This window comes from Psychrobacter sp. M13, from assembly GCF_030718935.1.
Taxonomy (GTDB): Bacteria; Pseudomonadota; Gammaproteobacteria; order Pseudomonadales; family Moraxellaceae; genus Psychrobacter; species Psychrobacter immobilis_G.
This window is the reverse complement of sequence record NZ_CP132194.1, coordinates 57,672-288,357: the sequence shown is the minus strand read 5'-3', so window position 1 is coordinate 288,357 and position 230,686 is coordinate 57,672. Positions and strand designations below refer to the sequence as shown.

General features: G+C 42.7%; 203 protein-coding genes, 6 tRNA genes and 1 riboswitch (2 of these 210 only partly in view). Of the genes, 90 read left to right on the top strand and 119 right to left on the bottom strand.

Annotated elements, in window-relative coordinates; translation table 11 throughout:
- Nucleotides 1-1,409, bottom strand: the 5' portion of a protein-coding gene (gene purL, locus Q9G97_RS01275) for a phosphoribosylformylglycinamidine synthase (protein ID WP_305899413.1). The gene continues 2,596 nt to the left of window position 1, outside the view; only the first 1,409 of its 4,005 coding nucleotides appear in the window; the start codon lies at nt 1,407-1,409; its stop codon lies off the left edge, out of view.
- A gap of 346 nt (nt 1,410-1,755) precedes the next feature.
- On the opposite strand from purL, the gene Q9G97_RS01270 reads away from it, so the two are divergent.
- Together Q9G97_RS01270 and Q9G97_RS01265 are read left to right on the top strand one after the other, a co-directional pair.
- Nucleotides 1,756-2,253 (top strand): pyridoxamine 5'-phosphate oxidase family protein, encoded by a 498-nt coding sequence (locus Q9G97_RS01270; RefSeq protein WP_305899412.1) that lies wholly within the window; start codon nt 1,756-1,758, stop codon nt 2,251-2,253.
- An 85-nt stretch (nt 2,254-2,338) separates the two neighbouring features.
- Nucleotides 2,339-2,833, top strand: coding sequence for a pyridoxamine 5'-phosphate oxidase family protein (locus tag Q9G97_RS01265; RefSeq protein ID WP_305899411.1), 495 nt, complete (start codon nt 2,339-2,341; stop codon nt 2,831-2,833).
- Between the two features lie 88 nt (nt 2,834-2,921).
- Here Q9G97_RS01265 and pgsA read toward each other — a convergent pair whose 3' ends face one another.
- Entirely contained in the window at nt 2,922-3,596 is a 675-nt protein-coding gene (gene pgsA / locus Q9G97_RS01260; protein WP_305899410.1) for a CDP-diacylglycerol--glycerol-3-phosphate 3-phosphatidyltransferase, read from the bottom strand.
- A gap of 509 nt (nt 3,597-4,105) precedes the next feature.
- Between pgsA and Q9G97_RS01255 the strand changes: the two genes are divergently transcribed.
- Nucleotides 4,106-4,504, top strand: coding sequence for a hypothetical protein (locus tag Q9G97_RS01255; RefSeq protein ID WP_305899409.1), 399 nt, complete (start codon nt 4,106-4,108; stop codon nt 4,502-4,504).
- Nucleotides 4,505-4,643: 139 nt separating this feature from the next.
- Here Q9G97_RS01255 and Q9G97_RS01250 read toward each other — a convergent pair whose 3' ends face one another.
- The 9 genes from Q9G97_RS01250 to Q9G97_RS01210 form a co-directional block, all read right to left on the bottom strand.
- Nucleotides 4,644-4,820, bottom strand: a complete 177-nt coding sequence (locus tag Q9G97_RS01250) for a hypothetical protein (RefSeq protein ID WP_305900349.1) — start codon at nt 4,818-4,820, stop codon at nt 4,644-4,646.
- Nucleotides 4,821-4,932: 112 nt separating this feature from the next.
- A complete protein-coding gene (locus tag Q9G97_RS01245; protein ID WP_305899408.1) occupies nt 4,933-6,174 on the bottom strand; it encodes an NAD(P)/FAD-dependent oxidoreductase in 1,242 nt (413 codons plus the stop codon).
- Nucleotides 6,164-8,128, bottom strand: a complete 1,965-nt coding sequence (gene acs, locus Q9G97_RS01240) for an acetate--CoA ligase (protein WP_305899407.1) — start codon at nt 8,126-8,128, stop codon at nt 6,164-6,166. The genes Q9G97_RS01245 and acs overlap by 11 nt, the downstream gene beginning before the upstream one ends.
- A gap of 348 nt (nt 8,129-8,476) precedes the next feature.
- A complete protein-coding gene (locus tag Q9G97_RS01235; RefSeq protein WP_305899406.1) occupies nt 8,477-9,712 on the bottom strand; it encodes an ABC transporter substrate-binding protein in 1,236 nt (411 codons plus the stop codon).
- Nucleotides 9,713-9,765: 53 nt separating this feature from the next.
- Nucleotides 9,766-11,787 carry a long-chain fatty acid--CoA ligase gene (locus Q9G97_RS01230; RefSeq protein ID WP_305899405.1) on the bottom strand — a complete coding sequence of 674 codons (2,022 nt, stop codon included), beginning with the start codon at nt 11,785-11,787 and terminating at the stop codon, nt 9,766-9,768.
- 5 nt (nt 11,788-11,792) lie between these two features.
- Nucleotides 11,793-12,554, bottom strand: coding sequence for an ABC transporter ATP-binding protein (locus tag Q9G97_RS01225; RefSeq protein ID WP_305900242.1), 762 nt, complete (start codon nt 12,552-12,554; stop codon nt 11,793-11,795).
- Nucleotides 12,555-12,634: 80 nt separating this feature from the next.
- Nucleotides 12,635-13,402 (bottom strand): ABC transporter ATP-binding protein, encoded by a 768-nt coding sequence (locus tag Q9G97_RS01220; protein ID WP_305899404.1) that lies wholly within the window; start codon nt 13,400-13,402, stop codon nt 12,635-12,637.
- Nucleotides 13,399-14,496, bottom strand: a complete 1,098-nt coding sequence (locus Q9G97_RS01215; protein WP_305899403.1) for a branched-chain amino acid ABC transporter permease — start codon at nt 14,494-14,496, stop codon at nt 13,399-13,401. The genes Q9G97_RS01220 and Q9G97_RS01215 overlap by 4 nt, the downstream gene beginning before the upstream one ends.
- Nucleotides 14,497-14,632: 136 nt before the next feature.
- Nucleotides 14,633-15,511: a branched-chain amino acid ABC transporter permease gene (locus tag Q9G97_RS01210; RefSeq protein ID WP_305899402.1), complete on the bottom strand. Its 879-nt coding sequence runs from the start codon at nt 15,509-15,511 to the stop codon at nt 14,633-14,635.
- A 545-nt stretch (nt 15,512-16,056) separates the two neighbouring features.
- Between Q9G97_RS01210 and Q9G97_RS01205 the strand changes: the two genes are divergently transcribed.
- Complete coding sequence (locus Q9G97_RS01205) at nt 16,057-17,337, top strand: NAD(P)/FAD-dependent oxidoreductase (RefSeq protein ID WP_305900241.1); 1,281 nt, start codon at nt 16,057-16,059, stop codon at nt 17,335-17,337.
- Nucleotides 17,338-17,563: 226 nt separating this feature from the next.
- Here the strand turns inward: Q9G97_RS01205 and Q9G97_RS01200 are convergent, their stop codons facing one another.
- The gene (locus tag Q9G97_RS01200) at nt 17,564-18,676 is read right to left on the bottom strand and encodes an alkene reductase (RefSeq protein WP_305899401.1); all 1,113 of its coding nucleotides are present in this window, start codon (nt 18,674-18,676) and stop codon (nt 17,564-17,566) included.
- A gap of 412 nt (nt 18,677-19,088) precedes the next feature.
- On the opposite strand from Q9G97_RS01200, the gene Q9G97_RS01195 reads away from it, so the two are divergent.
- Both Q9G97_RS01195 and Q9G97_RS01190 read left to right on the top strand, forming a co-directional pair.
- Nucleotides 19,089-20,621, top strand: a complete 1,533-nt coding sequence (locus Q9G97_RS01195) for an alpha/beta hydrolase (RefSeq protein WP_305899400.1) — start codon at nt 19,089-19,091, stop codon at nt 20,619-20,621.
- A gap of 25 nt (nt 20,622-20,646) precedes the next feature.
- Nucleotides 20,647-21,768, top strand: a complete 1,122-nt coding sequence (locus Q9G97_RS01190; RefSeq protein ID WP_305899399.1) for a hypothetical protein — start codon at nt 20,647-20,649, stop codon at nt 21,766-21,768.
- A gap of 52 nt (nt 21,769-21,820) precedes the next feature.
- Here the strand turns inward: Q9G97_RS01190 and trpB are convergent, their stop codons facing one another.
- A complete protein-coding gene (trpB, locus tag Q9G97_RS01185; protein ID WP_305899398.1) occupies nt 21,821-23,038 on the bottom strand; it encodes a tryptophan synthase subunit beta in 1,218 nt (405 codons plus the stop codon).
- A 246-nt stretch (nt 23,039-23,284) separates the two neighbouring features.
- On the opposite strand from trpB, the gene Q9G97_RS01180 reads away from it, so the two are divergent.
- Nucleotides 23,285-23,575 (top strand): hypothetical protein, encoded by a 291-nt coding sequence (locus tag Q9G97_RS01180; RefSeq protein WP_305899397.1) that lies wholly within the window; start codon nt 23,285-23,287, stop codon nt 23,573-23,575.
- 244 nt (nt 23,576-23,819) lie between these two features.
- Here the strand turns inward: Q9G97_RS01180 and Q9G97_RS13565 are convergent, their stop codons facing one another.
- Nucleotides 23,820-23,900 carry a hypothetical protein gene (locus Q9G97_RS13565; RefSeq protein ID WP_371747915.1) on the bottom strand — a complete coding sequence of 27 codons (81 nt, stop codon included), beginning with the start codon at nt 23,898-23,900 and terminating at the stop codon, nt 23,820-23,822.
- 255 nt (nt 23,901-24,155) lie between these two features.
- On the opposite strand from Q9G97_RS13565, the gene Q9G97_RS01175 reads away from it, so the two are divergent.
- From Q9G97_RS01175 to Q9G97_RS01165, 3 genes are all read left to right on the top strand, one after another.
- On the top strand, nt 24,156-25,160 hold the full coding sequence (locus tag Q9G97_RS01175; protein ID WP_305899396.1) for a lipoate--protein ligase: 1,005 nt from the start codon (nt 24,156-24,158) through the stop codon (nt 25,158-25,160).
- A gap of 96 nt (nt 25,161-25,256) precedes the next feature.
- On the top strand, nt 25,257-25,673 hold the full coding sequence (locus Q9G97_RS01170) for a VOC family protein (protein ID WP_305899395.1): 417 nt from the start codon (nt 25,257-25,259) through the stop codon (nt 25,671-25,673).
- Between the two features lie 94 nt (nt 25,674-25,767).
- Nucleotides 25,768-26,529 carry a lysozyme inhibitor LprI family protein gene (locus Q9G97_RS01165; RefSeq protein WP_305899394.1) on the top strand — a complete coding sequence of 254 codons (762 nt, stop codon included), beginning with the start codon at nt 25,768-25,770 and terminating at the stop codon, nt 26,527-26,529.
- Nucleotides 26,530-26,718: 189 nt separating this feature from the next.
- Here the strand turns inward: Q9G97_RS01165 and Q9G97_RS01160 are convergent, their stop codons facing one another.
- From Q9G97_RS01160 to Q9G97_RS01150, 3 genes are all read right to left on the bottom strand, one after another.
- Nucleotides 26,719-27,276: a lecithin retinol acyltransferase family protein gene (locus Q9G97_RS01160; protein ID WP_305899393.1), complete on the bottom strand. Its 558-nt coding sequence runs from the start codon at nt 27,274-27,276 to the stop codon at nt 26,719-26,721.
- Nucleotides 27,277-27,507: 231 nt separating this feature from the next.
- Nucleotides 27,508-28,287, bottom strand: coding sequence for a transglutaminase family protein (locus Q9G97_RS01155; protein ID WP_305899392.1), 780 nt, complete (start codon nt 28,285-28,287; stop codon nt 27,508-27,510).
- A 447-nt stretch (nt 28,288-28,734) separates the two neighbouring features.
- Entirely contained in the window at nt 28,735-30,951 is a 2,217-nt protein-coding gene (locus tag Q9G97_RS01150) for an NADPH-dependent 2,4-dienoyl-CoA reductase (RefSeq protein WP_305899391.1), read from the bottom strand.
- A 255-nt stretch (nt 30,952-31,206) separates the two neighbouring features.
- On the opposite strand from Q9G97_RS01150, the gene Q9G97_RS01145 reads away from it, so the two are divergent.
- Nucleotides 31,207-32,871, top strand: a complete 1,665-nt coding sequence (locus Q9G97_RS01145) for an AMP-binding protein (RefSeq protein WP_305899390.1) — start codon at nt 31,207-31,209, stop codon at nt 32,869-32,871.
- A 91-nt stretch (nt 32,872-32,962) separates the two neighbouring features.
- On the opposite strand, the gene Q9G97_RS01140 is transcribed toward Q9G97_RS01145, so the two are convergent.
- From Q9G97_RS01140 to hemA, 4 genes are all read right to left on the bottom strand, one after another.
- Complete coding sequence (locus Q9G97_RS01140; protein ID WP_201571140.1) at nt 32,963-33,382, bottom strand: DUF6691 family protein; 420 nt, start codon at nt 33,380-33,382, stop codon at nt 32,963-32,965.
- Between the two features lie 55 nt (nt 33,383-33,437).
- On the bottom strand, nt 33,438-33,875 hold the full coding sequence (locus Q9G97_RS01135) for a YeeE/YedE family protein (RefSeq protein ID WP_305899389.1): 438 nt from the start codon (nt 33,873-33,875) through the stop codon (nt 33,438-33,440).
- A 170-nt stretch (nt 33,876-34,045) separates the two neighbouring features.
- Nucleotides 34,046-35,203 carry an aminotransferase class V-fold PLP-dependent enzyme gene (locus tag Q9G97_RS01130; protein WP_305899388.1) on the bottom strand — a complete coding sequence of 386 codons (1,158 nt, stop codon included), beginning with the start codon at nt 35,201-35,203 and terminating at the stop codon, nt 34,046-34,048.
- 598 nt (nt 35,204-35,801) lie between these two features.
- Complete coding sequence (gene hemA / locus Q9G97_RS01125) at nt 35,802-37,133, bottom strand: glutamyl-tRNA reductase (protein ID WP_305899387.1); 1,332 nt, start codon at nt 37,131-37,133, stop codon at nt 35,802-35,804.
- 592 nt (nt 37,134-37,725) lie between these two features.
- Between hemA and Q9G97_RS01120 the strand changes: the two genes are divergently transcribed.
- The 10 genes from Q9G97_RS01120 (at nt 37,726) to Q9G97_RS01075 (ending at nt 47,024) form a co-directional block, all read left to right on the top strand.
- On the top strand, nt 37,726-39,669 hold the full coding sequence (locus Q9G97_RS01120; protein WP_305899386.1) for a tetratricopeptide repeat protein: 1,944 nt from the start codon (nt 37,726-37,728) through the stop codon (nt 39,667-39,669).
- Between the two features lie 112 nt (nt 39,670-39,781).
- Nucleotides 39,782-40,408, top strand: a complete 627-nt coding sequence (gene lolB, locus Q9G97_RS01115; RefSeq protein WP_305899385.1) for a lipoprotein insertase outer membrane protein LolB — start codon at nt 39,782-39,784, stop codon at nt 40,406-40,408.
- Nucleotides 40,409-40,431: 23 nt separating this feature from the next.
- On the top strand, nt 40,432-41,406 hold the full coding sequence (gene ispE, locus Q9G97_RS01110) for a 4-(cytidine 5'-diphospho)-2-C-methyl-D-erythritol kinase (protein ID WP_305899384.1): 975 nt from the start codon (nt 40,432-40,434) through the stop codon (nt 41,404-41,406).
- 215 nt (nt 41,407-41,621) lie between these two features.
- Nucleotides 41,622-41,697 (top strand) — tRNA-Gln (locus tag Q9G97_RS01105).
- 257 nt (nt 41,698-41,954) lie between these two features.
- Nucleotides 41,955-42,030, top strand: a tRNA-Gln gene (locus Q9G97_RS01100).
- A 139-nt stretch (nt 42,031-42,169) separates the two neighbouring features.
- Nucleotides 42,170-43,117, top strand: a complete 948-nt coding sequence (locus Q9G97_RS01095; protein ID WP_201571129.1) for a ribose-phosphate pyrophosphokinase — start codon at nt 42,170-42,172, stop codon at nt 43,115-43,117.
- Nucleotides 43,118-43,446: 329 nt separating this feature from the next.
- Entirely contained in the window at nt 43,447-44,145 is a 699-nt protein-coding gene (locus tag Q9G97_RS01090) for a 50S ribosomal protein L25/general stress protein Ctc (RefSeq protein WP_201571128.1), read from the top strand.
- Between the two features lie 232 nt (nt 44,146-44,377).
- The gene (pth, locus tag Q9G97_RS01085) at nt 44,378-44,959 is read left to right on the top strand and encodes an aminoacyl-tRNA hydrolase (RefSeq protein WP_305899383.1); all 582 of its coding nucleotides are present in this window, start codon (nt 44,378-44,380) and stop codon (nt 44,957-44,959) included.
- 485 nt (nt 44,960-45,444) lie between these two features.
- Nucleotides 45,445-45,825: an aspartate 1-decarboxylase gene (gene panD, locus Q9G97_RS01080; RefSeq protein ID WP_201571126.1), complete on the top strand. Its 381-nt coding sequence runs from the start codon at nt 45,445-45,447 to the stop codon at nt 45,823-45,825.
- A 227-nt stretch (nt 45,826-46,052) separates the two neighbouring features.
- Complete coding sequence (locus Q9G97_RS01075) at nt 46,053-47,024, top strand: calcium/sodium antiporter (RefSeq protein ID WP_305899382.1); 972 nt, start codon at nt 46,053-46,055, stop codon at nt 47,022-47,024.
- A 127-nt stretch (nt 47,025-47,151) separates the two neighbouring features.
- Here the strand turns inward: Q9G97_RS01075 and Q9G97_RS01070 are convergent, their stop codons facing one another.
- The 3 genes from Q9G97_RS01070 to Q9G97_RS01060 all read right to left on the bottom strand — a co-directional run bounded on the left by Q9G97_RS01070 (nt 47,152) and on the right by Q9G97_RS01060 (nt 48,466).
- Nucleotides 47,152-47,805, bottom strand: a complete 654-nt coding sequence (locus tag Q9G97_RS01070; protein ID WP_305899381.1) for an RDD family protein — start codon at nt 47,803-47,805, stop codon at nt 47,152-47,154.
- 309 nt (nt 47,806-48,114) lie between these two features.
- Nucleotides 48,115-48,191, bottom strand: a tRNA-Arg gene (locus Q9G97_RS01065).
- Nucleotides 48,192-48,376: 185 nt separating this feature from the next.
- A tRNA-Ser gene (locus Q9G97_RS01060) sits at nt 48,377-48,466 on the bottom strand.
- A gap of 306 nt (nt 48,467-48,772) precedes the next feature.
- On the opposite strand from Q9G97_RS01060, the gene Q9G97_RS01055 reads away from it, so the two are divergent.
- Nucleotides 48,773-49,573, top strand: coding sequence for a hydroxymethylpyrimidine/phosphomethylpyrimidine kinase (locus Q9G97_RS01055; RefSeq protein ID WP_305899380.1), 801 nt, complete (start codon nt 48,773-48,775; stop codon nt 49,571-49,573).
- 185 nt (nt 49,574-49,758) lie between these two features.
- Here Q9G97_RS01055 and Q9G97_RS01050 read toward each other — a convergent pair whose 3' ends face one another.
- From Q9G97_RS01050 to ppx, 5 genes are all read right to left on the bottom strand, one after another.
- On the bottom strand, nt 49,759-50,328 hold the full coding sequence (locus Q9G97_RS01050) for a YggT family protein (protein ID WP_201571117.1): 570 nt from the start codon (nt 50,326-50,328) through the stop codon (nt 49,759-49,761).
- A 96-nt stretch (nt 50,329-50,424) separates the two neighbouring features.
- The gene (gene proC, locus Q9G97_RS01045; RefSeq protein ID WP_305899379.1) at nt 50,425-51,300 is read right to left on the bottom strand and encodes a pyrroline-5-carboxylate reductase; all 876 of its coding nucleotides are present in this window, start codon (nt 51,298-51,300) and stop codon (nt 50,425-50,427) included.
- Between the two features lie 300 nt (nt 51,301-51,600).
- The gene (gene tilS / locus Q9G97_RS01040; protein WP_305899378.1) at nt 51,601-53,178 is read right to left on the bottom strand and encodes a tRNA lysidine(34) synthetase TilS; all 1,578 of its coding nucleotides are present in this window, start codon (nt 53,176-53,178) and stop codon (nt 51,601-51,603) included.
- Between the two features lie 113 nt (nt 53,179-53,291).
- Nucleotides 53,292-54,095 (bottom strand): acetyl-CoA carboxylase carboxyltransferase subunit alpha, encoded by an 804-nt coding sequence (locus Q9G97_RS01035; RefSeq protein ID WP_305899377.1) that lies wholly within the window; start codon nt 54,093-54,095, stop codon nt 53,292-53,294.
- Between the two features lie 263 nt (nt 54,096-54,358).
- Complete coding sequence (gene ppx, locus Q9G97_RS01030) at nt 54,359-55,903, bottom strand: exopolyphosphatase (protein ID WP_305899376.1); 1,545 nt, start codon at nt 55,901-55,903, stop codon at nt 54,359-54,361.
- A 321-nt stretch (nt 55,904-56,224) separates the two neighbouring features.
- On the opposite strand from ppx, the gene Q9G97_RS01025 reads away from it, so the two are divergent.
- Nucleotides 56,225-56,647 (top strand): DUF962 domain-containing protein, encoded by a 423-nt coding sequence (locus Q9G97_RS01025; RefSeq protein ID WP_305899375.1) that lies wholly within the window; start codon nt 56,225-56,227, stop codon nt 56,645-56,647.
- 140 nt (nt 56,648-56,787) lie between these two features.
- On the opposite strand, the gene hemL is transcribed toward Q9G97_RS01025, so the two are convergent.
- Nucleotides 56,788-58,089 carry a glutamate-1-semialdehyde 2,1-aminomutase gene (hemL, locus tag Q9G97_RS01020; protein WP_305899374.1) on the bottom strand — a complete coding sequence of 434 codons (1,302 nt, stop codon included), beginning with the start codon at nt 58,087-58,089 and terminating at the stop codon, nt 56,788-56,790.
- Between the two features lie 176 nt (nt 58,090-58,265).
- On the opposite strand from hemL, the gene Q9G97_RS01015 reads away from it, so the two are divergent.
- Entirely contained in the window at nt 58,266-58,676 is a 411-nt protein-coding gene (locus Q9G97_RS01015; RefSeq protein ID WP_305899373.1) for a hypothetical protein, read from the top strand.
- Between the two features lie 41 nt (nt 58,677-58,717).
- On the opposite strand, the gene Q9G97_RS01010 is transcribed toward Q9G97_RS01015, so the two are convergent.
- Entirely contained in the window at nt 58,718-59,071 is a 354-nt protein-coding gene (locus Q9G97_RS01010; protein WP_201571100.1) for a zinc ribbon domain-containing protein YjdM, read from the bottom strand.
- A gap of 237 nt (nt 59,072-59,308) precedes the next feature.
- Here Q9G97_RS01010 and Q9G97_RS01005 point away from each other — a divergent pair, with 237 nt between their 5' ends.
- Nucleotides 59,309-60,061 (top strand): folate-binding protein YgfZ, encoded by a 753-nt coding sequence (locus tag Q9G97_RS01005; RefSeq protein ID WP_305899372.1) that lies wholly within the window; start codon nt 59,309-59,311, stop codon nt 60,059-60,061.
- A 55-nt stretch (nt 60,062-60,116) separates the two neighbouring features.
- Nucleotides 60,117-61,436: a D-amino acid dehydrogenase gene (locus tag Q9G97_RS01000; protein WP_305899371.1), complete on the top strand. Its 1,320-nt coding sequence runs from the start codon at nt 60,117-60,119 to the stop codon at nt 61,434-61,436.
- A 92-nt stretch (nt 61,437-61,528) separates the two neighbouring features.
- Here Q9G97_RS01000 and Q9G97_RS00995 read toward each other — a convergent pair whose 3' ends face one another.
- Nucleotides 61,529-63,733 (bottom strand): molybdopterin oxidoreductase family protein, encoded by a 2,205-nt coding sequence (locus Q9G97_RS00995; RefSeq protein ID WP_305899370.1) that lies wholly within the window; start codon nt 63,731-63,733, stop codon nt 61,529-61,531.
- Nucleotides 63,734-64,126: 393 nt separating this feature from the next.
- Between Q9G97_RS00995 and Q9G97_RS00990 the strand changes: the two genes are divergently transcribed.
- Nucleotides 64,127-64,330: a CsbD family protein gene (locus Q9G97_RS00990; protein ID WP_201571090.1), complete on the top strand. Its 204-nt coding sequence runs from the start codon at nt 64,127-64,129 to the stop codon at nt 64,328-64,330.
- A 596-nt stretch (nt 64,331-64,926) separates the two neighbouring features.
- Here the strand turns inward: Q9G97_RS00990 and Q9G97_RS00985 are convergent.
- The gene (locus Q9G97_RS00985) at nt 64,927-65,634 is read right to left on the bottom strand and encodes a ZIP family metal transporter (RefSeq protein WP_305899369.1); all 708 of its coding nucleotides are present in this window, start codon (nt 65,632-65,634) and stop codon (nt 64,927-64,929) included.
- 533 nt (nt 65,635-66,167) lie between these two features.
- On the opposite strand from Q9G97_RS00985, the gene Q9G97_RS00980 reads away from it, so the two are divergent.
- Nucleotides 66,168-66,545, top strand: coding sequence for a hypothetical protein (locus Q9G97_RS00980; protein WP_305899368.1), 378 nt, complete (start codon nt 66,168-66,170; stop codon nt 66,543-66,545).
- A gap of 110 nt (nt 66,546-66,655) precedes the next feature.
- Here Q9G97_RS00980 and Q9G97_RS00975 read toward each other — a convergent pair whose 3' ends face one another.
- The 4 genes from Q9G97_RS00975 to phoB form a co-directional block, all read right to left on the bottom strand.
- On the bottom strand, nt 66,656-66,967 hold the full coding sequence (locus Q9G97_RS00975; RefSeq protein ID WP_305899367.1) for an NGG1p interacting factor NIF3: 312 nt from the start codon (nt 66,965-66,967) through the stop codon (nt 66,656-66,658).
- Between the two features lie 10 nt (nt 66,968-66,977).
- A complete protein-coding gene (locus tag Q9G97_RS00970; RefSeq protein WP_305899366.1) occupies nt 66,978-67,625 on the bottom strand; it encodes a DNA-3-methyladenine glycosylase in 648 nt (215 codons plus the stop codon).
- 124 nt (nt 67,626-67,749) lie between these two features.
- A complete protein-coding gene (gene phoR / locus Q9G97_RS00965) occupies nt 67,750-68,844 on the bottom strand; it encodes a phosphate regulon sensor histidine kinase PhoR (protein WP_305899365.1) in 1,095 nt (364 codons plus the stop codon).
- 93 nt (nt 68,845-68,937) lie between these two features.
- The gene (gene phoB / locus Q9G97_RS00960) at nt 68,938-69,636 is read right to left on the bottom strand and encodes a phosphate regulon transcriptional regulator PhoB (RefSeq protein ID WP_201571072.1); all 699 of its coding nucleotides are present in this window, start codon (nt 69,634-69,636) and stop codon (nt 68,938-68,940) included.
- A 350-nt stretch (nt 69,637-69,986) separates the two neighbouring features.
- On the opposite strand from phoB, the gene pstS reads away from it, so the two are divergent.
- From pstS to phoU, 5 genes are all read left to right on the top strand, one after another.
- Nucleotides 69,987-71,102 carry a phosphate ABC transporter substrate-binding protein PstS gene (gene pstS / locus Q9G97_RS00955; protein WP_305899364.1) on the top strand — a complete coding sequence of 372 codons (1,116 nt, stop codon included), beginning with the start codon at nt 69,987-69,989 and terminating at the stop codon, nt 71,100-71,102.
- A 106-nt stretch (nt 71,103-71,208) separates the two neighbouring features.
- Complete coding sequence (gene pstC / locus Q9G97_RS00950; protein ID WP_201571065.1) at nt 71,209-72,159, top strand: phosphate ABC transporter permease subunit PstC; 951 nt, start codon at nt 71,209-71,211, stop codon at nt 72,157-72,159.
- A gap of 38 nt (nt 72,160-72,197) precedes the next feature.
- Nucleotides 72,198-73,091, top strand: coding sequence for a phosphate ABC transporter permease PstA (pstA, locus tag Q9G97_RS00945; RefSeq protein ID WP_305899363.1), 894 nt, complete (start codon nt 72,198-72,200; stop codon nt 73,089-73,091).
- Nucleotides 73,092-73,209: 118 nt separating this feature from the next.
- Nucleotides 73,210-74,133, top strand: coding sequence for a phosphate ABC transporter ATP-binding protein PstB (pstB, locus tag Q9G97_RS00940; RefSeq protein ID WP_371747897.1), 924 nt, complete (start codon nt 73,210-73,212; stop codon nt 74,131-74,133).
- An 84-nt stretch (nt 74,134-74,217) separates the two neighbouring features.
- Nucleotides 74,218-74,952 carry a phosphate signaling complex protein PhoU gene (phoU, locus tag Q9G97_RS00935; RefSeq protein ID WP_305899362.1) on the top strand — a complete coding sequence of 245 codons (735 nt, stop codon included), beginning with the start codon at nt 74,218-74,220 and terminating at the stop codon, nt 74,950-74,952.
- 89 nt (nt 74,953-75,041) lie between these two features.
- On the opposite strand, the gene Q9G97_RS00930 is transcribed toward phoU, so the two are convergent.
- The 6 genes from Q9G97_RS00930 to Q9G97_RS00905 form a co-directional block, all read right to left on the bottom strand.
- The gene (locus Q9G97_RS00930; protein ID WP_305899361.1) at nt 75,042-75,419 is read right to left on the bottom strand and encodes a hypothetical protein; all 378 of its coding nucleotides are present in this window, start codon (nt 75,417-75,419) and stop codon (nt 75,042-75,044) included.
- Between the two features lie 255 nt (nt 75,420-75,674).
- Nucleotides 75,675-76,766: a glycosyltransferase family 4 protein gene (locus Q9G97_RS00925; protein ID WP_305899360.1), complete on the bottom strand. Its 1,092-nt coding sequence runs from the start codon at nt 76,764-76,766 to the stop codon at nt 75,675-75,677.
- Nucleotides 76,767-76,945: 179 nt separating this feature from the next.
- Entirely contained in the window at nt 76,946-77,659 is a 714-nt protein-coding gene (gene purC, locus Q9G97_RS00920) for a phosphoribosylaminoimidazolesuccinocarboxamide synthase (protein WP_305899359.1), read from the bottom strand.
- Between the two features lie 69 nt (nt 77,660-77,728).
- On the bottom strand, nt 77,729-78,049 hold the full coding sequence (locus Q9G97_RS00915; RefSeq protein WP_305899358.1) for a hypothetical protein: 321 nt from the start codon (nt 78,047-78,049) through the stop codon (nt 77,729-77,731).
- 119 nt (nt 78,050-78,168) lie between these two features.
- Nucleotides 78,169-79,086 carry a 4-hydroxy-tetrahydrodipicolinate synthase gene (gene dapA / locus Q9G97_RS00910; RefSeq protein WP_305899357.1) on the bottom strand — a complete coding sequence of 306 codons (918 nt, stop codon included), beginning with the start codon at nt 79,084-79,086 and terminating at the stop codon, nt 78,169-78,171.
- A gap of 297 nt (nt 79,087-79,383) precedes the next feature.
- The gene (locus Q9G97_RS00905; RefSeq protein WP_371747914.1) at nt 79,384-80,742 is read right to left on the bottom strand and encodes a Do family serine endopeptidase; all 1,359 of its coding nucleotides are present in this window, start codon (nt 80,740-80,742) and stop codon (nt 79,384-79,386) included.
- Between the two features lie 516 nt (nt 80,743-81,258).
- Here Q9G97_RS00905 and Q9G97_RS00900 point away from each other — a divergent pair.
- The gene (locus Q9G97_RS00900; protein WP_305899355.1) at nt 81,259-83,601 is read left to right on the top strand and encodes a sodium:proton antiporter; all 2,343 of its coding nucleotides are present in this window, start codon (nt 81,259-81,261) and stop codon (nt 83,599-83,601) included.
- A gap of 100 nt (nt 83,602-83,701) precedes the next feature.
- Here the strand turns inward: Q9G97_RS00900 and tmk are convergent, their stop codons facing one another.
- Together tmk and mltG are read right to left on the bottom strand one after the other, a co-directional pair.
- Complete coding sequence (gene tmk, locus Q9G97_RS00895) at nt 83,702-84,367, bottom strand: dTMP kinase (RefSeq protein ID WP_305900240.1); 666 nt, start codon at nt 84,365-84,367, stop codon at nt 83,702-83,704.
- A 175-nt stretch (nt 84,368-84,542) separates the two neighbouring features.
- Nucleotides 84,543-85,916 carry an endolytic transglycosylase MltG gene (mltG, locus tag Q9G97_RS00890; RefSeq protein ID WP_305899354.1) on the bottom strand — a complete coding sequence of 458 codons (1,374 nt, stop codon included), beginning with the start codon at nt 85,914-85,916 and terminating at the stop codon, nt 84,543-84,545.
- A gap of 160 nt (nt 85,917-86,076) precedes the next feature.
- On the opposite strand from mltG, the gene Q9G97_RS00885 reads away from it, so the two are divergent.
- Complete coding sequence (locus Q9G97_RS00885) at nt 86,077-86,841, top strand: DpnI domain-containing protein (RefSeq protein ID WP_305899353.1); 765 nt, start codon at nt 86,077-86,079, stop codon at nt 86,839-86,841.
- Here the strand turns inward: Q9G97_RS00885 and Q9G97_RS00880 are convergent.
- Nucleotides 86,838-87,332, bottom strand: a complete 495-nt coding sequence (locus tag Q9G97_RS00880; RefSeq protein ID WP_305899352.1) for a hypothetical protein — start codon at nt 87,330-87,332, stop codon at nt 86,838-86,840. The genes Q9G97_RS00885 and Q9G97_RS00880 overlap by 4 nt on opposite strands.
- A 151-nt stretch (nt 87,333-87,483) precedes the next feature.
- Between Q9G97_RS00880 and Q9G97_RS00875 the strand changes: the two genes are divergently transcribed.
- Nucleotides 87,484-87,666, top strand: coding sequence for a DpnD/PcfM family protein (locus Q9G97_RS00875; protein ID WP_305899351.1), 183 nt, complete (start codon nt 87,484-87,486; stop codon nt 87,664-87,666).
- 27 nt (nt 87,667-87,693) lie between these two features.
- Here the strand turns inward: Q9G97_RS00875 and Q9G97_RS00870 are convergent, their stop codons facing one another.
- Nucleotides 87,694-88,734: an aminotransferase class IV gene (locus tag Q9G97_RS00870; RefSeq protein WP_305899350.1), complete on the bottom strand. Its 1,041-nt coding sequence runs from the start codon at nt 88,732-88,734 to the stop codon at nt 87,694-87,696.
- A gap of 8 nt (nt 88,735-88,742) precedes the next feature.
- The gene (locus Q9G97_RS00865) at nt 88,743-89,399 is read right to left on the bottom strand and encodes a hypothetical protein (protein WP_305899349.1); all 657 of its coding nucleotides are present in this window, start codon (nt 89,397-89,399) and stop codon (nt 88,743-88,745) included.
- 440 nt (nt 89,400-89,839) lie between these two features.
- Here Q9G97_RS00865 and aroE point away from each other — a divergent pair, with 440 nt between their 5' ends.
- The gene (aroE, locus tag Q9G97_RS00860) at nt 89,840-90,697 is read left to right on the top strand and encodes a shikimate dehydrogenase (RefSeq protein WP_305899348.1); all 858 of its coding nucleotides are present in this window, start codon (nt 89,840-89,842) and stop codon (nt 90,695-90,697) included.
- 9 nt (nt 90,698-90,706) lie between these two features.
- Here the strand turns inward: aroE and Q9G97_RS00855 are convergent, their stop codons facing one another.
- Complete coding sequence (locus Q9G97_RS00855) at nt 90,707-91,855, bottom strand: FUSC family protein (protein WP_305899347.1); 1,149 nt, start codon at nt 91,853-91,855, stop codon at nt 90,707-90,709.
- 313 nt (nt 91,856-92,168) lie between these two features.
- Here Q9G97_RS00855 and Q9G97_RS00850 point away from each other — a divergent pair, with 313 nt between their 5' ends.
- Both Q9G97_RS00850 and Q9G97_RS00845 read left to right on the top strand, forming a co-directional pair.
- The gene (locus Q9G97_RS00850; RefSeq protein WP_305899346.1) at nt 92,169-93,989 is read left to right on the top strand and encodes an acyl-CoA dehydrogenase C-terminal domain-containing protein; all 1,821 of its coding nucleotides are present in this window, start codon (nt 92,169-92,171) and stop codon (nt 93,987-93,989) included.
- 175 nt (nt 93,990-94,164) lie between these two features.
- The gene (locus Q9G97_RS00845) at nt 94,165-94,620 is read left to right on the top strand and encodes a hypothetical protein (protein WP_305899345.1); all 456 of its coding nucleotides are present in this window, start codon (nt 94,165-94,167) and stop codon (nt 94,618-94,620) included.
- Nucleotides 94,621-94,705: 85 nt separating this feature from the next.
- Here Q9G97_RS00845 and Q9G97_RS00840 read toward each other — a convergent pair whose 3' ends face one another.
- Both Q9G97_RS00840 and ybaK read right to left on the bottom strand, forming a co-directional pair.
- Nucleotides 94,706-95,080 carry a 5-carboxymethyl-2-hydroxymuconate Delta-isomerase gene (locus Q9G97_RS00840; protein WP_305899344.1) on the bottom strand — a complete coding sequence of 125 codons (375 nt, stop codon included), beginning with the start codon at nt 95,078-95,080 and terminating at the stop codon, nt 94,706-94,708.
- 75 nt (nt 95,081-95,155) lie between these two features.
- Nucleotides 95,156-95,629, bottom strand: a complete 474-nt coding sequence (ybaK, locus tag Q9G97_RS00835; protein ID WP_305899343.1) for a Cys-tRNA(Pro) deacylase — start codon at nt 95,627-95,629, stop codon at nt 95,156-95,158.
- A 114-nt stretch (nt 95,630-95,743) separates the two neighbouring features.
- Here ybaK and plsB point away from each other — a divergent pair, with 114 nt between their 5' ends.
- The gene (gene plsB, locus Q9G97_RS00830; protein WP_305899342.1) at nt 95,744-98,611 is read left to right on the top strand and encodes a glycerol-3-phosphate 1-O-acyltransferase PlsB; all 2,868 of its coding nucleotides are present in this window, start codon (nt 95,744-95,746) and stop codon (nt 98,609-98,611) included.
- 92 nt (nt 98,612-98,703) lie between these two features.
- On the opposite strand, the gene ettA is transcribed toward plsB, so the two are convergent.
- Nucleotides 98,704-100,365, bottom strand: coding sequence for an energy-dependent translational throttle protein EttA (ettA, locus tag Q9G97_RS00825; protein ID WP_305900239.1), 1,662 nt, complete (start codon nt 100,363-100,365; stop codon nt 98,704-98,706).
- A 258-nt stretch (nt 100,366-100,623) separates the two neighbouring features.
- On the opposite strand from ettA, the gene Q9G97_RS00820 reads away from it, so the two are divergent.
- The 4 genes from Q9G97_RS00820 to Q9G97_RS00805 all read left to right on the top strand — a co-directional run bounded on the left by Q9G97_RS00820 (nt 100,624) and on the right by Q9G97_RS00805 (nt 104,221).
- Nucleotides 100,624-101,823, top strand: a complete 1,200-nt coding sequence (locus tag Q9G97_RS00820) for a flavin reductase family protein (protein WP_305899341.1) — start codon at nt 100,624-100,626, stop codon at nt 101,821-101,823.
- 253 nt (nt 101,824-102,076) lie between these two features.
- Nucleotides 102,077-103,492 carry an acyl-CoA desaturase gene (locus Q9G97_RS00815; protein WP_305899340.1) on the top strand — a complete coding sequence of 472 codons (1,416 nt, stop codon included), beginning with the start codon at nt 102,077-102,079 and terminating at the stop codon, nt 103,490-103,492.
- A gap of 116 nt (nt 103,493-103,608) precedes the next feature.
- Nucleotides 103,609-103,902: a GNAT family N-acetyltransferase gene (locus Q9G97_RS00810; RefSeq protein ID WP_201571015.1), complete on the top strand. Its 294-nt coding sequence runs from the start codon at nt 103,609-103,611 to the stop codon at nt 103,900-103,902.
- Between the two features lie 25 nt (nt 103,903-103,927).
- Entirely contained in the window at nt 103,928-104,221 is a 294-nt protein-coding gene (locus Q9G97_RS00805; protein ID WP_305899339.1) for a 4a-hydroxytetrahydrobiopterin dehydratase, read from the top strand.
- 127 nt (nt 104,222-104,348) lie between these two features.
- Here the strand turns inward: Q9G97_RS00805 and Q9G97_RS00800 are convergent, their stop codons facing one another.
- On the bottom strand, nt 104,349-104,504 hold the full coding sequence (locus tag Q9G97_RS00800) for a DUF1328 domain-containing protein (RefSeq protein ID WP_201571013.1): 156 nt from the start codon (nt 104,502-104,504) through the stop codon (nt 104,349-104,351).
- 452 nt (nt 104,505-104,956) lie between these two features.
- On the opposite strand from Q9G97_RS00800, the gene Q9G97_RS00795 reads away from it, so the two are divergent.
- Both Q9G97_RS00795 and Q9G97_RS00790 read left to right on the top strand, forming a co-directional pair.
- Nucleotides 104,957-106,234, top strand: a complete 1,278-nt coding sequence (locus Q9G97_RS00795) for a trans-acting enoyl reductase family protein (RefSeq protein WP_305899338.1) — start codon at nt 104,957-104,959, stop codon at nt 106,232-106,234.
- Between the two features lie 408 nt (nt 106,235-106,642).
- Nucleotides 106,643-107,014, top strand: a complete 372-nt coding sequence (locus Q9G97_RS00790; RefSeq protein ID WP_201571008.1) for a hypothetical protein — start codon at nt 106,643-106,645, stop codon at nt 107,012-107,014.
- Between the two features lie 184 nt (nt 107,015-107,198).
- Here the strand turns inward: Q9G97_RS00790 and Q9G97_RS00785 are convergent, their stop codons facing one another.
- On the bottom strand, nt 107,199-109,718 hold the full coding sequence (locus Q9G97_RS00785) for a Tex family protein (protein WP_305899337.1): 2,520 nt from the start codon (nt 109,716-109,718) through the stop codon (nt 107,199-107,201).
- Nucleotides 109,719-110,071: 353 nt separating this feature from the next.
- On the opposite strand from Q9G97_RS00785, the gene ompR reads away from it, so the two are divergent.
- The gene (ompR, locus tag Q9G97_RS00780) at nt 110,072-110,836 is read left to right on the top strand and encodes a two-component system response regulator OmpR (RefSeq protein ID WP_227680312.1); all 765 of its coding nucleotides are present in this window, start codon (nt 110,072-110,074) and stop codon (nt 110,834-110,836) included.
- Nucleotides 110,837-110,943: 107 nt separating this feature from the next.
- On the opposite strand, the gene Q9G97_RS00775 is transcribed toward ompR, so the two are convergent.
- From Q9G97_RS00775 to ubiG, 4 genes are all read right to left on the bottom strand, one after another.
- Nucleotides 110,944-111,210: a DksA/TraR family C4-type zinc finger protein gene (locus Q9G97_RS00775; RefSeq protein ID WP_305899336.1), complete on the bottom strand. Its 267-nt coding sequence runs from the start codon at nt 111,208-111,210 to the stop codon at nt 110,944-110,946.
- A gap of 191 nt (nt 111,211-111,401) precedes the next feature.
- The gene (locus tag Q9G97_RS00770) at nt 111,402-112,226 is read right to left on the bottom strand and encodes a YciK family oxidoreductase (protein ID WP_305899335.1); all 825 of its coding nucleotides are present in this window, start codon (nt 112,224-112,226) and stop codon (nt 111,402-111,404) included.
- 76 nt (nt 112,227-112,302) lie between these two features.
- Nucleotides 112,303-113,013: an HAD family hydrolase gene (locus Q9G97_RS00765; RefSeq protein ID WP_305899334.1), complete on the bottom strand. Its 711-nt coding sequence runs from the start codon at nt 113,011-113,013 to the stop codon at nt 112,303-112,305.
- A gap of 124 nt (nt 113,014-113,137) precedes the next feature.
- A complete protein-coding gene (gene ubiG, locus Q9G97_RS00760) occupies nt 113,138-114,007 on the bottom strand; it encodes a bifunctional 2-polyprenyl-6-hydroxyphenol methylase/3-demethylubiquinol 3-O-methyltransferase UbiG (protein WP_305899333.1) in 870 nt (289 codons plus the stop codon).
- Between the two features lie 468 nt (nt 114,008-114,475).
- Between ubiG and Q9G97_RS00755 the strand changes: the two genes are divergently transcribed.
- Nucleotides 114,476-115,096, top strand: a complete 621-nt coding sequence (locus Q9G97_RS00755) for a thiol:disulfide interchange protein DsbA/DsbL (protein ID WP_305899332.1) — start codon at nt 114,476-114,478, stop codon at nt 115,094-115,096.
- A 119-nt stretch (nt 115,097-115,215) separates the two neighbouring features.
- On the opposite strand, the gene yjgA is transcribed toward Q9G97_RS00755, so the two are convergent.
- From yjgA to mazG, 8 genes are all read right to left on the bottom strand, one after another.
- Nucleotides 115,216-115,725: a ribosome biogenesis factor YjgA gene (gene yjgA, locus Q9G97_RS00750; RefSeq protein WP_201570996.1), complete on the bottom strand. Its 510-nt coding sequence runs from the start codon at nt 115,723-115,725 to the stop codon at nt 115,216-115,218.
- A gap of 90 nt (nt 115,726-115,815) precedes the next feature.
- Nucleotides 115,816-116,766 (bottom strand): RNase adapter RapZ, encoded by a 951-nt coding sequence (rapZ, locus tag Q9G97_RS00745; RefSeq protein WP_201570994.1) that lies wholly within the window; start codon nt 116,764-116,766, stop codon nt 115,816-115,818.
- 33 nt (nt 116,767-116,799) lie between these two features.
- Nucleotides 116,800-117,696 carry a pantoate--beta-alanine ligase gene (gene panC / locus Q9G97_RS00740; RefSeq protein ID WP_305899331.1) on the bottom strand — a complete coding sequence of 299 codons (897 nt, stop codon included), beginning with the start codon at nt 117,694-117,696 and terminating at the stop codon, nt 116,800-116,802.
- A gap of 76 nt (nt 117,697-117,772) precedes the next feature.
- Nucleotides 117,773-118,573 carry a 3-methyl-2-oxobutanoate hydroxymethyltransferase gene (panB, locus tag Q9G97_RS00735; RefSeq protein WP_305899330.1) on the bottom strand — a complete coding sequence of 267 codons (801 nt, stop codon included), beginning with the start codon at nt 118,571-118,573 and terminating at the stop codon, nt 117,773-117,775.
- A 32-nt stretch (nt 118,574-118,605) separates the two neighbouring features.
- Complete coding sequence (gene folK / locus Q9G97_RS00730; RefSeq protein ID WP_305899329.1) at nt 118,606-119,172, bottom strand: 2-amino-4-hydroxy-6-hydroxymethyldihydropteridine diphosphokinase; 567 nt, start codon at nt 119,170-119,172, stop codon at nt 118,606-118,608.
- The gene (gene pcnB, locus Q9G97_RS00725) at nt 119,162-121,450 is read right to left on the bottom strand and encodes a polynucleotide adenylyltransferase PcnB (protein ID WP_305899328.1); all 2,289 of its coding nucleotides are present in this window, start codon (nt 121,448-121,450) and stop codon (nt 119,162-119,164) included. Before pcnB ends, folK begins: the two co-directional genes overlap by 11 nt.
- 188 nt (nt 121,451-121,638) lie before the next feature.
- Nucleotides 121,639-121,980, bottom strand: coding sequence for a ComEA family DNA-binding protein (locus Q9G97_RS00720; RefSeq protein WP_305899327.1), 342 nt, complete (start codon nt 121,978-121,980; stop codon nt 121,639-121,641).
- Between the two features lie 40 nt (nt 121,981-122,020).
- Nucleotides 122,021-122,881, bottom strand: coding sequence for a nucleoside triphosphate pyrophosphohydrolase (mazG, locus tag Q9G97_RS00715; protein ID WP_371747895.1), 861 nt, complete (start codon nt 122,879-122,881; stop codon nt 122,021-122,023).
- 214 nt (nt 122,882-123,095) lie between these two features.
- Between mazG and Q9G97_RS00710 the strand changes: the two genes are divergently transcribed.
- Nucleotides 123,096-124,565, top strand: a complete 1,470-nt coding sequence (locus Q9G97_RS00710; protein WP_305899326.1) for a phosphomannomutase CpsG — start codon at nt 123,096-123,098, stop codon at nt 124,563-124,565.
- A gap of 123 nt (nt 124,566-124,688) precedes the next feature.
- On the opposite strand, the gene Q9G97_RS00705 is transcribed toward Q9G97_RS00710, so the two are convergent.
- The 12 genes from Q9G97_RS00705 to sdhC all read right to left on the bottom strand — a co-directional run bounded on the left by Q9G97_RS00705 (nt 124,689) and on the right by sdhC (nt 142,057).
- A complete protein-coding gene (locus Q9G97_RS00705) occupies nt 124,689-126,029 on the bottom strand; it encodes a UDP-glucose/GDP-mannose dehydrogenase family protein (RefSeq protein WP_305899325.1) in 1,341 nt (446 codons plus the stop codon).
- A gap of 84 nt (nt 126,030-126,113) precedes the next feature.
- Complete coding sequence (gene pgi, locus Q9G97_RS00700) at nt 126,114-127,763, bottom strand: glucose-6-phosphate isomerase (RefSeq protein WP_305899324.1); 1,650 nt, start codon at nt 127,761-127,763, stop codon at nt 126,114-126,116.
- 15 nt (nt 127,764-127,778) lie between these two features.
- Nucleotides 127,779-128,651 (bottom strand): UTP--glucose-1-phosphate uridylyltransferase, encoded by an 873-nt coding sequence (locus tag Q9G97_RS00695; protein ID WP_305899323.1) that lies wholly within the window; start codon nt 128,649-128,651, stop codon nt 127,779-127,781.
- Between the two features lie 303 nt (nt 128,652-128,954).
- Complete coding sequence (gene sucD, locus Q9G97_RS00690) at nt 128,955-129,830, bottom strand: succinate--CoA ligase subunit alpha (RefSeq protein WP_201570960.1); 876 nt, start codon at nt 129,828-129,830, stop codon at nt 128,955-128,957.
- Nucleotides 129,831-129,979: 149 nt separating this feature from the next.
- Nucleotides 129,980-131,146: an ADP-forming succinate--CoA ligase subunit beta gene (gene sucC / locus Q9G97_RS00685; RefSeq protein WP_201570958.1), complete on the bottom strand. Its 1,167-nt coding sequence runs from the start codon at nt 131,144-131,146 to the stop codon at nt 129,980-129,982.
- A 134-nt stretch (nt 131,147-131,280) separates the two neighbouring features.
- Complete coding sequence (gene lpdA / locus Q9G97_RS00680; protein ID WP_305899322.1) at nt 131,281-132,732, bottom strand: dihydrolipoyl dehydrogenase; 1,452 nt, start codon at nt 132,730-132,732, stop codon at nt 131,281-131,283.
- Between the two features lie 273 nt (nt 132,733-133,005).
- Entirely contained in the window at nt 133,006-134,241 is a 1,236-nt protein-coding gene (gene odhB, locus Q9G97_RS00675) for a 2-oxoglutarate dehydrogenase complex dihydrolipoyllysine-residue succinyltransferase (RefSeq protein WP_305899321.1), read from the bottom strand.
- A 277-nt stretch (nt 134,242-134,518) separates the two neighbouring features.
- A complete protein-coding gene (locus Q9G97_RS00670) occupies nt 134,519-137,386 on the bottom strand; it encodes a 2-oxoglutarate dehydrogenase E1 component (protein ID WP_305899320.1) in 2,868 nt (955 codons plus the stop codon).
- 893 nt (nt 137,387-138,279) lie between these two features.
- A complete protein-coding gene (locus Q9G97_RS00665) occupies nt 138,280-138,990 on the bottom strand; it encodes a succinate dehydrogenase iron-sulfur subunit (protein WP_305899319.1) in 711 nt (236 codons plus the stop codon).
- Between the two features lie 212 nt (nt 138,991-139,202).
- On the bottom strand, nt 139,203-141,053 hold the full coding sequence (gene sdhA, locus Q9G97_RS00660) for a succinate dehydrogenase flavoprotein subunit (RefSeq protein WP_305899318.1): 1,851 nt from the start codon (nt 141,051-141,053) through the stop codon (nt 139,203-139,205).
- Between the two features lie 228 nt (nt 141,054-141,281).
- Nucleotides 141,282-141,665 carry a succinate dehydrogenase, hydrophobic membrane anchor protein gene (sdhD, locus tag Q9G97_RS00655; RefSeq protein WP_305900237.1) on the bottom strand — a complete coding sequence of 128 codons (384 nt, stop codon included), beginning with the start codon at nt 141,663-141,665 and terminating at the stop codon, nt 141,282-141,284.
- Nucleotides 141,666-141,667: 2 nt separating this feature from the next.
- Nucleotides 141,668-142,057, bottom strand: coding sequence for a succinate dehydrogenase, cytochrome b556 subunit (sdhC, locus tag Q9G97_RS00650; RefSeq protein WP_201570944.1), 390 nt, complete (start codon nt 142,055-142,057; stop codon nt 141,668-141,670).
- A gap of 1,070 nt (nt 142,058-143,127) precedes the next feature.
- Here sdhC and gltA point away from each other — a divergent pair.
- Nucleotides 143,128-144,420: a citrate synthase gene (gltA, locus tag Q9G97_RS00645; protein WP_305899317.1), complete on the top strand. Its 1,293-nt coding sequence runs from the start codon at nt 143,128-143,130 to the stop codon at nt 144,418-144,420.
- Nucleotides 144,421-144,554: 134 nt separating this feature from the next.
- Here gltA and Q9G97_RS00640 read toward each other — a convergent pair whose 3' ends face one another.
- Nucleotides 144,555-145,451, bottom strand: coding sequence for a hypothetical protein (locus Q9G97_RS00640; protein WP_201570942.1), 897 nt, complete (start codon nt 145,449-145,451; stop codon nt 144,555-144,557).
- 279 nt (nt 145,452-145,730) lie between these two features.
- On the bottom strand, nt 145,731-146,240 hold the full coding sequence (locus Q9G97_RS00635; protein ID WP_305899316.1) for a type IV secretion protein Rhs: 510 nt from the start codon (nt 146,238-146,240) through the stop codon (nt 145,731-145,733).
- Between the two features lie 168 nt (nt 146,241-146,408).
- Between Q9G97_RS00635 and Q9G97_RS00630 the strand changes: the two genes are divergently transcribed.
- Complete coding sequence (locus tag Q9G97_RS00630; RefSeq protein WP_305899315.1) at nt 146,409-147,698, top strand: replication-associated recombination protein A; 1,290 nt, start codon at nt 146,409-146,411, stop codon at nt 147,696-147,698.
- A gap of 325 nt (nt 147,699-148,023) precedes the next feature.
- Nucleotides 148,024-149,130: a bifunctional 3,4-dihydroxy-2-butanone-4-phosphate synthase/GTP cyclohydrolase II gene (ribBA, locus tag Q9G97_RS00625; RefSeq protein ID WP_305899314.1), complete on the top strand. Its 1,107-nt coding sequence runs from the start codon at nt 148,024-148,026 to the stop codon at nt 149,128-149,130.
- A gap of 123 nt (nt 149,131-149,253) precedes the next feature.
- Here the strand turns inward: ribBA and Q9G97_RS00620 are convergent, their stop codons facing one another.
- The 5 genes from Q9G97_RS00620 to Q9G97_RS00600 all read right to left on the bottom strand — a co-directional run bounded on the left by Q9G97_RS00620 (nt 149,254) and on the right by Q9G97_RS00600 (nt 153,873).
- Nucleotides 149,254-149,721, bottom strand: coding sequence for a thioesterase family protein (locus Q9G97_RS00620; RefSeq protein ID WP_305899313.1), 468 nt, complete (start codon nt 149,719-149,721; stop codon nt 149,254-149,256).
- Nucleotides 149,722-149,763: 42 nt separating this feature from the next.
- Nucleotides 149,764-150,744: a hypothetical protein gene (locus Q9G97_RS00615; RefSeq protein WP_305899312.1), complete on the bottom strand. Its 981-nt coding sequence runs from the start codon at nt 150,742-150,744 to the stop codon at nt 149,764-149,766.
- 55 nt (nt 150,745-150,799) lie between these two features.
- Complete coding sequence (locus Q9G97_RS00610; protein ID WP_305899311.1) at nt 150,800-151,795, bottom strand: uroporphyrinogen-III synthase; 996 nt, start codon at nt 151,793-151,795, stop codon at nt 150,800-150,802.
- 126 nt (nt 151,796-151,921) lie between these two features.
- On the bottom strand, nt 151,922-152,944 hold the full coding sequence (hemC, locus tag Q9G97_RS00605) for a hydroxymethylbilane synthase (protein WP_305899310.1): 1,023 nt from the start codon (nt 152,942-152,944) through the stop codon (nt 151,922-151,924).
- 191 nt (nt 152,945-153,135) lie between these two features.
- A complete protein-coding gene (locus Q9G97_RS00600; protein ID WP_305899309.1) occupies nt 153,136-153,873 on the bottom strand; it encodes a LytTR family DNA-binding domain-containing protein in 738 nt (245 codons plus the stop codon).
- Nucleotides 153,874-154,749: 876 nt separating this feature from the next.
- Between Q9G97_RS00600 and argH the strand changes: the two genes are divergently transcribed.
- The 3 genes from argH (at nt 154,750) to thiC (ending at nt 159,079) form a co-directional block, all read left to right on the top strand.
- Nucleotides 154,750-156,123: an argininosuccinate lyase gene (gene argH, locus Q9G97_RS00595; protein WP_305900236.1), complete on the top strand. Its 1,374-nt coding sequence runs from the start codon at nt 154,750-154,752 to the stop codon at nt 156,121-156,123.
- Between the two features lie 131 nt (nt 156,124-156,254).
- Complete coding sequence (locus Q9G97_RS00590) at nt 156,255-156,548, top strand: oxidative damage protection protein (protein WP_201570925.1); 294 nt, start codon at nt 156,255-156,257, stop codon at nt 156,546-156,548.
- 211 nt (nt 156,549-156,759) lie between these two features.
- Nucleotides 156,760-156,879, top strand: a riboswitch (TPP riboswitch).
- Nucleotides 156,880-157,129: 250 nt separating this feature from the next.
- Nucleotides 157,130-159,079, top strand: a complete 1,950-nt coding sequence (gene thiC, locus Q9G97_RS00585) for a phosphomethylpyrimidine synthase ThiC (protein ID WP_305899308.1) — start codon at nt 157,130-157,132, stop codon at nt 159,077-159,079.
- 96 nt (nt 159,080-159,175) lie between these two features.
- Here thiC and Q9G97_RS00580 read toward each other — a convergent pair whose 3' ends face one another.
- The 3 genes from Q9G97_RS00580 to Q9G97_RS00570 all read right to left on the bottom strand — a co-directional run bounded on the left by Q9G97_RS00580 (nt 159,176) and on the right by Q9G97_RS00570 (nt 161,915).
- A complete protein-coding gene (locus tag Q9G97_RS00580) occupies nt 159,176-159,712 on the bottom strand; it encodes a hypothetical protein (protein ID WP_305899307.1) in 537 nt (178 codons plus the stop codon).
- A gap of 107 nt (nt 159,713-159,819) precedes the next feature.
- Nucleotides 159,820-160,722: a fructose bisphosphate aldolase gene (locus Q9G97_RS00575; RefSeq protein ID WP_305899306.1), complete on the bottom strand. Its 903-nt coding sequence runs from the start codon at nt 160,720-160,722 to the stop codon at nt 159,820-159,822.
- 320 nt (nt 160,723-161,042) lie between these two features.
- Nucleotides 161,043-161,915, bottom strand: coding sequence for an EamA/RhaT family transporter (locus Q9G97_RS00570; protein WP_305899305.1), 873 nt, complete (start codon nt 161,913-161,915; stop codon nt 161,043-161,045).
- A gap of 403 nt (nt 161,916-162,318) precedes the next feature.
- Between Q9G97_RS00570 and Q9G97_RS00565 the strand changes: the two genes are divergently transcribed.
- The 3 genes from Q9G97_RS00565 to Q9G97_RS00555 are packed head-to-tail and all read left to right on the top strand — an operon-like array spanning nt 162,319 to nt 165,877.
- Nucleotides 162,319-164,235: an ABC transporter ATP-binding protein gene (locus Q9G97_RS00565; RefSeq protein WP_305899304.1), complete on the top strand. Its 1,917-nt coding sequence runs from the start codon at nt 162,319-162,321 to the stop codon at nt 164,233-164,235.
- Nucleotides 164,236-164,271: 36 nt separating this feature from the next.
- Nucleotides 164,272-165,189, top strand: a complete 918-nt coding sequence (locus tag Q9G97_RS00560; protein WP_201570913.1) for an alpha/beta fold hydrolase — start codon at nt 164,272-164,274, stop codon at nt 165,187-165,189.
- A gap of 40 nt (nt 165,190-165,229) precedes the next feature.
- Nucleotides 165,230-165,877: an alpha-ketoglutarate-dependent dioxygenase AlkB gene (locus Q9G97_RS00555; RefSeq protein WP_305899303.1), complete on the top strand. Its 648-nt coding sequence runs from the start codon at nt 165,230-165,232 to the stop codon at nt 165,875-165,877.
- Between the two features lie 46 nt (nt 165,878-165,923).
- On the opposite strand, the gene Q9G97_RS00550 is transcribed toward Q9G97_RS00555, so the two are convergent.
- From Q9G97_RS00550 to Q9G97_RS00530, 5 genes are all read right to left on the bottom strand, one after another.
- Nucleotides 165,924-166,832, bottom strand: a complete 909-nt coding sequence (locus tag Q9G97_RS00550; protein WP_305899302.1) for an EcsC family protein — start codon at nt 166,830-166,832, stop codon at nt 165,924-165,926.
- A gap of 273 nt (nt 166,833-167,105) precedes the next feature.
- Nucleotides 167,106-168,101 carry an NADP-dependent oxidoreductase gene (locus Q9G97_RS00545; RefSeq protein WP_305899301.1) on the bottom strand — a complete coding sequence of 332 codons (996 nt, stop codon included), beginning with the start codon at nt 168,099-168,101 and terminating at the stop codon, nt 167,106-167,108.
- Between the two features lie 49 nt (nt 168,102-168,150).
- Nucleotides 168,151-168,906 (bottom strand): endonuclease/exonuclease/phosphatase family protein, encoded by a 756-nt coding sequence (locus Q9G97_RS00540; RefSeq protein ID WP_305899300.1) that lies wholly within the window; start codon nt 168,904-168,906, stop codon nt 168,151-168,153.
- A 258-nt stretch (nt 168,907-169,164) separates the two neighbouring features.
- Nucleotides 169,165-170,001, bottom strand: coding sequence for a glutathione S-transferase N-terminal domain-containing protein (locus Q9G97_RS00535; protein WP_305899299.1), 837 nt, complete (start codon nt 169,999-170,001; stop codon nt 169,165-169,167).
- A 125-nt stretch (nt 170,002-170,126) separates the two neighbouring features.
- On the bottom strand, nt 170,127-171,239 hold the full coding sequence (locus tag Q9G97_RS00530; protein ID WP_305899298.1) for a hypothetical protein: 1,113 nt from the start codon (nt 171,237-171,239) through the stop codon (nt 170,127-170,129).
- 584 nt (nt 171,240-171,823) lie between these two features.
- Here Q9G97_RS00530 and Q9G97_RS00525 point away from each other — a divergent pair.
- The 5 genes from Q9G97_RS00525 to Q9G97_RS00505 all read left to right on the top strand — a co-directional run bounded on the left by Q9G97_RS00525 (nt 171,824) and on the right by Q9G97_RS00505 (nt 176,276).
- The gene (locus Q9G97_RS00525; RefSeq protein WP_305899297.1) at nt 171,824-174,004 is read left to right on the top strand and encodes a M3 family metallopeptidase; all 2,181 of its coding nucleotides are present in this window, start codon (nt 171,824-171,826) and stop codon (nt 174,002-174,004) included.
- Nucleotides 174,005-174,262, top strand: a complete 258-nt coding sequence (locus Q9G97_RS00520) for a YheV family putative metal-binding protein (RefSeq protein ID WP_305899296.1) — start codon at nt 174,005-174,007, stop codon at nt 174,260-174,262.
- Nucleotides 174,263-174,434: 172 nt separating this feature from the next.
- On the top strand, nt 174,435-174,992 hold the full coding sequence (locus Q9G97_RS00515; protein ID WP_305899295.1) for a hypothetical protein: 558 nt from the start codon (nt 174,435-174,437) through the stop codon (nt 174,990-174,992).
- A gap of 96 nt (nt 174,993-175,088) precedes the next feature.
- Complete coding sequence (locus tag Q9G97_RS00510) at nt 175,089-175,517, top strand: YgjP-like metallopeptidase domain-containing protein (RefSeq protein ID WP_371747953.1); 429 nt, start codon at nt 175,089-175,091, stop codon at nt 175,515-175,517.
- A 192-nt stretch (nt 175,518-175,709) separates the two neighbouring features.
- Nucleotides 175,710-176,276 (top strand): hypothetical protein, encoded by a 567-nt coding sequence (locus tag Q9G97_RS00505; RefSeq protein WP_305899293.1) that lies wholly within the window; start codon nt 175,710-175,712, stop codon nt 176,274-176,276.
- An 83-nt stretch (nt 176,277-176,359) separates the two neighbouring features.
- Here the strand turns inward: Q9G97_RS00505 and Q9G97_RS00500 are convergent, their stop codons facing one another.
- On the bottom strand, nt 176,360-176,698 hold the full coding sequence (locus Q9G97_RS00500; RefSeq protein WP_305899292.1) for a DUF3817 domain-containing protein: 339 nt from the start codon (nt 176,696-176,698) through the stop codon (nt 176,360-176,362).
- 142 nt (nt 176,699-176,840) lie between these two features.
- Here Q9G97_RS00500 and Q9G97_RS00495 point away from each other — a divergent pair, with 142 nt between their 5' ends.
- From Q9G97_RS00495 to Q9G97_RS00485, 3 genes are all read left to right on the top strand, one after another.
- On the top strand, nt 176,841-177,533 hold the full coding sequence (locus Q9G97_RS00495; RefSeq protein WP_305899291.1) for a cupin domain-containing protein: 693 nt from the start codon (nt 176,841-176,843) through the stop codon (nt 177,531-177,533).
- Nucleotides 177,534-177,581: 48 nt separating this feature from the next.
- Complete coding sequence (locus Q9G97_RS00490) at nt 177,582-178,757, top strand: FAD-dependent oxidoreductase (protein WP_305899290.1); 1,176 nt, start codon at nt 177,582-177,584, stop codon at nt 178,755-178,757.
- 85 nt (nt 178,758-178,842) lie between these two features.
- Nucleotides 178,843-179,124 carry a DUF503 domain-containing protein gene (locus tag Q9G97_RS00485; protein ID WP_305899289.1) on the top strand — a complete coding sequence of 94 codons (282 nt, stop codon included), beginning with the start codon at nt 178,843-178,845 and terminating at the stop codon, nt 179,122-179,124.
- A gap of 25 nt (nt 179,125-179,149) precedes the next feature.
- On the opposite strand, the gene Q9G97_RS00480 is transcribed toward Q9G97_RS00485, so the two are convergent.
- Nucleotides 179,150-180,076 (bottom strand): glutaminase, encoded by a 927-nt coding sequence (locus Q9G97_RS00480; RefSeq protein ID WP_305899288.1) that lies wholly within the window; start codon nt 180,074-180,076, stop codon nt 179,150-179,152.
- A gap of 313 nt (nt 180,077-180,389) precedes the next feature.
- Between Q9G97_RS00480 and Q9G97_RS00475 the strand changes: the two genes are divergently transcribed.
- Together Q9G97_RS00475 and rluF are read left to right on the top strand one after the other, a co-directional pair.
- Nucleotides 180,390-181,709, top strand: coding sequence for a short-chain fatty acid transporter (locus Q9G97_RS00475; protein ID WP_305899287.1), 1,320 nt, complete (start codon nt 180,390-180,392; stop codon nt 181,707-181,709).
- 178 nt (nt 181,710-181,887) lie between these two features.
- Nucleotides 181,888-182,880, top strand: coding sequence for a 23S rRNA pseudouridine(2604) synthase RluF (gene rluF / locus Q9G97_RS00470; RefSeq protein WP_201570879.1), 993 nt, complete (start codon nt 181,888-181,890; stop codon nt 182,878-182,880).
- A 469-nt stretch (nt 182,881-183,349) separates the two neighbouring features.
- Here rluF and Q9G97_RS00465 read toward each other — a convergent pair whose 3' ends face one another.
- The 16 genes from Q9G97_RS00465 to tpiA all read right to left on the bottom strand — a co-directional run bounded on the left by Q9G97_RS00465 (nt 183,350) and on the right by tpiA (nt 198,956).
- Entirely contained in the window at nt 183,350-184,516 is a 1,167-nt protein-coding gene (locus Q9G97_RS00465; RefSeq protein WP_305899286.1) for a radical SAM protein, read from the bottom strand.
- On the bottom strand, nt 184,513-185,280 hold the full coding sequence (locus Q9G97_RS00460; protein WP_305899285.1) for a hypothetical protein: 768 nt from the start codon (nt 185,278-185,280) through the stop codon (nt 184,513-184,515). Before Q9G97_RS00460 ends, Q9G97_RS00465 begins: the two co-directional genes overlap by 4 nt.
- Before the next feature lie 4 nt (nt 185,281-185,284).
- Complete coding sequence (locus Q9G97_RS00455; RefSeq protein ID WP_305899284.1) at nt 185,285-185,728, bottom strand: hypothetical protein; 444 nt, start codon at nt 185,726-185,728, stop codon at nt 185,285-185,287.
- A gap of 538 nt (nt 185,729-186,266) precedes the next feature.
- Entirely contained in the window at nt 186,267-188,393 is a 2,127-nt protein-coding gene (pnp, locus tag Q9G97_RS00450) for a polyribonucleotide nucleotidyltransferase (protein WP_305899283.1), read from the bottom strand.
- A gap of 437 nt (nt 188,394-188,830) precedes the next feature.
- Nucleotides 188,831-189,097, bottom strand: coding sequence for a 30S ribosomal protein S15 (rpsO, locus tag Q9G97_RS00445; RefSeq protein ID WP_201570865.1), 267 nt, complete (start codon nt 189,095-189,097; stop codon nt 188,831-188,833).
- Nucleotides 189,098-189,347: 250 nt separating this feature from the next.
- On the bottom strand, nt 189,348-189,518 hold the full coding sequence (locus Q9G97_RS00440; RefSeq protein ID WP_305899282.1) for a hypothetical protein: 171 nt from the start codon (nt 189,516-189,518) through the stop codon (nt 189,348-189,350).
- A 107-nt stretch (nt 189,519-189,625) separates the two neighbouring features.
- The gene (locus Q9G97_RS00435; RefSeq protein WP_305899281.1) at nt 189,626-189,778 is read right to left on the bottom strand and encodes a hypothetical protein; all 153 of its coding nucleotides are present in this window, start codon (nt 189,776-189,778) and stop codon (nt 189,626-189,628) included.
- 258 nt (nt 189,779-190,036) lie between these two features.
- The gene (gene truB / locus Q9G97_RS00430; RefSeq protein ID WP_305899280.1) at nt 190,037-191,071 is read right to left on the bottom strand and encodes a tRNA pseudouridine(55) synthase TruB; all 1,035 of its coding nucleotides are present in this window, start codon (nt 191,069-191,071) and stop codon (nt 190,037-190,039) included.
- 5 nt (nt 191,072-191,076) lie between these two features.
- Nucleotides 191,077-191,526 carry a ribosome-binding factor A gene (locus tag Q9G97_RS00425; protein WP_305899279.1) on the bottom strand — a complete coding sequence of 150 codons (450 nt, stop codon included), beginning with the start codon at nt 191,524-191,526 and terminating at the stop codon, nt 191,077-191,079.
- Nucleotides 191,527-191,668: 142 nt separating this feature from the next.
- Nucleotides 191,669-194,407 carry a translation initiation factor IF-2 gene (gene infB, locus Q9G97_RS00420; RefSeq protein ID WP_305899278.1) on the bottom strand — a complete coding sequence of 913 codons (2,739 nt, stop codon included), beginning with the start codon at nt 194,405-194,407 and terminating at the stop codon, nt 191,669-191,671.
- Between the two features lie 150 nt (nt 194,408-194,557).
- A complete protein-coding gene (gene nusA / locus Q9G97_RS00415) occupies nt 194,558-196,042 on the bottom strand; it encodes a transcription termination factor NusA (RefSeq protein WP_201570847.1) in 1,485 nt (494 codons plus the stop codon).
- A gap of 97 nt (nt 196,043-196,139) precedes the next feature.
- On the bottom strand, nt 196,140-196,655 hold the full coding sequence (gene rimP, locus Q9G97_RS00410) for a ribosome maturation factor RimP (protein ID WP_305899277.1): 516 nt from the start codon (nt 196,653-196,655) through the stop codon (nt 196,140-196,142).
- A 332-nt stretch (nt 196,656-196,987) separates the two neighbouring features.
- Nucleotides 196,988-197,064: transfer RNA gene (locus tag Q9G97_RS00405), tRNA-Met, on the bottom strand.
- A gap of 167 nt (nt 197,065-197,231) precedes the next feature.
- Nucleotides 197,232-197,316 (bottom strand) — tRNA-Leu (locus tag Q9G97_RS00400).
- 272 nt (nt 197,317-197,588) lie between these two features.
- Nucleotides 197,589-197,897, bottom strand: coding sequence for a preprotein translocase subunit SecG (secG, locus tag Q9G97_RS00395; RefSeq protein WP_025652589.1), 309 nt, complete (start codon nt 197,895-197,897; stop codon nt 197,589-197,591).
- A 246-nt stretch (nt 197,898-198,143) separates the two neighbouring features.
- The gene (gene tpiA, locus Q9G97_RS00390; RefSeq protein WP_305899276.1) at nt 198,144-198,956 is read right to left on the bottom strand and encodes a triose-phosphate isomerase; all 813 of its coding nucleotides are present in this window, start codon (nt 198,954-198,956) and stop codon (nt 198,144-198,146) included.
- A gap of 326 nt (nt 198,957-199,282) precedes the next feature.
- On the opposite strand from tpiA, the gene pilB reads away from it, so the two are divergent.
- The 4 genes from pilB to coaE all read left to right on the top strand — a co-directional run bounded on the left by pilB (nt 199,283) and on the right by coaE (nt 204,134).
- Complete coding sequence (gene pilB, locus Q9G97_RS00385; protein WP_305899275.1) at nt 199,283-200,992, top strand: type IV-A pilus assembly ATPase PilB; 1,710 nt, start codon at nt 199,283-199,285, stop codon at nt 200,990-200,992.
- 99 nt (nt 200,993-201,091) lie between these two features.
- The gene (locus Q9G97_RS00380) at nt 201,092-202,315 is read left to right on the top strand and encodes a type II secretion system F family protein (RefSeq protein ID WP_201570835.1); all 1,224 of its coding nucleotides are present in this window, start codon (nt 201,092-201,094) and stop codon (nt 202,313-202,315) included.
- A 7-nt stretch (nt 202,316-202,322) separates the two neighbouring features.
- Nucleotides 202,323-203,222: an A24 family peptidase gene (locus Q9G97_RS00375; protein ID WP_305899274.1), complete on the top strand. Its 900-nt coding sequence runs from the start codon at nt 202,323-202,325 to the stop codon at nt 203,220-203,222.
- A gap of 207 nt (nt 203,223-203,429) precedes the next feature.
- Nucleotides 203,430-204,134: a dephospho-CoA kinase gene (coaE, locus tag Q9G97_RS00370; protein WP_305899273.1), complete on the top strand. Its 705-nt coding sequence runs from the start codon at nt 203,430-203,432 to the stop codon at nt 204,132-204,134.
- Here coaE and rlmB read toward each other — a convergent pair.
- Complete coding sequence (gene rlmB / locus Q9G97_RS00365) at nt 204,103-204,867, bottom strand: 23S rRNA (guanosine(2251)-2'-O)-methyltransferase RlmB (RefSeq protein ID WP_201570832.1); 765 nt, start codon at nt 204,865-204,867, stop codon at nt 204,103-204,105. The two genes, coaE and rlmB, sit on opposite strands and share 32 nt — an antisense overlap.
- Nucleotides 204,868-205,060: 193 nt before the next feature.
- Nucleotides 205,061-205,396: a pyrimidine/purine nucleoside phosphorylase gene (locus tag Q9G97_RS00360; protein ID WP_201570831.1), complete on the bottom strand. Its 336-nt coding sequence runs from the start codon at nt 205,394-205,396 to the stop codon at nt 205,061-205,063.
- A gap of 604 nt (nt 205,397-206,000) precedes the next feature.
- Between Q9G97_RS00360 and recN the strand changes: the two genes are divergently transcribed.
- From recN to xerD, 7 genes are all read left to right on the top strand, one after another.
- Nucleotides 206,001-207,677, top strand: a complete 1,677-nt coding sequence (gene recN, locus Q9G97_RS00355; RefSeq protein WP_305900347.1) for a DNA repair protein RecN — start codon at nt 206,001-206,003, stop codon at nt 207,675-207,677.
- Between the two features lie 135 nt (nt 207,678-207,812).
- Nucleotides 207,813-208,376, top strand: coding sequence for a YqgE/AlgH family protein (locus Q9G97_RS00350; protein WP_201570829.1), 564 nt, complete (start codon nt 207,813-207,815; stop codon nt 208,374-208,376).
- Nucleotides 208,377-208,567: 191 nt separating this feature from the next.
- The gene (gene ruvX, locus Q9G97_RS00345) at nt 208,568-208,987 is read left to right on the top strand and encodes a Holliday junction resolvase RuvX (RefSeq protein WP_201573643.1); all 420 of its coding nucleotides are present in this window, start codon (nt 208,568-208,570) and stop codon (nt 208,985-208,987) included.
- 101 nt (nt 208,988-209,088) lie between these two features.
- On the top strand, nt 209,089-209,556 hold the full coding sequence (locus Q9G97_RS00340; protein ID WP_305899272.1) for a hypothetical protein: 468 nt from the start codon (nt 209,089-209,091) through the stop codon (nt 209,554-209,556).
- A gap of 57 nt (nt 209,557-209,613) precedes the next feature.
- Nucleotides 209,614-209,955 carry a sulfurtransferase TusA gene (tusA, locus tag Q9G97_RS00335; RefSeq protein ID WP_305899271.1) on the top strand — a complete coding sequence of 114 codons (342 nt, stop codon included), beginning with the start codon at nt 209,614-209,616 and terminating at the stop codon, nt 209,953-209,955.
- A gap of 56 nt (nt 209,956-210,011) precedes the next feature.
- Nucleotides 210,012-211,295 (top strand): class I SAM-dependent methyltransferase, encoded by a 1,284-nt coding sequence (locus Q9G97_RS00330; protein ID WP_305899270.1) that lies wholly within the window; start codon nt 210,012-210,014, stop codon nt 211,293-211,295.
- Complete coding sequence (gene xerD, locus Q9G97_RS00325; protein ID WP_305899269.1) at nt 211,285-212,223, top strand: site-specific tyrosine recombinase XerD; 939 nt, start codon at nt 211,285-211,287, stop codon at nt 212,221-212,223. Before Q9G97_RS00330 ends, xerD begins: the two co-directional genes overlap by 11 nt.
- A gap of 417 nt (nt 212,224-212,640) precedes the next feature.
- Here the strand turns inward: xerD and Q9G97_RS00320 are convergent, their stop codons facing one another.
- Entirely contained in the window at nt 212,641-213,012 is a 372-nt protein-coding gene (locus Q9G97_RS00320) for a hypothetical protein (RefSeq protein WP_305899268.1), read from the bottom strand.
- Between the two features lie 126 nt (nt 213,013-213,138).
- Between Q9G97_RS00320 and Q9G97_RS00315 the strand changes: the two genes are divergently transcribed.
- The 3 genes from Q9G97_RS00315 (at nt 213,139) to Q9G97_RS00305 (ending at nt 215,561) form a co-directional block, all read left to right on the top strand.
- Nucleotides 213,139-213,669, top strand: a complete 531-nt coding sequence (locus Q9G97_RS00315) for an SMI1/KNR4 family protein (protein WP_305899267.1) — start codon at nt 213,139-213,141, stop codon at nt 213,667-213,669.
- 772 nt (nt 213,670-214,441) lie between these two features.
- Complete coding sequence (locus Q9G97_RS00310; RefSeq protein WP_305899266.1) at nt 214,442-214,885, top strand: MgtC/SapB family protein; 444 nt, start codon at nt 214,442-214,444, stop codon at nt 214,883-214,885.
- A gap of 67 nt (nt 214,886-214,952) precedes the next feature.
- A complete protein-coding gene (locus tag Q9G97_RS00305; protein WP_305899265.1) occupies nt 214,953-215,561 on the top strand; it encodes a class I SAM-dependent methyltransferase in 609 nt (202 codons plus the stop codon).
- Nucleotides 215,562-215,660: 99 nt separating this feature from the next.
- On the opposite strand, the gene Q9G97_RS00300 is transcribed toward Q9G97_RS00305, so the two are convergent.
- A complete protein-coding gene (locus tag Q9G97_RS00300) occupies nt 215,661-216,884 on the bottom strand; it encodes an LptF/LptG family permease (protein ID WP_305899264.1) in 1,224 nt (407 codons plus the stop codon).
- The gene (gene lptF, locus Q9G97_RS00295) at nt 216,884-218,140 is read right to left on the bottom strand and encodes an LPS export ABC transporter permease LptF (RefSeq protein ID WP_305899263.1); all 1,257 of its coding nucleotides are present in this window, start codon (nt 218,138-218,140) and stop codon (nt 216,884-216,886) included. Before lptF ends, Q9G97_RS00300 begins: the two co-directional genes overlap by 1 nt.
- 309 nt (nt 218,141-218,449) lie before the next feature.
- Between lptF and Q9G97_RS00290 the strand changes: the two genes are divergently transcribed.
- From Q9G97_RS00290 to sstT (Q9G97_RS00270), 5 genes are all read left to right on the top strand, one after another.
- Nucleotides 218,450-219,055, top strand: a complete 606-nt coding sequence (locus Q9G97_RS00290; protein ID WP_305899262.1) for a cysteine hydrolase family protein — start codon at nt 218,450-218,452, stop codon at nt 219,053-219,055.
- A gap of 163 nt (nt 219,056-219,218) precedes the next feature.
- Entirely contained in the window at nt 219,219-220,862 is a 1,644-nt protein-coding gene (locus Q9G97_RS00285; protein ID WP_305899261.1) for a leucyl aminopeptidase, read from the top strand.
- Between the two features lie 6 nt (nt 220,863-220,868).
- Entirely contained in the window at nt 220,869-221,345 is a 477-nt protein-coding gene (locus Q9G97_RS00280; RefSeq protein WP_305899260.1) for a DNA polymerase III subunit chi, read from the top strand.
- A gap of 165 nt (nt 221,346-221,510) precedes the next feature.
- Nucleotides 221,511-222,713, top strand: coding sequence for a serine/threonine transporter SstT (gene sstT, locus Q9G97_RS00275; protein WP_305899259.1), 1,203 nt, complete (start codon nt 221,511-221,513; stop codon nt 222,711-222,713).
- 536 nt (nt 222,714-223,249) lie between these two features.
- Nucleotides 223,250-224,455: a serine/threonine transporter SstT gene (gene sstT, locus Q9G97_RS00270; RefSeq protein ID WP_305899258.1), complete on the top strand. Its 1,206-nt coding sequence runs from the start codon at nt 223,250-223,252 to the stop codon at nt 224,453-224,455.
- Nucleotides 224,456-224,564: 109 nt separating this feature from the next.
- Here sstT (Q9G97_RS00270) and Q9G97_RS00265 read toward each other — a convergent pair whose 3' ends face one another.
- The gene (locus Q9G97_RS00265) at nt 224,565-224,888 is read right to left on the bottom strand and encodes a chaperone modulator CbpM (protein WP_305899257.1); all 324 of its coding nucleotides are present in this window, start codon (nt 224,886-224,888) and stop codon (nt 224,565-224,567) included.
- Nucleotides 224,889-224,948: 60 nt separating this feature from the next.
- Complete coding sequence (locus Q9G97_RS00260) at nt 224,949-225,962, bottom strand: DnaJ C-terminal domain-containing protein (RefSeq protein WP_305899256.1); 1,014 nt, start codon at nt 225,960-225,962, stop codon at nt 224,949-224,951.
- A gap of 221 nt (nt 225,963-226,183) precedes the next feature.
- Here Q9G97_RS00260 and Q9G97_RS00255 point away from each other — a divergent pair, with 221 nt between their 5' ends.
- Complete coding sequence (locus Q9G97_RS00255) at nt 226,184-226,546, top strand: septal ring lytic transglycosylase RlpA family protein (protein WP_305899255.1); 363 nt, start codon at nt 226,184-226,186, stop codon at nt 226,544-226,546.
- A 109-nt stretch (nt 226,547-226,655) separates the two neighbouring features.
- On the opposite strand, the gene Q9G97_RS00250 is transcribed toward Q9G97_RS00255, so the two are convergent.
- On the bottom strand, nt 226,656-228,677 hold the full coding sequence (locus tag Q9G97_RS00250) for an ABC-F family ATP-binding cassette domain-containing protein (protein ID WP_305899254.1): 2,022 nt from the start codon (nt 228,675-228,677) through the stop codon (nt 226,656-226,658).
- A gap of 541 nt (nt 228,678-229,218) precedes the next feature.
- On the opposite strand from Q9G97_RS00250, the gene erpA reads away from it, so the two are divergent.
- Complete coding sequence (erpA, locus tag Q9G97_RS00245; RefSeq protein ID WP_305899253.1) at nt 229,219-229,599, top strand: iron-sulfur cluster insertion protein ErpA; 381 nt, start codon at nt 229,219-229,221, stop codon at nt 229,597-229,599.
- Nucleotides 229,600-230,014: 415 nt separating this feature from the next.
- Nucleotides 230,015-230,686 carry the beginning of a glutamate--cysteine ligase gene (gshA, locus tag Q9G97_RS00240; protein WP_305899252.1) on the top strand. The gene runs 903 nt beyond the window's last position, so 672 of the gene's 1,575 nt are visible here — the first part of the coding sequence; it begins with the start codon at nt 230,015-230,017; its stop codon lies off the right edge, out of view.

The window sequence follows — 230,686 nt, the reverse complement described above, 5'->3', positions numbered from 1 at the left end:
GACGCTGCACCACCGCCCAGACCAATCTGCATCGCAGGGCCACCAAGGACGATTAATAAATCACCTTGTTGGATGGCGTTTTTTTCAATGAGGTTGCGTTTGATATTGCCGTAACCACCTGCCAGCATGATTGGCTTGTGATAGCCGCGCATTTCGCTACCGTCTTTTGCCGCTGACGTATCCAACTGGAAACTACGGAAATAACCGCATAGATTAGGACGACCAAATTCGTTTGAGAAGTTGGCTGAACCGAGTGGTGCTTCAGTCATAATCTCCAGACTGGTTGCCATACGATCTGGCGTGCCATAAGCCTGAGTACTCAATTGACCCGACTGCTCCCATTTCTCAGCCAGCTCTGGAATGTGTAAGTGTGATACATGAAAGCCTGTCAGACCTGCTTTTGGCTTACCGCCACGACCGGTTGCGCCTTCATCACGAATCTCACCGCCAGCACCTGTCGCCGCACCTGCATAAGGGGCGATAGCAGTTGGGTGGTTATGGGTTTCGACTTTCATTAAGATATCGATGTCTTCTTGATGAAAGCTATACGGGTGCGCTGAAGTGCTGTCTTGAGCATCGGTAGGCACAGGATAAAAACGCCAGCCTGCCGCGCCAGCCATCACCGCTGCGTTATCTTTATAGGCGGACAAAATGCCTTGTGGATTGGACTGATAAGTATTTTTAATCATCTGAAATAGCGACTTAGCGGCTACTTCACCGTCGATCGTCCACTGGGCATTAAAGATTTTATGGCGGCAATGCTCAGAGTTAGCCTGTGCAAACATCATCAGCTCGACGTCGGTTGGATTGCGGCCTAGCTCATTAACATAGGCATTCATTAGATAATCAATATCCTCAACGGACAAGGCAAAACCAAACTCAGTATTAGCAGACTCTAGAGCAGCACGACCTGCGCCAATCACATCGATATGATTGAGCGATGCTGGTGCATTATCATCGAACAAATGACTGACTTTATCTAAATCATAAACTAGACTTTGGGTCATTTTATCGAACAATAACTCTTCAGCAGCTTTAGGCAATTTTTCACTGACTTTATTATCAAGAGTCAAGGTATAGACAATCACCCGCTCCACACGATTGATCTTAATTTCACAATTATTAAAGATATCGGTCGCTTTACTCGCCCAAGGTGAAATCGTACCAAAACGCGGGCTGACGATCACTTGTAGCTGATTCTCCTGCGCTGGATGATGCACAGTACTGTCTTGAATCCCGAATAAATCTAATGCCTTTTTATGCTCATCATTACTCAATTCTCGCGACAATACATACACTTGTTGTGTACTAATTTGAGTCACGTTTAGATCGGTTTTTTGGGTGAGCTGAGTGATAAGTTGTTGCGATTGAAAATCAGTCAAAAACGGCTGTCCAGCGATGGTCATCATAGAGGCGTGTTCCATAGACTATAGGATGGAGGCGGCATTACTGCCATATAAAATAGAAGAGATGTATTATAACAAGAAGGCTGACAATAAGCAGGAGCAAAGCGCGACAAATTTATATAAAAATTATCTCTATAAAAGAGCGGCAATATCATTGTCTATTTTACTTAACCTATCTATACCTTACAAGCGCTCACAACCTATTACTGGCAAGCTACAGATAATCGCTCAGATAATCCGCTATTGTATAGATGGCTTCATGATATAAAGATTTATCACATAAAAATAACTATCAATAGTCCGCATTGAAAATCGTTCAATAATAGTCATAACGACAAGGATAAACATTATGAATAAACAAGAAAATATCGATAAAATTCAAGCCATGGTAAAAGATGTCAAATATACCATGATGACTACTCGTACCAATGAAGACCATCTGCACTCTTGCCCGATGAACACCACTGAAACAGGTATCGGTGCTAGAGAGATCTGGTTTATTGGTCATACTCCTTCTCAAACCGTCGACAATATCAAAAATAATCCTGAGCTAAACCTATCTTATATTGCTGAGGATAATAAGAAATACTTATCTATCACGGGTAAAGCAGAGCTGGTTGAAGATAGGGCAAAACTTGAGGAATTATGGTCAGTGGTTTATAACGCTTATTTTGAGCAGGGTATTGATGATCCAAAAGTCCAGCTCATAAAGGTTATTCCTCACGGCGCTGAATATTGGGAGAATGGCAATACTTTGACTAGCGCGCTTAAAATTACGGCGGCAGCGGTAACAGAAACCGCGGTTGGTGATAGCTTAGGTGAGAATTTCTCAGTAACGCTAGATTGATAATTAAAGTAATAAATCTAAAACCAGCAAGTCCAAAATAAGATAAACAAAATAATTTTAGTACTGTTAATAAAAGGATAAATATATGAGTAAGCAAGATAATATCGATAAAGTACAAGCAATCGTAAAAGATGTAAAATTTGCCATGATGACCACCGTCAATAGTAAAGGTGATCTGCATGCTTGGCCGATGACAACCAGTGAAACCAGTATCGGTGGTAAAGAGATTTGGTTTATTGGTGACAAAACATCAGATGTTGTCAAAGACATTCAGGATAACAAAAAGATCGGCCTATCTTATGCTACTCAAGATGAGAAGAACTACGTCTCTGTTAGCGCCAATGCAGAGCTACCTGCTGATAAAGCTAGACTGGAAGAGCTGTGGTCACCTGTGTACAATGCATTTTTTGAGCATGGTCAAGACGATGAAAACGTACAACTTATCAAAGTCGTCCCGCATGGCGTAGAATGTTGGATTAGCGGTAGCTCAACCGTAAATATGTTTAAGATGGTAGTAGCAGCAGTCCAAGATGGTAAAACCGCTGAAGATATCGGTGAGACCTTTAAGATTGAGCTATAATCTGTAGTAAGTTATTTAAATTTAGCCAATAAAAATGCCAGTAGCGACATGCTTACTGGCATTTTTTGTTATTCAATATAGCTATAAACTAGCCACTCTGCTTAAGATAAGGCCAAGCGGCCTTGAGATAAATAAACATCGACCATAATGTTAGCACGACTGCTGCTACCATTAGACCGTAACCAATTAGCTCAAGCGACTCCCAGTTCAATAACAGCACGGTAATTGCAATCATCTGAAAAGTAGTCTTGAGCTTGCCCACATAAGAGACTGCAACGCTAGTACGATTGCCCAGCTCCGCCATCCATTCACGCAGTGCCGATACGGCAATCTCACGCGAGATAATCACGATAGCTGCTATCGCCATGATGATATTGGGATGCCACTGTACTAAGATTATCAGCGCCGCTGCGACCATTAACTTATCAGCGACTGGATCTAAAAAGCGTCCAAAGGCTGACATGACGTTAAGCTTGCGCGCAAAATAGCCATCGAGCCAGTCGGTAATAGCGGCAATGATAAAGACGCCTGTCAATAGTAAATGACGCAATAAGCTATCGCTAAACTCGCTCATCCCTACTCGCGCGATAACATTATCTGAGATCGCAGCCTGTCCAATGCCCATAGCGGGCGGCCAGTAGGCTATTGCTACAAATAGGGGAATCATCAAAATACGCGCAATCGTTAAATTGTTCGGCAGATTAAAAATGCTTTTATCGTTTGGTACGGGTTGCAAAGGCGGCGTATCTATATTTTTGGTCATGACAAAACCAGTCTAATAATAAAGGGTGAATATAAATATAAGGCTAAAAATACCATAAAGGCTGCTAGCTTAGCATTTTTCATCGATGCCGTCATGCCATCTATGTACGAGTAACAGTAGCAGCGACTACCCCTACTCTTGCAACGCATAAGGATTAACGCTTAGTAGTGATATTCATCGACAATATATTTTAAATATACCAATGAGAATGTAGCCTTATACAGGTGTACACTGAAAAGTGTAAGCAGATGTAAGAAATGATTGAATAATATAAGCTGAGCCTTATCTCAGTTAACAAGGTGTGCAAGATAATAATGATCATAGAAACAATAACAACAATAAGCCGTAACTACTGATTCCACAGTCTATTCATTTAGCTGTCTAGCCAGTTTTCCTCAGCCTACAGTATTTCTTCTGTAGGCCTTTTTTTGTCCAAAATTTGACGGATAAATTGCTCAAGTAACACCAATCAGTTAAAGTTGATTAAACTTATAAATCGATCAATGAATATGGCTATTAAAACCGAATGTGCGAGCTGTGGTAAGCGTATAAATGCGAATGCTACGATATGCCCTAAATGTGGCGGCGTGGCGAAAGTCGTAGCTGAGCCCATCGATAATAAGGCTGAGCGAAAAGGCAAGCTTTGGGCTTATCTCACGGGCACGCTGTTCATTATCACAGGTCTTGGCGCGTTTCAGATCGGGATGATTTCAGCAATAATGCTCATCCTTGGCGGCGCGTTGGCCTTGCCATTTGTTAGAGCAGGATTGGTCAAGCTAAGTGGCTTTAAAACGGACAAGTTCTTAGTTATCGTCAGCGCGATACTGATTATCGGCGGGGTCATCGGCTACACTAGCTCAGTTAAAAATGATCGGTTGGAGCGTGTCGAGGGTGAGGTTGTTAATTAGTTGATGATATTGATATAGTTTGGGTTTTAATTCCCCCGAATTCGAGGGAATTAGAAATGAAGCAAGTTCGGAACGTAGTTTATAAACACCTGATAACATGAGTCAGCGTAGCTTTTCTAATTAAACGTCAAACTCTTCTTTAACCAGTACATACTTTTTTAGACTGACTAATTTTACCGTTATTACAGACAAACTTGCCATTCTTACAATGAGACACTCCGCTCATCTTACCAGAACAAGGATAATTCTTAGCATTCGCCTGCATGATTGGCGCCATCATTAGCATAGAGACAAGGAACGCTGACCACATCTTCATAGATATTACTCTTAATAGTTGAAAATATAAATGCGAACCATAGCACCGAGAAATAATTTCATCAACAATTATCTAATTTATAATTATAATTATCTAAAAATATGATAAGTACCTACTTCCCCAGTACCCCAGTCACAACCACAACCGTCTCCACCGCCATTTGATAACAGCTTTCAATATTACCCTGACCACACCAGTCGCCACTAACGATCCATTGATTCTTTTTATCGATTAGCAAGCCTAATGGCTTCTCGTCACCTTCGATATCTAACGGCATTAGCGTTGAGGCAAAACGCCAGCGATGACAGTCTACTTGGCTAGGTGCTGTGTCGTCATTCCAGTTCAACGCTTGCTTTGCCTCGGCTAATAGTTGCCTTGTCATCTCCTCAATATCTTCATCCACCTGCTGCTGAGACCACTCATTATCAGCGTGAATCGTGACGCTAGGCAATATATGTTCGTGGTTAGGCTTGTGATGCTCAACGAATATTCTATCGAGGATGGACTCTTGCACATAGGCTACGTCCCATGCGCTAGAAGACTTATCATCTAAAGACTTAGCGTTCAAAGACTCTGGTAAGCTCTCAAGATTATCCCAGCCCAACATTAAGGTATAGCATGCCAGCATTTCTGGCTTGAGGATTTTGGCTTGCTCGCTAAAGCCACTGTCCGCCATCAGTTCTATGGCTTGTCCATTAGGTGCGGTACAGATTACCCAATCGAACTGCCCTAAACTTGCGCCATCTTCATCGAATAGCTCAGTTTTCTTAGTAGTAGAGTTGTACTGTTGATCGTTTAAAGGTGCGACACGGGTTTTGAACTTGACCGTACTAGATGCTAGATTATCAGCCAGCGCTCGACCCCAACTGGTCATCTTCGGCGTGCTTACAAAACGCGCGTGAGTACTATCCCACTGCTCGTTTTTATCAATAGTAGGTGGCTGATTGTCATCTGAAGCTGGTAATAACTCAACCACTTGCGCACACCACGGCTGTAATAATCCCGAATCTAACCAAGGCGCTATGAACTGCGAAAAGCCATCTGTTTTAGCAGTAAAAAACTGCGCACCAAACGCCCATTGCCACTGTTTATTAACCTCGTGATCAGTGTTAGTATTAGCATCAGTATCTTTATTAGTACGATAGCGAGTTGCTAGCCGACCTACGCTGCGAGATTTCTCAAAGATAGTAATATCTGCTTTATTATTACTAGTCACATCAGCTTGGTTAGGTTGCTTAGCAAGCGCGCGCTCAAGTAGGGTCGCGGTCATTAAGCCTGTTAAGCCGCCACCGATAATAGCGATCTTTACTGTTTTTACATTATGACTAGCCCTTGCACTATGATTAGCAATCATGGGCACGGCGCTCCGCTTTAACCACTTCGATCATCTGATTGATCACTGAACTGTCTGCTAAAGTAGACAAGTCACCGAGACCGATATATTGACCTGCGGCTAAATTACGCAAGATACGACGCATGATCTTACCAGAGCGCGTCTTGGGTAGCGCATCGACGATGTAGATAGCATCTAAGTTAGCAATAGGGCCAATCTCATTACGCACATGACGATTGAGCTCAGATTTCAAACTGCTATTTGCCTCCTCTCCCATACTAAGAACGACAAAAGCGGCGATGCCTACCCCTCTTATTTCGTGTGGCATACCAACGACAGCGGCTTCAACAATAGACGGATGCGCATCGATTGAGCTCTCAACTTCAGCAGTACCCAGCCTGTGTCCTGAAACATTAAGCACATCGTCGACCCGACCTGTGATCCAGTAGTGCCCATCCTCATCACGCTGAACGCCATCACCTGTGAAGTAATGCCCAGGATAGTCGGTAAAATAAGTCTCTAAAAAGCGCTGATGATCATTATAAATACCTCGCATCTGCCCAGGCCAGCTACTACTAATGACTAGATTGCCATGAGCAGGGCCATCGAGAATAGTATCATCAGTATCGACGACATCTGGCACGATACCGTACATTGGATTCATCGCCGCGCCTGGTTTGAGCGCTACCGTACCTGGAATAGGAGCCAGCATAATACCGCCTGTTTCGGTCTGCCACCACGTGTCGATAACGGGACAGTTACCATTACCGACGACATTATAGTACCAGTCCCAAGCTTCAGGGTTGATAGGCTCACCCACCGTTCCGAGCAGACGCAGGCTTGAGCGCTCAGACTCGTTGACAAAGTCATTGCCCTCTTTCATCATCGAGCGTATGGCAGTTGGCGCAGTATATAAAATGCTGACTTTATGCTTGTCAATAATATTGCCTACTCGCGCCCAAGTAGGATAATCAGGCACACCTTCAAACATGAGCGTAGTGGTGCCATTAGCTAGTGGCGCATAAGTGGCATACGTATGACCTGTGACCCAGCCGACATCAGCAGTGCACCAGTAGACATCATCGTCTTTTATATCAAAGACGTCACGAAAGGTTGACAAAGCATAAGTGATATAGCCGCCTGTAGTATGTAGTACGCCTTTGGGCTTGCCTGTAGAGCCTGAAGTGTACAATAAAAACAGCGGATCCTCGCTATTCATAACCTCAGGCTCGCAGTGTACGCTCTCGCTCTCAACTAAAGTATGATACCAAATATCACGGCGACCACTCATGGGAATAGAGTTACCTGTACGATAAACCACAATAACTTTTTCGACGCATTCTGTGCCTTCCATGTCCAGCGCCCGATCGACATTGACCTTGAGCGGGCTGTGCTTATTACCACGCAAGCCTTCGTCGGCAGTAATCACCAGCTTAGATTGGCTATCTACAATACGATTACCCAAACTGTCCGCTGAAAAACCACCGAATACGACTGAATGTACCGCCCCAATACGAGCACAAGCCAGCATCGCGATCATAGCTTCAGGTATCATCGGCATATAAATCGTAACGCGATCGCCTTTTTGCACGCCTAGTTTGCGCATGGCATTACCCAAACGGCAAACCTCACTATGCAGCTCTTTGAAAGAGATGATTTTGTTTGAAGAGGGATGATCACCCTCCCAAATAATGGCAGGCTTATAGGGATTGGTTTTTAGATGACGATCTAGACAATTAACTGAAATATTGAGCTGTCCATCCTCAAACCACTTGATACGAAAATCGTCTAAATCATAATTGACATTGCTTATAATAGTTGGCTTTTTGATCCAATCGATAGCTTGTGCCCGCTCCGCCCAATAGACATCAGTAGTACTAGATGAGGCAACAGAGCGTTCATAATCATCGTGGTATTGTTCAGCGCTGGTATTGGCAGTGGCAATAAAATCAGCCGAAATAGGGAATATTTTCATAATGGTTTCCTTATTATCAAGTAATAGCAACAAATATGGCTATAAAGCAAAATGGCAGTTATGCATAAAAAATAAAAAATCTTTTTCACTATACCTAACTTGCATGGAGGTTACACATCAAACCATTATCTATCTTTATCATACCTATTCTCCAGTCATTATAAAACGACTATCTTGTCAAACTCGTTAACTTTAGTTTTTATTAAATAAGCATTGGCTTTTATAATTGGTAAGCATTCAGGAGTAATCGATGGTTAGGTTATCTAGGGTCTGTTGCACAAAAAATAAGCGGACTGGCTAGCAATCCGCTTATTTATAAAATATTTTTAGACTAAATATCAATAGTACTTATTTAAGCTGGGTGATGGTTTTCCATGCGCCACTGTTTACTTGTGATAGGTAAACGTCGTTAATTGCAACATGGCTCTCAGGAGTAATGGCTATGGTAGATCCTGTAATGCCATCAACAAAGCTGACCGTCTCAAGACCAGCATTAAACGTATCGGCATTTAGGTCTTGACCTGCGGCTGTTAGTCCTTCAACCGTAATTTTTGCTGCAAGATACCCTAAGATAGCGCCTGCTGATACATCCTCACCTGTTGCGGCTTTGAACTTCTCAACAAAAGCTTTTGTTTCAGGCTCATCCGCTCTTAGCGCTAAATCGTTGTAATACGAAACTGCATATAAACCTTCACTTGCGCCGCCTGGTGCCGCAGCAACTGCAGGATGGAACCCTGTTGCAGGGGCGATAAATTTCACATCAGTCCAGCCCATGGCGTTTGCCGTACCTACTGCAGTAATAGCGCCTCGTATGGTTAGAGATAAAGCAATCAGATCACAATCAGCATCTTTTAGTTTGGCAATCGCACCAGAGAAGTCTGTTTCATCTGGACGATGTGAGCTGGCCTGAACCAAAGTCACATTAGGGTTATTATCAGCGATGTCTTTAGCAGCGGCATTGGTCTCCTCACCATAATCTGAGGGGATATACATAACACACAGATTGCTCACCTCATTTTCGGCAATTAAATACTCCATACCCATTTTCATTGAGTCGTAATAAGTACTACCAAGCGTATAACGGCGATTTAAGGCACCCTCTTCTTGCATGGGCTTTGCAAAGGTGATTGGCATCACATTAGGGACATTGGCGCGATCCATAATAGGGAAGCTGGCCAAATTGTGCGGTGTACCTAAAGACATTAGCATAGCAAATACTTTATCGCGGCTGACTAGCTTGTTAGCGGCCTGTACAGCCTTTGGTACTTGATATGAATGATCTTCGACGATATAGCGAATTTTTCGACCATTAACGCCGCCTGCCGCATTGACTTCATCAAAGTACATGTTGGCTCCAGCGACCGCAGGATTACCAAACCCTGCAAATGGACCCGACAGATCAAGGGCGCCGCCTAAGACGATTTCGGTATCAGTGACGCCTTGTACTGGTATATCGCTAGTAGAAGTGCTGACCTCAGTATCAGAGCCTTCGGCTGGTGATGTGCTCTCAGGGCTACTGCACCCTGCCAAGCTCATTGTGCCAACGGTCAATGCCATTAGCGTCATTTTGAATGTCCATTTCATTACTTATCTCCTTGCGAACAAGTCGCTGTCAGTTTGATGTGGTGGTAAATAGATTAATACATAGACTCAATGAGCGTATGATGCTTTTTCTCAACTAGACTTCTTTTGAGCTTCATAGTCGCCGTCAGCTCATCATCCTCAGGGCTCAGAAGTACATCGATAAGTCGAAAGCGTTTGATGGTCTCCACTTGAGCTAAAGTCTCATTGGCAGCCTGTACCACCTCATCTATCAAGGCGATAACTTCTGGCGCATGACATAACGAGCGAAAGTCAGAAAACATCACTTGATTATCTTGCGCATATTTTTCGACGTTTTCTTGATCGATCATAATGAGGCAAGTCAAAAATTTACGCTTATCGCCGATGACAACAGCATCCGATACATAAGGGGAGAATTTAAGTTTGCTCTCAATAGCAGCAGGCGTAATATTCTTACCACCTGCCGTGATAATGATATCTTTGATACGGCCTGTAATGTATAAAAACCCCTCTTTTAGCTCGCCGACATCACCAGTATGTAACCAATCACCTTGCAAATCTTCAGCTGTTTTTTCGGGTTTATTCCAGTACCCTGCAAATACATTACCGCCTTTGACCAGTATCTCACCACTATCAGCGATACGGACTTCACAACCTGGCAGTGGTTTGCCGACGCTACCCGGTCTTTGTGCATCAGAGGTGTTCAGTGAGATCACCCCTGAGCTTTCCGTCATACCATAGCCCTCATAAATAGGCACGCCTATCGCGTGAAACCAGCGAATGATATCCAAAGATATTGGTGCAGCGCCCGTGAGAGCACGACGGATATTAGACATTCCTATCATCTCACGAATTTTGTGCAAAACTAATTTGTCCCAAAACTGATAGCGAAGCTTTTGACCTGTGGTTGGTATATTGCCTGCCATTACGACACCAGCATACTCATTGCCCGCCTCTAACGCGCGATCAAATGCCCAACCGTTAAAGGCACTGGCATCACTACGCATATTGCTAATAGAGGCATACATCTTCTCCCATAGCCTAGGAACTGCTGTAAAAGAATCTGGCGACACCTCTTTCATGTTCTCGAACACCGTCTCCGTACTCTCAGCAAAATTGACGATACATCCTCTATGAATAGGGAGATCAACGGAGGTAAGGCGCTCTAATACATGACATAAAGGTAGAAAGCACAGCTGCTCGTCAGTCGATTTTACATCAATCATCTCAATGCTTGTTTTTAGCCCAAATAAGACATTAGCATGCGTGAGGATTGCGCCTTTTGGGTTGCCCGTGGTACCTGATGTATAGATAAGCGTACGCACGTCATTTGGCGTGCTTTGATCAATGTAATGACTAAAGCGCTCTAAAGCGTTATCCGCACTTTGTCCAAGCGTGTATAACTCATCGAGGAAAATAACGTCATCATCATCAAGACTACGCAATCCTTTTCGATCAAATACAATCACCTTTTTAAGCGACGGCATTTGCTCACGAACGGCCAAAAACTTATGCAATTGCTCGTCGTTTTCTACGAATAAAAACTTAGACTGGCTGTCATTGATGATATATACCAGTTGCTCAGCACTGTCCGTCGTGTAAACGCCATTGGGTATGCCACCGACGGCGCAGACACCCAAATCGCAATAGAGCCACTCTTTATTGTCTTCACTCAAGATAGAAACCGTATCGCCTTTCGTTAACCCTAACTCGACGAGCGCCATACCAATATCACAACCGCGATGATAGTAGTCTAACCAGCTGTGGCTTTGCCAAATACCAAAGTCCTTTTCACGATGGGCAATTTTAGTACCTCGGCTCAAGCATACTTGTTGCCAAAGCTTAGTTAGAGTATCGCAGCCTTCTAAGATTTGAGGCTCATGATCGTACGGTGCGTTATGAATCTCATGACTATTATCATGACTATTATCATGACTGCTCTCAGAAGTATGGCTATCTGATGGTGATTCGACATAAGACGAAGCTTGTATTGTTGGCATTATATCAACGTCGGTTGTATCAGCAGCTAAAGGTTCAATCAGATTATCTGTAGAAGTATCTGCGGGATTAGTCGAGGTATCTGTAGAATTATTCATAGTTATCACCGCCAAGTCTTTTTGCGTTTCCACCGAGTGGCTTCTGCGGTGTCATCTTTGGTTTGTCCGAGGTAAAACTCTTTAATATCATCAGAATGCAGCAGTTTATCTGCTGAACCTGCCATGACAATACGGCCAGTCTCTAATACATAACCATAATCCGCGGCTGCCAAAGCCACTCTAGCGTTTTGTTCAACGAGTAAAATCGTCACGCCTTGCTCTTTGTTCAACCTGCGAATAATAGTAAAGATCTCTTGCACTAATAATGGTGACAATCCAAGAGAAGGCTCATCAAGGAGCATAAGTGACGGACGTGACATCAGTCCGCGTCCAATCGCTAACATTTGCTGCTGACCGCCAGACATCGTACCAGCGGCTTGATCGCGGCGATCTTTTAGTATGGGAAAATAGTCATATATCATCTCGATGTCGCGTTGTATTTCAGATTTATCATTACGTGTATAAGCGCCCATTGCTAGGTTCTCAGCGACACTGAGAAATGGAAAAACTTCCCGGCCCTCTGGCACATGTGATAAGCCTTTTTTAACTAGGCGATCAGGCTCATTACCATCGATACGTTCACCCTGAAACCATACGGCACCTTTACGAGGATTAATGACGCCAGATACCGTTTTCATTAAGGTGGTTTTGCCTGCGCCATTAGCACCCAAGATAGTGACTACTTTGCCTTTTGGCACTTCTAAACTGACACCTCTTAATGCCATAACAGGGCCGTAAAACGATTCAAGATTACGGACTTCAAGCACATTATTGGGCACTTCTGAATCAACTAGCTTGAGCTCAGTGGCAGGCGCTGCCGATGACACTGGTTTTTTTATACCTTGCATCAGATAGCCTCCTGTCCGAGATAAGCCTCAATGACTTGTGGATTTGCTTGAACCTCAGCTGCAGTACCTTGAGCCAAGAACTTACCTTCAGCTACTGCTAGCACTCGATCTGATACTCGATTGACTAAGCTCATATCATGCTCTACCATCAAAATAGTCAACCCTAAGTCCTTTTGCATATCTTCAATCCACCATGCCATCTCAGAGGTTTCTTCCACGCTCAGACCAGATGCTGGTTCGTCGAGCAAAATAAGTTTGGGATTGGCTGCCAATGCGCGAGCAATTTCGACGACTTTGCGAATACCATAAGGTAAACCTGCAATCAGCTGATCTCGATAAGGCGCTAAATCCAAAAAATCTATGATTTTTTCGACATGCAAACGATGATCACGTTCACTTTGACGTACCTTTGGTAAAAATAACATCTCTTGTATCCAAGAGGTATTGCGCTGAGAATGACGACCAATCAATAGGTTTTGTAGCACGCTTGAGTGATCAAACAGCTCAATGTTCTGGAAGGTGCGAGCAATGCCAAGTTTGGCAATATCGTGCGCAGGCAAGCTTGTGATGTCAGTACCATCAAAAGTAATGCGACCATTTAGTGGCTCATACAAGCGACTAATCAAATTAAAAATAGTCGACTTGCCCGCGCCATTGGGACCCACGATAGTAAATATCTCACCCTCGTTTACCTCAAAGCTGATGTTATCGACTGCTTTGACACCGCCAAATGAGATAGATAATGACTCTACTTGTAATAAGCTCATCGCATACGCTCCGTTTTAAGGTAAGTTTTGGAGCGACGAAATAGCCCTTTTCGATACAACGGAAACATCCTGAACCACGTACGCACTTTTATCCATATACCGTATATACCACGTGGCTCGTAGATAATCATTATCACGATGACCAAGGCGAATAACGCGGTATCGATACCAGGGATACTGGTAACACCAGCGATAGCACTTTGACCAAGAGTGTCGCCTAAAATAGCGATGACTTGCGGTAGTAGCACCACGACAATCGCGCCAAAAAATGCGCCATGTATGGAGCCTAAACCGCCAATGACAATTTGCAATAAGATAGTGATAGAGATAATAACGGTAAAGCTCTCGTAGTTGACCGCTTGTACAAAATGGCCGTACATAGCGCCGCCGATAGCGGTAATCGCACAAGAGATGCTAAAAGCTAGGGTCTTAGCTTGTGGTACATTGACGCCTAGCGCACGCGCAGATACTTCACTATCTCTAATAGCTAAAAAGGAGCGCCCCGTGCTGCTTCTCAGTAGATTGACGTAAGCAAGCGTAATTAATGTAACGAGTGTTAGACATAAGTAATAAAACGCTTTTGGCGTAATATAGCGATCAATGGTAAAGCCAAACATAGTAATAGGCGGTGCAAAAGTACCAGAGATCCCACCAGTAATGGGTTCGGCAACGATAGCGATGTCTTCGATGATAATACTAAGCGCTAAGGTCGCAATCGCCAAATAGATACCGCTCGTTCTCAAAATTGGCCGAGCAATCAAGGCGCCAATCACACCTGTGATGAGTGCGCAAGCAATGAGAGCGGGTATAAAATTCCAGCCTCGGCTCATGAGCGCTAAATGACTGAACGCCCCTATAGCCATAAAGGCGGCATGACCTAAGCTGACCTGTCCTGTATGACCCGTCAATAGCATCAGACCAAGCCCTGAGATGGACCAAATCAAAATAGCACTAAGCTCACTAATATAATAGTTGCTCAGCAGCCAAGGTGCCAATAGGAGTAAAGAGATAAGAATGCCATATTTGAAAAGCTGGCGCTTATCTTCAAAGATATTAATATCTTGATCATAGCTGTGTTTAAACTGGGCTTTCATTGACAGTACTCATCCTTGAGAATGTATGAATGTATAAAATGTGCTAAGTTATCAAAAAGTCAAAGCTGACAACCTATTATAAATCTGTTCGGCGCTGTTACTAAGCGCAAGCTATGCTGTTAATCCAAAACGCGTACTATACTTTTTTCTGTTTAACCTGAGAGAAAATGCCACCAGGACGTACAATTAGCACAATTAACATCACCACATAAGGCGCAATCTGGCTCAGGCCTAACGGTAGATAACGGCTGGCAAAAGGCTCTATCACCCCGATCAATAAGCCACCTGCAAGAGCACCTGGTAGAGATCCTAACCCGCCAATCACAGCAGCGGCAAAAGCTTTGATACCGAATAGTAATCCAACGGAAGGCTCGATGGCGCCTTTGGCTGCGAATAATATACCCGCAAGAGCTGCGACAACACCTGACAATGCCCAAACGATACCATTGACGCGCTTGACAGGAATGCCCATATAGTAAGCCGCCATCTGGTTTTGACTACTCGCTTGCATAGCGATACCGAGCCTAGTATGAGCAAAAAAGAAGTATAAAACGGAGGTTAAGGCAATAGTAGAGATGATAATAATGATATCGACGTAAGCGATACTGAGTGAGCCTAGCGCTAGCATCTTACCCGAAAATGGCGTCTGTAATGAGACTGGACTATACCCCCAAATCACACCAGCACCAAAGCGAATCAAAAAGCCGATCGAAATGGTCAAAATAACCATAGCGAACTGCGGCTGACCAAAGATACCGCGTAGCACAAACCGATCTAGCAGGTAGCCGAATACACCCATAATAATGGAAGCTAAAGTGATACCTAATAGAAATGGCAGGTTTGCTTCATCGGCATTGATAAAGGCTATACCTAAAAAGGCGCCAAGCATCAGCATGTCGCCTTGGGCAAAATTGACTGCCTCAGAGGCTTTGTAAATCAGAACGAAACCTAGTGCTAGTAGTCCGTAAATACAACCGTTAGCGATACCACTGATTAGCAGTTGTAGGATATCCATAAATTCCCTTTCATCTTAGTATTGTCATCCGTGACAATATTTAAATAAGCTGTTTAACTTAACCATTCAAGTAAATTCTCTAACGAACTGAGTTTATATACCTGAGTGGTTCTGAGACGCTAAGTGCTTCAATTTAAAACTTTTATAATATTAATAAGTAGTAAGGTAAAAAAGCACTACGCTAGTATTAGTTAACAACTTCTATACTTCAACCTTATAGAAACAAACATAACTTGTCCACAAAAAACGTAGTAACGAAGTGTCCATTACTAACCTCTTCAGTATTCTTAATTTATTATTGTTTAATTTGTTATTGTGAGAGGTATCATAAATTTCAAAGTCAGCGTGCGTTGAGAGCTCATTATTAAAGAAAATATTTCAATCATAGATAGAGCCTAACGCTGGCATGATATAATTTAGAAACCTCCTATTACCCATCTGAACTTACGCCAGAAGTTATCATTATGAGTCAAACACCAAACCAAGCAGTACCCGTAAAGCGAGACCGTCATTCCGTGAATAATCAGTCAACAATTAGCAAGTCTATTAGTAATCATTTTGATGTCATTATTATTGGTGCTGGCGCATCAGGCTTATACTGTGCACTGACTGCTGGTCGCCGAGGCCGCCGTGTACTAGTGCTTGATCACGCCAATAAAGTAGGCAAGAAGATCCTCATGTCAGGCGGTGGTCGCTGCAATTTTACCAATTACTTTGTCGAATCTGAGCATTTTATCGGCGCAAACGAACACTTTTGTAAATCAGCGCTCAGCCGTTATCCGAGCTGGGAGTTTATCGCTATGGTTGAGCAGCATAAGATTGCCTATCATGAGCGCGAACATGGGCAGCTGTTTTGTGATGATTCAGCGCAAGATATCGTCACTATGCTACTGGATGAATGTAGCGCCGCTGGTGTGCAAGTCAAGCTCAATACGCAAGTCGATCAGGTTAAAACACCCAATTCAGATCACAGGCAAGATGTCAGCAAACGCTTTCAGTTACTCACGAGTAAAAAACTCAGTAAGAAAGAGCTGCATGATACCGCAGCTCAGAGTAAAACATCGCAAACCAATTACAGCTGCGAATCATTAGTGGTTGCCACTGGCGGGCTATCTATCCCAACGATGGGCGCTAGCGGCCTCGGTTACGAGCTGGCACAGCAGTTCGGTCATCAATTACTGACTACTGATGCCAGCCTCGTGCCGTTTACCTTTACCGATAGAACCGGTGAAATCCTGCGTGCTCTGTCTGGTATTAGCTTACCTGTTGTCGCCAGCAATACTCGTACTGCCTTTAAGCTGCCTCTACTCTTTACTCATCGTGGCCTATCTGGCCCTGCGATGCTACAGTTGTCCAATTACTGGCAAACGGGCGAGATGATTGAGATCAATCTATTACCTGACATTGACATTACCGCGTTATTATTAGCGCATAAGAAATCACATCCCAAGCAACTCGTTCGCACTGTGCTGGCAGAGAATACGGATAATCAGCTACCCAAAAAGCTGCTAGTGGCGCTACAAACTATGTTATGGGAAGAGGTAAAGGAGACTGAGCTGGCTAATATTAAAGATGAGCGCTTACAAGAGATTGGGTCAGCGATTAATGGCTGGCAACTCAAACCTTCTGGCACTGAGGGCTATCGCACCGCTGAGGTAACTCGCGGCGGTGTCAACACCGACGAGATTTCCTCAAAAACGATGCAAAGCAATCTACAAGATGGGCTGTACTTCATTGGCGAAGTGCTTGATGTCACAGGCTGGCTGGGTGGTTACAACTTCCAATGGGCGTGGGCTAGTGGTTTTGTTTGCGGTGAAGTGGTCTGATACTACATTCTAATATCTGCGTATTGATGACAACTTGTGCAACGCTATTTTATATGCGCAGTTATTTTGCTCAATAAGTGTTAACCATCTTAACCTTATAAAATTTGTGAAATTAAAGAAGATAGTTTCGTGGCATCAACAAACCATCCTGCTATATTAAAAAATTCACCCTATTATAATAATAGAGTGAATTTTTATTTTATAAAGACAAGTACTCAACGTCTACTTAGGCACGTTTTTGAGCTAAAAAAGGATAATCTGTATAGCCTTCAGCACCGCCTCCATAAAAAGTCTCTGGATGCTGCTCGTTTAATGGTTTGCCTTCGCGAATACGCTCAGCCAAATCAGGATTGGCAATATAATCACGCCCAAAGGCTGCCGCATCGATATAGCCTGCTTTGACATTTTTATCAGCTTTGTCCGCCGTATAGCCGCCCGCCGCGATAATCATATTATCAAAGGCAGCACGGATACGCTGACGGAAACCATCGTTATAAGGCGTGCCACCTGCCCAGTCAGGCTCAGATAGATGCAAATACATCAAATCACGCTTATTGATTTGCTCAACCATCCAAATATTATCGTCTTCATCATAGCCTGCCTCTACCGCGTTAAATGTACCCTGTGGCGAGATGCGCACACCTACATGATCCTTGTCCCACGCCTCAACACAGGCATCGATAACGTCGAGAGTCAAGCGCGCGCGGTTCTCACGACTACCGCCGTACTCATCACTACGCTTATTGGTTTGCTCAACCCAAAACTGGTGCAACAGATAGCCATGTGCGCCATGTACTTCTACGCCATCGAAGCCAGCTTGTTTTGCCATTTTAGTAGCATCAGCGAAGTCTTTGATGACTTGCTCAATCTCAGCAAGTGTCGCGGCGCGCGGTGGTGTGGTTTCAACGCGAATGGCCTTATTGTCACTATCACGTAACGAGGTACGCGCACCGACATCGACATCTGATGCGGAGATTGGTGCCCCGCCATCAGGTTGGACGCTATCATGAGCGACCAGACCAGTATGCCAGAGCTGAACGACGATCTTGCCACCTTTGGCATGGACATTGTCGACGATTACTTTCCACGCTGTCATTTGATCTTGCGTATGCAATCCGGGCGCGCCAGCATAGCCTTTGGCTTGAAACGATACTTGTGTCGCCTCTGTTATGACTAGACCTGCACCTGCTGCGCGCTGTGAATAGTATTCGCCTGCTAATGCTGTAGGGACATCACCTGGCTCAACCGCCCGTAGGCGCGTCAAGGGTGCCATAATAATACGGTTTTTTAGCGTTTGCGTGCCCATTTTAACGGGTTGAAATAATATATCGTGTGTCATGATGCGCCTTAGTGATTTAGTTATTATTGATGTCTAAAATTATTTTAGATCATCTGTTTATAGGGGGTGCATAAAATTATTCAATTTACAGTTACAAACGAACACTTACTGACTTAACGTCCCAACTTTACTTGGGCATCAACCCACTAGTTTGTCAGATTTTTCTTGCTCTTATAATGCTTGTCAGTAGAACTATCCGCCCTTAGCCAAACTAACTTTAATCAATTTGAGCAAACAAAGGCTATAAAAATACAATACTAATATAAATTAAATCAATAACCTGCAATCAATGATAAGCTATATTAAAATAATATTTATAATTGATGTATTCGCCAGTTATATCTCTATAATACTCGCCATCGCTATCTAAAAACTTAAGTCAAACTTGCTATTTTATAGGTCTAATTGCTCCATGTTCTCTAAACTGCTTTCTATTACTTTACTCACAGCGACTACCCTTGCTTGTGGTAGCTGTGCGCCAACCACCGCACCGTTAACCCAGCAAAAGACCACAGATGAAGAGCGCTCTACTTATAGTAAAGAGGGTATTAACTGGCAACCTTGTACGCAATTGAGCTTTGCCAAATGGTTCCCAAGCTATGTCGCAACCGACTCATTAGAGTGCGCTACTATCGAGGTACCGTTGCAACAAGCGCTCGAAACGATGGATAAACCAACGGTTATTAAATTGGCATTATCACGCCTGCCCGCTACTGGCTCTGATGAGGATAAGCTCGGTACACTGATAAATATCTCTGGTGGGCCTGGACAGTCTGGGCTAGATGTCTCTGCTATTGACTCTGCCGCTTATGCCAAGCTGTCCAAACACTTTGATATCATTGGTTACGCGCCGCGCGGTGTCTATCCAAGCACGCCTACGGTCAAATGTAGCACCACCGCGAGAATGCTGTTTCCAGAGGATGTAGAGCAGTTTACCAAAGGCTGCTGGGAGCACACGCCCAATGATCTATTGGCGCAATTGGGCGCTGACTACGCAGTAGATGATATAGAAGCCATACGCAAGGCCATAGATGCGCCAAAAATAAATCTAATCGGCTACTCTTACGGCACCAAAATCGCCGCGCTCTATGCTGAAAAGTTCCCAACCCATCTGCGAGCAGGTGTCCTTGATGGTATCGTCAATCTCAACGAAACTGACTTACAAGTGGCTTATAATCAAGCCCAAGAGGCTCAACGAACCTTTGAGCGCTTTGTCCAGTCTTGTCGCCAGCAGACAGAGTGTTATTTTGCAGATACGAGTACCGTACAACAGGCTGAAGCCAAACTCGCTAAGTTATATCTATATATCGAAAACAATGAACTCTATGATTTAGACCATCAGCTTATCTCGACTATGAATATGTCTTGGGTATTAGGCGATTTGCTAACCTGGCCTGAGCAGTGGCCACTGCTTAATGAGTTATTGGTTAGTATTAATAATAAAGACTTTGAGCTATTCAAAACCCTTATTGACGACTCAAAGAACGACGTCGATTATGCGACTTTTGCCTCGATTAGCTGTGCTGATGGTGCACCAACTAACGATAAAAAGATGGACTATATTGATGAGATAAAACGTATCGATGCGCAGCTCACTTGGGATGATTATCGCGAATTTAATGATGAAGAGATATTAGATGCCTGCTATTATTGGCCTATAGCGGGTAGTGATGTGCCGCATATTCCAAAGATGCAGCTATCGGCACCGCCACTGTTATTAGTTGCACAAACTAACGATCCTGCGACGCCTTATATCAATGCGCAGATGATGCAAAAATATCTAAATGCCACATTATTGACTCGTCGTAGTGATGGACATACTTTGGCGCTAGCGGATTTGAGCTATTGTGTCGATAATCAAGTCGTTAACTATTTGATCGATCCTAATAACTTTGCCACACAACGAGATGGTAGTCGAAAAAATAACTTATACTGTGCAAAGTAGTCTGTATGTCAGTAAAGGGTGACCTATGCAAAAATATACTTTCATCTTAATATTATTGAGCACATTGCTCTCAATGAGTGCTTGCCAGCCAAAAGCTGAAATCGCTGACACGCCTGCTGTTCAAGTCACCAAACAGCCAACGATAAAGCTACCAGTAAAAATGACTACCCCCTCAGAATCAAAAGTATCTAACGACAAAACCATAATGGCAAAAGACTGTATAGCACTTAGTCAAACTATGCAAAAAGTCGATAGCGACAGTAAAATCGAAGCTATTTACGGTATTCAAGATCAGCTAAAAGCCTGCTTACCTACCGCTAATAATGCTGAGGTAGTGACGTTACTGAAAAGCTATCAGGCGATGTATGATCGGTTTTTAGCCAGTGATTTGGATTCAGAATTGAACCTTGAGACTTTTAACGGTGCTATTTATGAGCTTTATTATGGTGAGGGCTTATCCTCAGCACAGTTAAAGACGTTAACGCCACGCGATCAGTATTTGGTTGGTCTTGTTAAAAACGATACGGATGTTAGTATCTATGATGAAGGTGAAGGGTACTTTTCTTTTACTCATAACTTAAAAGCAATGGCTGACATTTTTACCCCTTACCTACGTGAAGATCAAAGTGCTTTTATTCAACGTATGGCAATAGATAATCAAGACACATTTTGGAGTGATGCTTCAGTTACAGTTTCTTTTGAAGACTTAATCAAACGAGCTCTTTTTTGGGAAAATTATATTCAGCAGTACCCTGATGGCTACAGGGTTAAAGATGCCCGATACTTATTGGATTTTTATCGCTATATCATTTTCTTTGGTGCAGAAAATACTCAGTGGACAGATGATGCTATTCGTGAGTTTATGATGCCTGAAGACGAGCAAATGATACAGCAACTATCAAAACATCCTAATAGCATTCTAGCTGAGGATGCGCAAAAATTTCTGAATTTTTTGGCATTACCTGATAGCGAGCGTCAGCAAAAATATCCTGCTCCAAATACAGATGAAGAGGGTCGTGAAGTAGGTCATTGGGCTATCGCACGCTATCAATTAGACAAAGCACTACGGATACCTTCAATCTGGGATGAAATTGGAGATAAGGACTGCTTTAATGGTTTGTTTTGTACGGATGAAACTACAGAGTAATGAACGCAGAGTGGATTACGCTATTGTTAATCCACTCGTTCAAAAAGGCGGCCTACAACTCAACCTTATCCAAGATAAAGTCAATATCCTTATCGCCGCGCCCTGATAAATTGACCAAGATGGTATCATCAGATGACATATCTTTTGCCACTCGCATCGCATAGGCAATGGCATGCGCAGTCTCAAGTGCTGGGATAATACCTTCAAGGCGTGACAGCGCCATAAAAGCATCCAAACACTCGCTATCCGTTGCAGACTCATAAGTCGCCATGTTTTTATCTTTTAGTAGTGAATGCTGCGGGCCAACGCCTGGATAATCGAGACCTGAGGCGATTGAATGCACAGGCGCAGGCTCGCCGTCTTTATCTAGCAGCACATAACATTTAAAGCCATGAATCTCGCCCTTTACGCCCAGCGTCATCGTCGCCGCATGATTGGGCGTATCCAAGCCTTCACCCGCAGGCTCTACCCCGACCTTTTCAACGCTCTCATCACCCAAAAAGCCACTGAATATACCAATCGCATTAGAGCCGCCACCAACACAGGCGACCACTTTATTAGGTAATTTACCAGTCGTTTCTAAGAATTGCGTACGCGCCTCACGACCGACGACCGATTGAAAATAACTGACAATTTCAGGATAAGGTGCTGGCCCGAGTGCTGAACCAATGGCGAACATGCTGTTGTCCAAATCACCAAGATAAGTCTCAAACGCGCTATCGACCGCTTCTTTTAGCGTGCCTGCGCCACGCGATACTGGCACGATTTTGGCCCCTAATATTTTCATGCGGCTGACATTAGGATGTTCTTTTTCGATATCGACCACGCCCATGTGGATCTCACACTCAAGACCCATGAGCGCGGCTGCGGTTGCCAACGCCACGCCATGTTGCCCTGCGCCTGTCTCGGCGATGACTTTGGTTTTGCCCAGCTTTTTGGCGAGTAGTACTTCGCCTAAGCAGTGATTAATCTTGTGCGCGCCAGTGTGGTTTAAGTCTTCACGCTTAAAATAAATCTGTGCCCCGCCACAATACTCGGTTAAACGTCTGGCATGAAATATCGGACTCGGTCTGCCTACGTAAGTTTCACGCAGGCGTTTCATCTCTACGATAAAGTCGTCTTCTTTGATAATCTCACGAAACCCTACCTCGATCTCCTCCATGGCTTTTGCCAATTCAGGATGACCGATCTTGCCACCGAACTCGCCATAAAGACCGTCATTATTAGGGAGTAATAAATGATGTAAACCATATGTGCTTGCAGTTGTCATAGTCTCGCCCTGAATATTTTAAAAGTAATGAATTACGTTTCAATTCTAACAATATTAGAAGCGCTTATCCTATTAATTATGCTTATGAATATATAGATAAAATAGTGTATAGTGAAAAATAACTAATATTCGTTTATTAGTATATTTTGATTGATACTGTTAGGTTACTTTAGCAGATACTTATTGAATATTAGGTATGACCTCATCTAGCCTTGTGCTAAATATTATTTAGCTGGGAGCATCCTTATGAAAAAGACAACCCTATTATTATCACTAATTGCGCTGTTTAGTATCTTCTCCACTTCTGTTCAAGCAGATACAGAATACTACGTCTACCAAAAAGATGACGTGTGTAAAATTGAAATATTTGATGTTGACCCTGAAGATATAGGCGATGCCGAAACCCAAATGTACTATTACGGTTCAGTTTATTTATTTATAGGTAAAGCCGATATAATGAGCGACGCTGAAATGATCGCGGAAGAAGCGGAATGCGCGATACCAGCATATAACCCTTTCCCCTTCTTTCTATTTTAGAGTTTATTAAGCATCCACAACGACACCTCGTAAGTATCGGCATATCTTATAAGATATGCCGATACTTACGAGATGTCTTTATTTCCCAAAATGCCATAAGTTATTGACTACTTTTCATAGTCACAATAAGTTTTAGCGCAGGCTAATTGCAGCGTAATATGGTAACCATTCTAGGAAAAGATTTTAGGTAGAATCTTAAGTAATACTGCTAACCCTAATCATCTAAGCTCTATCACATTATCTGTTATCTCAGCCAGATTCGCACGATCTCATCGTTTTCAGACAGTTCAATATCCACTCTTTCTTCTTTATAGTCTGTGGTAATAGCATCACCAGTTTTACAGACCCTTGCCTATTCTGAGAGGATTGTTGCGATCTTTTCATTAGGTATTCAATCAGCCATTTTGCTCTTCTTTTTAGATAGATGTATTTTGCATCCTAAATACCAATAACAAAATTCTGGTTTTTCCAAAATCGCATATTAAGTTTTAATTTCCACATTGAGGTAACATAGTCTAATTTGGTTGCTCACATGCAATTAACTTTCCCTATTTATAGCCAATTAGATAAAGGATAAATAATGAAATTACGCATTCTAAAATCCGCTGTCACCAACCCTTGGTTTAATCTCGCCACTGAGGATTGGATATTTAACACCCTTGATCCTGATTCACATACGCTATTTTTATGGCGCAATAGCGAGACGGTCGTTATCGGACGCTCGCAAAATCCTTGGGTTGAGTGCAAGACCGATAAGATGGAAGCAGACGATGTATTTTTAGCACGGCGTCAGAGTGGCGGTGGTGCGGTGTTTCATGATTTGGGCAATACCAACTTCACCTTTTTATCACCCAAAGCCGATTACGACCAAACCGCAAACTTTACGATTATTGTCAATGCATTAAAAAAGCTAGGCATAGACGCTGAGCTATCAGGTCGTAATGATATGCAAGTCGGCGACAAGAAAATATCAGGCAGCGCCTTTAAACATGCTATCGACCGCAGCTTTCATCATGGCACTTTGCTGGTCAACGCTGATATGCAAAAGCTTGGCGACTATCTTAATCCGCACCCGCTAAAATTAAAAGCAAAAGGCATTAAGTCCGTGCGTTCTCGCGTTGCTAACCTAAAAGAGTTTAACGAAGGTATCAATCATGACGTATTATCTGACGCTATTATCGAAGCGTTTTGTGAGTATTATGGTCAAACGGTAGAAACAGAAGCCTTGGATGAAGCCAGCCTCGCCAAGCAGCCTGCTTTAAATAAGTACTATCAGCAAATGGCCGATTGGGACTGGCGCTTTGGCAAAACGCCTGAGTTTAGCCACCGCATTGAAACGCGCTTTGAGTGGGGTCTGATTGATCTACATATGGATGTTAGACAAGCCGTAATCGAAGAAGTCGTCATCTTCTCAGATGCGCTCAATGTTGAGCTAATTGACTTATTAAAAGAGACGTTAACTGGTATCAAATATGATAAGAGCGATATTACAGCTAAGCTTGATAGATTAAGCAAAGCACAGCCTGAATTAGTAGCACAAATTAATGACTTTGAACAGTGGTTGATTGGTGAAATGCAAGATTAGGGTTTTCAAATACAGTGATAAATTTTGACGATTGTGAATTTTGGCTTAGGCTGAATTTTTAACCCAGTATTATGATCTTAAAGTATAAGGTGTTTTATGAAATATTTACATGCCATGATTAGAACCAATAAACTAGAAGAAACTTTGTTCTTCTACTGTGATCTCATGGGTCTTAAACTGCTTAGAAAAAAGGACTCCGAATCAGGACGATTTAGCCTGTATTTCTTAGCGACTCATGAGGGTGCACCAGAGATTGAGGTCACTCATAACTGGGACGAAGAAGAATATAGCAATGGCAATAACTTTGGTCATTTTGCCTTTAGAGTGGATAATATCTATGAGCTATGCCAAACCCTTATGGATGCTGGCGTTACCCTATCAAGACCACCTAGAGATGGCTATATGGCGTTCGTGAAAGACCCTAACCACATCTCAATTGAGCTACTACAAGACGGCGCGCGTCTAGACCCTACTGAGCCGTGGATTTCAATGGAAAATATTGGTAGTTGGTAGTTGGTAGTTGGTAGTTGGTAGTTGAGTTTAAGATAGACTCTTTTATGCATACTAGCTTTACTTAAATACAATGAAGATCCATATCGAGAACATTATGAAAAAATTAGCTTTAGCTACGATAAGTATTTTAGCAGCTTGCCTATTCTCTACTCCTGCAAATTCAGCCAGTTTTGACTGCAATAGTGCCGCTGCTTGGGTAGAGAAAACTATCTGCAAAAATCCTGAGCTGTCTAAGCTTGATGAAACTATGGCAGAAAAATATAAACAAAATCTTGCTGATACGTCTGATAAAGACTATAAAAACAACCTCATTATTGACCAAAGAACATGGCTCAAGTTTCAGCGCAATACTTGTACAGAGACCAAGTGTCTAATTCGCGAATATAAAGAATATGTCGAAGAAAAGGCTAATTACGGCGTGGCTTGGAACTATGCAAGTGAGCTAAATCAATCTGAGTTGCCGAGCAAGAATGCCTTTGGTAAATTTTCTAAAGCTTCTCAAATTTCAATGTACAATCCAGAAATGGCGCGTTGGGATGATACAGGAGAGGTCATAAATACGTTATCGATTAATAGTGTCAGTAATAAGCCCTATCTGTCGATTATTGATGGCGTTTTCATTTTTACTAATGGTCATACTTGTGATATTGGTGAGAGCAAAGCTATATGGTCACAGAATCATTGGGTCATTAGCGATGATCAGCAGGGTGAAGCTGCTGAGCTGCGCTTATACCCAGCGCTCTATAAAGGTAACACTCAGTTATTATTAAGAGATATGGACAATAGATATAGAAGATTACATTGTGGTATGCGGGGGTATTTCGACGGTATGGTGTTGGAGCGTGAGGTGGGTTAGCGTGTAGGTCTTTATAAAGGTTTCTGATTAAATCTAGTCTCCTTTTTTTGCTGATTGGCGTAGGGTGGCGTTAGACTTGTCAAATTCTTGTAGAGAATGAAGGCAAGGCGTAACCCACCTTTGTATATTAGAATTGTAAATTTAGTGGGTTACACTTGCTAACAAACTACTTATTATTTCTTAAAATAATTAAATATCAATTATATTATCAATACAAATCGATCGACTTTTTTCCATTTCTAGCTTGTTAAATGCTTTACCTACTAATCTCGGAATATTCAACGCACCCACAGCGGTGCCGCCCATTTTTGAAAATAATTTTGAATTACTTCCAAAAGCTTGTCCTGAAAAAGCTTCATCCATACGACACCATAATGCAAAATGTTCACAATTTGCATCTACTAGATCATAGCCTGTCATGCCTAAACATGACTTCGCTCTCAAATAAGATTCTTCTAACGAAGTATAATCTACAAATTTTCTTGAAAAACTCATAACATCAACATGATTTCCATTAAACCATCCTGCATCTTCAACAAACTTGCTTAACGGCTCTTTTCTTATCTTTTTTTCACTAAAGTGAATTACTTTGTTGTTTCCAGCATAAATACCAAAATGATCGAACCCTACCACTCCCATTTTTGTTAACTCGACTCTAAGCACAGTTCCTCTTGCCAACTCAGAATCATCATCTGTATTCATCACTTTTTTCATTAACTCAACTATAGGTGATCTAAAATACAACATGAGTAGCGCTCCTTACTGCTTTAATTTAGCTTTTATATGTAACCCAGCTCAAAATTATAACATGCTGAACTTAAGTCGTAAGAATTATCAAATGTTAGAATTTAACTACCTCTACAAACCGCTAAATAATAACTAAAAAAAACGGCAAGATAATAAATCTCACCGCCTCTATATTAAATCTAAATTACTGAGAACCCTAAACCCCAACCTCAGCTGCCTAGAGTCAGAACTCTAATCTTGTCTGGTCACGGATACCGATTGGTTGACCAGTTCCATGGATCCGAATGCAGTCAAGAACGCAACGCCGGACGCGTCGGCTCCAACACCGATGCGAGCTATCGTGTCGGCAGATGCCATGCCAGTTGGGTCAATGAGATGCCAGCTCCCCCCAAGATAAACCTCAGCTATGGCATGAAAGTCCTGTGGCGTCACATCAGGCGCATAAACGCTCACGAATCTCGCTGGTATCGTTGACGCGCGTGCGAGTGTCACGAGCACATGCGCAAAGTCGCGGCATACGCCCTGACGTTGAACAAAGGTGTCAAGCGCGGTGGTTTGTGCATGGCTCGATCCAGGCACATAGCTAAACGTCGACTCAATCCAATCGCGCATTGCAGCAATCCGCGCGCCACCTGAGAGATCGCCAAACTCGGCATTCACGAAGTCATGGAACTGGTCTGATGGGCAAAAGCGAGAGGGCATCAAATATTTGATCGCCTCTCCAGGCAAAAGATGAGGGGCAGTTTGGGGCAGGGCCGATATGTCTAAAACAGGACGGTCAATATCAATTTCTGCGGTATAAGTGCAGCTAAAATCTCCCTCTGCGCGGATCCAAATCCGCTCTCCTATGCCATCATCGGCGACGACCCTTGAAAAATGCGCAACGTCTGATGTCCAAATCTCGGCCGAACGCACCCGCTGATCCACAAGATCGGCGGCTTCGATCTGAAGCAAAAGGTCCATCGGCGCGGGGAGCCGATAATGGAGTTTGACGTTAAGTTTGAGGATCATGTTGGAACTTCCTAAGAGTATTGATAGGGTGGGCTGATAATTGTATAGGGCTTTTAAAGTGGATTAGCCAAAGCGTAACTCACCGAATAAATTATTTGTATATATTATTTGTTAGTGGCATTAGCATAACAGAATTGAAACACCATTGTGTACTACACCTGCTATCTGAAATAAAATGGCGAGACAATCAATCTCACCGCTTCCAAGTGCAACTTCAAATCAAACCCTAAATCCCAACTACAACTGCGTAGGGCAGGTTATTTTGTTCAAGCTCTCGTAGAGAGTAAAGAGGAAATATAACCCACCGTTAAATATTCGAATCATGGATTCGGTGGGTTACGCTTGGACTAACCCACCCTACAAAAAATAAAATTCCATAGCTCAACTCAAAAAAAACGGCAAGATAAAAAATCTCGCCGTCCCGTATTTAGCCTAAATTGTAAAAACCTAAATCCCAACCGCAACCTCTGCCCCTTCACGAATGGCGCGCTTAGCATCTAGCTCAGCGGCTAGTTTTGCACCGCCGATCAGATGATATTGCGCGTCAGGTGCATCGCCAACATTTGGCATAAGCTCGACTACTGACTCTTGACCTGCGCAGATTACGACGCTATCGACACGTAATAGTTGACTTTGACCTTGAGTATTGGTAATCCAAATACCTTCGTTAGTAATCTTTTCATACTGGACACCCGATACTTGGATGACGCCGTGTGACTTAACATGCGCACGATGCACCCAGCCTGAGGTTTTATTCAAGCCACTGCCCAAGCGACCTTTGCTACGCTGAATCATATACACTTGGCGAATAGGCGTAATAGCGTCTGGCTTAATTAAACCACCATCGCTTTGATAGTCAACATTGTCAGTGACGCCCCATTCTTCACGCCACTCATCTACCGATTGCGGCTCTGGACGATAGCTGGGATCTTTAAGCATTTCAGGTGCAAGCTTATCTAATGGCTGACCATGGCGCGCGGTGAGATATTCACTGACATCGAAGCCAACACCACCCGCACCGATGACTGCTACCGTATCGCCAACCGACTTTTCACCTGAGAGGAGTTCGGCATAAGTCATCACTTGTGGTAGATCAGCGCCTTCTAACTTGCCCGCTAGTGTTCTAGGCACAACACCCGTCGCGACGATGACATGATGGAACTTACCTGCCTCAAGCATCGCTTTATCGACTTTGGTATTGAGCTTAATCTCAACATTTAAGTGCTCAAGCTCATTGATATAGTAGCGAATAGTCTCAAAGAACTCTTCTTTACCTGGGATGACTTTGGCGTAGTTAAACTGCCCGCCTAAGATATCACGGGCTTCAAATAGTGTGACCTCATGACCACGCAGCGCTGCGACATGCGCGGCTGACATACCCGCGACACCGCCACCGATGACCGCGACTTTTTTAGGCTTTTTGGTCTTTTTGTAGACCAGCTCCGTCTCATAACAAGCTTGCGGATTGACTAGACAAGTTGAGCGCTTATTCTCAAAAGTATGATCGAGGCAAGCTTGGTTACAGGCAATGCAAGTATTAATACGATCAGCATCGCCTGCTTTGGCTTTATTGACCCAGCTCGGATCGGCTAAGAACGGACGCGCCATTTGAATCAAGTCCGCCTTACCAGTAGCGACGATGTCTTCTGCGGTATCGGGCATATTGATACGATTCGCGGCCATCATTGGGATGCTGATATGCTTTTTGATCTCAGCAGTAAAGTCCACAAAAGCGGCGCGCGGTACGCTAGTGACAATAGTAGGAACCCGCGCTTCATGCCAGCCGATACCCGTATTCATGATGGTCACGCCTGCTTCCTCTAACGCTTTGGCAACGGTTATAACCTCATCCATGACGTTGCCGTCTTTTACCAAATCAATGACCGATAAGCGAAATAGAATAATAAAATCATTACCAGCAGCTTTGCGTACCGCCTTGACAATATCGACAGCCAGCTTCATACGCCCGTTGATATCGCCACCATATATATCGTCACGTTTATTAACATGACGTGATAAAAACTGATTGAGCAAGTAGCCCTCTGAGCCCATGATTTCTACACCATCATAGCCCGCTTGCTTAGCGAGTTTAGCACAGCGCGCGTAATCCTCTACTGTCTGCTCGATATTTTTGATGCTCATTTTACGCGGTTTAAACGGTGAAATAGGCGACTTAATCGGACTCGATGACACGACAAACGGATGATAACCATAGCGACCACTGTGCAATATTTGCATAATGATTTTGCTGTCATATTTATGAGCGGCGCGCGTTACTTTTTGATGGTTGATAACATCCATCTTCGTATTCATCGTGCCGCCAGCAGGCAGCAACCAACCTTCGCGATTGGGTGAAATACCACCCGTAATCATCATTGCCACACCGCCTTTGGCACGTTCGGCAAAGTAGGCGGCAAGCTTACCGTAGTTATAGAATCTGTCCTCTAACCCCGTATGCATAGAGCCCATAACCAGACGGTTCTTCAGGCTAGTAAATCCCAAGTCTAAGGGCTCAAATAGATGTGGATAGTGGCTAGAGCCGTGCTCATAATCATTAGCGGCGCTAGTTGTGACAATACGATCAGTATTTTTGCGACTTTTTCTGAACTTCTTAAACTTACTTCGTTTTTCTTGGTTGGCAGTATTATTCGTGCTGGCGCTCATGTCATTATCCTTATGAATCAATAAAGTACTACTATTAAAGCAAATCAAACATTCTGAATAGTCAGTGGTAGTACATCGTAGCATAATGCCTTTATTGCCAGCTATGCACATAGGCGACTGATGAGTGAGCATTATGTTATTAAGAAAAAACCTGGCAAACACGATCAAACCACCTTACTTTCTAAAATCTTTTATCTATAATAAATAAGAGTCGTTAAAATAATTATAACCACTAAATAATAAAGGATTATCTCTATGACTGACTTTCATACAGGTCTTGGTAAAAACTCTGCCAACTATCAGCCTCTTACTCCTATTGATTTTATTATTCGTAGCGCACAGGTTTATCCTAATAAAACCGCTATTATCTACGATGACCTTGAGCATAATAACCTCACCCAAACATGGCAACAGACTTTTAACCGTTGTCGCCAGCTGGCTGATAGCCTGCGCAAACTAGGTATCGATAAAAATGATACCGTTGCCGTCATGCTGCCTAACACACCGGCGATGGTTGAATGTGCTTTTGGTATTCCTATGTCAGGTGGGGTACTTTGTACTTTGAATACGCGCTTAGATATTAATGCGCTCACTTTTTGTGTGCAACATTCTGAAGCCAAAGTTTTAATCATGGACAGTGAGTTTGCAGATTTAGCGGAGATTATTGATGAGACTTTTCCAAATTTAATCGTCATCCATGCCACAGATGCAGCTATCGATATTGAAAGCTTTGGCGAGATGAGTTATGAGGAATTAATCGCCAGCTCCGATAATTTAGACAATTGGGAGAAGCCTGCTGATGAATGGGATGCGATTGCGCTCAACTATACTTCAGGCACTACGGGGACGCCTAAAGGCGTGGTCTATCATCATCGTGGCGCTACGCTAAATGCGGTTTCTAATATTTTAGATTGGGATATGCCCAAGCACGCCATATATCTATGGACGCTACCATTATTTCATTGTAATGGCTGGTGCTTCCCTTGGGCTATCGCTGAACGCGCTGGGGTCAACGTCTGTCTACGCAAGATAGATGCCGACTTGATACTGCAATTGATCGCTAAATATAAAGTCAGCCATTACTGCTCAGCGCCCGTCGTACATAATATGATAGCCAATGGTAAAGATAAGTATAAGCAAGCTATCACTCATCAAGTAAAAGGCTGGGTTGCTGGCGCGCCACCGTCAGAGACTATGCTTACCGCGATGGAAACGATGGGTTTTGATATCTCGCATGTGTATGGATTGACGGAAGCTTATGGGCCTGTAACTATCTGCGCTGAGCAAGAGGAATGGGACGCTCTAAGCGCAAGCGAACGCGCACAAAAAAAATCTCGTCAAGGGGTGATCTCACATTTGATGACAGGCTTTGAAGTGTTTAAACAAGGTACGACTGATCCTGTAAGTGCTGATGGTGAAGAAATGGGTGAGCTGGCACTACGCGGTAACATGATCATGAAAGGATATCTAAAGAGTCGTAAAGCTACCGAAGCTGCATTTAAAGACGGTTGGTTTCGTACTGGTGATTTGGGCGTTAAATATCCTGATGGCTATATCAAAATTATGGATAGGCTTAAAGACATCATTATCTCAGGCGGTGAAAATATCTCTAGCATTGAGATTGAGAATACTTTATATAAAATGCCCGAGATTTTGAGCTGCGCTGTCGTTGCTGCACCACATGATAAATGGGGTGAAGTACCTGTCGCCTTTATCGAAATTCACGATGGCAATACCTTGCAGCGTGAGACAGTAATTAACCATTGCAAGCAGCATTTAGCAGGTTTTAAAGTACCTAAGCACATTATTTTTGCTGAAATTCCAAAGACTAGTACAGGTAAAGTACAAAAGTTTGAGCTACGTCAAGCCGCGAAATCACTCGCCCATGAAACCGCAAAAGTGAAACCTTCGAACAAATAAAAATTTAAGCCAGTTATTTTTAATGGTAAAAAAGGTCAGTCTAATTGAGTTAGGCTGACCTTTTTATTCACCTGTTAACAACTCAAAAGCTCTAACTAATTTTAGGCTCAAGCCATTGATATATCAGCATGCCAACGATCATTGCAGGGATAAACACATACGCTTGCCAGACACCTGTACCGAGCAGCACAATTCCAGGTCCAGGGCAGATGCCCACTAGTCCCCAACCGATACCAAATAGCATTGCGCCAGTTAATAGCTTTTTATTAATAACAGTTTTGCTAGGCATGTCAATGCTTGTGCCAATCCAGCTAGTCTGTTGACGTTTTGCCAATTGCACCCCAACAATGGCGACTAATAATCCACCGCCCATCACCAGTGCCAAAGAGATATCCCATGCCCCGAACACATCCAAAAACCCTTGTACTTTGACAGGATCCGTCATGCCTGATATCAATAGCCCAAAGCCAAATAACAATCCTACCAATAAGCCTATTATATTTTTTAACATTTTTATTTCTCGCAATTTATCTTTATAGAAACCGTTTTATCATAGGTGAAAGGTATCAAATAATGCCCAAAACCTGCCGTCCGATAAATACTGTTGCAATACCAAAACCCATAAAGGTCGCGGTGGCTGCCATAGAGCGTGGTGATAAGCGTGCATTACCGCATATGCCATGACCACTAGTACAGCCTGAGCCCAAGCGCGTGCCAAAGCCGACTATCAGTCCTGCAATAATGAGTAATGGCAAAGAGCTTGTCACTTGCACGGCTGGTAGTGGAGCGATTAACTGATAGAGTAACGGTGAGACGATAAGCCCCAGTACAAACAGCACTTGCCAAAGCTCTAATCCTTTAGGTTTTAATAAGCTTGCAGCGATGCCACTAATACCAGCGATGCGTCCGATACCCAATAGCAAAATGACAGTTGCTACCCCTATCATCAGGCCACCTACTAATGATATCGGGGTAAAAACTTGCCAGTCTATTTGTATGCTCATAATTAGTTACTCATTCTGATTTTATTTGACTTAATGTCATCGCACTATTATACATTATATTATAAAGTATAATATAGTGATAAAAAAATACTGAGTCACTATCTTTAGTAACTCAGTATTAGTAACTCAGTATTTTTATGCTAATAAGCGCTTAACTAATAAAAGTCTTATTAGCTAGGCTGTTTTTCGATAACTTGATTTAGTATCGTTTCAAAACGCTCAACGGCACTATCGATATCTTGTAGTTTATCAAAACCAAATAGACCTAAGCGGAAGGTTTTGAAGCTCTCAGGCTCGCCCACTTTTAAAGGAACACCTGAGGCAATTTGCATGCCTGCTTCAGCAAAGGCGCTACCTTTATGCATATCATCACGGCTGGTATAAGAAACTACAACGCCTGGCGCTTTATAACCTTCGGCGGCAACGCTCTCAAAGCCTTTAGACTCTAGTACATGGCGGATACGGTTACCCAGTTCCCACTGCGCGTCACATAGCTTGTCTAAACCGATCTTTTTGGCCTCATTAACCGTGTCACGGAACTGGCGTAAGCTATCGGTTGGCATAGTCGCATGATACGCATGACCACCGTTTTCAAAGGCGCGCATAATCGTGAGCCACTGTTTTAGATCTAAGCTAAAGCTATTAGATTCAGTCGTTTCTACCTTGGCAATGGCCGCTTCGCTCATCATGACGATGCCGGCACAAGGGGTACTGCTCCAGCCTTTTTGTGGTGCACTGATTAATAGATCAATACCCAGCTCTTTCATATCGAGCCACACACAGCCTGAAGCGATACAATCGATAACTAACAAGCCACCAACGCTATGAGTAGCTTCGGCTAAGGCTTTGATATAATGGTTTGGTAAGATAATACCTGCTGAGGTCTCGACGTGCGGCGCAAATACAATACCAGGCTTAAGCTCTTTGATCTTGGCAACGGCGACTTCGATATCTACAGGAGCAAATGGCTTTTTTGCATCACTGCTTTCGTTAGTATCTTCAGCGTGATGCGCAGCTAGTACGGTATTAGTATTGCCAAGTTTATTTTTTTCTAAGATCTGCGTCCAACGATAGCTAAAGTAACCGTTACGGATCACTAACGTATCTTGGTCTTGAGCCAACTGAGCCGCTACTGCCTCCATACCATAAGTTCCAGCACCTGGAATAATAGCGACCGCTTCAGCTTTATAGACTGACTTTAGATCACGTGACAGATCATTCATGACTTGCTGGAATGAGCTTGACATGTGATTTAGGGCGCGGTCAGTATAGACTACTGAATACTCTAATAAACCTTCTGGATCAATATCTTTTAGTAATGCAGACATAGGACTTTCCTTGTTGGTTGTTGAAATATAAGTGAAGTAAGTTTAAATAAATAGAAATAAAATAAATAGAGATAAAACTGAGCTAGTGCTTGCTTATCGCTCTAGTAAAAAGTCTGATGGTGCTCAATAACTTTTAGACACAACTATAGGGCTTATTACAGGGTTTGCTACTCAGGTATTGAAGAAGGTGCTGCATGAGATTGACGATATAGCACTTTTACCTTGCACTATTGCCGTTGATAAGTTATGTCTAATGATAAGTCTAGGCAATACTGCTTTGACATCAGTACCATCATGGTTGTAGCGTGGCGGCAGACAGATGATAATGGAACTGTTGGTTATGAAATAACAGTAACGATAATTGATATATTACCGCTATGTTTTGTGTACTACTATACTTTTAACCAAGACAAATTTGAGCGTTTGACCAAGATAAGTTGTTGATTAATATATTAGGTAAATCGATTATTAACACATTCTAAAATAACAGAATTTTAGGCTATTGTCATCAGTTATTAGCGCTTTAAAAGCAATCTTAAAGTTCTGAGCCTAATACTAATAGTTATAGTAGATAATGGTTTGCCAATATAGTGACGCATTATCTGCGCTTGCGATAAGCACCATGCAAGCCTGAAACCACAAAATCAAGTAGCTCACTGTCACCTTCACGAGCCGCTTTACGCATCAGCTTGGAGGGAGCATGGCTCAAAGTTTGGGTAAGCTGCCGCGTCAACTCAACCATTGCTGAATTCGCATCAATCTCACCACTATCGAGCTTTTTGAGAGCATTGCCAAGTATCTCCTCAACTTGCAGCTGGGTGTGATTGCGGTATTGCTCGATATCATGCCCTACTTTACGTACCTGAAAGCGTCGTTCTATCTCAACCACTAATTGACTAACCAACAATTCCGCATCTACTGCTGCTTGGCGGCGTCGCTCTAGATTACCTGCTATAACATGCTGCAAGTCATCAACTGAATATAGATACACATCATCCATTTGACTGATAGTTGAGTCAATATCGCGCGGCACGGCCAAATCTATCATTAGCATAGGTCTATAGCGACGAATCTTGAGCGCTTGAGCGGTCATATTCTTATTGATCAGTACATCCATACTGCCACTACAGCTACTCACGATGTCCGCCTCTGCTAGTACCTGTGGTAGCTCTTGTAATAGGCGCACCTCGACACTGAAAGTCGCTAACTTAAGGTTGGCTTGACGCAGCTCAGTCGCTAACGCTTCAGCACGTTCAGGACTGCGATTACAGATGATAATTCGACCGACACCTAATCCTGCTATATGAGTAGCTACTAGACGATTCATCTCACCAGCTGCGACGACAACTAGCGTACGACTGGGTAGATTATCAAAAATCTGGGTGACCAATTTAGCAGCGGCAAATCCTAAAGACACCGCTTGCGCACCAACGTTGGTCTCATTGCGCACGCGTTTGGCGGCAGCAAACACTTGATCTATAATCCAACCTAACTGCGAGCTTAGCGCCTGTTCTGTATGTGCCAATTGCACAGCTTGCTTGATCTGACCGAGTATTTGTGGCTCACCTAAGATCATAGAGTCAAGACCTGCGGCGACTCGTAACCAGTGAGTGAGTGCATGGGTATCTTGATGCACATATAAAAAGGGTTCAATCTGAGCTGCCGATAATTTTTTAAAATCACCAAGCCAGGATTTAATATCAGCAATGTGCTGCTCCATCGCTACAGTTATCGAACCCGTTGCGCTGATTGGTTGCGGCATTAACGCATAGATTTCTGTACGATTGCAGGTTGAAACAATGACACTACCATCGGTAAAGGTTCTGAGTTGGACTAACGCACTATTTATATCATCACCCACGAACGCCAAGCGCTCACGCAAAGCGATTGGTGCGGTTTTGTGATTGACCCCAATGACCACTAATCTCATTATTGATAAACCATAAATATAAAGTGCATGCTATTTATTTGTCTGCTATTTTCATTTGATAGTGACAGTCGCTTAACAAATACTACTTATCAAGCGATAGCTTAGACAGTGTTACTCACTTGCATAGATAAAAAGACGCCTAAAACAGTCATAATAACTGCTGCCCTAAGCACAGGACTGGCTATTATATCACTGTTGCTTACTCTTTTGACACAGGGGTACTTTTTTGACACAGACCTAAAGTAGGTAACGGTAATGGTCTGTATTTGGGCAAAATAGCAATAAATCAACTGCTACTATATTTTTAATCATTGCTGTACTTTTAGTCACTACACCTCATACCCATCTTATTTATTGCTAAATTGATTTGCTAAGCCTCGATAAGTATCATCAGTAATAAAAACAGAGACGTATGCTTAGTAATGTAATAAAGACATAGTCGTTAGATTTGCAGTTATCTGATTATAAATAACAGGAGTACTATTGTTTATTGACGTCATCCGCTCTTATACTACTTATAATTACAATAGGGTTTATAATTATAAGTAGTATAAGAGCGGATGACTATAGCTATGGATGAATATGACTGTCTATGAGATTTTTTAAGTTTCGTAATCATGCACAACTGGTGTTCAAACCTGCCTGCGATCACTCTTTGGGTATTCGCCGTTTTATCGATGCTATTATCGATCGATTACAGCAGCGACGTAAGCTGACGTTATTGTTGGCGGCTTGCCTGTACTTAGCTATGCCCGCTTACGCTGAGGCTCATCTATTTAGCCCTTTGCTAGAAGCTATACTTCCCAAGAGTGATACTAGTGATTTGTCTCAAGCCAAGAACACCACTACTGTTGCTCTTGATATAGATGATAAAATTAATAAAAACAATCTGCCGACAGTCTTTACTAACCATCTATTTTCAATCGACTCTTCTCAGTCAGCTCTTGATGAGCCAAGTTTGTATGCTCTGCTAGACGCTGAGTTTGCCGCTAATCGTGGTGATACCCGTCGTGCTTTGACAATCTACAAGCAGCAATCCTTCAAGCAGGAGGCTACCGCCGTGTTTGAGCGTGCGCTTAGTTTTTCGCTAGACAATGAAAATATCAGTGACTCGTTAATCTTTGCCAAAACTTGGCAGGATCAAAACCCTGATCACGTTCCTGCTTGGTTTTATGTGGCGCACTTAGCATTGAAAGCGCACGATTATAGGCTAGCAGGCGAAACCCTCAATCGTATTCTGCGCTACGATCCGCGTGCAGATCTAAGCGAAATATTGATCGGTATTTATCCTGATAGTATCGACGATCAGCGTGAGCTACTTGCGGCTTTGCAACCTATTGATAGCCAAGAAAACGCTTCATTATCAGTACTCAAAGCAGGTCTACTTTATCAGTTCAATGATCCGCAAAATGCGCTTATTCATATTAATCGGGCGCTACTTAGTCAATCTGACTATGTGCCTTTTATCACCTTAAAAGCAGACATTTTACGTAAAATTGAACCTACTGAAACTGTATTGAACTATGTTAATCAAGCGCGCTTGCGTAATGCAGATAGCAAGAACTTATATTTGTATGAGATTCGCTATTTGCTAGATCTAAAGCAAAGCCAAGAGGCGTGGCAGCTATTACTAGAGGCGCACAGTCGCTTTGAAGATGATCCTGAAATTACACTGCTTGCCGCATTAGTCAGCTTGGATGTTGAGCAATATCGCAGTGCCGATCGGCTATTAAACGTCTTAGCGAAGACGCCTGCTTATCTAGACCAAGCCTATTACTATTTAGGTATCAGTGCTGAGCGTCAACAACGTTTTGAGCAAGCAAAATACTATCTCAATGGGGTTGTGCGTGAGGACTTAGTTCTAGCTGCGCGCGAAAAAGTCGTCGCTCTTGAGCTGTTAAATAATAATTTTGAATCCGCTATTACGACCTTGCAGCTATTGCGCCAACAGCATAGTGTGTTTGCACCTGAGAGCTTCGTTATGCAAGCGGATATTCTATGGCAACAAAATGAGCCTGAAGAGGCGCTGCAGTTATTAACGCGCGCCAGTCGCAAATATCCAGATAATCAGCTGGTTTTGTTTGCTCGGGCGCAACTGCTTGATGATCGTCGAGACTATGTCGTTAAGCGGGCTTTGCTCAATCATTTGCAAGCATTAGAGCCTAGCAATTTGAATTATCAGCTCAGTTACGCGCAGCTATTATTGGCTAATAATCGCGGCTCAGAGCAAGGGCTAGCACTGGCAAATACGATCATTCAGATTCGTTACGATGATCCGCGTTATGACAATGAGCTGCACTTGCAGGCGCTCAATATACTCGCCAGCGACGCCCTTGCCACTGACAACTACACTCAAGTCATAAGTTACCTACAGACCCCTTATGAGGTGCTGCCTACATTACGCTCAGGTACGTTATTACTCCGTGCTTATCAAGGCTTAGGCAATAATGAAAAAGTGGCAGATTTGCTCGCAGATTTGCAACAACGCTTTTCATTTGGTCAACAAAACGTCAATGATAGAGTGCAGTTGTATTGATTTAAAAGACAAGGCTCCAAAGATAAACTAACATTCATGCATAACTGGGCAACATAAATGGCTTAAGCTGTGTCTAACTTTTAGAGCTCATTAATAATTTTAAGGTATAACTATGTCAGCCGTGCTAACAACAACTTCGCATAAAACTGCTAAATCTAACAAAATACTATCCATAGCAACTATGAGCGCAGCACTATTAGTTATCTCGGGTTGTCAATCACTACCTAAGAACCAAGCAGTGACTACGCCTACAACGATACCAACTGAAAAACTTTCTGATTTCAACATAAATGGTAAGATTGGTGTGACTATGCCTGCTGATACAGGTACACAAGGTGGCAGTGCGTTCTATGCTTGGGGTCAGCAAAACGAGCGTTTTGCTATTGAGCTCATTGGTGCTTTGGGTATCGGTAAAACTAACATCGAATATGATGGTCAGACCGCAACGCTAGTCAGTGAAAAAACAGGTACACTGACCGCAGATGACCCTGAAACTTTGCTCCAGCAAGCGACTGGTTGGCAAGCGCCTATTTCACAAATGCCCTATTGGATATCAGGGCGCGCGGCACCTTCAGATAGCGCGCCACAGTTAGATGCGCAAAATCGCTTGATTAGCTCAGCTAATGGCGATTGGAGCGCCAGCTTTAATTATAAAGGCAATGATAAGCTGCCGAATAAGATCACAGCTATCCAACCAGCAGGTCATAAAGTAGTCATGACCATTAATCATCAAAATTAATAGCTTTTATTATAGACATAGTTATGGCCTCAACCGATACTCCTTTAGATAGCTTAATCACTCGCTTGTCTCCTGCAAAGATCAACTTATTTTTGCATATTACTGGCAAGCGAGCGGATGGCTATCATAACTTGCAAACGGTATTTCGCCTGCTTGATTGGGGTGATTACTTGCATTTTCTGCCTTCTGAAAGAATAGATTTGGATGATATTTTTACCTTTGATAGTGATGGCAATCAGCAAGCCATTAGCATTTGCAAAAAGCTGATTACAATTGCAGGTGCAGACAGTATCACTGTGAGCTTAGAAGATAATTTGATATTTAAAGCGGCACGCGTTTTATTACTAGCGGCTATAGACATGCAAAAGCTGCCTGATCATTTGCAAAAAGTGACTATTACTTTAGACAAACACTTGCCAATGGGCGCAGGCTTAGGCGGTGGCTCATCCAATGCAGCGACGACTTTTCTTGCGCTTAACGAGATTTGGCAGTTCAATCTAAGCCGCGATGAATTGATAAAAATTGCCACCACTATTGGCGCAGATGTACCAATATTTATTTTTGGTCAAGATGCTATCGCTATGGGTATTGGTGAGAAGCTAACGGCTATAGATTTACTCAATCAGCACTATTTGATCCTAACGCCTGATGCTCATGTCAATACGGCCAAACTTTTTGCCCATGCAGAGCTACAGCGAAATATCGCCTCTTTATCAGTTGACACTATTAAAAATAAGACTGATGACTATGTGCAATATTTAAATATGCCCTATCAAAACGTCTTTACACCCGTAGTCACTGCCCTTGCTCCAGCGGTTAGCGAAGCGCTCATTTATCTGCAAAGCTTAGAGTCGCAAGCGCAAGCGACTGCACGCATGACCGGCTCAGGAAGTGCGGTATTTTTACCTTTGGATGCGAGTGTTGTGGCTGATGAAGTACTTCTGGCGAAGTGGATTGCAGATGCGCCTTGCCCTGCTTTTTTGGTGGATAATTTATAGTTTTGGTTTGATCTACAAGATTTTTCGCGTACTGTTTTTGAGCGTTACTGGTTTATTCAGTGCGCGGGGCACACCCTACGCGAAAATTACAATCAATATAATTCGTTATCAATTTATCAAAACTAAGCTAATTCAATTAATTGTAAACAAATAGCTATAATAATGGTAAACCACTTGCAAAATTTGCAAGTTTATATATAATAGGTCGCCACAATAGGGGTATAGCCAAGTTGGTAAGGCATCAGGTTTTGATCCTGACATCCGTTGGTTCGAGTCCAGCTACCCCTGCCATTTATTAGTTTAAGTTTTATGAGTTGTGCTTTAGTTTTATAGATAGTAATCGATATTTAACCGATTGATTATCTTATAGCAATTGACAACACCCGCCTATTTTCGGTATAGTTCGCAACGAACACCGTTAGGGAAAGTTAGTTATCATTTTAGCGATAGACTAACTGCTAAGTAAAAGCATTTTGTAAATAGTATTCGACGGTCACTAACAGTCATTATGGATATTGTTTACTATTAAATGTTTGCTTGCACATTACAGGGGTATAGCCAAGTTGGTAAGGCATCAGGTTTTGATCCTGACATCCGTTGGTTCGAGTCCAGCTACCCCTGCCATTTTCTACTGTCTTAGCATTAATCGAAACAGACATTAATCAAAACAGCCATTAACGACGTTCATTTCCTTTTTATCTACATTTGGGCAGTTAGACACTGCTTAGCGGTCGCTGCTTGAGTCACTCAATAGGACTTAGTCATGCCATATCTGGCGATTTTTACGGGTACTGCCCACCCTGAACTTGCAAAAACCGTAGCCGACCACCTGCATATTCCTCTAGGTAAAGCTGATATCACGCGTTTTTCTGACGGCGAAATTGCTGTAGAAATCAAAGAACACGTGCGCGGTAAAGATGTATTTATCATGCAACCGACGTGTGCACCTACCAATGATAACCTAATGGAAATCATGATGATGGCTGACGCTTTGCGTCGTTCAAGCGCAGGTCGTATCACGGCTGTTATCCCCTACTTTGGTTATGCTCGCCAAGATCGTCGTCCTCGTTCTGCTCGTGTGCCCATTTCTGCCAAAGTCGTCGCTGATATGCTCAACATTGTCAGCATTGATCGCGTGATGACCGTTGACTTGCATTCGGATCAGATTCAGGGCTTCTTTGATATTCCTGTTGATAACATCTACGCCACTCCTGTGCTACTCAATGATCTTGAAAAACAAGACTACGATAACATTATGGTGGTCTCCCCCGATGTCGGTGGCGTAGTGCGTGCGCGGGCGATGGCTAAGCAATTAGGCGATGCTGATTTGGCTATCATTGATAAGCGTCGTGCACGCGCTAATGAGTCGCAGGTCATGAATATCATCGGTGATGTCCGTGATCGTGACTGTGTGATTGTTGATGATATGGTCGATACCGCAGGTACTTTATGTAAAGCGGCGCAGGCGTTAAAAGATAGTGGTGCTCGCCGCGTATTGGCTTATATTACTCACCCTGTGTTATCGGGTAATGCCCTCAAAAACATTAGCGACTCTGCATTGGATGAGATCGTCGTGACGGATACTATTCCATTATCTGATGAGGCTGCTGCTTGTAGTAAAATCCGCCAAATATCTATCGCACCGATGTTGGCTGAGAGCTTACGTCGTATTAATAACGAAGAATCTATTAGTGCGATGTTTGACGCTTAAATTTTGCAGACGCTAGTTATTAGTTAAAGTCAGCGCTAAAAGTCATTTTTTAGCGCTGACTTTTTGTATGTCTTTCTTATTGCTACAAAACCACGTATAATACGCGCCTGTATTCATTACTAGCTAACATTGCTTATTTTTACGGTTTTTAGGTTCAATAACTTTAGACTTAATAATTTTAAGCCTAGCGACACAATGCATACTTCTTAATTAGTACCTTTTTTATACTCTAAATCAGTACTATATCCGTATCGATTATCCAGCAGTAAACTGGTCGCAAGTTTATTTTTTTGGTAGATACTTTACTTACTTCCTATAGGATTAATCCCATGGCTATTGATCATTTTGCAATTAACGCGGTTGACCGCTCTGCTGAACAACAAGGTAAAGGTGCGAGCCGCCGCCTACGTAAGCAGAATCTAGTTCCTGCTATCATTTATGGTGGTGGTGAAGAGCCAGTCGCTATCTCAATCAAACTAAATGAGATGGTAAAGTCGCTTGAATACGAAGCCTTCTTTTCACAAATCTTGACTATCACTACTGATAAGGGTGATGAGTCGCAAGTTTTTATCAAAGACTTGCAGCGCCATCCAGCTAAAGGCTTTCCAATGCATGCTGACTTTCAGCGCATTGTAAAAGGTCAGAAGATTACGATCAACATCCCTGTGCATTTCTCTGGCCGTGAAGAAGCGCCAGGTACTGCTAAGGGCGGCATCTTATCTACACTAGTATCAGATATCGAAATCTCTTGCTTACCTTCACAATTACCTGAGTACCTAGAAATCGACGTATCAGGTATGGAAATCGGTGATCTATTCCGTCTATCAGATGTTAATCTACCTGAAGGCGCTGTGATCGTAGAGCTTGAGCTTGAAGATGGTCATGATCGTACTATCGTTAACATGCAGCCACCAACGGTTGAAGAAGTTGACGAAGATGCTGATGAAGTTGATGCAGCTGATGTACCAGCGACTGAGCAAGATGGCGACAGCGAAGCTGCTGACGAAGATAAAGACGGCGAAGAATAGCACTTGTTTTGTTATAGCGTAGGTTATTCATTACGTTAGAACAAAAAAGTGACTTAATCAAAAAGCAGCAGGGGATAGCTATCTCCTGCTGTTTTTGTATCATTTATTTTTTATGACTACATTTTAAAAAAGTAACTCATAGTATTCACAGTACTCAAAAGAACTTAATGTTATTTTTTTAAAGTTTATTTTTTAAAATTCATTAACTTTAATATTTCAGCAGAGCATTCCTATGTCTATTAAGCTTATTGTCGGTCTTGGTAATCCTGGCGAGCAATATCAATACACCCGTCATAATGCTGGATTTTGGTTCGTGCAGCATCTAGCGCATCAGTTTAATATATCGCTCTCACATGATAAAAAGTTCCATGGTGTTACAGGACGTGGGCAGATTCACGGGCACGATGTGCGTTTGCTTCTGCCGCTTACCTTTATGAACAAGTCGGGTCAATCTGTGGTACCGATGGTGAATTTTTATAATATCAGCAATGATGAGATATTGATCGCCCATGATGAGCTGGACATTCCAGCGGGTAGCATCAAGCTCAAAACGGCTGGCGGGCATGGTGGGCATAATGGCCTACGTGACATTACCCCACATATTGGCAATGACTTTCATCGTTTGCGCGTCGGTATCGGTCATCCAGGGCACAAGTCCAAGGTTAGTGGTCATGTACTCTCTAAAGCAGCTCCTAATGAGCAGATCGCTATTGATAGCGCATTGAGTGCTGCTTTTGAAGCTTTGCCGCTGTTACTAGATGGCAAAATTGAACGCGCGCGTGAACACATTAATGGTTTTAAATGTCCTGATTGATAGGGTATGATACGCCTACTGTAAAAAACTGCTGTTAACTAGGGTCTGTTGAACATTCGATCTTGGCACTGACAGAGACTATTTTTTAGGCGATTCTAGATTAAAAATATCTAGTTTAGTCATTCTAAGCGGATCTTTTTAATGACGAATCGGCAAAAAAGCGACCTGTCCTTGCAGGCTGATACTAAAATTGCCCTATTCGTTGTAAAAATCTAGCCAAGGCATCTGCATTACCTGCGATTTTTACTTAGACTAGAACCATTTTAGCTATCAGCAGTGCTCATTTATGAATGTTCAACAGACCCTAAAGCCCAATGAATGACTCGACCCATAATTTAACATTTGAATTTTTGGATATTGTCCCCATTAATGCCTTAGTTTAGTCATTAAGTATCAGTGGCTTATCGTCAGTTTCAGTTATAATCATTGTTAGTTTCACTTATTATTAGTTTTATTTATTATCAGATTCACTAAGGAAGCACCTTATGCTACTTAATATGCTCAAATGCAAATTGCATCGCGCTCGTGTTACCCATGCTGAGCTACATTACGAAGGCTCATGTGGTATCGATAGCGATTTGTTAGATCTTGCAGGTCTACGTGAGAACGAATCTATCGATATCTACAATGTCACTAATGGCAAACGCTTTCGCACTTATGCTATCCGCGCTGAGGCAGGTTCAGGCATCATCTCATTGAATGGTGCAGCCGCTCATATGGCAGATTTAGGCGATATCGTCATCATTTGTGCTTATGCTCATTTTGATGAAGTAGAAGCTGCTACTTATGAGCCTAGACTGGTCTATTGCAACGAAGACAATACCGTAAAAGATACTGCGAATATTATCCCTGTGCAAGTGGCGTAAAACTTATAAGCTGGCTAAGCTATTTTTCGGTTCAATATTGCTGAATCAAGTTTATTAATTGTTTAATAAAACTGAACCAGTCTATATTTATCTTAAGTCAAAATTATCGTAAAATAAAACTTATGCTAATATTAAAGCTGAATCTAAATTAAGGTTCAGCTTTTTTTATACCTATTTATTCGCAAATTAATTTATCAAAAAATTATTCTTAATAGAGGATCACTTAGATGTGGCTGGCAATACTGGCAGTAGTTGTAGGTTTAGCAATTTTGGTGTGGAGTGCCGATGTTTTTATCGATGGCGCGGTAGCCTTAGCCAATAAGCTCAATGTACCGAGCTTTTTGATTGGGGTCGTCATATTAGGGCTAGGAACGTCAGCACCAGAGATGGTGGTATCGGTACTCGCCGCATTAGAAGGTAGCCCTGAGCTGGCATTAGGTAATGCTTATGGCTCTAATATTATCAATATCGCTCTAGTATTAGGGGCAACGGTATTAATCAGTCCGATCATCATTCGTAAAAGCATTATCAATCGTGATATGCCATTACTGCTATTTGTGACTGCTGTGGCGGCTTGGCAGCTCAGTGACGGAACTCTGAGTAATGCTGACGGTATGGTGCTCATAGCCTTACTAGTGGCCGTATTGGGTATTCAGATTGTATTAAGCCTACGTGAAGGTAACCATGAGCATGAAGACGATACTATAGAGGACACTACACAAGCTGAACACAGCATGGCAGGTGGACTTGGCAGATTGTTTCTTGGTTTATTGGTACTAGTATTAAGCTCACGTGCTATCGTTTGGGGCGCGGTGGAATTGGCAACGCTTTGGGGCCTGAGTGAGTTGATTATTGGCTTGACGATTGTCGCAGTGGGTACTTCATTGCCTGAATTGGTTGCTAGTATCTCAGCCGCTCGCAAAGGCGAGCATGATATGGCGCTGGGCAACATTATCGGCTCTAATATCTTTAATACTTTGGGTGTTGTGGGGTTAGCGGCATTGATCGCTCCTATTACGCCAAATGCCATTATTTTATCACGCGATATAGTGGTTATGGGTTTGATAACTCTATTGCTATTTGCAATGTGTCTATTTACTTACAAGACTAAGCGCAAATTTGCTCAGGGCTCTGGTATAACGTTGATTTTATTCTTTGTCGGCTATACCTTTATGCTTATTAGAACCGTCAGCATGTAGATTAGTTGATATGATGAAGGTGCTTAGATTTAAATTCTTATCTTTACGGATTCGTATTTAAAATATTAAAAGGGCTTGTTTGATATGTCAAACAAGCCCTTTTAATATTTTATTCAACACGCCCTAATTATTTATTTTTCTTACGGTTCTTAAATCCGCTCCATAACCCTTCATGCTGCTGTTTAGGCATCTTTAAAGTAATGGTATTCGATAACATATCTTGTACCGCAATACCACGGCGATTAAACAAGCAAAATATATAGTTAAACATCAGTCCAAAAACTGCACTGAGTAATAATACCGCTCTTGAACCGCCAATTAAGCTGCCGATAAGCCCGCATAATAAGGGCATCAAGCAGGCCGCTAAGATACGTCTAAAAGACTGTTTCCAAGTTAATAGATGACCGCTATTATTGACCGTTTTGAGCCGCCATGTCTGCATTCCTAAAGTCTGCCCACTACGTCGCCAAAACAGGCCATAGAACCCTACTAACGTCAATATAAATGACGGTGTCATAATAAAGTTCTGATACCAAGTCGGTAATGACTGCGCCTGTGCTGACTCAGTACCCGTTTGCATGGTCAATAGTGTACCGATCACCGTTAACACCGTCCCAACCAAGAATAGCAGCGCTAGGATGAGCATACCGTCATAGACGATAGCGATAACCCGCTCCGTTGGACTGGCAATGGTCGGCTCTTCAATTTCAGGTGTTTGCGTGGGACGCGCCTTTCGCTGTAGCTTAGGTTTTGCACTCGCTTTTGACGTACTCTTTGACATAGTATAGATAGCCTAAAGGTTTAGATATTATATAGATTTGAATAATAAAAAATTTTAAATAACAATTAGTTATATGGTGACTATTGTAGCGTAATCAAAGCCTTTGCGTAATAAGAAGCCTTTGGCGTAATCAAAAGCCTTTAGCATAGCTTATGCTTACTTTGTGTGCAGGCATGAAGCCAAAGCGGCGCTATAATAAACTAACCCGCTTCATATGCTATATAAAACCTGCAGACATAAAAAAATCGCCAAAGTGTCATAAGACAGGCGATTGATTTAGGTGTTGCTTTAAGCTTGTGATAATGCAAATGGTGCGCCCGGAGAGATTCGAACTCCCGACCCCTTAGTTCGTAGCCAAGTGCTCTATCCAACTGAGCTACGGGCGCGTATTTTGCACATTATCTACTGCTAAGTTAGTAACTTTTGCAGCAAATTAAGTTGGCTATTATATAGATAATATAGCTAGTGTCAATATTTTTATTAGTAAAAGTAAAATTATTTCTAATCAAACACTGTTAATAGCAACTAACCGTAATAAGCTATATTGTAAATCTATAAACAACCGAATAAATGGAGGTGAAAGAGGGATTCGAACCCTCGATACGCGCAAACGTATGGTTCCTTAGCAGGGAACTGGTTTCAGCCACTCACCCATTTCACCAAGCGAGATAAGACTTCTATGAGATAGAATACAGTATCGATGCTAATGATACGTCTTAGTCGTGGGCAGTATTATAACAAAGCTAAAATGAATTGCAAGCCTTGGATGCAAATTTTATGACGCTTTTGCCATAATAACGATTTATTTAGGCATCTAAAGTTTATAAGGTCAGTTTATTGAGATCTTATTGTGTATATTGCTTTAGAACTTACTATGGCTTTTTGATCTCAAGCTCGCTATAGTCATTAGCAATTAAAATTTACCATTAAAAATAATTAAAATTCTATGTGCAAACAAGGAGGCGCTATGCGACCCGTAGTATTGTGTTTTTCAGGATTAGATCCCTCTGGCGGTGCTGGGTTGCAAGCAGACATCGAGGCTATCGGTCAAGCAGGCGCTCATGCTGCTATCGCTTGTACGGCTATCACTATTCAAAGCTCGCAGCAAGTACTCGGCTTTGAAGCTTGTGCTGCTGAATTAGTACAAGCACAAGCGACTACGGTACTAGATGATTTACCTGTCAAAGCTATTAAATCAGGCATGCTCGGCACTACTGATAATATCGCTATGCTCACTGAGCTGTTCGCTAAGCAGATTATCGCGAAAGACACGCCTTTTATCTTAGATCCAGTACTAGTCGCCAATAGTGGCGGTAGCTTGGGCGATGAGCAGACGCTAGTCGCTGCGTTTAGACAACTGCTACCCTATGCAACGATCATCACCCCAAACACCCATGAGCTACGTGCACTCAGCGGCGAGCAAGACTTGCATCTCGGTGCAAAAAAGCTGTGCGCAGAGGGGTGTCATGCCGTACTGGTCAAAACCTCTCATGACTTTGACAGTGGCGATATTGAGCAGTATTTGTATGTGCAAGGCGAGATGGTACACAAAAGCATATTACCGCGCCTGCTAGGAGAGTTTCATGGTTCAGGCTGCTCGCTTGCCAGCTTTATCGCAGGACGATTAAGCGTGGGTGACGCCTTGATTGATGCGGTTAAAGCGGCAGATAATTGGATTACGCAAACTTTGATTGCCGCTGATGCTCCTCACCCTGAGGATAAACAAGCTCAACTTATACCCAATCGTTTTGTTTGTTTTAAAAGATAACAATCATTTTAGTTTAGCTTTTGTAGAGTGCGCCATGCGCACCAGTGGCTAGAATGCGATAATAGAAAATTCTATTTAAAGAATTTTAGACATTACTCTAATAGTAAGTGTAAAAAAGACGCCCTATTTAGAGCGTCTTTTTTATTAATAACTAAAATCATCTTTTTAATTAAGACCTAGTATTATTACCCCAGCATTGGCATTAAGCTATTAGCAACCGCACCGACCATGATCTCGATCAAATAAAACGCGAAAAAAGCGGCAATTGGCGACAAATCAAGCATACCCAAATTTGGCATAATACGACGAAACGGTTCTAAAATTGGCTCCGCTAAGCGCATGATGATACCAATGATAGGATGCTGGGATTGAGTAAACACCACAATCCAACTGACGATAATGGAGCCGATGACTAAGTAACGACACATCCGCAAAAAGTCCAAAATCAAGCTTAGGGACCCTTGAAAGAACAGTGGTATCGGCGCAATACCTTTGTTAGCCAATGCCGCCTTGCCAGAGATATCAATCAGACGAATCAAAAACATCAGTACGATAGCGGCAATACTGATACGTCCATTGCCCACTGTTGGGAAAATGCGACCGAACACATCAACGATATGAGTCGCTTTATAAGCGGGCGCAATCAAAGGCTCGCTGGCATCCATATCGGCGAACTGCAACATAAAGCGTATGAACACTAGCAGCATCGCAAAAGTGGTGACTAAGTCGAAAACTTGTAATAGAAAATCGTTCATGAAGCGCTACTCAGTTTGCTTGTAATAAAAATTTAGCTTAATAAATGTTAGTGGCTACAACGTGGCCTTTATTCCTGCTTTACTAACTACTCGTTATTACTTATCACTCTTCATCTCTTCGCCAAGCGCTTTACTGCGATCGTAACAAGCTTGCATAGCCTCACTGATTTGGCGGCCTACTTCATTCGCCTGCATCGATTCGATAGCTGCTTGAGTGGCGCCTTTGTGAGAAGTGACTTTACGACGTAGCTCACTTGGACTATCTTCACTACCTCGAGCCATAGTCGCCGTGCCAAGTACTGTTTGCATCGCTAGTGCTGACGCTTGCTCTTGATCTAATCCTAAAGCAATAGCACCATCGACCATCGACTCAATAAAGTAGAAGATATAAGCGGGCGCAGAACCAGCCACAGCGGTAACCGCATGCATTTGCTCCTCTTTATCGACCCACATCACAAGGCCTGAGGCTTGCATCACTGCGGTCGCAAGCTGCTTTTGCTGATCATTAATATTATCAGTAGCATAAAGTCCTGTTGCGCCCATCTGTATCTTCGATGGTGTGTTTGGCATCGCGCGTACGATATTACTGTAGCCGCCTAGCATCTCAGATAACAGCTCAGTTGACAGGCCAGCAGCTACTGAGATAACTAATTGGTTATCCAGGGCATCGGCAAACTCACTGACCACTTTCTGCATCATTTGCGGCTTGACTGCTAGCACCACCACATCAGCATCAATAACCGCCGCTTTTGGCTCAGTGCTAGCATCAATGGTATTCATATTTTGGCTAGCGTACTGCTCGCGAGTCTCGGCACTGGGCGCTGATACAGTAATCATTTTAGGGTCAGTACCACAGCCTATCAGACCACTAATCAAGGCCTGCGCCATATTACCGCCACCGATAAAGCTTATTTTTTTATTCTTTAATTGACTGTTCAATTGATTATTTGCATTATTATTTTGTGCTGACATAGTACTCTCCTAACGATCACTGCACTTGACGAGGTCCACCCTGACGATACTAAGACAATGGCGACATTGGCATAGCGGCAACGATTAAAAATATACAAGGGCAAATCTAAGCCATCTCTGGCTAAAATTCTAAGATAATCACTTATAAAATGCCAGCTAGTTTAGCATACTGCCCTTAAGGCCGTTTGATAAATTAGTGACGACAAATACTACTATCAACGATAAAGCTCTGATTAAACCGCTTAAAACATCTAGCATCCCAGCTTAAAGCATTCAGAAAAACAGCGACGTTAAGCACTGCTAATTGTTCAAATACAGATTATTGTTAATCACTGTTTTCAAATCAAATTTTTGGGTATTAAAACCTGAGCCTGTATCTAGCATCCAACTATCAAAAGGGGAAATTAATAGTAGCGGCAACTCAATAGTCGTTTCAGAGTCAGTTGTTATCACGCTCATCACGGCTAAACTCTCGCGTAACCAAAGGGGCACACCTAGAGTTTGGTAGAGTTTTTTGCCAGACTGCGCCTGTCCTGCCAACTGAGTTTTTAGCTTTTGTTGGCGAGTCAGTGCTGTAACTTTTATGATTAACTCATTCTTCTTCGTTAATAGGAGCGATGCCAGCTCACTTGATGCCAGCTCACTTGATGCCAACTCACTTGATGCCAGCTCACTTAACGACAACGACAGCTGCCAACTATAGCGCTTATCTTGCATACAGCCATCTTTAAGCAAATCTATAGTGACAGTGTCCTGATCCATAGAAACAAGCTGGGTCTGCGCAGCTGGTGCTACGCTTAGCCAGTCAAGCCATGATTGGCTAAGTCGATACAGCTGCTCACGGTAGCGGCGAATACTGTAACGCTGGTTTTGTGCATACCATTCCAGCTGGGTTTGATGATTATTATCTTGGCGTTGAATTAACAGCATTACTTCATCAATCAACTGCTTAGTAGGCGGTAGTGGCTCATCTTGCGCTAGCCAAAAATGAAGCAGTTGGCGCTGTCGATAACGAGGCAAAACAGCTAACTTATCGATAGCTAGTACGCGCTGAGCAGGTGCTAAGCTTAATGCCTCGATACCTGTCTGTTGCCAGTCTTGCATGGCTTGCGATTCAACGGTCGCTGCCGCATCGCTAAGTAGTTGGGCACTACGAGCTATATTTTCTATGACGTTCGAATTATAATTCGTGAGTTGCGGCATGACATTTCGGCGCAGACGGCTGCGGACATTATCCCCGTCCTCATTGGTCGGATCATCGATATAAGGTAGCTGTAATTGCTCAGCATAGCGGCTGATAGTAGTACGACGCACTGTCAGCCAAGGTCGCCACAGTACATTGTGTCGCGCGCCCTGCGATTGCTCACGCCATGCTTGCATAGCGGCTAGGCCCTTGACGCCAGCCCCTTGCATAAGTCGCATCAGCATAGTTTCAGCTTGGTCATCGCCGTGGTGAGCTAATAACAATACATCGCCTTGATTGATATGGGCTAGCATTGCTTGATAACGTGCTTTTCGCGCCGCTTGCTCATCACCACCTTTTACCTCTGCTTGCAAAATAGTACAAGATAGCTGCTGAGCTTGCGCCCAACCTGCGACATGCGCTGCCCAAAGCTGACTATCGGCTTGTAGGTTATGATCAACGTGCAACAGCTGTGGCAAAAAACTCAGCTTACCTTGCTGATAGAGCTGCACACATAGTGCCGCTAAAGCGAGAGAATCGCGCCCACCGCTACAGGCCAGCCAAATACGGCGACCTCGTAAATTTTCACTATACTCACTAGCACTGGCTAACAATGACTTTGCAAGCGTTTGATCCATATGCGCGTGGATAGTGATTGGCTCAATAGGATATGGCTTTATGGCAGTACTATTCATATTTAGCCTTATTTGATACTGTACTTTGTGCAGAATTATAAACTAAACAACGCTCACAAAAAAACGCACTATCAAGTAGTACGCTTTTTGTGAGTGCAAGTAATCATTAGCGACTAAGCAGGTAACATAGTTTCCGAGTTAAAGGCTTTTAGCTTCTCATAGCGTAGCTCAGTAAGCGCGTCAGCATCCATAGCTTGTAGCTCATCTAATTGCTCTAATAATAATTTCTTTAAAGCACTCATCACAGGTTGTGGCTGCAAATGTGCACCCTCACCTTCGTCAATAACCGCATCAATAATACCTAGCTGATACAAGTTAATAGCGTTTAGCTTTAATGCTTCACTAGCATCTTGTGCTTTTTCAGCCGTCTTCCAAAGAATAGCCGCACAGCCTTCAGGAGAGATGACCGAATAGATGCTGTTTTGGAGCATATTAACCTTGTCACCGACGCCAATAGCCAACGCACCACCTGAGCCGCCCTCGCCGACTACGGTCACAATAATAGGCACTCTTAAGCTTGAGAATACGGCAATGCTCTCAGCGATTGCTTGCGCTTGACCGCGCTCCTCAGCACCAATACCAGGATAGGCACCTTGAGTATCAACAAAGGTCATCACTGGCACGTTAAAGCGCTCAGCCATCTTGACTAAACGAATCACCTTACGATAACCCTCAGGATTGGCCATACCAAAGTTATGCTCAAGACGTTCACGGGTACTACGCCCACGGTGTTGACCGATAACCATCACCGGCTTACCATCCAAACGAGCTAAGCCGCCAATGATTGCTTTGTCATCGGCAAAGGCACGATCACCGTGCAACGTATCAAACTCAGTAAATAGCTGATTCACATAATCCATAAATAATGGACGCTTGGCATGTCGTGCCAGCTGAACGCTTTCCCAAACGGTGCTCATAGACTTATCCTTTTTGTCGTTTTATATAAGGCTGCATATAGTATTTATTCGTTGCCGTTAGCCCTTACTTTTATAAAAGCACTTTAAAAACCACACGGCAGTACAAATGTAAACTCAATAAAAGCATAGTAGCACAGTTGAGTTAGCGCTTGTTATCAATTAGATTATTTTATAGCTGACTATTTTAACGACTATTACTTTGTGGTTTAACATATTAATAGTTGGCGTTTAGTAGGTTAATAATTAGCGTTTCACCATAACTATCAAGCTTCCGCTTTAACTTTGGCTTCAACGACACTTAACTTAATACCCCATTTTGCAAACTGTTCGATATCAGCATATAAATCTGAATATAAAAAAGCATAATGCTTTTTTTCAGTGCTAACGGTGATTTGCCAGCAGTTAGGCTCAGTAATGAGCAGCTCCATACTCGGCAGATCATATTCACTACGGCTATGATGGGCAAGAACCGCAAGTCTGAGCAAAAGACATAAATAAATCAGCTGATCACCGCCAATAAGGCAAGTTTGCTCAAGCATATCGGCTTTGAGTTTGCGCCGATGCGATAATACTAGCTGCGCCATGCGCTTTTGATCGACTTGTGAGAATCCAGGAATATCAGAGTTCTCTAATAAATAAGCGCTGTGCTTATGATAGTTACTATGACTGATGGCCAAGCCTATCTCGTGTAAGTAGGCAGCACGGCGTAACAAATCACTATCATCACTGGTTAAATGCAAATTGTTTTTGACTTGTTTAAATAAATAACGGCTGGTTCTGACCACTTGGCGAGCTTGTTTTTTATCCACTGAATAGCGTTTGATCAGCGATAGCACACTACGATCACGGACATCTTCACTGGCAAAGCGTCCGAGCATGTCATACATCACGCCTTCACGTAGCGCTCCATCAGAGTAGGCAATCGTACTAATACCTAATACTTTCATAGTCGCACGTAATACGGCAACACCAGCTGGGAACACCGCTTTACGATGCTCTTTCACTCCTTCAAGCTCGATATCTTTGACATCGCCTAGGCTTATTAGGAGTTTCTCTAATTTTTTGACGCCTTTATACGTGATGCGCTCTTGCTCATCAGACCAGCCTTTGGAGACCAGCACATTACGTACCGCCTTGATAGTACCACTAGAGCCGATAACACTATTCCAGCCTGTTTTTTGATACTGACCATTGATGGCTAAGACCTCTTTGCGCGCAGCAGCAATAGCGGCATTAAAAGCCTTATCGGTGATTGCGCCATCTGCAAAGAATTTTTTGGTAAATGCCACACAGCCCATCTGTAAGCTTTCGGTCAATAACGGATCAAAGCCTTTACCGATGATAAACTCTGTTGAACCGCCTCCGATATCTATCACTAAGCGCTTATCACTACTGGCATTGGTATGAGAGACGCCTAAATGAATTAAACGTGCTTCTTCGCGTCCTGCGATAATCTCGATAGGCTTAGGGAGTATCTCATTAGCGCGCTGGATAAAGTCATCCGCATTTTTGGCTTGACGCAAGGCGTTGGTGGCGACAATACGCACCCGGTCCGCTGGCACCGAATCTAGGCGCGCAACAAAGCGGCTTAGACAATCAAGGCCACGGCGCTCAGCGGCGGCACTTAAAATATTTTGCTCGTTCAACCCTGCTGCTAGCTGCACTTTTTCGGACAAAGACACTACTTTTCTGACTTCACCATGATCAAGGCGTGCAATCGCTAAATGAAAGCTGTTAGAACCGATATCGATAGCGGCTATAAGCTCGTCATTAGCAAGCGCTGGATTCGTAAACTGGGTTTTGAGCATAAGAAAAAATGTTACCCTATATGATGGATGAAGTTTGGCGAATAACGACACGTTTTGTCATTAAAGCATTTATGCCATACCCTGACAAGGCATTGATAATCAAGGCGCTGTCGCTCACCAATAAACTGCGCTTATATCACGCTGAGTCTCTAGTAAATGCTTGTGTTATATCACATGGTTTGCTACATTTAGTTGACCCAATATATTATAAATAACAATAACTTAGCGACTGTTCAAATAATTTTACAGTAGGACTTTATTAAGTTAGACGTAATCTATATTCTATTTATATCAAATGATTTTTTAGCAAAGGATGCTATTATGACTAATCGAACGGCTAAGACCAATATTAAGACCAGAACTCAATCTGATAGCGACGTTGCTCAAGAGGCTAACGCTGATCTTATAGCCACGAATACACCTGCTCCACAAAAATTTTATGATTTTTATTTAGCAGAGCACCAAAATATGGCCTGTCGTCGCTTGCATTTTGCAGGCAGTAGCTTTGGCTTATTGGGACTGGCGAAGTCTATAAAAAATCGCTCTTTTAGACCTGTATTAAAAGGTATCGCAGCAGGCTATGCTTGTGCGTGGGTTGGGCATTTTTTCTTTGAGAAAAACAAACCTGCTTCGTTTAAGTTTCCTTTGAAAAGCTTCGCTAGTGACTTTCGTATGTATGGCGATGTACTACGTGGCAAGCTGAGCTTAAAAGATACTAAGTTTGATAAGATTAAGATGAAATAAATTGTTGTTATTTACATAAATTGAATGTTGCGTAGGGTACAAAGACTTTAATAAAAATTTGCATAAAAAAACCAGCAAAATTATTTATGCTGGTTTCGTTTGGAATGAACCTATTTTTGCTTAAAGCATCAAAACTTCCTTTAAGCCTTTGCCATCTCAGCAAAGATCTCATCAGCGGCTTTAACCGATGCGTCTAAATCTGCATCGCTATGCTTAATCGACATAAAGCCTGCTTCATAAGCCGACGGTGCTAGATAAATGCCACGATCAAGCATGCCATGGAAGAAAGTATTAAAGGCTTCCATATCGCATTCAGTCACGTCATCAAAATTCGCCGGCGTCGCGGTATCATTATCTTTGACGAAGAACATACCAAACATCCCGCCAAGCTTGTTAGTACGCATATTGATGCCATGCTTATCGGCAGCCTCCTGAATACCATCGACTAAATACGCCACTTTCGCTGATAGCTCATCATAGAAGCCATCAACCGTTAAGTCTTCAAACATCGCGATACCTGCTCGCATAGCAAGCGGATTACCTGATAACGTACCTGCTTGGTAAACGCCGCCCATCGGCGCGATACACTCCATAATCTCGCGTTTGCCGCCGAACGCGCCAACAGGCAAACCTGCACCAATGATTTTACCGAAACAAGTCACATCGGGCTGAATATTAAAATGCGCCTGCGCGCCACCAAGTCCAACGCGAAAGCCCGTCATGACTTCATCAAATATTAGCACCGCGCCATGCTCAGTACACTGCTCACGCAAAGTATCATGGAACGCTTGCTCAGGGATGATCATGTTCATGTTACCGGCGATAGGCTCAACAATCACACAGGCGATGGTCTCGCCCCACTTCTCAAAACAGTCTTTGATCGCTTGCGGATTATTAAAGGGAAGAGTAATCGTATGCTTAGCAAAGTCCGCTGGCACGCCTTTAGAAGTTGGCTCGCCGATATCGAGCATACCTGAGCCTGCTTTGACCAATAAGCTATCTGAGTGACCGTGGTAACAGCCTTCGAATTTGACGATATTATCACGACCTGTATAGCCACGCGCCAGGCGAATGGCACTCATAGTCGCCTCTGTACCTGAGCTGGTCATACGGATCATCTCAACGCTCGGCACGATGTCGCAAATAGTATCAGCGACTGTGGTCTCAAATGGGGTTGGCGTGCCAAAGCTTAAGCCATCTTCGGCGGCTTTTTTGACCGCATCGATGACTTTTGGATGCGCATGACCTAGAATCATCGGCCCCCAAGAGCCGATATAATCGATATAAGCATTGTCTTCGGTATCATAGATCTTACTGCCTTCAGCACGATGCATAAAGACAGGCGTACCACCAACCCCAGCAAAGGCGCGAACGGGCGAGTTCACACCGCCAGGGATATGTTTGCGAGCTTGGGCGAAAAGTTGTTCGTTTTTAGTACTCATATTAGTGCTCATAGTTTACCTTATTTCATTTATTATCTTTTGACATTGGATTTTAAAAATATTGAAATTTAAACAACCACTTTTAGAATGTGTTGAAATTAATTTTTGCTAATACCTTGCCATTTGTTCTATAGTAAAACAGCCAAATAAACTTTTGTTGATCACGGAGTAAGCAAATGATGATGACAGATAATACGAGCAATAAAGCTGAAAACAGCGACACTATAGAAGCTTCAGCTCTCGCTCCAATGAAAACCGAAGAAGCTATGACTATCATTCAAACGCTCATTGACGGTATCAATCCTCTATCAGATGAGCCATTGCCTGATAATAGCTTATGTCTAAATAGTGACATTCAACGCGCTTTGCAAGCGACTATACCTGCGCTTGAGAGTCGTATCAGATACGATGCGCGTAAAGCCAACTTGCCTGCCAATGCAGGGAATCCTTGGACAGATGCAGAAGATCAGCAACTAGCAGATGGTTTTGACACTGGCAGCTCTGTTGCTACTTTAGTTGAGCAGCATCAACGTACCAAAGGCTCAATCACTTCACGGCTTATTAAACTAGGTAAGATAACTGGCTAAGCGCTCATCTAACAAAGTTTTAACCAAAGCTTTAAATGACGTTAAGCCTTTTTGACCACTGACGACTTAAGTTTCATTGGGCCATGACCTTCAACCTTACAGTCGATATCGTGACCGTCGGTGGCATCAGGTAGTAGGCGAATACTTTTAGCCTTGCTACCGACTTTTATGACTATTGATGATCCTTTTACTTTTAAGTCTTTGATTACGGTAACAGCATCGCCGTCTTGTAGCTCATTGCCAACAGCATCGCGAATCACCGCATCTTGCTCAGCGCTCTCGGCAACTTCTGTTTCTGCTGCTGTCCACTCATGAGCACACATTGGACATATCAGCAGTGACCCATCTTCATAGGTATATTCAGCGTCGCATTTTGGACAATTAGGTAAGCTCATAGCCATCTCTTTAATTATTATAGATTAGATTTGCGATTACTCATTCATTGTACCGTATGTCGCTGTTTTTGACTAATGTGCAACCAATGCCTACGCTTGCAAAATGCTGGTTTAACACTATCTAATGCTTAGCGTCAGAGTTTTTTACGGTTAGCTTTTTTGTGGTACTCTTCTTGGGTCTATAAAATAACTCTAAAAAATTTTAACTCACTAAATTTTGTACTTAGGATAATAACAATGAGTCAATCTACCAACCTAGCAGCTCTACCGAAATTTGCCCAACTTACTATTCAAGGTATTGATGCTGAGAAATTCTTACAAGGTCAATTAACTTGTGATGTCACCAAGCTAGGCCTTAGCTATCAAGCGGCTGCTATCGGCAATCTAAAGGGTCGTATCGAGTTTGGTATTTGGATCAAAAAACAAGCCGAAAAGCATTACGATGTTGTTATCAGCGCCGATTGTGCAGAGGCCTTACAAGCGCACCTCAATAAGTATGGTGCGTTCTCTAAGTTCGATACTAGTGCGCCAGTAGCCATATATCCTTGTGTACTCGATGAGGTGCCAACCTTTAGTCATAAAGACAGCCATGACACTCCAGAGAATACAGCCATTTGGGCGCAATGCAGTGTAGCAACAGGTAATTATTGGATAGTAGCCGCAACGCAAGGCGAGTTTCAACCGCAGGAGCTACGCCTGCATCAGCGCGGTGGTATGGACTACGATAAAGGCTGTTATTTGGGTCAAGAAGTGATCGCTCGTATCTACTTTAAATCTGCGCCCAAAGCGTTTTTGCACTATGTAAAAGGGTCAGGCGAGACGCCAGCAGCAGGCGCAAAGCTTGATAAAATTCAAGTGGTCAATGCCACAGTAGTTGATGAGGGTTTTGAAGCTTTAGTCGTGGCACGTCCAGAGCAGTTGGCGCAGAGTGATCTAAGTATTCTCGACTTGCCGCCTGCTCTACAAGCAGATGTCGCTCGTCTTAAATAAACAGTAGCAAGCACGTTTAGTAATGCCAGCAGAGTAACTATAGAGACTTTAGATTATGACACATATTGCGGTACTTGGCGCGGGCGTTGTGGGCGTAACGACTGCTTGGTATCTACAAAAGGCGGGCTATCAGGTCACTGTGATCGAGCGTGAGGCCGCCGCAGCTATGCAGACCTCGTTTGCTAATGGTGGTCAAATATCGGTATCGCACGCCACGCCTTGGGCCAATCCTAAAACGCCGATGAAAGCACTCAAATGGCTATTCCGCGAGGACGCACCTCTGCTATATCGACTGCGCGCTGATAAAGACCAGCTAAAGTGGGCAATGCAGTTCTTGCAGGAATGCCGAGCGGATCGAGCCGATGACAATCTCGTACAAATGGTACGCTTAGGACTATATTCGCGAGCGACTTTGCAGCAGCTACGACGCAATATCGATATTCAATACGAGCAGCAAACGCGCGGTATTATGCACTTTTATACCAGTCAAGCTGAGTTTGATGCGGCAGTTGCACCCACTGAGCGCATGCAAGAGTTGGGCTGTGAGCGGCACTTTATCGACGTTAATACCGCAGCTAGCCTTGAGCCTGCGCTCTACCCTATCGCTCATAAGTTGGTTGGTGCGACTTTTACCAGTCGTGATGAATCAGGCAACGCGCATCTATTTACTCAGCGCTTAGCACAGAGTTGCGCGGCAGCTGGTGTGCACTTCATGTACAATACTGAGGTTTTGGCACTAAACACTGATGCGCACTCTAATCGCCCGCATGTACACAGTATTACCATACGTCCTAAAGGTGAGAACGCACAAACCTTTAGCGCTGATAGTCATGTGGTAGCGCTAGGTTGTTATAGTACAGCGCTGCTCAAGCCTCTAGACGTGCATCTGCCTATATTTCCTGCTAAAGGCTACTCAGCCACTTATCGAGTTAACCTTCGCGCCCCACATCTGGCGCCGTTTATTAGTCTAATTGATGATGAGTATAAGCTCGTTATTTCTAGGCTTGGCGATAAATTGCGCGTTGCAGGAACCGCAGAATTCAACGGCTATAATATGGACTTAAATAGCGTGCGCTGTGCGGCAATTACTGAGCGCGTACGCTTTTTATTTCCCAAGGGCATCATTGCCAACTCAGTAGATTATTGGACAGGGCTGCGTCCTATGACGCCATCCAATGTGCCACTCATTGGACGGGCGCATTGTGGTCAAGTGCGTCACGGCAGTGAGAACGTGGATGCAACCTTTGATAATCTATGGCTGAATACCGGTCATGGTACGCTAGGTTGGACGCATGCTTGCGGCTCAGCCAAAGCGATTAGCTTGCTTATGCAAGGCGAGAAGCCACCCGTTAAGTTTGATTTTATTGGCGTATAATTTTACAAGGTTCTAGACATGAATAAGCGCCCTAGATGAGCGCTTATTTAGTTTGAGGCTCTAATTAATTTAAGATTTAGATCATTAATTTCTCAGGCTAGACTTTTTAAATTAACAGTTGCTAGCGATTTAGATTCTGTCTCTATAGCCTCAAGCTGCACAGGTACGCCGTTGACAGCTGCATTACCACACAGCTCATCAATCAAAGTATCATCGGTCAGATCATTGACACTGACCCCAGCATGCGCTTGCGCAATCTTTTGCCTGACGCCACGGCGACTATGTCCAAAGCCGTGTGGAATACTGACTACCCCAGGCATGAGCTCATCGGTAACTTCTGCGACAATGATAACGCTGCCCACGCGTGAAGTCACTTTGACCTCTTGACCATCCACAATTTTGTATTGCGCTGCCGTCTCAGGATGCAGCATTAGAGTACAGCGCGATTTGCCTTTTACCAGTCGATAGCTATTGTGCATCCATGAGTTATTACTACGCACATGGCGACGACCTATTAATAAAATTTGGCTGTCATCGTAGTGCTGCATCATCTGTTGTACGCGCTCTAAGTCCGCTTGATAAAAATCCACGTTCATATTAATCTGCTTATCGGCATGCTGTAGCGCATCAGGTAGCATACTTTGTAGCGCTCCTAAATCGACACCATGAGGATTATCGATTAACGTTTCTAAATCGATATCATCATAAGGACCATGCTTTAGAGCTTGATCGAGCAAGAACTTTGGTCCAAGCTTCTTGGTTAGATCACGTTCGCCTTTACGCTTGTCTTTAAGAGCATCAGGCGCGTACCTTTCTAAGCGCTCTGCTAGCTCTAAGTAGATCTCCCAGTCATGCTTTTCATTGTCCTTTTTGTCAAACAACGCTGGCGAATATTTAGCCACATTATGTACAGCAAAACCATTAAAGGTGACATCATAATGATCACGCTCTAGCGCCGAGACTGGTGGCAAGATAATATTGGCATGGCGACTGGTCTCATTGACATAGTAGTCAAGCGCGACCATAAACTCTAACTGCGACAATGCCTTGTCTAGTTTTTCACCATTTGGCGTGCTCAATACAGGGTTGCCCGCCACGCACATAAAGCCCTTTAATTGCCCCTCGCCCGCGACTAACATCTCATCACTCATGGCGACAGCGGGATACTCACCATTAAAATCAGGGAGGTTGCTGACGCGGCTATGGCGCTTGCCCAAATAGCCTGGTCCTGAATTGTTGACCACATCGACCGCAGGATTAGGGAACATCAAACCGCCAACTTCATCTAAGCGACCACTGACAATATTAATTACCATAGCTAGATATTGACTTAATAAGCCAAATTCTTGCACCGATATACCCATACGTCCATAGCATACTGAGCTTTCGGCCTCACAAAACTCTTTAACCAAGCGCTTAATCTCAGACGCACTGATACCTGTAATACTAGCAACCGACTCAGCACTATAGTCCTTTGCAAAAGTCGCCAACTTATCAATCTCAGGCGCTAACGCTGCGGCTCTATTATTAGGGCGAGCCTTGTCAGCATAGCCTTGTAAGTAAATTTCATTGAGCATGGCTAATAACAATAGAACATCGGTCGCAGGACGAATAAAGTGGTGCTCACTGGCAATCTCTGCGGTCTCTGTGCGTCTTGGGTCAATGACCACTACTTTACCACCGCGCGCTTTGATATCTTTTAGCTTTTGGCGCATGTTTGGCGCACTCATGATACTGCCGTTTGACGCGAGTGGATTACCACCGATGATTAGCATATAGTGCGTATTATTAACATCAGGTACAGGAATACGGAGCATATGTCCGAACAGATGCATACTGACGATATGATGCGGCAATTGATCGACTGAGGTCGCAGAGAAGCGACTGCGCGATTTTAAACTATGCAATAGATACTTAATGGTGAGCATACCACCCATATTATGGACGTTTGGATTACCCAAATAGATCCCAAAAGCGTTTTGGCCATACTGCTGCTGTACGGCTTGAATACCTGTGGCGACTTTGTCTAACGCCTCGTTCCAGCTAATCTGTTTCCAACCGTCAGCGGTGCGCTCGACAGGGTGACGCAGACGATCAGGGTCTTCATATAAATCCTGCAACGCAGTCGCTTTTGGGCAAATATACCCTTGAGAAAAAGGGTCATTCTTATCGCCTTTTATTGATAACACCTTTTGACCATCATGCTTTATCTCAATGCCGCACATCGCTTCACACAAGTTACACGTTCTAAAATGCGTTTGTTCCATGTCTACAACATCATTAATAATATCAGCCATAATAACTTTCCTTGTTTATTGACCGTTTCCTTATGATTCTTTCACTTTATTACTTTTAAGAGTAAGCTTGTAGTGTTTATTGTGGCGAATGCGTTCATTATTACTTTTCTCTAGATAATCTCAGATACAGTAAGCTATATAATAGTTGTCGTTTTAATAATACAACTGCAATAAAATAACTTCGATAACATAATGGCGTGAATAATCATCATCAAGTAACACTATAAACATTGGATATACAGACAACTCAAGTGCGCACCTCTATATTAGTAGTCACAAGTTAGTTAGCTTAGTGGCAACTATTTTACTTAGAAGCAATGACTTCAAAACAAATATAAGTTAAGTAAGTTGCTCAGATTATGAAAACCAATAAACAAAATAAGGAATAAAACAATGAATGAACAGACTCTAAAAGGTGATTGGAACCAGATGAAAGGCTCAGTAAAGCAAAAATGGGCTGATCTTACTGATGATGATTTACTACATATTGAAGGTAGTCATGACAAGCTCGTAGGTAAAGTCCAAGAGCGCTATGGTCATGCAAAAGATGACGCTGAACGTCAAGTCACTGAATGGCGTACTGAAAACAAATACTAACCTCAGATGTAGTATCAAGCTTTAAGACTCAAAACACAAAAATCCGCACCATTCAATGATGCGGATTTTTATGTTTTTATATTACAACGAAACAGGCTATTAGATACTCATTGCGTTATCTGAGCACTTTAATAAAAATATCTTATATTTAATAGCATCTAATGCTAAATAGAATCTTAGGCTAAATAGCTATATACAATCGTTAGATACAATAAAACCGCATAACATCAATTTGCTATGCGGTTTTATCGTCAACTATCCTTGTATTTTATTACCATTTTCATCTTTGCATCCATGCAAATAAAAAATATACGGTAATAATCGAGCATCCTGCTCAATACTTGCAATTACTGTTAGTGGTTCTCTACTACCAGCGTAGGTCATGTGTCCTTGCTTCGATAGCTATTGTCATCCTGACGCTAACAATCGAATCATTGTCCTTAACACGGTAAACTCAATCCTTGAGTCACATTCCCTGATGCCGTGTGACTATAATGCCAAAATGTTAACCGTTTGTTAAGAGGTATTAACCTCTTTGCTTGTAAGCATATGCTTACATGATTATAAATTAGTCTTCATTTATGACTATTGCTTGGCTAAATAATCATCTCGCCTGCTATGCCTATTAAAAAGCCCAGCGTAGCTCCTAATGATGTCATGTAGTTATTATCTAGCTTACTTTCAGGAATAATATCTTGAATCAATAGATATAAGATACCACCACTCGCAAAAACCATCAAATGCGCTGTCAAATCGGGGTGTTGTCTGAGTAAAAAATGCCCGATAAGCGCTGAGATAATCCCGAAAAAGCTCAGTATAAAGAAAATAACTAAAGTCTTTTTGACACTGAAGCCGCTTTGTACTAAGTCGCGAAACGAGTTAAAGGATTCAGGCAGGTTTTGTAAGCCTATAAACACAGCCAATAATAATGCCATCTGTGGCTCGATTGCGAATACCGCACCTAAGGCAATAGACTCAGGAACGAAATCCATCATCATCGCAAGTAGGGTAGCTTGCTGACCTCCTGATTTGGCTAAGCGCTTATCAATGAGCATAAATAATATAGCCCCCAATGAAAACGAGCCTATTACCCCCCAAACGCTAAGTGTCTCTATGCCTTTTGGAACCAGCACTAAAGCGATCGCTGATAGGATTATTCCAGCACCAAATGACATTAAGGTATGCACAATCTCATACTTCACAGGACTATCTTTGACATGATGATCGAATAAATTGGCTAATAATCCGCCAATGAATACGGTTACTCCTGCAAACCCTGAAAAGAGAATAAGTTTAAGTAGCATTAATGATGACCCTATTTTTGATCCCGCTAAGTTTGGGATTTTTCTGAAATCAAGTTTGTATAGTGTTAACGCTAAAGAATGTCTTTGACAACCCTATTCTAATTAAAAATAAGTAATGATTACTTAATCTAGCCCAATAATTACAACTTATAAACCGTATTGACATTGATGGCTAGTGTTTAAGGACTATTATCGCTAGACGTAAAAATTAATTTAAAATAATGTTGAATATAAGATTAAAAATGAGTCGCGCTACCCTACCATTAAGCAAAGCGCGATCAACAAGTTCAGCAATCAAAGCTATAACGTCACCGACATTGAGCTTGATGAACAAGACAATCGTGACGTTTTTGAGATTGAAGCCGAACGTGGTAATCAAGAGTACGATATTATCTTAAGCTATCCTGACTTAAATACTATCAAGTTTGAGAAAGATTAAGTTTTTGGTATGTTTATAGTTTTGACTGCATTACCCAAGTAGGCTAGCCTATAGCTCTACTAGAATTTTTTACTACTTTATAGGAAATATCTTTATGAATAAATTACCATCTTTGGGCTCAAAGATCGCTGCTAGTAGCTTTATCGCCGCTTTGTTGACCGTGACTACTGGTTGTGTCACTGCGCCTGGTGGCTATAATGATTATGGCGATATTTATGAGGATATCTATAAAGATACCGACGTCTATAAAAAGAATAAAAAATCCATCAAATCAATCGAGAAAGATATCTATCGCCCTGCTATCGAGCAGCGCGCGGCTAATAAAGTCGCTAATATGGGCTACCGTGTCAAAGATGTAAAATACAAAAAGGGCGACCGAACCATCAAGGTAAAAGCTAAACGCGGTAATGATAACTATAAGATTGAGCTTGGGTATCCCAACTACAACGTAATTAAAGTCAAAAAAGACTAACTTAAGCTTTTGTTTATGTTCTGCCTTTGTACGAAAAGCCCAATAGAGCAATAATCGATCTATTGGGCTTTTTATAAGCTAATGTCAAAATCTTGCATTAAAAGCCTGCGTTAAAATTTTAATACTGCTATCACGTCATATGCTGGCGTCTCATAAGGGTGTGATTGTTTTAAGGCATCGATAACGTCTATCATTAATGACTCATCTACGACCATCTCCACTCGCCATTCATTGACGGTCTCTAAGCTATCATGCGAGCCGATATGCGGGGTGCTACCTGCCATAGGCTTAAATTGTCCTGCGCCTTTTACTTGCCAGCAGCACTGCTCATAGTTACCAATCTTGCCAGCGCCTGCTGCAAATAGTGCTGACTTGACCTGATCTAAAGCTTCCTCTGGAATGAAGACGGTTAGCTTATACATAGATACTGTCCTATTTTTTAGAAAGTGAGGGATGATCAGTCCAGATATAGCGTAATAGCCAGTCTTTGGCCTCTCCTGCATAATCAATACCAATACGCGGACGCACTGACACAGGAGGTTTGCAGCCGTCATCCTCTATCCAAACCTCTGATTCAGGGTCGATAGCTTTGCCATATAACGCGCTATCAATCTGTAAGCGCTTGGTCAATTTGCCAGGTCCTGCAAACTGCTTAACATGGGTTAACTGCTGGTCAGCGCTAAGCGATGATTCTTCAACCAAACGCTCACTGCTATCACTCAAAAACCCAGCTCTTATAAGCACAGATTCGGGCGAGCCTACTGGGCCGCTGATCAGGTTGAGCATACTATGGACACCATAAGTAAGGTAAACATAGAATACGCCACCTTTACGATACATAATCTCGGACTTTTCTTTTTTCTTTGCCACATGTGCTTGTACTGATCCGTCAGCGTCACCTATATAAGCTTCGCTCTCAGATATCCGCATGCGTAACGTTTTTTGTACACCGTCACTATCGATTAGCTGTCGGCATAGTACTTTACCTATTAAGTCGGCAGCTACGACACAAGTGGGTCGCGCAAACCACTCAGGCTCTAGTACCATCGCCTTATTAATTGAGGTTTTAGAGGTTACCATTCATGAGACCTTTTTTTATTTTATAGTAGCTAACAATTTAGCATAAAAAAAGAATGTGACCACATTGACGTTGTTTGCACTGTGTTTAAGGATTGTTTGAAAACAAGACTACAAAGCTATAGTATCAGCACTCAGGAGTAACTCGAACATACGCACTTGGAAACAGCGCACTAAAGGTCGAGCCTACCCCTTCTGACGACTCAATCTGCAAAGTCGTCTCATACTGATTTAGCACATGTTTTACAATAGCCAGTCCCAAGCCTGTACCGCCTGTAGCACGACTGCGCCCACTATCAACACGATAAAAACGCTCAGTCAAACGCGCGATATGCTGTGCCGTAATACCAATACCATTATCAGTCACTGAAAATCGACACCCTGTAGCAGTCCTAGTCCAATTGATAACGATATCACCATTTTTTGGAGTATATTTAATAGCATTAATGACCAAATTGGACAGCGCACTATTTAGATACATCTCTGAGCCATAGAGACCATCATAGGTGTCTATTTGCAAATGGATAGTATGGCCATACTCATGATTATAAGCCTGAGCGTCGCTATAGATATGGGTCAGTAGCTTGGTCATATCTATATAATCTAGTTCCTGATTCTCTTCAATTTCAATACGAGATAGCAGTAATAAGTCATTGACCACTCTATTCATACGAGCCGTCTGCTGAGTCATCAGCTCAAAGCCGCGGCGCCACTGCGGTAATATATCCTCTTGCTCAGAGAAATTCTCTAGATAACCCATCAGCACAGTCAGTGGCGTACGTAGCTCATGTGAGACATTGGCTACAAAGTCCTGTCGCATTTGTTCTAAGTGGTGCAAACGAGTCACATCATCAATAATAAGTAGCTTTTCATTGCCAAACGGCGTGAGCTCACACTTTAGATAGCGATTAGGGTCTCGCCATGATGGCATATCAATACCACTGCTATGATTCTGCGTATCTTGATAATACTCTCGAAACTCAGCGGCCGTAATAAACTCAAAAATACTTCTGCCTTGATCAGTTGTGCTCAATAACAACAAGTCTGCGGCCGCTTGATTCCACCATTCTAGCCCATCATCATCGTTGAGTAAGATGACAGCATCTCTTAACGCTCGCAGCGCGCTTCCGATCTTTTTGAGTTGATCCATTGTATTTTTCGAGGAGGTTTTTTGCTGGTTGTCTTGTTGGTGACTGTCTGGTTGGCTATTGTCTATCGTCATCGTGTTTTTCCCTTATCCTCTATCTTTATTACTGGCTGCTATGGTGTCATCGACGCCCTTTTCTTTACTTTGTCTTACCTAATCTGCATGTCGCTATTCAAGATGACTAGACAGCCTATAACCTGTACCACGAACGGTTTGAATCAACTTATCACAGTCGTAAGGATGTAGTAATTTACGTAAGCGTCGAATATGTACATCAATAGTGCGATCTTCGATATAAACGTTGCCACCCCAAACTTGATCTAGCAGTTGGGTGCGCGTATAAGCGCGCTCTGGATGACTCATAAAAAATGCCAGCAATCGATATTCCGTCGGACCCATATCAATGATATTTCCTTGAGCGGTGACGCGCTGGCTTTTTGGATCTAAGCTTAGCTGACCGATCTCGATAGACTTATCACTGCTGAGCGCATGACTACGACGCAATACTGCTTTGATGCGTGAGATAAGTTCACGGGTTGAAAAGGGCTTGGTCATATAGTCATCAGCCCCAGCATCAAGACCATTGATGAGACTATCCTCTTCGCTTTTGGCAGTCAGCATAATGACTGGTATCTCAGACAGCATCTCATCACTTTTGAGCATGCGACAAAAATCAATGCCACTTCTATCCCCTGGTAGCATCCAATCAAGCAATATCAGCGCAGGCCGATGATCCACTACTTGTTGGTGCGCCTCTGCAATATCAGCCGCCTGCAAACTCTCAAAACCAGCCATCTCTAGCGTCATCACAATCATTTCACGAATGGCAAGCTCATCTTCGACAATCAATATCTGCTCGTTACGCATACTAAGGTCTCGCTGATTATTAAGGTGTAAGTTATTAAGATGTGAGTTATTAGGGTATCAGTTATTAAGATACAAGATTGAAGTATCAAACTTGAAAAAAAGGCATAGAACACTCGCCAATGTAGGCTCATTAAACCTATTAATTGTGACTATTTAATGACATTAATCTTTAACCTTTGAGGTAGCACTCTTTTTTATAAGTAGATAGCAAGCTTTTCTATAAAAACGCTTTATTTCATCAAACTGTCATATTTGCTCGTTACGATGTACTCATTAACCACAGAGCATTACTGCGGTGTGGTCATTGTGATTTATAACGACCCAATACTCAAATAATTTTAGGAGACATAATGCGTTATTCGTTCATGGCTATAGCCATCGCTAGTACCTTTGCCTTAACCGCTTGTAATCAAGCCACCACTAGTAATGAAACTACCGATTCTGTCATCTCAACAGCAGCTGACAGCGTCTCTATGAATATTACGGGTGCGGGCGCTTCTTTTCCACAGCCTATCTATGCCAAATGGTCAGACGCTTATAATAAAGCAACAGGCGGACAAGTAAATTATCAATCCATCGGCTCATCAGGTGGTATCAAACAAATTATTGCTAAAACAGTTGATTTTGGCGCCTCAGATGCACCAATGACTCCTGATGAGTTAAATGAGGCTGGTCTTATTCAGTTTCCAACGGTTATCGGCGGTGTGGTTCCTATTGTCAACATCGAAGGTATTGGACCTGGTGAACTGAAGCTAGATGGTGCAATGCTCGCTGATATCTACCTTGGCAAGATCAGCAACTGGAATGATCCTGCTATTGCTGCCATGAACCCTGACTTGACTCTTCCTGATGCGGCCATTACTACGGTATTCCGCTCAGATGGTTCTGGTACGACGTTTAACTTCACTGATTATTTAGCCAAAGTCTCAAGCACTTGGAAAGACACTATCGGTGTGGACAAAACCGTAAAATGGCCAACCTCAGCCACAGGCGCTGGCGGCAAAGGCAATGAGGGCGTCTCAAGCTACGTGAATCGTATGCAGAACTCTATCGGTTATGTCGAATACGCTTATGCTAAGCAAAGCGGCTTGGCACATGTTGCTCTCAAAAACGCTGCTGGCAATGTGGTACAACCCTCAGCTGAGAGCTTTGCCGCGGCTGGCGACATCGATTGGTCACAGCACGAAGGGTTTTATAAAGTTATTACTAACTCTGAAACCGCTCAAGCTTGGCCTATCGCTGCAGCTACTTTTATCTTAGTCCATAAGCAACCGCAAGATGCCAAGCAAGTCGCAGGCGCTCTAAGCTTCTTTGATTGGGCTTATGCTCAAGGTGATGATGATGCCCTAAACCTCGATTATGTGCCTTTTTCTGATACTGCCGTAGCGCTCTTCAAAGCAAAATGGAACGAAGTGGTCGATAGCGAAGGTAAGCCTGTTTATCTTCCAGCCGACAAGCCTATTTGAATTAGCAATTAGATTGGCAGTGCATTTAGCAGTTAAAGTAATAACAACACTCGTTAAGCAAGCTGATCATAGATTGTAGATTATACATTAGAGTATTGAGGGTTTTATGGCAGATTTAAAATCTCAACTGGTAAAACAAAAGCGTTACGATGCTATTTTTGTCAACGCCACCAAAGCATTTGCGCTCTTAGTGCTATTGTCGCTTGGCGGTATCACGCTCTCATTGCTCATCGGGGCTTGGCCTAGTATCACTGAGTTTGGGCTAGGGTTTTATACCAGCAATAACTGGGATACGGTAAACGATCAATATGGGGCACTCGCCCCTATTTACGGGACGCTGGTCACCTCTTTTATCGCTATCTGTATTGCCGTTCCTATCAGCTTTGGCATTGCTATTTTCTTGACTGAATTATGTCCTAATTTCCTAAAAAAGCCGTTAGGAATCGCTATTGAGCTGCTGGCAGGTATTCCTTCTATTATCTACGGTATGTGGGGATTATTTGTGTTTGCACCGTTTTTTGGCGATCACATTCAGCCTTGGTTTATTGAAAACATTGGTCCCTTGCCTATCATTGGTCAAGTTTTTACCGGAGCGCCTATGGGGCTTGGTATGTTTACCGCCTCACTAGTGCTGGCTATTATGATTATTCCCTTTATTGCCGCCACTATGCGCGATGTTTTCTCTGTCGTTCCTGATTTATTAAAAGAATCCGCTTATGGCATGGGCGCTACCACTTGGGAGGTGATGTTCAAAATCATCCTGCCCTATACCAAAGCAGGTGTGGTTGGTGGAGTCATTTTAGGACTTGGTCGGGCGTTGGGTGAGACGATGGCGGTAACCTTTTTGATTGGTAATGCTTTTAATATTAGCCCCAGTTTATTCACATCAGGGGTGACTATTACTTCAGCTTTGGCTAATGAGTTTGCTGAGGCATCTAGTGAGTTGCATTTAGCCTCATTATTGCATTTAGGCCTCATTCTTTTTGTCATTACCTTTATCGTACTATCGATATCTAAGCTGCTGCTAATGCGTATTGACCAAAAAGCTGGCAACTAGTCGCGATAATATCAAACATAAAAAAGGATAGACGCCCGATGAATTCAGCACCTACTATTACTCCTGTATCCAGCATTGAAAAGCGCTACAACCAAAGCCTATATAATCAGCGTCGTCTCATAAATAGATTAGGGCTTGGGTTTGCTACATCCGCTATTATTTTTGGTTTATTTTGGCTACTTTGGATTTTGGTCACGCTGTTTGTTGAAGGCTTTCAAGGTCTAATGCAGATGCCCGTATTTACGGCAGATACACCGCCGCCTATGGGAGAAGGTGGTCTGCGTAATGCTATCGTGGGTTCGGTGATGTTGGCATTTTCGGGTTTAGCCATTGGTGCACCCATCGGCATGATGGCTGGTATTTATTTAGCTGAATTCTCACAGGGTAGCTTGCTTGGCAAGGTTACCCGATTTTTAAACGATATCTTACTGTCTGCTCCCTCGATCGTGATTGGTTTATTTATTTATGCATTAATGGTCAAAGGTCAAAGCTTTTCAGGGTGGGCAGGAGCATTGGCCTTGGCACTGATTGTGATTCCCGTTGTCGTACGTACGACAGAAAATATGCTAAATCTAGTGCCCAATACTTTACGTGAAGCCGCCTATGCATTGGGTACACCAAAATGGAAGCTAGTCAGTACGGTGACCCTAAAAGCGGCCAAGGCTGGCTTAACCACAGGGGTGCTATTAGCATTTGCACGTATTACTGGTGAGACCGCCCCTCTGTTATTTACCGCATTAAACAACCAGTACTTTAGTACTGATATGAACGGGCCACTGGCCAACTTGCCCAATACCATTTATCAGTTTGCAATGAGTCCTTATGATAATTGGCATTCGCTAGCTTGGGCGGCAGCGCTACTGATTACCGGTACAGTATTGCTATTAAATATTATGGCGCGGTTTATCGGTGGTAAGGATCATACGAGATAGCTCTCTATCTAAGACATATCTCAGCGCTGTAAGAACCCCAGTGAGCAGTACGATTCACAGCATGCCTTAAAATAAAGATAGCCCCTTTAACAAGATATTGAAATAGTTGGATAATATTATGTCTGATGTACTAGAAAGAAAAGCGACTAAGCAAAGCGTAGCTAAGCAAAGCATAACTAATAGAAGTAGCCAACATGATTTACTGAATCAGCCATTAGGTCAGCTACAGCAGCCCGATAGTGAGGGTTTAACCAAACAAACCATAGCGGATATGCCCGATAATATGCCGCCTAGCAAGATTACTATTAGGAATTTAGATTTCTACTACGGTGACTTTAAAGCCTTAAAAAACATTAATATTAATATTCCAGAAAAAAAAGTAACGGCTTTCATTGGCCCCTCAGGCTGCGGAAAATCTACATTGCTACGTACTTTAAACCGCATGTACGACTTATATCCTAATATGCGTAGCGAGGGTGAAATCACCCTCGATGGTAATAATATTCTAGCTAAAGATTTAGATGTCAACCTGCTACGGGCGCAAGTGGGTATGGTCTTTCAAAAACCTACGCCGTTTCCTATGTCTATTTATGACAATGTGGCATTTGGCGTCCGTCTGTATGAGAAGCTAAGCAAAGCTGAGATGGATGAGCGTGTCGAGTGGGCTCTCAAAAAGGCAGCATTATGGCTTGAGGTCAAAGACAAGCTCAAGGCCTCAGGATTGTCATTGTCAGGTGGTCAGCAACAACGCCTCTGCATCGCGCGTGCAGTGGCAACTAAGCCTGAAGTATTACTTTTAGATGAGCCAACCTCAGCGCTTGATCCTATATCCACTGGCGCTATTGAAGACTTGATTACCGACTTAAAAAACGACTATACCATTGCTATCGTGACTCATAACATGCAGCAGGCGGCACGCATCTCTGACTACACCGCCTACATGTATTTGGGGGATATGGTCGAGATGGGTGAGACCAATCAAATATTCACCAGCCCAGCACAAAAAGCCACTGAAGATTATATTACCGGTCGTTATGGCTAAGTCACTATTTATTTAAGCCATTATTTTAAGTAGTTATTTAAGCACAGCCATCTACAGTAGTCCCTTATTATCAAGGAAGCAATTATGCCGAACACAGGAAAGCATCTATCAAAGAGTTTTGATAATGATTTAAATGAAGTTGTTGAATTATTTATACAGATGGGACACTTGGCTGCAGAACAAGTCGCGATTGCGACACGCGCTTTGATAAGCGCAGATGAGCCGACCGCGAAAAAAGTAATCGCTGATGATCATATAGTCAATCAGTTAGAGATCAAAATCGATGAGCTTATTATTCTATTGGTTGCCAAGCGCCAGCCAGCCGCCAATGATTTACGATTAATCATGGCTCTTAGTAAAGGTATTGTCGACTTTGAGCGGGTGGGTGATGAAGCCGAAAAAATAGCACGCATGGCATGCCGATTAATTGAAGATGGCGCCTCTCCTAGAGGCTATTTAGAAGTTCAGCATTTATCCAATCAGGTACGCTTAATGCTGCTTGACGCACTTGATGCCTTCTCACGGATGGATTCTCAGCAGGCATTTTCGGTATTGCAAAACGATGAGTCAGTCAATGAAGAGTATCACTCTGCCACGCGATCTCTTATGACTTATGTCATGGAGGACAGCCGTCACGTGTCTAAAGTGATCAATATACTATGGGTATTACGCGCATTAGAGCGTGTTGGCGATCATGCCAAAAATATCGCTGAGCTAGTTATCTTCTGTACTAGTGGTAAAGATGTGCGTCATACGGATTTTTTGCGAGTAGAACAAATCGTCCAACAAACCGCCGATGCTAATATGAATAACCGATAGTCTATCTTACTTGAGCTCAGATCAGTTTAAGTTATCTAAAAGTGCTGTCTCAACTGTCGCCGCCAGCGGTAGATAGTTGGATACTCAATCTACGTTTTAAAGTAATTCTTTAAAGACACGTGAGGATTCTTATATTCTTCTTGCAATAGTTTTATAGCATCATCGTAATCATTCGTGTTGAATGTTACGTCTTCATTAGCAGTGATATCAGAGTCTTGAGCTGCTAAGTAGTTACTTAACCGTTCTAGATTATAATTAATATATCGATGCTCTTCAGTGCAATGGATACATCTAAATACATTGCCCCTTTTGCTAATAGGTACGGCCATCCCTCCACACTTACAGGCGATAGAATGTTTCCTTAGAATATTAACCGTATCGTTAGTTAAAGGGCATCGGACAGCTTCAGCTTCGATCTTAGAGGCCTTATTTTGGAACAATATTTTTAGTTTATCAAAGACAATCATCTAAATCTCCGTATTTATGTTCCAATAATAGAATTTATATTACATCAGACATAAACAAAAGTACACGTAAAGTTACAATCAAGATACTTTGAAATACTCTAATATTGCTAGTAGGAATTTTTTGCAGCCTCTGTATGCATAGGCAAAGCAAGCAAGCAAAATTTATACCAGTGACACATAAATGTGTCGAAATTACTTTTATAAAACTAGGGTCTGTTGCACTAGTTATAGAGCCTATTAAGATAATACTCTATGCTATTCAAGATTTTTAAGTAAACTCAACCACTCCTCTATGATAGTATCGGGTTGATAAATCTCGACTTTTTCTTTACCTTTTAAGCCAATCCTTACTCTTTGCTCATCATCCTTCATCAGATGAATTAACGCTAAGGCGAGTTGGCTAATATCATTTTTAGGCACTAGAATAGAGCCGGTATCTTTTAGAACTTCTGCAGGCCCAGGTCCACAATCAAAACTAACAATAGGAAGACCAAAGGCTAAAGCCTCCGTCAAAACCATACCGAACCCTTCTATCCGAGAGGGCAAACAAAATATCTCCGCCTGTTTGTAATAGTGACTCACATCGTCAGTCGCACCAACCAGTTCCACACTCTCGGTTATTTGATTGGCTCTAATAAACTGAGTTAACTCTGCTCTTTGCTCACCCTCGCCTACTATTTTCAATCGCCATTCTGGCATAACTGTGACGATATGCAGCCAAGCTTTGAGTAACAAGTCGAAGCCCTTATCTCTGTCTAGACGGCCAACTGCTAATACTATCTTTTTATTTTCCTTAATATACTCTTGCACTGGAAACGGACAAGGATTGGCTATAGCGCTGATTTGTGACTGGTGACGAGTATGTTTTAGCCAATACTCTTTATCTCTTTGAGTTAAAACAACGACTGAGTCGCAATATCGTGCTGCTAAATGTCTGAATAAAGAGCTTGCGCTCATCGCTTGATTAGGATCAAAGTTAAAATGCTCCCAGCCTATATGTTTTACAGTTAAGCCTAAAGTTGCCGGTAGAGTATAAGGAATACACTTAATGTCTACTGCCATTACTATGTCGATACTTTGCGTTTTTAACAGCTTTCTTATTTTATAAATAATATTAGTTTCATAAACGATATTAGGAATACGATTCCAATTAGCATGTTCAGAATCTGATAATGGAATTATTTTAATATCTTTATTAAGTGGAAAAAAAGGGGTATCACAAGGTCCGATGCTAGCTAAGATTACCTCATGACCTGCATCCAATAGACCGTTAGCAATCATAGAGCCTACTCTCTCAACGCCAGCACCTTTGTTGAGACCATAAAATAATACCATCAAAATCTTCAAATCGATTGCCTTGTGCAGTGATATACAAAATCATTCATTATGAGATCATATTATTTATAATGTAAGCGAACTATCACACCTTTTGACGCTGTATTAAATATGAAAGGCTAAAAAAAACTGAGCATAAAGCTCAGTTTTTTTCGTTAAAATAAATTATTAGATTGTCACTTCATAAGCTACTAATTCAAAGGTACACCGATACGGCGAGCGACTTCTTCATAGCCTTCAATCACATCGCCTAATGACTGGCGGAAACGGTCTTTGTCGAGTTTTTTCTTAGTAGTCTTGTCCCAAATACGGCAGCCATCTGGCGAGAATTCATCACCTAATACAATACGGTCATGATATACGCCGAACTCTAATTTAAAATCTATCAGTATTAGATCACCAGCATCGAATAGCGCTGTTAATACCTCATTGACTCGATAAGTCAGCTCTCGCATTTTTGCTAACTGCGCCTCTGTTGCCCAGCCCAAGGTCACCGATAACGACTCATTGACCATTGGATCACCCAGCGCATCATCTTTATAAAATAGCTCAAAGGTTGGTGGATTGAGCACACACCCTTCTTCTAACCCTAGCCGACGCACTAAGCTACCCGCTGCGAAATTACGCATAACGCATTCGACCGGTACCATATCCATGCGCTTGACCAATACTTCATCATCAGACAGCTGCTTTTCAAGATGAGTCTCAATACCTGCATCGTTCAGTTTTTGCATAATAAAAGCGTTAAAGCGATTGTTCACGACGCCCTTACGCGCCAATTGCTCAATACGTTTACCATCAAGTGCTGAGGTATCATCACGAAAGTGTAAGATTACAAAGTCATTATCATCGGTCTCATAGACAGATTTAGCTTTGCCTTTATATAGCAGTTTTTGTTTTTGCATTAAAAGTATCCTGTTCATTCAAGCTGATAGTATAGACAATAATAGTATAGACAAGGGTAATTAGGATGTTTATTGATTCGGAGCCGTTACCGCCACAGCGCGCTCAGGCTTTGGCAACTGATATTGTTTGCCTGCTTCGTTTTGCAAGACGAGTGTGTTTTGCCCAACGTTTGGCGTGGGATATAAAGGGACAAAAGGTGCGGTCTGCTGATCAGTCGGTAGCTGTAGTGGCGCAAGCTTTTGGCTTTGCTGATACTCCAAGCTACCATTGTCGCGTTTACCAATAAAATCTTTTGTAGCCTGACAACCACTCAAAACTAAGGTGCTACCCATTATAATAGAAAACAAGATGGGCGTAGCTTTAGGCATAGTAAATGATGTTTTCATCATAGTATCTCTAGGTTAGTAAGCAAGTTATCTAGCAAAATAAGCTTATGCAGCCTTTTGACTGATCGTTGGTGATATTCATATAAAGCTGAGTAATCACTACAAGTGCTCAGCTTTGAAGCTTAAAGTGATTTGGTCGCAATATTAGCTCGTACCAAAGCATCATCAATCGTAGCGTGATGCTCCTCTGCCAGCCAAACTAGAGGCAGGCGAATACCAGTATCGATCATGCCCATCTTGTGCAGCGCATATTTGGCTGGGATCGGGCTTGACTCGATAAACAAGTCACGATGTAAATGCTTGATCACATCGTGCGCCGCATTTGCAGCAGCAAAATCACCACGTAGCGCTGCTGTAAAGCTCTCGCTCATAGCTTTTGGCGCGACGTTGGCGGTCACTGAGATATTGCCTTTACTACCAAATCTCATCAGCTCAAGCGCCGTACTATCGTCGCCTGATAATACTACCAATCTATCACCGACCGCCTGAATCAGTTTTTCACCACGTTCTAAAGAACCTGTAGCATCTTTGATTGAGACAATATTATCGATATCAGCCAAACGCTCAACGGTCTCCTGCGCGATATCCACTACCGTACGACCAGGCACATTATAGAGCATTTGTGGTATAGCGACTGCTTCGGCAATAGCTTTATAATGCTGATATAAGCCCTCTTGTGGCGGCTTATTATAATAAGGCGCAACCAGCAGCGCACAGTCGGCTCCTGCATCTTTGGCATCTTGAGTGAGCTTGATCGCTTCAGTCGTATTATTAGCGCCTGTCCCTGCTACCACAGGTACTCGGCCTTTGACATGCTGCACAAAATAACGAATCACTTCGCTGTGCTCTTGCATGGACAACGTTGCCGACTCACCCGTCGTGCCCACTGCTACTAAGCAATGCGTACCTTGATCGATTTGCCAATCTATGAGATCTGCCAGACGTTTGTAATCGACCGTGCCGTCAGGATTCATGGGCGTCACCAAAGCTACCATAGAGCCTTGGAGTCGGGTTTTTATCTCGTCATATGCTGTGCTCATAACCGTGCCTTACTGTATTATCCTAGCTTTTGTAAAAGCTGTCATGTGATAGGTCGTGGGCAAGGATTTTTTCCTTGCTTGAAGTTTATATTACTATCTTATAGACAATGCTAGTCTATAAGCAACGCTGATTTTTGGGCTATCAATAATTACTATTGACCCTTTAATAAAAAGCATAATAAAAATACTGCTATAAACGTCCGCTAGTGTAACATATTTTAATTTGGTCGCTATCTATCAATTACAGGTTAGGACAAGGTTAATGAGTTAAGATTCTCGAATAGTTGTGTCTATGATCTACTCAATCCTCAAGCCAATAATTGCCGGAATACCTTGGCGTATTAAGCCAATAGTAACCACCCCTTTTTCGGGTAATGAGGAGATTGCCGCATTAAAGTCAGAGGCTTTGGTGATTGGGGTTTGGTGCAAATTCGTGATGATATCACCTGCCAAAACTCCCGAACGTGCGCCAAGACCTGTTGGATCAGCGGCAGTAACTAGCACGCCCTCTTTATCATCTTCAAGCTCCGCTCGTTCATCAGGGAGCAAATTGCGTAACCTAAGTCCTAAACGCACCTCATTATCGCGCTGCCCGCTGCCTTCTGCTTGTACATCTGTTAGCGCATCGCTCAGCTTGCCGCTGATAAGTAACGCTTTACCATCGCGCTGTACTTGTACTTTAAAGCCATCATCGGGGCGCGCGCGATTGATTAAATTCAATAAATCTGAGGCGCGCATAATCTTAGTGTCGTTGTATTCTAATATAATATCACCCGTTTTAAGCCCTGCTTTTTGGGCAGGTGAATCAGGGGACACTCGGGTCAATAATGCACCTTGTGGGCGTTCTAGCTTATACACTTCGGCCAAATTACGATCGATATCTTGCGGATAAATACCAAGATAGGCCCGCGATACTTCGCCATTGGCTTTGAGCTGCTCATAAATATCCATCGCCGCATCAATCGGTATGGAAAACGACAAACCCATATAACCACCCGTACCACTAAAAATGCGCGAATTGATGCCGATGACTTCGCCGCGCTGGTTAAATAGCGGTCCGCCTGAATTACCAGGATTTAGCGCGACATCCGTTTGGATAAAGGGTACGCTAGTCTCTCTTGAGAAGCTGCGCGATTTGGCACTGACGATACCTGCAGAAGCTGAATAGTCAAAGCCAAACGGCGAGCCGATAGCTAGGACTGGCTCACCTACCTTTAAGCTATTAGAGTCGCCAATAGGTAGGGCTGGCAGTTGGGCGCCAACGACTTTTAGCACCGCCACATCTGAGCGCTCATCACTACCTATCAAGGTGGCATCAAGCTCGGTGCGATCATTCAGAGTCACTGTGATTGTGTCAGCGCCTTCAATGACATGGTGATTGGTCAGCATATAACCATCCGCCGTCACAAAAAACCCTGTGCCGTAAGCGTGTTCGATAGCAGGCTGGGTTGCCTGCTCAGGAATATCTATACGATTGCCAAAAAACTGACGCAGTAGCTCAGCAGTTTGGGCTTTAGCCAACTCCGATTCACTTACGGTCTTAGTGACATTGACTCGGGCGACCCCAGGTGTGACTTGCTGTACTAAATCTGAGAAGTCAGCGGTAGTCACAGCCGCTTGTACAGTAGTCGTCGCTAGACCGATACCTGTAGTCATAGTAGTCGCAACGGCGATTGCCAACGCACTATGTCTTAACCAACAGCGAATGATAGGGGCGCGGCGTTGAGTCTGCATGGTTATTCCTTAGACGGTCTTTTTTATCTTGTTATTGAGTGATACTTGTTGTTGAGCGATAGTTATTAGAGAGTAGTTATTAGATCATAATCGTTGGTTAAATAGGGTCTAATACAAGCCAAATAAAATCATGCTATTATAACAAGTAAAATTATTATCATAGTCGGCAAAAGTCAATATATAAAGTTTACAGGCTTTCTTGTGAGCTAATATTATTAGTTATGTGTTGCTGCTTTTAGTTATAGTTCTTAACAAGTCGATGTCTAAATTAGCCTCTTTTACCTATAAACACTACTTATCTTTAGATATTACTATTTTTGTCCACGAGTATTGTTACTAATTACTAACTACTCTATATCATTATTATCGTCAGCGATGATTTATAGTGGTAATTATATAGCTGATATCTAACAGCATACGTTTATAAAGGATCAATTTATGGATACTGCTCTACTGCTATCTGGCGTAGTTGCAATAGGCATCGCGGCACAATGGTTGGCTTGGTACTTAAAGCAACCGTCCATTTTATTTTTATTGCTCATTGGTATTATTGCAGGTCCTATATTAGGGATTTTTGACCCTGACTTGGTGTTAGGCGAGCTGATGTTTCCGTTCATCTCTTTAGGGGTGGCAATCATTTTATTTGAAGGCTCATTGACCTTAGAGTTCGATGAGATCAAGCAGCACGGTACTGTGGTGCAGATGCTGGTATCCGTTGGGGTACTCATTACTATCGCCATCGTTGCGCTCTCAACCTATCTACTATTCGATGTCGATCCGCTGATCGCGTTGCTGTTCGGTGCATTGGTATGTGTGACTGGCCCTACGGTAATCATGCCGCTACTACGTAGTGTGCGGCCTAACAAGACCATCTCCAATATCCTAAAGTGGGAAGGTATCATCATTGATCCTATCGGCGCCATTGCGGTGGTATTGGTCTATGAATATATTATCTCTGGTGGCGAGGCTAGCAGTATTTTACTGTTCGCCAAAATTGTCATATTAGCGACGGCTATCGGTATGGCGGGCGCTTGGTTCTTGGCGTTCTTGATGCGTCGCCATATGATTCCTGAGTTTTTGCGTAATGTGTTTACGCTTGCCTATGTTCTTTTGCTCTTCTCAATCTCTAACCACTTAGAGCATGAGTCTGGACTATTAACCGTTACCGTACTGGGTGTGGCGCTAGCCAACTGGCCAAAATTCCCACGCGATACTATTCTAGAGTTTAATGAGTCCTTAACTATACTACTTATCTCTGTATTGTTTATTATTCTAGCGGCTCGTGTTGAGCTGGCAAGCTTGATGAGTGTGGGCTTTGCAGGATTAGTACTACTAGCTATCGTGATGTTTATCGCGCGTCCGCTGTCCGTTTGGGCATCCTCTATCGGCTCAAACCTGCGCACTAATGAAAAGCTGATGATTAGCTGGATCGGTCCGCGTGGTATCGTTGCTGCTGCCATCTCCTCACTGTTTGCTATCCGCCTGCAAGAGTATGATATTCAAGGTGTTGAGCTGCTAGTTCCACTAGTATTTATGGTCATTATCGGTACGGTCATGATTCAGGGTCTAGGGGCAAAGTTTGTCGGTAATTTGCTTGGCGTGCGTGAGCCTGAGACCAACGGTATTTTGGTCGTCGGCTCCAACCCTGTCGCTTTGATGGTGGCGACTTCTCTAAAAGAGCAAGGGTTTGATGTGATTGTGGCGCACAACAACTACACTAACATTGCAGGTGCACGGATGAGTGGCCTGCGTACTTACTTTGGTAATCCTATTTCCGATCATGCTGATCATCATCTTGATCTTATCGGTATCGGTCATCTGTTTGCGATGAGTATGGATCGCGAAATGAACACTTTATCTGAGATTCATTATCGTCATGAATTCGGTGAGCGTAGTCTCTATCGTCTCAAATTCAGTGAAGAGAAAGTCAAAAATGAGCGCGATGATAAACAGTCAAACTTCTCATCCCAGTGGATGTTTGGCAAAGACGTCACTTATACTAAGCTTGCCAGTATGATCTCAAGAAAGGCTAAGATTAAGATCACTAACATTACTGACAGCTATAGCTTTGAGCAATATAAAGCCGACAATAAGCAATTTGTGCCGCTCTATACTGTCGATAAAGAAGGCAAGCTGCATGTGATTACCGACAAGTTCGATGGCACAGTAGCACGCGATCGTAAGCTCATTGCCCTAGTCATCGAGGATGAAGTGCAGCCAAAAGCTGTGGACGTCACCGCCAAGCAAGAACAAGCGCGCATAGTAGCTGATGCACATTTTGAGGCCAATTCTAAAGCGCCTGAAAAGCGCAAAGAAAAAGCGCTAGAAGATGATAACAGTAATAATGAGATCGCCATTGGTAATACTGATATCGACACTGATACTGCTGATAACAAAGATCAGATAGTCTCTAAGGGTGCAGATGATACTATTGCTAACTCTTCTCAAAGCAAATTGAATGCTGGCAAGACAACGCTATCTACAGATTCGGTAGCTACTAAGCCAACTGCTACTGATGCAAATGAGGCTGATGCTGCTAAACAAAAGAGTGCGCAGAGTATAGAATCTAAGCCTGCTGTTGATGGTTCAGCGACACCAAAAAATACAACTGCCGAATCTATAGAGGTTATAAAGTCAAAAGCCAATGGTAGTGGTAGCGCACCTAAGACCAAAAAAGGGTCATTGGATCCAAAACGCTTACCCGATACCGATGATAGTATCGATAAAGTAGATAGTAAAGACAACGCTGCTAAACCAGATAAGTCAGATCTAGACAAGTAGCTGTTGATCAATATAGTCAGGTCAGAATAGTCAGTCAAAACAAAAATCCCAGCTCACAGTAGCTGGGATTTTTTTAATTTTTCTTTTAAAAGGCTACTGACTACGATAAATCAAAACGCGCGCTAATTACTTGCCAAATACGAGCGTTTACCTCTTCGCTACTTCCATTAGCATCGATAAGCTGTATGCGATCAGGATGCTGATCTGCCAAGGCCGAAAAACCTTCGTATATGCGCATGAAGAAGTCGCTCGCCTGCTGCTCAAAACGATCCGCTACGCTGCGCTTGCCTGCCCTCGCCATCCCCTCATCCACTGGCAAGTCTAACCATAACGTTAGCTCAGGTAACTGTGGAATAAACTGCGCTATTAGCGTATCAATCTTGGTTAGCATTACGCTATCGCCATGAGCGCGGCCATAACCTTGATAGGCGATGGTTGAGTCGGTAAAACGATCACAGATAACCCAAGTGCCCTGTGATAAGGCAGGCAAAATCACTTGTTGCATATGATCACAACGCGCTGCAAATAAAAGCAATAACTCCGTATCATCATCGATGCTAGTGGCAGGATCGAGCAATATAGAGCGCAGACGCTCAGCAAACGGGCTGCCACCTGGCTCACGAGTGCGCAGATAGTCAATGCCATTGTCTTGCAAGCGTGCACACAAGGCTTCAATGGCAGTGGTTTTACCGACGCCTTCGGTACCCTCAAAGCTAATAAAGCGTCCCAGTTCGGACGCGCTTTTGAGCTCATTACTAGCAGTCATTGTCGTTGAGTGGATAACTGTAGCTGCTGACATGCGTAAGCCTTATTTATGATAGGTATAATATTTATAGAGAGTATTTACGATAAGTATCGTTAAAAAATAGCTGACTCACTGCGCCTATTTTGGCAGTAGTCAGCTAAAGGTATCAAAAAGAGATAAGTTTTGACCAATTGTACTATTCAGTAATTTCCGTAGGTGCAATTTGAGATTTTTTCTCACGCATCACTTTTAGATACGCCTGCACCGCTCTATTATGATCCGCCAAACTGTTGGTAAATTTATGTCCGCCCGTGCCTGTCGCTACGAAGTACAAGGCCTCAGAGTCAGCAGGATGTAAAGTCGCTTCAATAGAAGCTGCTGAGGGCAGCGCAATAGGCGTCGGTGGCAAGCCGTCGATCTGATAGGTGTTATAACCTGTCTTTTCATCGATATCTTTGCGGCGAATATTACCATCGTAGCGACTGCCCATACCATAAATAATAGTCGGATCAGTCTGCATGCGCATGCTTTTGTTCAAACGGTTATTGAACACTGCTGATACCAACGGACGCTCGCTTGCCACGCTGGTTTCTTTTTCGATAATAGATGCCATCACTAGCGCTTCATAAGGACTGCTATACGGTAGATCTGGCGCACGGTTCTCCCACGCTGCCGTCAGTGCTTGCTGCTGACGCTTATAGAGGTCGGTCAATACTTGCCTGTCGGTTGCACCTTCACCATAATAGTAAGTATCAGGGGTAAACCAGCCCTCCAAGTTATAGCTGACGATAGGGTCATCGCTATTGATCACTGAGTCAGGCAAGATACCGACTAAGTCTAGCGCCTCAGCGATGCTCTTATTATCCGCATCTGCGGTGAGAATCTCTTTAGTTATGCCTGGATTGTCCCGCAAGTTCTGATATAAGTCTTTTGAAGTTTTACCTTCGATAATCTGCACCTTTACCATCGCCACTTTTGCGCCTTGTCCTAATACTTGCAAGGCTTCGGCGATTGTTGGATTCTCAGGCAGCTGATAGATGCCGGCATGCAGTGGCGCATCGACTTGGGATTTGATATAGAACTTGGCAATGCTCGCGGAGAATAGCGGAATCTGCTGTTGCCACTGTGGCAATAGACCATAATAAGTATCACCCGCCTCTATCGTCACTTTTTGTTCGGGCTGCTCAATACGACCGAACAGAGTCTGATAAACCATCACCAATAAAAAAGCAGCAATAAGTCCTAGCACCAGCAGTATCTGATAACCGCGCTGCATAAAGAACGATTGATTGTCTTTTTTGTATTTGCGTGGCTTATTCTGCTGACTGATGAGCGAAATATCGGTCACTGGTGCTGGTTCTTCTACAGCGCTATCCGCTAGCACTTTTACGGGCTTATCGTCTTGGCTCGACGTTGTCGTTGTATTACTAACGTTAGTGTTCGCATCGACAGGTTCTACGTTTATAGGAGACGCAGCGCTATCATCGCTACTAGTATTCGTTGTAGTGTTGTCATTTTTAATAGGTTCATCAGGCTTATTGGACGGTAGATCAGAGGTCGGCTTGCTCATGGCAACTCGCGAGGCAAAGGTTTGCTAGAATTTAGCACTGAACGGAGTGGTTTTCAATGTAATTTATTTAGTATAGCCTTTAACTTAAGATTTAGTAGCGAATATCTCATTAAATAGCACTTTATTATCATACTTACTTCAACAATAACGGCAGCTTACTATGGACTTAAATTTCAATCAGCACCTTGTTAAAGGCTACACCTCTCCTAGCCAAATTATCCGCGTCCTAAGTGAAAATTGGGTCGCAGAGCAAGGTTACTGTCCGAACTGTAGTAGCCAACCCTTAGCCGAATTCGGTAATAATAAACCTGTCGCTGACTTTTATTGTGCCCACTGCAGTGAACAGTTTGAGCTAAAAAGTAAAAAAGCTAAATTGAGCAATATTATCAATGATGGCGCTTATGACACGATGCTTGAACTCATTGCCAGTGATAATAATCCGAGCTTCTTTTTTTTGACTTATTCCAAAGAGCTTGCTGTTAATAATTTCTTAATTATTCCAAAGCACTTTTTTACCGCAACTATTATTATTAAGCGTAAGCCATTATCGGCTACAGCTCGCCGCGCAGGGTGGGTCGGTTGTAATATTGACTTACGCCAAGTGCCTGAAGCTGGCAAAGTATTTTTGGTCAAAAACCAAACCGTTATGCCTCGTGATAAAGTAACTCAGCAATTTAAGCAAACGCTATTTTTGCGTAAGCAAAGCAATCTTGCTCGTGGTTGGACGTTAGATGTTTGGCAGTGCATCGATAAGCTTAATGAAAAATTTAATTTGCAACAAGTTTATGCTTTTGCAGAGGAACTAAAGCTTAAACATCCTGACAATAATCATATTCAAGACAAAATCCGCCAACAGCTCCAAATACTACGCGATAAAGGCATTATTGAATTTTTGGGACGTGGTCGTTATCAGAAGTTACGTTAAGCGTTTCCATTCTTCCAAAGTGGCAAATCTGTGGCTGCCACTAAGCGTCTGTCATATTTATGAGGAAGATAATCCATTTCTAGCTCATCATTTACTTTAAAAAAGCTTTCCATATGATCATCAACACATTTATATGCTCTGTTTTTTACACATTTATTCCAATTAATTAGTAATTCGAACGGTGTACGAACTGCTTTAGTAAAAGCTTGCTTTTTGACAGTAATAGCGCACATTACATACTCATCATGAGGTAACTTATTCACTCCTTGTTTTACGACCTGCGCACGTGTATGTGCATATTCAAATACACCACCGTAAGCGATGTACCGTCTACTCCCTTGTAAATACTGAACACTAAACGCTAACTTTGAATAACCTGATAAATAAATAATTTGATTAGGATTGTTTTTAGCTTTTCTACATATATTAAGGAAAATTAACAACCGACGAATTTGTAATGGAGTTCTTTTATCCTCATAAACTGAGCGCATTTAACTCTCCCCTTTTAACTTCGTTATTTAAAAGGCGATCATTGATCGATTGGCTTCAATACACAAGCTTGATTAACAAAAGACGATCACTTCTCTAAAGTGTTTTTGCTACGATAAGCAGCACAAATGATTAGCAAAAGTGAGAATAGTTATGACAAATGAGAAAGAGTTAAAGACTTATCAAGTAGAAATAATTGAAACCCTGAGTCGAGTTGTTGAGATAGTAGCTGAGGATGATTCATCGGCAATTTTAAAAGCAAATGAGAAGTATAGAAACGAAGATATTGTGTTATATCCTGATGATATGATGGATACTGAATTTATTATTTATTAGACAAAGCAGAAGATAAATAAAAAGCGATCAAAAATGAACCACATTCCCATCTAATAAAGTAAGCGCCGAGGCTGGCATGATTCCACGTACCGCATTGCAAAAGAACAGCTGTGATAAATGAGGCAGATCATCATCCGTTAATGAGCGCACGATAACTGGCCTATCAGACACCGCTAGCGAGTCTATAATAACTTGGCGCATGACCCCTCTTACACCAGACTGATCCATCGCTGGCGTATACCATTGAGATTTTTTGAGATAGTTTGAAAGCTCTGAATCATTGATAGTATTAGTATTAGTATTAGTATTAGTATTAGTATTAGTATTAGTATTAGTATTAGTATTAGTATTTAGAGAATTTATCGCTTTACTATTAATCGTATTATTTAATTGATAAAAAATATTACTCATCGTGCCCTCAACCCAAGCACCACTCATATCACGAACTAAACCCTCTCCATATTGATGACTAGCTGAATCTAACTGAGCATTTTGAGTACTTTGCGTATTGACACCTTGTAGCTCGCCACTTGCCAGCACATTATCGAGTCGATTTAGACTTTTTAGACCTGCTAGTATCGGTGGCAGGCAAGCCAATTGTGAGGTTAGACAAATAGCGCTGATAGCAGGCTGGATAGATACTTTGTTACCATTTAATAATGACAGCTGCCGAGGAGTCTCGATAGCCATCGCAGTTGACTTTAGCCAAACCTCACAAGCGCGACCTGTCGTATCAGCACAGAAGCCATAGCCGCGAACGGGCTGCTCGGCACGGGTGATAATCAGCTTTATTATGCCTTGCTCTAGCTGCTCAGCATGTGCTTGTATAGCACTCAATACACAATCGCTATCGATATCCAGCTGTAACGCTTGCGCATGAGACACTAGTCGCTGTCGATGATACGCTGACCACAATACTGCACCACCCAGCACCGCCATCGTGGTAAAAAACCCATCGCCATAAGCCATGCCACGATTGCCTATTATCGAAAGCTCAGGCGTCAACACTGTCTGTGCAACATTTGGCTGCGAGTACAGGGCTAGCCATTGGGCTTTGTTTGACATCATAGAATGGCTTAAGTGCTCGCTGCTGACTTATTGAGTATCAGCATACAGCTATAAAACTCGCATTTTGCCAGCTCTATCTTTTGACCGCCTACATTCTGATTCTTGATAATCTGACCATTAAGCATATCAGCAAGCACTTTACCACCTTCCTCACCCATCAGCTGGCGAGAGACTTGATAAGCTTTTTTGGCATGAGATTTACTTTGTTCTTTTTCTTCAGCAGAGTCGGTAGGATTGGCATAATACCAGCCCAGCTCTAAGTATTTTTGTGAGTCAATCACATCCAAATAAGGCGCTTTGGTAGTCATAAAGCGGTATTTAGTAGCAGGGTTACTGGCATAGTCTAGACTATTCTCATCCGTGCTAATGACTTTGCCAAAAGTGGCGTTGATATTATCTAGCGCATCGATTTTAACAGGCTCGACCGTATCTTTGCTCCACGTCGCTAGATCATAGGTAACGGGCACACCTTGCTCAGAGACTGCGCCATCCATGTCGCTATCCGCTGTAGGTGTTGCGCTTTCTTGAGACTCAGGCGTATCAGTGCTAATAGTAGAGGCGACCTCTTCAACAGTGCTCTGCTTATCCGTCCCGCAGGCACTCAAGGCTAGGCCAGCAGCTAGAGTCGTACCGATCATCGTTGTCTGTAAGGTAGTCTTCCACATGGGCAATTTACTCACACTTCTTGAATGAATTATAAAATAGTATTAGATGATGTTGATGATTCAAAAGTAGACACTACTGATGTTAAAAAAAGCAGCGTGCTGTATGATAACGCTTATAAGCTATACCTTATCAAGACTAACATTGATGCAAGTTATACGCCAACGTTAGTAGGTAGAGTTTCACTATAAAATTTAGTTATTCAGTTATAAAGCTAAACAACAGGAAATAGCTGTCCTCACAGTTTACCCAACTGCTCCTGCCTTGACTAGCCCTTAGGTTACAGATAACAATCACCGCTAAGAGATATTTGTTATTTAGCTGTTTGCCAGCTTTCTATTAGCTTATATAGCTAGATTTCAGTTACAAATACTTTGATTGGAAATAAACAGCAACTATCTACATTCATTATTCACAATAAAGTACAGGTAATTCAGCGCCCATGACTCAAGATACCCTTAATCCGACCCAGCATTTTATCGTAATTGGCAACCCTATCGCTCACAGCAAATCACCTGCTATTCATCAATTGTTTGCCAGCCAAAGCGGGCTTACTATCTCTTATCAGCGTCAATATTGTCCTGATGACGCCCAAAGCTTTCAAGCAGTGGTTGAGGCTTTTTTTAATGGTGGTGGTGTTGGTGCAAATGTGACTGTACCCTTTAAGCAAGTCGCTTATGCCCAATGTCAGGCACAGGGCAGTCTATCAGAGCATGCCAAAGTAGCAGGCGCGGTTAATACGATCTTGATAAAAGACAGTGCCCTATATGGCGATAATACTGATGGTCAAGGGTTGGTCAATCATATGATTCGCCTAGGGTGGCCACTGACTGATGCACGGGTGGCTATTATTGGCGCGGGCGGTGCAGCACGCGGCGTGATACTACCGCTTATTGAGGCAGGCATCGGCGCGTTAACGCTTGCCAATCGTACCGAAAGTCGAGCGCAAGACTTAGCCTCAGAGCTTAGTGCAGCTAGTAGTGTCATCAACAATCACAAGATTACTAGTTGTGAGACATCCAAGCTCACAGGTGATTTTGACTTGATTATCAATGCTACCTCTATCGGCTTAACAGGGGATACTTTGCCGCTCTGTGCTGACTTAACGAGTGGTTATGTTTACGACATGATGTACGGGCGCGAGCTGCCTTTTCTACAACATTTTGTGGCGCGTGGTGCGCAAGTATCTAATGGTTTTGGCATGCTTATTGGTCAAGCAGCGCTCAGCTTTGAGCGTTGGACAGGGCACACTGTGGATGTCGATGGCGCAACGACTGCTTTGCAAGCATCGGCAAACTGATATCAAACGTCAGCTTTTTATCCCAAATCGTTTCAATAACCAGCGTTCAAGCCTTTGAAATGGCAAACGTAGCTGAGTTGAATGCATGACCCAGCCACCCAAAATACCGAGCAGACAGCCTAGCATCGTATCGAGCAAACGCGCGCGCATCACTTGCTGATAGACAGGTTCAGTTATTAGCGCCCCACTGCCATATTCAGCAATAAATATCGTCAATGGGGTGATAAAGATAACCGCCAGTCCATAGTGGCGATCTATCAAGGTCTCAATACTGACCATCATCACGAGTATGGCGACGGCTACTTGCCAGCCGCTCAAATGCCATGATAGCAGCCATCCTGCCAATCCTATGCCGACTAAAGTCCCTAGCAGACGATGAAACTGCTTAATCCACATCGTGCGCAGATGAATACCTTGAATAATAATAAAGCAACTGACCGCCGCCCAATAAGGATTGGTCATGTTAAATACTATCGCTATTAATAACGTCAAACTCACAAACCCTGCCACAATGAAGCTCTCGCTCAACGTATCTGGCTCATAGCTATAGTCGATAACAGGCTGAGCCGACCGCGTTGACAATAAAAATAATGAATACAGCAGCGCCATGAATGTAGAGAAAATACTACCGAACATGACCAGTCCTGTCGCGAGCATGACTTGATCTAGTGGTATAGGGATAAATAAAGCGATAGCACCTGCCATCATAATAAATAGCCCAGCAGGTGGTGGCTGGCGATAATAGCGCCCAAATACAATCACGGCAAAGGCTATTAAGGCAAATACGGGCAACCGAAGATAAGGCAATTGCTGCGCTATCGCTCCCAATGCAAAACTCATCGACATCGCAAAGCCCCAAGCTATGAGCGTCATCAGTCGATGCGGCAATGAGCCAATCAGTGGCAAGTTTAGGATAATCATAGCGCCCAATGAGGCTTTGATGCCTGCAGCCAATGCGCCAAAATACACGCCAACGAATATCGGAAAGCTAATCGATACGGCCGTAACTATCGGCAGATGCCACGGCCTTTGACTTTTATTGACATTCAATAAATGCGCCAATTCACCTTTTATGAGCTGATTGCTCTGATAAAAAGCATAACTAAGTATTTTTTGAACCCAGCATTTCAAAGATACTAGTTGCTTAATCAAACTCATGTGATTTTTGTCCTTTAGCTGCTTTTATAAATCGATAACAAGCCACTTAAACCATTGAAAATTATAACGATAAAGTTTTTATATAATTTAATGTAATGAGTTGTTATCTTTGATATGAATATTAGTTATGTATTATATATTTATTATTTTATAAAGCTTATACTGATGACAACATTGGTTAAAAAACTAGACAAATTTTAACCGCTTTACCTTAGATACGTTTTACTTTACATACTTAGCAAGGATTACCTTTACTAATAATCAACTTATTGCTAACTTCTTATTGCTAATCAACGAAATTGCGAGACTGACTATGTTAACTTACAAAGCACCTTTACGTGATATCAAGTTTCTGATGAATGACGTTTTTGACTTTCAAAGCCATTACAAAACCTTAGATAATGGTGAAAATGCTGATCCTGAAACGGTCGATATGATCTTGCAAGGTATGGCTGATTTTTCTGAAAATGTCTTAGCGCCCATCTATCAGCCTGCTGATGAAGAAGGCTGTCACTTTAAAGATGGTGTAGTAACGACGCCTAAAGGCTTTAAAGAAGCTTATACTCAGTTCGTTGAGGGTGGCTGGCAAGGTATCTCATATCCTGAAGAGTACGGTGGTATGAATCTGCCAATGTCACTCAACTTGATTAAGTCTGAGATGATCGGCACGGCGAACTGGCCTTGGTCGATGTATCCAGGTCTATCAACAGGTTGTATCAATACCTTGATGCAGTACGGTACTGAAGAGCAAAAGCAGACCTACTTACATAAATTAGTAGATGGCTCATGGGCAGGTACTATGTGTCTGACTGAGCCTCATTGTGGTACAGATTTGGGTCAAGTTAAGTCAAAAGCCATTCCACAAGAGGATGATTCTTACAAATTATCAGGTACTAAAATCTTTATCTCAAGCGGTGAGCATGACTTAACCGAAAACATCATTCATATTGTTCTTGCGCGCCTGCCAAATGCGCCAGAAGGTACCCGCGGTATCTCATTATTTATCGTACCAAAATTCTTGCCGAACTCTGAGGGTGAGATTGGCGAGCGCAATGGTGTGACTTGTGGCTCTATCGAGCATAAGATGGGTATTAGCTCATCGGCGACTTGCGTGTTGAACTTTGATGAAGCAGTGGGTTATCTGATTGGCGAGCCGAATAAAGGCCTAAAAGCGATGTTCACCTTTATGAATACGGCTCGTATCGGTACAGGGATCGAAGGTCTTGCACATACTGAACTATCTTTCCAAAACGCTCTTCCTTATGCCAAAGATCGTCGCTCTATGCGCACCTTATCAGGGGTTAAAGACCCTGAAAAAGTCGCTGATGCCATTATTCATCATGCTGATGTGCGCCGTATGCTATTGACCCAAAAGGCCTTTGCTGAAGGCGGTCGCTCAATGATTTATCATTCAGCTCGCTACGCAGATAAGATGGCGCAAGGTATCGCTAATGGTGATGACGAAGAGTTCGAAAAGTGGGATGACAAGCTAGGCTTTTATACGCCTATCTTGAAAGGCTTCTTGACTGAGCTAGGTATTGAAGCGGCCAAACATGGTCAGCAGATTTATGGTGGTCACGGCTATATCAAAGAGTGGGGTATGGAGCTGATCGCTCGTGATGCACGTATCGCAACGATGTATGAAGGCACAACGGGTATTCAAGCGCTGGACTTGCTAGGTCGTAAAGTGATTTTGCAGTCTAAAGGTAAGATTATCCGTGACTATACCTCAACGATTATCAGATGGTGTGGCGAATATGCACTTGATAAAGACATGCGTAAGTTTGTCTGGGCATTGACTAAACTGTGTGCTGAGTGGAATACGCTAACGGTACGCTTGATGCTGATCGCCCGTAAAGATCGTGAAATTATCTCAGCGGCGTCAGATGACTTTTTGATGTACTCAGGTTATATCATGATGGGTTATCATTGGGCGCGTATGGCGGCTGTCGCTTATAAGAAGTTAGAAAATGGTGGTACAGAATCGCCAGAGTTCTATCAAGCCAAGATTCAAACGGCAGAATTCTTCTTTGATAAAATCTTACCGCGTACCTCAGGTCACGCCGAAAGTATGGTCGCGCCAAGCGAGAGCATGACGTCGATGCAAATCGATAGCTTTGCATTTTTAGACTAAGATTAAAAAATTAATAGATCATTCATAAAAAAGCGCCTATATTTAGGCGCTTTTTTATGCGGTCTAAATTAGTCTCATAATCATTAGAAAATATGGTTACTATAAACAATATAGTCACATTATCTGTGACTTGCTCAAATATAATCGTTTTTATTCAGTTTCATAGGAATCGTTTATGCAATCGCTCTCAATCAAACGCGTTATCTTGACTTTCACCGCTATTGGTTTAATAAGTGTCAGCAGTGCTCACGCTCACACGGTTACTCAACCTACGCCTATTCAAATCAACAAGGGGCAAATAAGCACTACGATAATAGGTAAGTTAAACCCGAATCAAAATGAGCACTGGTATCAATTCAACGCAGCAAGTTGGCAATATGCGTTAATCAATATTGCACCGCTTACAGGAATGTCTGAAACGGCTAATGTTGGCGTGCTGCATATGCCTGATGGCAGTCAAGACGGTACTAAAGGCGGTATCGTTTATCAAGGCTGCTTGCCACAAACGGGCAACTATAAACTACGTATCGCTCGTAATCTGATGGCAACTCAAGGTAAAACAGCAGGCTATAAAGTTGAGGTTATTATTTTGCCGAAATACGCTAGTGAATCATTATGCGAGTATTTGTAATTTTCTTCACTTTTAACTATGATTTAAAGTCTAAGTTTTTAACTCAGCATTTAGATAGTTACTACGATACGACTTCATTAAAATTCTAACTCCCCATCACTTTCTTATGATAAATAGGACTAATCTCTTCTACTTCAACGCATATCTGTAAGCTGGCACGGCCTGACTGCTCAGCGCTCAGATTTTGCTCAATAGTGGTTACTAATAACTGTGCCAGCTTATCACGTACTTCATCGTCTCTCCCTGCCATCAGCTTACAGTTTGCATAAACAAACCCATTCGCCTGCTCATCATCTTCTACTCCAACCAAAAATGTAGTGACTGGCAAAAAACGTGCTTTGATATCTATTTTATTATTAAAGTGTCCGCTATCCCAAAGCGCTTGGTTTAAGGCTTTAAGTAATGACTCCTCGTGAGGAATAATAACGTTTGGCGTAGCTTGAATGGTCAAATGTGGCATGGTTTTATCCTTATAGTACGTTTAAGACGTAGTCATTTAGCAAAGATTGGTTTATCTAAACCTCGCTAAAATATCTTAGCTATTGTCGGCAATATCTATAAAACGAGCGTTTAGAGTATCGGCCAATTGCTGTGCTGGCAGCTCAATCTCAAGCCCGCGTCGACCCGCGCTGACATAGATGGTTGCTTTAGATTGAGCTGAGCTATCTATGATTGTCAGTAGACGCTTTTTTTGTGCTAATGGGCTGACGCCACCGAGTATATAGCCTGTACTGCGCTCAACTTGCTGTGGCTCGGCCATTTGCACCTTTTTACAGCCGATAGCTTTTGCCATTTTTTTAAAGCTCACTGTGGTATTGACGGGCACTATAGCGACAGCTAGCGTTGCTGTTTCTGTTTGCACCACTAAGGTTTTAAATACTTGCTCGGCGGCAACACCGAGCTTTTGGGCAGCCTCTAAACCGTAAGACTCTGCATGACTATCATGAGTATATTCATGTAGCTGGTAGTTAAGCTTAAGCTGTTTAGCAAGATCAATCGCAGGGGTCATATTAAAGCGCGTCCTCATCTAACAAAATTAAAATGGCTATACATACTATATATCGCTTTAACCACTTTTGTGGCATCATAAGCGTATTATATTTATAAAATTTGACTACTGATTATGATACCCGACTTTCTAAAAAACAGCTTTCTAAAAAGTAAGTTCGCCAAAAATGAACTCTCAGAAACTTCCTCAGCTCATACTGACGAGGTTAATGATGATGGTAATCTACCCTATCCAAAAGTGGTCGCTAAACCCTACTCTAAAGCACCTATTAATCAGCTCTATCGTAAGCTATCAGGTCAAATGCTCGATGTGGCCGTCAAGCCAAAACTATTAGGCGAGCTACCAGATTTTGATGCTAATGATCATATACTGACCTTTTATGTACTGCAAGACTATTCACGCTCCAACAGTATATTGATCGATTTGCAAACTCAAGAGCATAATCTACCGCCTGCGTTATTTGAAGTAAAAGATGAAACTCATCATATAGATGAGAACGCAGCGATTGTATTTTTACATCATCCAAACGCTAAAGACGATCAAGTCTCACCGCGCCTGTTACGTCTCATTTCTGCTATTTTGCAGTATCCTGATCTGCAGATTCGTCTGATACCTGTGTCTATTCTCTGGGGTCGCGCGCCTGAAAAGGAGGACTCACTATTCAAGCTATTGATGAGCGATAACTGGGCAGACCCTAGTATCACCAAGCAGCTATTCAATATTGGTGTTATGGGTCGCGATACTTTTGTGCAGTTTCATCCGCCACAAGATCTGCGCGCTGTCATCTATAATAGCTTACACGACGATGATGACGATTGTCCTATAGCTACTAGCTTTGAGAGTAATGCCAATTCCGATATAAATCGTGATTCTAGTACTGATACCAATACTAGTATAAGTGCTAATCTAGGCACCGATATTAATACTGACCTGACTACCGCCAGCTTAAATAATGCATTAGAGCAGCCTTTACTATCGCATCCTTTAGTGCCTGCTGCCGATGCTAATCGCGAGCTGGTACGTACTATGCAGCAGCAGCTCAATATTTATCTCGATAAGCAGCGCGCCAGCATGCTCGGTCCTGACTTATCAGACAAACGTAATCTAGTCGATAAGCTGATCTACTCCCCTGCTATCAGACACGCGATAGAGAGCGAGGCTAATGAGACGGGTGTTAGTACCCGCGAGGCACGTAGCCTTGCCAAAGGCTATGCTAACGAGATGGTAAACGACTACTCTTATCCCATCATCAGAGTCTTTGATCGATTTTTAACTTGGCTGTGGACGCAGCTTTATGACGGCGTAGAAGTGCATCATTTCGAGCGCGTACGTGAGCTGGCAGCGGATCACGAGATTATCTATGTACCCTGTCATCGCAGTCATGTCGACTATTTACTATTGTCTTATGTTATCTATAAGCGCGGACTCAGCATTCCTTATGTAGCAGCAGGCGATAATTTAGATGTGCCTGTATTAGGGCCCTTATTGCGTGGTGCAGTGGCGTTCTTTATCCGTCGCAGCTTCCGTGGTAACGCCCTATATACTGCGGTACTGCGTGAATATATGCATACGTTGATCACACGTAATACACCGATTGAATACTTCGTTGAGGGCGGTCGCTCACGCTCAGGTCGTCTATTACCTCCCAAAATGGGCATGCTGGCGATGACAGTACATAGTCAGCTGCGTCGCACCAATAAGCCTGTAGTGTTTATCCCTACTTATATTGGTTATGAGCGCATTATGGAAGGAGCGACTTATGTAGGTGAGCTCAAAGGTAAACAAAAAGAGTCTGAATCATTAGTCGGTCTACTCAAAGTCAGTCGCAAAATTGAGCGTATCTTTGGTAATGTCCATCTCAGCTTTGGGGCGCCGCTGCATTTAACGGACTTTTTGACTAAGTTTGATGTGCCAGCTGATAGTCTACCTGCGGATCGCACTGATACGCCGTTAGATGCAAAAGCCACTGCTATGGTCGATAATATCGGTGTCAAGATCATGCAGCATATCAACAAAGCCGCTGTTATCAATCCAATCTCGCTACTGTCATTAGTACTCTTATCAGCACCAAAAGCGGCGCTTGATGAAGAGATTTGCCGTGAGCAGATCGCGCTCTATCAGAGTATTGCTCGCCAGCAGCCCTATGATGATGATACGGTTATTACCGATATGCAGCCGCAGCAGATTATCGACTATGGTATCAAGCTCAAACTCATTGAGCGTACGCCGCATATCTTAGGTGACATTATTCAGGTCATTGGACGTCAAGCGGCGCTGCTGAGTTACTTCCGTAATAATATTTTGCATGTGTTTATTTTGCAGTCATTCTTAGCCGCACTAGTGGCTCGTAACGGCCGTATCAAGCGTCATCGTCTTGATGATATCGTCGCTCAGCTCTATCCATTCTTGCAAAGTGAGCTGTTCTTATATTATTCTGCGCATGGTCTACAGGATATTCTCGTCAAAAAGATAGACAACCTTATCGCTCATGATCTAATCGTCGAGTTAGGTGATGGCGTTTTAGGTGTTCCGGAGACTAATAGCAGCAGCTATCAGCAATTAATGGTATTGGCAACGCCTGTCGAGCATAGCCTAGAGCGTTACTTCATGACCCTTGCCCTGCTCGCTCAGCAAGGTTCGGGCAATCTAACGGCAGAAGAGGTCATTGATCTGTGTCATCTGCTAGGTCAGCGACTATCAGTATTATATGCTGATGATATTCCCGACTTCTTTGATCGCTCCTTGTTTATTAGTTTTGTCAATGCGCTCATTCGTCTCAACTATATTCAAACCGATAGCGAGACTGGTGTCCTCATCTTTGATGAGCGTATTAATAATATCGCCCATCATGCCAAATACGTGCTGAGCACTGATATGATGCAAATATTACAACAAGTCGCCAGCCTCGATGATGAAGAGATTACTCATGCTATTACCGCTATTAGCAATAAAAAACAGCGTAAATTTGGGCGTAAGCGTTAGAGAGTAGTTATTTAATTTATGACTTTCAATACACAAAAAGACCGCTAATAGATTAGCGGTCTTTTTGTGTATTGAGCTATACGTTTGATAGTTTAGCTCGTAATTTTTTTATACTTTGCGCGTTTTGGACCTGAATCATCACCCATGGTCTTTTTGCGATACGCTTCAAATTCAGTATAGTTACCGTCATACCAGATCGGGCCTTCCTCTTCAAAAGCTAAGATATGAGTGGCAATACGATCTAAGAACCAGCGATCATGCGAGACTACCATTACGGTACCTGGGAAGACTTGAATAGCGTCTTCAAGCGCACGCAAAGTCTCAATATCCAAATCGTTCGATGGCTCATCAAGTAACAATACGTTCGCGCCTTGCTTTAGCGTTTTGGCTAATTGCAGACGGTTACGCTCACCACCAGACAGTTGACCAACGTGCTTTTGCTGATCTGAGCCTTTGAAGTTAAAGCGTCCGATGTAAGCACGACTTGGCGTGGTATAGTCACCAACCGTGATGATATCTAGACCGTCAGAGATCTCTTCCCATACAGTCTTTTTATCATCTAAGTTATCACGCACCTGACCGACATAAGCAACGCTGACGCTTTCGCCCAAATCAACAGAACCCGTATCTGGCGTATCACGCTCAGTAATCATATTAAATAGCGTGGTCTTGCCTGCGCCATTAGGGCCGATAATACCAACGATAGCACCCGCTGGCACATTAAAGCTCAAGTCTTTATAAAGCAGGCGATCGCCAAATGACTTGGAGATATCGTTGACTTCGATGACTTTATTACCTAGACGTGGACCAGGTGGAATATAAATCTCAGAGGTTTCGTTACGCTTTTGAAACTCCGTTGAGTTTAGCTCTTCAAAACGTTGCACACGAGATTTTGACTTTGCTGTTTGGCCTTTTTGATTTTTACGAATCCATTCCAGCTCTTTTTTCAGCGCTTTAGCGAATGACTCTTCTTGCTTATTCTGCTGCTCTAAACGAGTGTTTTTTTGCTCAAGCCACTGGGTATAGTTACCTTCATACGGATAGCCATGGCCACGATCTAATTCCAATATCCACTGAGCAACGTTATCTAAGAAATAACGATCATGGGTGATAGCGACGATAGTACCGCTGTAATTCTGCAAGAACTGCTCAAGCCAAGCCACGGACTCAGCGTCCAAATGGTTGGTTGGCTCATCGAGTAGTAACATATCAGGGCGTGATAGTAGCAGACGGCACAAAGCTACACGACGTTTTTCACCACCTGATAGTTTGCTGACATCTGCATCCCATGGTGGCAGACGTAGCGCATCAGCGGCTTTTTCTAGCTGGTTATTTAAGTTGTGCGCATCCCAAGACTGAATGATGTCTTCCATCTTGCCTTGCTCTTCAGCCAGTTTATCAAAGTCAGCATCAGGCTCAGCATATTCGGCATAGATAGCATCTAGACGCTCGAGCGCATCCAAAGCTTCGCGCATACCATCTTCGACATTACCGCGCACATCTTTGCTATCATCGAGCTGTGGCTCTTGTGGCAAATAGCCGATCTTAGTTCCTGTTTGCGCACGTGCTTCGCCACTGAACTCAGTATCCACGCCTGCCATAATACGTAGCAAAGTAGATTTACCTGAACCATTGATACCTAAAACGCCAATTTTGGCACCAGGGAAAAATGATAAATTGATGTTTTTTAGAATCTCGCGCTTAGGCGGAACAAGTTTTGACACGTTGTTCATCGTGTAGATATATTGAGCCATTAACACTCCGATGGACTGCATAAAATAGGCGAGCAAGCGCGCTTTATCAAAGAACAAAAGCAGATGTATTTGCTCAGCCTCAAAAATAGGATTATAAATTGTCATTCATTATCGCATTGTGGCGCATAGGCTGCAAGCTAGTAGGCTGTTTAGCAAAATTTTTCAGTTCTTTTTATCTAGCTATATAGGGTAAAGCTATTGTTAATAACGATTTAAACCTCATTATATTACTAAGATTCATTATGAAATAGCTCACTTATGACCTCTAGTTATCGTCCTGAGATTATTCAAAGCGCGTTTGTTGACTTCATTGGTTCGCACTTGTCACCATTTTGGTCATTGACTGCGCCAAAATTACGACTTATTGCTAGACAGGCACTGAGCGATGAGCTGATAGCGCTCCAGTTTGAGGTCAATCGCGCTTTTAAGCAGCGATTTTTTGATACTAAAAAGGGTCAACATAGCGGCTGGCATGGGGGTCAATATATTAATCTGAAAATTCCTATCGAAGGTATTTATCATCAGCGCAGCTACTCGCTAGTCGGCTTACCAAAGCAAGATTTATGGTGGACTGAGAGTAGTAAAACTACTGCTAAAAACAAACAGCGCCAAACCTTGACCATCGCTATCAAGCCGCAAGGAGAAGTATCAGACTATCTCACCAAGCACGCCGCTATTGGTACGATATTCGATAGTAGTGCGCCTAGTGGTGACTTTACCTTGCAGCAAGCCAGTTCAGCTAATCAAGCACCTTTGTTATTTATAGCAGGTGGTAGTGGGATTACCCCAATGTTAGGACTGATCACGCAAGCGCTAGCAGATAAGCGGCAAGTGACGCTAGTGCATTATAATCGTGGCGCAGTGTTAGAGAATTATTGGCAACAGCTAAAAAACGAGCATGCCAGCTTTACTTATTATTTAGTTGATACGCAAAATCCTGATAGCTATTTGGTAGGCAGTCGTCATTTGCAGGCTGCTAGTCTTTTGACGTTAGATTTGCCTTTACCAGAGACCCAGATATTTGCTTGTGGCTCGCAAGCTTTATTAGCAAGTTTATACAAGGCGGTAGATGAGATAGCTGCAAACTCATTAGGCAATCTTGATTCTAGTAAAGAAAGTTCACTACGTGAGAATATTATTATTGAGCGCTTTGGCACTGCTCTATCTGAGCTAGCGTTAGATACTCTAGATGAGCAATTTGATTTAGCCACGCATACGGTATATTTGCGCCAGCGCCAGCAGCAGTTTAGCAGTGATAGCACATTATTGCTTAGTGCTGAAGAGGCTGGTATTCGTCTTAATTACGGTTGTCGTCAAGGTATTTGCCAACTGTGTCGCTGTAATAAAATCAGTGGCGTCGTCAAAAACATTCAGACAGGTAAGCTGAGCGGTGATGGTCACGACTCTATCCAGACTTGTATTAACGTGGCGATGAGTGATGTGGTGCTTGATATTTAGGTGAATGACATCTCTACAAAGCCCTAAAAATATAGAACATTTCTAACCTTTATTTGACAGAATAATTAATTAGCTTAATTTTATAATTATTACTACACGATTAGAAAAACTAACCAAAATACAGCAACTTAACGCCGATGTAGATAGAATAAATTTCAGCTATATTGTATGATAAAGCCTATTTTATTGATTAAACCGTCGCTGATATCGCCAATGATAAATAGCTATAAGCAGTCTCGGTTAAGGATTATTAATGCGCTTATTACCGCCGATATCCCCTGTACATTCTGCTGTTCCTATTTTGACCACGCCAGCTATCGCAAAAGCTAGAGCCACTACTTACAGAAACACTGTCTCTCAAGAATGTATAGAGACCTCACAGTCAGCCAAAGCACAGCCTTATCCTACTTTGACCCAAACACCCTTATCCAAAGCACAATCGGCTGCATTAGCTTCAGAGTTAAACGCGCTATATAACGAAGTAATGGACTCCTTAGGTGCGGATGACGCCCGTTATATTGAACGGGTCTATAAACTAGTCGCAGGTAGTGAAATCGCGGCGCGTAGCCTCTTGGCAGTAGCCTGGCGCTTGCCTAAAAAGCGTTATAAATTGGGCGGTTGGCTACTCGGTACGACGCTACTTAGTTTTAGTAAAATCATCAATAACATGGAGCTGGGTCATAACGTCATGCATGGGCAGTATGACTGGATGCAACATCCGCATCTCAATAGTCAAAAATTCGACTGGGATATCGTCTGTCCTGCACCTTTGTGGCAGCATTCGCATAACTACTTGCACCATACCTTTACCAATATCGTAGGCCGCGATCATGATGTCGGTTATCACTTGATTCGGGTCACTGATGAGCAACCTTGGACACCTGAGGATCGCTCTAACCCACTTAAGACTATGGTTTTAGCCTTAGGGTTTGAGTGGGCCGTAGCTTTTCATGATATACAAATCAGCGTTGATGAATATGCGGATGCTACAGATAAGCATGATCTATTGCAGCAAAAGACGCGAGCACTGTGGGCGAAGATATCTCGACAAGTCGGTAAGGACTATATCGCGCTACCTGCTACTGCTGGTGTGTTATTAGGTCGTGGTAGCGCCATTAGTACATTGACAGGTAACTTTACCGCCAATATAGCGCGCAACTTATGGACGTGGGCGATTATATTTTGTGGACATTTTACCGATCAGGCGCATATTTATACTCACCTTGATGATCAAGAGAGCAAAGGTGACTGGTATGTGCGGCAGATACTAGGCTCTAGTAATATTAAAGGTCACAAGTTGTTTCACTTTTTGACGGGCAATTTATCGCATCAGATTGAGCATCATATATTCCAAGATATGCCAGCACATCGTTATGCCAGCATCGCACCGCAAGTAGAGGCCATCTGCCAAAAGTACGAGCTGTCTTATAATACAGGCAACTTTGGTCGTCAGTTTACTCAAGTGCTTAAGCGTATCTATCACTTTAGTCAGCCAAATGCTGATGAGCAACAAGCTTATGAGCAGACACTTGCTAATGAAAATAAACGGCTTGAACCTACTCAAAAACAGCAGCGCATATCGGAGCCAGTAACTGGTCTCAAAAGGCATATCCCACAAGTGGTGCGCCAATCATTATATTATGCTTTTGCTCGTGCTAATAAAGCTTAGAGAGTCTATAATCGCTATTAACAACGATAAGTTACTGAGAAATTACCACAGAACGTTTATCATTAATGATCAGTAAGCTGACAGTAGAATAGAACCTATAATAATAAGGAGTTTTTATGACTGACATCTCTAAAGATAAACTAAACATTAATCATAACGAGCAAGCTCAGCGCTTCGAGACTACTATTGATGGTCACACAGGTTATATTAGTTATCAGCAGCGCTCTGATGCTTTGGTCTTTGATCATACGATCGTACCACAAGCGTTAGGTGGTCAAGGAGTCGGTTCAGCGCTGGTTAAGCATGCCTTAGACTATGCGCGTGATCATAATAAAAAGGTAGTACCACAATGCTCGTTTGTAGCTTCTTATATTGATAAGCACCCTGATTATCAGGATTTAACTAGATAATTTTTATATAAAAAAGGATAGTGCTATGAGTAGTTTATCTGACAAACAAGTGGACATGCAGTTAGAAGATCTAACAGGCTGGTCGCGTGATGGCAATAGCATCATTAAGTCTTATCATTTTAACGACTTTATTGAAGCTATGAGTTTTATGAATCAAGCCGCCTTTTATGCAGAGGCGTTAGAACATCATCCTGAGTGGCACAATACTTATAATATAGTCGATGTACGCCTCACCTCTCATGATACAGGCGGCATTACTAGCCATGATATTCGTTTAGCTAAACGCATGGAATATATTATTCAGCCCAAACACTTATAGAACTACTTGCTGTAGTCTAAGCACAAAAAAGAGTCTAAGCATAGAAAATACTCTAAGCACAAAAAAGTCCTCAATTCATATTGAGGACTTTTTTATGTTTGAAGTATTGATATAGAATACTTTGCTGTTAGACTTTGCGACCGATGAAGGCCACGATGAACAAGATGACAGCAACGACTAAGAAGATATAAGCTAAGTTTGATGATAGGCCAGCGACACCGCCAAACCCTAGCAAACTTGCAAGCAGTGCGATCACTGCAAAAATAATAGCCCAACGAAACATAACATTCTCCTCAAATTAGGTTAAAAGTAAAAGTACTAGCATTGAGCTTTTATGTATCAGAGTAAGCTTTGTCATGGTAAAAATTTATGATAAAAGCCAATCTTGACTACTAAAAGCGCATCGCAATGCTATTGTTAATTGTTTTCATAATTATTGATAACTTGAAAAAATAATACCAGTAATCTTCTTGTTTGAAGAGACACTTTAGTAATCTTCGAGCTATGTTATGTAACCTTTGTAGCAATAGGGCCATATTTGTAATGAATTTATCACATTGGGTGATTTTATTTAGTTTTGAAAAATAATACTTCCAAAAAATCAGCTCTATTGCTTTATTATTTGCTGGTCATGATTACTGACCATCCACAAATATAACTATAACAGTGATAGCTTTTACGGCACACTAATCCTGTGTACAACTTATTTTTACCCCTATATATGAAGGATAGTTTATGACTATTAATACTGATAAACGCGCTTATACCATTGTGCTTTATGGTGCAACTAGCTTTGTAGGACAGATCACTGCTCATTATTTAGCACAGTTCTTGGCTGAGCAAAAAAAGGACAATTCGTCCAAATCTGTGACTTGGGCGATAGCAGGGCGTGATGAAGACAAGCTCAAAAAGCTGCAGGACGAAATAGCTAGCAAACAGGATGAAGATGCCGATAAGGTAGATATTATCATTGCTAATAGTGATGATGATGCTAGTCTTGATGCTATGACCCAGCAGACGCAAGTGATTATCTCAACGGTAGGCCCTTATCTAAAATATGGCGAGCCGCTGATCAAATACTGTGCACAAAACGGTACCGATTATGTCGATCTCACTGGCGAGGCCATTTTTATCAAAGATATGCTCGATAAGTATCAAGATACCGCCAAGCAGAGCGGCGCTCGTATTGTCAACTCTTGCGGCTTTGATTCTATCCCCTCAGATTTAGGGGTTTATTTTACTCAGCAGCAAGCACAAGATAAGTTCAACCAAGCTTGTGAAACAGTTCATATGCGCGTCAAAGCTGCTAAAGGCGGTCTATCTGGCGGTACGATTGCCTCTATGGCGACTATTTTTGAAGAGGTTGGTGAAGATAAATCGCGCCGTAAGCAAGTGGCCAATCCTTATCTATTAAATGATGATAGCGACGCACCTACTCTACGTCAAAAAAATGTTGGCAAGCCTGAATATGATGGTGAGCATAAGCGCTGGCTTGCGCCTTTTGTGATGGCGAGTATTAACACTCGCATTGTCCATCGCAGCAACCAGTTACTCAGTTATGAGTATGGGCGTGAGTTCAAATATGATGAAGCGATGTGGATGCAAGACGGTACTAAAGGTAAGCTGATGAGCTATGGTCTAAGCGCAGGCTTATTAGGTTTTGCCAGTGCTATGATGTTTAAACCAAGTCGCGAGTTATTATCTAAGCATGTTTTACCAAAATCAGGCTCTGGTCCTTCTAAATCTGAACAAGAAAACGGCTTCTTTGATATTCGCTTTTTTGGTACGACGACTAAGCAAGATACCATTAGCACTAAAGTAACGGGTGATAGAGATCCAGGCTATGGTAGTACTTCGCGGATGCTGACGCAGTCGGCCTTATGCTTGGCGCAAGATATCAGTCAAGATGAAGTAGCGGGCGGATTTTGGACTCCGGCCTCGGCTATGGGTGACAAGCTCATGCAGCGTTTAGAAGATCATGCAGGACTGAGCTTTGAAGTAATTGACAGCTAATGCAAAAAATTAAAAAGCAACATTTATACTATTAAAATGACAGCATCTTTATAGCAAGATGCTGTTTTTATTTGACAATAATAATACATTAGTTGCACTCAATGACTTGTTCGCACGAGTCTGTTAGATTTCTCATAGATGTACTACTGAACTGCTTGTATTGTCCTTGTTACCATTATGTCTAAGGTTCAGAAACAACAGTACTAACGTACTCGGTTTTCTATACTAGTCAATCGTGATAGTCGTTTATTGATTATCATGATTTTATTTTTTTATAGATTATATATCTTAAATAAATAGATTCAAGATACTAAATAGATGTGAGCTGTATCGAATAGTATTTGATATAAATAACCTTTTTGATTTTCATATTTAATAATATAAGACTATGAATCAAGGAATATACAAATGAAAAACTCTACTCTATCTTTATCGCTGCTTATCGGTGCTGCTATTACAATGCCAACATTAGCAATGGCAGCTCAAGCTGATATGACAGCAGCAGCTGAACAAGCTGTCGCTGTTGAGACTACAGTTGACAATACTGATGCAAGTGAACTTAGTACGTTTGCAGTTAGTGAAATTCAAACTATCTCACGTGCAAGTGTTGATAACACTATCCCCCAACAGCCAATGACAGCGCCGATGGCAGCATCACAAGAAGCGCCGCAAGACCCAGAGGTACAAGCGACAGAAATAATATCTGAAGATCCTGTCTTGGCAGACGAAGAAGACTTACTAGAAGAAGATTTAGAGGATTCAGAAGAAGATAGCCTTTAAACAAATGTCTTATTGCGTACGCTAGCCCAATCCTTGATTGGTTTATCGTTATTAAGAAACAATTAGATATATGCTTTCTACTTTTTTAACGCGCCCTAGTTATATTTAAAATAGTATTATATATCATGCGTAAAAAAGGCAGCCATTAGGCTGCCTTTTTATTGTATAAATACCAAGATATTGATTATTTTTTAGATTTGCTGACGCCTGCTTCTTGTAGTAACGCACCAAGCGTGCCCATTTTGCTAGGCGATTCTGCTTTTTCGGCACGCGGAGCCTTGCTACGACTATCATTAGGATTATTATTACTATGTTGACGCTTAGGCTTAGAGGGACGCTTATCGCCAGCTGGACGACTGCTGCGTGGACGACTGGCTTTGTCCTCATTATTAGCAACATTTGCCGTCGTAGTCTTCGCTGCTGGGCGTACTAGTTTTTCAGACTCAGGCTTCATACTAAAGCCAATACGACCCCGTTTTTCATCGATAGAGATCACCCGTACGGAGATAATATCGCCAGGCTTGACGCGATTCATAGGATCAGAGACAAAGTCATTTGCCATCTGTGAGATATGCACTAAGCCATCTTGATGGACGCCAACATCGACGAAACAACCAAAGGCAGTGACATTAGTCACCACACCCTCAAGCATCATGCCTTCTGTTAAATCTTTAATGCTATTCACATCGTCACGGAAGCTTGCTGTTTTGAACTCAGGACGCGGATCGCGAGCAGGTTTTGCCAGCTCATCTAAAATAGCTTTGATGCTGATATTGTCATCATTAGCGGCGATGGCTGTCGTATCCATACTGTTCAGTACGCCATCATTACCGATGATTTCACTCAAGTCTTTACCTGCTTGCGTCAATAAATCAGCAACCAATGCATAGCTCTCTGGATGCACGCCTGTGGCATCTAGAGGGTTACTGCCATCATTGATACGTAAGAACCCTGCGGCTTGCTCAAAAGTTTTTATCCCTAGGCGCGGGACACTTTTTAGATCTTCACGACTAGCAAACGCGCCATGTTCTTTTCGATAAGTGACGATTTGCTGCGCGACGTTTTTATTTAGACCAGCGATGTGCGTCAAAATAGCAGGACTAGCAGTATTTACATCAACCCCAACGGCGTTGACACTATCTTGAGTCACTTTATCTAAGCTATCGGCTAGCTGGTTTTGGTTAACATCATGCTGGTACTGACCAACGCCGATAGCTTTTGGATCGACTTTTACGAGCTCGGATAACGGATCTTGTAGGCGGCGAGCAATAGAGACTGCACCGCGCACTGAGACATCTAAATCAGCCAGCTCATCACTTGCCAGCTCGCTCGCTGAGTACACAGACGCTCCTGACTCATTGACGATAACTGCTTTGGCATGCAAGGCGTCATTAGCTTGGAGAATCTGTTTGACCATCGCATCAGTTTCGCGACTGGCTGTACCATTACCGATAGCCACTAGATCGATATTATAAGTGCTTAATAGATGATCAATAACTGTTTTGGCCTCAGTCATCTTATTATCAGGGGCAAATGGATACACGGTAGCAATAACGGATTTGTCCTCGCCATCTCTCATGACATGACCTTGTGCATCAATAACAGCCATTTTGACACCATGACGGATACCAGGATCAACGCCTAAAATCACTTTACGACCAGCAGGTGCGGACATTAGCAGATGTTGTAAATTACTGGCAAATACATCGATAGCATCTGCCTCAGCGCTCAGACGCTTCTGGGTCAATAGACGATGCTCAATGTGCGGACGCCACTTATCTTTCCATAAGCTATTAGCCGCCTCAGTCAAGAATTCATGACGCTCTACAGGCGTAGTATTAGCAATATCAAAATTGTTGATTATTTTATCAATAAAGGGCGCATCTTCGCCTTCAATCTTGAGACCTAGTACGTTTTCTTGACGACCGCGTAGCATCGCAAGCAGACGATGATTGGGCAGGCGAGCTAAGCTCTCGCTATGCTCAAAATAGTCTTTGAACTTCTCGCCTACTTCGCGCTTATCATCGCTGGCGACCGTTGAGACGATACTAGCCGTCTTCGCAAAACTATTGCGTAGATTATCTAAAAGAGCGAGTGCTTGCGTCCATTCATCAACGATAATAGCTTGTACACCCGCCAGCTGCTTGTCTATGTCGCTAAAATCAACGTCGATCTCATTGCCACTATCATCAGTAATAGTCGCAGGCAGCTGATAATCGGCCAAAGCAGCTGTTGGGGTAATCTGTTGCGTTAACAATGCTTGTGCAGCCAGATCTAGACCAGCGGCGCGCGCTTTAGCAGCAGGCGAGCGTCGGCGTGGACGATATGGCAAATAGATGTCTTCAAGCTCAAGCTTAGAGGTCGCATTATCAATGCGCGCTTGCAGCTCATCACTCAAGTTACCTTGAACACTTAGCAGCTCGGTAATCTTTAACCGACGAGTCGCCATATCGCGCTCATAAGTGAGCGCCTTCTCGAGCGCACGTAACTGTATATCGTCAAGATTTTGGGTTTTCTCTTTACGGTAGCGCGCAATAAAAGGCACCGTATCCCCTTCATCGTAGAGTTTGACAAACGCATTGACTTGAGCTGTCTTAATGCCAAGCGCGCGAGCAAGCTTGTCGTGAATATTCGCGTGTGTGGTTGCATCTAAGCCTTGAGAGGTTGAGGCTGGCGATGACGTTAAGGATTCAGTGCTAGTCATATACTTATCAATCATTGAGAAATGGTGTTTGGCATTATAGCAAAAGCTGGATGAATAAAAATCCTTTTTCTCTTATCGCAGTTTTTTATCGCTTTTTAGCCTCAAATTAACCTTTAATTATAGATTTGTCGGCGTAGTAAACAAACGCATACAGCATTTATGTCTATGAGTGATGCATTTAGTGATGCAATCTTATACACTAAAGCGGTGAACCCATATATATTAGTTATAACTGACGGTTGCCTCAAAGCTGTGATAAGGTGATATTAACTTTTAGCTATCTCAATCTAGTGGACAATAACTGACTTATTCGTAGCCTTTGACAATAATAACGCTCAATAAAGGATTTATTCATGACTGATAATAAAAGCTTAGATACTATGACTCAGCGCATTTTAGTTGTTGATGATGACGCCCGCTTGCGCTCTTTGCTACAACGCTTCCTAGAAGATGATGGTTTTGTCGTGCGTACCGCGCATGACGGTAGTCAGATGGATAAACTCATGCAACGTGAACTGTTCTCCTTAGTGGTGTTAGATCTGATGCTACCAGGCGAAGACGGTATCAGTATCTGTAAGCGCTTGCGTGAAGATAATGCGGATATTCCTATCATTATGTTGACTGCAAAAGGCGGCGATGCGGATCGTATCGCCGGCTTGGAAGCAGGCGCTGATGACTACTTGCCCAAGCCCTTTAATCCAAAAGAGCTGCTCGCCCGTATCAAAGCTGTGCTACGTCGTCAAAACCGTGAGCTACCAGGTGCGCCTAGTTATCAGCTAGAGGTGGTCGAGTTTGGTCCATGGACGCTTGATCTATCTACACGTACCTTAAAGCGTGATGGTAACGTCGTCACTTTAACTACAGGTGAGTTCTCTGTACTCAAAGCCTTAGTTCAGCATCCGCGTGAGCCCTTGACTCGTGATAAGCTAATGAACCTAGCCCGTGGTCGTGAGTGGGGTGCTATGGAGCGCTCTATCGACGTACAAGTCTCACGCTTGCGTCGTTTGATTGAGGATAACCCTTCACAAGCCCGTTATATTCAGACCGTTTGGGGTGTAGGTTACGTATTCGTACCAGACGAAGCTGAGCCAGAAGCGACTAGTGCTGACACAGAATAGCTAACGGCTCTGTATATTAGTAAAAAAATAAAACCCCTGACCATTATTTGGCAGGGGTTTTTTATGGAGCTGAATAATTCACAATAAATTAATGATAAACATCCACTTCAACGTAGTTGACTGTCTTTACTGCCACGGCGATTAAATAGCTCAATAGCTTTGGCTTCTCTTTCAAGCTCATTTTGACAGCCTATACAGTGCTGTACGCCAAGTACGGCTATTCGCCGCGCCTCTGGAATAGCATTACCGCACTCATCACAGAATTCTGCACTATCCCCTTTAGGTAGCGAGCTACGCACGCGCTCTAATGCATCATTGACGGTCGCGTCCATCTGCTCATGCTCTGCCCCATCTCTTGCCCATCCACCTGCCATAACTTATCCTTTTTAATGGTTTTAAAAATTTTGACTCTAAGATTATTATTAATATAATAAAGTCTTTAAGAACAGCTAGATGGGGTTAGGTTTAGCTTATTTCAATAGGCTAATCGACTTAGTTATTCACACAATTTAAGCAAAAATTATAGGGTTCAAACGATAGAGATCAAAGCATATGATTTAGAGCATTACTGTTTTGGCTGTAGCGCCACCACTTGTCCGCGTACGCCGATACTATCATCACTCATCAAGCAAATATAACCTGCCATAATGTCCTCAGGGGTCTTTAAACTCATAGGACTCTCGCCAGGGAACGCATGCGCGCGCATGTTAGTACGGGTACCGCCTGGATTAATACAGTTAAAGCGCAAATTAGTCGTATTTTGAGTCTCTTGAGTAAAGATATCACTCATACCCTCAACGCCTTGTTTTGATAGCGCATAAGCACCCCAAAACGCGCGTGGATGCGTGCCAACTGTGCTTGATGTAAATACGATAGAGCCGTTAGCTGCGTCTTTTAATAGTGGCAATAGCGCTTGGGTCAGCATAAAAGTTGCGGTAAAGTTCACTTGCATAACTTTAGTAAAAGTATCGACATCATACATCTCAAGCGGCGTCATCTCGCCAAGTATGCCTGCATTGTTTAATATACCATCAAGTTGACCGAACTCTTTATTGATCAATCCTTCTAACTGCTGCATCTCTGCGTAACTGGCCTTTTCCAAATCCATCGGTAAGATAGCAGGTTGCTTACCACCACTGCTCTCAATCTCGTCATAAACCGCTTCTAGCTTGCTACTAGTACGGCCTAATAATAGCACCGTTGCACCATAGCTTGCATAACTCAAAGCCGCAACGCGTCCAATACCTGCCCCTGCACCTGTCACCAAGATAGTCTTGCCTTGTAAGCAATTCTCGGTGGCGACAAAGTTACGAATCTCCTCATGAGTCAATGAGTGATTAGAATCTTGCTTAGTAGTTTGTTCGGTGTCTTTGTGAGAATAATTGGTCATAGACTTGATACTTATCTTTTAGAATTTATAGGGGATTTAAAAACGTTCAACTTTAAAAGGTGTGTAGAGGATTGCACTATAAATAATCAAATTTGCCAGAATTCACTAACAGATTTTTTAGCTGCATCGGGGTCTCGACAATGTATGTTGCGTTCCACTTCTTAATAGTTTTTTGATCCTCTGGTGGAATATAGCCATATGCCGCCAAAATAGTTGGCATACCAGCTGCCCTGCCCGCCTCAATATCACGGATATGATCGCCCACATATAACACGCTAGCCGCGCCACCACGCGGCATGCCTAGCTTTTCTAGCGCCAAATACATAGGCTCAGGATCGGGCTTAGTACGCGCCACATCATCAGGACAGACCAGTACGGTACAGCGCTCGTGCAAGTTCATTTTTTCTAGTAATTGTTCAGCCAAGTAGCGTGGCTTGTTAGTGACAATACCCCAAGGTACTTGTTTTGATTCCAAGAAAATTAATACTTCATCAAGTTGCTCAAAAAGACAGCTATCGACACAAATATCCGCTTCATAATCATCCAAGAACTGCTGTCGAAACTCAAGTAGCTCTTCTTGGCTGACGACGGTCTGTCCATTGTGCCGGAGCATCAACTGTACCATCGCTGAGGCTCCAGCTGAGACTTGCTCACGGATATCATTCTGATCAGGCGCTTGCCAGTTATTCTCAAGACTCATTTTGCCGATAATACGCACAAAGTCTGCGGCAGTGTCAACCAAAGTTCCATCGAGATCGAACAGTACCGCATTTACAAAGTTAGTCATGATAAAAGCTCTTATCTTATTATTAATTTATTAGTATTTACGTTATTAGTATTTAAGTTATTAATATTTAGGCTATTAGCATTTAGATTAGTAGTACTTAGATTATCAATACCATACTTTAAATCTACGCTAATGGTTTTTGTACTGCCATCATATAGTTGACATCGACATTTTGTGCCAGCCAATAGCGCTTCGTAATCGGATTGTAGTGTAGTCCGATGATATCTTGGCGCGTAAATCCAGCATTGGTAGCCATTTTGTCCAGCTCGCTTGGCGTAATGAATTTGGCATAATCATGAGTACCGCGATCCAACAAACGCAATACATACTCTGCGCCGATAATAGCAAACAGATAGGACTTAGGATTACGATTAATAGTAGAAAGCACACAGACACCGCCTGGGGCTAGCATGTCAAAGCAGGCTTGTACGATAGCGCTGGGATCGGGTACATGCTCTAGCATCTCCATACAGGTCACTACATCGAATTGCCCTGTATGCTGCGCGGCAAAGCGTTCAACTGCAATATGCTTATAGCTCAAAGTATCAGTCAAGCTGCTTTGCTCAGCATGGACACTAGCCGCTTTTAGATTTTCAACGCCTAAATCAATACCCGTAACCTCAGCACCACGACGAGCCATAGATTCAGATAAAATACCACCACCGCAACCAACATCAACGATCTTTTTGCCCGCTAGGCTAGTATCAAAGCCAGTATCTAAGCTGTCATTATTACCTTTGTAGCCACGCTTTACATTGTCCTCTATCCAGTTGAGGCGCAGTGGATTGATCTCATGTAACGTTGCAAATGCGCCTGTTTTATCCCACCACTCGCTCGCTAGTTTATTGAACTTATCTACCTCACTAGGATCGACGTTAGCGGTGGCATCTTGGTTAGCAGCGATATCTTGGTTAGCACTGATATCAAGATCATTTTTATTGTGATCATTAGCATGGGTACTTTGCAAAGCATCCAAAGGCGCAGCTGAGCTCATAGCATTTTCCTTGATTATCATTAATAGGGTCAATATTGTTATATGTCTAATATTATACGTCTTTATAGTCATTCAATGTTAGCATGACCCTTGCGATTTTGTCGTAAACGCATAGTGAAGGTTTGTATATGTCGTTAGACTTATTACCAGTCAGATACTCTAATTAGCGACGACTGCTTTGCATATCTAGACGAATGCTTTGCATACTTATGAGCATTTTGATGAGCTTGAACAAGTACAAGTAAGCCTGTCTAAATAACGCCTACATGCTTGCAACCTTTGGTTAAGAATACGATTCACAATCATACTCATTTTGCGTTACTATAGGCAAATTAGATCTTAATCGTTTATCATAGTAAATTGCTAAGCAAGCTAAGTGAAGTGGCCGACAAACTAGATAGCCTTATTGGATTTATTCATAGCATTATATTTATAGTATTTATACCTCAAGACTCTCAAGGAAAATTTATGAAACGTGTTATCGCATTGACTGGTTTGGCTTGCGCTATTGGTCTTGCCAATATGGGCGTACAGGCAGCTGACTATGTCGCTGGCAAGGATTACCGTGTACTCGATAACCCAGAAAAAATCAGTGGTGATAGTATCATCGTTCGTGACTTTTTTTGGTACGGTTGTCCACATTGTTATGCTCTCCACCCGCACATGGATAAGTGGTCTAAAACTAAAGATAAAGATGTGGCATTCTTTAAGACGCCAGCAGCTCTAAACCCTGTTTGGGAAGCTAGCGCTCGTGGGTTTTATGCCGCACAGTTGCTAGGCTTTGAAGATAAAACCCATGATGCCTTGTTTGACGCTGTACAAAAAGATGGAAAAAAACTATTTGATCAAAAGTCACTGGCCAATTGGTATGGCTCTAAAGGTGTGGATCAAAAGAAATTTAATAGTTTGTATAACTCGTTTGCTGTCGGCACTAAAATCGGTCGCTCACAAGCGGGCGCTAAGCGTTATCAATTAACGGGCGTACCTGCAGTAGTCGTTCATGGCAAATACGTAGTCACAGGTGATCCTGCAAATGTACCTAAAGTGGTCGATTATTTGGTCGACAAGGTACGCGCTGAGAAAAAGTAACTGATTTACAAAAACTGAATTCACAAAAACAGCATAAAAAAGCCAATCATTTCAATTATGATTGGCTTTTTTTATAGGCTGCTTTAACAAGCGAAATATAGCACGCAAAGTATTAAAAACTATTTTAGATCGGATAAAATAGCGATTTCGCGAATATAGCTTACTAAATCTTCTTGAGCTTCTGCCATCAGCTCATCATCTTGTAAGTGCTTAGCGTACTCAATCCACAATAATAACTGGTAAAGACTATTACGCTCAGAGATCTTATATTGCTTGATAAATTGTTTAAGCGTGCCCTCATCATTGATGTTTAAGCGGCTATGCCAGCTCTCAATCTTGGCGACTTGCTCACTTGCAAAATGCGCTTCAAATAGGGCTTTTACTAGCTCATGACGGTTTTCTTCACTGATAAGCTTACCGACGCGTTTGGTCTGACGGTTGCGGGCAGTAGCGCTGGTTATATCTGCTAGCGCCATCAGCTCCGCCATAAAATAATCACTAGCAGGTAGCTTTTTTAGCTGCTTTTTTGATAGATTTGCCAGCGGAATAGACAGTTCTTGCAGGCGCTCGTGGGATTTTTTTAGTTCAGTACGCGAGACGCGCATGTCTTGTTCTGACCAGTCAATCATATAAGCTCTCTAGATAATAATAAGGTTTGATAATAATTAAGTTTGATAGTGATGAATAGTTTGAGCTATATAAGCAATTAACTCAAGTGTTTACCAACGACGTTTTTCGCGATGTTTGGCGACCAAAGTTAGCTCACTCGGTAAACTATCAGCAAGTCTCGTTTTTAACTGTTCAGTAATAAATACTGAGCGATGCTTGCCGCCTGTACAGCCAATAGCGACTGTCACCGTATGACGGTTATTATGTAAAAAATCTGGCAGCCAGCGCTGTAAGAACCGATGGATATCATCTGTCATCTCAGCGACCTCAGGGTATTCGGCAAAAAACTCACCAACCTCCGCATCAAGTCCTGTAGCGCTACGTAGCGCAGGGCTCCAATGTGGGTTTGGCAAAATCCGCACATCAAACACAAAGTCGGCATCAATAGGACTGCCGTACTTAAAGCCAAATGAAAGTAGATTTATAACGATCTTATTATCAGCACCTATATGCTCACGCAACCGCTCTTTTAGCTGATGGATATTAAGCTTACTGGTATCAATTGTAATATCAGCACAGCTGGCAATCGGCTCTAACAGCTCTATTTCTTTTTTTATCGCCGCTGGCAGATTGTAGCTAGTATGATCTGAGTCTTTAGCGTCTTGCGCCATTAGCGGATGAACCCGACGCGTCGCATTAAAGCGTGCCACTAATGTGCTCTCTTGCGCGGTTACGTAAATGACCTTTACCGTCTGCTCACCGTAAACTTGCTTTAAAATATCATGAATCGATGAAAAATTGGACAAATCTGCCTGTGGCGAGCGAATATCGACCCCTAAAGCAATGCGCTTTATAGTACTCTCATTGATCAATTTGTACGCCGCATCAGGAACCAACGATAAGGGTAGGTTATCAATAGCATAATACCCTAAGTCCTCTAAAATATTGAGCACTGACGTTTTACCTGACCCCGAGCGACCAGATATGACCAATACACTGACATCGTCATTTAACTTTTGCGCCGAGATGGCATTGTGTTGCTCATTATTCGCTACTTCCATGACTCATCATCCTATATTACGTCTATTGAATCACTATTGAGGAGTGCTTTTTATAGTGAGTAGCTGATTATCTAATAAGCGTGCACGACCCAAGCGCGCAGCTACTAAAATAACTAGCTGCTGACTCTTAGTATTACTAGAATCAGATGCCAGATGTATATCACTTAGATCTGTCAACTCAGCCGTTTTTACCTCTAAATAATCAACGTCGAAACCTATTTCAGTCATGTGCTTTTTAGTTTTGGCTATTAAGCTTTCAAAGACTTTTTGTTCAGGTTTAGCCTCCATTAGCTGACTTGCTAAAAGCTTTAGCTGTGCCTGTAGACTAGGTGCTATTTGGCGCTCATTATCCGTTAAATATTGATTACGTGACGATAAGGCTAATCCATCATCAGCGCGGACAATAGGGGCACCTATGATCTCGATAGGATAGCTTAAGTCGCGAACTAACTGCTTAATAATAGCCAACTGCTGATAGTCTTTTTGACCGAATATGGCGCTGTCAGGTTGGATAATATTGAATAGTTTGGCGACAACAATACCAACACCATCAAAATGTGTAGGCCGAGACTGACCACACAACTGCGTGGCTATAGCACCTGCCATCACTAAGGTGGGCGGTGGCAGCACAGGATAAATCTCGCTAATGCTAGGGGCAAAGACATAATCCACACCTATCGAGGTAAGCTTTGCTATGTCCTCATCAAGGGTGCGCGGATAGCTGTCAAAATCCTCTCCTACCCCAAACTGGGTTGGATTGACAAAGATACTAACGACTACGATATCAGCGTGCTGACGGGCAAGTCTTACTAGCTCAAGATGACCTTGATGTAGGTTACCCATCGTCGGCACTAGTGCAATGCTTTGTTGCTGACGCAATGGCTTTAACGTCTCTTGTAATGTGGCAATATGATGATGAATAGTAGGCATCAAAAAGTCTTCTTATACAGTCATAGAAAAAGCTAAGTTAAAAATACAGTTGTTACTAAAACTGTTCGTTAGAAATCTAGTCAAATTGATGCTGCTGCATTGGAAAACTGCCCTCTACTACTGATTGCTGATATAAGGCAAACGCGCCATCAATGCTATGTTCAGTATTACGTTCATCAGTCAAAAAGTCGTGGACGAATCTTGGGACACGGCCATAAACCATACCCAGCATGTCATGCATAACTAATACTTGACCATCAGTATCTGCGCCTGCACCTATGCCGATCACGGGTACGGCTACTGCCTTAGTAACGGCTTTGGCTAATTCAGCAGGAACACATTCTAATACTAATAAAGCTGCGCCTGCTGCTACTACTGCCTTTGCATCGCTCAGCAATTTATCCGCAGAATCATCGCTACGACCTTGAACCTTATAGCCACCAAAGACATTAACTGATTGCGGAGTCAATCCTAAATGTACACAAGTCGGTGTGCCTGCTTGTGCCAATGTGCTAACTAAATCACACAGCTCGCTGCCACCTTCAATCTTTATCACATGCGCACCCGCCTGCATCAGCTGACGACTATTGGCGATAGCCTCTGGCAAGGTGACGTAACTCATAAAGGGCAAGTCCGCTAAAATAAGCGCGTGCTTATTGCTACGTGCGACATTGGCGGTATGATAAGCCATATCTGCTACACTTACAGGCAAAGTAGAGTCATGACCTTGTACCACCATACCTAAGCTATCACCGATCAAGATAGTGTCAATCTTGGCTTTGTCCATCATCCGTGCAAACATGGCATCATAACAAGTCAGACAAGTAAATTTAGTGCCTTCTCGCTTGAATTTTTTTAAAGTTGATAAAGTCGTCATAAAGCTCTCTATGCTATTTGTAAAACCTTGTCTTATAAAACTTTGTCGTTGTGGTGATCAGTATGATTAATATCGACATTTAGCTGCGTTAAGTCTGTCCAATCGGTGCTCATTGGATAAGCTACTATCGGCTTGCCAGCAATCATTAGTATAGGCGCAAGCTCTCGCAGTGGCACTAAGACAAAATTACGATCGCTTATGCCAGCATGCGGTACGATCAATCGCGACTCGTTTATCTGCGCTTGACCGTATAGCAAGATATCCACATCGAGACTACGCTCGCCCCAATGACGCAGTCGCGCCCGCTTTGCCTCACTCTCTAGGTGCTGACAAACATCAAGCAGCTCAAGTGGTGCGAGGGTGGTCTCAAACCCTACTACCGCATTGATAAAATCGGGCTGATCTTGTGGTCCCATTGGCTTTGAGGCATAGAATGAAGAGGGTTGCAGATCACGAATCTGTCTATGCTGATCTAACGCCATTAAAGTATGCTGTATATGCTCAACAGGCGAACCCAACTCAGTCGCTAGATTACTACCTAGACCTAAATAGCATCTGACCCAGCTGGCATTGTCGCTACTATTCACTTTATCGCTCACTCACTGTCGTATCAGTACTCGGCTGACGACGGCGACGCTTTGCTGGCACAGCTCCTTTGTTACTAGCTAAACTAGCCGATTTATTGGGCGTAGATTTTTGACTGGTATTACTCTGTTCATCGACAGACGTTTTGGCAGCTTTATCTGAGCTTACGCTTTTACTAACTTTCGCAGGACGAGACTTAGCTTTTGGTTGCAGCTGAGGTTTGGCATCAATAACAACCTGCGCAGCTGAACTCTTAGCAGTATCAGTAGCCTTGTCAGCACCGATTGCTTCAGCACTAGGCTGACGACGACGGCGCTGATGCGGTATAGGTTCGTTGTTGATACTTACTAGTTTCGGCGTTTGCGCTACGGTCGCTTTTGCAGCGGTAGAACGCTTAGGCTTAGCTTGTTTTGCACTGCTGCTACAATCAGACTCATCCTTAGCTTGGCTGGTGCTGGTTGGTTTTTCTTTGGTGGCTTCTTTAGTAGCCGCTTTAGCGTTAGTCTTTTTAACATCAGACGCTTGCACTGGCTCTGCCAGCTGTTTTTTCAGCGGTGGCACGACATTAGCATGCTCAATCACAAATAACGGCGCAGGAGTCGACCCTTTATCTTGTTGCAACTCAATGCTGTTGTTAGCGAGGGATAACTGCTGCAATTGAGCCAACTCATGGCTATCGTGCTTCTCTCGCGGTGTCAGCTTACTGCCTGACTTTCTGCGAGAGCTATTACTCTTACTACTATTGGCGCGAGAGTTTTTTTGGCTACTTTCTTGCTGGCTTTGTGTACTGTCTAACTTATCATCAAGCTTTGCATCCGACTCAGTATCAGTGCGACGACGGCGACGTGTAGGCACGTTTGCAGGGTCGTTATTCACTTTGGCATTGCCGTTGTTCGTATTTTCATTATTCATAGGCTGTTCATTATCGCTAGTTTTTTTATGACTACTATTTATGTAGCGCTCATCATCATTGCTATTTGCTTGCTCTGTCTGATTTTGATGACTTTGACGATTGTGCGAACGATCTCGCCTGCGACTCTTATCTTGCTTATAAGCACCGCGACGGATACCTTCATCAAAGTCCTCAATTGCCTGCTGCTTTTGCGCCTCAGATAAGGTCTGATAAGTCTGCCACCAGTCGCCCATCTCATTGGTTGACTCAGATAACGGATGCTCAGCATCCCCGCATTGCTCACGCAATAATAAAAAGTCAAAGCCTGCTCGAAAGCGTGGATGCTCAGCCAGTTGCTCTATCTGTTTACTACGTGGCGCTGCTAATTTTGGCTGCAAGATCCAGATATCGCGAATAAACTGCTCAGCAAATTTGGGAATAGCAGTCTTAATACGTTGGCGCTCTATAACTTTTCCCGCCGCTTGCATTTGCGCATCGGCAAAAGGCATATTACGCTTTTTGGCTTTTTCTAACTGATGCAGGTAGTTTTCCCACAATAAAGCAGCATAAAAGAAAGCAGGATTGATACTTTTGCCCGTATTGATGCGCTTATCGGTATTAATTGCTACTTGTTTGACTAACGCGTTAGGCTGGGAGGGCGGATAGATAATCAGACTATCGATAGCACCTGACTCAAATAGTAACGGCAATAAGGGGACAAGGTAGCCACCAGTAAACATCTTTTGCGTCTCATCATAGAGTCGATGTGGCGATATTTGCTCAAGTAGCGACCAGTTACCTTCATGAAACTGATCAGCCAGCTCATCATCAAACTCGAAGCCAAGCTTGGCTTTGAAGCGCAGCGCACGTAATAGACGCACAGGATCTTCTTCGATACGTACTGGCGCATTGCCTAACAAGCGAATAGTCTTATTGCGAATATCCTCAAGCGCACCACAAAAATCATGAACCACACCCTTTAGTGGCTGATAATACAAGGCATTGATAGAGAAATCACGACGGGCAAAGTCTTGTTTGATATCACCCCAAACGTTATCGCGAATGATCATACCGTCTTGATTGGTATTGGCATCATTATTGGGTGGACCACGAAAAGTCGCCACTTCGATGAGTTCGCGACCTGAGTACACATGCGCTAACTGAAAGCGACGACCAATAATACGACAGCGCTTACCAAAGACATCTTTTATCTCATGTGGCTTGGCATCGGTGACGGCATCGAAGTCTTTTGGACGCAGTCCTAGCAAAGTATCACGCACTCCACCACCAACGATATAGGCATCAAAACCTGCTCGGGATAGAGTAGCGATTACTTCGGTGATGGAATTAGGTAATTCAGATTTATTCAGTTCTAACTGCTTGGCGGCACGCTCGGCCATGCATCTACTCCTTGCCATATTCTTAACCACCCTGACTAATACAATTCTCGCACAGTTCTCGTCAGGCGGATGTACCTTGTAGTTTAACAAATTTTAGGCTTATTAGGGGTTTTTAGACATTTACTTACGTGCTATTTTGTCAAAAACAGTAGTATTTAATACTATGAATATACTCGACAAGGAAATTTTTAGTTTTTAACCTTTAAGCGTGAGCGATTATTTTCTACTGTTTTTGTACCTATGCCTTTAACTTTTGCCAAATCATCAATGGTTTTAAACTCACCGAACATCTCACGATACAGAATAATCTCTTGTGCTTTGCTACTACCGATGCCCTTTAGCGTCGTCAGCTCGCCCTCATCAGCGCGATTAATATTGACGCCAGCTTGGGTTATTGCCTGAATCTCGACGTTTTCTTGCGCTATTAGATAATTATAAGCCGTTTGCGGATTGTCAAAACAGGGCACGGCTTGCGTGCTGCTAACCGTCATAAGAATGACTGTCACCAAGCTGATCAGTATTTTAATCATTTTGATGAGCCCATTTGAGTTTATAAGATACAAGAAGTATTTATAAGCGTTCATGACGTTTAGCCGCCTCCCATAACCTCTCCATCTGGGTCAAATCACTGTCCTCTAAATTTTTGCCAGCCGCTGCTAGTTGCCTCTCAATGAAACCAAAACGTGACTTGAACTTATGCACACAGGTCAATGCCGAGGCTTCTGCATCGAGATTGAGTTTACGAGCGACATTGACTAGTGCAAATATACAGTCGCCAAGCTCTTTTTCGATATCGCAAATATTGGCGGCTATCTCGTTTTTGGATTTGTCTTTAATTTCAGCTTTGAGCTCGCTAACTTCTTCGTCTAATTTGTCCAATGCACCCTCGACACTTTCCCAATCAAAGCCTAATTTTGACGCTTGTTTTTGTACTTCTTGCGCTTGCATAAGGGCGCTACCCGCTTTTACGCTATCTAAACGACGACGAGGTTTACCTCGCGCAGCAGCAGCTTGATTCTCTTCCGCCTTGATCTCATCCCAACGCAGTTTTACCGCAGCCTCATCGGCCAGATTCTCGCTATCAAAAACATGCGGATGGCGACGAATCAGCTTTTGTTGTAGCGTGGTAATGACGTCACTAATATCAAAACGGCCTTGCTCAGCATAGAGCTGACAGTGAAAGATTACTTGCAACAATACATCGCCAAGCTCGCTTTTTATATCTTCATCATCGTCCTCTTGTACTGCCGCGCCAAGCTCATAAGCTTCTTCGATTGCATAAGGGATTAGGCTATGGTTGCTTTGTTTTTGATCCCATGGACAATCACTACGCAGCCGTGCCATTAGCGCTAAAAGGTCCGTTAATTCGCCAGTAGCATCAGGCACGCCTTGTACAGGCATAGGTGCAGTAATCTGATTTTGATCAGCCATAAAAAATCTCTTATATTTTTAGTAAAAAATACGTATATGAATAAATTACGGGTTTAAGAAACCATATAAATTCTGGATATATTATGATCTAGCTAAAAGCTTTCACCCTATCTATTTATCAGTTAGTGTATCATTTAATAATTACCAAACTCTAATGACACTGTTATTAAGACTGTTATTTCTATAATAAGCAAACGTAAGGAATTTAAACTCTATGTCTATCGATGATTCAAGCTATCAGGCTGTTACTGAATTTACACCTATTACTATCGACTCATTTAAAGCCTACGATATTCGTGGTGAGCTCGGCGTCAGCTTAGATGAAGCTATTGCCTATCGTATCGGGCGCGCTTTTGCACAGATTTTATCTCAAACGGCCAAGAGCAATAGTGAATTACAAGCTTTAAAATCTGCAATCGTTATCGGTAGCGATATTCGTAAGTCAAGCGAGCAGTTAAAACAAGCCACTATCGCTGGTATTAGGGACGCTGGTATTGATGCCATTGATTTGGGTATGACGGGAACCGAAGAGGTCTATTTTGCGACCAGTCATTACCAAGTACTAGGCGGTATCGAAGTTACCGCAAGCCATAACCCAATCAATTATAATGGGCTAAAGCTAGTCAAAGAGTACTCAAAACCGATTAGCGCGGATGATGGTCTGAACGAGATTCAAGCATTAGCAGAATCTGGTCAATTCGCTGACATGACAGTAAAAGGTCGTTTGCAATTATTGACGGATAAAAGCGCTTATATCGATCATGTCATAAGCTTTGTCGATATGGATAAGTTAAAGCCGCTAAAGATAGTGATCAATTCAGGTAATGGTAGCGCAGGACCTGTCGTTGACTTATTAGTAGATAAACTAACGCAAGCCAATGCTCCGATTGAGGTCATCAAGCTGCACCATGAGCCTGATGGTAGCTTTCCAAATGGTATTCCTAATCCGATGATTTTGGCTAATAGAGAGTCTACTCGCCAAGCCGTTATTCAGAACAAAGCCGATCTTGGTATTGCCTTTGACGGTGATTTTGATCGCTGTTTTTTATTCGATGAAACGGGCGCGTTTATTGATGGTAGTTATGTGGTAGGGATGCTGGCGCAAGCTTTTTTGAACAAATACCCCAATGAGTCGATCGTCTACGATCCAAGAGTGCTTTATAACACTAAAGCCGTGATTAGCGAACATAATGGCACAGCGGTCATTAGCAAATCAGGACACTCCTTTATCAAGCAGGTGATGCGAGAGTCAGGGGCAATCTATGGTGGCGAGATGTCAGCGCATCACTATTTCCGTGACTTTTGTTATTGCGACAGTGGGATGATTCCATGGTTATTAACCATAGAGCTATTATCCATCACAGGCAAGACGCTCTCAGAATTAGTTACTGGTTATATCAGCGCTTATCCCAGCTCAGGTGAGCTTAACTTTCACCTAAGCTCTACCGATGCTGGGACAATTATAAAAGGCATTGAAGATAAGTTTAGCCTAGAGCAGCCTAACAAAGACACGCTTGATGGTTTGAGTTTAGACTTTGGCGAGTGGCGTTTTAATCTGCGCACTTCTAACACCGAACCGCTGATTCGATTAAATATCGAAACTCGTGGGGATGAGCGACTATTAGCAAGTAAAACACAAGATATCCAGCAGTGGCTCGCAACTCAAGGCGCTATTCCTGCTTAATGACAGCCTGTCCCTTAAAAATCTATCCCTTAAAATAGTAAAAACGCCTGTCAGCATAAAATTGACAAGCGTTTTCACTTTGACAGTTTTATAGAAAATTTTTATTAGAGTAAAGCTAAGCTTTTATTTACTACGACCAATCCCGACATAATCCCCTATTAAGGTATCAATTTGACTCCGTGCTAGTGCATTTTGCGCATCAAATATAGGTATAGCTTGATGATTAAGCTGGGCGACATCCAGCCTATGCTGCGGTGATAAAGTAATAATAAACACCGCCTGCGCCTCATTGAGCTGTTGGTAGGGCTTGTCAACGAGCGTTAATAGCGGCTGTTCGCTATAAAGATCTGCCAGCTCAGTCTTGGCCTTATCACTATAGACTAGAGTATTAATGTTATATGACCATAATAAGTCTAATAATGGATGAATGGCTGACCCTGCGGTACGCCCTGATCCTGACTTGTAGCTACCACCCCAGATCATGACCGTCTTATGATCAATAAACCCGTCAAAATACTGCCAAAACTTACGGAATATCAGCTCTTTTTGGTCTTCATTGATATGTCTAACTGACTGTAGCATAGGCATATTAACGCTTTTCTCGTCCGCTGAGCGCTGTAGCTTATCTAGCTCTGTAGGTAAGGTATTACCACCAAAGCCCCAACCTGCTTGCAAGTAACTACTACCAATACGCGCATCTAATCCCATAATACGGCTGACTTTTTTAATATCTATTTGTAGGCTATCTGCCAAACGGGACATCTCATTCATAAAGCTGACGCGCGTTGCGAGCATCGCCATGATGCTGCTACGCGCAAATTCTATAGTGGCAATATCAGCATGGTGCTTTGCTTTGGCGTGTTGAATAATAGGCTGGAGCGCAGCTAGATGCTGACTACTATCTGGCGTCTTTTCTCCAAGTAGCCATAGGGATGGCGTAAGCATAGAACTATAAGCATCACCATCTTGCAAAAATACAAATGGCACATAATAAACCCAAGCACGCTTCAAGCGCTCAGCTACTGTAGGAATACAGCCTAATGGCCTAATACCGCTGATAATGATTGGCAACGTCTGCTGCTGACTTCGATTGAAGGCTGTGATCCAGTTATCATCTGACCATTCGGTTTTGATACTATCTAAAAATAACCAGTACATCGCGGCTATTGGTTGACTACTATCAGCAGTAGTAACTTTCTCATAACGCTCAAGCAGCGTATCAGCATTATCTGGCAAAGCTTGACTAACGATTTGCTGGTGCTGAGTATAGAGCTGCCATAGTGCTTGCAGATGATGCTCAAAGCTATACTGCTGCAATTGCTGCTCTAGTAGCGCCAAGTCAGCATAGATATGCACCTGCTGACCTAAACTTGCCAGCACCACACTACTAGTAATAGCTTCGATATCGTGACCGATAATAATACAGACTTTTGAGTTTTCAGTAGTAGTTACAGCGACAGACATCTTATTTCCTCTCTAAGGGACGTTTTTCAAAAGTTATCATATAACCGCAAGCTTTGATAAGTAAAAACTCATAAATCATAGTAACTAAGACAGCTGTCTAATATGTGCCAGCAACTGATTGGTCGAAGTATCGAATGGGCTATTATTATCTTGCTGTAAAGACTGATAAACCGACTCTGCCATCTGCTTACCCATCTCAACACCCCATTGATCAAACGGGTTAATATCCCAAATACTAGCCATTACATAGACTTTATGCTCATACAGTGCAACCAAAGCGCCTAAACTGTGCGGGGTTAGCTCATCTATCAATAGCGTAGTCGATGGCTGATTACCTCGATAATGCTTATATTTATCCGCATCACAACTGGCTGCGATATTAGCAACAGCATCATTACCAAAGGCTAACACTCGACTTTGTGCCAAACAATTCGCTAGTGACAACTCATGCTGATGTTGCAAAGAGGCATTCTGAGCATCGTCATTATAGTGACGCACGCAGGCGATAAAATCGCAAGAGACATGCTGCGTTCCTTGGTGTAGCAACTGATAAAAAGCATGCTGAGCATTAGAGCCAATCTCGCCCCATAGAATAGGGCAAGTATCGTAATCAACCTGCTCGCCACTATGAGTCACAGATTTGCCGTTACTTTCCATCTCAAGCTGGGTCAGGTAGCTAGGCAAATAGCTCAAGCGCCCATCATACGGCAGTACAGTATGGGCATGAATATGTAGAAAAGTACTGTTCCAAACAGCAAGTAAGCCTAATAATACTGGTAGATTACCCTTAAAATCGGCTGTCGCAAAGTGCATATCCATACTGTGCGCACCCGCAAGCAGCTCGCGAAACTGGCTCATACCAATACGAATAGCAATCGCCAAGCCAATCGCTGACCATAAAGAAAATCGACCGCCAACCCAATCCCATAGCTGCAACTGATGCTCAGGATGAATACCCCATGCACTCATTTTGACGCTATTGGCAGATATACCAATAAAATGCCGACGCAGAACGCTCTCTTGCGTACCTGCACGCAAGAGAGCGGTTACCAATAACCATGACAATGCCGTCTTCGCATTGGACAAGGTATCAACCGTACCAAAGGATTTAGAAGATATAATAAATAGGGTAGTCTCGGCATTTAGACGCTTAAGCAAATTATCGAGCTGGCTACCATCCATATTAGAGACAAAGTGCACGACAATCTCGGTGTCTGCCCATTCATCAAGCGCAGTCGCCGCCATCAAAGGCCCTAAATCAGAGCCACCAACGCCAATATTGATCACATCAGTAATCGCTTTACCAGAAAATCCACGCCAATTGCCACTGCGAATACGCTGCGATAACCGTTCAACTTGCGCTAAGCTATTGTGCACATCAGCGGTCACATTCTGACTACCTACTTGCAGCTTCGCACCCTCTGGCAGTCGTAATGCGGTATGAAGAGCGGCCCGCTCCTCACTAGTATTAATCGTCATCCCTTGCATCAAGTCTGTAATACGTTTGCCTAGATCACTGCTATTCGCTAAGTCTAATAAGTTGGTAATCACCTTATCATCGATACATTGTTTACTATAGTCCATATATAGCGCACCCGTTTGCGCGCTATAACGCTGAGTGCGACTTTCATCCTGACTAAACAATGCAGCAATAGACCATTCTTGCTTTGCCAGCTGCTGTAATTGAGTCCATTGCATGGAGCTACGGGCATTTTTATACAATGGCATAGACATAGGTTTGTTCATCAGTTATTTATCACCGTCTAATTGACGCTCAGCAAAGTAAATAAAAGCTTGCATATAAGAGCGCATATCACCTGCGTCATAACTACACCCAAGCATAGTAGTAACCTCAACGCCTTGTTGACTAATCAGCGCGTCTATAGCATCTGTCAGTTGAATCTCGCCACCGACAGAGGCTGTCGTATCGGCTAAATAATCAAATATCTGATTGCTAAATGCGTAACGGCCGACCACGGCTAGGCGCGAAGGCGCTTCTGCTAAGCTTGGCTTTTCTACAAAGCCCGCTACTTTAAAACTAACATTAGTATCTATGCTATTTTCAAAGCTGACATTCTCATCAAGCTTAGCAATACCGTATTTAGAGACATCCTCATCAGCGACTTTTTCGACTAATATTTGTGAGTGTCCCCTTTTAGCAAACTCAGCCAACATAAAAGCCAAATTGTCATTCTTTAGATCAGTCGTAAAAGGATCAAGTACTACATCAGGTAGTAACACCGCAAAGTCATGTTGCCCAATGATGGGTCGCGCTGCTAATACGGCATGACCTAAACCTAGCGCTTTGCCTTGCCGTATCGTAGATATTGTCACATCCTCTGGCAGCCAATTTAAACTATCTGCAAGCGCGTCCTTGCCCTTAACACGCAACTGATTATCCAGCTCAGCATTGATATCAAAGTAATTTTCAATAGCACTTTTTTGTGCATGGCCTACTAGCACAATATGTTTGATACCTGCTGCAATAGCTTCTTCAACCACATAATGAATAGCAGGACGATTACCTAATGGTAGTAGCTCTTTTGGCACAGCTTTAGATAAAGGCAACATGCGCGTACCAAAACCTGCAACGGGAATGACGGCGTGAGTAATTTTTTTCATAAGTAATAGGCTATATTAGAAGGTTGTTTTAATTAGAGTCTGATCGTTTTGTTAGTTTTTGCTGTAAATAATTTAGCGCAGCGCTATGATCGATTGCCAAACCAGTGAAATAAATATAGTCGCGGAAAGTTTTATCATAAGCGTACCACAATCATCGTTTAAAATACTTAATTTTCCAAGCTTACTGACTGCCACTTGCAAGAGATAATGCAATAAAAAATAAAAAAAAGACACCCCATTTTAGGGATGTCCTTGATTTTTCAACAGAGTTCTAGTGTTTAGCTAGATAAACCGAAGTCCATCTTACCAACCAGTAACTTCTTTTAGCTTATCACCAAGTTTAGACGGGTCACGCGTATAAGCGATACCAGCATCTTCAAAGGCTTTGAATTTCTCTTCAGCAGTACCCTGGCCACCAGAGATAATAGCGCCAGCATGACCCATACGCTTGCCTTCTGGAGCCGTAACACCAGCGATATAACCAACAACTGGCTTAGTGACATTGTCTTTGATATAAGCGGCCGCTTCTTCTTCAGCGGTACCACCAATCTCGCCGATCAAGATGATAGCTTCAGTTTGTGGATCTTCTTGGAACAGTTTTAATGCATCAATCTGGTTCATACCAGGAATAGGATCACCACCGATACCGATACACGTTGATTGACCAAATCCAAGCTTAGTCGTCTGGGCTACTGCTTCATAAGTCAAAGTACCAGAGCGTGAGATGATGCCCACTTTACCTGGCATGTGGATATGGCCTGGCATGATGCCGATTTTGCACTGACCTGGAGTGATAACGCCTGGGCAGTTAGGACCAACCATACGCACGCCGTCTGCTTCTTCGATGTAACGTTTTGCTTTTAGCATATCTAGAGTAGGCACGCCTTCAGTGATCACGATGATCAGCTTCACGCCAGCATCTACCGCTTCAACGATAGAATCTAGTACAAATGGTGCTGGTACATAGATAACAGAAGCATCAGCATGAGTCTCAGCCATAGCTTCTGCCATAGTGTTGAATACAGGCAGACCTAGGTGAGTTTGACCACCCTTACCTGGGGTCACGCCGCCTACCACTTTAGTACCGTATTCGATGGCTTGTTCAGAATGGAACGTGCCGTTTTTACCCGTAAAACCTTGTACCAATACTTTGGTATCTTTATCGATTAATACACTCATTATTTATTCCTTGTATTCGGTTGTCTTGTAATAGTGATCTTCAATATGATTGCTATCAAATTTTGGCAATCAATCCTAGCTATGAAACCACTATTACGCTTTGACTACTATGCTTTAGTACTTATTTCTAAACACTAATCATTAAAGACTTAAGCTTTAACAGCATCGACAATTTTTTGAGCCGCATCTGCTAACCCTTGAGCTGAAATCAATTTCAGACCAGATTCTTTTAGAATTTTCGCGCCAAGCTCAGCGTTGTTACCTTCTAAACGAACAACGACTGGTACTGTTACGTTAACTTCTTTGATAGCCGCGATGATAGCTTCTGCAATCATGTCACAACGTACGATACCACCGAAGATGTTGATCAACACACCCTCAACGCTGCTGTCTTCCAAAATGATCTTGAAAGCTTCAACAACGCGGTCTTTAGTTGCGCCGCCGCCAACGTCCAAGAAGTTAGCAGGCTTGCCGCCATACAATTTGATGATGTCCATCGTAGCCATTGCAAGACCAGCACCGTTGACCATACAGCCGATGTTACCTTCTAGGGCAACATAGTTTAAGTCAAACTCGGCCGCTTTTAGCTCACGCTCATTTTCTTGAGTTTTGTCTTGTAGCGCAGCGATTTTTGGTAAACGATATAAAGCGTTTGAGTCGATACCGATTTTGCCATCAACACAAACAATCTCGCCGTTTTCGCGGACGGCTAATGGGTTAACTTCCAATAAGGCAAAGTCGTTTTCAACAAAGGCTTTATAAGCACCAGTCATTATTTTTACAAACTGATTGATCTGTTTGCCTTCTAAACCTAACTGAAACGCCACATCACGCGCTTGATAAGGCATTAGGCCTACTAATGGATCAACACTCGTTTTAAAGATTTTTTCTGGGGTCTCATTTGCAACTTCTTCGATATCAACACCACCTTCGGTTGATGCCATGAAAGTTACACGACGAGTAGAACGATCTACTACAGCGCCAAGATATAGCTCAGTCTGTACGGGGTACATATCTTCTGCAACTAGTACAAAGTTAACTGGCTGACCATCAGCGTCAGTTTGGAAAGTCACTAAGTTAGTACCGATTAATTCATCAGTGACTTGCTTAGCTTCTTCACGAGTTTTAACGAGCTTTACGCCACCCGCTTTACCACGGCCACCAGCATGTACTTGCGCTTTGATAACCGCAATATCCGTCGGGGTTTTATCAAAAGCTGCAGCAGCTTCGTCGCCACTATAGGCAATAATGCCTTCTTGAATGGGCAAACCGTAGCTTTTTAATAGCTCTTTTGCTTGGTACTCATGTAAATTCATTGATTGTATCCTTTATTTTTTACAATTAATAAAAAGTGAAAGTGAGCGCGCGACAACGTTCGTCTGACGCACTGGCAATCACAGCGACAGTCTTTATCATAAAACTGCGCTATGATCAGCTAATAATGCGTTATTTATTTACGTTTTTTGCGCTGAATAGCGTGAATAGCGCGACCATCTGCAGATAAAGCAGCTTCATGGACGGCTTCTGAGATCGTTGGATGTGCAAACGTCATCAGTTGCAAGTCTTCGATACTAGAGACGAACTCCATCGCAATCATGCCTTGGTGAACAATATCACCAGCACCAGCAGAGATAGCATGCATACCTAGCAATCTATCTGTCTTGGCATCAGCAACGACTTTGATAGAGCCTTGTGCTTCACTTTGAGCCAATGCACGGCCGTTAGCGGCTAAATTAAATGAGCCTGTTTTGACTTCATAACCTGCTTCGGTCGCTTCTTGCTCAGTCAAACCAACCCATGCGATTTCTGGATGGGTATAGATAACATTAATAATAGTCTCATAGTTAACTTGAGCTTTTTCGCCATGGATGCGCTCAACTGCCATCATGCCCTCTTCCATAGCTTTATGCGCAAGCATAGGGCCACGGACTAAATCACCGATAGCGTACACGCCATCAAGATTAGTCTTACATTGATCATCAACGTCGATTAATCCACGTTCAGTCAACTGAATACCACTATTTTCACCCAATAGCTTTTCAGAATAAGCACGGCGACCCACACACACAATCAGCTTATCAAAGCTCTCATCTGATGCTTCGCCTTTATTTTCGCTAGTGACAACCACTTGATCATCTTTAATTTCAGCATTAGTTACTTTGGTATCGACACGGATATCAAGACCTTGCTTTTTCAGCATTTTTCCAGCTTCTTTTGAGATGTCTTTATCAGCAGCGGCTAAGAAGCTTGGAAGCGCTTCATATACAACTACTTCGCTACCTAGACGACGCCATACTGAACCAAGCTCAAGACCGATAACGCCTGCACCGATGACACCTAAACGCTTAGGAACTGAAGTAAAATCAAGCGCGCCCGTAGAATCGACGATGCGATCACCGTCAGTTTTGGCAACTGGGATATCAATAGGAACAGACCCTGCTGCAAGAATGACATTTTTAGCAGTAATAGTACTTTCTGCTTCGTCTGCAAGTGCTGTAAATTTAACAGTCTTGTCAGCGCCTTTGCCATCAACCAACGTGCCCCAGCCTTGTAGCCAGTCAACGCCATTGCCTTTTAGTAGTGCTGCAACGCCGCCTGTTAACTGCTTAACGATACCTTCTTTACGCTCAATCATTTTCTCAATGTCGATGGCAACATCGCCAGTACTAATGCCATGCTCATCGAGATCATGTTTAGTAGCTTCATAGCGGTGCGAGCTATCAAGTAGTGCTTTTGACGGGATACAACCGACGTTCAAGCAAGTACCACCAAGAGCAGGTTCACCTTTATAAACTCGTTTTTCGATACAAGCAACGCTCATACCTAGCTGCCCTGCACGGATAGCTGCTTCGTAACCACCAGGACCACCGCCAATAACGACTAGATCATAATTGTCTTTCATAATGGAATTCCATATTTTATGTATAGTTAAAAATTTGTGAATCATCTAAATTACAAATCAAAGCTTAATAGTAGTAATCAACGCGTAGTAATATTAATCAAAGCTTAATGACTCTATAACTAATAAGTCATGGCTATCACTAAAGCTGATTTTTCATATTGAATGATGCAGAATAACTAAGATGACAGATATATTGAATAGCTTAGAGTGAATAAGCGCTTAGATAATAACTAAAAAGCTTGTACTAGCAATTGCCAATACAAGCCCAAAAATTTAAAGATCTAAAAGTAGCATAGTTGGGTCTTCAACCAATTCTTTAATGGTTACTAAGAACTGTACCGCTTCTTTACCATCAATCATACGGTGATCATAAGACAATGCAAGATACATCATTGGCAAGATTTTAACTTCACCATTAACTGCCATTGGGCGATCGTTAATGGCATGCATACCTAAGATAGCCGTTTGTGGCGGGTTCAAGATAGGCGTTGACATGAGTGATCCGAATACGCCACCGTTAGAGATAGTGAATGTACCACCGATCATATCGTCTAGACCAAGTTTACCTTCTTGTGCTTTGCCACCGAACTCACGAATTTTGGCTTCAACATCAGCCATACTCATTTGATCGGTATCACGCAGTACTGGTACTACTAGACCACGATTAGAAGATACCGCAACACCGATGTCATAGTAACCATGATAAACGATGTCATCACCGTCCAATGAAGCATTAACCGCTGGGAAACGTTTCAACGCTTCAGTCGCCGCTTTTATGAATAACGACATAAAGCCTAAACGTGTGCCATGGCGTTTTTCGAACTGCTCTTTATATTTAGCACGCATATCCATCAACGGCTTCATATTGACTTCGTTAAACGTAGTTAGCATTGCAGTTTCTTGAGAAGCTGCTAATAAGCGATTGGCAACTGTCTTACGTAGACGCGTCATAGGTACGCGGCTCTCACTGCGCTCACCCGTTGACTCTGCAACAACCTTACCACTGTCAGTCTTGATACTACTATCAGCTTTTAGAGTTGGGCTTGCCATATCGCCTTTAGTGACTCGACCACCACGACCACTGCCCTCGACATCTTTAGGATCTACGCCTGACTCTTTTGCGGCTTTGCGTACTGCTGGGCTTTGATCTTTATGATCAGCTTCAGGAGCATTTGGACGACTTGGTGTATCGCCGTAACCCGTTTCTTTTTGTTGAACAGGGGCAGCAGGCTGATCTGGATCAACAGCATGAGCAGAGCCAGCTTCAGCGGTAGCACCCGCTTCAAACTCACCAATAAGCTCATCAGATAATACAATATCATCGACTTGCTTGACGATCTTAGTAACGACACCATTGTCAGGTGCAACGACTTCTAATACTACCTTATCAGTTTCGATTTCGGCTAGTAGGTCGTCACGGCTAACTTGCTGACCTTCAGTGACATGCCATTCAACGATTGTGCCATCGGCAACCGATTCTGGAAACACGGGGGCTTTAATCTCAGCCATCGATATACTCCTTAAATTTAAATATTGCTATAGGTTATAAAGTCTTGATAGGCAGTTGCACGGATAACTGATAGTAAGTAGTTAACTGCTGACTGTCATCGCCTGATACTGTTATTCTAAATACTGTTATTCTAAATACTGTTATTCTAAATACTGTTTTCAAATGCGACTTTTCTAAATACTGATATTCTAAGTGCAGATTTGTACTATCAAACGTTTGAGCGACAGTTATTAGCATTTAACATAAAACGCGAATAACTGTCATTCATAAAGTGAACTATTTAGCCAATTGATCTACTTCAATACCAAGACCACCTGCGATTAACGCTTGCTGCTGCTGCACATGTAGCTTCGCTGAACCTGTTGCAGGAGCTGCACTAGCAGGACGTGCTACTGGCTCAATCAACTTAGCCTTAGTTGGATGTGGCACAACAATACGGAACATATCTGGAGCTAGGTAGTACCAAGCGCCTTGGTTTAATGGCTCTTCTTGTGTCCAAACAATCTCTTTAAGATTGCTATACTTTTCGATCTCATCAACCAAACGCGCTTCTGGTAATGGATACAATTGTTCAATACGCACGATAGCCACATGATCTAGACCCAAAGCACGGCGCTGCTCAAGTAGGTCATAATAGACCTTACCGCCACATAATACTAAACGTGTGACTTTGCTAGCATCTTGCTTATCAATCTCTGGCAAGACAGTCTCAAACTTACCATTGGCTAATTCATTTAGCTCTGAGGTGGCAAGCTTATGACGTAACAAGCTCTTAGGCGACATAACAATCAGAGGCTTACGGATCGGGCGCACCCCTTGGCGACGTAGCGCATGAAATATTTGCGCAGGCGTCGTTGGGGTAATCACTTGCATATTATCTTCAGCACATAGCTGTAAGAAGCGCTCAAGACGTGCTGAAGAATGCTCAGGGCCTTGACCTTCAAAGCCGTGTGGCAATAACATAGTCAAGCCGCAAACGCGCTGCCATTTGGTCTCACCACTAGCGATAAACTGATCGATAACGACTTGCGCGCCATTAACAAAATCACCAAACTGCGCTTCCCAAATAACCACTGCATTAGGAACTGTAGTGGCATACCCATACTCAAAAGCAAGTACCGCCTCTTCTGATAATAGAGAGTTATAAGTAGCGAAACGAGCTTGAGTATCACTGACATGAGCCAATGGCACATACATGCTGCCATCATTGATATTGTATAGCTCGCTATGACGATGTGAGAAAGTACCACGACCGACATCTTCGCCAGTAATACGCACCATAATATCATCGTTGTCGACTAAAGAGGCATAAGCTAAAGTTTCAGCAGCACCCCAGTTCAATGGCTCTTCACCAGTTTGCATTGCTAAGCGCTGTTCAACAACTTTACCTACTTGACGCTGTAACTTATAGCCTTCAGGCATTTCAGCCATTTTGCGACCATAAGATTTTAATTTTTCGATATCGACGCTTGTATCCCAATCATCTTGTAATTCATGACCTAGATAAGGTTTCCAATCGACAAACAGCTCTTCACTTGGCTCAAACACTAATGAATTAACGACGTATTCACCACGATCCAATGACTCACGATACTCATCTTCGTATTCAACTGCTTCAGCTTCACTAATAACGCCTGCCTCGACTAGCTTTTGCACATATATTGTACGAGTAGTGTCTAACTTTTTTATCACTGCATACATAAGTGGCTGAGTCGCTGATGGCTCATCAGCTTCGTTATGACCGTTACGACGATAGCAGAACAAGTCGAGAATAATATCTTTACCGAACTCATGACGATAATCTAATGCCAACTGCGCAGCAAATACCACTGATTCTGGATCATCGCCATTAACATGTAAAATAGGTGCATGCACCATTTTTGCAACATCAGTACAATACTCTGTTGAGCGCGCGTCTTCTTGACGGCTGGTTGTGAAGCCAACTTGGTTGTTGATCACAATATGTACCGTGCCACCTGTAGTATAGGCACGGGTTTGTGACATCTGGAAGGTCTCTTGTACCACACCTTGACCAGCAAAAGCAGCATCACCATGGACGACAATAGGTAATACTAGATTGCCATCGGTATCGTTACGGCGAACTTGACGCGCACGTACTGAACCTTCTAATACTGGCGATACAATCTCAAGATGCGAGGGATTAAAGGCCAAGGCTAAATGTGCCTCGCCACCCGGCGTCATCACATTTGATGAGTAACCATTATGGTATTTGACGTCGCCTGAGCCTTTTTCTGGTTGTACTTTACCATCGAATTCATCAAATAAATCAGCTGGATTTTTACCTAAAACGTTTATCAATAAATTAAGACGACCGCGATGCGCCATACCGATAACCATCTCTTTAGTACCGTAGCTGCCAGCACGTTGGATGATCTCATTAACGGCAGGTATAAAGCTCTCACCACCTTCTAGACCAAAACGTTTTACGCCCGTATATTTACGAGCCAAATACTTCTCTAAACCCTCAGCAGCTGTCAAGCTCTCAAGAATAGCTAAGCGCTTTTCTTTATCAAAATCAATATGACCTAAATTGCTCTCTAAGTACTTTTCCATCCAGCGCTTTTCGGTACTGCTAGTGACATGCATATACTCAGTGCCAATGTAACGGCAATAAACACGCTCCATGACCTCAATGATCTCACGTAATGGCGCTTCAGACTTACCGATATTTAAGTCACTGGTAGGATAAATAGTATCTAAATCTGATTCTGCTAGACCATGATAAGCCAAGCTTAAATCTTCAACCTCAGGGCGAGGATGCAAACCTAAAGGATCAAGCTGAGCGCGGCGATGACCACGGCGACGATAAGCAGAAATGAGTTGTTGTACACCCATCTGTTTAGGGTCAGCACAGTTTGCCGAATCAACGTTACTATTGGTGTTAGAGGCAGCAGATCTCTTATTCGCCGTTTGGTTACGTGCTAATAAAAGATACTGATCTTGAATGGCATTATGATGAGCGTCATTTGGCGATTGATACTGTTTAAAGTAGTTTTGCCATTCTGTATCGACACTAGTAGGGTCGGTTAAGAACTGCTCATAAAGGGCTTCAATATAATGGGCGTTATCAGCGGCGAGTTCAGTGTGTCCTGAATCATTTGCTTGTTTGGTTATACTATTCATAATAATCGTCTATTTGATAGATAAATGAATGAAATTGTGCTTATTGTTGTGTGATCCGTCATATGCTAGGCACTTTGACAGGTGGCGTAGCCATTAGAAAAAATTAGTAGGAATGTAATTGTTTATCAGCGCTATGCTATCAATTACCTGAATAGCTATCACGGATGATAGACACATAAGGCCTGCTATTAAATGCTAGTAATCATCAATTATGAACGTACAGTCTTATCTTCAACCTCGTCACACAAAACTGATTGCTATATACTAAAAATAGCCAATAGATATAATATATTTGATCATTATAAACGTAGAGCATTAAAACGTAAATGCCCTAGTATCATGACTTCAATACTTAGTCACTTGCAATCGATAGTTAGGATATTCAGCTAGCCGACAGAACAGCTATTTTCTGCTGTAAGATTCTTCCTTGACTAATATACGCTATCTGTATGCTAAACATATACTGCTGCACAGAATAACATGCAAAAATTGCCTGACATAGTTTGTTTGTTCAATACTAGATATTTAAGTAATAAATATCTAGTATTTTCCGTATTTAACGAACTGACACTATGATAGCATTTTTATTTGACTATTTTTATAGCTATTCGATAAATACTAATTTTATTTATTGAAACTAGTCATGCGTTTAGCCAATTGTTATCAGGTAAGATAGATAGTAAAGGGTATTACGTATAAGAAGTCTGTTTTTTACAGCCTTCTCACACAGTTTGATTATAAAATTACAATCTGATAGATAACAATCATATTTAGCTGTCTATTTTAATGCTGTTAACTAAGATAAGTAGCTCAATATTAAAAACAAAATATTGGCGTAAAAAAACACCGTCAATATTTTTGACGGTGCCCTTTATATCGCTATTAACAAAAAATTAACCAGCTTGATCAATCAACATCACACGTAAATGACCAATCGCTTTGGTTGGATTTAGACCTTTGGGACAGACTGATACACAGTTCATAATACCGCGGCAGCGAAACAAGCTAAATGGATCGTCTAAACGAGCCAAGCGTGCTTGAGTATCACCATCACGGCTATCAGCGACAAAGCGATAAGCATGCAGCAATGCTGATGGACCTAGGAACTTATCAGGGTTCCACCAGAATGATGGGCAGCTGGTTGAACAGCAAGCACATAGGATGCATTCATACAAACCATTAAGTTTTTCACGCTGTTCAGGCGACTGTAAGCGCTCTGTTGGCGGTGCTGGTTGGTCATTAATTAAATACGGATGTACTTTTTCATATTGCTCGTAAAATTGGTTCATATCAACGACCAAATCACGAACGACTGGAAGGCCAGGCAACGGACGAACCGTTACTTTTTCTGGCAAAGTATTCATGTTAACTAAACATGCTAAACCATTTTTGCCATTGATGTTTACGCCATCAGAGCCACAGATGCCTTCACGACAAGAGCGACGGAAGGTCAGTGTTTCATCTTCCTTTTTTAGGCGTAATAACACGTCAAGCAACATACGATCTGAGTCTAACAACTCAATTGTATAAGTTTGCATGCGTGGCGCTGCGTCCAGATCAGGATCGTAGCGATAGACTTCGATGGTGCGAGTACCTCGGCTCATAATGCTAAACTCCACACGTAGGTGATGGCGGGCATACAAAGATTGCAACAGGATTACGCTAACTATTAATCCGTACTGATAAACGATATCAAATATCGATTAATAGTATGTTAGCGTTGGCAAGTGCATGTAGCTGGCGGTCACCTTCTTAATAAATTAATAAAGGATAAAACATTAACGCTGCTGCTGTATATCAGGCACAACATCTAAGATTAATAGACGCGAACTTTTGGCTCGATATAATCGACCGTCAATGGAACTTTGCGAACTGGCTTATAAATGATTTTATTACCTTCAGAATACCATAAGGTATGCTTCATCCAGTCATGGTCGTTACGGCCGTTTGGCGCATAATCGTCATCTTCAGGACGATCATAATCAGCAACACTATGAGCGCCGCGACTTTCATGGCGCATCGCTGCTGATATCATCGTCGCTTTGGCCACTTCATACAAGTTGGCAACTTCGAAAGCTTCAATACGCGCAGTGTTAAAGACTTGTGACTTATCAGCCAAATGAATTTGGTCGATTTTGTCGCCTAGCGCTAGAATTTTCTCAACGCCTTCGTCCATCATTGCTTGAGTACGGAATACGCTGGCATGCAGTTGCATGGTGCTGCGAATCTCGTCAGCCACTTCTTGAGCATTGTACCCTTCAGTAGACTGTTGCAACTTGTCTAAACGGCGCACAGTATAATCAAGGACACGAGGATCAAGCGGCTTGTAGTTATGGTCAGCGTGATGGAATTCATCAACGATATGCTTACCAGCAGCACGGCCAAATACCAATAAATCAAGTAGTGAGTTCGTGCCTAGACGGTTGGCACCATGGACACTGACACAAGCGCATTCGCCAATGGCATAAAGACCTTTAACAATAGTACCTTTCGTGTATAGACCTTCTTCATCCGTACCCGCTTCTAGATCAGGCGTGATTACTTGACCATGAATCGTTGTCGGAATACCACCCATCATATAGTGAATGGTTGGGATAACTGGAATAGGCTCTTTAGTGATATCTACGTTGGCAAAGTTTTTACCAATCTCGAATACTGATGGTAGGCGCTTCATGATGGTTTCAACACCCAAATGCGTCATATCCATAACGATATGGTCAGCATTAGGACCACAACCACGGCCTTCTTTGATCTCTTGATCCATAGAGCGTGATACGAGATCACGTGGTGCCAAGTCTTTTACAGTTGGCGCGTAACGCTCCATGAATGCTTCGCCATCTTTATTACGTAAGATAGCGCCCTCTCCACGGCAACCTTCGGTCAACAGTACGCCTGCACCATGAACGCCCGTTGGGTGGAACTGCCAGAATTCCATATCTTGTAATGGAATACCTGCACGTACCGCCATGCCAATACCGTCACCAGTATTGATATAAGCATTGGTGGAAGCCGCAAAGATACGGCCTGCACCACCTGTCGCTAGGACAGTAATCGGTGATTGGAATACAGCAATAGTACCGGTTTCTTGCTCAAGTGCGATGACGCCGTTAATGTTACCCGCTTCATCTTTGATCAAATCAAGCGCAATCCACTCGATGAAAAACTCAGTACCTTGCTCTAGGTTTTTTTGATATAGCGTATGTAGTAGTGCGTGACCTGTACGGTCAGCAGCAGCACAAGCACGTTGCACGGCTTTTTCGCCATAGTTAGACGTATGACCACCAAACGGACGCTGATAAATCGTGCCATCTTCGTTACGGTCAAATGGCATGCCCATGTGTTCAAGCTCATAGACGACTTTTGGCGCTTCACGGCACATATATTCGATAGCGTCTTGATCGCCTAACCAATCTGATCCTTTGACAGTGTCATAAAAGTGAAAGTGCCAGTTATCATTGCTCATGTTGCCCAAGCTTGCACCGATACCACCCTGAGCCGCAACTGTGTGCGAACGCGTCGGGAATACTTTGGTAAGGACTGCAACCTTCATACCTGCTTGAGCCAAATGTAGTGAAGCACGCATACCTGAGCCGCCACCACCAACGATGACCGCATCGTAGTTTAGAGTCTTAATATTACTAATGGTATTATCTTGTCTAGTTGCCATTACAGTGTTCCTAATGCTTATTAATACTCACAGATTAAATACAAGGATAATTTATCAAATGGTTATTTGGTATTTACTATATCAATAGCGCTGATTATTTCATAGACATCATAACCATAAGTATTGCAAATCAATAGACTCTATACCCTAAGGTTTAAATAATCTATTTTACAATTCAATAGATAATAATAAAGTTATCTACTCTATATGGTTACGCATGACCCTTATTTAAACAGCAATAACGCCAAAACCTGTACCCCAAAAAATCATAATACCCCAAAACACATAAACTAAAATAGCAGCGACCATCAAAGCTTGGAGTATTAAACGCATACTGCCTGACTTAACATAATCAGTAAGGACAGTCCACAAACCAACCCAAGCATGACCTGCCAGTGCGACAATAGCGACTAAACTAAACAGGCGCATTGGTAAACTGGTCATAAATGCTGACCACTCCACAAAGGTCACGTTACCATGGGTCAAAAAGAAGACTAGCAAAGTGATACTATACAAAGCCAGTACCATAGCGCCAAAGCGTTGCACGATCCAATCACGTGTTCCTGAGCCTGTTAAACCCGTGGCACTTTTAACTCCTGAATCATTTTTAATCATTAGAACATCACCCATACAAATGACGCGGCAATCAAGATCGCAGCGATAACAAAGCTGACAACAGCAGCGGTGCGGCCAGATTTTAGTTCTTCATTCATACCCATATCCGCAAATAAATGCTTCATACCCATCACAAAATGATAAGCAATGGCAGCTACAAAGACCCAAGCTACAAAACGCACAAGAATATTGTCAAATACCGTCTCAAAACTCACAGGCGATGCCAGTGAAGTTTGCAGAAGCCAAAGCATGACAGGAATGAGTAAAAATAGAATAATGCCAGAAACGCGATGCAGAATTGATGCAATCGCAATGGGTGATTTTGCATTAACGCTAATCACTTGGCTCAAAGGAAGATCTATAGGTCGGTTGCTTTTCAAAGCGGGCATCCTTTTGCAGTTATATCCAGTAGTTGCTTATGGTTTGCTAATCGTCAAGCAAACACACTTAACACCACATAGAACGAATAAATAAGGAAGAGCTAGCTGACTTTACTAATTTTATGTAAACGAACACTATCATTAATCTATAATAACTCTCTAATTTTTATTTAACTAATTCTTAGCCAAATACTATATTCATAAGAACAATGTTTATCAAAAAATTCTAAAGCCAACGATTTGACAATTACCCACCAAACTAAAAACGTTTGTCAAAATATCTCATTAGCTTTAATCATGGCTTGATATAATGGCATGCTTCAACGCAAAAAAGATAACTTTTTGGTCATCTTTATTAAGTATCGCTAAAAGCTCATCACTGTAATACCATATGAATACAGCTAACATACAACAAGTAAATCGTTGCGAAAACAGTAGACTAACCTATCAATAGTAACAAAATATAGACTAATCTACCTAATTATCAATTAGCTAAAATAAACGATGTGGTTAAAATAGATAAAGTTAATTTGCATAAAATTAACAGCAGCCAAATTATGTCAATTATAAAATGCTTAGCTTTTAAATACAAATTTATCGCGTGAATAGCGGTTATAGCTTCTATAACCATCAATAGTCAAAATTTTGCGATATTTCAGCTTGCCCTTGTCTATACGTTTGCTATAGATTGTTACTCAAAAGATACGCTATATTTTACTGTTACCTAGATACCGTCTATGTTGACTACACTAATAGTTAAATGAGCTGCAAAGTTTCTACTGAAAATCATGCTATTTTATTAAGGTAATGATAACTATTCAGCAAATAGCCAGCAATACAAAACCGTTAAATTTACTTATTAGACATATTTTGATACAAAAATTAGTCGTTATAAAGCCCATTGAACCCCGTGAATGGGACGGTTTACTAAGAAAACTCTTTTCAAATTGCCTCTCTTTACTGCTAATATAGCCTGATTAGCTAAATTTATTTGTTTAATGAGCAATGATGTGAAGTAATGTGATAAATAAACGTTGATAGTCTTTAACTTTAACAATTTAAAACCAATGGAGAGAACTATGGCTGATAATAAAGCTAATAACAGTGCCACACTGAGTGTAGACGGTAAGGAATACCAGCTCCCTATTATAAGAGGGACTTTAGGGCGTCCAGTTTTGAGCATTTCTGCTTTGCAAGAGGCAAACTTTTGGTCTTATGACCCAGGCTTTATGTTCACAGCTCCTGTCGAATCAAAAATTACTTTTATCGACGGCGGTAAAGGTGAGCTACTACATCGCGGCTACCCTATCGATCAATTGGCAAACAATGCTGAATATTTAGAAGTGGCTTATGCATTGATTCATGGCGATTTACCGAACGCTGAGCAAAAAGCAGACTTCTTTGAAAAAATCCGTAAGCATACAGGTGTTCATGATCAGCTGCGTAAATTCTTTGAAGGCTTCCGCCGTGACGCCCATCCAATGGCTATTATGGTTGGTGTGGTTGGTGCTTTATCCGCGTTCTATCATGAAGATCTAGACATCAGCAATGAAGATCATCGTGAAATCACTGCTATTCGTTTGATTGCCAAAATGCCAACGCTTGCTGCGATGAGTTATAAATACTCGCAAGGCGAACCGTTCATGTATCCACGTAATGACTTTAGCTATGCTGAAAACTTCTTGTACATGATGTTTGCTACTCCTGCCGATGTAGACTATAAAACAAACGATGTCATCACTCGCGCAATGGACAAAATCTTTACATTGCACGCTGATCATGAGCAAAATGCCTCAACCTCTACCGTACGTTTAGCTGGCTCTACTGGTGCAAACCCGTATGCTTGTATCGCAGCTGGTATTGCGGCACTTTGGGGTCCATCACATGGCGGCGCTAATGAAGCGGTGCTTGACATGTTAGATGAGATCGGCACCGTTGAGAACGTTCCTGCATTTATGGAAAAAGTGAAGAGCCGTGAAGTGAAGCTGATGGGCTTTGGCCACCGTGTTTACAAAAACTTTGATCCACGTGCGCAAGTGCTAAAAGAAGCTTCTGACGAAGTGTTAGAAGCTTTAGGTATCAATGATCCTAAACTTGAACTGGCCATGGAGCTTGAGCGTATCGCGCTTGAAGATCCGTTCTTCATTGAACGCAATCTATATCCAAACGTTGATTTCTACTCTGGCATTATTCTAAAAGCCATCGGTATTCCAACGTCAATGTTTACGGTTATCTTCTCGCTAGCGCGTACTTCTGGCTGGATCAGTCATTGGCTTGAGATGCACAGTGCACCGTTTAAGATCGGTCGTCCGCGTCAGTTATATACAGGTGAGACGAAGCGCGATTTTGTAAAAGTCGAAGATCGCAAGTAATAACCTTTTAAATGACCTTAATTGAAGACAATGAAAATCCCGCCATGTGCGGGATTTTTATTGTCTTATGAATAGCAATTATTAACTTTAGGTTAGGTAAATTATTGCATATCGCTAGCGCGGGTTGGATTTTATTACTGAAACTCTTTTAGCGTTTGCTCATATTTAGCAATTTGCTCGTCATAGCCTGCAATCGTTTCATTAAACTTTGTCATTAGACCTTCGAACTCTTGCTGCTGAGTCTCCCTCATTTGCTGCATATCTAATAGCTGCTGCGCTTCTATCTGTTGTGCGACTTGATAGCGCACTATTAGTCGCGCTAGTGCTGGGCTCTTTATATTCACACGCTTAGCAATCTCTTCGTGCTCAAATAACTCTGGTATCAAAGTGCTGATATTGATCAAAGTATCTATATTCTCCGCGCTTAGCTCTGAGCTGACTGGCTGATACAACGCCTTCATTGCTTGCTGATAGCGCTTAATTGTCTGCTGCTGAGTTAATACCTTAGGCTTTTGCGGCTCTATACTCATACGCTTGAGCACTTCTACATCGCGCTCGCCCACCTCCGTACTTGTATTGATAGCTGTGTCGGCTTCTATATCGTCTTCTGTAATATCAGCATCCGGTGCTAATGGTATCGCAGGCTCATCGATAGCAGACTGGCTATTAGGAAGCGTGGTGGCAAGGGCACTGTCCAAAGTCGTTGGTGTGGTCAATAGACTGTCCTCACTATCTGCGACATCAGCCGATTCAAAAGCTTCATATTCTGTCTGCAGACGCTGCTGAAGCCGCTGCATCTCAACAACATACAAAGGCTCAAACTGCTCAATACGAGCCTTAGCAGAATCACTTTGCACCGCCTTTTTGGTTTCTTCGATATCTAGCGGTTCACTGACTTGACTGTCCTGATCTACTTCTGGGGCAGATTGCTGCTGACAAGCTGACAATAATAACGCTCCTGTTAATAACGCTGCTTTCAATAAAGTACTAGTCAGCATGGCTATTGGTAATCTTGTCGCTTTAACTATCACAGAGTCACTCCTACTCTAATGCTTAAGTTAGCAAAACACCTAAGTTAGCAAAAACTTAGGGTAACTAATGGCGTGTGCCTACATCTTGTCGCAAACAGCCATTCATGATAAGTAATCATATCAAACACAAATTTAAACGCACACAGAATTTAAAGTTTTTGAAATAAAAGTTAGTATAGCTTTTTTTTATTGTTTTGTTTGAACTTATAAGTTTGTTTAAAATGATAAATACGCTTCTTCGAGATAATTAGACCAATTTTCAAATAGGCAGTTTTATTATTAAACTAAGTCAACGGGTTTGGTTTGTAAAAAAGGTATACAGGCCTCAAAAGCTTGGCAATCTTGACCTAAATGACGGTGTATAAAATAGTCTTGTACCATCCGCGCCTGCTGCTCAATACCATAATTAAAAAACGGCTTGCCAGCTTGCAGCACATAGCTATAGCGACGGCTAATCAATGCGCCGCGCACGACTTTAAGGCCGCGTTGTAATTGCCAAACATGGGTCAACTCATGAATCAGCCAGCTTTGCTTACCAATGCCAGTATCCATAAAGTCATTAATCCAGTCTGCTGGATGAAAATAAATGTGACCATTGGGGCTAACGGCATAATTTTTGAGCACCCACCACGCTGTTTTAAGCTGTATCTCACTAGTATCTAAGCTATCACCAAATACTGAGTACGCCAAATCGATTTCACCAATGGTTAAGGGGCGAGAGTGCGGTTTTGCAACAAGCGCCTGCCATTGCTGCTTAAATACTGAGGTAAGAGAAAAACGTGGCATCATGATGATCCTCCTTTTGTTAAATCAGCTAGAGTGAAATCAGATAAAGCTCTGCAAATTGAGCCTAGAGCCTTGCGACTTGTGAATATTCAATGTGCCCTAATATCTATTAAATACTAAATGTACCATACCCAATTAATCATACTGAACTAATTAAGTATTGAGAGTTTTATGTCTGCATCTTTTCATGCTGATACGCCACTGGCTCAGCGTATGCGACCGATGACGCTACAAGCCATTATCGGGCAGGAGCATCTCCTATCGACAGGTGCTCCCCTGCAACGCTTAGTTGAGCGCCATCATTTGCCATCGATTATTTTGCATGGTGAAGCAGGTATTGGCAAGACGACGATAGCTATGCTCTTAGCAGAGGCTGTCGGTCGGCCCTTTCATGCTTTGTCAGCATTAAATACTGGCGTCAAACAATTACGCGAAGTATTGGATACTAAAGATTCACTGAGCTTTGAGTCGCCCGTTGTCTTTATTGATGAAATTCACAGGTTCAATAAGGCGCAGCAAGATGCTTTGCTCGGCGCGGTTGAGGCAGGTGATATTACGCTAATCGGTGCCACTACTGAAAACCCCTCATTTAGCGTCAATAATGCTTTGTTATCCCGCTGCCAAGTGTATCGATTAGAGCCGTTAAATGCTGGGCAAATTGCGTTGGTTTTAGAGCGTGCTATTGCGACGGATAAGATATTAAAGACGCTTAAAATAGACTTGCAGGCGACAGAGTTTATCACCCAACTGGCACATGGCGATGCGAGAAAGGCGCTGAACTTATTAGAGCTAGCGGTTCAGACGGCTGATGCTAAGCAGTCTCCGATCATTATTGATGATGCACTGGTCGGTCGGGTAGCACAGACAGCCCTGGTACGTTACGACAAAGATGGTGAGCAGCATTACGACATCATCTCAGCCATGATTAAATCTGTCCGTGGCTCAGACCCCGATGCGGCCTTATACTGGATGGCTCGGATGCTAGTGGGTGGTGAGCCTGCTGACTTTATTGCGCGGCGCTTGGTCATCCTAGCCAGTGAAGATATCGGTAATGCCAACCCCAACGCCCTACTCCTTGCGGATGCAGCACTACGTAGTGTGCAATCCATTGGTATGCCTGAGGCACGTCTAATTTTAGGGCAAGTGGTGGTTTATCTGGCGACCAGTGCCAAAAGCAATAGCACGTATAAAGCGATTAATGCGGCGATGGCGTTGGCAGAAAAAGATGCCTCGCCAGTACCGCTACACCTGCGTAATGGCGTGACCAAACTGATGCGTAGTCAAGGCTATGGTCAGGATTATGTCTATCCTCACGATTATCCCAACCATTATTATCCGCAGTCTTATTTACCAGACAACTTAATCGGCACACGCTTTTATGAGTTTGCAGACAATCAGCGCGAACAACACAGCAAGCAGTTTATGGATTGGCTGAAAAACCAAGCAGCAAGTAACGACTAATCACGCATAACAGGGTTCAGCTCATTATGTGACATGCGCTTTACTGCATAAATAATAGCAGTCATTGATAATACTGATGACTATCTTTGACATACTGAACGATATAGTGGGAAGATGACGCAGCACGTTGCGATGAAAAGCGTTAAAATGCCCTCATAATGATATATAAGCCATTGAGTGAGTCATTTTTTATTGAATGACATTACTAATGGCTCGCTTTGCTTGACCGTAACAGCGCTTTGTATTATCTGCTGCTACAATAGTGAGTAATACTTTATATTCCAAATCACACCTATCTACAAATAATAAAATATTGAGATTTACTATGAGTTTAAATACGATTCCTGAGATTATCGAAGACATTCGTGCTGGAAAGATGGTCGTCTTGATGGATGATGAAGACCGTGAAAACGAAGGTGATATCATCATGGCAGCGACCCATGTGCGCCCTGAAGATATTAACTTCATGATCACCCACGCACGTGGCTTAGTCTGTCTAACCATCTCGCAAGCTCGTGCGCATCAGCTGTCTTTGCCACTAATGTCTGAACGTAACGAAGCGAAATTCAGCACCAACTTTACCGTATCCATTGAAGCAGCTGAAGGTGTCACGACTGGTATTTCTGCTGCCGATCGCGCTCGTACGATTCAAGCAGCGGTTTCTGCTACTGCTAAAGCTGAAGATATTGTACAGCCTGGGCATATTTTCCCTATCATCGCACAAGATGGTGGCGTATTGCATCGTGCGGGTCATACAGAAGCCGGTTGTGACTTGTCACGCTTAGCAGGTCTTGAGCCAGCATCTGTGCTAGTCGAAATCATCAACGCTGATGGTACGATGGCACGCCGCGATGATCTAGAAATATTTGCCAAAGAGCATGATCTAAAAATAGGTACGATTGCTGATCTTATCAACTATCGTATTGCCAATGAGCAAACCGTAGAAGAAGTAGAATCGCATCCTTTTGAAACTGAACATGGTACGTTCACCCTGCATCGCTTCCGCGAGTTTGGTGCTGATGAGACTCATTTAGCGTTAGTCAAAGGCGATGTCAGCGAAGGCGTCAGTACGGTACGTGTTCATGGCTTCCATCCATTACGTGATTTGTTTGCGGCCAAAAATGACATGACTGGCCGTAGTGGCTGGAGCGTACAAGCGGCATTAAAAGAAATTAGCGCCTCAGATCGTGGTGTATTGGTTTGGATTGGTAGTAACCAACCGGTTGATTTAGGAGATGCGCTAAATAAAGCCGCAGATAATGAATCACAATCAACACTCACTCAACAGCCGTATCGTAGCGTCGGTGTGGGTGCGCAGATTTTGCGTCATTTAGGAGTACGTGATATGCGTTTGCTCTCTTCACCTATGAAATTCTATGCGTTATCAGGGTTTGATCTCAATGTAGTCGACTTTGTGAATGCGCCTAAGTAGGACTAGCTATTCAACTTTAGATTGAGACAAAACTAAAAAACACGCTAATAAAAGTTAGCGTGTTTTTTTATAAATACTCATATGTGGATACTTATATTAGGTCTAAGGCTTATTTTATTGGCTCTACACTTCTGGTATATGCCCAAATTTTTGCTCTAATGTGAGTAGCCTCTCACGCTCTGCTTCTATCCAAGGAAGTTTTTTGGTTCCTGAGCTATCCATACGCACGATGACCGCTTCAGCATTAGCAACGATTGCTTGTTGCTCACCGCTATAGTAGGTATATTCTATGACAATGCTAGTGTTGCCTAAGCGCTGACAGCGCACACCTATCAATAACGTATCGGGATAAGTAACAGGGCGCAAATACTGACAGTTTGAGTGCGCCAACATTGTCACCATACTGCCATCAAACATCCCTAATGCTTGCAAATAGGCGATACGCGCAGACTCTGCATAACGATAGTAGACTACGTTATTCAAATGATTAAATGCATCCATCTCTCCCCATTGTATAGACTGGCGATGGATTACAGCATAGCTTGCCAGCTCATCAGGTATCACTTGATCTTTATCAAAGGTATTGCTCATAAAATGCTCAGTTATAAGGTACTCAGTCATACATTACCTATATCACGGGTTAATTTGATTGTTAGGCTGTTCTAATACCTGAGCGGTCACTAAAGGTATAGGCGTCGGTGTATTAGCTAATAGCTGATCTAGCCACACTATAACCTCTGTAATATTGTTTGGCGCAGGCATATTTTCCAAGCGATTTGTAGCTAAACCATCTGTCTCTAAGCGATCCGCTTGGTTGGGTTTTTTGCTAGTATCTTTGGCTTTAGGCTTTATGGTAGTCAGCGTTTGTAGTTGAGTACGTGCCTGATTCAGATAGCTTATGAGCTGATCTTGCTCGCGCATATTGCTGGCTTGAATCGCTAAGTTCAGCGTCATAATGACTTCATGAATAGTCAACTGCTGCCGAGTCAACAAAGTATTTTGACTAAGTGTTTTATTGCTTTGAGCTTTATTATTGTCAGCTATAATTTTTGAACTTACACGCTCATGGCTATGCAAAAATTCCTGAATATCTTGAATAGCAAGATTTTGTAGCTGCCAAGGACTAGGCTGAGCACTTAGCGCTTGCAAGTGTTCGATATCTTCTTGCAGAGATTTTTGGATCACTACAGTCAACGCAGGCGCAATCTCATTACTATTTTGTGATAGCTGCCATTGTAACCCGCTTAACAATTTAACAGCGGCTTTGATGTTGTTATTAGCCAGTAAGCTATCTGTCGCTTGAACCTGAATACGCAGTAAATCGAGCTGATTTTGCGCTTGACTACCAACCGCTCTTTCAGATTTTGGTAGCACTGGTTGAGTATTCGCAAATAGGCGATCATCAATATCATTTAGGCGAGTCACTATCTGCTCATTACTTTGAAAGCGCTCATTCACTTGGTTCTGAAACCGTTGCTGACTGATGTACAACCACGCTAAAGCTATTATTAATATTAAAATAAGCAGCCACTGCAAACGCAATAATAACTGATTAGCCTGTTTACGTTGCTGTATAGCCGTTGGTGTTTTGGAAGGTTCAGGTTCGGTTGACATAGTAGACCTATTAATAATAAAGCTAAATCAGCTGAAATGATGGTAAAACCTATATTTACAGCATGTTGTCTTTAATGATGCTAGCAATAGTAATCGGTGATAGATCCTCTACCCGTAGATAATCAAGCTGTAGCTCAGCTAGCATATCCGCTAGGCGCACCCCTAATACCACATAACTATAATCTTTCAGTGAAGGAATAGCCCTGCTCTCAAAGACAGTCTCAGTGACGGCAACATCATTATTTTGTTGAACAAATATGGCTTGTTTAACAATGCTTTGCCAATTCTCAAAAGCGCTACCACTACTGATGATCACAATAGGTTTCGATCGTTTATCTAACGACTCATCTTGCATCTTAGACAGTCTATAAAAGTCTTGTGCCCAGCGCTGATAATTGCTCAATGCATTATCTGGCAACACGCGCTCGTACCAAGCGATACTATCGATATGTACCCCTCGCGCTTGCAAATTATCGACCAGAAAGCGTCGTCCGCCCAAACCTCTCCAAACGAGTAGCTTGTCGCCCGCTTGTAATTGTTCAACTTCTGGCATAGCAAGCATACCTTCATTGTTAGCAACAGTAGGCTGGAGCACTTCATAGCTAGCAGTCGATAGCTGCGCTTGCTGAAGTACTTGTGCCGTCGCCGACCCTACCGCAATGAGATGACTAGGCGCCATGAGCGAACTTGGTGATAAGCTGAGTTCTAAATCGCTCTCAGCATCTTTAGCTATAGTCGAAGTATTGTTATGATTTGACTGATTATCACCTTGTTCATTTGCTTGTCGTGCCAGTGTTTGCCACAAAGCTAATCCTGAGGCGGCCGCCGTAGGGCTAACCATAACTAACGCTTTATAATCACCTGCCAGCCAAGCTCGCATAATAGTGATATCATCTTCTGTGATAGCTCTTGATTGCAGAGCTAGCATCGGTATGCTAACCACATCAAAACCAGCTTCTTGCAAATACTCAGTCAAAGGAGCAGCGCGCTCTACTGGTCGAGTGTTAATAACCGTTGGCTTAAATAAATCTGACGTCAATAAATTATTCATAAAGATATTGTTTATATAAATACTATTTATATAGATACTATTTATAAAAGTATCACCACTTCATACAGATATTATTTATAAAAGTACCACCACTCAAAACGCTGCACAAGTCATCAAGATTAGGCTCTATTCATCAGATTGATAAATCGCTGCTAGAATAGTGCCAGCACCATTGTCTAATAATAGCGTCGCGACATCGATGCCCAACTGATTGGCCTGCGCCTCTTTATCACTTTGACTGCCTGATAAGGTAATGCGTTTTTCAAACTTTAACAGTTGACTACCGTCCTCAGTGCCCACTCGTCCACGTAGCCACAAGCTATCGCCACTATCATTATTACCATGGGCGTCATTGTTAGCATTACTGTCATCTTGGAGCACTGCGAAAGCGGCGATAGGAACTTGGCAGCCCCCTTGCAGGTGTCGATTCAAAGCACGTTCAGCAATCAGACGAATGCGTGCTTTGTCATCATTTAAAGGCGCTAATAATTGTAAAATCTGCGCGTCATCAGTGCGGCACTCTATCGCAAGCGCCCCTTGACCAACCGCTGGCAGGCAAGTATCAATATCCAATTCACTACGAATACGCGCGTCCAGCTCTATGCGCTGCAAGCCACTAGTCGCCAAAATGATAGCATCGTATTCGCCAGCGTCAAGCTTGCCTAAACGCGTACCTACATTACCACGTAAGGTTTTGATCTGCAGATCAGGGCGATACGCTTTTATCTGGCATTGACGACGTAGGCTTGCCGTACCGACCACTGCACCTTGTGGCAACTCATCGATAGTAGAATAAGTGTTAGAGACAAAAGCATCCGTTGGGGAAGCACGTTTGCAGTATACGCCTAGCATGAGACCCTCAGGCAGCTGCATCGGTACATCTTTTAGCGAATGCACGGCGATATCTGCCTCTCTTGAAAACAGCGCTTGCTCAAGCTCTTTGACAAATAATCCTTTACCGCCAATTTTTGCCAAGGGGGTATCCAAAATTTTGTCACCCTTAGTGACAATTTTTAGTAAGTTGATAGTCAGTTCGGGATAAAGTGCCAATAATCGGTCACGAATATACTCAGCTTGCCATAGAGCCAATGGGCTTTGACGGGTAGCAATATTTAGGGTAGTTAGCGCTAATGGTGAATTGGTACTCATTATAGACCTCAGTAGAATAAATGCTATTTATCATAAAAGTAGACTAGTGATAAAACAACAAGCAAATAGTTATCAAGTTTGGCCATGTAAAGACAAACAAGGACGCAAAAAAACACCCCTATTTAACCATAAATAAGGGCTGGATGATATGAATGACTATGGCAATCGCTTGATAAAGCATATGCTCTAAACTACATACTTTGGATTTTCTCTCTTAACGCTGGCAGGTGGCGACGACTTACCGCTAGATTCTCCTCAATGCCTTTAAAGCGGACTTGATACTGTCCTGTATCGATTGTTTCTAGATAATCTAAAAAGCTCAAATTGATAATAGCATTGCGATGAACGCGAAACAGTCGCTCGCCAAACTCTTGCTCAAGCTCTTTTAAGGTGTCATCTATAAGCACAATACCGTCTTTATGTCGAACTTTGACATACTTTTGATCCGCCGTAAAATAATAGATATCTTGTAGCTTAATGAGCTCAACGCCTCGATGAGTGCGCGCGGCGATATGCTCACGAATAGGACGTGCCGTAGGGTCTTCAAGCTTACGCATCTCATTGAGCTGTGCGGCATTTAGATTTTTGGCGTTACGGAGCGCTTCTAGCAGCTCATCCCTATTAGCAGGTTTTAATAAATAACCGATAGCATGAGATTTAAAAGCGGCGATAGCATAATGATCATAAGCAGTCACAAATATAATAGCTGGCGGATGTTGCAGCTCATTCAATATCTGAGCGCACCGCACACCATCCATCTCAGGCATACGGATATCTAATAAGATGACATCAGGTTGCTGCTCTTTTACAGCCATGATCGCTTCTGCACCTGTTTTTGCTTGTGCAATCACGTGGTGCCCTGAATCTTGTACGATTCTGACCAAACGTTCACGAGCCAAAGGCTCATCGTCACAAACTACAATCCTCATTTACACTCCCCGATAGCTACCCACTCTACTAAAAACTAAAAAATTATACTATAAACACATTGGTGAAAACTATTTCAAATTCTTGTTCACGTTATATCCATATTTATATAATTATTTATAACATATAGACGCCTAGTAAACAGTAATGACAACAATAACACTTATCTTGTAGCTTCAAATAAATACAGACAAATACTTAAAGCTATTAACTATACCTATAATCACTATAAAAATATTCTAATGATTTATAGTCTAAACGTTCTGCATAAACATCGTTTGATATGAGTAATACTGCAAGATATATACCAAAAAAGATGAATGTAATCACTTTTGATAAAATAAAACCTTAAATTCCAACATCTTGCAAAGGATAATCAATGACAGTAACGACTTGCCGACTGGTTACTTCACTTTTTATAAAAGAATTTTCGCCAAAATAAGCTCTTAGGCGTTCAGTTTGAGTGTTGAAGTCCATATAATCGATAATAAAGAGCGCTGGTAGTATAGCAATTATATTTTGTACAGTATGGCTAAGATAAAAAATAATAAAATCTGTCTAAGTTGCCAATTCATGGCGGCTCATCACGGTGATGAACAGCGACCAAAAGCAGATATACAGCAGCCATTGCCAAACGCTCATCACTTTCATAAGTTTTGGAATAAAAAACTCTAGACGCTCAACTAGTAAGGCCACCTCATCATTTGCTATACTTAACTCCTTATTCTTCTGACTTGTCTTGTACCGATATGAACGCCAACTCTTCAAACCCTAGTAGCTCCATAAATTTTGAGCAAAATAACAGCTTACTTGCATCCGATTCTAGCACAGATGCTTCTAACACCAACACGGTTGAGCAAAGCCGTCAAGGACAGCAAATGTGGGGTGGGCGCTTTAGCGAGGCTACCGATAGCTTCGTTGCCGCTTTTACTGCCTCCGTTGGTTTTGATCAACGCTTTGCTCGCCACGATATCGAAGGCTCTATTGCCCACGCTACGATGCTTGGTGAATGCGACATTCTCACCAAAAGCGAAGTGGCGACTATTATTGATGGTCTAGAGCAAGTACTGAGCGAAATTGAGCTGGGCGAGTTTGACTGGTCAATCGCGCTTGAAGATGTGCACATGAACGTCGAATCGCGCTTAACCGATATCATCGGTGCCGTCGGTAAAAAACTACACACAGGTCGTAGTCGTAACGATCAAGTGGCTACTGACATTCGTCTTTGGTTACGGGAAGAAGTCGATAATATTATAGCCCTATTGGTTCGTTTGCAGAGCGGCTTGCTCAATCTCGCTGAGCAGCATACGGATACGATTATGCCAGGCTTTACCCATTTGCAGACCGCGCAGCCTGTCAGCTTTGGTCATCATGTGATGGCATGGTTTGAGATGCTCTATCGTGATACTGAGCGCCTAGTTGACGCCCGTCGTCGTATCAATCAGTTACCACTTGGTAGCGCCGCTCTTGCAGGGACGACTTTTCCGATCGACCGTACTATTACTGCTGAATTGTTAGGTTTTGAAGGTATCTGCCAAAATTCTTTAGACGCAGTATCAGATCGTGATTTTGCGATTGAATTTACCTCCGCGGCTTCCATTCTAATGATGCATCTGTCACGCATGAGCGAAGAGATTATCCTATGGATGTCAGCGCAATTTAACTTTGTACAGATACCAGATCGCTTCTGTACCGGCTCATCAATCATGCCGCAAAAGAAAAACCCTGATGTGCCAGAGCTGGTACGCGGCAAAGCGGCTCGAGTATTTGGGCAGCTAATGACGCTCCTAAGCTTAATGAAAAGCCAGCCACTCGCTTATAATAAAGACAATCAAGAAGACAAAGAGCCACTATTTGATTGTGTTGATACGCTAACAGGCTCGCTACTAGCTTTTGCCGATATGCTGCCGAATATCACGCCCAATAAAGAAAATATGCGTGCTGCTACGATGAAGGGCTATGCGACGGCGACCGATTTGGCGGATTACTTGGTCCGTAATGGTGTGGCATTTCGTGATGCTCATGAGGTAGTTGGCAATGCCGTTGCTTTGGGTATCAAAGAAGGCGTCGACTTGAGCGACTTGTCATTGGCGCAGTTGCAACAATTTAGTGACGCCATTGGCGATGATGTGTTTGAATATTTAACTTTAGAAGGTTCACTGGCTGCCCGTGATCACTTAGGTGGCACCGCCCCTAATCAAGTTAAGCAAGCGGTTGCTCGTGGGCGCACTCGTTTAGAGATTTTTGCTTAAATGGTTTTATACAAGTTTATTAATTTATAGTAAATCACACCCGCTATTAGGCGGGTGTTTTTATAAAGATAATCAGGTAAAGTAGCTTATCAAATACTCGTTTTTTAACATTGAATAATACGGAGTTATCTATGACTGAAACCTTTAACCCACAAGCCAATACCGTATTTTGTCGCAAGTATCAGCAGGACTTGCCAAAAATGGCGCATCCCCCTTTTCCAAATAAAAAAGGACAAGAGCTACAAGAAACGGTTTCGGACAAAGCTTGGAAAGAATGGCTTGAGCAGCAAACCATGCTGATCAATGAAAACCATCTAAGCATGCTAGATCCTGAAGCTAAAAAGTTCTTAACCGATCAGCGTGATAAATTTTTGGATAACGAAGATTACGAGCGCGCACAGGGTTGGACGCCTGAAAGCAAGTAAATTAAAACTAAGTAAATAGTCTAACAACTCATCTTTTACAACGTTGCTTAGCAGACTTTTTTAACTAGATCTAATATGACAAAGATTTGTAGCGATGATGACTTTGCATAAAGCAAAAAATGACATTGTATAAAAAGTGACATTATCTATATAAATAAATAGCATTAGCGCTTAGGGCAAAATTTTGTTAGTATCAAGACGATTTACAACACTGACAGACTCGGGGTGCGGTGTAGGTGGCTATTTAAATAGTCATCGTACATTCGCTGAGAGATCACCCGCCGAACCTGATGCGGTTAGTACCGACGCAGGGAAGTCTTAAGCACTTTGTTATTTAGAAGTAAAGGATATGCAGAAATGCCTTTTTATTATCGGTGTATATTTAGTACAGCTTACGTTTTGCTAAACAATAACGTCTAATAAAAAGTTGCGTCCAAAGTATGATTGATAGCATTTATGACTATTTTGCTTAGTGATAAACTCTATTAATCCACTGACATTTACTTTGATAACTTATGCTTGCCCCGCAGCTACTGGCGGTGTTGCCTTACCCTTAGACAACACAATCGCTAGGACAGCATATGACTACTGCAACGATTCATCCAACACCTGACAGCCACTCATCTACACACTCTGAGCCGACATTATATAAACCTGCTAACTCGCCTGTCACAAACTCAAGCAAAGCAGATAAAAAGAGCGACGCGCTAAAAACTCCTGCTCATCGTAGTGACACTGATGCGCGTTTTGAAGAAGACGCTCGCGACTTGCATCGTATCTTGCCCGCCTCTCATAAAGTCTATATCGAAGGCACGCGTCCTGATATTCAAGTGCCCATGCGCAAAATTAGCCTTGACCCTACTCCAGTACAAGGTACTCCTGAGAACGAGTGGGAGCCAAATCCAGCATTTTATGTCTACGATACTTCTGGCGTCTATACTGATCCCAACATTCAGATTGATCTAACCAAAGGCTTGCCAAAATTGCGCGAAGGCTGGATAGCTGAGCGCGGCGATACTGAACAGCTAGATGGCTTGTCCAGCTCATATGGTCTAGCGCGTGCGCGTGATATCAGCACCGCCAATCTAAGATTCGCTCATATTGATAAACCGCGTCGTGCCAAAGATGTCGCTGGTAAAGCAGGCAACGTCACGCAAATGTACTATGCGCGCCGTGGCATCATTACTCCAGAAATGGAATACATCGCCATCCGCGAGACCCAAAAGCAACACGAGCTGACCGATATGCGCCAACATGATGGGGAGAGCTTTGGCGCGAACACTCCTACTGTCATCACTCCTGAATTTGTGCGCTCAGAGGTAGCAGCAGGACGCGCAATCATTCCTAATAATATCAACCACCCTGAATCTGAACCGATGATTATCGGGCGCAACTTCTTGGTCAAAATTAACGCCAATATCGGTAACTCAGCGCTCGGCTCTTCTATTGATGAAGAAGTCTCTAAAATGACGTGGGCGACACGTTGGGGCGCTGATACCATCATGGACTTATCAACGGGTAACCATATTCATGAGACTCGTGAGTGGCTAATTCGCAACTCACCGGTACCGATTGGTACGGTTCCTATTTATCAGGCACTAGAAAAAGTCGATGGTGTCGCTGAAGATTTAACGTGGGAGATATTCCGCGATACGCTGATAGAGCAGGCGGAACAAGGCGTGGATTATTTTACTATTCATGCAGGTGTTTTACTCGAATACGTACCGATGACTGCTGGACGCTTAACGGGTATCGTCTCACGCGGTGGCTCTATCATGGCGCAGTGGTGCCTTGCGCATCAACAGCAGAACTTTTTGTATACGCATTTTGCTGATATTTGCGAGATTATGAAACAGTATGATGTGGCGTTTAGCTTAGGCGATGGCCTGCGCCCTGGCTGCTTGCAAGATGCCAACGATGAAGCACAATTTGGTGAGCTGCGTACCCTTGGAGAGGTAACCAAAATCGCTTGGGAGCACGATGTACAAGTAATGGTTGAAGGCCCAGGTCATGTCGCGATGAACCGCATTAAAGAGAATATGGACTTGCAACTTGAGCTGTGTAATGACGCACCTTTTTATACCTTAGGGCCATTAACGACCGATATCGCACCTGGGTACGATCATGTTACGAGTGCTATTGGCGCGGCGATGATTGGCTGGTTTGGTACCGCGATGCTATGTTACGTCACGCCAAAAGAGCATCTGGGCCTGCCGAATAAAAAGGATGTCAAAGATGGCATCATCACTTACAAAATCGCCGCCCATGCTGCCGATCTTGCCAAAGGTCATCCGGGTGCACAAGCACGTGATAATGCCTTATCCAAAGCCCGTTTTGAATTCCGCTGGGATGATCAGTTCAACCTAGCACTCGATCCTGATACTGCCCGTGAGTTCCATGATGAGACTCTGCCAAAAGACGCTCATAAAACCGCTCACTTTTGCTCGATGTGTGGCCCGAAGTTTTGCTCAATGAAAATCACCCAGAACGTGCGGGAGTATGCTAAGGGTTTGGAGAGTAAAGGGGTTTAAAAACTGCCTGATTATTCTCACAAAAAAGCCTAGCGCTATTAATAGTTGCTAGGCTTTTTTCAGTTAATTTTTTATTGAAGTATTGAAGTATTGAAGTTACGAAGACTCTATAATTACAGGGATTGCTTGACGTAGGTAGTTATCCCAGAATTGTTCTCGATTGGGTACATTTTGAATATTCTGCAAGAATCCTAAGCATTCATCAGCAGATAGTTTAAGATCAACACCGCGCAAGAGTCCAATAACCCCACTAATCATATTCAAAGTGTCTATTTGTTGAGCGTTCAAGAGACCTGCATCGTCATTTAAGCTAACCTCCCTCCAAAGTTCTTTCGTTATATCTAAACTTTTAGTTAATTTAGGGTTATTTTCGAAAATTTCTTCTCCAGTGATAATCATTTCATGACTCAAATCTGGAGCATTTTTTTCGCAACTATTAATAAAAGCATTAATGGTAAAATACATAAAGTTAGCTTGTAGTAACTCGTAATCAATGGTCGCTAAGTCAATACTTGCAAGCTCTCTAGTAAATGGATTGGATATTGGCTCATGGACACTGGCATTAAGTGTGCAAGGAATATATAGAGATGTTACTAAAGCTACTTTAATGAGCTTAGAGTTGATAGAGAGCATAGTTCACCTTGACAAGTAACAGCAAAAAATTCATGTATAGCACTAAAAAATCTCAGTAAGCAACAAGCTCGCTGAGATCATAAACTAATCCTATAATACTCTAAATTCTAAACCTTTGACGCCTCATAAATCTCATTGATTGAAGTGTCAATCGTATCAGAAAACTCTTGATCGCTTTGCTGTTTACTCAAACCCTCAGTAAAGGCACGTGAGAAGCTAGCAATCATGCCAGGGTTTTGCTTAAGCTTATCGCATGCATCAGTACGGCTATAGCCACCTGATAATGCCACAACTTTTAGCACTTTTGGATGATCGATCAACTCTTGATAGAATCCCGCCTCTTCAGGCAAAGTCAATTTCAGCATAACTTGCTTATCATCTGCCAAACGATCTAAATTGTGCAATAGATTGGTTTTGAGTAGTAGCTCGCAATCGTGCTTTTTCGCGCTATTGATATCCACTTCTGGCTCAACGATGGGCATAAGACCTTTAGAGATGATTTGCTTAGCGACGTCGAACTGTTGCTGTACGACTAGCTCAATACCATCGACATTGGGCTCATAAATAACCGAGCGCATCTTCGTGCCAAATACTGGATATCTATTTGCTTTGTCCAGTAGCGCATCCAGATCAGGCATCGGACGCATTACTTGTACGCCGCTCATCTGTTCTGCTAAACCTTTATCCACCTTTAAAAAGGGTACGATATTTTTATCTTCCCATAGATAGTTGGCGGTGGGCTTGCCTTCAACCTCGCGATCCATCGTATCTTCAAATAGTATAGCGCCAAGGACACGTTCATTATCAAAGCAATCGCAGGTCATAATACGCGAGCGCATAGCATGTACTTGATCAAACATTGCCTCGTCATTGTCATAGTCATCACTGGTGACGCCATAATTCTCCAAGGCCTTAGGGGTACTACCGCCACTTTGATCGAGTGCGGCGATAAATCCTGAGCCCTCTTTGACACGTTGGAGCTGTTTGTTGTATTGTTCTTGATTTTCCATTACTTGTATATCCTATTATTATGATAAAAATAAATCGATAAAACAGTGTTAATAAAACAGTGTTAATAACAGATATTTATCGGTTGCAAATTACCTTAGCATATGACGTGCAAGCTGCCTATAGCCAATCCGTTAAAAAGTACGCTAAGCTAAAAATTAGCTCAGGTTCGCCATATAATTAGGGTCTATTGAACTTAAAAGCGCTATAGCGTGACTGGTATCTATTTTTAGCAGCCTTTGTCAGCGTAGACACAGCAAGCAGTAAAAATTTATACCAGTTACGCGGCACAATAATACGCATCTGTTTTATCTATTATTAACTACGCCAAAAATAGCACCGCCACACAGCTGATTGCTAATACTATACCCAACATATTGATTCGATTAAGATGCTCTTTGAACACCCCAACACCGATGAGTGTTGCGACTGTGATAACCCCAACGTTCATACCTGTGAATACGATGCTTGGCGACTCAGAGAGCACTTGATGCGCGCGCACATAAGCGTAAATATTACCCATATTCAGCGCACCTAGTAGCAATCCAGCGGCTAAGGCTTTGCCCTGCCAGCGTACTCGAGTGATAAGTAAATATATAAACAGCAGTAAGCCTGCCAGCCCAAAGCTGACAAATAAAGTCAGTGGAAAGGCCGCGCCTTGTTTAGCGACTTGCTTAAATAATATATCGATAGTGCCGTAGCCTATCCATACGCCAAATAGCCACAGTGGGGTATACAGTGCGTGTTTACTAACGGTAGTATTGTCATGAGTATTAGCCATCGTTTGCGTTGGTCGATATACTAAAGCGCCAAGCGCTAACACACCTAGCAGCAAGCCAAAGATACGTGTGCCAGTCAACACTTCGCCAAATAAGAGAAAAGCGGCGATAATCGGAATAATCAGTGATAAACGCTGAGCGGCGTCGGTGGCGACCATACCTACCGCTTCAATCGCTCGACCCAAGATCATAAACACTAGGGGCAACAAGATACCCAAGGCAATAATAATCAGCCAAGCGCCACCTAAACCATCTATAGCGCTCACTTCAGGCTTTAATAAAAATAGGGTCAATAAAAACGCCACAGGATAACCAGCAACGATAGTTTGACGAATATCTATATCGCGTTGGCGTAGCACCTTTAACAGTACCGAGACGGCAACACTACAAAGCACCGCGAGCGTTAAATACAGCATAATTATTTACCTTTTGAGCCTTAAATATATGGACGGTTGCTGTTATAGAGCTGAGATTTTATATCGCGATAATGATTGCTATAAGATACAGTGGTCAGGTCATCAAAAACCATAGAATGTAACAATATATGTCATTAATATCAATACCTATATTTTCCTAATACTATTTTATTCTTAACTCCTTATAAACATTTGATATAGCGTCCATTGCTCAAGCAATAATCAAGCAGATAACAGGTTTATTCCTATACGCTATAAATTACAATTAGCCTGCAAGGCAGATAGCTAGATTTTGCTAAAATAGAGTGCTGTTTTATCTTTTAAATTTATGTAAATCTTAGCGTCAAATAAGCTCTGCCAGCGCTTATCTTGACGTATTGTTACTGATATATTGTTATTGCCTATGAATGCTCTATTTCGCTTTTTTGAAACACGCCTATCTGCCTTTCCCGATACTCCAATGCCACTGCCCTCACCTCGTGATGGGTTGATGAAGTTTTTGTGGGCCTGTACTAAAGGTCTGCGCGGTTGGTTGCTGCTATTTATGATCTTGTCAGCAGGTATTGGCATCTATGAGGCGATGCTATTTGCTTGGATTGGCAATATCGTCGATTGGCTAGGTATCTATACTCCGCAAAACTTATGGAGTGAGAAAGGCGATATCTTGCTGTTAATGCTGGCGGTGATGCTAGTGAGTCCATTCTGGATTGCCTTATCCTCATTTATTCATTTTCAGACGCTGCAAGGTGTGTTTCCAATGCAGATGCGCTGGCGATTTCACCAGCGCATGCTGAGTCAATCGATGCAGTTCTATCAAGATGAGTTCTCTGGACGAGTATCTGCCAAGGTCATGCAGACTGCACTTGCCGTGCGCGATACAGTGATGACTGTCGCTGATATGTTTATGTACGTCACTGTTTACTTTATTACGACTGGCGTCATTTTGTTTAATTTAGACAGCATGCTGCTGATACCTTTTATCATTTGGTTTGTGCTAGTTAGTCTGTGCATGTGGTATTTCATTCCAAAGCTTAAAGTAACCGCCATCGTCCAAGCGGATGCGCGAGCGCTAATGGTTGGACGCATTACTGATGCCTACGCTAATATTATGACCGTCAAGCTATTCAGTCATTCACGCCGCGAGCTAGGTTATGCCAAAAATGCTATGGGGCAGTTTTTAGGGACGGTGCATGCGCAGATGCGTTGGGTGAGCTATCTTGAGGTCTCCACTCATCTAATCAGTGTAATATTAGTTAGTAGTACTGCTGGCATCGGCTTATATCTATGGCAACAAGGTGCTGTTGGGGTCGGTGCTATTGCTGCTGCGACCGCGATGGCACTGCGGCTCAATGGCCTGACTCGCTGGATTATGTGGCAGACTGCTAGTCTCTTTGAGAGTATCGGTACGGTACAAGATGGTATGCGCACCCTATCAGCGCCGCAAACTATTGTAGACAAATCAAATGCGCCAAAATTAAAAGTGACCCAAGGGCGTATCATTTTTGATCATGTCGACTTTGGCTACGAAGGTAATAAAGACCTTGATGTTGAAGGCGCGCGTATTGACGAAATCCCGACAATGGAAACAACCGCTATAAGCTCAAGAGTAAAGCTGCTAGATGACTTTTATTTAGATATTAAAGCAGGAGAAAAGATTGGCTTAGTCGGACGCTCAGGAGCGGGTAAATCGACTCTGGTAAATCTGCTATTGCGCTTCTTCGATGTCGATAGTGGCAAAATCTTAATCGATAACCAAGCGATTGATCAGGTCACCCAAGAGTCGCTACGTCAACAAATCGGTATGGTCACCCAAGACACCTCCTTATTACATCGTACGGTACGTGAAAACATCGCTTATGGTCGCCCTGACGCTAGCGATGAAGAAATCATTATCGCCGCCAAGCAAGCGCAGGCTTGGGAGTTTGTCAAAGACTTGTATGATGATAAAGGCAATACAGGACTCGATACCCAAGTTGGCGAGCGCGGCGTCAAGCTATCAGGCGGACAGCGCCAACGTATTGCCATCTCCCGAGTTATGCTCAAAAACGCGCCAGTACTACTGTTAGATGAAGCCACTAGTGCCTTAGATTCTGAGATTGAGTTCGCTATCACCGAGAGCTTGAATGACATTATGGAAGGCAAAACCGTCATTGCAATCGCCCATCGCCTCTCGACTATCGCCGCTCTTGATCGTTTGGTGGTGATGGATCAAGGTCGTATTATTGAGCAAGGCAGTCATGATGAGCTATTAGAATTAAATGGTGTCTATGCTAGACTTTGGCATCGTCAAAGTGGCGACTTTTTGGGTGAATTGGAATAGTAAACCATAAGTAATACATGACAAGGAATTGCTCGCATGATCGAAGATTTTGCAAAAAGTATTACTCTTGATAATAAACGCGCTCGCTATTATGAGTTGAGCGAATTAAATAGCTCGGTCAATAAAGAGACTGACGATAAAAATTGCGAACGAGTCAAAGCACACTTTTATGGTGGTAATGGCTTCACTGTAGGTAATTATCAGCCTTTATTGATTGAGCTTGCTGCTGGTTTTGAGCTAAGCTCGCTTGCAATGCGTGGCTATTGGCATGATAAGCCGACCGCCCAAGTATTAACCCGTGAGCAAGACGCTGATATGCTGATTAAGTTTTTGGAGCAGACGCAAGATGCTCCTATCATCGCTATCGGTCATTCGCAAGGCGCGACGGCGACAGCTATCGCAGCGGCCAAACGTCCTGACTTATTCTCACAGCTTTATTTGATTGAGCCTGTCACCTTTACCAAGTCACAAGCGATTCTATATAAGTTAATTCCTCGCGCTATCAAGTTAAAGCGTCAACCCTTTAAAAGCGCTTTAGAAAAACAAACGATTTGGTCAAGCGTAGATGAACTCTATGAGAGCTTACGAGCAAATAAAGCGTATCGCCGTGTCTCTGATGAGCATCTGTATCTATTCGCCAAAGAGAGCCTAGTACAACAAAGCGATGGTAGCTATACCTTTATATTTAGCCCAGAGCAAGAGATTGCCAATTATTTTGGTATTCCCTATATCGATGGCGCTCTAAAGAAACTTAAAAAGATGAATCTTTCCTATCAGCTCATTGTTGGTAAACCGACTATCTTTATAAGTGATAAAGTACGTAATAATTGGCGTAAGTTTGTGCCAGCCAGTCAGCTCACTACCCTGCCCGAAAATGGTCATTTATTACCGATAGAAGCACCGAAAGTATGCGCGGATACTATTTTGGCTTTACATAAGGCTGCCAATAGTTGAGATATAAGAAATTGTAAGAAAGTGATAGTGAGTAAGCACAATGAAAGATCTTTTTGCCCCTAAATCTACTGACAACCTCTTGCCTTATGATGGCATAGTAAACGATTTGGGTATCGTCATTGGTGAGATGGATGCGCTTTATGAGCAATTAGCCACTGAGCTACCTTGGCAAGCAGATACGGTCACTTTATTTGGTAAGACACATATCACTACTCGTCAGATGGTTTGGATGGGTGACAAGGGCTTAAGCTATACCTACTCTGGACATGCGCGCAAAGCTATCGATTGGACACCATCCGTATTACAAATTAAAAAACAGGTTGAAGACAAACTAGCAACTATCGGTATCAAAGTTGAATTTAATACTTGCCTGCTTAATTTTTATCCTACAGGCACAGATGGCATGGGTTATCACGCGGATGATGAAAAAGAATTAGGCGAGCAGCCGACTATTGCCGCACTGTCTTTAGGTGCTACGCGCAAGTTTGTTTTTAAACACAAAAAACTTAAGCACAGAAATAACAGATATCAAGACAAGCCCGTCAAAGTCGAGCTTTATCTTGAGTCGGGTCAGCTAATTGTCATGCACGGAGATACTCAGCAGTATTGGAAACATACGATTACTAAGACTAAGACCATGCATGAGGGACGAATTAGTTTAACTTTTCGGCGTATGCTAACTGTTTAAGCTTGATATCTAATTAGGTTTGCTACCCACTTGAACTTTTACTACTTTAGACGTTTTGTCTATTCAAAAAACGCTGACGGTAGCACTGATATGCAGCCTCACAGACGCTTGCTGTGTAGCTAGCATTGACGCCACCTGCGACCACTGCACCTACCGCTGGTACTATCTGTGCCGCTTTAGTTTTGACCAAATTAGTCGCGACTTTTGTTGCGGTTTGACGTAATACCCGTGACATGACCTCTTCATTGATTTGATTGAGCGCCAAAGTTTCAGGGTCTTTGCCGTCGCTCTTCAAAGAATCATTTTTCGATTTATCACTATTTACTAAGCTAAAAGTATCATCCAGCGCGGCTTGTCGCTCATCACCTGAAGTAGACGTTGCTAACCCTAATAGCGACATCGCAAATACTTGCTCGTGCTTGGCAGTCATATCAAAACCGTAATAAGTCGCATATTCACTGATAGCACGCAGGTTGGCAGTAATTAAGCCGACCACATCGGCAGGAATGCCTGCCCAGCCGACTATGCCCGTTGTCACCCCTTGTGCGCTAGTCAAGGCAACATATTTGCTCTTAAATAATTTGACTTGGTTATCGGCGACTGCAATAGGTAGATTTTGAATATCTATGAGCTTCTTTATATCTGTACCATCGCTATCTGAGTCATTACGATAGGCTTCGATAGTATCTTGCACATCTATCGTCCAGTTAGCCGCGTCACTCAAGCTCACTATAGTTTTTTCAGTTGCTTGCTTCAGGGTATCACCTAGCTGCGGTACATTCATCAGCGCCTCGCCTGCCTTTTCAATAGGCATAGCCAAAGCAGCAAGAGTCTTATCTAAAATACTACTGTCAGGATACATCCAATCTTCTATTTCTTGACGAGCTTTGGCAATATAAGCCTCATTATCGAGTGTTTGCTCATTAATTTCATTATTAGCATTATTAACATCCATATTAGTTTCTCCAATATCCTATAAGTTAAAAGAATAAAAACAGCTCGCTCTATACTTGCTATCTTTAAAACTATAACAGTATGCTAAATCGTCTTTTGTAAGAAAGTTCGTTAATGGGTATGGCTTTAGTAAATTAATAAAAGCAATGACTTATAACCCTTATTATTTTGCTAAAACATTCAAATCACTTAAAGATAAGAAGTCATTTAAGCATAAAAAACGCAAGATAAAGGCAGCCTCTATCTTGCGTCTTAGAATTTTTATCATTATGAACTAGATAGACACTTGCAGTACTAGTTTGCCAAAAGCATCACCTTTTTGTAGTTCAGTATGGGCGGCAACGACTTCAGATAAGGGGTAGCTGTTTTCGATATGCAGCTTTAGGCTACCATCAGCCACTTGTTGTAAAACGCGTGCCATATCCTCGCCATTAGGTTTGACGGCATAGCCTTTGATAGTTAGCTGATCGCTACCTGCGGCTTTTAGCTTATCGACCCAAATAGAAGGCAGCACATACACTCGACCATCAGATTTGATGGTGCTAAGCGCGCGCACACCAGCATCATCGCCGACTAAGTCTAACAGTACGTCAGCTTGCAAATCTGGAAAGTTATCGTCTTTGGTGTAATCGATCCAGCCTGTTAGTGCCTCTTTATCGATGAGCTGATCAAGCTTCTCGTATTTTTCAGGAGAGCAAATGACAGTAACTTTTATATTTTCACGAGTAATCTTTTCTGCCAATAGCTGAATAACTAACTGACCAACGCCACCTGCTGGCGCATTCATAACGATATGCTCACCTGATTTTATATCAGCAAAGTCCACGAACTGCACGGCGGTTTGACCAACACAAGGTAGCGCACCTGCTTGTTCTAGAGTAACGGACTCAGGCACCTGTGCTAGTAGATCAGCATCGACAGCGACATATTCGGCATAACAGCTGCTATCAAAGCTCAGTGCGGCGACTTTATCACCTACTGCAAATTTGTCGCTGTTGCTCTTAGCTACTGTACCTGCCACATCAAAGCCTAAAATAGCAGGCTTGTCTTGCTCAAACTTATCTTTACGAATATTATCCGCGCCCCAGCCTTTGCCTTGACGAGTTTTATAATCGACGGGATTAATCCCAGCATAGGCTACTTTTATCAGTACTTGCTCGTCATTTAGTTCAGGAACAGCAACGCCGTCTTGATACTGCATGACCTCAGGTGCGCCAAACTCAGTGATTAAGACAGCATGTTGCTGGCTAGGTAGATTGTTAGTAGACATAGAAATGATTCCTTTTTTATTTATCAGGTTTTACTTTTTACTAAATAGTTTATAACAAGGCCAACTCTGCACTGATTGGCAAATGGTCGGATAGCGTTGACCAAGGTTTCCCCGTATGTACCCACGCATCTTTAACCGTCAGATTACGCACATAAATACGATCTAGGCTCAGTACAGGTAGCTTCGCAGGAAAGGTCGGTAGCAGCTTGCCATGACAGTGTCTAAAGGCTTCTGTCATCCCAAGGCTATTGGCTAATTTGTCGCAAGACATGCGCTTCCAATCGTTAAAGTCTCCTGCCAAAATAAGCGGCTGACCATCATCGATCTCGTGACGCACATAATCGCTAATCGCTTGATATTGTTTGACCCGATCGCGCTCAAAGAGATTAAGATGAGCGCATAACACCACTACAGGCCGCTCCCATCCTATGGGTTGTACTTCGCAATGCAAGACGCCGCGCTGCTCAAGTTTGTTGACGCTGATATTGACATTATGCTTGGGATCTAACGGAAAACGACTTAATACCGCATTACCGTGATGACCATTTTCATACTCTGAGTTTTTGCCATAGCTGTTTTCTAACTGCAAAAACTCGCCAAACCATTCATGCTGCGATTGATCAGGATATTCGTTATATTGCATATTACGCTTAAGGTTCTGCCCTTGCACTTCTTGCAGACATAAGATATCCGCCCCTGCCGTATCCAATGCTTGAGCAATACCTTGCATCTTTACCTGACGATTCATCGGCGACATACCTTTATGAATGTTATAGCTGGTCAATACAAAAGAGTCTGTAGTCATAGGTTTAGTAGTCATAGCATAGAGTGAGCGTTAAAGTAGATTTATAAAAAGTCAGTACAGGTTAATATAACAAATATAATAGATGATCGTTAACAAGAGCGCTGTATTAACAAGCCGTTTAAAAGCAGAGGTCTAAAAACAGTAGCTTAAAAGGAGATAATATACGAGGTTTCTTATCCTCTTTAACACCCGGATTTAATACCATATAGATCTATTGATGAGCTGCATGCCTACTACTAACTTACTATTAACCCGCTATCAACCATAATTATATTCTAGATAATCGATAATATCTTGCGACTCATACATCTGTGTGTCGGTATTCGGATCAACTAGATAAGGAAATAGCAACTCACCCTTAATCTCCTCATGCATCAAACGATCGCGTTTGCCGCCTTTGATAGGCTGGTATTCACCCTTAGTTAAATGAAAACCAAATGCGCCAATATCTTGGATACGCTCACGAGCGACATTATGATTAATATATCCTACTTCAAGCTCGCTTAATTTTTCGCGTACCAAACGACAAAACGGACTGGCTTCAAAACCATACAGATGTAGCGGCTGTTTAGGTTTAGCACGAGCTAAATTTTTCTTAGGATGCACCGCTTTTGCCCCACGCATCATGGAGGCGACACTTGCCACTTTATTGGCTAATGAGGCATTATCCTTTTTATTTTGGCGCTGGTACTTATCTGGGGTAAAACCTTTTTTGGAATAATTAGCAAATAGATGATCGATAATCGCTTGTGAGTCTAATATCTGATCGCCCTCTTCGCCGTTAGCACCATCCACATTGTTTTCGTCAATCAAGAACGGTACTTGTGCCTTACCTGCCAGCTCTTTTAGCTCGTCACGATAGACATGGCCTTTGTGCGGGCTTGGGCGACTCTCATAGTCAAGATTGAGCAATGTCATGACTTCACGGACGCGGCGTGAATATGGACAGGCCTCAAATTCGTATAAGACCAGTGATTTCTCAGGTTGCATGGGATTGGCGGTACCCATCACTCCACGTCCACCACGTAGTATTAATGAGACAAACGCCTGCGCACTTTTGATTTTATGACCAATAGCATTATTAGGGATAATCATTATCGATACCTTTATGAAATAAAATATGTGATTTAGTACTAGAGCATGTCTTTAAACTAAAAGAGCATTGATCCTTAGTGAATCAATGCTCTACTTTAGATCTGTCTATGCTTGAGATAACCTAATTAATAGCGAGTCACTAAAGCTATAGGCTGATCAGCGCCCATAATCTCTTCTGGTAAGAAGATAACATCGCCACCATTATGAATGACATGTTCAATAATGACACCGATAGCATCATCAGTTACGCCTTCGCCAGCAGCATCATCTACTAAGGCTAATGTCTGCGCTTTTTCATCGATTTTGGCAGGTTGAATATACCAGCGACGCACATACAAGGTCTCGCCTGCACCTTGGAATGCTCCCTGATAGACTTCTTGTAAGTCCGTACGTAGCATATTAGCGCCACGAGCTTTATCAATCTCACCCATCGCCTGCATATGTAGCGAGCTACGATACTCTTCTATCGCCTCTTGTACCCCATCGATAATGTGCTGAGCGCTGCCATCATCAAGACGAGTAACATTGGTTACCGTTGCAATGATATTCTCTGGACGGTCACAGACTTCTTTATAGTAACCAACGTTTTTGGTATCACCGATAACCACAAGCGGCATTTTATGCTCGCCCCATAGCTCTTGGACGCTCTTATCAACTTGGTTGAAGTACTCTTTTAGATGAGCGCTCTCGTTATTCGCTGAACGGTCAGAGCCGCCATCGCTGGTCTTGTATAAGCCATTATTATCAATTGGGAATGGAATGTTTTCCATATTGTTTTGCTTATCTGAGTCTTTATCAAACTCCATGACCACACGATCATTTGAGGCTTCAATTAAGCGAGCAACGTCACCCGTCAACACTACAGCATAAAAATGTACGGCACTTGCCATATCACGGACGAGATCACGAGTAGCAAAGCTATCTGATATCACTACACGCTCTTTGGTATCAAGTGGCATACGAATCAGCTGAACATCATCAGTACTAGCAAAAATAGCTAATGTATCGAGGTTATAATTATGATTCAAATCTTCGGTAACTTTGTGAATGTGCGCTAAGATAGTCGATGCTGTATTTTTATCGTATTCTTTATTCAGACGATCTTCGGCGACTTTGAGTTGGTTTTTGAGGGCAATAGGATCTTGTTCATTAGCAGGATGCTCACGGTGTGTTTTTACAAAAATACTTACCGCTGGATTGGCTTTAGATTCACGTAAACTTTTGAGAGTTGCTTTCATAAAGTATGCTCCTAGTTTTATTATCTTTAATTGCTGATTAACTTCTAATCCGCTCAGTATCGAATAACTCAATAATAAAAGACTATATAACAGATGGTTGACCCATGTGTGATTAGCCGATGAACTTATCTAAAATACTTTTTTAGTGATTCTAAAGAGCTACAAGTAATATAAATAGCTATAAGTAATTAGACTCGTTCTATTGAGTATCCTACAAAGTCATTTTTTATTCAATTGTTGTTTGACTCTATTTACTAGCCTAACAAGTTCAGCATCTTTGCTATAGAGTTAGTTTGCAAGCAAATGATATGCTTTGTAAGCGTGTCCATCACTATTGTATATTGAGAAACATTCTTAAAGACGACAATTTGTTTTGATTAAGCATTAGGACTATTGTATTAGGTTGTATTCGAAGTCAAACATACCCATTTCTTATTCATTCAGCACTTTTACTTATTGATAGTTAACATGATTAATAGTTAACATGCTTTTACTAACCCTATTTGCTTTATAGCGTAACATTTTGATTCTCTATACCTATTCAACTACTACTATTCTTACCTTTTACTGCCTTTGGACTTCTTATGACTACTGTTATGACTTATCAAAACTTGAATCTCGTTGACTTTGCAGCGACCGAGCCTACTGAGCTACAGGCTCAAGTGATAGACGCCATTGATCAATCTAATGAATTCTTAGATACGCTGTCGGTATTTCAAGATAAAGACTTTACGCCAATCAGTGCTGAGCAAGCGCTAGATGACGTGATGAGCTTTGATCATATCAATCTGGCCTTAGATCGCAATTGGGGTATCTTATCGCATCTCAATAGCGTGATGAGTAACGATGAGATACGTCATATCCATCATGAGCTGCTGCCGACTCTATCGGCTTATGGTACGCGCGTTGGGCAACATCAACCGCTATTTGATCGTTATCAAACCATCAAGAATGACAAGGCATTCTTTGACCAGTTAGAGCTTGCGCGCGCTCGTGCTATTGAGCTAGCTATTCAAAAGTTTGAGTTATCAGGAGTGGCACTACCTAAGGCTGAGCAAGATAATTTTGCCGCGATTCAAAGTAAACTATCGACTTTGTCAGCGAAATTTTCAGATAATATATTAGATGCCACCCAAGCTTTTATGCTACCTATTGAGCAATCACAATTGGCGGGTATCACTGAAAGTGGACTTGGATTGTTGGCTGATACAGGTGAGCAGTACAAAGTTCGAATGCTAGAAAAAGAGGAGCTAACCCAAGCTGAAATCGATGATTTGCCTAGCCCTTATTATGTCGCCAGCTTAAATATTCCTGTATATATCGCGGTGATGACTCATGCTGATGATCGCGAGCTACGCAAAACGCTATATCATGCTTATGTTACCCGTGCCTCAGAGTTTGATAAACATATCAATGCTCAGGGCGAGTCACTGAATAACGCTGATATCATGAGTGAGATATTAGATCTTCGCGAGCAAAAGGCGAAGCTATTAGGCTTTGACAATTATTCACAAGTCTCGCTATCGACGAAGATGGCGGACAATGTCGCCGAGGTTGAGAAATTTTTACGCGATTTAGCCGTGCAAGCTACACCGACTGCTAAACAGGATCTAGAGCAGCTGCAAGACAGTGCCAAAGACTATGGTATTGATGATTTGCAACCTTGGGATAATGCTTATATCGCTGAAAAGGTGAAGCAAAGCAAATTCAGCTTATCACAAGAAGAGATTCGCCCTTATTTCCCTTTGCCAAAAGTTCTCGATGGGCTATTTGCTATCGTTGAGCGTTTATATGGTATTACCGTAAAAGAGCAACAAACTGGACAAAACGAAACGACTAATATCGCCACGCTCTGGCATGACGATGTGCACTTTTATCAATTGTTTGATGCTGATGATAGCTTAGTCGGCGGCTTTTATTTTGATCTATTCGCTCGCAGCGGTAAACGTGGCGGTGCTTGGATGAGCGGTTTTCAAGCGCGTTATAGTCATGATATTGAGGGCTATGATCAGCTACCCGTGTGCTTTATGGTCGGTAACTTTACTCCAGCGCTGGCAGGTAAGCCCAGCTTACTGACTCATAATGAAGTGTTAACCTTGTTCCATGAGTTCGGTCATGGGCTGCATCATTTATTGACCCAAGTGAGTGTCGGTGATGTCGCTGGCGTCAATGGCGTTGAGTGGGATGCCGTTGAGCTGCCAAGTCAGTTTATGGAAAACTGGGCGTGGGATGCTGAGGGTATTGCGCTGATCAGTAGCCATGTTGAAACTGGCGAGCCATTACCGCAAGACAAGCTTGACGCGCTACTAGCTGCCAAAAACTTTCAGAGCGGTATGCAAACCTTACGTCAGATTGAATTTTCATTGTTTGATTTGCTGATTCACGCGCAGACGCCAGCGCTTGATTACGAGGGTATTTTGCAAACGTTAGAGTCAGTACGCGATGATATCGCTATTACAGAAACGCCAGAATATAACCGCTTCGCTAATGGCTTTAGTCATATCTTTGCCGGTGGCTATGCGGCAGGCTATTACTCGTATAAGTGGGCCGAGCTACTATCAGCTGATGCTTTTAGCAAATTTGAAGAAGAAGGTATCTTTAATGCTACTACAGGCAAAGCGTTCCGCGATACTGTGCTCTCAGTGGGTGGTAGCTTGCCTGCCAAGACTAACTTTGAGAACTTCCGTGGACGCAGCGCCAGTATCGACGCCTTGCTACGTCATAGCGGCTTTAATGATGCTAGCGTTGATAAGGCGGCCAGCTAGATGCGCTATCAATCACCACAGCCCAAACGTCGGTTTTTAGCAGGTGTTAGCTGTCCTAAGTGTCAGGCGATAGATGCGGTAGTACAAGTCAATATTACTGATCCGACGCCTGATGAATACATTGAATGTACGCAGTGCGGACATAGCGAGCATCGTCCTGATCCTGATTCAATAAGCGCCAAAAACAACGCTGAAGATCAGCTGGCTCGTGATGCTATGGCAACAGGCACCAGCGGCACGGTAAAGTTTAGAAATTAAAAGTTTAAGAACTAGGTGATACCATTTCCAAAACTAGAGTGGCACGACAAACTTAGACAAGCACTATATCTAGTAGGCTGAGTTTAACAATGTCAATCGCACCTTTTGGATTTGGTATAAGTATTGGGAGGTAAATACCATAGCTATTATCGAGCAAACTCATAGCCCTATTTTGAATAGCAAGGCACAAGTATTATTATTGCCCGTTAATAGCGCTGGCATATTACTCGATCCAGTATTGACACGCTGTAAGACGCTATATCCTGATAACTATCAGCGCTATCATCGCGCCTGCCGTGATGGTAGCCTATCAGTCGGTGGCTGTCTGCTCCATAAACGCGAGCATGAACGCGCAGGACTGAGTGCTAATTCTAATAACAATCAGCCTATTTATATTGCCAATCTTGTCATATCTGATCACCCTTATCATCCTACTCGTAAGCGCTGGCTAGTTGCGGCTCTTAATGATTTAGGTCAGCAGCTTATGCCGTTGATACGCTATAAAGGCATCCGCAAAATGTCCATATTGACGCGGCCGCTTATCTCTAGCAACCAGACTGTCAGCAATTCGTCTAACAGTGCAATAAGCGATACTGATCTGAGCATTACTAATACAGTGCCTTTAGAGTGGCAGTCTATTACCTTGCCCCTACTAATTGAGCATCTGCAAGACTTGCCCAAATTACGTATTGAGCTACATTTACCTAAAAGTATCGATATTCCAAGCTAAAAAACAGTATTAAGAAATAAGGATAATTCCGTGACTTCACCCACCCTAAAGTATATCGCCCATTATCCTGAGCATATTCAAACTCAAGCGGCGCAAATGATTAGCACAGGAACGCTAGGCGATTATATTCACAAAAACTATCCAACCAGTCATGAGGTACAAAGCGATAAAGCGCTATATCAGTATATTAATGAGATCAAAAATCAATATATGCGTAAAAGTGGCTCACTCACCCAAGTCAGTTATAACAGTAAGCTTGCGGTACTGAATCAGGCATTAGGTATTCACACCTTTCAGTCGCGAGTACAAGGTAGCAAGCTTAAATCCCATAATAGTATTACGGTCGCCAGCCTATTTAAAAAAGCGCCACCTGAGTTCTTAAAGATGATAGTTGTGCATGAGCTGGCGCATTTTAAACAAAAAGATCACGATAAAGCCTTCTATCAACTCTGCTGTCATATGGAGCCCGATTATCATCAGTTTGAGCTGGATACTAGGCTTTGGCTACAGTGGCAAGAGCAGTAAATTATTTAGCTAAGATACAAAATTTGTAAAGATAGTTTGTAAACGGATAGTACTGCTATGTTTCCTTCTGTGGCGCTTGCAAGGTAGATTTATAACCGGCTATTGCTTAAATAATAGCATCAGCTTACTATCGGCGAATCAATGTTTATCGTAGCTAATATCTAAATGCTAACCCTATAAGGATTCCAAATTATGTCAAACAAAAATGAAGATAAAAAATCAGTGCAGAATAACGCAGTAACTGGTGTAGAAGTGGTAAAAGACGATACTGTCGTTTATGAAGATGGCGATTTTGAAGAGTACAATGCTGAACATGATCTAGAAGTTGACACCGATGCTAAGCTTGGTAATGATGACAAAGAATCAGATAAAGATAGCAAATCAAAAGAAGATAAGTCTGACAAATCAGACAAGAAAAATAAAGATAACAAAAAGTCTGATAAGAAAGCCAATGATAAAGACAGCTCTGACGAAGATGATAAGTCTGGTATAACGATGGCTGGTATCTATCAATGGGCAACTAAGCTAAGAGAAGATTTTAAATCTGACGCGGTAGACATGAAGCATGATGTCTCTGAAAAAGCGACTGCTATGATGCTTGGTAAATTGCTAGATGCCGTAGATATGGAATTAGCCGCTTTTGATAAGAGCTTAGATATCGCTAAAAATCTAATCGCTACCGCAGAAGAGCGCCGCAAAAAGATCGCTGCCAAAAAAGATAAATATCAAGGTATGATCGATAAGTTAGATCAAGAGTAATCGGTTTAATTAATTAGCTTCAAGCTTTATGAATCCAGTGTTAGACGTTTAGACTAAGCGTTTGACACTGGATTTTTTATACTTTATTGAAGGCTTTTCTTTAAAAAATGGTCAAATATAAAAGGCCCAAATGGCAAGAATGAACCGATTACACCGATAGGCATGGCCCATAGTGGTGTTTTTATTTTAGTGACCACTGTCATGAGTATAACGATATAGGCTATAAACAAGACGCCATGACCCATACCGATATACTTTACAGCCTCTTCAATACCCATCATATACTTTAATGGCATGGCAATACCGAGCAGTAGTAAAAATGAAGTACCTTCTAAATAACCTATGATAGTGAGGGCTTTTAGGACAGTGCGCTGATCTTGTTTAAGAGTAGTGATATGACTAGAGAGCTGAGCCTGTGACACTTGATTTTCCTTTTGTTATGATCAATAAATGATAGCTATGATACTGGCTTTGCCTACTACTTTGAAGGGCTAAGTCGCGCTAACAATGACTAGCGATACAAATAAATTGTTAACCCTACTAACCGCTTTTTTGGAAAAACTTATGCTTATTAATGCCGACTTTTCACAACGTGCAGCATTAGCCTTTGAGGACTATCAGTGGGTTGATTCACCACAAAAAGGCGTTGAGCGCGTCATGCTTGATCGAGTAGGCGCAGAAAAAGCCCGTGCTACCAGTATTGTACGCTATGCGCCCGACTCATACTTTCCCCATCATTTGCATCCTGGTGGCGAGGAGATACTCGTACTATCAGGTACTTTTTCTGCGGATGATACCGATTATCCCATAGGCTGGTATATACGCAATCCACCGACATCAGGGCACCAGCCTTATAGTGTCAAAGGTGCTACCATTTTTGTCAAACTCTGGCAGATGTCTACTGATGAGCACCAGCATGTGGCTATCGACACTACAGACGATAGCAACTGGCAGTTACAAGGCGATCGTCAGATTTGTCCGCTATTCTCTGATGACGATGAGCAAGTGAGCCTACAGCGACTGACTGCAAGCCAGCCACTGTTTATGACCGAAGTAGTAGGCGGCGTGGAGCTGCTAGTGATCGCAGGTGAGCTGATTGAAAACAAGCAGACTTATAAGTCTGGCAGTTGGCTACGCTTTCCTATAGGCACACTTCCACAAATAAGCGCAGGCTTAAAGGGCGTCACTGTCTATCTTAAAACGGGATATCTAGCGCAGATAAAACATACGGATATCGCAGCGCTATTAAATGAGTAGATAAGAGTAGTCATAATATTTTAATCGGTTTTAATAAAGGATTTTGAGATGAAGCAAGCTTCTGTTGCGATTGTAGGCGGTGGACTAAGTGGTCTGTACGCGGCCCTATTATTAGAAAAAAAAGGTATTGACTATATCCTATTAGAAGCTCGTCCTACGCTTGGTGGTCGCATTATCACTACTCGCTCTGCTACAGATATGCCCTTAGAGTCTCCAAATACTGACGCGACAACAGCCCTATCAGCTGACAACTTTGATTTAGGCCCGTCTTGGTTTTGGCCTGACTTTCAGCAGCAGCTTGGTCAGCTTATCGATGAGCTACAATTAGAGAGCTTTGAGCAGTTTGAAGAGGGCGATATGATGGTTGAACGCTCGGCTCATGAGCCCGCTATACGTAGCCAAGGCTATAAAAGCACTTCGCCATCAATGCGTCTAAAAGGAGGTATGGCAGCTTTGATCAATGCCTTATATAACCGTTTAGATCGAAATAAAATTATTACCAATCAACCAGTTCATCAGATAAACAAGACTGATGAGTATATTGAGGTTATTAGTAAAGACTCATCTGGACAGCTGACGACTTGGCAAGCTGGGCATATACTACTAGCGCTACCACCACGATTGGCAGCAGCCAGCATAGCGTTTACCCCTGCCCTACCGACTGATCTGACAATTCAATGGCATAATACAGCGACTTGGATGGCACCTCATGCCAAATACTTTGCAGTTTATGATACGCCCTTTTGGCGCGATACAGGATTATCAGGAGAAGCGCGTAGTGCGATAGGGCCTCTTGTTGAGATTCATGATGCCTCCATAACAGAGGGTAGCGGCGCATTATTTGGTTTTATTGGTGTGCCAGTACAACAGCGTCAAAGCATCTCCGAAACAGTATTAAAAGAGTATTGTCGCGAACAACTTGTGCGTTTATTTGGCGCAGAGGCAGGTACGCCAAAAGCTGAGTACCTCAAAGATTGGGCACAAGATCCGTTTACCGCGACGATTGCTGATCTTGATGTCAATGCGGATAGTTATGGTCAACACGCCTTAGCTCCTAATGCTAGAGCAAGCTCAGGCGTCTGGCAACAGTGCTTAACAGGCATAGGTAGCGAATGGTCGCGGCAGTTCTCTGGCTATACGGCTGGTGCTATTGATGCGGCAAGCGTGGCGGTACAAAACTTGCCTGAGTGTGTATCTAATATCGAATCTAAAAAATACGATTAAGGTTGTCGAACTCGTTTAGCTTTTGTAGATGGTACAACAGCGTAAAGTTAAATCAATTTAGAAACGACCTATCAAGGAGACTACGATGCACATCGGCATTTTAACGCTAACTTTTACCCTACCGGGATGCAGCTCTCTAAAAGAAAAGCGTCAGCGTATGGGCGGCTTGCATGAGCGTATCGGACGTAATCCTGCAATAGCAGTATGTGAAAGTGGCGAGCTTGATCGGCATGATGCTAGTGAGTGGACGTTCATAGTAGTCGCAACTTCTAAACGCAAAGTTGAGTCGTTATGTAATGAGATTGAAGAAAGGGTGCAGCGCGTGGTCGACGCGAGGATAATGGATGTAGTGCGAGAATTTATTTAACTCTGAATTATATTAAGAACTTATTTTAATCTGAAAAAACAGACCAGCCTGTTTTTTCTACCAGCATCTCTAATGCTTTTAGCCCAAGCTTTGAGTTGCCGACGGGATCAAGCCCTGGCGACCATACTGCAATTGAGCCTTTGCCTGGCGCAATCGTTAAGATACCACCACCCACGCCGCTTTTGCCTGGCAAGCCAACACGATAAGCAAACTCACCAGAGCCATCGTAGTGACCGCACATCATCATCAGAGAGTTAATCCGCTTGGAGCGCTGTGGGTTAATTACTCTCACCCCAGTATGTTGATTGATACCATTAGACATCAAGAATCGACCTGCACAAGCCAATTGCTGGCAACTCATCGCAATCGAACATTGATGAAAATAGACCCCTAATACCTTATCAACATCATGCTTGATATGACCAAATGACTTCATAAAGTGAGCTAGTGATGCGTTACGATCTTTGTGCTCCATCTCAGACGCTGCCACTTTATCATCAAAGCGAATCGAGTCATCATCAGCGATAAAATGTACGAACTGTAGGATCTCAGCCAATATCTCTTTGGGTTCATGCCCCATCATAATGGCGTCGACTACCGCAATTGCGCCAGCATTAATTAGTGGATTACGCGGCATACCCGATTCATACTCTAATATGGTAATTGAATTAAAAGGGTCACCCGATGGCTCACGGCCGACATGGTTCCAAAGCGCATTGCCTAATTTGCCAAGGGCGATGGTCAAAGTAAATACTTTGGAGATACTTTGAATAGAGAAAAGCGTACTGGCATCACCCGCTGAATAGACTTGCCCATCAGGTGTCGCAACGGCAATCCCGAACTGATTTGGATCGATATGAGCGAGCTGTGGAATGTAATTTGCCACATATCCACGTTCAGTCTCACTTGCCATCTGAGCGGCAATATCATCAAGTATATGTTGCATATTCATTGGATAACCGTATTTTTACTAATTTATTCATTATTGATGATTTTAGCTGAATAACTGAGGGTAAGGAGGGTTTATTTATTTTTACCTTAGATCCGCTTTTATTTTCAGAAAATAACTTTCATACACAAATCATTTTCTAAAGATTGGAAGGATTTTTCGATACCTATCCTATGTGCTCTTGAAGAAGAAAAATAATTTAAGCAGTCAATACAGCATTAAAAAAACAAGTTACAAATGAATAGATAAGAATAAAAAGACAGAATGAGGTAGCATTGAAAATTCAATAAAAATTTGGACATAAGGGAGTTAAGAAATGAAGGGAATCACACATTTTTCGAACAGTTTGATGGAAAAGTATTTACCAGATCCATTTTTATTCGTTATCATCTTAACCGTCGTGATTTTCGGTCTAGGCTTAGGCTTAACCGACTCCTCACCTTTACAGATGGTAGCTTTTTGGGGTGAAGGGTTTTGGGCATTACTCGCTTTCTCAATGCAAATGGTGCTAGTGCTTGTCACTGGTTTCGTATTGGCAAGCAGTCCGATATTCAAAAAAGGCTTAGGGAAATTGGCGAGTTTTGCAAGCTCGCCAGGTAGTGCGATTATTTGGGTAACCTTAGTATCACTTGCAGCAAGCTGGATTAACTGGGGGTTTGGATTAGTTATTGGTGCGTTGTTCGCAAAAGAATTAGCGAAGCGTGTTGAGCACGTTGATTATCGTCTACTGATTGCCAGTGCATATTCTGGGTTTATTATTTGGCATGCTGGATTTTCTGGATCGATTCCGCTGTCAATTGCAACAGAAGGGCATCCATTCGCTGACAAAATCGGTATTATTCCAACGAGTGCGACTATTTTTGCTAGTTACAACTTGATCATTGTCGTAAGTTTGGTGATTATTGTTCCTTTATTAAACCGTTTTATGATGCCAAAAAAAGAAGATACCGTGACCGTCGATCCGAAGCTTCTAGTTGACCCAATCGTTGAGGAGCTTCCTGAAAAGTCAGCTATGACTCCAGCAGAACGTTTGGAAAATAGCTGGATTTTATCCATGGTAATCGGTGTAATGGGAATTGCTTTCATTGTTTATTATTTTGCACAAAATGGATTTGCCTTAACGTTAGACTTAGTTAACTTTATGTTTTTATTTCTTGGAATTATGTTCCATGGAACGCCTCGCAAGTATCTTATTGCTGTTCAGGAAGCGGTCAAAGGAGCAGGAGCCATTATCGTTCAGTTTCCGTTTTATGCCGGCATTATGGGTATGATGACGGCATCTGGTTTGGCAGGAGTGATGTCAGACGCGTTTGTTAGCGCTTCAACAGTGGACACACTGCCACTTTTTGCTTTCTTAAGTGCAGGACTAGTTAACTTTTTTGTTCCTTCAGGTGGTGGGCAGTGGGCTGTACAAGCACCGATCATGTTAGAAGCTGCAGAAGTGCTTGGTAGTGATCCTGCGAGAGTTGCTATGGCTGTCGCATGGGGAGATGCTTGGACAAACATGATTCAGCCGTTCTGGGCATTACCAGCGCTAGCAATTGCTGGCCTTAAAGCTAAAGACATCATGGGATTTTGTGTCATTGTATTGATTGTCAGTGGCGTGATAATTGGTTTAGGGCTGTTATTTTTATAGGTAAAAGTTAGAGTTTGTCAATCAATAATCGCACCAGTATTTCTATTTGCACTGTTCTAAGGAAATTCTAGGTTTTGACCATCACTCCTAAAATGGGCACTGAATTTCCTATATAATGTGGGCTATCTTATTGTTAATACTCCATTCAATTTAGGCTTTTTAGCAAAAAAGGCGTTTTATGTTTAACCAATCCTCGACTCGTTTAAATAAATACATTAGCGAAAGCGGCATTTGCTCTCGCCGTGACGCTGACCGCTTCGTTGAACAAGGTAACGTCTACGTCAATGGCAAGCGTGCTCAAGTAGGCGATCAAGTGGTCTCTGGCGATACGGTAAAGGTTAACGGCCAGCTCATTGAGCCGCGAGAGCCCGATGATTTTGTGTTTATCGTATTGAATAAGCCAGTGGGCATTGTCAGTACCACTGAAAGTTCTGAGAAAGATAACATCGTTGATTTCGTACGACATAGCACACGTATTTTCCCGATTGGCCGTTTGGATAAAGACTCTCAGGGGTTGATCTTTTTGACCAGTAATGGCGATCTGGTCAATAAGGTATTGCGCGCTGGTAATAACCATGAAAAAGAATATCTAGTAACGGTGAATAAGCCAATAACCGATAGTTTTATTGAAGGTTTGGCTGGTGGCGTGCCAATGCTAGGCAAGATAACCAAAAAGTGCCCTGTGACTAAGATCGCGCCTACTGTGTTTAATATTACGCTAGTACAAGGTTTAAACCGTCAAATCCGCCGTATGTGTGAGCATTTTGGCTATGAAGTCGTCAAGCTTGAGCGTACGCGGATTATGAATGTCAGTCTGAAAGGGACTCCTGTTGGCGATTGGCGCGATTTGACCGAAAAAGAGTTAACAACTTTACTTAAATCTATAGAAGACTCTTCTTCACAAGACAGTCATTCGGGTAAGAAATCTAGTAATACACCACGAAAAAAATCTCGCTCTAATAATAATAGCAATAACGCATCAAAATCACCTGCAAACTCAAAGGGTGCAGCAAAAGGCAACGCTAAACATTCCAAGGATGGTGCTAGTAAACCAGCAGGTTCTAAAGGCAGAGATAAGCGTCCTTTTAATGATGGTAAGAAATCTGGCGGTAAAGGCAGACCTGCTACCAATGGTAAGCGTCCTGCAAGAGGTCGAGGATCTAAGCGGTGATTAAAACTATAGGTTGAAGTGGTTAGCTTTTTAGAACAGCTGGTAAGAGACAAAGCAATAATATTAACTTTTCCAAAAACACGTAGATACTATGAGATTTAAGCTTGCTTTCTCTCATGGTATCTACGTGCTATGTCACTGCAGGTTGTCTTTTTAGTGTGCCCGTTGTGCTTGTTAATTTTATCCGACTTTTTATGCTTAGAATAGCCTAGAACCTCTCCCATCTCAGTTTCTAAGGCGGTATCAATAAACGCTTGCATGAGTTATTCCTGAAAGTCTTTAATGTTCTTAAAACTGTTCATGTGACTCGCCATTTAATCAGCCAGTTTCTTAATGTCAGTTTGGTTAGTTACTGCTTACCCTTCTGTTAGCAGATTATAAGCAGTTACACAGTTTTTGGGAAAGTCTCGATGCAGTGTTTATCTGTAAAGATTTTAAACAATGATATGCTTGGTCACCTTGTAAACTCTCAATATAATTCATAAACTGGTATCAAATTACTCTTTGACAATGTATGTGAAACATCATCAATTTGGCGTGCTAAATCGCTAACCCTTCGCTTAACGTGGTCCCATATATATATAAGATCATCGCACCATACTGATGGATTATCGAATTCACGCTGTTGATCCCATCGATGTGGCAAGTATCCTCCACGGCAAACTTCAGCATGTCTGCAAGCCCTACATTCTGTAGGAATTATACGTTGAGACCTTATGATTGTGTTGATTTGCTCATTTTCATTAAGGTTAAGTAAATCTATATCCTCTGAAGTTTGTGTCATATTACTGCCACAAACCTTCAACACATCTAACAATTCATATTTGCCATTTGTCTCATAAATTAGATAGGCAAGATTCTCACTACCAAAAGCATCTGTGCGTCCCTTCCATCCTAAAACTGCCGCCACCATATCGGAAAACAGCCCCACTCTGACAACTTCTGGTTCAGCTAACCAAAGATCAAAAGCTTCTTGTAAAAAATGTCCTATCGATAGTCTAGGCAATTCAGGATAGTAGGTATCACATGTATCGCGTGATACATCTGGAATAAGAAAATTAAAATTATGTGGTGTAAGTGCTTTAAGTGCGCGATAAGTATCTGCTCCACTAGCATAAGGGTTAACGACACACAAAAGCCCGAAGGGCATATCAGTTTGATGAAGTAAATCAATGCTTCTGCGAACTTTGTTAAAAGTTCCTCGCCCACGTTTATCGACACGAAATTGATCATGATCAGCTTTACCTCCATCAATACTAATCGACAGTGATATTGCCTCATTTTTTAGAAATTTTATCCAGTCTGAGCTGAGTAGAATACCGTTTGTTTGCAATGAAAATGTAATATCAGGAACATAGCTGCGCAAAATATCAATATATTCTTGCAAACGCTTCCGTCCTGCAACAAGTGGCTCACCGCCGTGAAATACAACTTTACGAACCACATCAGAATGAATATGTCGAGTAGCTGCAATATCACGTCCGAGACGGTGTACATCGTCGTTGAGCAAGAACTGCGGCAATTGTGCATGAGCTTCGCTTTGGTGATTATAAACATAGCAATAAGAGCAGTTTATATTACAGATTTGAGTCAACTTAACTATGAATGTAGTTGGCATTGCAACAATATTTTTCATGATAAAGCCTCAATTAATTTCTGTCCATATATCGTCAGAAAACGTTGATTTTCGGCAATAGTCTGTTTCAAAGCAGCTGTATCCTGCAAAGCTTTTACTTGATGGTCATATTGTGGAGGCTGACCTTGCATATATGCAATATTGCACGCTGCATGATAAGCAAAAACGATACGTTCTAGGGGACGGTTACAGCGCATAAATACAGAATAGACTTCGGGAGCATCTTTTTGCGTGACAGCATCATTTTGAACAGTAATGTTATAGTGCAAATGACTCGCCTCGTGTACTACCATTTCAGCAATACCATGCCTTGTAAGGTTACCAGAAATGCGAATAGTATCAGGCGATTGTGGCGAAGATCCACTATTTAAAGTTTTAGTATCATCAAAATCTACCAAAATATAGCGAACTCTCATAATCACCCATTCTCGGTAATTCAATGAAAGACTCATCAAAGCTTTCTTTATCAAAATAATACCGATATCAGCTCTATCCATCGAGATCTTATCTGCGGAAAAAAATATTACAAATAGAGCGGAAGCTACAGTTTCGCGCGCTTCTAGTTTCATTAAGTATATACAATTATAGATTCTATCGTGTTCTCGGACATTACTATTACTAAGCGTATATGACTCGCCATTGTCTAAATTATTGAATATCATTGTAAGTCTATCGTCTAAAAGAGACACTGAATACAATGCAGCCTGCAAAAGCTCCTTCTTGTCTAAATCAATAGGAGTTGCTACAGGTTGCATTGCTAACATAGTGTTATTCCTTAAAGCTTTCTAATTCAGATTCAATAGCGTGCCTTAAACGCTCTCTAACTTCAGGGTGCTTTAGAACAGATGATACTCTCAAAGGTGTATTGAGACCTTCAATCTCACCAGGCTGTATAATAAAGTCACGACCAATTTGACTATCATCAGCAACCAAATCTTTAAGGTTAATTTCACTACTCGCCTCTTTGGTAAAGTCACTTTTGGTATAAGTACCACCTTTTGTGTAAGATCCTGGTGGACCCTCTTTAGTATAAGTGCCACCTTTCTCATAACTGGCGACAGGGCTAAATTCTAAATCCATACGTTCCGAAATCATGTTAGCGATGTTTGTAGGAAGTATGGCAGACTGCTCTTTGTCTTCCACAAGTTTTGCCAACTCTTTGATACGCGTCGCTAGCTCTAACTTTCCTATTACTTTAGGTTTCTTTGACATTTTAGTCACCTTTAAAGTTCATTTAGATTAATTGGATGCTACCTTGCTTGTTATTACAATTTCTTAGTGTATTGAGCAATCACCACTTATTTAGCAGTAACTACAATAAAATATACTATATATTGTTAATTCTTCGATTTAAGAAGAACATAGCGCTGCTAAGGTAAACCTCTCGAAGCCTTTGAGATATAAAGTATGTAGCAAGCGAAGGGTATCTACACTAGCTTGATACTATTCAATCGCCCTCTGTCGTTTCGAATTAGTAATAGCTTAGTTAAAGAGAAATTTTAGCTCAGCTATATATACATTATGTTATTAAACACACAAAGTCTACTTTATTATTCATATAAACGAATACTATGGTAGGTTTTATATCTGAAATAAAAAGTAATTGCATGCAGTAGGCACTAGCGTTGCGTCATCATTTCTTATTTACCAGCCTACGCTCGAGCCTGTCCTCCAAAATCATTTAATACATCCACAAAAAAACCGCCCTAACCAAAAAGTTAGAGCGGTTTAGTTAATTCAAAATAAAGCTTTATTCAGCGTCAGTAGTTGTAGTTGTACCCTGTTCAACACCTTTCATAGTCAGTTTAATGCGACCACGGTTATCAACGTCTTGTACTAAGACCTTAACAGTTTGCCCTTCTTTTAGATAATCAGACACATTCTCTACGCGCTCTTCTGCGATTTGTGAGATATGTACTAGACCGTCAGTGTTTGGCAACACGTTTACAAATGCACCAAAGTCAACGATGCGTGCGACTGTACCTGCGTAAGTTTTGCCTACTTCAACTTCAGCCGTTAATGCTTCGATTTTGCCGATAGCGGCTTTAGTTGCCGCTTTATTCTCACCAAAGATACGGATAGTACCGCCATCATCGATATCGATAACCGCACCAGTCTCTTCAGTTAGCTGACGAATCATCGCGCCACCTTTACCGATGACGTCGCGGATTTTATCAGGGTTAATTTCGATGACCGCATAGTTAGGTGCATGAGCGTTGATTTCAGTACGGCTCTCTGGCAATACTTTATTCATCGCGTCCAAGATATGAATACGACCTGCGTGAGCTTGCTTGAGCGCTTGCTCCATGATATCAGGAGTGATACCTTCGATTTTGATATCCATCTGTAATGCTGTGATACCGTCTTTAGAACCAGCAACTTTAAAATCCATATCGCCAAGATGATCTTCATCACCTAAGATGTCAGACAAGACTGCGAAGCGTTCGCCTTCTTTGACTAGACCCATCGCGATACCAGCAACTGGTGCTTTGATTGGTACACCAGCATCCATTAACGCTAGACTTGCACCACATACAGACGCCATAGACGATGAACCGTTTGATTCAGTGATCTCAGATACCACACGGATGACATACGGGAAGCGATCGCTATCAGGTAGCATCGCTTGGACACCACGGCGCGCTAGGCGGCCATGACCGATTTCACGACGTTTTGGAATACCTTCACGACCTGTCTCACCGACTGAGAAATGCGGGAAGTTATAATGCAGCATGAAATGGTCACGGATAGTACCCGCTAATGAGTCGATCATATTGACGTCACGACTGTTACCTAGAGTCGTCGTTACCAATGCCTGCGTTTCACCGCGAGTGAATAGCGCTGAACCGTGCGTGAATGGCAGTACACCGACTTGCACATCAAGCGCACGTACCGTATCTAGATCTCGACCATCGATACGTGGCTTACCAGATAGGATGCTATCACGAACCGTACGATACTTAAGATCGTTATAGATGTCTTTTAGCTCAGAGACATTGTTGCTGTAGCCATCAGACTCAGCATCGCCTGCTAGTGCTGCGATAGCGGCATCTTTGATTTCATCAAGCTTCGTATAGCGATCTTGCTTATCTTTAATGCTATAAGCGTCAGCGACTTGCTCGCCGAACTGCTCTTTCATACCTTTTTCTAAAGCTTCATCATGCTTTGGCGCTTCGAACTGTTGCTTGGCCGTGCCGATTTCTGCTGCCATAGAGGCAATATTATCGATGACGATTTGCTGTTGCTCATGACCGTATAGTACCGCACCTAACATTTGATCTTCTGATAGCTCTGCCGCTTCTGATTCAACCATCAGTACTGCGGATTTGGTACCAGCAACGACTAAATCAAGATCGCTTGTTTTAAGCTGCTCAATCGTTGGGTTCAGTACATATTCGCCATTGATAAAGCCGACACGCGCTGCAGCAACTGGGCCATTGAATGGCGCATCAGAGATAGCTAGAGCAGCTGAAGCACCGATTAACGCTGCGATATCAGCTGATTGAGTTTTGTCAGAAGATACGACAGTAGCCGTAATTTGGACTTCGTTAACATAACCTTCAGGGAATAACGGACGGATTGGACGGTCAATTAAGCGTGAAGTTAAAGTTTCATTTTCGCTCGCACGGCCTTCACGTTTGCCATAAGCGCCTGGAATCTTACCAGCGGCATACATTTTTTCTTGATAGTTAACCGTTAGCGGAAAGAAGTTTTGACCTGATTTTGCCTCAGACTTGACCACTGCAGCGACTAGGACAGTGACGCCGCCCATATGTACCATGATAGAGTTGGCTTGACGGGCTACGCGGCCAGTCTCAATGATGACTTGTTGATTGCCATACTGAAATTCACGGGTGATAGTATTGAACATTGACATAAAATTTTTCCTAATGTTGAGTGTCTAAAGTGATAAAAGCGACTTTTATCGATACAGCCTCTAATATCACTCTTTATAATATTTTTATATGAATTCAAAATGCTGTCGTTTTAACGGGTTTGCAGCTATTTAGCGCTCACATACGGTTTTAAATACTGGTGTTCGTTAGTATATCTGCTCTGTGTACTAATTTAACGTGTGGCTCTATTGTGCTATTTAAATCAAACTATTCAAATTCGGTAATACGTTGCTACTGACTATTCATGCCACAGTCAGCATTTTTGAGATATTTTCATCGTGCACTATTTTACAGTGATTTAAGGCTATTGACCAATTTATTGGTTTAATAAATAATAGCCATAAAAAAACGGCATGAAGCTATTTCATACCGTTTCTGTACTGCTCAATTCTTATAATGATAATACATAAGGGTTGTATTAACGACGTAGACCTAATTGGCTGATCAAAGTAGTGTAACGACCTAAGTCCTTACCTTTTAAGTAATCAAGCAATTTACGACGAGTGTTAACCATACGGATAAGACCACGACGGCTATGATGATCCGCTTTGTGAGCTTTAAAATGGTTTTGTAAATCGTTGATACGCGCGCTTAAAAGAGCAACTTGAACTTCAGGGGAACCTGTGTCATTTTCGCCGCGCTGATATTGAGCAATGATATTTTCGCGATCGGTATTCGTTAGCATAAATTTCTCCAGCAATGCTAATAATTCTACAGAGCTTCAAGTAGTTGAACACTCATAGAATAATAAGATAATAAAATAGTTCGCTGTCCATTCAGGATAACCCTGCATTACTAGAGTTGACCTATTAGCCAGCAAACCCAATACGGTATTATAGTAGATAGTGTTTTATAACTAACGCTACTACAAACGTCAGCTATTATAGCAAAAAACTGTCAAGCTGACAGTCTTTTTTGATAGCAAAGATTAACCCTTATTTATTGACGTCATCTTGCTTGGCATTGCCACCTAAATCATCATCATTTAACGGCGCAGTAGTTGCCTCAGCAAGACTATCAGGCGCCTTGTCATTCGGATCAATCTCACCAGCTAGCTCTTGAATTTTCTTCTCCTCGACATCCATCTCTTTATTTGGCTTATCCATAATTTTATTCCCTGTATATTGATCACTATTGACATAAAGCTAGTATAAAAAATGCCAACTGTTTGTACAGCCGACATCGTTTATTAAAGCTTATTAATTATCGATTATTACTTATCTTCTTTTGCATTTTCAGCAATGCGGTCTGCTGCTGCCTCAGTATCTTCGGTATAATTGTCTTCGGTTTGATTCTTTAAAGAATCCTGTGCCGCATCAGAACGTTGTTGCTCAAGTTTGGTATTGTTTGGATTAGGCTGTGACATAGTATTTTCCTTTTTATTTGAAGTTAGTTTATCTGAGATCTACGTTTAGCTACTTGTTCCATACTTTTAGTTATTATCTAATCTTTATGTTTATAGTTGTTGTATCAACAGTCAGTATTTATTAGTTTTGGTAATTGTTATTATTAACTGACATAGTCATGGTATAAAAAAAGCAGGTCTCACCGTAGGCGAAACCTGCAACTAAATGTAGCGGAATGTGATTAGTGTAATACACTAGTAAATTATGCAGCGATTAGGTTATCGTTGAATCAGCTTTTTGGGTTGCAAGCGTCCATTAAGACTAACCGCTCCCAATCCTAAGAACTGACCATTTGTATCTATCAAGCGGATATCTATAGGCAGTTCATGCTCTGGGATATTAGCATTTTCAGTTTTTTGTACATCTAATTGAACGTTATCAATAATATATTGTTGCAACGTCGGCGTTAGCTGTTCGATTACGTTCAGCCGTTGACCCATCTTGATCCGTTCACATTGTTCTGAATCTAAAACCAGCTGAGCTGCGATATAAATACAGGCATCTATAGGTAATAACTGTACAAACCTATTATCAAACTCTAGCGCTTCTAGCTCTGGCAAGCTTATCGCATTATTAATACTAAACTTGCCAACGTCCAAGCGTCTTAAAGCGGTTAGATGACCTAATGTATCTAAAGCTTTAGCAATATCCTCACCTAACACACGTACATAAGTACCTTTAGTACAAGTCACCGTCAGCTCAATACTATTAGCACTAAGCATTGTCAAATCTAACGACTTGATAGTGATATCTCTAGGTGCTCGCTCAACCTCTATCCCAGCGCGCGCGTATTCGTAGAGCTTTTTGCCGTCTTTTTTTAGAGCTGAGTACATAGGTGGGATTTGCTGCTGGGCGCCCATGAACTGCTGAGCAATGCTAGTTAGTAGTTCATTATCGATAATTGGCACTGCTGTCTCAGCAATGATCTTACCATCCGCATCGCCTGTATCGGTCTGTTGACCCAGTAATATCGTTGCCTGATAAGATTTGTCAGCGTCCAGTTGATAATGGCTAAACTTAGTCGCCTCACCTAAGCAAATAGGCAATAGACCCGTAGCCATGGGATCAAGAGTACCCGTATGCCCTGCTTTTTTACTGTCGTGAATAGGTGATTGAAACAGATACTTCACCTTTGACACCACTTGCTGAGAGGTCATACCTATAGGTTTATCAATTAAGATAACTCCAGAGACTTTTTGTTTAGAATATGGCTTATCACTTTGATGAGACGCTTGCTCAGACACTTTAGACATAGTAGCTATTTCTCTTGTGATTGCTCTTCTATCTGTGGCTCATCAATATTTAAGCCATCAGTATCTAAGCTATCAGTTTCGTTATCATCTGTTTTTGCATTGGCTTGACTGATTAGATCCATCATATAGTTACCACGAGCGGTAACTTCATCATAATGAAATCTAAGGCGCGGTGTCGTGCGCGTTTTGAGACTATGGCTTAATTCAGTACGCAAGAATCCAGCGGCTTTATTGAGTACCTTAATACTCTCTTCATGGTTGGTTATCGTCATAGCATCATTGAGCTCAGGCTCCATGACAGTGACGTAGATATCGGCGTAACCTAGATCAGGGCTGACTTTGACACTGGAGATAGTGACATATCCTGTTAGACGTGGGTCCTTGACAGCATCGCGAATGAGTACCGCAAGCTCACGCTGGATTTGATCTGCTAAACGTTGGAGACGTTGATTCATTCTATTATCCTAATTAAAATATTGTATTTTTAATAAAAATTTAAACCGTTAGTTTGCAATAAAAAAGGCCTAGCAGGATTACCCTGTTAGGCCTAATAACATCTTATTAAGGCATATCGAAAATATGACTTTAATAGCCTATTTAGATAGTACGTGCGAACTCTTGAATCTCAAAGACTTCGATTTTATCGCCATCTTCTACATCATAGCCACGAACGGCTAGACCACATTCCATGCCTGTACGTACTTCATTAACATCTTCTTTATAACGACGTAATGATTGCAATTGACCAGTAAAGATAACTTGGTCAGCACGTAATACACGGATAGGTTTGTTGCGATAAATCGTACCTTCAACCACCATACAACCGGCAGCTGCACCGAATTTACTAGAGCGGAATACTTCACGCACATCAGCCACACCCAATATTTTCTCACGATGTTCAGGAGCTAGCATACCACTCATGGCCGCTTTCACGTCATCAATCAAACCATAGATAACACTGTAATAGCGAATGTCCATGTCAGCAGCATCTGCTTTACGACGTGCGGTAGTATCAGCGCGAACGTTGAAACCTAACAATACTGCCTCACTAGATTCAGCAAGAGTAACATCAGATTCTGAGATCGGACCAACACCTGAGCTAATAACGCGTACTTTGACTTCGTCGGTTGATAACTCATTTAATGCTGCCAATAGAGCTTCTAGTGAACCACGAACATCCGTTTTCAGGACGATGTTTAAGAAGGACACATCGCCTTGTTCCATCTGCTCAAACATACTCTCTAAGCGCATTTTATTCTGGCGCTCAAGCTGCTGCTCACGCTCACGGTTGGCCCTAAAGTCCGCCACTTCACGCGCTTTTTTCTCATCAGTTACGACTAAGAATTCGCTACCCGCAGCTGGTGTATCTGGTAAGCCTAGGATCTCAACAGGAATAGAAGGACCTGCAGTCTGAATACGTTTGCCATGCTCGTCAACCATAGCCCGTACACGGCCATAATACTCACCGGCTAAGACTAGATCGCCTTGCTTGAGCGTACCTTTTTTAACCAATACGCTAGCAACTGGACCACGACCTTTTTCTAGTCTTGATTCAATAACTACACCTTGCGCCGCACCGTCCAATGGTGCTTCTAATTCCATTAGCTCTGCAGTCAAACTGATGTATTCTAGTAGCTCATCGATACCTTCGCCTGTTTTGGCTGAGATACGAGCCATAGGTGTGTCACCACCCCACTCTTCTGATATTACTTGCTTCGCCGTTAGCTCGTTTAATACACGATCTGGATCAGCGCTTGGCTTATCCATTTTATTAATCGCAACAATCAGCGGCGTACCAGCAGCACGAGCATGATCAATAGCTTCTTCGGTCTGTGGCATCATACCATCATCAGCGGCGACGACTAGTACGACGATATCTGTCGCTTGGGCACCACGTGAGCGCATCGCACTAAAGGCGGCGTGACCTGGTGTATCAAGGAAAGTAATAACGCCACGATCCGTTTTAACATGATAAGCACCGATATGCTGAGTAATTCCGCCAGCTTCGCCAGTGGCAACTTTGGTCTCACGAATCTTATCAAGTAGCGATGTTTTACCATGATCAACGTGACCCATGATAGTGACCACTGGTGGACGCGTCTGTACGTTACTACTGCGCCCATCAACGGCATCATGTAGATCGTCTTCAACTTTGGTATCGCTGACTGGAACTGGATTGTGACCCATCTCTTCGACAATAAGACTAGCTGTCGCTTGGTCAATAGTATCTGATTCAGTCGCCATTTCACCCATTTTCATAAGTAACTTAGTGACTTCACGAGCTTTGACTGCCATACGCTGAGCCAAGTCTGCTACAGTAATCTGTTCGCTAATCTCAACATCATAAACGATTTTTTCCACAGGTTTTTCAAACTTGTGTTGACCAGCCTGCGCTGAACGTAAGCCGTTCTTACGGTTTTTGACTTCACGCTCGTCTTGGTTTTTGCGGCGGCGCCCACGAGTACCTGTGCTGTTAGCACCACGCTTGATCTCACGACGCTCTTTTTCAAATGACTCTTCTAGTGCGTCGCCAACTAGACCTTCGGCCAATGGCTCATCTTTACGCACTTCAGCAACAGGCTCACGGTCCGTATATTTACCAGCCATCTTGCGCATTTGCTCAAGAGTACGCTTTTGTGCCTCTTTTGCTTGTGCTTGACGTGTTTCAGCTTCAATCTCACGTAAACGATTTTCTTCAACTTCGCGTGCTTCGCGTGCTTTACGCTCAGCTGCAGTTTCAACTTTTGGCTTGGTGGCCGCAACTACTTTTTTCTTAGGCTTATCTTTATCTTTGGTGATAACTTCGACAGCGTCTTTGCTACCTTTTTTGACTACAACCGATGAGTTAGCGACTTTAGCGCTTTTGCTGGTTGAGCTTTTGCTAGAGCCTAAGCTACTACGCATAGCTGCTAGAGTAGCCGCTTGACGTTCCTCAGCTTTTTTCTTCGCCTCAGAACGCTCCTCGAGATCTTTGGCCGCCCGAGCTTGCGCTTCAATTAATGCCTGCTCACGCGCTGCTAACTCTTCAGCCATCTTCTCTGGATCAGGCTTTTCAAAGATTTTCTTTTTGCGCACTTCTACATTGACGCTCTTAGATTTGCCTGAAGAGCCAGTCACACGCGCAGTACTCGTCGTTTTAGATTTTAGACTAATACGACGCTTGTCTTGCTGACCATGACTTTGCTTTAAGTACGCCACTAGCTTCTCTTGCTCAGCTTCAGTGACTGGATCACCTTCACCGCGAGCAGGCATTCCAGCATCTTGCAGTTGCTGCTGTAAAGCACTTGCGGTTTTGCCTACCATGTCTGCCAGTTCTTTGACGGTCTTATCTGCCATTTATTATCACCTACTGTCTATTGTTTGCTATACATTCAATTGGGTTGTTGACTATCAATAATTGTGCTCAAGCTCATGTCAGTTTGCACTAGCATCAGCTTTGAATAATCGTCAGCATATCACCAAAAGACAGCGATATGCAGTTAACGCCTATTCATTGAACCAAGATTCCCGAGCTTTCATGATAAGTTTTCCTGCGGTTTCATTATCTAAACCTTCGATATCTTCTAAATCAAATACCGCCTGCTCAGCTAAGTCGTCTACGGTAATAATATCTTTTTGTGCCATTTTATAGGCTAAGCTTACCGTCATACCTTCAAGATCTTGTAGTTCTTGACTAGGCTCTTTCATGTTCTGTTGCTTAACGAGTTCATCCGCTATCACGACTTCTTTAGCACGTTCTTGAATCATATCGATCGCTTCGTCATCTAGGCCATCAATATCATAAAAGGTATCAACAGGCACATAAGCAACTTCTTCGATACTAGTGAAACCGATATCAACTAACGCTTGCGCTAAGTCTTGATCAACCTCTAAACGCTCGTAAAACAGATCGATAAAGGCTTTGCTCTCGTTTTGCTGACGCTGTTGATACTCTTCTTCTAGCATCATGTTGAGCTTATAACCCGTCAGCTCAGAGGCAAGACGTACGTTTTGACCTTGTGAGCCGATAGCACGTGCCAACTGATCATTAGTGCTAAATACTATGTCAGCGGTCTTGGTATCTTCATCTAAGATGATACTGCTGACGTCAGCAGGTTCAAGCGAGCTAATAATAAATTGCGCAGGATCATCTGACCATACTACGACATCAATACGCTCGCCATCAAGCTCTTGCTGTACTGCTTGGATACGTGTACCGCGCATACCGATACAAGCACCGACAGGATCGATACGATGATCATTAGTTTTGACTGATATCTTAGCACGGGTACCTGGCAGACGAGCAACATTACGGATTTCGATAATTTGCTCAGCGATTTCAGGGACTTCTTTTTGCATCAAAGCAGATAGCATTTCTGGATGCGTACGTGATAACAGTAATTGCGCACCACGATTTTCACGATTCACATGATAGAGAATAGCATTAATCCGTGATTTAGCGCGTAGCTGTTCACGCGGTAACATCTGATCACGAGCTAGGTAGCCTTCAGCATTATCGCCGAGATCAATAATAAACCCATCACGCGTTTGTTTTTTGACTTCGCCATACATCATCTCGCCAATACGTGGCTCAAAGATATCAGCAACTAAAGCACGTTCCGCTTCACGAATCTTTTGAATGATGACTTGCTTGGCTTGAGTAGCAGCAATACGACCAAATTCGATAGAGTCGATTTGCTCTTCTTTAATATCACCGATAGACCATTCATCTTGATCTAAGTCAGTAATAGCGAGCTGACAAGCTGGCATTTCGTGATCTTCATCAGCAACAACCGTCCAGTAGCGATAAGTATCATAATCACCCGTTTCACGATTGATAGCGACACGTACTTCTACCTCTGGTTGCTCGGTATAGACCTTTTTCTTAGTCGATACTACTAGAGCATCTTCTATCGCTTCAAAAATATCTTCAGGATTTAAGCCCTTCTCGTTACTGACGGTTTCTACTACCGTTAAGATTTCACGACTCATACTCTACCCGTCCTATCATTTCATAATTGGCTTAAATTTTATAATTTATATTGTACTTTACTAGTTTAAACAATAATAAATACAATAATTTATTAAATTATTGATTAATAAAAGTTGCTTCTTCAAAAATTAAATTGGCTTTATCAATATTGCTAAAATCAATCTCAAATTTTTCACCATCAGTAGCTGTGAGCTGTAATGAAGTCTCACCCATGCTATCGAGTTTGCCTGTGGCTTTACGACGTTTTTTGTCGCCTGAGCCTATCGCAGAGATCAAACGTAAACTTATAGTCTCACCAATATAGTCACGCATTTGTGCATCGCGGAAAAACGCCCGATCAAAGCCTGGTGATGATACTTCTAAGATATACTCACCAGCGATAGGATCATGGACTTCTAGAATACCGCTAACCTGATGATTGACCGCTGCACAATTCTCAATAGTCACTTGCTTATCTTGTGCTTGCACTTCAGGTAGCGCTTCGATATAAATGCGCAATAGCGAGCGACGACCTTGAGGTACAAACTCCACACCCCATAGTGCAACATCGCAAGCTGCTACTGCAGGTTCAATAATACTGGTTAATTCTGCAACTTTAGTCGAAAGCTTCATAATTTATTTATAGTTTCCTAATTGATCTGATAACTTATTATTTATTGGCTCATTTGCTTTGTTGTGTTGTCTAACTATTTGTTTAACTGCTGTCTTTAACGATCTGCTTTTTATTATTAAACAGCTTGAAGCAAATGTTTTTCAACAAAAACCTTATAGGCGATACGCTGCATTTATAGCCAACGCTATCATAGTATATGGGTTTAGAGCTTAGCATAAGTAGGCTAGATACCGTTATAACACTGACTGACAGATACAAAAAAACCCACAAACATAATGGTGGGCTAATTTACACTGAGTATTTAGTGTACAACAATCAGTATCGAAAAAAGTGGTAGCGGGGGCTGGATTTGAACCAACGACCTTCGGGTTATGAGCCCGACGAGCTACCAGACTGCTCCACCCCGCAACAATTTAGAATGCGTATTATAGGTAGGTTTTATAGAGTTGTCAACGATTATTTTAAATAATATCAAATTAAACGTTTAATTACTGCAATAACTTCTCTACTACCCATAATATTAATGTTGTTATGCTTCTAACTATCATTAATATTACGCCGTGCTACATAAAACTTGGTGCGATTGGGGGGACTTGAACCCCCACAGCTTGCGCCACCACCCCCTCAAGATGGCGTGTCTACCAATTCCACCACAATCGCTTATAACTTACTACTTAACCAAACTTGTCGCTTATTTTCAGCTTATTCACTATTATGAGGATAACAGTAAGCCGATAAAATAATATCTATTCTATGCCAATAAACCAATCAAGAAAGTTATTGCCTGTCAAAAACAGAAAAGTATTGTAAAACTAAGCAGCTAAAATAGCAAGGCTTTAGATAAATCACCTTACTTTTATAACTATTGCTACTTATCTAAAAAAACATCAGTAAAAAATAAGAATATTAAAAGCTAACCCTTGTCACCATTGTTACTGAGGGTTTTGAGTCAAAGGACGTGGCGTCTGTGGCGCTGACACTGGTGCGTCTAATCGAAACTGATCTTCAGCTTGTTTACGCGCATGCACTGCAAGGGTCATACTGGTAATAAAAAATATGACTGTCAGTACTGCGGTAGCGCGAGTCAAAAAGTTGGCCGTTCCCGCTGCGCCAAATACTGTACCCGAAGACCCTGCTCCAAAAGATGCGCCAGCGTCTGCCCCTTTACCATGCTGAATCAAAATCAAGCCGATCATAGCAATCGCCACGATAATGTGCAGGGCTAATATAAACGTAAACATGCTGGCCTCTTTTGCCGCCTGATGACGACTGATAACAATAATAAAATGTGAATAAAGCTTTTAGATGATGCCCAAGTTAAATGATGACTAGGTTTTTGCAAGCTGATCAATGCCATAGAACTGAGCATTGAAAACAACTAAGTATTAGAAGTAACTTATTCTAAAAACCTAGCACTAAAACAAGCATTATAAATAAGGGGCATTGTACACGATTGCAAGGGTATTATTAAAGCGACTTTTATAGACTTAAGATTTAGCGCTGCTAAAAGCTTTAGCAATGGCCAAAAAACTCTCTGATTTTAAAGCAGCTCCGCCAACCAAAGCTCCATTTATCGCAGGATTAGCTGCAAAACTTGCAGCGTTATCAGCATTGACACTACCGCCGTATAACACGGTAAACTCTGCCAGATTATTGTTAAAGCTTGCCAGTGTTTGCTTAATATAATCATGTGTAGCAGCCACTTCTGTAACGGTTGGCACTTTGCCTGTTCCTATCGCCCAGACTGGCTCGTAAGCGATAATAAGATGCTCAGCCAAGTTGCTGGCTTGTATTGCAGATATGGACTCCAAAGATTGTTGTGCAAGCCAGTCTTTAACGACTGCTAATTGCTCAACAAGTACAGCAAAAGTCTCGCTTGCGTCATACTGCGCTTGGGTTTCACCAATACACAGCACTACGTTCAGATTTTGACTGAGTGCATGAGTCAATTTTTGTAGCAAAGTATCATTGGTCTCGCGATGATATTGACGACGCTCTGAGTGACCAAGAATCGTCCAAGTCGCGCCAGCATCAGCGACTTGCTGCGCTGAGCAATCCCCTGTATAAGCACCTGTACTCCCACTATGAGCACTAATATCTTGCGCCGCACTTAGTATTGGCGTGCCCTGCACTCGCCCGCTTACCGAAGCTAAATGCACACAACTAGGCGCTACCATCAACTGACAAGGCGTAGTGACACCATCTTTTGCTACTGCCGCTAATAACTGATCTAACAACATATTTACGTCGTTATTTGTGGCCGGATTTTGTTTCCAGTTGCCAATTACCCAAGACTGCATCACTTATCTACCTTGTCAAATTATCAAACATATTTTTATATGCGCGTCAGTATAACAAATATTTGGCAAGTGCTATAGTATAGTGTTGGAGCTACTGATATAAGTCGATTAAATCTGATCCGAATTGATAACTTGTCATGATTTTTGCATATTTTTGCATATAGTAACTTACGGTTTAACAACTTACCGTTATCATGATTATTGAAAAAATTAATATAAGTGCGGTGCTAAGGTATGTCCTTATAATCCTACACAAAAATAATTATCCGCGGTTGATGCTGCTTTAAATAATAAAATTAGCGGTTTTGTATTAAGGAACACAGGTTATGTCTACTGTTATTAGTAAATTTGGCGGCTTAGCAGAGCAGTTGGTCAGTGCAGGACTGGTCAGTGATAAAGATATGCGCAGTGCTCAAACTGAGGCGCAGCAGCAACAGGTAGGTCTAGTCGCTTATTTGGTTGGCAACAAATTGGCTGATGCTTATAAACTAGCTTTATTGCTGTCTGAATCTTTTGGCGATCCTCTGTTCGATCTCGATGTGCTTAATAATAGTGTAATTCCTAAAGATCTAGTCGATGAAAAAATCGTTCGTAAATTTAACGCTTTGCCGATATTTAAGCGGGGTCAACGTCTTTTTGTGGCTTTGAGTGATCCTACGCGTATCGACGCGATTGATGCACTAGCGTTTAACTCACGTCTATCTATTGAGGCAGTACTGGTCGAGGAGAACAAGCTAAGAAGACGTATCGATAGTGTTTACGCGGATACAATGCAAAGCTTCAGTAGCTTCGCTGATAGCGATTTCAACGTTGATTTTGATGAAGGGGGTGAAAGTGAGGTTGAAACCCGCCTTAATGATAGCGTTGATGAAGCGCCAGTAGTAAAATTTGTCAATAAGATGCTGGTTGAAGCTATTCGTATGGGTGCTTCAGATTTGCACTTCGAGCCGTATGAGAAGAGCTATCGCGTACGCTTTCGAGTCGATGGTGTTATGCAAAAAATGGCCAATCCACCGGTACAACTGGCTAATAAGATTGCCGCTCGTCTAAAGGTGATGTCACAAATGGATATCTCTGAGCGCCGCGTGCCGCAAGATGGACGTATCAAGCTCAAGCTCTCCAAAAGCAGAGCTATCGATTTTCGAGTGAACTCATTGCCTACGCTGTTTGGTGAAAAAATCGTCCTGCGTATTTTAGATCCTTCATCAGCCATGCTAGGTATTGATGCGCTAGGCTATGAGCCTGATCAAAAAGAGCTGTTCTTGACCGCTTTAAGTAAGCCACAAGGGATGATTCTGATTACAGGGCCTACTGGTTCTGGTAAAACAGTATCGTTATATACAGGTATTAATATCCTGAATACGGGCGAGACTAATATTTCAACTGCAGAGGATCCAGTCGAGATCAACCTAGAGGGCATCAATCAGGTCAACGTTAATTCTAAGGTAGGACTAACTTTTGCCAATGCACTCAAGTCATTCTTACGTCAAGATCCTGATATTGTGATGGTTGGTGAGATTCGTGATTTAGAAACCGCTGAGATCGCTGTTAAAGCAGCACAAACCGGTCACTTAGTATTATCGACGTTACATACTAACTCGGCTCCCGAGACCTTGACTCGCCTCAAAAATATGGGCGTAGCTTCGTTTAACATTGCAACTTCAGTGAACTTAGTTATCGCTCAACGACTGGCTAGACGTTTATGCAATAACTGCAAAAAGCCTATCGATGTTCCTCGAATCAGTCTAGTAGAGCTGGGCTTTAGTGATGAACAACTAGACGATTCAGGCAATGTCATCTACGGGCCTATAGGTTGTAGTGAATGCCGCGAAGGATATAAAGGCCGAATCGGTATTTATGAGGTGCTAAGAGTAACTAATGATATCTCTCGTATCATTATGGAAGATGGTAATGCAATCGATATAAAAGATGCGGCACTCAAAAACGGCTTTCGTGATTTGCGCCACTCAGGTATCTTAAAAGTATTGCAGGGCATGACTAGTATTCAAGAGATGATGCGCGTGACTTCTGAATAAATTATATAATGCTATTTAAAATAGCCTTTTTATCAGGTGTTATGGTGTTATTTATATCATTACCAGTATATTTAATTAAGTAAATTTGAGGGTTAAGAGATGGCAAAAGCTAAGACCGACATGCTGTTAGATTTTGTCTATGATGGGGTCAATCGGCGTGGACAAAAAGTCAAAGGCGAAACGACCAGTCGCAATTTAGAGCTGGCAAAGGCGACCTTGCGCAAGCAGGGCATTACCGTCAAAACCATCAAGAAAAAGCCTAAAGCGCTTTTTGAATTTAAAAAGTCTATCAAGCCTATCGATATTGCTATTTTTTCGCGCCAGCTGGCAACGATGATGAAAGCCGGTGTTCCATTAACCCAATCTTTTGAGATCGTGGCGGACTCTCTAGATAATCCTACTATGAAAGAATTAGTACTACAGATCAAAGCAGATATTGAATCGGGAAGTAATTTTTCCTCAGCGCTACGTCGACATCCGCGTTACTTTGATGATCTATTCTGCTCGCTTGTTGAGTCGGGTGAGCAATCAGGGGCGCTTGAAACTATGCTTGAGCGGGTCGCCACTTACAAAGAAAAGAGCGAGCTACTCAAAGCTAAGATTCGTAAAGCTATCAAATACCCAATAGCGGTAATAGTCGTTGCAGTCATTGTCACTATGATTCTATTGATAAAAGTAGTACCTGTATTCTCGGACCTTTTTGAATCCTTTGGTGCTGAATTACCCGCTTTTACTCGGATGGTAGTCGGTATGTCTGAGTGGATGCAATCTTGGTGGTTTATTTTAATCATTGTCATTGGCGGCGCTATTATTGGCTTTTCTGAAGCGAAAAAACGCTCGAAAAAGTTTCGCGATTTTTTAGATCGAGCCGTTTTGAAAGCCCCTGTATTTGGTAAGATTGCTTACCAAGCAGTTATTGCTCGTTTTGCTCGTACTCTATCAACGACGTTCGCAGCAGGTGTTCCCTTGATTGATGCACTAGACTCTACCGCTGGGGCAACTAATAATGTGGTGTTTTATAATGCGACTCAACAGATTAAGAATGATGTTTCAACGGGTCAGCAGCTACAGTTCTCTATGCGCTCAACCAATTTATTTCCTAGTATGGCAATTCAAATGGTAGGTATCGGTGAGGAATCTGGTAGCTTAGAGGAGATGCTAGATAAAGTCGCGGTCTATTACGAAAATGAAGTCGACAACGCCGTTGATGGGCTAACGAGTCTACTGGAACCTTTTATTATGGCTATTCTTGGCGTATTAGTAGGTGGTCTAGTCATTGCTATGTACTTACCTATTTTCCAATTGGGTAATGTAGTAGGATAAAAGTTTAATGCAATTAATAGAATTATTACAACAAAACATGACTGTAGCCCTGCTCGTATTTGCACTATTAGGGCTTTGTGTGGGCAGCTTTTTAAATGTCGTTATTCATCGCATACCGTTGATGATGCAGTTTGAATGGCGACAGGAGTGCAGTCAATTTTTGGTACAGCAGCCTGAGACATTAGAAGCTCAAGCGAATGATCTCGCAACTATCATTGCTAAAGACACCCCTATTACTTTAAGCCGTCCAGCGTCGCGTTGTCCCAACTGTGCTCATAAAATCAAGTGGTATGAGAATATACCCCTTATCAGCTGGATAGGTTTACGCGGACGTTGCTCGGACTGCAAGGCTTCTATCAGTTGGCGCTATCCGCTCGTTGAGCTGATTACCGCTCTGCTCTCAGCATTGGTTATTTATCACTTTGGCGTCACCATGGTAGGTCTTTCAGCATTGATATTAGTATGGACGCTGATAGCGCTAACAGGTATTGATTTTGATACTCAGCTACTACCAGATCGCCTAACTTTCCCGTTGGCGGGGTTGGGACTCGCGGTTAATTCGCAAAGCTGGTTTGTCAGTCCGACGCAAGCTATTTGGGGCTTGCTACTAGGGTTTTTATCTTTATGGATCGTAGTGAAAGTGTTTTATTTACTGACGAAAAAGCACGGTATGGGGCAAGGTGATTTTAAATTACTAGCGGTATTAGGCGCTTGGCTTGGGCCAATGATGCTACCTCTTATTATCTTATTATCTTCGCTATTAGGTTCTGTCGTTGGCATTGTTTTGATGAGAATACATGGCGCAAGCAAACCTTTTGCCTTTGGGCCTTATATTGCAGTTGCGGGGATTATTGCTTTACTATACGGTAATGATATCATTAGCTGGTATTTGGCTATGTATATTTAGGGCTACGGAACAAACCGTTATCACAACAGTCATTATATTATCTTGCACGCTTGCTGGCGTGCTTTAAAATCCCTTTCAGCTGACAATAAGTAAACCCACCCTGATACTTTTTGCACTACTAACCGTTACGCTAAAGCTGTCGTTTTGAAATTTATATCAGCGCTATATTAGCTATCTATCTTTTTATTTATAAAATAAGTGGCCTTTATGAGTATTAATAGCACATCATCTGCGCAGAGCCATGATCATACCGATCAGCCGCAAACTATTAGCCAAGCTAAGAGTAAAAAGCTAGTAGTGGGCTTAACAGGTGGTATCGGTAGCGGTAAGTCAGCGACTAGCGCCTGGTTCGCTGAGCAGGGGATGGACATTATAGATGCTGATGTCCTCGCTCACGAGGTCGTGGCTAAAGGTAGTGCTACCTTGCACAAGATTCAAAGGAAATTTGGCGATTGGGCTATCAAGGATAATGGTGATATGGATCGCGCTGCGGTACGTACGCATGTTTTTGCTCATCCAGCCGCGCTTATTGAGCTTGAATCTATTACCCATCCCGCGATACGCGAGGCGGCAAAAAAGCAATTGGCAGCGAGTACTTCAGCCTATGTTATATTGTCAGCACCACTACTGATAGAGGCGGCTGAAGCAGGGCTGGCGAATTTATGTCAGCGCATTCTGGTCGTTGATGCTAGTGAAGACACCCAGCTTGCTCGTGCCAGCTTACGAGACTCACAAAGCGTACCAAAGATTAAAGCAATCATGGCCAATCAGCTTAGTCGCACTGAGCGCAATAGTCACGCTGATGATGTAGTGACCAATGAAGCTGATCTAGACGCTCTGCATTTGCAGCTAGAGCCTCTACACCAAAATTATCTGCAGCTTACTCAGTTGTTAGCGCGCGCTGCCGATTAACTTCATATAATGCCATGCCCGTTGCAACGCTGACATTCAGGCTTTGCAAATTACCATGCTCATTACCTGACATCGGAATATAGACTAGCTCATCACAGCTCTCTGTGGTAAGCCGGCGCATGCCTTCGCCCTCAGAGCCCATAATCAGTGCCGTCTTACCTGTCAAGTCAGCGGCATGTATCGGCTTAGCATCAGCGCTTAGCGCCGTACCGAATACAAATACCCCTGCCTGCTTAATTTGCGCCAGCGTCCGTGCCAGATTCGTGACGCTGATGATAGGCATCATCTCAGCGGCTCCTACGGATACTTTAGCAACCGTTGGCGTGAGACTGGCGGCATGATGCTTGGGACAAATAACCGCATTCACTCCCATCGCCACCGCCGTACGTAAGCAAGCGCCAAAATTATGCGCATCGGTAATTTGATCTAGTACTAATAAGAGACAATCATCGCGAGCGACCAGCTCATCTAATAACCCCTCATTAGCAAAGCTTAGAGGACGTGCATGCAGCACTAGCCCTTGATGCTGCGGACTACCACAAAGCTGAGTAAGATTGTCTTTTTGAGTAGGCTGAATACTTATGCCGTTATCTTTGGCCTCAGTAATGATAGCTTGCACATGGCTATCACTCTCGCGACCTTGCTGTACAAAGAGGCTGAGTGCATCAAGCGGACGATGAGTGAGTAAGGCTTCAATCGCGTGGATGCCATAGAAATAGATGGGTTTTGCCATGTCGCGCCTGCTGGTTAATTAAAAAGTGGAGATAAGCTTACTGTATTTATAAACAATTTATAAGCAAAAAAGTAATAACTAGAAGCATAAGCAAAAAGAAACAAACAAAATCGGCATGATCTTATTTGTTTCTTTTAAAGGTAATAACGTATCTGTAGCCACTGGTTTATTGATCTAAATATCCAAACAGCAGCTAGCCTTCTAGATGGCAAATATATTGCACGATCTCTTCGGTACGTAGATTAAAGCTGCTATTGCCTTCGACCACAAAGGACTGACCAGCACGATAATAGCCAAAATCTTCGTCGCCGTTTATTTTGACCTCGCATTCACCGCTGATAATCTCAATACGCTCTGAGGTATTGGTGCTAAAGTGATATTGCTCAACCGTAGTATCTGAGGGCAGAATAACGCCTAAAGTCTTATGGCGTCCATCTTCAAACATAAGGGTGTGACTTGAACAACGCCCATCATACGATATCGTCGCTTGAGCGTTAACGGTTACATTAGTAAATTGTGCCGCTGCCATAATGACTTCCTTATTAAATATTGTTACCCAAACTAAAATAAGTATTATTTTACTATTTGCTTTTAATAATAAGTTTTAACAGTATAAATTGAATATCTTCACAAGGTAAGCTACGGTTTTAATAAGTGATAACTTAAGATTAAAACATAGCTTTTTATTTTCAATATGCTTCGACAACCAGAGTCTGTCGCTAATGACTCACAAAACTGCTTATGATTTACAGAGTTTGACAGTTGAGTTTATGATTAAGTGCGATTATGCTACCACATTACGTCTAAAAAGTTTGTTATTGTGTCACTAAAAATGTCGCAATTGTATCTAATTCATCAATGATTACTAACGAAAAATAGGCTGCAACGCTTATAGTATCTGCATAATACTGGACATTTTCAATGATAAAATCAACAATAAACTATCTCACCTTGTCGAGCTATGATGTCACAGCTTGAGATATTATCGGCAACTGACTTAATTGACTATAAGTTGTATTTCGCACTTTATGTCATCATATAGCAACTTTATTCTTAACCTATTTACAATAAGATTGACTAGCAACAAAATCAACGATTGACACCTTGTTTACCACTTGCCACGAGAGGCTTTGATGCTGTTATCCCTAACCCTACATCAGTTTGCGCTCATTGCTAAGCATGAGCTAAGTGTGGCTGAAGGCTTTAATGTCATCACAGGAGAAACGGGGGCAGGCAAGTCGCTATTGCTTGATGCTCTATCCTTATGTATAGGTGAGCGTGCTGATAGCGCTATGGTCAGACATGGTGCTGACTATGCCGATATTTATGCCCAGTTCGATGTCACCGCTAATGCGGTAGTTGCCCAGTGGTTCGCGCAGCACGAGCGTGAGTTAGATGAGCACGAGCTATTAATACGCCGTCAGCTCAGTAGTAACGGGCGCTCAAAAGCTTGGTTAAATGGGTCACCTGTTAGTCTTGCTGAGCTGAAAACTTTAGGGGCATTGCTGGTTAATATTCATAGTCAGCATGCCCAGCAAGCATTACTCAAGCCACAGTTTGTGGTGCAGTGGCTAGATGCAATGGCTCAGATAACCCCATTAGCCATGCAAACGGCTGAGAGTTTTCAGCAGTATCAGCAGCTCAAGCGCCGCGCGGATGATATTGCCAGTCGTGAAGTCCAGCGCCAAGATCGTATTCAGCTATTGCAAAGCCAACTGAGCGATATCGCACCGCTATTAGCCGTTGACTATCATGAGGTAGAAGCAGAACACGAAGAGCTGTCCAATATTGAGGCGCTGATGCAGGAGGCCAGTCAGGGCTTGCATCTGCTCGATAATGATACTGATGAGCCTGATGTGATGACTCTGCTAGGTCAAGCGATTAAGATCTGTGATAATCAGACTGGTGTCAGTCAAACTTTTGGTCAAGTCTCAGAACAGCTCCATCTAGCCCAGCAACAAATCACTGAAGCGTCTGCCCTACTCTCCGACTATGCCGAGCAGCAATTGCCCGATCCTGAACGCTTGCAAGAGCTGGACAGTTTAATTAGCTTAGGTCATCGTCTATCTCGCAAGCACAATTTGCCTGCTAATGACTTAATAGACGAGGCAAAAGGCTGGCAACAGCAGTTAGAGCAATTAGAAAACGAGCCTAGCAGTGACGTGTTAGCCGCCCAAATTGATGAGGCTTGGCAAGCGTATTTACTATTAGCAGATCAGCTTAATGATAAGCGGGCTCAAGCTGCGCCTGGGGTTTGCGCCCAGCTAGTCGCTCAATTGCAACCTTTAGCTTTGCCTAACGCACGCTGTGAGTTTGTGTTTACGGCTAGAGAGGCAGCTCAGTATAATGCGCAGGGTCACTATGATATTGAGCTATTATTCAGCGCGAACGTCGGTATGCCGATGCAGCCGCTGCACAAGATTGCCTCAGGTGGCGAGCTGTCACGAATGGCGCTGGTGATGCAGGTATTACAAGTGACCAATAGCGACAATAATGCCGCCAAGCCTATGCTAGTATTCGATGAGGTCGATGTCGGTATCAGCGGTGGCACCGCACAAGTTGTCGGTGAATTACTGCGCACCCTCGGTCAGACTCAACAGCTCCTTGCTATCACCCATCAAGCACAAGTTGCCGCGCAGGCGCATCAGCATATCTTAGTGCAAAAGCATCATCTCGAACAGACCCAAAGCGAGTTGATTATCTTGACTCAAGAGGAGCAAGTCAACGAGTTAGCAAGAATGTCAGGTGGAGTGATTATTACCGATGTCACGCGTGACCATGCCCGTAGCCTACTCAGTGATGTCAAATAACTGCCTTTATTTTAACAAGCGCCATGATGAAAGGTGTTGCTTATTTAGAGTGTAGGCTACTAGATTTTGGTTGATTTCTCGATTGCTATCGCCATATAGTAATGTCTCAGCTCTTTTTAGGTTGCATCTGTCTCTATGTCTAAAGTCAATTTGACCCATCATTTCTTAATTGCTGCACCAGATCTGTCAGACCCACGGTTTGAGCAGGCGCTTATCTATATCTGTCGTCATGACAAACATGGAGCCTTAGGTCTGATGGTTAATCGGCCTATAGAACAAGCACAAGTCGGTCGGCTACTTGAGAATCTAGATATCGAAGTCACTGATGAGCAGGTGATGGAGGATTTGGCGTTGGAGGGTGGCCCGATGTATCCTGAGGTTGGTTTTGTGCTGCATACAGGTCAGCCACAGTGGGCATCCTCGTTTGCTATCTCAGAGAACGTCTGTATTACTACTAGCCAAGATATCCTAAAACGTATCGCGGTTGGTCAAGGGGTTGGTCACTATCAGCTCTGCTTAGGTCATGCTAGCTGGGGCAAAAAGCAATTAGAGAACGAGTTAAATAATGGCGATTGGCTGGTCTGTCCTGCGGATCTAAACCTGCTCTTTAACACGCCTTTCGAGGAGCGTTGGCAATTGGCTGCTAATAAAATCGGTGTTAACCTTGATTATCTTAGTAGCGATATTGGCCATGCCTGATACCCTTCATGCCTAATACCCTTAAGTTAAATGATTTTTAACCTAAATGAATAGTAAAAATATAGGACTGCTCATTGAATAGCCTAGATAACAACACGCCCATAGAACTTGAAGAAACGGTCGATCTAAGGGTCGATGTTTCCGCTCTCAAGCCCCATTTGGTTTTGGGTTTGGATTATGGGGTCAAAAAGATGGGGATGGCGCTGGGTAATACCATGACTCAGACGGCGCGAGCTTTTGATATTTTGATTATGAATAATGGGCAGCCCGACTGGGACAATCTACTAGGTATTATCAAGGTTTGGGGCGTGACCCAAGTGATTGTTGGCTTGCCGTTAAATATGGACGGTAGTAGCTCTATGCTCTCTAAGCGCGCGCATAAATTTGCTCGTCGCCTAGCCCATCGCCTGGTTGAGCAGCATCAAGCTGTGGTCGTCAAAATGTGTGATGAGCGCTTAACCTCGGTAGGGGCACGTGAGATTGCGTGGGAGCAAGGCTGGATACAGCACGAGCGTGATCCTATTGATGATATCTCCGCCTGTATTTTGCTATCGACTTATTTTACTGATCCTAATAGCGCTATGGCGATTGATACTATCAAAGCGGATTAATAGGCAAAGCGGATTAATAGGCTTACAGATATTATTAAGACTCCATGATTTCTTACTTTAAATAAAGATCCTTATTTCAAATAGATAAAGCGCTGATCATTATGACTACTGTCTCAGAGCAAGTAACTCAGCATGGCTTTCCCCCGATTGCCATTGCACGTATAAAAGGTGCGCAGCGTGCTAATACCCTAGCGGTCTATTTGCTCTATGCGGCGATTATTGCGTTTATGGTGTTCGGTACTATAGCCAGCATCAAGATGTTCCATGATAGCGCTCTATTATATCGGTTGTTTTTTAACCTACCCTATGTGTTGATTGCGCTGACTATTCCTATGACCCTCTACGATGCTTTTATTATCTATCGCTATCGGCTCGCTCAATCATCGATGGTTATTATGTGTATTGGCGTATCATCAATAGTATTGATTGGTGGCCTAATATTTGCCGATACAGCATGGCTAGGACTATCCTGCTGGCTTGGCGTCGCGTTCTTTTTTAGAGTCAGCTTCAAGCGCTTTTTTGACTTTTTAGCGCGACAAGATGAGCCTGAAAATGATGAAGCGCTTTAGCAGCATTTAAAACCTAAAACCTTTTATAAATTTATTTAATTATCTGTAATTTAAAATATGACTACTTTAACTTCAAATACTATCGTCAATCATCACTTAGATACTCAAGGACTGATCTGTCCTGAGCCGGTCATGATGCTGCACAAGACTATCCGCCGCGCTGATAGCGGTGATATCATCGAGGTGCTAGCGACAGACCCTGCGACCACTCGCGATATTCCTAATTTTTGTCGTCACTTAGGCCATGAGTTATTAACGCAAGAAACTGTCGCTGAAAATGTAACCTTAAGCGTAGATCCTGACGAAATAACTATAGATAGTGACATTGTTAATAATGGGAATGACGAGCAAGCAAGCGTTACTTTATATCGTTATTTAGTTAAGAAAAAATCTGCTTAATGGCAGATAACCATTTTTGTTTTTCTATTACAAAACTTTTATAAAAGGTCAATGACGTGCTCACAGTAGAAAAGCAATATGTAGAATGGACCGAAAGTAAAAACGGCAGCGATACTTTGCATAATAATACTTTGCATAATAATACTTTGCATAATAATACTTTGCACAGTAATGCTTTACATAAAGCGCGCTGGTTATCATCAAGTGATCAAGCAGCGCCTGCACATATCGAAGTGATTGATGACAGTACGAGCGCAGACAAAGCCTACCGTCTAGCCTGTGCAGGCACCTCACTGTTATATCGCGGCGACTTCCATAATGCCCGTCAACTTCTGCAAGCTATGACCCGTCGTGTCGAGCGTAGTGAGCAGCGCAAGAATGATAAAGCCGCTAGCAAATCCAACCATACTATTAATAATCCTGCCGATGACGCCTCGTTATCAGCTAAAGTAATCCCAAATTTATTCCATCAGCAGCGCCAAGCTCAAGCTCAGCGCTCGCGAATATTGGGCCGTTTATTACTAGAGCTGGATGCCAATTATATCAGCCAATTACGCCGTGCACCTGATGTTAGTAGTGCTTGCACAGCGGCTTTTGGTGAAATGAATGAGATATGCTTACTATCACTACGCGACCTACAAGGGGCGTTAGGGTCAGCGCAGTGGCGCGAAAAAGGCGTGCCGATTGCCAGCTTAGGGCTATCCATTTATCCGCACTATGGCGTATTTGCACCGACCCGTCATGAGTATGTACAGCTATTGCTCGATGCACCGCTGCCTGCTAATTGTAATATCACTTATGATATTGGTACGGGTACAGGGCTATTGGCGATTATCTTAGCTCAGCGCGGTGTGCAAAACGTCATCGCGACCGACTTGAACCCGCAAGCTATAGCCTGTGCGCAAGATAATTTTACGCGTCAAGAGCTATCTAATATACAGCTCCAGCAAGCGGATATGTTTCCGATAGACGCGCCACTAGCCAATTTGATTATTTGTAATCCACCTTGGTTACCTGCCAAACCAACCTCACCACTTGAATATGCGGTGTATGATGAGAAAAGTAAGATGCTTCGCGGGTTTTTGCAAGGTACAAAACAGCACTTAGCTGAGCAGGGTGAGCTTTGGTTGATAATGTCGGACTTAGCAGAACATCTACAATTGCGCAGCCGTGATGAGCTATTAGACTGGATTGCCAATGCTGGGCTAACCATAAAATACCGCTTAGATACCCAGCCTAAACATGGTCGTAGCCAAGATGAGACTGACCCGTTATATGCTGCGAGGAGTAGCGAGATTACTTCGTTGTGGTGTCTAGTGGGCGCTTCAGATGAGCCGTGATCGCGCCGTACAACAACGTCAACCCAAGGCGCTAGCCGTCGATGACGAGCCAACTTATATCACTGAATTTCGTCAGGCGATGCTCGCTCGTGGTCTTGCGACTCGTACCCGTAACGCTTATGTGCGTGATTTGCGCTCCTGTGAGCTGACCAATACCAAAGCACTAACTCAATGGCAAGCTGATGACGTGCTGCACTGCCTATCTCTACTTGCTCAAGACGACAAAACGCCACGTACTCAGGCACGTATGCTATCAAGTCTGCGTCAATTCTATCTATGGATGATCGCTAGCAATCTACGCGAAGACAACCCTTGTGAGCAGATCAAATCACCAAAGCTAGGTCGTCCCCTACCCAAAGATTTAAGCGAGGGCGACGTCGATAATCTACTTGCCGCACCTGATACGAGCACCGCGCTTGGTCTACGTGACAAGGCGATGCTTGAGGTACTGTATGCTTGCGGTCTACGGGTCAGTGAGCTGATTAATTTAGCGCTAGAGCAAGTCAATCTAAATGCAGGTTGGCTACAAATCACGGGCAAAGGTAATAAAACCCGTCTTGTGCCATTAGGGGAATACGCGTCGGACGCGCTAGAGGATTATCTTAATCATGCGCGTGGTGATCTAATCGCACATCTAAAATCGGGCAACTGCCAAGCAGTGTTTTTGACCGCGCAAGGCGGCTATATGACTCGACAAAACTTTTGGTATCTACTAAAAAAATACGCCAAAGTCGCTAGTATCGATAAAGACTTATCCCCACATACCCTACGTCACGCTTTTGCTACGCATCTGCTCAATCATGGTGCAGATCTTCGTAGCGTGCAGTTGTTGCTTGGGCATAGCGATTTATCTACTACGCAAATTTATACTCATGTGGCGACAGCTAGATTGCAGAAATTGCATGCTGAGCATCATCCGAGGGGTTAGGGTTTAATTAAGAAAAATTTTAGTTTTTTGAGTAGGTTGGTGTCGAGGTACGAGACCCAACGGATTGATTATAATGTTGGATGTAAATATTTAATCCAGCTTTTGTAGGGTGAAATCCATCGCGCCGATAAATAACGACGCTACTACTAACCATCGGTGCATGAAATGCACCCTACGCCTACTTTATTTTTTATGAATAGCATCAGTTCAATCTACAAAAGAAAGTTCCTTTAAGAAGGTCTTCTGTATGATATTAAGATTGTGCTGAGTTAGCCAAAGCGTAACCTACCCTGCATCTATATTCATAACTATTTGAACTAAAATCAACGTAAATTTAATTTGTTTGGGTCAAAAACTATAAAATGTGTATCGCATAAAATCTTTACTTTTCATATCATTTGATGCTCTAGGCGCACTCTACTGGAGCTGACCTACTCTTAAAGTATAAGTAGGAAATAACGGTTCTATAACAACATTTTCATTAAAAATAAACACCTTAGAAGATAGCGCTGAAACATCATCAATATTGTCTATAATTAGCTTCAGGTTAGATTTAAAAATAGGTACATTTTCGCTATCAGCTAAGACATAGAAGGAGCTTGCAGATAACGATAAAAAATCACTTAGTAATTCTTCCATACAATCATAGTCTTTATAGTCAATATTAGTCCAAACCATATAGTTGTTTTTTAAGGGAAAAGTTTGTAATAGATCTATCGCTGTCTGCTCATCATCTACTATAGTGAAGTCTTGATTTAATGCTTCTCTACATTCTTCAAATAATGTCATTAATTTCTCCTTAAACGGACATCCCAAAAATACATATAACGGGCTAGTGAATACGTAAGCCAAAGATTTTATTTGTGAAAGTTGATAGTTAATATAAAAAAATTATTCGACTAGGAGCGCATAATTATGACAGCATTATATAAGACAGCCAATCCATACGGCAAACTCAGTATTGACGAATTAGAGAAGTTCGAAAAGGTAATAAAGTATCGATTACCAGAAGATTACCGTCACTATCTACTTAATTTCAATGGCGCAGAACCTATCAATACTGTCTGTCATATCTCTGATGCAGAAGGTAGAACAAGCGTACACAATATGTTAGGAATACATGACGGTCCTGAATATGCTAGGTTAGAACCAGAATTCGGTGATCGTAATAGCACTAAAAAAACAGGACTGCTTGCATTTGCATACGACGAGGGTGGTAATTATTTTTGCCTTTGTCTACTTCCTAAAAAATATGGTGAAGTGTACTTTTATGATCATGAGCGCTCTCATGCTAAAAAGATCAAAACTTTAGTCAAAATAACAAACAGTTTTAATGAATTTATCGCGCCTTTGATTTCTGAAGAGGCGCATGAGCTTATCCTAGCTGAAACTGACCCAGTATTTTATGCCAGATTGCAACATGCTAGAGCTAATCCGCAAATTTGATCTTTATAAGGAAAATACAGCAAGCGTAGGCTGGGCTTTTAGCCCAGCGAATGAGTAAGTAACCTAGAAAAATAACATCGTACTATATTACAAACAACATTTCACTTTAGCTATGAATTTCAAGCTAATTGCTATATTCTGCTGGGTTAAAAACCCAGCCTACAACAAATCGTTAGATACAACCCATTAAAAAAACATACATTGTTCGGTAGGTTTTTCTTAAGCCACCCTACGCCCTAATCCACCCTATACGACTGCCTATTCTGAACTCATAACGTTGGGTGTCGCAAGCTCTACACCAACCTACAGCACATTCAGAGCCAACTGCAATTCATATAGAGTAGGTTAATGTAGAAGGATTAGACACAACGATATTTGCATTAAACTTACTCCGTTTATCGGTGCGCTGGGCGCACCCTACCGACTTGAATAAGTAAAATGTCAAATGCGCTCAATAACGCTGCCTTAAAAAGATTTTCAGCCCTGATATGAGAGCCGTTAAAAAATTGCACTGCAATTTTAGGTTTGCAAGAGAAAATTCCTTAGAGGAAATTTTTTAAAGGTATCCTGACGCAAACGATGGCGATGCAGATACAAGCGGATAGCAGGATAAGCTCCCACAATAAAAAATAATAATATTTCCCCAAATCTCAATCACAAACCGCTATCAATCCATAACTGAAAACTCACATCGTTATCGCTACAATACTATTTAAATAGCTTTAAAGTTGTATTACTTATTTAAATTCACTTTTGCATAACGGAGTGAGCTATGTTTGAATTAGATATCGATATGGCGTTGATGAAGTATCACTTTTTTCAACTATGCATTACCTTTATATTATCGTTACCTATCGCGCTCAATCGTGAGATGAAGGATAATGGTGCGGGTCTGCGCACCTTCCCATTGGTGGCTATTGCCTCCTGCGCCTTTATGCTAGTCGGTCGAGATATCTACAATGAGGGCGATGCCGAAGCGCGTATTATGTACGGTATTATCACCGGTATGGGCTTTATCGGTGGTGGTGCTATTTTTAAAAGTGGCGGCAGTGTTAAAGGTACTGCCACAGCCGCAGGACTATGGAATACCGCTGCCATTGGTATCTCAGTCGCTTATAGCCGCTATGAGATTGCCATCATCTTATCTGTCGTTAGCTTTTTGATCCTACAGTTCTCAGAGCCTTTTAAAGCAAAAAATAAGATGAAAGATGAGTAATGAGCTGAAACTTTATTAAATTCTCGTTACAATATCATCATTAATTATTCATATCATAGAGAACTCCATGAAACATAGACCACCTGCTGAATTATTAGAAAAAGCCAAACACTGGCGTGAAGATATTAACTTTCAAGCGAATGTGCTGGGTCAACCTTTTGACTTTGCCACTACGTGGGGTATTTTTTCTCCGCAAAAGCTTGATGACGGTAGCCTCATGCTGCTTGATTATGTCGACTTTCAGACGGACGATGACTCGATAGATTTGGGCTGTGGCTATGGTGTACTTGGTATGGCAGCGGCGCGCGAATGTCCAAATGGTCAGCACACCTTAATTGATAAAGACTTTATGGCAGTAGAATATGCTCGCCTGAACTGTGAGAAAAATGGTCTGCATAATGTCGATGTGCATTTATCAAACGGCTTTAATCATGTGGCGGCAGATAAAGACTTTAGCCTTGTGATGTCGAACTTGCCTGCCAAAGTCGGTAAAGAGCAGCATTATTTATACTTCTTAGATGCTTATGCGCGGATGCGTCAAGGTGGACGTTTTTACGTGGTGACCATCAATGGCTTACGTCAATTTATGAAGCGCTCGTTTACCGAGGTGTTTGGGAATAGCGAAAAGGTCAAGCAAGGCAAAACTTATACTATTACCATGGCGACCAAAGAATAATCTTGCAAAACCCATCAGCAAAAAGCACGCTTAACGTTGAGTTATAGCGTGCTTTTTAGTTGTATTTCGCTGAGCTTAAGTTTTTACCAAAACAACCGTCTACATTTGCCGTTTTAGTAAATATATTCCCAGTATCGTACTGGCGATAATGGGCAGTATCACCATAAGCATCGGCGAAAATCCAGTCGCCAAGGAAATAAACCCAACCAAGTCTTGCAGGTAGCTAAATAGCAAGCCGAATAGTAGCGCGACGACAATACGTAAACCTAAGCTATGAGTGCGTAGCGAGCCGAAGACGAATGAGCAGGCGACGATAACTAGCGATAAAATTGAGAGTGGTGAGAGTAGCTTTTGCCAAAACGCCAGCTCATGAGTCAATGAGCGCTGCTCTTGCGCGCGCATAAGCTGACGATGATCGTATAGCTGAGTCAGCGATAGATCTTCAGCCTCACGGGTCAATAGATAGACCGACTCAGGTGCAAAAGGTAAGCTTAACGTATCTGATAGTGACTTGGCTTGACTGGCTTCAAACCCTTGGTTGATACTCAGCTTGGTGATATTATTGAGTTGCCACTCATAGCGGTACTGGGCCGACTGGGCCGAGGTATTATTATCCGCATCAATAGCGACGCGCCCTTTATAGTTTCCCCCTTCAGCACGGATAGCGGTTTGCAGATTGCCGTCATTATCTAAGTGCCAGCGTTTTACTTCACCGATATTGCCTTGTACATCTGCATAATTGATATAGAGAATATCGCTGCCATTGGGCTGCGCACTACCACTAGTGTTATCGGTGCTATTATTCGCATCGTTGCCAGCACTAGTAGTGGTAAAACTTGGCTGCACGGTCCAGTAGCCGCGCACTGTGGTAATCGATACGTCGCGCTCGTCGCTATTGATTTCGTGTGCCAATTGATTGCTGGTAGGTAATACGAATTGGTTAATCACTAAGGCTAAAAGCACAAATACCAGCGCAGGCTGTAGTACCCAACCGACGATACGATACACACTAATACCAGCGGCGCGCATGACCACCAGCTCGCTCTTATTAGCTAATAATCCTAATCCAATAACCGCGCCTAATAAAGCACCTGTCGGGATAAATTCTTCTAAAAAATAGGGCGAGCGATATAGGATGTATTTGAGAGCGTCCGCCATCGTATAGCTATCATCTAGTGAGTCCAGTTCAGATAAATAAGAGAAAACAATTTGTAGCGCCCACAGTCCTAGTATCGCCGCGATAATGGCTAGTAGGGCGTTTTTTTTCACGTAACGACTGAGCACTTTTAGAGTGGTGGATTGGGTATTAACAGGAGAGCGCACTAATAGTTCCCTCCGTTTGAATGATCGGTTGTTAGAGAGGGCTCAGTACCCTCTCGTCGTACCCGTAATCGATGTCCTATACGGCTGCTCCAATTCATATATAGTGCCAACGCCATAAACCCTACGATCAGCCAAGCATAAGCCCAAACGCTAACACTGCCTTGACCCACTGCGTTTTTGAGCGAAATAATGCCTAATGCACAGCTGACAAATAATAATACTGAGGGGAATAAGCGTAGCCAGCGCCCTTGACGAGGCCTTACTTGAGATAAAGGTACAGCTAGCATCGGCGCGATGATCATCAGCCAAGGCAGCGCAAATCGATAACCCAGCTCACCTTGCGCGGCCCGCATAGCACTAGTACTATTAACTGACGCGCTACCTGTAGCAGCTTGCCATAAAGGGCCAATAGCTTGGGTTTCGGTATTATCCTCAGTCACTATCTCTTTAGAGGACTCAGTTAAGGTAATCCGATAACGATCAAAGCCAATTTGATTATACTTTAGACTGCCTGCGCCGACTTCATAGCGTCGACCCTGAAACAGATCCAACTGCGTGATACCGCCAGCACCGTTATCAACTTGCTCAGCACGCTTGGCAAGAGTGATGGTGTCTTTAGTGATGGCTTGATCGCTGTTGTCGATAGTAGTCGTCAACTCTTGCGGCATCTCAGTATTAGCCAGTTGCCTTGCCAGCTCAGCATCATCACTGCTAAGCGGTTCTTCATTTTCAACCGTCTCTTTGGTCTGGATCAAAACTACATCTTGCAGCTGTTTTTTGTCGTCGCTCAAGCTACCGACATACAGATGGTAATTGCCACTACTGACAAACTCATTAGGACGAATAAGATCAAAAGCACTACTCAAAGCTTGCTGCTGCCAGATAGTTTCTGAGGAGCGCACGCCCCAAGGCTTAGCGACTACCGATAAGGCGGCTTCGCCTACGAACAGCGCCAAAATCAATGGGGTCATCAACCGAGCCAGCTTACCACGTGAGACCCCACTACCATTGATAACGGCCATTTCTTGATCGACATACAATCGCCCAAACACTAGCATTAAGGCGATAAAAAACGCTAACGGCAGGATAAGCTCTAAAAAGTAAGGTAGATTATAGCCAATAATGCTAAACAATAAGCTGATATCCAAATTACCTTCAGCGGCGATGCCAAAATAACGTATCAGACGTCCGCCAAGCATCATTACGACCAAAAACCCCAATACCAAAGCGGTGGTCGAGGCAACTTGATTGGTCATATAACGGCGTAATATCACGATAAGGACTCTTAATAAAAAGCTTAGGGTAACAGCATTAATAACGTAGCTGAGCGTCTGTCGAACCAACTAAATGATGCAAGCTATGCTTGTGGATATGGCATTCAGGCATAGCCGCTAATGCTACCATGTTTTTGTAAAAAATGACGGTAAAATGTGTTTGAATACATTACGTCACTCTGTACTGTAGCGCATTTAAAACGGTTTGTGTGTTGTTGGTATCAAGCACTGATAAGCGGCTCATTAGTTGTTAGAATCTATCTTTACCTCACACACCATCTGGAGAACACTATGTCTAGTCCTGCAACTCTACTTGAATTGGCTGGCGGCCAGTATAATAAACTTGATTGGTCAAACTGCGCTGTGGTACTGATTGATTTTCAGAATGAATATGTCAATGGTAAAATGCCCTTAGGCGCAGCTGGTACTAAAGCCACTGCCAATGCGCGTTTGCTGTTAGATAAAGCTAGAGATAACAACACGCCTATTTTTCATATCGCCCATCATGGTGAAGACAAGGGTAATATTTTTGATCCTTTGTCAGACAAAGTTACTATAGTGGACAGCTTGCAACCATTAGATAGTGAAAAAACCATTACTAAGATGCATCCTAATGCCTTCTATGATACTCCGTTACAAGCGCTTATCGAAGCTACTGGCAAGTCGCAAATTGTCTTTGCTGGGTTTATGAGTCATATGTGTGTCAGCTCAAGCGTAAGAGCTGCCTTTGATTTAGGCTTTGAGAATTTTGTTTGTCATGATGCTTGTGCTACTCGCGACTTACCTAGTGCTCAAGGTGAAACGCTGGCCGCCAACGTAGTACACGATACGGCTATGGCTGCATTGCAAGATAGATTTGCCGCTTTGATGTCGACTGATACCGTAATCAACGGCTAACAAGCTGATGTTTAGCTATAATTGCCAAAGTAGCCAGCAAACCTAGCCAAAATCATTATCCCTCGCTGACGGTGCGCTGCTATTTTGATATGCTACACTGCCATCACATCACTGCCCAATTGATTCAATAATCACTCTAACAAGCTTACAAGGACAACCCTATATGAATATTAAGCTCACCCAACAGCTACCAAAAACCCATACTCAAAAAATACTCAAAAAAGAAGCTAAGGATAAAGACTCAGCCTGCTTAGTGGTGCTAGTCGATAATAATAAAAATATCTTAGCAGAGGCTGTATTAACCGACTATCAAGAGCGTATCGAGCAATTGATCGACGTGTCCCATTTTACAGGTAAGGCTTGTGAAACGGTTGCAGATTATGCGTTAGCAGGTGATAAAAAAACCACTAAGCAAAATCCGCTACAATTATTGCTAGTAGGTGTGGGTAATGTCGACAAGCTAAATAATGCGACGCTACAAAAAATTGCTAAGACGATTTATAGTGCTACACAAAAGCGCGTTAGCTCAATTACTGTAGCGCTAAATGACAGCTTAGAGGAAAATGAATTCGGTCAATTCGCACTGAATTTATTAGCAGCGACTTATCGTTTCGATAAATACAAGTCTGAGCAAAACACCCCTGTATTGACTGATATCTATCTATTGGCTGATGCTACTTTGCAGCCAGCGCTAGACTTTGCTGAGTCAGTATTTGCAGGTCAAAGCCTAACTCGTGATGTGGCTAATGAGCCAGGCAACATCTGCTTCCCGGCGTACATGGCAGAGCAAGCACAAGAGCTTGCCAAAGCACATTCTGATGTACTAAAGGTCACTGTACTTGGCGAAGCAGAAATGGCAGCGCTAGGCATGAATTGTTTCCTATCTGTGTCACAAGGCTCGACCCGCGAGGGCCAGCTGGTCATCATGGAATATCAAGGCAAATCAAAGTTCGGTGCTAAGACGACTAGTAGCGCAGCAAAAGTTAGCGGTGGCCTAAAAGCCATAGCCGATAAATTACCATTAAAAGGCGCTGGTAAAAAAGCGGATAAAGCTACCGATCAAGCTATTCAAGCGGTCAATGATGATGCGCCTATTGTGTTGGTTGGTAAAGGCGTTACCTTTGATTCAGGTGGTATCTCAATCAAGCCAGGCGCGGCTATGGATGAGATGAAGTTTGATATGGGTGGTTCTGCTGCAGTACTCGGTACGCTAAAAGCGCTATGCGAATCACGTCTACCTATCAATGTCGTCGGCGCATTGGCTTGTGCTGAGAATATGCCATCAGGGGAAGCCACGCGTCCTGGCGATATTATCAGAGCGATGAACGGCAAATCGGTCGAAATCCTCAATACAGACGCTGAAGGTCGCCTAGTACTATGCGACACGCTTTGCTACGTACAGCAGTACTATCAGCCAAAAGCGATCATCGATGTAGCAACGCTAACAGGTGCTTGCGTCGTCGCGCTTGGTCATGTGCGCTCAGCCGTATTCAGTAACGATGAAGATGTGTTGTTTGGCTTAGAAAACGCTAGTAATCAGTCTGGTGATCTCGTTTGGCACATGCCGTTGGATGATGAGTATCAGTCGTTGATTGATTCGCCTATTGCTGATATACAGAACATCGGTGGCAAAGGCGCAGGCGCTGTCACCGCCGCTTGCTTCTTATCGCGCTTTATAGAGGAAGGTCAAGCGTGGGCGCATTTGGATATCGCTGGTACGGCGTGGATCTCAGGTAAAGACAAAGCCGCTACAGGTCGTCCGGTGCCGCTATTTATGCAGTATCTAAAAAATGCTTCAATAGCGTAATAGATAATGGCAACGGATCAGACAACGGTGACCCAGCTACCTGTTAGCTTTTATGTACTCAGCGATCCTAAAGCTCAAGATATTTTGGGCTTTATGGTGCAGTTAGTACAGACTGCGCTTCATAAAAGCAAACAGTCGATACTCGTATTGAGTGATGAGTCATCGCTGCTCAGCGAGCTTGATGAGGCGCTGTGGTCGCACGATGCCGTTAGTTTTATCCCGCATCAGTTACTAACGACAAATACTGTTGATGATCTGCTTGCGCCTGTGCTACTAGGTGATTATTTGCCCGAGCAGTTCAAGGGTATAGTCCTTAATATCACTGCTCGTACCGTTACGGACTTTATAGGTGCGACTCATAACGTGTCGATAACCCGTATCCTAGAGATTATCAAACCGGATACGGTCAGCGTAGGAGCAGGACGGGCTAAGTATAAGCATTATCAGCAATTAGGGCATGAGCTTACCCATTTCAAAGTTTAGTCTTCTATTGCAAATAGTGTAAAAATTAAACGCCAGTCATGGCGTTTTTTTTCGTCTGCGTTTCAATGATTTAAAAGTCTAGTTATGGGTTAACATGTCAAAAAATGCTAATATCGCCCGTTAAATAAGTCTATGTTTTTTGCTACTTAAACTACTGAGGTAAAAATGCATTCATTAATAGCGATGTATCAACGAATCGGATTGGTACCGCTGATTGTTATCGGTTTAGTACTGGGTACTTTGATAGGATGGCTGGCACCAAGTATTGGCATTGCCTTAGGTATTTTGGGGACGCTGTTCGTCGGCGCTTTAAAAGCCGTTGCCCCTATACTGGTGTTTTTCTTAGTTATGGCTGCTATCTGTCAGCATCGTAGCGGTAATAAAGTCTATGTAAAACCCGTGCTATTTTTATATCTGATAGGCACTTTTGTGGCCGCTCTAGTCGCTGTTGGTGCCAGCTTTTTATTCCCAACTGAATTGACTTTGGTGAATGCTACCATCGAGCAAGTACCGCCTGCAAACTTAAAAGAAGTATTAAATAACTTGCTGCTCAGTCTCGTCGCCAACCCAGTTGATGCCCTAGCCAATGCTAATTATATTGGTATATTAGCTTGGGCGGTTATTATCGGCTTTGCGTTACGACAAGCCAGCGAGACAACTCGCAGCGCTGTCAATGACTTTGCAGATGCCATCTCAAAAGTAGTCAAATGGGTTATTGCCCTAGCACCTTTTGGTATCTTGGGCTTAGTAGCCAATACCGTCGCTGATACAGGCTTCGCTGCGCTGTTGGGCTATGCACGAATTTTGCTAGTATTGATAGGCTGTATGTTGTTTATTGCATTGGTGACTAACCCTATCCTTGTGTATCTCAAGACTGGTAAAAACCCATATCCGCTAGTATTCACCTGCTTACGTGAATCTGGGATTACCGCGTTTTTTACTCGCAGTTCAGCCGCTAACATCCCCATTAATATGAATCTAGCCAGCAAATTAGGCTTACATGAAAATACTTATTCAGTCACCCTGCCATTAGGCGCCACTATTAATATGGCAGGTGCGGCGATCACCATTAATGTGCTCACCCTTGCAGCAGCTCATACTTTGGGTATTGAAGTCAGCTTTGGCTCAGCATTACTGCTAAGTCTAGTCGCTACGGTCAGTGCTGGAGGTACCTCTGGCGTCGCTGGTGGCTCATTACTACTCATTCCTTTGGCGGCCAGTTTATTCAATATTCCTGATGATATTGCGCTACAAGTGGTCGCTATCGGCTTTATTATTAGTGTCCTGCAAGACTCGGCAGAGACCGCATTGAACTCGTCAACAGACGTACTGTTTACTGCCGCTGCTGACCCTAAATACGCACGCTAATATCATTTGAGAGGTAGGGTCTGTTGAACATTTATAAGTGAGCACTGCTGATAGCTAAAATAGTTCTAGTCTAAGTAAAAATCGCAGGTAATGCAGATGCCTTAGCTAGACTTTTACAACGAATAGGGCAATTTTAGCATCAGCCCTGAGAACGGATCGAGCAAAGCACTGCTTTGCCCGTTCGCAAGACGAGAGCTGTGCTCGAGTGGGACAGGACTCTTTTTTGCCGATTCGTCATTAAAAAGATCCGCTTAGAATGACTAAACTAGATATTTTTAATCTAGAATCGCCTAAAAAATAGTCACTGTCAGTGCCATGATCAAATGTTCAACAGACCCCAATAACCAATCAATCTCTTCAAATGAATAGCTATAAAAATAAAAAAGGGCTTAACGGCTCTTTTTTTGGTTATAATTCACCGATTTTTATTCTGTTTTACGAATCTTACCTTTATATATATAAGTACGAGGCTAGTAAGGCAAAAAATAGAGAATAGCTTGATCTCTTTTATTATTCATTAAGTTGTAGGAGTAAGAATGTATTCATTGGTTGCAATGTATAAGCGCATTGGTCTAGTACCGCTTATTATTATCGGTTTGATAGTGGGCACGTTGGTTGGTTGGCTGGCGCCAAATGTCGGTATTGCCCTAGGCCTGCTAGGTACACTGTTCGTCGGAGCACTAAAAGCGGTTGCGCCTGTGCTGGTCTTTATCTTAGTGATGGCCGCTATCTGCCAACATCGTAGTGATGGTGAAGTCTACGTAAAGCCCGTGCTGATTATGTATATCTTTGGCACGTTTTTGGCGGCATTGACGGCGGTGGGTGCCAGCTTTTTATTCCCTACCAGCTTAGTATTAGTGAGTGCTGATGCCGTGACGCAGATACCGCCCGCCGATCTAAAAGAAGTCTTAGGTAATCTACTGCTTAGCCTTGTGGCTAATCCTGTCAATGCCGTCGCTAACGCCAACTATATTGGTATATTGGCATGGGCAATTATCATCGGTTTTGCGCTCCGTAAAGCCAGCGCAACCACACGTGCTGCTGTCGTTGATTTTTCTGAAGCTATCTCACAAGTGGTCAAATGGGTTATTGCTCTAGCCCCTTTTGGTATCTTAGGTCTAGTCGCCAACACTGTCGCTGAAACGGGTTTTGCTGCACTGGCAGGCTACGCACGGATTTTGATGGTATTGATTGGCTGTATGGTATTTATCGCCTTGATTGCTAATCCTATTATCGTCTTTATCAAGACCGGCAAAAACCCATATCCGCTGGTCTTTACTTGTCTACGTGAATCTGGCATTACCGCGTTTTTTACTCGTAGCTCTGCGGCGAACATTCCAGTCAATATGAATCTTGCCAATAAATTAGGCTTGAATAAAGATACTTACTCAGTGACCATTCCGCTTGGCGCGACCATAAATATGGCAGGTGCGGCAATTACTATTAACGTACTCACCCTCGCCGCAGCTCATACTTTAGGCATTGAGGTCAGCTTTGCCTCAGCATTGCTGCTCAGCTTAGTAGCGACGATTAGTGCTTGCGGAGCGTCTGGTGTAGCTGGCGGTTCATTGCTACTTATTCCATTAGCAGCAAGCCTATTTAGTATTCCTAACGATATTGCTATTCAAGTGGTCGCTATCGGCTTTATTATCGGGGTAATACAAGATTCAGCAGAGACTGCGCTGAACTCATCAACAGATGTGTTATTTACCGCAGCCGCTGATCCGAAATATGCGCGTTAGCTGGTTTTATTAACTGACTAACAGTCACTAATTCAGCAGTTATAGACACAAAAAAAAGGGCAATCAATGCCCTTTTTTTGTGTCTGAAATTTAAAATTATCGGACTAGGTTATTTTAAATGCTCAATATTGACTTCAATAACTGGTGCTTGCATATCCAATTGGCGCTTATACTGACGCAGTTGCTCAACTTCATCCAATAGCTCTAATATCAAGCCAATAGCAGGCACGCTGGCCTCAAAGTCACGACTCAGACGCGAAGCACGACGTACGGTCGTCAACTGATAGCCTGTAAACTGCTGTTGCTCAGGTACATCATATTCGATAATATTTTCTTCGATTAGCGCAATGACCCATTGCGGCTCTTGACCACAAGCAGAGACTAGCTCATCAAAGCTCATAATGAGATCGGTTAGTTCGGGTGAGTGTTTCATATTATTATCCTCGTTGCGGTTATGCTAACGTTTCACTAATTTTTCGCATCACTATCTTTATCAGCGGCTAATACCAGCATCAGCAAAAGCTTGTTTTAATTGCTCATAAGCTTGTTTATCTGTATCACTACTGACCTCAGGGTTTATAATATTTAAGGTTAAATACAGATCACCGGCTTGCTTAGCGGGAATGCCTTTGCCCTTAAGACGCAGATTACTGCCCGACTTACTGTTACTTGGGATGCTAACACCCAAAGTCCCTGCTGGCGTGGTGACATTGATTTTTTCACCGAGAGCGGCCTCCCACGGGGTAATGTTTACTGTTTGATAAACATCAGCGCCTTCTAAACGGATATTGTTGTTATGAGTGATTTTTACCTTTAAGAATAGATCGCCGTTTTTACCGTTACCACTACCCGCCGCTCCCTGTCCACTCAGGCGAATCTGCTTACCATCTGTGATGCCTTTAGGTATTTTTATTTTTAGCGTTTTATTGTCATAGTCGACACTACCATTGGGCTTTCGCGTGGGTACATTTAGTTTAATACTGTAGTCATCACCATTATAGACGGATGCCAAATCAACGTTGATTTCGGCATGTTGGTCTTGACCTTTGCTGTTCTGAGCGCCAAAGCCACCACCGAACTGATCAAAGCCTTGTTGCGTACGACCACCTGCTTGTTCATTGGAGCCGCCACGCGCGCCGCGACCAAAGGCTGAGAATATGTCATCAAAACGAAAGCCACCGTCACCAAAGGCCTCCCCTTCACCGAACTGACCTTTTATATCTTCCCAATTAAAGCCGCCTTGCCCAGCACCTGCTTGTCCACCAAATCCGCCACTGCTTTGACCTGCGAATGGGTTATTGAGCATAGCGTCATACTCGCGTCGTTTGTCTTTATCTCTGATAGTTTCATAAGCGTTATTAATCTCAGCGATTTTATTATCCGCATCAGGGTCATCACTAACGTCGGGGTGATATTGGCGGACGAGCTTACGATATTTTTTCTTAATATCGCTATCTGTGGCGTCTTTTTTGACTCCTAATATTTCGTAGTAGTTTTTTTCGGCCATTATTTTTTCCTTATGCATAATTTTGGCGGCTACCTCTATTAGATATAGAGTAACTCAATGAATCAACTAAATAAATAGAGCCGCTTAATTGTCGTTTACAGAGCTGTGAGGACACAACAAGATTTTTATAGTAAAATATCTATATTATTCATACTCATAGGGAGTGTGAATATTATAGGCAAAAATATCTGTCTATTTCATTAATCGTAAAAAGGTATTAAATGTCTTATTTAATCAAGTCTTTAGTTGTCACGTTATCACTGCTTTTGAGTACCGCCACATTTGCTGCTAATACCAGTTATTACGGTAGCAAGTTCCACGGTAAACGCACAGCTAGTGGTAGTATCTTCAATATGAACTCTTTGACGGCAGCACATAAAACGCTGCCGTTCGGTACGAAGGTAGAAGTGACCAACAAAAAGACAAAGCAGAGCGTGATAGTAAAAATCACGGACAGAGGCCCTTTTATCAAGGGAAGAATTCTTGATTTATCTAAAGGCGCTGCTGGTAAAATAAACTGCCAACTTTGTACGACTAGTATGAAGATATTATCTTACGGTGATGGTAAATATCGTAAGCAATAATGTAAGGAAAGGGGGAGAGCTGACGCTCTCCCCCTTTTTTATAACTTATGACGCTTATCAACTTGACTCATTATTTCCCACAACAGTCAGCTTTAGTGCTCCAGTCACTCTAACTAAAGTCAGCTTCCATCTCTTCTAGTTTGGTCATCGCCAGCAATAGACTCTCCTCTTTATCACTATGCTGCTGTTGCAATGAAGATTGTTCTTCTAGTAGTTTTAGCAGATCAGCCTTACGACTTTCCTCATATAGCTCAGTGTTTGCCAGCTTAGTTTCCAAATCAGCTAATTGATCATCAATCTTTGCTAAAGCTTTTTCGGTATTCTCAATATCGCGGCGAATAGGTGCACTAAGCTTGCGCTGCTGCGCGGCCAACTTGCGTTGTTCATCCTTACTTAACAGTGATTGCGACGAAGACTTTCCATCTGCTTTTACGCTATTATCTTTTGTTTGATGTGAAACACTGTCTTTGGCGACAAAGGCTTTTTTCTCTTTTTTACTCTTGCCTTTTTTGTTCGACTTTTTATCAGAGCTGTTCTCTTGCTTGCGCTTCTCGCTTAGCCACTTACCATAGTCACTGATATCGCCATCGAACTCTTCAATCTGACCATCATGTACTAAGTACAGCTCATCACAGACATTAGCAATCAGCTCACGATCATGCGAGACCAGTACCACTGCTCCCTCAAAACCTTGCAAGGCTACGGTCAAGGCTTGGCGCATCTGTAAGTCTAGATGGTTGGTTGGCTCATCAAGTACGAGCACATTAGGGCGCTGCCAAACGATCAGCGCTAATGTTAAACGCGCACGCTCGCCGCCTGAAAATAGTTTACTTGGTGTATCAATACGCTCGCCGCGAAAGTCAAAACTACCCAAAAACGAGCGTAACTCAGCATCGGAGGTCTTGCCTGCGAGACGGCGTAGCATCTCTATCGGCGTAGCCTGAGCATCCAAAGCATCCATTTGATGCTGATTAAAGTAGCCAAGCTTTAGAGTATCGGAAACCGTATAAGACCCTGATAAAACCCCAAGCTCACCGACCATCGCCTTAATCAGCGTTGACTTACCCGCACCATTCATACCTAGCAGACCGAGACGGGTATCAGGTGTCACCTGCACACTAACATCATGAATAAGCGGTGTACTGCTATAACCAACATCAGCTTTGGTCAGCTCAATGAGTGGTGTATTCATGTGCGCAGGCTCATAAAATCGAAATGAGAATGGGTTATCTGCCATCATAGGCGATAGCTCAGCCATGCGCTCTAATTGCTTGATACGGCTCTGAGCTTGCTTAGCTTTACTGGCTTTGGCACGGAAACGACGAATAAAGTCATCTAGATGGGCTTTGGTCGCTTGTTGCTTCTCAAACGCCTGCTGCTGCTGCGCCATACGCTCATGGCGCGTGCGAATAAACTGCTGATAGTTACCCGTGTACATGGTGATTTGCTGCTGTTCGACATGCAAGATATGGCCGATAGTCGCATCCAGAAATGCTTGATCATGCGAGATGACAATCACAAGACCCGTAAAGTCATTGATCCAAGTCTCAAGCCAAAGAATAGCATCTAAGTCCAAGTGGTTAGTTGGCTCATCGAGAAGCATCAAATCAGCGCGGCTCATCAAGGTCTTAGCTAGATTCAAGCGCATCCGCCAACCACCTGAGAACCCTTCTACAGGGAGCTCATGCTGACTGGTCTTAAAACCAAGACCTGCCATAATTTGCGCCGCTTTGGTCGGGGTACTATAGCCATCGATTTCATCGAACTGCTGATAAAGAATAGGAATTTGCTCATCGCTCACGGTACTTAAGTCGCTCAACGCTGCATTGAGCTCAAACCACTGCTCATCACCGCTTAGCACATAGTCAATCGCGCTTTGGCTACTAGCCCCGACTTCCTGCGCCATATGCGCCACCTGCCAGCTATCAGGAATATTGACCTCGCCACGATCAAGGGTAACCTCAGTATCGCCTGTGCTCATTTGCGTCAATAACAAGGCAAATAGCGTTGATTTGCCAGTACCGTTATTACCCGTCAAGCCGATTTTATGGTTGGGGTGCAACTGAAAGCTGGCACCTGAAAATAACTCACGGCCATCACGGCGCACACTAACGTCTTTAAATTCGATCATAAAATTTTTAATCTCAGAGGGTTTGGATAAGGCAGTTAAAACATGGCTTTTATAGCTTGCACGGTTTAAAAGGTAGGTAGCATTTGCAAATCAGCACTTATAAAAGCTTTTGCAAATAAATGGTCGCTATTATTTCAAACGACTAGCCGATAGGCAAACGATTAAATAGCTATTTTAATTTTAGTTGCTTAATGAAGGCGAAAGAAGGCTTTTTCAACGGCTTTAACTCGCTCTATGCTTAAACCTTGACAAACAAATGCGAGACCCAATTATGCTATACTAGAAAAAACTATTCATACATTAAAGACAGGTTCAAGTGGTAAAATGAACCTTAAACAATAGGCAAAAACAATCTATAGAAATAAGGTTTAAAAACCTAGGCCCTGTTGATCAAATTATTCATAGTTTAATCGCTATATCACATACTATTTAACCTGATAGCACGCGCTACAATCTTTTATTTACTAATAATTTTTAGTGACTGTTTTTAGTAACTATAAAGGAGCCAATAGCGGCTTTGACGGTAGCTACTGAGGTAATTATGACTGAACTAACCACCCAATACGATCCAAGCGCCAATCAGCCTGTTGATCCTACGATATTGAATCTAACCAATAGTGCCGCGCAAAAGGTGCGCCGACTTCGTGAAGAGGAAGGCGATAGTAATCTGATGCTACGAGTCTATGTGACTGGTGGCGGCTGTTCAGGGTTCTCCTACGGCTTTAACTTTGCTAATGATCTGGCCGAAGACGATGCTAACTTTGATAATGGCGATGTGACCTTAGTGGTTGATTCGCTCAGCTATCAGTATCTACAAGGCTCAACGGTTGACTATACCGAAGGATTAGAGGGCGCGCGCTTTGTGGTGCAAAACCCCAATGCGACGACGACTTGTGGCTGTGGCTCATCGTTTTCTATTTGACTATCCTTTATCTGCGTTTAACAGTTTTGGGTGGTTGATATCATTTTAAAGCATCTATTTATAATAGGTGCTTTTTTGTCTTAAAGAACTCTAGACTGATATGATTGCAACAAAAATGCTCTTATGTTCAATGATAAAAGCTTTGTTACTATCATGAGTTGTTATTTTAAAATATCCGCCTATTAGCGGACCTAATTAAGTTTTAATGGGTTAAATATGATTAAACAGACTCTAGCTAAAGCTTACTGATTTTGTAAGTTTACATAGTTTTTAGCATAGCTTTGGGCTAAACTGACTGCATTATTTACGGCCTCTATTGTCTAGTTTAAAGTTGCCTAGCTTAGAGCAAGCTTTTGCTTTAACGCAGCGCTTATACCAGCACCTCTTACATAATAAATAACAACAGATGAATACTATGAGTAAATTCGCCAATAGCTTTGTTGACTTTAAGATTCCAGATTGGTTCGATAGTGAGCACCTAGCAGGTATGCTGCGCGGCATCGAAAAAGAAGGTCTGCGCGTTAGACCTGATGGTTACTTAGCTCAGACGCCGCACCCTTTAAAGCTTGGCTCAAAGCTCACTCATCCATTTATCACGACTGACTATTCAGAGAGCTTACTTGAGCTGATTACCGACCCTCGTAGTACGCCCAAAGATACGCTAGCGATGCTGCGCCAATTGCATGTATTGGTCTATCAAGCACTGCCTGAGGGTGAGCTGATGTGGCCGTTATCTATGCCGTGTATGCTGTCGTCCGAAGATGAAGATATCCCATTGGCGGATTATGGTAGCTCCAACACAGGTAAGCTTAAGACGCTATATCGTAGTGGCTTAGGTATTCGCTATGGTCGCCGTATGCAGACTATTGCAGGCCTGCATTATAATTTATCTTTCGGTGATGGTTTATTTGAGCATTGGCAGGCTCAATTAGCCAATAAAGGTTCTGAGTCCTTAGCTGATTTCAAAAACGATAAGTACTTAGGTCTTATTCGCAACTTTAAGCGCTTGACCAGTTTAGTGCTCTATCTGTTAGGAGCCAGTCCTAGCGTCTGTCCGTGTTTTATCGCAGGACGTGAGCACGACCTT

Bases quoted from the DNA above. Each gene is read 5' to 3' on its own strand.
- Q9G97_RS01270 (WP_305899412.1), top strand. From the start codon at position 1,756: ATGAATAAACAAGAAAATATCGATAAAATTCAAGCCATGGTAAAAGAT.
- Q9G97_RS01265 (WP_305899411.1), top strand. From the start codon at position 2,339: ATGAGTAAGCAAGATAATATCGATAAAGTACAAGCAATCGTAAAAGAT.
- pgsA (WP_305899410.1), bottom strand. From the start codon at position 3,596: ATGACCAAAAATATAGATACGCCGCCTTTGCAACCCGTACCAAACGAT.
- Q9G97_RS01255 (WP_305899409.1), top strand. From the start codon at position 4,106: ATGGCTATTAAAACCGAATGTGCGAGCTGTGGTAAGCGTATAAATGCG.
- Q9G97_RS01250 (WP_305900349.1), bottom strand. From the start codon at position 4,820: ATGAAGATGTGGTCAGCGTTCCTTGTCTCTATGCTAATGATGGCGCCA.
- Q9G97_RS01245 (WP_305899408.1), bottom strand. From the start codon at position 6,174: ATGATTGCTAATCATAGTGCAAGGGCTAGTCATAATGTAAAAACAGTA.
- acs (WP_305899407.1), bottom strand. From the start codon at position 8,128: ATGAAAATATTCCCTATTTCGGCTGATTTTATTGCCACTGCCAATACC.
- Q9G97_RS01235 (WP_305899406.1), bottom strand. From the start codon at position 9,712: ATGAAATGGACATTCAAAATGACGCTAATGGCATTGACCGTTGGCACA.
- Q9G97_RS01230 (WP_305899405.1), bottom strand. From the start codon at position 11,787: ATGAATAATTCTACAGATACCTCGACTAATCCCGCAGATACTTCTACA.
- Q9G97_RS01220 (WP_305899404.1), bottom strand. From the start codon at position 13,402: ATGAGCTTATTACAAGTAGAGTCATTATCTATCTCATTTGGCGGTGTC.
- Q9G97_RS01215 (WP_305899403.1), bottom strand. From the start codon at position 14,496: ATGAAAGCCCAGTTTAAACACAGCTATGATCAAGATATTAATATCTTT.
- Q9G97_RS01210 (WP_305899402.1), bottom strand. From the start codon at position 15,511: ATGGATATCCTACAACTGCTAATCAGTGGTATCGCTAACGGTTGTATT.
- Q9G97_RS01200 (WP_305899401.1), bottom strand. From the start codon at position 18,676: ATGACACACGATATATTATTTCAACCCGTTAAAATGGGCACGCAAACG.
- Q9G97_RS01195 (WP_305899400.1), top strand. From the start codon at position 19,089: ATGTTCTCTAAACTGCTTTCTATTACTTTACTCACAGCGACTACCCTT.
- Q9G97_RS01190 (WP_305899399.1), top strand. From the start codon at position 20,647: ATGCAAAAATATACTTTCATCTTAATATTATTGAGCACATTGCTCTCA.
- trpB (WP_305899398.1), bottom strand. From the start codon at position 23,038: ATGACAACTGCAAGCACATATGGTTTACATCATTTATTACTCCCTAAT.
- Q9G97_RS01180 (WP_305899397.1), top strand. From the start codon at position 23,285: ATGAAAAAGACAACCCTATTATTATCACTAATTGCGCTGTTTAGTATC.
- Q9G97_RS01175 (WP_305899396.1), top strand. From the start codon at position 24,156: ATGAAATTACGCATTCTAAAATCCGCTGTCACCAACCCTTGGTTTAAT.
- Q9G97_RS01170 (WP_305899395.1), top strand. From the start codon at position 25,257: ATGAAATATTTACATGCCATGATTAGAACCAATAAACTAGAAGAAACT.
- Q9G97_RS01165 (WP_305899394.1), top strand. From the start codon at position 25,768: ATGAAAAAATTAGCTTTAGCTACGATAAGTATTTTAGCAGCTTGCCTA.
- Q9G97_RS01160 (WP_305899393.1), bottom strand. From the start codon at position 27,276: ATGTTGTATTTTAGATCACCTATAGTTGAGTTAATGAAAAAAGTGATG.
- Q9G97_RS01155 (WP_305899392.1), bottom strand. From the start codon at position 28,287: ATGATCCTCAAACTTAACGTCAAACTCCATTATCGGCTCCCCGCGCCG.
- Q9G97_RS01150 (WP_305899391.1), bottom strand. From the start codon at position 30,951: ATGAGCGCCAGCACGAATAATACTGCCAACCAAGAAAAACGAAGTAAG.
- Q9G97_RS01145 (WP_305899390.1), top strand. From the start codon at position 31,207: ATGACTGACTTTCATACAGGTCTTGGTAAAAACTCTGCCAACTATCAG.
- Q9G97_RS01140 (WP_201571140.1), bottom strand. From the start codon at position 33,382: ATGTTAAAAAATATAATAGGCTTATTGGTAGGATTGTTATTTGGCTTT.
- Q9G97_RS01135 (WP_305899389.1), bottom strand. From the start codon at position 33,875: ATGAGCATACAAATAGACTGGCAAGTTTTTACCCCGATATCATTAGTA.
- Q9G97_RS01130 (WP_305899388.1), bottom strand. From the start codon at position 35,203: ATGTCTGCATTACTAAAAGATATTGATCCAGAAGGTTTATTAGAGTAT.
- hemA (WP_305899387.1), bottom strand. From the start codon at position 37,133: ATGAGATTAGTGGTCATTGGGGTCAATCACAAAACCGCACCAATCGCT.
- Q9G97_RS01120 (WP_305899386.1), top strand. From the start codon at position 37,726: ATGAGATTTTTTAAGTTTCGTAATCATGCACAACTGGTGTTCAAACCT.
- lolB (WP_305899385.1), top strand. From the start codon at position 39,782: ATGTCAGCCGTGCTAACAACAACTTCGCATAAAACTGCTAAATCTAAC.
- ispE (WP_305899384.1), top strand. From the start codon at position 40,432: ATGGCCTCAACCGATACTCCTTTAGATAGCTTAATCACTCGCTTGTCT.
- Q9G97_RS01095 (WP_201571129.1), top strand. From the start codon at position 42,170: ATGCCATATCTGGCGATTTTTACGGGTACTGCCCACCCTGAACTTGCA.
- Q9G97_RS01090 (WP_201571128.1), top strand. From the start codon at position 43,447: ATGGCTATTGATCATTTTGCAATTAACGCGGTTGACCGCTCTGCTGAA.
- pth (WP_305899383.1), top strand. From the start codon at position 44,378: ATGTCTATTAAGCTTATTGTCGGTCTTGGTAATCCTGGCGAGCAATAT.
- panD (WP_201571126.1), top strand. From the start codon at position 45,445: ATGCTACTTAATATGCTCAAATGCAAATTGCATCGCGCTCGTGTTACC.
- Q9G97_RS01075 (WP_305899382.1), top strand. From the start codon at position 46,053: ATGTGGCTGGCAATACTGGCAGTAGTTGTAGGTTTAGCAATTTTGGTG.
- Q9G97_RS01070 (WP_305899381.1), bottom strand. From the start codon at position 47,805: ATGTCAAAGAGTACGTCAAAAGCGAGTGCAAAACCTAAGCTACAGCGA.
- Q9G97_RS01055 (WP_305899380.1), top strand. From the start codon at position 48,773: ATGCGACCCGTAGTATTGTGTTTTTCAGGATTAGATCCCTCTGGCGGT.
- Q9G97_RS01050 (WP_201571117.1), bottom strand. From the start codon at position 50,328: ATGAACGATTTTCTATTACAAGTTTTCGACTTAGTCACCACTTTTGCG.
- proC (WP_305899379.1), bottom strand. From the start codon at position 51,300: ATGTCAGCACAAAATAATAATGCAAATAATCAATTGAACAGTCAATTA.
- tilS (WP_305899378.1), bottom strand. From the start codon at position 53,178: ATGAATAGTACTGCCATAAAGCCATATCCTATTGAGCCAATCACTATC.
- Q9G97_RS01035 (WP_305899377.1), bottom strand. From the start codon at position 54,095: ATGAGCACCGTTTGGGAAAGCGTTCAGCTGGCACGACATGCCAAGCGT.
- ppx (WP_305899376.1), bottom strand. From the start codon at position 55,903: ATGCTCAAAACCCAGTTTACGAATCCAGCGCTTGCTAATGACGAGCTT.
- Q9G97_RS01025 (WP_305899375.1), top strand. From the start codon at position 56,225: ATGACTAATCGAACGGCTAAGACCAATATTAAGACCAGAACTCAATCT.
- hemL (WP_305899374.1), bottom strand. From the start codon at position 58,089: ATGAGTACTAAAAACGAACAACTTTTCGCCCAAGCTCGCAAACATATC.
- Q9G97_RS01015 (WP_305899373.1), top strand. From the start codon at position 58,266: ATGATGATGACAGATAATACGAGCAATAAAGCTGAAAACAGCGACACT.
- Q9G97_RS01010 (WP_201571100.1), bottom strand. From the start codon at position 59,071: ATGAGCTTACCTAATTGTCCAAAATGCGACGCTGAATATACCTATGAA.
- Q9G97_RS01005 (WP_305899372.1), top strand. From the start codon at position 59,309: ATGAGTCAATCTACCAACCTAGCAGCTCTACCGAAATTTGCCCAACTT.
- Q9G97_RS01000 (WP_305899371.1), top strand. From the start codon at position 60,117: ATGACACATATTGCGGTACTTGGCGCGGGCGTTGTGGGCGTAACGACT.
- Q9G97_RS00995 (WP_305899370.1), bottom strand. From the start codon at position 63,733: ATGGCTGATATTATTAATGATGTTGTAGACATGGAACAAACGCATTTT.
- Q9G97_RS00990 (WP_201571090.1), top strand. From the start codon at position 64,127: ATGAATGAACAGACTCTAAAAGGTGATTGGAACCAGATGAAAGGCTCA.
- Q9G97_RS00985 (WP_305899369.1), bottom strand. From the start codon at position 65,634: ATGCTACTTAAACTTATTCTCTTTTCAGGGTTTGCAGGAGTAACCGTA.
- Q9G97_RS00980 (WP_305899368.1), top strand. From the start codon at position 66,168: ATGAATAAATTACCATCTTTGGGCTCAAAGATCGCTGCTAGTAGCTTT.
- Q9G97_RS00975 (WP_305899367.1), bottom strand. From the start codon at position 66,967: ATGTATAAGCTAACCGTCTTCATTCCAGAGGAAGCTTTAGATCAGGTC.
- Q9G97_RS00970 (WP_305899366.1), bottom strand. From the start codon at position 67,625: ATGGTAACCTCTAAAACCTCAATTAATAAGGCGATGGTACTAGAGCCT.
- phoR (WP_305899365.1), bottom strand. From the start codon at position 68,844: ATGACGATAGACAATAGCCAACCAGACAGTCACCAACAAGACAACCAG.
- phoB (WP_201571072.1), bottom strand. From the start codon at position 69,636: ATGCGTAACGAGCAGATATTGATTGTCGAAGATGAGCTTGCCATTCGT.
- pstS (WP_305899364.1), top strand. From the start codon at position 69,987: ATGCGTTATTCGTTCATGGCTATAGCCATCGCTAGTACCTTTGCCTTA.
- pstC (WP_201571065.1), top strand. From the start codon at position 71,209: ATGGCAGATTTAAAATCTCAACTGGTAAAACAAAAGCGTTACGATGCT.
- pstA (WP_305899363.1), top strand. From the start codon at position 72,198: ATGAATTCAGCACCTACTATTACTCCTGTATCCAGCATTGAAAAGCGC.
- pstB (WP_371747897.1), top strand. From the start codon at position 73,210: ATGTCTGATGTACTAGAAAGAAAAGCGACTAAGCAAAGCGTAGCTAAG.
- phoU (WP_305899362.1), top strand. From the start codon at position 74,218: ATGCCGAACACAGGAAAGCATCTATCAAAGAGTTTTGATAATGATTTA.
- Q9G97_RS00930 (WP_305899361.1), bottom strand. From the start codon at position 75,419: ATGATTGTCTTTGATAAACTAAAAATATTGTTCCAAAATAAGGCCTCT.
- purC (WP_305899359.1), bottom strand. From the start codon at position 77,659: ATGCAAAAACAAAAACTGCTATATAAAGGCAAAGCTAAATCTGTCTAT.
- Q9G97_RS00915 (WP_305899358.1), bottom strand. From the start codon at position 78,049: ATGATGAAAACATCATTTACTATGCCTAAAGCTACGCCCATCTTGTTT.
- dapA (WP_305899357.1), bottom strand. From the start codon at position 79,086: ATGAGCACAGCATATGACGAGATAAAAACCCGACTCCAAGGCTCTATG.
- Q9G97_RS00905 (WP_371747914.1), bottom strand. From the start codon at position 80,742: ATGACTACAGGTATCGGTCTAGCGACGACTACTGTACAAGCGGCTGTG.
- Q9G97_RS00900 (WP_305899355.1), top strand. From the start codon at position 81,259: ATGGATACTGCTCTACTGCTATCTGGCGTAGTTGCAATAGGCATCGCG.
- tmk (WP_305900240.1), bottom strand. From the start codon at position 84,367: ATGACTGCTAGTAATGAGCTCAAAAGCGCGTCCGAACTGGGACGCTTT.
- mltG (WP_305899354.1), bottom strand. From the start codon at position 85,916: ATGAGCAAGCCGACCTCTGATCTACCGTCCAATAAGCCTGATGAACCT.
- Q9G97_RS00885 (WP_305899353.1), top strand. From the start codon at position 86,077: ATGGACTTAAATTTCAATCAGCACCTTGTTAAAGGCTACACCTCTCCT.
- Q9G97_RS00880 (WP_305899352.1), bottom strand. From the start codon at position 87,332: ATGCGCTCAGTTTATGAGGATAAAAGAACTCCATTACAAATTCGTCGG.
- Q9G97_RS00875 (WP_305899351.1), top strand. From the start codon at position 87,484: ATGACAAATGAGAAAGAGTTAAAGACTTATCAAGTAGAAATAATTGAA.
- Q9G97_RS00870 (WP_305899350.1), bottom strand. From the start codon at position 88,734: ATGATGTCAAACAAAGCCCAATGGCTAGCCCTGTACTCGCAGCCAAAT.
- Q9G97_RS00865 (WP_305899349.1), bottom strand. From the start codon at position 89,399: ATGTGGAAGACTACCTTACAGACAACGATGATCGGTACGACTCTAGCT.
- aroE (WP_305899348.1), top strand. From the start codon at position 89,840: ATGACTCAAGATACCCTTAATCCGACCCAGCATTTTATCGTAATTGGC.
- Q9G97_RS00855 (WP_305899347.1), bottom strand. From the start codon at position 91,855: ATGAGTTTGATTAAGCAACTAGTATCTTTGAAATGCTGGGTTCAAAAA.
- Q9G97_RS00850 (WP_305899346.1), top strand. From the start codon at position 92,169: ATGTTAACTTACAAAGCACCTTTACGTGATATCAAGTTTCTGATGAAT.
- Q9G97_RS00845 (WP_305899345.1), top strand. From the start codon at position 94,165: ATGCAATCGCTCTCAATCAAACGCGTTATCTTGACTTTCACCGCTATT.
- Q9G97_RS00840 (WP_305899344.1), bottom strand. From the start codon at position 95,080: ATGCCACATTTGACCATTCAAGCTACGCCAAACGTTATTATTCCTCAC.
- ybaK (WP_305899343.1), bottom strand. From the start codon at position 95,629: ATGACCCCTGCGATTGATCTTGCTAAACAGCTTAAGCTTAACTACCAG.
- plsB (WP_305899342.1), top strand. From the start codon at position 95,744: ATGATACCCGACTTTCTAAAAAACAGCTTTCTAAAAAGTAAGTTCGCC.
- ettA (WP_305900239.1), bottom strand. From the start codon at position 100,365: ATGGCTCAATATATCTACACGATGAACAACGTGTCAAAACTTGTTCCG.
- Q9G97_RS00820 (WP_305899341.1), top strand. From the start codon at position 100,624: ATGACCTCTAGTTATCGTCCTGAGATTATTCAAAGCGCGTTTGTTGAC.
- Q9G97_RS00815 (WP_305899340.1), top strand. From the start codon at position 102,077: ATGCGCTTATTACCGCCGATATCCCCTGTACATTCTGCTGTTCCTATT.
- Q9G97_RS00810 (WP_201571015.1), top strand. From the start codon at position 103,609: ATGACTGACATCTCTAAAGATAAACTAAACATTAATCATAACGAGCAA.
- Q9G97_RS00805 (WP_305899339.1), top strand. From the start codon at position 103,928: ATGAGTAGTTTATCTGACAAACAAGTGGACATGCAGTTAGAAGATCTA.
- Q9G97_RS00800 (WP_201571013.1), bottom strand. From the start codon at position 104,504: ATGTTTCGTTGGGCTATTATTTTTGCAGTGATCGCACTGCTTGCAAGT.
- Q9G97_RS00795 (WP_305899338.1), top strand. From the start codon at position 104,957: ATGACTATTAATACTGATAAACGCGCTTATACCATTGTGCTTTATGGT.
- Q9G97_RS00790 (WP_201571008.1), top strand. From the start codon at position 106,643: ATGAAAAACTCTACTCTATCTTTATCGCTGCTTATCGGTGCTGCTATT.
- Q9G97_RS00785 (WP_305899337.1), bottom strand. From the start codon at position 109,718: ATGACTAGCACTGAATCCTTAACGTCATCGCCAGCCTCAACCTCTCAA.
- ompR (WP_227680312.1), top strand. From the start codon at position 110,072: ATGACTGATAATAAAAGCTTAGATACTATGACTCAGCGCATTTTAGTT.
- Q9G97_RS00775 (WP_305899336.1), bottom strand. From the start codon at position 111,210: ATGGCAGGTGGATGGGCAAGAGATGGGGCAGAGCATGAGCAGATGGAC.
- Q9G97_RS00770 (WP_305899335.1), bottom strand. From the start codon at position 112,226: ATGACCAATTATTCTCACAAAGACACCGAACAAACTACTAAGCAAGAT.
- Q9G97_RS00765 (WP_305899334.1), bottom strand. From the start codon at position 113,013: ATGACTAACTTTGTAAATGCGGTACTGTTCGATCTCGATGGAACTTTG.
- ubiG (WP_305899333.1), bottom strand. From the start codon at position 114,007: ATGAGCTCAGCTGCGCCTTTGGATGCTTTGCAAAGTACCCATGCTAAT.
- Q9G97_RS00755 (WP_305899332.1), top strand. From the start codon at position 114,476: ATGAAACGTGTTATCGCATTGACTGGTTTGGCTTGCGCTATTGGTCTT.
- yjgA (WP_201570996.1), bottom strand. From the start codon at position 115,725: ATGATTGACTGGTCAGAACAAGACATGCGCGTCTCGCGTACTGAACTA.
- rapZ (WP_201570994.1), bottom strand. From the start codon at position 116,766: ATGGAAGTAGCGAATAATGAGCAACACAATGCCATCTCGGCGCAAAAG.
- panC (WP_305899331.1), bottom strand. From the start codon at position 117,696: ATGCCTACTATTCATCATCATATTGCCACATTACAAGAGACGTTAAAG.
- panB (WP_305899330.1), bottom strand. From the start codon at position 118,573: ATGACGACTTTATCAACTTTAAAAAAATTCAAGCGAGAAGGCACTAAA.
- pcnB (WP_305899328.1), bottom strand. From the start codon at position 121,450: ATGGCCGAGCGTGCCGCCAAGCAGTTAGAACTGAATAAATCTGAATTA.
- Q9G97_RS00720 (WP_305899327.1), bottom strand. From the start codon at position 121,980: ATGATTAAAATACTGATCAGCTTGGTGACAGTCATTCTTATGACGGTT.
- mazG (WP_371747895.1), bottom strand. From the start codon at position 122,881: ATGGCTGATCAAAATCAGATTACTGCACCTATGCCTGTACAAGGCGTG.
- Q9G97_RS00710 (WP_305899326.1), top strand. From the start codon at position 123,096: ATGTCTATCGATGATTCAAGCTATCAGGCTGTTACTGAATTTACACCT.
- Q9G97_RS00705 (WP_305899325.1), bottom strand. From the start codon at position 126,029: ATGTCTGTCGCTGTAACTACTACTGAAAACTCAAAAGTCTGTATTATT.
- pgi (WP_305899324.1), bottom strand. From the start codon at position 127,763: ATGTCTATGCCATTGTATAAAAATGCCCGTAGCTCCATGCAATGGACT.
- Q9G97_RS00695 (WP_305899323.1), bottom strand. From the start codon at position 128,651: ATGAAAAAAATTACTCACGCCGTCATTCCCGTTGCAGGTTTTGGTACG.
- sucD (WP_201570960.1), bottom strand. From the start codon at position 129,830: ATGAGTGTATTAATCGATAAAGATACCAAAGTATTGGTACAAGGTTTT.
- sucC (WP_201570958.1), bottom strand. From the start codon at position 131,146: ATGAATTTACATGAGTACCAAGCAAAAGAGCTATTAAAAAGCTACGGT.
- lpdA (WP_305899322.1), bottom strand. From the start codon at position 132,732: ATGAAAGACAATTATGATCTAGTCGTTATTGGCGGTGGTCCTGGTGGT.
- odhB (WP_305899321.1), bottom strand. From the start codon at position 134,241: ATGGCTGAGATTAAAGCCCCCGTGTTTCCAGAATCGGTTGCCGATGGC.
- Q9G97_RS00670 (WP_305899320.1), bottom strand. From the start codon at position 137,386: ATGAATAGTATAACCAAACAAGCAAATGATTCAGGACACACTGAACTC.
- Q9G97_RS00665 (WP_305899319.1), bottom strand. From the start codon at position 138,990: ATGAGCCGAGGTACTCGCACCATCGAAGTCTATCGCTACGATCCTGAT.
- sdhA (WP_305899318.1), bottom strand. From the start codon at position 141,053: ATGGCAACTAGACAAGATAATACCATTAGTAATATTAAGACTCTAAAC.
- sdhC (WP_201570944.1), bottom strand. From the start codon at position 142,057: ATGCCCGCTTTGAAAAGCAACCGACCTATAGATCTTCCTTTGAGCCAA.
- gltA (WP_305899317.1), top strand. From the start codon at position 143,128: ATGGCTGATAATAAAGCTAATAACAGTGCCACACTGAGTGTAGACGGT.
- Q9G97_RS00635 (WP_305899316.1), bottom strand. From the start codon at position 146,240: ATGATGCCACGTTTTTCTCTTACCTCAGTATTTAAGCAGCAATGGCAG.
- Q9G97_RS00630 (WP_305899315.1), top strand. From the start codon at position 146,409: ATGTCTGCATCTTTTCATGCTGATACGCCACTGGCTCAGCGTATGCGA.
- ribBA (WP_305899314.1), top strand. From the start codon at position 148,024: ATGAGTTTAAATACGATTCCTGAGATTATCGAAGACATTCGTGCTGGA.
- Q9G97_RS00620 (WP_305899313.1), bottom strand. From the start codon at position 149,721: ATGAGCAATACCTTTGATAAAGATCAAGTGATACCTGATGAGCTGGCA.
- Q9G97_RS00615 (WP_305899312.1), bottom strand. From the start codon at position 150,744: ATGTCAACCGAACCTGAACCTTCCAAAACACCAACGGCTATACAGCAA.
- Q9G97_RS00610 (WP_305899311.1), bottom strand. From the start codon at position 151,795: ATGAATAATTTATTGACGTCAGATTTATTTAAGCCAACGGTTATTAAC.
- hemC (WP_305899310.1), bottom strand. From the start codon at position 152,944: ATGAGTACCAATTCACCATTAGCGCTAACTACCCTAAATATTGCTACC.
- Q9G97_RS00600 (WP_305899309.1), bottom strand. From the start codon at position 153,873: ATGAGGATTGTAGTTTGTGACGATGAGCCTTTGGCTCGTGAACGTTTG.
- argH (WP_305900236.1), top strand. From the start codon at position 154,750: ATGTGGGGTGGGCGCTTTAGCGAGGCTACCGATAGCTTCGTTGCCGCT.
- Q9G97_RS00590 (WP_201570925.1), top strand. From the start codon at position 156,255: ATGACTGAAACCTTTAACCCACAAGCCAATACCGTATTTTGTCGCAAG.
- thiC (WP_305899308.1), top strand. From the start codon at position 157,130: ATGACTACTGCAACGATTCATCCAACACCTGACAGCCACTCATCTACA.
- Q9G97_RS00580 (WP_305899307.1), bottom strand. From the start codon at position 159,712: ATGCTCTCTATCAACTCTAAGCTCATTAAAGTAGCTTTAGTAACATCT.
- Q9G97_RS00575 (WP_305899306.1), bottom strand. From the start codon at position 160,722: ATGGAAAATCAAGAACAATACAACAAACAGCTCCAACGTGTCAAAGAG.
- Q9G97_RS00570 (WP_305899305.1), bottom strand. From the start codon at position 161,915: ATGCTGTATTTAACGCTCGCGGTGCTTTGTAGTGTTGCCGTCTCGGTA.
- Q9G97_RS00565 (WP_305899304.1), top strand. From the start codon at position 162,319: ATGAATGCTCTATTTCGCTTTTTTGAAACACGCCTATCTGCCTTTCCC.
- Q9G97_RS00560 (WP_201570913.1), top strand. From the start codon at position 164,272: ATGATCGAAGATTTTGCAAAAAGTATTACTCTTGATAATAAACGCGCT.
- Q9G97_RS00555 (WP_305899303.1), top strand. From the start codon at position 165,230: ATGAAAGATCTTTTTGCCCCTAAATCTACTGACAACCTCTTGCCTTAT.
- Q9G97_RS00550 (WP_305899302.1), bottom strand. From the start codon at position 166,832: ATGGATGTTAATAATGCTAATAATGAAATTAATGAGCAAACACTCGAT.
- Q9G97_RS00545 (WP_305899301.1), bottom strand. From the start codon at position 168,101: ATGTCTACTAACAATCTACCTAGCCAGCAACATGCTGTCTTAATCACT.
- Q9G97_RS00540 (WP_305899300.1), bottom strand. From the start codon at position 168,906: ATGACTACAGACTCTTTTGTATTGACCAGCTATAACATTCATAAAGGT.
- Q9G97_RS00535 (WP_305899299.1), bottom strand. From the start codon at position 170,001: ATGATTATCCCTAATAATGCTATTGGTCATAAAATCAAAAGTGCGCAG.
- Q9G97_RS00530 (WP_305899298.1), bottom strand. From the start codon at position 171,239: ATGAAAGCAACTCTCAAAAGTTTACGTGAATCTAAAGCCAATCCAGCG.
- Q9G97_RS00525 (WP_305899297.1), top strand. From the start codon at position 171,824: ATGACTACTGTTATGACTTATCAAAACTTGAATCTCGTTGACTTTGCA.
- Q9G97_RS00520 (WP_305899296.1), top strand. From the start codon at position 174,005: ATGCGCTATCAATCACCACAGCCCAAACGTCGGTTTTTAGCAGGTGTT.
- Q9G97_RS00510 (WP_371747953.1), top strand. From the start codon at position 175,089: ATGATTAGCACAGGAACGCTAGGCGATTATATTCACAAAAACTATCCA.
- Q9G97_RS00505 (WP_305899293.1), top strand. From the start codon at position 175,710: ATGTCAAACAAAAATGAAGATAAAAAATCAGTGCAGAATAACGCAGTA.
- Q9G97_RS00495 (WP_305899291.1), top strand. From the start codon at position 176,841: ATGCTTATTAATGCCGACTTTTCACAACGTGCAGCATTAGCCTTTGAG.
- Q9G97_RS00490 (WP_305899290.1), top strand. From the start codon at position 177,582: ATGAAGCAAGCTTCTGTTGCGATTGTAGGCGGTGGACTAAGTGGTCTG.
- Q9G97_RS00485 (WP_305899289.1), top strand. From the start codon at position 178,843: ATGCACATCGGCATTTTAACGCTAACTTTTACCCTACCGGGATGCAGC.
- Q9G97_RS00480 (WP_305899288.1), bottom strand. From the start codon at position 180,076: ATGAATATGCAACATATACTTGATGATATTGCCGCTCAGATGGCAAGT.
- Q9G97_RS00475 (WP_305899287.1), top strand. From the start codon at position 180,390: ATGAAGGGAATCACACATTTTTCGAACAGTTTGATGGAAAAGTATTTA.
- rluF (WP_201570879.1), top strand. From the start codon at position 181,888: ATGTTTAACCAATCCTCGACTCGTTTAAATAAATACATTAGCGAAAGC.
- Q9G97_RS00465 (WP_305899286.1), bottom strand. From the start codon at position 184,516: ATGAAAAATATTGTTGCAATGCCAACTACATTCATAGTTAAGTTGACT.
- Q9G97_RS00460 (WP_305899285.1), bottom strand. From the start codon at position 185,280: ATGTTAGCAATGCAACCTGTAGCAACTCCTATTGATTTAGACAAGAAG.
- Q9G97_RS00455 (WP_305899284.1), bottom strand. From the start codon at position 185,728: ATGTCAAAGAAACCTAAAGTAATAGGAAAGTTAGAGCTAGCGACGCGT.
- pnp (WP_305899283.1), bottom strand. From the start codon at position 188,393: ATGTCAATGTTCAATACTATCACCCGTGAATTTCAGTATGGCAATCAA.
- rpsO (WP_201570865.1), bottom strand. From the start codon at position 189,097: ATGCTAACGAATACCGATCGCGAAAATATCATTGCTCAATATCAGCGC.
- Q9G97_RS00440 (WP_305899282.1), bottom strand. From the start codon at position 189,518: ATGGATAAGCCAAATAAAGAGATGGATGTCGAGGAGAAGAAAATTCAA.
- Q9G97_RS00435 (WP_305899281.1), bottom strand. From the start codon at position 189,778: ATGTCACAGCCTAATCCAAACAATACCAAACTTGAGCAACAACGTTCT.
- truB (WP_305899280.1), bottom strand. From the start codon at position 191,071: ATGTCTAAAGTGTCTGAGCAAGCGTCTCATCAAAGTGATAAGCCATAT.
- Q9G97_RS00425 (WP_305899279.1), bottom strand. From the start codon at position 191,526: ATGAATCAACGTCTCCAACGTTTAGCAGATCAAATCCAGCGTGAGCTT.
- infB (WP_305899278.1), bottom strand. From the start codon at position 194,407: ATGGCAGATAAGACCGTCAAAGAACTGGCAGACATGGTAGGCAAAACC.
- nusA (WP_201570847.1), bottom strand. From the start codon at position 196,042: ATGAGTCGTGAAATCTTAACGGTAGTAGAAACCGTCAGTAACGAGAAG.
- rimP (WP_305899277.1), bottom strand. From the start codon at position 196,655: ATGAAGCTTTCGACTAAAGTTGCAGAATTAACCAGTATTATTGAACCT.
- secG (WP_025652589.1), bottom strand. From the start codon at position 197,897: ATGTTTACGTTTATATTAGCCCTGCACATTATCGTGGCGATTGCTATG.
- tpiA (WP_305899276.1), bottom strand. From the start codon at position 198,956: ATGCAGTCTTGGGTAATTGGCAACTGGAAACAAAATCCGGCCACAAAT.
- pilB (WP_305899275.1), top strand. From the start codon at position 199,283: ATGTCTACTGTTATTAGTAAATTTGGCGGCTTAGCAGAGCAGTTGGTC.
- Q9G97_RS00380 (WP_201570835.1), top strand. From the start codon at position 201,092: ATGGCAAAAGCTAAGACCGACATGCTGTTAGATTTTGTCTATGATGGG.
- Q9G97_RS00375 (WP_305899274.1), top strand. From the start codon at position 202,323: ATGCAATTAATAGAATTATTACAACAAAACATGACTGTAGCCCTGCTC.
- coaE (WP_305899273.1), top strand. From the start codon at position 203,430: ATGAGTATTAATAGCACATCATCTGCGCAGAGCCATGATCATACCGAT.
- rlmB (WP_201570832.1), bottom strand. From the start codon at position 204,867: ATGGCAAAACCCATCTATTTCTATGGCATCCACGCGATTGAAGCCTTA.
- Q9G97_RS00360 (WP_201570831.1), bottom strand. From the start codon at position 205,396: ATGGCAGCGGCACAATTTACTAATGTAACCGTTAACGCTCAAGCGACG.
- recN (WP_305900347.1), top strand. From the start codon at position 206,001: ATGCTGTTATCCCTAACCCTACATCAGTTTGCGCTCATTGCTAAGCAT.
- Q9G97_RS00350 (WP_201570829.1), top strand. From the start codon at position 207,813: ATGTCTAAAGTCAATTTGACCCATCATTTCTTAATTGCTGCACCAGAT.
- ruvX (WP_201573643.1), top strand. From the start codon at position 208,568: ATGGGGATGGCGCTGGGTAATACCATGACTCAGACGGCGCGAGCTTTT.
- Q9G97_RS00340 (WP_305899272.1), top strand. From the start codon at position 209,089: ATGACTACTGTCTCAGAGCAAGTAACTCAGCATGGCTTTCCCCCGATT.
- tusA (WP_305899271.1), top strand. From the start codon at position 209,614: ATGACTACTTTAACTTCAAATACTATCGTCAATCATCACTTAGATACT.
- xerD (WP_305899269.1), top strand. From the start codon at position 211,285: ATGAGCCGTGATCGCGCCGTACAACAACGTCAACCCAAGGCGCTAGCC.
- Q9G97_RS00320 (WP_305899268.1), bottom strand. From the start codon at position 213,012: ATGACATTATTTGAAGAATGTAGAGAAGCATTAAATCAAGACTTCACT.
- Q9G97_RS00315 (WP_305899267.1), top strand. From the start codon at position 213,139: ATGACAGCATTATATAAGACAGCCAATCCATACGGCAAACTCAGTATT.
- Q9G97_RS00310 (WP_305899266.1), top strand. From the start codon at position 214,442: ATGTTTGAATTAGATATCGATATGGCGTTGATGAAGTATCACTTTTTT.
- Q9G97_RS00305 (WP_305899265.1), top strand. From the start codon at position 214,953: ATGAAACATAGACCACCTGCTGAATTATTAGAAAAAGCCAAACACTGG.
- lptF (WP_305899263.1), bottom strand. From the start codon at position 218,140: ATGACCAATCAAGTTGCCTCGACCACCGCTTTGGTATTGGGGTTTTTG.
- Q9G97_RS00290 (WP_305899262.1), top strand. From the start codon at position 218,450: ATGTCTAGTCCTGCAACTCTACTTGAATTGGCTGGCGGCCAGTATAAT.
- Q9G97_RS00285 (WP_305899261.1), top strand. From the start codon at position 219,219: ATGAATATTAAGCTCACCCAACAGCTACCAAAAACCCATACTCAAAAA.
- Q9G97_RS00280 (WP_305899260.1), top strand. From the start codon at position 220,869: ATGGCAACGGATCAGACAACGGTGACCCAGCTACCTGTTAGCTTTTAT.
- sstT (WP_305899259.1), top strand. From the start codon at position 221,511: ATGCATTCATTAATAGCGATGTATCAACGAATCGGATTGGTACCGCTG.
- sstT (WP_305899258.1), top strand. From the start codon at position 223,250: ATGTATTCATTGGTTGCAATGTATAAGCGCATTGGTCTAGTACCGCTT.
- Q9G97_RS00265 (WP_305899257.1), bottom strand. From the start codon at position 224,888: ATGAAACACTCACCCGAACTAACCGATCTCATTATGAGCTTTGATGAG.
- Q9G97_RS00260 (WP_305899256.1), bottom strand. From the start codon at position 225,962: ATGGCCGAAAAAAACTACTACGAAATATTAGGAGTCAAAAAAGACGCC.
- Q9G97_RS00255 (WP_305899255.1), top strand. From the start codon at position 226,184: ATGTCTTATTTAATCAAGTCTTTAGTTGTCACGTTATCACTGCTTTTG.
- Q9G97_RS00250 (WP_305899254.1), bottom strand. From the start codon at position 228,677: ATGATCGAATTTAAAGACGTTAGTGTGCGCCGTGATGGCCGTGAGTTA.
- erpA (WP_305899253.1), top strand. From the start codon at position 229,219: ATGACTGAACTAACCACCCAATACGATCCAAGCGCCAATCAGCCTGTT.